Annotated in this window: 212 protein-coding genes, 5 pseudogenes and 1 riboswitch (2 of these 218 running past the window's edge); of the genes and pseudogenes, 61 read left to right on the top strand and 156 right to left on the bottom strand. The window is 73.7% G+C overall.

The features are described 5' to 3' along the window. From ppdK to OG799_RS05915, 3 genes are all read left to right on the top strand, one after another. Positions 1-1,584, top strand: the 3' portion of a protein-coding gene (gene ppdK, locus OG799_RS05925) for a pyruvate, phosphate dikinase (RefSeq protein WP_406043877.1). 1,077 nt of this gene lie to the left of the window's left edge; the window shows 1,584 of its 2,661 coding nt (coding positions 1,078-2,661); its start codon lies off the left edge, out of view; its stop codon occupies positions 1,582-1,584. A gap of 12 nt (positions 1,585-1,596) precedes the next feature. Further along, the gene (locus OG799_RS05920; RefSeq protein ID WP_406043875.1) at positions 1,597-2,049 is read left to right on the top strand and encodes a hypothetical protein; all 453 of its coding nucleotides are present in this window, start codon (positions 1,597-1,599) and stop codon (positions 2,047-2,049) included. A 216-nt stretch (positions 2,050-2,265) separates the two neighbouring features. Continuing rightward, the gene (locus OG799_RS05915; RefSeq protein ID WP_406043873.1) at positions 2,266-2,562 is read left to right on the top strand and encodes a hypothetical protein; all 297 of its coding nucleotides are present in this window, start codon (positions 2,266-2,268) and stop codon (positions 2,560-2,562) included. Here OG799_RS05915 and OG799_RS05910 read toward each other — a convergent pair. Together OG799_RS05910 and OG799_RS05905 are read right to left on the bottom strand one after the other, a co-directional pair. Beyond that, positions 2,532-3,008, bottom strand: a complete 477-nt coding sequence (locus tag OG799_RS05910; protein WP_406043871.1) for a cyclic nucleotide-binding domain-containing protein — start codon at positions 3,006-3,008, stop codon at positions 2,532-2,534. The two genes, OG799_RS05915 and OG799_RS05910, sit on opposite strands and share 31 nt — an antisense overlap. A 62-nt stretch (positions 3,009-3,070) precedes the next feature. After that, the gene (locus OG799_RS05905; RefSeq protein WP_406043869.1) at positions 3,071-3,487 is read right to left on the bottom strand and encodes an Hsp20/alpha crystallin family protein; all 417 of its coding nucleotides are present in this window, start codon (positions 3,485-3,487) and stop codon (positions 3,071-3,073) included. Positions 3,488-3,660: 173 nt separating this feature from the next. Between OG799_RS05905 and OG799_RS05900 the strand changes: the two genes are divergently transcribed. The 3 genes from OG799_RS05900 to OG799_RS05890 all read left to right on the top strand — a co-directional run bounded on the left by OG799_RS05900 (position 3,661) and on the right by OG799_RS05890 (position 8,237). Next, entirely contained in the window at positions 3,661-6,267 is a 2,607-nt protein-coding gene (locus OG799_RS05900; RefSeq protein ID WP_406043867.1) for a cation-translocating P-type ATPase, read from the top strand. A 50-nt stretch (positions 6,268-6,317) separates the two neighbouring features. Continuing rightward, a complete protein-coding gene (locus OG799_RS05895) occupies positions 6,318-7,214 on the top strand; it encodes a universal stress protein (RefSeq protein ID WP_406043865.1) in 897 nt (298 codons plus the stop codon). Positions 7,215-7,355: 141 nt separating this feature from the next. Beyond that, the gene (locus OG799_RS05890; RefSeq protein ID WP_406043863.1) at positions 7,356-8,237 is read left to right on the top strand and encodes a universal stress protein; all 882 of its coding nucleotides are present in this window, start codon (positions 7,356-7,358) and stop codon (positions 8,235-8,237) included. A 35-nt stretch (positions 8,238-8,272) separates the two neighbouring features. Here OG799_RS05890 and OG799_RS05885 read toward each other — a convergent pair whose 3' ends face one another. Further along, positions 8,273-8,899, bottom strand: a complete 627-nt coding sequence (locus OG799_RS05885) for an FMN reductase (protein ID WP_406043861.1) — start codon at positions 8,897-8,899, stop codon at positions 8,273-8,275. Further along, positions 8,896-10,005 (bottom strand): LLM class flavin-dependent oxidoreductase, encoded by a 1,110-nt coding sequence (locus OG799_RS05880; protein ID WP_406043859.1) that lies wholly within the window; start codon positions 10,003-10,005, stop codon positions 8,896-8,898. The genes OG799_RS05885 and OG799_RS05880 overlap by 4 nt, the downstream gene beginning before the upstream one ends. Between OG799_RS05880 and OG799_RS05875 the strand changes: the two genes are divergently transcribed. Beyond that, positions 9,908-10,723: a DUF3224 domain-containing protein gene (locus OG799_RS05875; protein WP_406043857.1), complete on the top strand. Its 816-nt coding sequence runs from the start codon at positions 9,908-9,910 to the stop codon at positions 10,721-10,723. The genes OG799_RS05880 and OG799_RS05875 overlap by 98 nt on opposite strands. On the opposite strand, the gene tnpB is transcribed toward OG799_RS05875, so the two are convergent. The 5 genes and pseudogenes from tnpB to OG799_RS05850 form a co-directional block, all read right to left on the bottom strand. Further along, positions 10,699-12,078: an IS607 family element RNA-guided endonuclease TnpB gene (gene tnpB / locus OG799_RS05870; protein ID WP_406043855.1), complete on the bottom strand. Its 1,380-nt coding sequence runs from the start codon at positions 12,076-12,078 to the stop codon at positions 10,699-10,701. The two genes, OG799_RS05875 and tnpB, sit on opposite strands and share 25 nt — an antisense overlap. After that, positions 12,075-12,497 (bottom strand): annotated as a pseudogene (locus tag OG799_RS05865) (IS607 family transposase); the annotation flags it as partial. The pseudogene OG799_RS05865 and the gene tnpB, both read right to left, overlap by 4 nt. A 163-nt stretch (positions 12,498-12,660) precedes the next feature. Beyond that, a complete protein-coding gene (locus tag OG799_RS05860; protein WP_406043853.1) occupies positions 12,661-12,936 on the bottom strand; it encodes a ubiquitin-like small modifier protein 1 in 276 nt (91 codons plus the stop codon). Next, on the bottom strand, positions 12,937-14,022 hold the full coding sequence (locus tag OG799_RS05855) for a WD40/YVTN/BNR-like repeat-containing protein (RefSeq protein WP_406043851.1): 1,086 nt from the start codon (positions 14,020-14,022) through the stop codon (positions 12,937-12,939). Between the two features lie 152 nt (positions 14,023-14,174). After that, positions 14,175-14,801, bottom strand: coding sequence for a DNA-3-methyladenine glycosylase (locus OG799_RS05850; protein ID WP_406043849.1), 627 nt, complete (start codon positions 14,799-14,801; stop codon positions 14,175-14,177). Between the two features lie 84 nt (positions 14,802-14,885). Between OG799_RS05850 and OG799_RS05845 the strand changes: the two genes are divergently transcribed. Next, positions 14,886-15,320, top strand: coding sequence for a DNA-binding protein (locus tag OG799_RS05845; protein ID WP_236647405.1), 435 nt, complete (start codon positions 14,886-14,888; stop codon positions 15,318-15,320). Between the two features lie 97 nt (positions 15,321-15,417). Beyond that, positions 15,418-15,774 carry an MmcQ/YjbR family DNA-binding protein gene (locus OG799_RS05840; RefSeq protein WP_406043847.1) on the top strand — a complete coding sequence of 119 codons (357 nt, stop codon included), beginning with the start codon at positions 15,418-15,420 and terminating at the stop codon, positions 15,772-15,774. 41 nt (positions 15,775-15,815) lie between these two features. Here the strand turns inward: OG799_RS05840 and argH are convergent, their stop codons facing one another. The 28 genes from argH to rpe all read right to left on the bottom strand — a co-directional run bounded on the left by argH (position 15,816) and on the right by rpe (position 45,215). After that, the gene (gene argH, locus OG799_RS05835) at positions 15,816-17,279 is read right to left on the bottom strand and encodes an argininosuccinate lyase (protein WP_406046213.1); all 1,464 of its coding nucleotides are present in this window, start codon (positions 17,277-17,279) and stop codon (positions 15,816-15,818) included. A gap of 14 nt (positions 17,280-17,293) precedes the next feature. Further along, on the bottom strand, positions 17,294-18,499 hold the full coding sequence (locus OG799_RS05830; protein ID WP_406043845.1) for an argininosuccinate synthase: 1,206 nt from the start codon (positions 18,497-18,499) through the stop codon (positions 17,294-17,296). Next, positions 18,496-19,008 (bottom strand): arginine repressor, encoded by a 513-nt coding sequence (locus OG799_RS05825; RefSeq protein ID WP_406043843.1) that lies wholly within the window; start codon positions 19,006-19,008, stop codon positions 18,496-18,498. The genes OG799_RS05830 and OG799_RS05825 overlap by 4 nt, the downstream gene beginning before the upstream one ends. Then, entirely contained in the window at positions 19,005-19,934 is a 930-nt protein-coding gene (gene argF, locus OG799_RS05820) for an ornithine carbamoyltransferase (RefSeq protein WP_406043841.1), read from the bottom strand. Before argF ends, OG799_RS05825 begins: the two co-directional genes overlap by 4 nt. Next, positions 19,931-21,151, bottom strand: coding sequence for an acetylornithine transaminase (locus OG799_RS05815; protein WP_406043839.1), 1,221 nt, complete (start codon positions 21,149-21,151; stop codon positions 19,931-19,933). The genes argF and OG799_RS05815 overlap by 4 nt, the downstream gene beginning before the upstream one ends. After that, positions 21,148-22,038, bottom strand: coding sequence for an acetylglutamate kinase (gene argB, locus OG799_RS05810; RefSeq protein ID WP_406043837.1), 891 nt, complete (start codon positions 22,036-22,038; stop codon positions 21,148-21,150). The genes OG799_RS05815 and argB overlap by 4 nt, the downstream gene beginning before the upstream one ends. Further along, positions 22,035-23,207: a bifunctional glutamate N-acetyltransferase/amino-acid acetyltransferase ArgJ gene (gene argJ / locus OG799_RS05805; protein ID WP_406043834.1), complete on the bottom strand. Its 1,173-nt coding sequence runs from the start codon at positions 23,205-23,207 to the stop codon at positions 22,035-22,037. The genes argB and argJ overlap by 4 nt, the downstream gene beginning before the upstream one ends. Next, on the bottom strand, positions 23,204-24,205 hold the full coding sequence (gene argC / locus OG799_RS05800) for an N-acetyl-gamma-glutamyl-phosphate reductase (RefSeq protein ID WP_406043832.1): 1,002 nt from the start codon (positions 24,203-24,205) through the stop codon (positions 23,204-23,206). The genes argJ and argC overlap by 4 nt, the downstream gene beginning before the upstream one ends. A gap of 135 nt (positions 24,206-24,340) precedes the next feature. Then, positions 24,341-25,540, bottom strand: coding sequence for a low temperature requirement protein A (locus OG799_RS05795; protein ID WP_406043830.1), 1,200 nt, complete (start codon positions 25,538-25,540; stop codon positions 24,341-24,343). A 267-nt stretch (positions 25,541-25,807) separates the two neighbouring features. Next, positions 25,808-28,390, bottom strand: a complete 2,583-nt coding sequence (gene pheT / locus OG799_RS05790) for a phenylalanine--tRNA ligase subunit beta (RefSeq protein ID WP_406043828.1) — start codon at positions 28,388-28,390, stop codon at positions 25,808-25,810. 39 nt (positions 28,391-28,429) lie between these two features. Next, positions 28,430-29,503, bottom strand: coding sequence for a phenylalanine--tRNA ligase subunit alpha (gene pheS / locus OG799_RS05785; RefSeq protein WP_406043826.1), 1,074 nt, complete (start codon positions 29,501-29,503; stop codon positions 28,430-28,432). A gap of 215 nt (positions 29,504-29,718) precedes the next feature. Continuing rightward, positions 29,719-30,558: a TrmH family RNA methyltransferase gene (locus tag OG799_RS05780; protein ID WP_406043824.1), complete on the bottom strand. Its 840-nt coding sequence runs from the start codon at positions 30,556-30,558 to the stop codon at positions 29,719-29,721. A gap of 29 nt (positions 30,559-30,587) precedes the next feature. Continuing rightward, complete coding sequence (rplT, locus tag OG799_RS05775) at positions 30,588-30,980, bottom strand: 50S ribosomal protein L20 (RefSeq protein WP_030335718.1); 393 nt, start codon at positions 30,978-30,980, stop codon at positions 30,588-30,590. A gap of 33 nt (positions 30,981-31,013) precedes the next feature. Further along, on the bottom strand, positions 31,014-31,208 hold the full coding sequence (rpmI, locus tag OG799_RS05770) for a 50S ribosomal protein L35 (protein ID WP_406043821.1): 195 nt from the start codon (positions 31,206-31,208) through the stop codon (positions 31,014-31,016). Between the two features lie 19 nt (positions 31,209-31,227). Next, positions 31,228-31,860, bottom strand: a complete 633-nt coding sequence (infC, locus tag OG799_RS05765) for a translation initiation factor IF-3 (RefSeq protein WP_406043819.1) — start codon at positions 31,858-31,860, stop codon at positions 31,228-31,230. Between the two features lie 356 nt (positions 31,861-32,216). Continuing rightward, a complete protein-coding gene (locus OG799_RS05760) occupies positions 32,217-32,687 on the bottom strand; it encodes a PH domain-containing protein (RefSeq protein ID WP_406043817.1) in 471 nt (156 codons plus the stop codon). Then, on the bottom strand, positions 32,684-33,655 hold the full coding sequence (locus OG799_RS05755) for a DMT family transporter (RefSeq protein ID WP_406043815.1): 972 nt from the start codon (positions 33,653-33,655) through the stop codon (positions 32,684-32,686). The genes OG799_RS05760 and OG799_RS05755 overlap by 4 nt, the downstream gene beginning before the upstream one ends. After that, positions 33,643-34,488 carry an ATP phosphoribosyltransferase gene (hisG, locus tag OG799_RS05750; protein ID WP_406043813.1) on the bottom strand — a complete coding sequence of 282 codons (846 nt, stop codon included), beginning with the start codon at positions 34,486-34,488 and terminating at the stop codon, positions 33,643-33,645. The genes OG799_RS05755 and hisG overlap by 13 nt, the downstream gene beginning before the upstream one ends. Positions 34,489-34,533: 45 nt before the next feature. Further along, complete coding sequence (locus tag OG799_RS05745) at positions 34,534-34,797, bottom strand: phosphoribosyl-ATP diphosphatase (protein ID WP_036375234.1); 264 nt, start codon at positions 34,795-34,797, stop codon at positions 34,534-34,536. A gap of 274 nt (positions 34,798-35,071) precedes the next feature. Continuing rightward, complete coding sequence (locus OG799_RS05740) at positions 35,072-37,495, bottom strand: low temperature requirement protein A (protein ID WP_406043810.1); 2,424 nt, start codon at positions 37,493-37,495, stop codon at positions 35,072-35,074. A 103-nt stretch (positions 37,496-37,598) separates the two neighbouring features. Further along, entirely contained in the window at positions 37,599-38,657 is a 1,059-nt protein-coding gene (locus OG799_RS05735) for an IS110 family transposase (protein ID WP_406041379.1), read from the bottom strand. 283 nt (positions 38,658-38,940) lie between these two features. Then, positions 38,941-39,441: a 6,7-dimethyl-8-ribityllumazine synthase gene (ribH, locus tag OG799_RS05730; RefSeq protein ID WP_406043808.1), complete on the bottom strand. Its 501-nt coding sequence runs from the start codon at positions 39,439-39,441 to the stop codon at positions 38,941-38,943. Between the two features lie 2 nt (positions 39,442-39,443). Further along, positions 39,444-40,709 (bottom strand): bifunctional 3,4-dihydroxy-2-butanone-4-phosphate synthase/GTP cyclohydrolase II, encoded by a 1,266-nt coding sequence (locus OG799_RS05725; protein ID WP_406043806.1) that lies wholly within the window; start codon positions 40,707-40,709, stop codon positions 39,444-39,446. 76 nt (positions 40,710-40,785) lie between these two features. Beyond that, positions 40,786-41,481 (bottom strand): nicotinamide riboside transporter PnuC, encoded by a 696-nt coding sequence (gene pnuC, locus OG799_RS05720; RefSeq protein WP_406043804.1) that lies wholly within the window; start codon positions 41,479-41,481, stop codon positions 40,786-40,788. Further along, on the bottom strand, positions 41,481-42,092 hold the full coding sequence (locus OG799_RS05715; protein WP_406043802.1) for a riboflavin synthase: 612 nt from the start codon (positions 42,090-42,092) through the stop codon (positions 41,481-41,483). Before OG799_RS05715 ends, pnuC begins: the two co-directional genes overlap by 1 nt. A gap of 1 nt (position 42,093) precedes the next feature. After that, positions 42,094-43,155, bottom strand: coding sequence for a bifunctional diaminohydroxyphosphoribosylaminopyrimidine deaminase/5-amino-6-(5-phosphoribosylamino)uracil reductase RibD (ribD, locus tag OG799_RS05710; RefSeq protein WP_406043800.1), 1,062 nt, complete (start codon positions 43,153-43,155; stop codon positions 42,094-42,096). A gap of 170 nt (positions 43,156-43,325) precedes the next feature. After that, a riboswitch (FMN riboswitch) is annotated at positions 43,326-43,497 on the bottom strand. 79 nt (positions 43,498-43,576) lie between these two features. Continuing rightward, positions 43,577-44,533: a response regulator gene (locus OG799_RS05705; protein WP_406043798.1), complete on the bottom strand. Its 957-nt coding sequence runs from the start codon at positions 44,531-44,533 to the stop codon at positions 43,577-43,579. Position 44,534: 1 nt separating this feature from the next. Then, the gene (gene rpe, locus OG799_RS05700; RefSeq protein ID WP_406043796.1) at positions 44,535-45,215 is read right to left on the bottom strand and encodes a ribulose-phosphate 3-epimerase; all 681 of its coding nucleotides are present in this window, start codon (positions 45,213-45,215) and stop codon (positions 44,535-44,537) included. 259 nt (positions 45,216-45,474) lie between these two features. Between rpe and OG799_RS05695 the strand changes: the two genes are divergently transcribed. Both OG799_RS05695 and OG799_RS05690 read left to right on the top strand, forming a co-directional pair. After that, a complete protein-coding gene (locus tag OG799_RS05695) occupies positions 45,475-46,362 on the top strand; it encodes a septum formation family protein (protein ID WP_406043794.1) in 888 nt (295 codons plus the stop codon). Positions 46,363-46,447: 85 nt separating this feature from the next. Continuing rightward, complete coding sequence (locus OG799_RS05690) at positions 46,448-47,338, top strand: septum formation family protein (protein ID WP_406043792.1); 891 nt, start codon at positions 46,448-46,450, stop codon at positions 47,336-47,338. A gap of 39 nt (positions 47,339-47,377) precedes the next feature. On the opposite strand, the pseudogene OG799_RS05685 reads toward OG799_RS05690, so the two are convergent. Further along, positions 47,378-47,860, bottom strand: a pseudogene (locus OG799_RS05685) (aminopeptidase); the annotation flags it as partial. A 445-nt stretch (positions 47,861-48,305) separates the two neighbouring features. On the opposite strand from OG799_RS05685, the gene OG799_RS05680 reads away from it, so the two are divergent. Then, positions 48,306-49,739 (top strand): zinc ribbon domain-containing protein, encoded by a 1,434-nt coding sequence (locus OG799_RS05680; RefSeq protein WP_406043790.1) that lies wholly within the window; start codon positions 48,306-48,308, stop codon positions 49,737-49,739. Here the strand turns inward: OG799_RS05680 and OG799_RS05675 are convergent. From OG799_RS05675 to OG799_RS05650, 6 genes are all read right to left on the bottom strand, one after another. Beyond that, positions 49,636-50,031, bottom strand: a complete 396-nt coding sequence (locus OG799_RS05675) for a hypothetical protein (RefSeq protein ID WP_406043788.1) — start codon at positions 50,029-50,031, stop codon at positions 49,636-49,638. The genes OG799_RS05680 and OG799_RS05675 overlap by 104 nt on opposite strands. A gap of 215 nt (positions 50,032-50,246) precedes the next feature. Beyond that, positions 50,247-51,761 carry an RsmB/NOP family class I SAM-dependent RNA methyltransferase gene (locus tag OG799_RS05670; RefSeq protein WP_406046212.1) on the bottom strand — a complete coding sequence of 505 codons (1,515 nt, stop codon included), beginning with the start codon at positions 51,759-51,761 and terminating at the stop codon, positions 50,247-50,249. A gap of 110 nt (positions 51,762-51,871) precedes the next feature. Continuing rightward, on the bottom strand, positions 51,872-52,798 hold the full coding sequence (gene fmt, locus OG799_RS05665) for a methionyl-tRNA formyltransferase (RefSeq protein WP_406043786.1): 927 nt from the start codon (positions 52,796-52,798) through the stop codon (positions 51,872-51,874). A 4-nt stretch (positions 52,799-52,802) separates the two neighbouring features. Further along, positions 52,803-53,363, bottom strand: a complete 561-nt coding sequence (gene def, locus OG799_RS05660) for a peptide deformylase (RefSeq protein ID WP_406043784.1) — start codon at positions 53,361-53,363, stop codon at positions 52,803-52,805. A 42-nt stretch (positions 53,364-53,405) separates the two neighbouring features. Then, complete coding sequence (locus OG799_RS05655) at positions 53,406-54,668, bottom strand: cytochrome P450 (RefSeq protein WP_406043782.1); 1,263 nt, start codon at positions 54,666-54,668, stop codon at positions 53,406-53,408. A gap of 2 nt (positions 54,669-54,670) precedes the next feature. Then, a complete protein-coding gene (locus tag OG799_RS05650; RefSeq protein WP_406043780.1) occupies positions 54,671-55,561 on the bottom strand; it encodes a LysR family transcriptional regulator in 891 nt (296 codons plus the stop codon). Positions 55,562-55,637: 76 nt separating this feature from the next. Between OG799_RS05650 and OG799_RS05645 the strand changes: the two genes are divergently transcribed. Next, a complete protein-coding gene (locus OG799_RS05645; protein WP_406043778.1) occupies positions 55,638-56,345 on the top strand; it encodes a glutamine amidotransferase-related protein in 708 nt (235 codons plus the stop codon). A 10-nt stretch (positions 56,346-56,355) separates the two neighbouring features. Here OG799_RS05645 and OG799_RS05640 read toward each other — a convergent pair whose 3' ends face one another. From OG799_RS05640 to pyrR, 15 genes and pseudogenes are all read right to left on the bottom strand, one after another. Then, positions 56,356-57,339 (bottom strand): AAA family ATPase, encoded by a 984-nt coding sequence (locus OG799_RS05640; RefSeq protein WP_406043777.1) that lies wholly within the window; start codon positions 57,337-57,339, stop codon positions 56,356-56,358. Between the two features lie 420 nt (positions 57,340-57,759). Next, positions 57,760-59,804, bottom strand: a pseudogene (locus tag OG799_RS05635) (primosomal protein N'). Positions 59,805-59,863: 59 nt separating this feature from the next. After that, positions 59,864-61,054 (bottom strand): methionine adenosyltransferase, encoded by a 1,191-nt coding sequence (metK, locus tag OG799_RS05630; protein ID WP_406043775.1) that lies wholly within the window; start codon positions 61,052-61,054, stop codon positions 59,864-59,866. Between the two features lie 99 nt (positions 61,055-61,153). Further along, entirely contained in the window at positions 61,154-62,362 is a 1,209-nt protein-coding gene (gene coaBC, locus OG799_RS05625; protein WP_406043773.1) for a bifunctional phosphopantothenoylcysteine decarboxylase/phosphopantothenate--cysteine ligase CoaBC, read from the bottom strand. Between the two features lie 14 nt (positions 62,363-62,376). Beyond that, positions 62,377-62,640: a DNA-directed RNA polymerase subunit omega gene (gene rpoZ, locus OG799_RS05620; protein WP_007075826.1), complete on the bottom strand. Its 264-nt coding sequence runs from the start codon at positions 62,638-62,640 to the stop codon at positions 62,377-62,379. Between the two features lie 45 nt (positions 62,641-62,685). After that, positions 62,686-63,219: a guanylate kinase gene (locus OG799_RS05615; RefSeq protein WP_406043770.1), complete on the bottom strand. Its 534-nt coding sequence runs from the start codon at positions 63,217-63,219 to the stop codon at positions 62,686-62,688. Positions 63,220-63,244: 25 nt separating this feature from the next. Beyond that, positions 63,245-63,562 (bottom strand): integration host factor, actinobacterial type, encoded by a 318-nt coding sequence (gene mihF, locus OG799_RS05610; RefSeq protein WP_013285515.1) that lies wholly within the window; start codon positions 63,560-63,562, stop codon positions 63,245-63,247. Positions 63,563-63,741: 179 nt separating this feature from the next. Further along, on the bottom strand, positions 63,742-64,578 hold the full coding sequence (pyrF, locus tag OG799_RS05605; protein ID WP_406043767.1) for an orotidine-5'-phosphate decarboxylase: 837 nt from the start codon (positions 64,576-64,578) through the stop codon (positions 63,742-63,744). Positions 64,579-64,715: 137 nt separating this feature from the next. Beyond that, on the bottom strand, positions 64,716-65,990 hold the full coding sequence (locus OG799_RS05600) for an adenosylmethionine--8-amino-7-oxononanoate transaminase (RefSeq protein WP_406043765.1): 1,275 nt from the start codon (positions 65,988-65,990) through the stop codon (positions 64,716-64,718). A gap of 217 nt (positions 65,991-66,207) precedes the next feature. Further along, positions 66,208-67,248 carry a quinone-dependent dihydroorotate dehydrogenase gene (locus OG799_RS05595; protein ID WP_406043763.1) on the bottom strand — a complete coding sequence of 347 codons (1,041 nt, stop codon included), beginning with the start codon at positions 67,246-67,248 and terminating at the stop codon, positions 66,208-66,210. After that, positions 67,245-70,592, bottom strand: a complete 3,348-nt coding sequence (gene carB, locus OG799_RS05590; RefSeq protein WP_406043761.1) for a carbamoyl-phosphate synthase large subunit — start codon at positions 70,590-70,592, stop codon at positions 67,245-67,247. Before carB ends, OG799_RS05595 begins: the two co-directional genes overlap by 4 nt. Then, on the bottom strand, positions 70,585-71,763 hold the full coding sequence (gene carA, locus OG799_RS05585) for a glutamine-hydrolyzing carbamoyl-phosphate synthase small subunit (RefSeq protein ID WP_406043759.1): 1,179 nt from the start codon (positions 71,761-71,763) through the stop codon (positions 70,585-70,587). Before carA ends, carB begins: the two co-directional genes overlap by 8 nt. Further along, on the bottom strand, positions 71,760-73,037 hold the full coding sequence (locus OG799_RS05580; protein WP_406043757.1) for a dihydroorotase: 1,278 nt from the start codon (positions 73,035-73,037) through the stop codon (positions 71,760-71,762). Before OG799_RS05580 ends, carA begins: the two co-directional genes overlap by 4 nt. After that, positions 73,034-74,023, bottom strand: a complete 990-nt coding sequence (locus OG799_RS05575) for an aspartate carbamoyltransferase catalytic subunit (RefSeq protein WP_406043755.1) — start codon at positions 74,021-74,023, stop codon at positions 73,034-73,036. The genes OG799_RS05580 and OG799_RS05575 overlap by 4 nt, the downstream gene beginning before the upstream one ends. Beyond that, entirely contained in the window at positions 74,020-74,604 is a 585-nt protein-coding gene (pyrR, locus tag OG799_RS05570; RefSeq protein ID WP_406043753.1) for a bifunctional pyr operon transcriptional regulator/uracil phosphoribosyltransferase PyrR, read from the bottom strand. Before pyrR ends, OG799_RS05575 begins: the two co-directional genes overlap by 4 nt. A 285-nt stretch (positions 74,605-74,889) precedes the next feature. Between pyrR and OG799_RS05565 the strand changes: the two genes are divergently transcribed. Continuing rightward, positions 74,890-75,378 carry a transcriptional regulator gene (locus OG799_RS05565; protein ID WP_013285505.1) on the top strand — a complete coding sequence of 163 codons (489 nt, stop codon included), beginning with the start codon at positions 74,890-74,892 and terminating at the stop codon, positions 75,376-75,378. Between the two features lie 75 nt (positions 75,379-75,453). On the opposite strand, the gene nusB is transcribed toward OG799_RS05565, so the two are convergent. The 15 genes from nusB to OG799_RS05490 form a co-directional block, all read right to left on the bottom strand. Beyond that, a complete protein-coding gene (gene nusB, locus OG799_RS05560; protein ID WP_406046211.1) occupies positions 75,454-75,864 on the bottom strand; it encodes a transcription antitermination factor NusB in 411 nt (136 codons plus the stop codon). A 23-nt stretch (positions 75,865-75,887) separates the two neighbouring features. Then, a complete protein-coding gene (gene efp / locus OG799_RS05555; RefSeq protein WP_406043749.1) occupies positions 75,888-76,445 on the bottom strand; it encodes an elongation factor P in 558 nt (185 codons plus the stop codon). A gap of 367 nt (positions 76,446-76,812) precedes the next feature. After that, entirely contained in the window at positions 76,813-77,250 is a 438-nt protein-coding gene (aroQ, locus tag OG799_RS05550; RefSeq protein WP_406043747.1) for a type II 3-dehydroquinate dehydratase, read from the bottom strand. Beyond that, positions 77,247-78,323: a 3-dehydroquinate synthase gene (gene aroB / locus OG799_RS05545; RefSeq protein ID WP_406043745.1), complete on the bottom strand. Its 1,077-nt coding sequence runs from the start codon at positions 78,321-78,323 to the stop codon at positions 77,247-77,249. Before aroB ends, aroQ begins: the two co-directional genes overlap by 4 nt. 59 nt (positions 78,324-78,382) lie before the next feature. Next, positions 78,383-78,892, bottom strand: coding sequence for a shikimate kinase (locus OG799_RS05540; protein ID WP_406043743.1), 510 nt, complete (start codon positions 78,890-78,892; stop codon positions 78,383-78,385). Next, positions 78,889-80,067: a chorismate synthase gene (gene aroC, locus OG799_RS05535; RefSeq protein WP_406043741.1), complete on the bottom strand. Its 1,179-nt coding sequence runs from the start codon at positions 80,065-80,067 to the stop codon at positions 78,889-78,891. Before aroC ends, OG799_RS05540 begins: the two co-directional genes overlap by 4 nt. Before the next feature lie 99 nt (positions 80,068-80,166). After that, positions 80,167-80,982: a shikimate dehydrogenase gene (locus OG799_RS05530; RefSeq protein WP_406043739.1), complete on the bottom strand. Its 816-nt coding sequence runs from the start codon at positions 80,980-80,982 to the stop codon at positions 80,167-80,169. Continuing rightward, on the bottom strand, positions 80,979-82,196 hold the full coding sequence (gene mltG, locus OG799_RS05525; protein WP_406043737.1) for an endolytic transglycosylase MltG: 1,218 nt from the start codon (positions 82,194-82,196) through the stop codon (positions 80,979-80,981). The genes OG799_RS05530 and mltG overlap by 4 nt, the downstream gene beginning before the upstream one ends. Continuing rightward, positions 82,193-82,654 (bottom strand): Holliday junction resolvase RuvX, encoded by a 462-nt coding sequence (gene ruvX, locus OG799_RS05520; RefSeq protein ID WP_406043735.1) that lies wholly within the window; start codon positions 82,652-82,654, stop codon positions 82,193-82,195. The genes mltG and ruvX overlap by 4 nt, the downstream gene beginning before the upstream one ends. Before the next feature lie 69 nt (positions 82,655-82,723). Continuing rightward, positions 82,724-85,402, bottom strand: coding sequence for an alanine--tRNA ligase (gene alaS, locus OG799_RS05515; protein ID WP_406043733.1), 2,679 nt, complete (start codon positions 85,400-85,402; stop codon positions 82,724-82,726). After that, a complete protein-coding gene (locus tag OG799_RS05510) occupies positions 85,399-85,704 on the bottom strand; it encodes a hypothetical protein (protein WP_406043731.1) in 306 nt (101 codons plus the stop codon). Before OG799_RS05510 ends, alaS begins: the two co-directional genes overlap by 4 nt. Positions 85,705-85,735: 31 nt before the next feature. Continuing rightward, positions 85,736-86,197 (bottom strand): DUF948 domain-containing protein, encoded by a 462-nt coding sequence (locus OG799_RS05505; protein ID WP_406043729.1) that lies wholly within the window; start codon positions 86,195-86,197, stop codon positions 85,736-85,738. A 148-nt stretch (positions 86,198-86,345) separates the two neighbouring features. Further along, a complete protein-coding gene (locus OG799_RS05500; RefSeq protein WP_406046210.1) occupies positions 86,346-86,963 on the bottom strand; it encodes a hypothetical protein in 618 nt (205 codons plus the stop codon). 2,383 nt (positions 86,964-89,346) lie between these two features. Next, on the bottom strand, positions 89,347-90,849 hold the full coding sequence (locus OG799_RS05495; RefSeq protein WP_406043727.1) for a replication-associated recombination protein A: 1,503 nt from the start codon (positions 90,847-90,849) through the stop codon (positions 89,347-89,349). Between the two features lie 73 nt (positions 90,850-90,922). Next, complete coding sequence (locus tag OG799_RS05490) at positions 90,923-91,135, bottom strand: hypothetical protein (RefSeq protein ID WP_406043725.1); 213 nt, start codon at positions 91,133-91,135, stop codon at positions 90,923-90,925. Between the two features lie 133 nt (positions 91,136-91,268). Between OG799_RS05490 and OG799_RS05485 the strand changes: the two genes are divergently transcribed. Further along, positions 91,269-92,009, top strand: coding sequence for a GNAT family N-acetyltransferase (locus OG799_RS05485; RefSeq protein WP_406043723.1), 741 nt, complete (start codon positions 91,269-91,271; stop codon positions 92,007-92,009). A 54-nt stretch (positions 92,010-92,063) separates the two neighbouring features. Here OG799_RS05485 and OG799_RS05480 read toward each other — a convergent pair whose 3' ends face one another. From OG799_RS05480 to aspS, 4 genes are all read right to left on the bottom strand, one after another. Beyond that, on the bottom strand, positions 92,064-93,458 hold the full coding sequence (locus tag OG799_RS05480; RefSeq protein WP_406043721.1) for an MFS transporter: 1,395 nt from the start codon (positions 93,456-93,458) through the stop codon (positions 92,064-92,066). Beyond that, the gene (locus tag OG799_RS05475) at positions 93,455-94,054 is read right to left on the bottom strand and encodes an ArsR/SmtB family transcription factor (RefSeq protein ID WP_406043719.1); all 600 of its coding nucleotides are present in this window, start codon (positions 94,052-94,054) and stop codon (positions 93,455-93,457) included. The genes OG799_RS05480 and OG799_RS05475 overlap by 4 nt, the downstream gene beginning before the upstream one ends. An 85-nt stretch (positions 94,055-94,139) precedes the next feature. Then, positions 94,140-94,952: a sugar nucleotide-binding protein gene (locus OG799_RS05470; protein ID WP_406043717.1), complete on the bottom strand. Its 813-nt coding sequence runs from the start codon at positions 94,950-94,952 to the stop codon at positions 94,140-94,142. Positions 94,953-95,028: 76 nt separating this feature from the next. After that, positions 95,029-96,834 carry an aspartate--tRNA ligase gene (gene aspS / locus OG799_RS05465; RefSeq protein ID WP_406043715.1) on the bottom strand — a complete coding sequence of 602 codons (1,806 nt, stop codon included), beginning with the start codon at positions 96,832-96,834 and terminating at the stop codon, positions 95,029-95,031. A 153-nt stretch (positions 96,835-96,987) separates the two neighbouring features. On the opposite strand from aspS, the gene OG799_RS05460 reads away from it, so the two are divergent. Next, positions 96,988-97,671, top strand: a complete 684-nt coding sequence (locus OG799_RS05460) for a DUF998 domain-containing protein (protein ID WP_406043713.1) — start codon at positions 96,988-96,990, stop codon at positions 97,669-97,671. On the opposite strand, the gene OG799_RS05455 is transcribed toward OG799_RS05460, so the two are convergent. Next, a complete protein-coding gene (locus OG799_RS05455) occupies positions 97,658-98,707 on the bottom strand; it encodes a S1 family peptidase (protein WP_406043711.1) in 1,050 nt (349 codons plus the stop codon). The genes OG799_RS05460 and OG799_RS05455 overlap by 14 nt on opposite strands. A 249-nt stretch (positions 98,708-98,956) precedes the next feature. Between OG799_RS05455 and OG799_RS05450 the strand changes: the two genes are divergently transcribed. Further along, entirely contained in the window at positions 98,957-99,787 is an 831-nt protein-coding gene (locus tag OG799_RS05450) for an SGNH/GDSL hydrolase family protein (protein ID WP_406043709.1), read from the top strand. 55 nt (positions 99,788-99,842) lie between these two features. Here OG799_RS05450 and OG799_RS05445 read toward each other — a convergent pair whose 3' ends face one another. Further along, entirely contained in the window at positions 99,843-100,316 is a 474-nt protein-coding gene (locus OG799_RS05445) for a winged helix-turn-helix transcriptional regulator (RefSeq protein ID WP_406043707.1), read from the bottom strand. A gap of 55 nt (positions 100,317-100,371) precedes the next feature. Between OG799_RS05445 and OG799_RS05440 the strand changes: the two genes are divergently transcribed. Beyond that, positions 100,372-100,881 carry a PaaI family thioesterase gene (locus OG799_RS05440; RefSeq protein ID WP_406043705.1) on the top strand — a complete coding sequence of 170 codons (510 nt, stop codon included), beginning with the start codon at positions 100,372-100,374 and terminating at the stop codon, positions 100,879-100,881. Between the two features lie 104 nt (positions 100,882-100,985). Here OG799_RS05440 and OG799_RS05435 read toward each other — a convergent pair whose 3' ends face one another. The 3 genes from OG799_RS05435 to OG799_RS05425 form a co-directional block, all read right to left on the bottom strand. Then, positions 100,986-101,924, bottom strand: a complete 939-nt coding sequence (locus OG799_RS05435; RefSeq protein ID WP_406043703.1) for an acyl-ACP desaturase — start codon at positions 101,922-101,924, stop codon at positions 100,986-100,988. Positions 101,925-101,995: 71 nt separating this feature from the next. After that, positions 101,996-103,318: a histidine--tRNA ligase gene (gene hisS, locus OG799_RS05430; RefSeq protein ID WP_406043701.1), complete on the bottom strand. Its 1,323-nt coding sequence runs from the start codon at positions 103,316-103,318 to the stop codon at positions 101,996-101,998. A gap of 55 nt (positions 103,319-103,373) precedes the next feature. Then, positions 103,374-104,093 (bottom strand): MBL fold metallo-hydrolase, encoded by a 720-nt coding sequence (locus OG799_RS05425; protein WP_406043698.1) that lies wholly within the window; start codon positions 104,091-104,093, stop codon positions 103,374-103,376. 260 nt (positions 104,094-104,353) lie between these two features. Here OG799_RS05425 and OG799_RS05420 point away from each other — a divergent pair, with 260 nt between their 5' ends. After that, entirely contained in the window at positions 104,354-105,220 is an 867-nt protein-coding gene (locus OG799_RS05420; protein WP_406043696.1) for a peptidylprolyl isomerase, read from the top strand. Positions 105,221-105,282: 62 nt separating this feature from the next. Next, positions 105,283-106,119 (top strand): peptidylprolyl isomerase, encoded by an 837-nt coding sequence (locus tag OG799_RS05415; RefSeq protein ID WP_406043694.1) that lies wholly within the window; start codon positions 105,283-105,285, stop codon positions 106,117-106,119. Between the two features lie 63 nt (positions 106,120-106,182). Here OG799_RS05415 and OG799_RS05410 read toward each other — a convergent pair. From OG799_RS05410 to ruvC, 9 genes and pseudogenes are all read right to left on the bottom strand, one after another. After that, positions 106,183-108,462: pseudogene (locus tag OG799_RS05410) on the bottom strand (RelA/SpoT family protein); the annotation flags it as partial. 430 nt (positions 108,463-108,892) lie between these two features. Then, positions 108,893-109,459 carry an adenine phosphoribosyltransferase gene (locus tag OG799_RS05405; RefSeq protein WP_406043692.1) on the bottom strand — a complete coding sequence of 189 codons (567 nt, stop codon included), beginning with the start codon at positions 109,457-109,459 and terminating at the stop codon, positions 108,893-108,895. Between the two features lie 95 nt (positions 109,460-109,554). After that, positions 109,555-110,745: a protein translocase subunit SecF gene (gene secF, locus OG799_RS05400; protein ID WP_406043690.1), complete on the bottom strand. Its 1,191-nt coding sequence runs from the start codon at positions 110,743-110,745 to the stop codon at positions 109,555-109,557. A 1-nt stretch (position 110,746) separates the two neighbouring features. Further along, positions 110,747-112,675, bottom strand: a complete 1,929-nt coding sequence (secD, locus tag OG799_RS05395; RefSeq protein WP_406043688.1) for a protein translocase subunit SecD — start codon at positions 112,673-112,675, stop codon at positions 110,747-110,749. 220 nt (positions 112,676-112,895) lie between these two features. Then, the gene (yajC, locus tag OG799_RS05390; RefSeq protein WP_406043686.1) at positions 112,896-113,261 is read right to left on the bottom strand and encodes a preprotein translocase subunit YajC; all 366 of its coding nucleotides are present in this window, start codon (positions 113,259-113,261) and stop codon (positions 112,896-112,898) included. 122 nt (positions 113,262-113,383) lie between these two features. After that, entirely contained in the window at positions 113,384-114,448 is a 1,065-nt protein-coding gene (ruvB, locus tag OG799_RS05385; RefSeq protein WP_406043684.1) for a Holliday junction branch migration DNA helicase RuvB, read from the bottom strand. Then, positions 114,445-115,047, bottom strand: a complete 603-nt coding sequence (gene ruvA / locus OG799_RS05380; RefSeq protein WP_406043682.1) for a Holliday junction branch migration protein RuvA — start codon at positions 115,045-115,047, stop codon at positions 114,445-114,447. Before ruvA ends, ruvB begins: the two co-directional genes overlap by 4 nt. A gap of 14 nt (positions 115,048-115,061) precedes the next feature. Beyond that, positions 115,062-116,480 carry an RNA-guided endonuclease TnpB family protein gene (locus OG799_RS05375; RefSeq protein ID WP_406043680.1) on the bottom strand — a complete coding sequence of 473 codons (1,419 nt, stop codon included), beginning with the start codon at positions 116,478-116,480 and terminating at the stop codon, positions 115,062-115,064. After that, positions 116,480-117,007, bottom strand: coding sequence for a crossover junction endodeoxyribonuclease RuvC (gene ruvC, locus OG799_RS05370; RefSeq protein ID WP_406043678.1), 528 nt, complete (start codon positions 117,005-117,007; stop codon positions 116,480-116,482). The genes OG799_RS05375 and ruvC overlap by 1 nt, the downstream gene beginning before the upstream one ends. A 181-nt stretch (positions 117,008-117,188) precedes the next feature. Between ruvC and OG799_RS05365 the strand changes: the two genes are divergently transcribed. The 3 genes from OG799_RS05365 to OG799_RS05355 all read left to right on the top strand — a co-directional run bounded on the left by OG799_RS05365 (position 117,189) and on the right by OG799_RS05355 (position 121,760). Next, positions 117,189-117,971, top strand: a complete 783-nt coding sequence (locus OG799_RS05365; protein ID WP_406043676.1) for a 3-hydroxybutyrate dehydrogenase — start codon at positions 117,189-117,191, stop codon at positions 117,969-117,971. Between the two features lie 14 nt (positions 117,972-117,985). After that, positions 117,986-119,905: a helix-turn-helix domain-containing protein gene (locus OG799_RS05360; RefSeq protein WP_406043674.1), complete on the top strand. Its 1,920-nt coding sequence runs from the start codon at positions 117,986-117,988 to the stop codon at positions 119,903-119,905. Between the two features lie 61 nt (positions 119,906-119,966). Continuing rightward, positions 119,967-121,760, top strand: a complete 1,794-nt coding sequence (locus OG799_RS05355) for a hypothetical protein (protein ID WP_406043672.1) — start codon at positions 119,967-119,969, stop codon at positions 121,758-121,760. A gap of 12 nt (positions 121,761-121,772) precedes the next feature. Here OG799_RS05355 and OG799_RS05350 read toward each other — a convergent pair whose 3' ends face one another. The 10 genes from OG799_RS05350 to OG799_RS05305 form a co-directional block, all read right to left on the bottom strand. Further along, on the bottom strand, positions 121,773-122,381 hold the full coding sequence (locus OG799_RS05350; protein ID WP_406043670.1) for a TetR/AcrR family transcriptional regulator: 609 nt from the start codon (positions 122,379-122,381) through the stop codon (positions 121,773-121,775). Between the two features lie 11 nt (positions 122,382-122,392). Continuing rightward, positions 122,393-123,961, bottom strand: coding sequence for an MFS transporter (locus OG799_RS05345; RefSeq protein ID WP_406043668.1), 1,569 nt, complete (start codon positions 123,959-123,961; stop codon positions 122,393-122,395). Positions 123,962-124,407: 446 nt separating this feature from the next. Continuing rightward, positions 124,408-125,574 (bottom strand): acyltransferase family protein, encoded by a 1,167-nt coding sequence (locus tag OG799_RS05340; RefSeq protein WP_406043666.1) that lies wholly within the window; start codon positions 125,572-125,574, stop codon positions 124,408-124,410. 55 nt (positions 125,575-125,629) lie between these two features. Then, positions 125,630-126,940 carry a glycosyltransferase family 87 protein gene (locus OG799_RS05335; RefSeq protein WP_406043664.1) on the bottom strand — a complete coding sequence of 437 codons (1,311 nt, stop codon included), beginning with the start codon at positions 126,938-126,940 and terminating at the stop codon, positions 125,630-125,632. Between the two features lie 333 nt (positions 126,941-127,273). Beyond that, positions 127,274-128,299: a branched-chain amino acid ABC transporter permease gene (locus OG799_RS05330; RefSeq protein ID WP_406043662.1), complete on the bottom strand. Its 1,026-nt coding sequence runs from the start codon at positions 128,297-128,299 to the stop codon at positions 127,274-127,276. Then, positions 128,296-129,177, bottom strand: a complete 882-nt coding sequence (locus OG799_RS05325) for a branched-chain amino acid ABC transporter permease (protein ID WP_406043660.1) — start codon at positions 129,175-129,177, stop codon at positions 128,296-128,298. Before OG799_RS05325 ends, OG799_RS05330 begins: the two co-directional genes overlap by 4 nt. A 7-nt stretch (positions 129,178-129,184) precedes the next feature. Beyond that, positions 129,185-130,441 (bottom strand): ABC transporter substrate-binding protein, encoded by a 1,257-nt coding sequence (locus OG799_RS05320; protein WP_406043658.1) that lies wholly within the window; start codon positions 130,439-130,441, stop codon positions 129,185-129,187. 44 nt (positions 130,442-130,485) lie between these two features. Next, positions 130,486-131,178 carry an ABC transporter ATP-binding protein gene (locus OG799_RS05315; protein WP_406043656.1) on the bottom strand — a complete coding sequence of 231 codons (693 nt, stop codon included), beginning with the start codon at positions 131,176-131,178 and terminating at the stop codon, positions 130,486-130,488. Then, complete coding sequence (locus OG799_RS05310) at positions 131,165-131,926, bottom strand: ABC transporter ATP-binding protein (protein ID WP_406043654.1); 762 nt, start codon at positions 131,924-131,926, stop codon at positions 131,165-131,167. The genes OG799_RS05315 and OG799_RS05310 overlap by 14 nt, the downstream gene beginning before the upstream one ends. Before the next feature lie 356 nt (positions 131,927-132,282). Continuing rightward, on the bottom strand, positions 132,283-133,482 hold the full coding sequence (locus tag OG799_RS05305) for an FAD-dependent monooxygenase (RefSeq protein WP_406043652.1): 1,200 nt from the start codon (positions 133,480-133,482) through the stop codon (positions 132,283-132,285). Between the two features lie 182 nt (positions 133,483-133,664). Here OG799_RS05305 and OG799_RS05300 point away from each other — a divergent pair, with 182 nt between their 5' ends. Then, a complete protein-coding gene (locus OG799_RS05300; RefSeq protein ID WP_406043650.1) occupies positions 133,665-134,627 on the top strand; it encodes a GntR family transcriptional regulator in 963 nt (320 codons plus the stop codon). Here OG799_RS05300 and OG799_RS05295 read toward each other — a convergent pair. From OG799_RS05295 to OG799_RS05280, 4 genes are all read right to left on the bottom strand, one after another. After that, the gene (locus OG799_RS05295; protein WP_406043648.1) at positions 134,611-135,687 is read right to left on the bottom strand and encodes a zinc-binding dehydrogenase; all 1,077 of its coding nucleotides are present in this window, start codon (positions 135,685-135,687) and stop codon (positions 134,611-134,613) included. The two genes, OG799_RS05300 and OG799_RS05295, sit on opposite strands and share 17 nt — an antisense overlap. Beyond that, positions 135,684-137,126 carry an aldehyde dehydrogenase family protein gene (locus tag OG799_RS05290; RefSeq protein WP_406043646.1) on the bottom strand — a complete coding sequence of 481 codons (1,443 nt, stop codon included), beginning with the start codon at positions 137,124-137,126 and terminating at the stop codon, positions 135,684-135,686. The genes OG799_RS05295 and OG799_RS05290 overlap by 4 nt, the downstream gene beginning before the upstream one ends. A 48-nt stretch (positions 137,127-137,174) precedes the next feature. Next, entirely contained in the window at positions 137,175-137,840 is a 666-nt protein-coding gene (locus OG799_RS05285) for a TetR/AcrR family transcriptional regulator (RefSeq protein WP_406043644.1), read from the bottom strand. A 67-nt stretch (positions 137,841-137,907) separates the two neighbouring features. After that, positions 137,908-139,329, bottom strand: a complete 1,422-nt coding sequence (locus OG799_RS05280; protein WP_406043642.1) for an RNA-guided endonuclease InsQ/TnpB family protein — start codon at positions 139,327-139,329, stop codon at positions 137,908-137,910. A gap of 197 nt (positions 139,330-139,526) precedes the next feature. Here OG799_RS05280 and OG799_RS05275 point away from each other — a divergent pair, with 197 nt between their 5' ends. After that, the gene (locus OG799_RS05275; RefSeq protein ID WP_406043640.1) at positions 139,527-140,699 is read left to right on the top strand and encodes an acyl-CoA dehydrogenase family protein; all 1,173 of its coding nucleotides are present in this window, start codon (positions 139,527-139,529) and stop codon (positions 140,697-140,699) included. Positions 140,700-140,739: 40 nt separating this feature from the next. On the opposite strand, the gene OG799_RS05270 is transcribed toward OG799_RS05275, so the two are convergent. Further along, positions 140,740-141,777 (bottom strand): aminotransferase class V-fold PLP-dependent enzyme, encoded by a 1,038-nt coding sequence (locus OG799_RS05270; RefSeq protein ID WP_406043638.1) that lies wholly within the window; start codon positions 141,775-141,777, stop codon positions 140,740-140,742. A 109-nt stretch (positions 141,778-141,886) separates the two neighbouring features. Between OG799_RS05270 and OG799_RS05265 the strand changes: the two genes are divergently transcribed. Further along, entirely contained in the window at positions 141,887-142,222 is a 336-nt protein-coding gene (locus tag OG799_RS05265; protein WP_406043636.1) for an NIPSNAP family protein, read from the top strand. 67 nt (positions 142,223-142,289) lie between these two features. Here OG799_RS05265 and OG799_RS05260 read toward each other — a convergent pair whose 3' ends face one another. Further along, positions 142,290-143,684 carry a cation:dicarboxylate symporter family transporter gene (locus tag OG799_RS05260; protein WP_406043634.1) on the bottom strand — a complete coding sequence of 465 codons (1,395 nt, stop codon included), beginning with the start codon at positions 143,682-143,684 and terminating at the stop codon, positions 142,290-142,292. 135 nt (positions 143,685-143,819) lie between these two features. Between OG799_RS05260 and OG799_RS05255 the strand changes: the two genes are divergently transcribed. Together OG799_RS05255 and OG799_RS05250 are read left to right on the top strand one after the other, a co-directional pair. Beyond that, positions 143,820-145,406: an ATP-binding protein gene (locus OG799_RS05255; RefSeq protein WP_406043632.1), complete on the top strand. Its 1,587-nt coding sequence runs from the start codon at positions 143,820-143,822 to the stop codon at positions 145,404-145,406. After that, positions 145,403-146,086, top strand: coding sequence for a response regulator (locus OG799_RS05250; protein ID WP_406043630.1), 684 nt, complete (start codon positions 145,403-145,405; stop codon positions 146,084-146,086). Before OG799_RS05255 ends, OG799_RS05250 begins: the two co-directional genes overlap by 4 nt. Before the next feature lie 3 nt (positions 146,087-146,089). On the opposite strand, the gene OG799_RS05245 is transcribed toward OG799_RS05250, so the two are convergent. Together OG799_RS05245 and dnaE are read right to left on the bottom strand one after the other, a co-directional pair. Beyond that, on the bottom strand, positions 146,090-146,227 hold the full coding sequence (locus OG799_RS05245; RefSeq protein ID WP_406043628.1) for a hypothetical protein: 138 nt from the start codon (positions 146,225-146,227) through the stop codon (positions 146,090-146,092). Between the two features lie 11 nt (positions 146,228-146,238). Continuing rightward, positions 146,239-149,772, bottom strand: coding sequence for a DNA polymerase III subunit alpha (gene dnaE, locus OG799_RS05240; protein ID WP_406043626.1), 3,534 nt, complete (start codon positions 149,770-149,772; stop codon positions 146,239-146,241). Between the two features lie 237 nt (positions 149,773-150,009). Between dnaE and OG799_RS05235 the strand changes: the two genes are divergently transcribed. Together OG799_RS05235 and OG799_RS05230 are read left to right on the top strand one after the other, a co-directional pair. After that, positions 150,010-150,555, top strand: a complete 546-nt coding sequence (locus OG799_RS05235) for an RNA polymerase sigma factor (protein WP_406043624.1) — start codon at positions 150,010-150,012, stop codon at positions 150,553-150,555. A 78-nt stretch (positions 150,556-150,633) separates the two neighbouring features. After that, complete coding sequence (locus OG799_RS05230) at positions 150,634-151,143, top strand: hypothetical protein (protein ID WP_406043622.1); 510 nt, start codon at positions 150,634-150,636, stop codon at positions 151,141-151,143. 11 nt (positions 151,144-151,154) lie between these two features. Here OG799_RS05230 and OG799_RS05225 read toward each other — a convergent pair whose 3' ends face one another. Continuing rightward, entirely contained in the window at positions 151,155-152,516 is a 1,362-nt protein-coding gene (locus OG799_RS05225) for a serine/threonine-protein kinase (RefSeq protein WP_406043620.1), read from the bottom strand. A gap of 153 nt (positions 152,517-152,669) precedes the next feature. Between OG799_RS05225 and OG799_RS05220 the strand changes: the two genes are divergently transcribed. Further along, positions 152,670-153,011 (top strand): PadR family transcriptional regulator, encoded by a 342-nt coding sequence (locus tag OG799_RS05220; protein WP_406043618.1) that lies wholly within the window; start codon positions 152,670-152,672, stop codon positions 153,009-153,011. Further along, a complete protein-coding gene (locus tag OG799_RS05215) occupies positions 153,008-153,958 on the top strand; it encodes a permease prefix domain 1-containing protein (protein ID WP_406043616.1) in 951 nt (316 codons plus the stop codon). Before OG799_RS05220 ends, OG799_RS05215 begins: the two co-directional genes overlap by 4 nt. Positions 153,959-154,006: 48 nt before the next feature. On the opposite strand, the gene OG799_RS05210 is transcribed toward OG799_RS05215, so the two are convergent. Then, the gene (locus OG799_RS05210) at positions 154,007-154,687 is read right to left on the bottom strand and encodes a TetR/AcrR family transcriptional regulator C-terminal domain-containing protein (RefSeq protein ID WP_406043614.1); all 681 of its coding nucleotides are present in this window, start codon (positions 154,685-154,687) and stop codon (positions 154,007-154,009) included. A 48-nt stretch (positions 154,688-154,735) separates the two neighbouring features. On the opposite strand from OG799_RS05210, the gene OG799_RS05205 reads away from it, so the two are divergent. Beyond that, complete coding sequence (locus OG799_RS05205) at positions 154,736-155,734, top strand: hypothetical protein (protein WP_406043612.1); 999 nt, start codon at positions 154,736-154,738, stop codon at positions 155,732-155,734. A 417-nt stretch (positions 155,735-156,151) separates the two neighbouring features. Here the strand turns inward: OG799_RS05205 and OG799_RS05200 are convergent, their stop codons facing one another. From OG799_RS05200 to pgsA, 10 genes are all read right to left on the bottom strand, one after another. Beyond that, positions 156,152-156,766, bottom strand: coding sequence for a DUF402 domain-containing protein (locus OG799_RS05200; RefSeq protein ID WP_406043610.1), 615 nt, complete (start codon positions 156,764-156,766; stop codon positions 156,152-156,154). Next, entirely contained in the window at positions 156,766-157,161 is a 396-nt protein-coding gene (locus OG799_RS05195; RefSeq protein ID WP_406043608.1) for a PIN domain-containing protein, read from the bottom strand. The genes OG799_RS05200 and OG799_RS05195 overlap by 1 nt, the downstream gene beginning before the upstream one ends. Beyond that, positions 157,158-157,370, bottom strand: a complete 213-nt coding sequence (locus OG799_RS05190; protein WP_406043606.1) for a type II toxin-antitoxin system VapB family antitoxin — start codon at positions 157,368-157,370, stop codon at positions 157,158-157,160. Before OG799_RS05190 ends, OG799_RS05195 begins: the two co-directional genes overlap by 4 nt. Positions 157,371-157,434: 64 nt before the next feature. After that, positions 157,435-158,184: a YebC/PmpR family DNA-binding transcriptional regulator gene (locus tag OG799_RS05185; protein WP_406043604.1), complete on the bottom strand. Its 750-nt coding sequence runs from the start codon at positions 158,182-158,184 to the stop codon at positions 157,435-157,437. A 217-nt stretch (positions 158,185-158,401) separates the two neighbouring features. Next, positions 158,402-159,007, bottom strand: coding sequence for a pyridoxal 5'-phosphate synthase glutaminase subunit PdxT (pdxT, locus tag OG799_RS05180; RefSeq protein ID WP_406043602.1), 606 nt, complete (start codon positions 159,005-159,007; stop codon positions 158,402-158,404). Between the two features lie 5 nt (positions 159,008-159,012). Further along, positions 159,013-159,930 carry a pyridoxal 5'-phosphate synthase lyase subunit PdxS gene (gene pdxS, locus OG799_RS05175; protein ID WP_406043600.1) on the bottom strand — a complete coding sequence of 306 codons (918 nt, stop codon included), beginning with the start codon at positions 159,928-159,930 and terminating at the stop codon, positions 159,013-159,015. A 148-nt stretch (positions 159,931-160,078) separates the two neighbouring features. Then, complete coding sequence (locus OG799_RS05170; RefSeq protein WP_406043598.1) at positions 160,079-160,582, bottom strand: hypothetical protein; 504 nt, start codon at positions 160,580-160,582, stop codon at positions 160,079-160,081. Between the two features lie 81 nt (positions 160,583-160,663). Continuing rightward, positions 160,664-161,824, bottom strand: coding sequence for a glycosyltransferase family 4 protein (locus OG799_RS05165; RefSeq protein WP_406043596.1), 1,161 nt, complete (start codon positions 161,822-161,824; stop codon positions 160,664-160,666). A 13-nt stretch (positions 161,825-161,837) separates the two neighbouring features. After that, positions 161,838-162,776, bottom strand: a complete 939-nt coding sequence (locus OG799_RS05160; RefSeq protein ID WP_406043594.1) for a phosphatidylinositol mannoside acyltransferase — start codon at positions 162,774-162,776, stop codon at positions 161,838-161,840. After that, the gene (gene pgsA / locus OG799_RS05155; protein WP_130334181.1) at positions 162,773-163,393 is read right to left on the bottom strand and encodes a phosphatidylinositol phosphate synthase; all 621 of its coding nucleotides are present in this window, start codon (positions 163,391-163,393) and stop codon (positions 162,773-162,775) included. The genes OG799_RS05160 and pgsA overlap by 4 nt, the downstream gene beginning before the upstream one ends. A 253-nt stretch (positions 163,394-163,646) precedes the next feature. On the opposite strand from pgsA, the gene OG799_RS05150 reads away from it, so the two are divergent. Continuing rightward, on the top strand, positions 163,647-165,809 hold the full coding sequence (locus OG799_RS05150; protein ID WP_406043592.1) for an elongation factor G-like protein EF-G2: 2,163 nt from the start codon (positions 163,647-163,649) through the stop codon (positions 165,807-165,809). Positions 165,810-165,848: 39 nt separating this feature from the next. On the opposite strand, the gene OG799_RS05145 is transcribed toward OG799_RS05150, so the two are convergent. Continuing rightward, a complete protein-coding gene (locus OG799_RS05145) occupies positions 165,849-166,556 on the bottom strand; it encodes an SDR family NAD(P)-dependent oxidoreductase (protein ID WP_406043590.1) in 708 nt (235 codons plus the stop codon). Between the two features lie 101 nt (positions 166,557-166,657). Here OG799_RS05145 and OG799_RS05140 point away from each other — a divergent pair, with 101 nt between their 5' ends. Further along, a complete protein-coding gene (locus OG799_RS05140; protein WP_406043588.1) occupies positions 166,658-167,497 on the top strand; it encodes a helix-turn-helix transcriptional regulator in 840 nt (279 codons plus the stop codon). Positions 167,498-167,577: 80 nt separating this feature from the next. Here the strand turns inward: OG799_RS05140 and OG799_RS05135 are convergent, their stop codons facing one another. Together OG799_RS05135 and OG799_RS05130 are read right to left on the bottom strand one after the other, a co-directional pair. Further along, positions 167,578-168,636: an aldo/keto reductase gene (locus OG799_RS05135; RefSeq protein ID WP_406043586.1), complete on the bottom strand. Its 1,059-nt coding sequence runs from the start codon at positions 168,634-168,636 to the stop codon at positions 167,578-167,580. A gap of 175 nt (positions 168,637-168,811) precedes the next feature. Next, positions 168,812-169,447: a CG0192-related protein gene (locus OG799_RS05130; protein WP_406043584.1), complete on the bottom strand. Its 636-nt coding sequence runs from the start codon at positions 169,445-169,447 to the stop codon at positions 168,812-168,814. 88 nt (positions 169,448-169,535) lie between these two features. Between OG799_RS05130 and OG799_RS05125 the strand changes: the two genes are divergently transcribed. Beyond that, positions 169,536-169,994: a hypothetical protein gene (locus OG799_RS05125; protein ID WP_406043582.1), complete on the top strand. Its 459-nt coding sequence runs from the start codon at positions 169,536-169,538 to the stop codon at positions 169,992-169,994. A 67-nt stretch (positions 169,995-170,061) separates the two neighbouring features. On the opposite strand, the gene OG799_RS05120 is transcribed toward OG799_RS05125, so the two are convergent. Both OG799_RS05120 and thrS read right to left on the bottom strand, forming a co-directional pair. Continuing rightward, complete coding sequence (locus tag OG799_RS05120) at positions 170,062-170,574, bottom strand: HIT family protein (RefSeq protein WP_406046209.1); 513 nt, start codon at positions 170,572-170,574, stop codon at positions 170,062-170,064. Between the two features lie 172 nt (positions 170,575-170,746). Further along, positions 170,747-172,759 (bottom strand): threonine--tRNA ligase, encoded by a 2,013-nt coding sequence (thrS, locus tag OG799_RS05115; protein WP_406043580.1) that lies wholly within the window; start codon positions 172,757-172,759, stop codon positions 170,747-170,749. Positions 172,760-172,982: 223 nt separating this feature from the next. Between thrS and OG799_RS05110 the strand changes: the two genes are divergently transcribed. Further along, entirely contained in the window at positions 172,983-173,912 is a 930-nt protein-coding gene (locus OG799_RS05110; protein WP_406043578.1) for a DUF1775 domain-containing protein, read from the top strand. A gap of 250 nt (positions 173,913-174,162) precedes the next feature. On the opposite strand, the gene OG799_RS05105 is transcribed toward OG799_RS05110, so the two are convergent. Continuing rightward, positions 174,163-175,083, bottom strand: coding sequence for an ADP-ribosylglycohydrolase family protein (locus tag OG799_RS05105; protein WP_406043576.1), 921 nt, complete (start codon positions 175,081-175,083; stop codon positions 174,163-174,165). Positions 175,084-175,156: 73 nt separating this feature from the next. Here OG799_RS05105 and OG799_RS05100 point away from each other — a divergent pair, with 73 nt between their 5' ends. Both OG799_RS05100 and OG799_RS05095 read left to right on the top strand, forming a co-directional pair. Then, on the top strand, positions 175,157-175,846 hold the full coding sequence (locus OG799_RS05100) for a response regulator transcription factor (protein ID WP_109800074.1): 690 nt from the start codon (positions 175,157-175,159) through the stop codon (positions 175,844-175,846). Positions 175,847-175,875: 29 nt separating this feature from the next. After that, positions 175,876-177,267: an ATP-binding protein gene (locus OG799_RS05095; RefSeq protein WP_406043573.1), complete on the top strand. Its 1,392-nt coding sequence runs from the start codon at positions 175,876-175,878 to the stop codon at positions 177,265-177,267. Positions 177,268-177,555: 288 nt separating this feature from the next. Here OG799_RS05095 and OG799_RS05090 read toward each other — a convergent pair whose 3' ends face one another. Together OG799_RS05090 and OG799_RS05085 are read right to left on the bottom strand one after the other, a co-directional pair. Next, entirely contained in the window at positions 177,556-178,581 is a 1,026-nt protein-coding gene (locus tag OG799_RS05090) for an adenosine deaminase (RefSeq protein ID WP_406043571.1), read from the bottom strand. Further along, positions 178,578-179,372, bottom strand: coding sequence for a trans-aconitate 2-methyltransferase (locus OG799_RS05085; RefSeq protein ID WP_406043569.1), 795 nt, complete (start codon positions 179,370-179,372; stop codon positions 178,578-178,580). The genes OG799_RS05090 and OG799_RS05085 overlap by 4 nt, the downstream gene beginning before the upstream one ends. 85 nt (positions 179,373-179,457) lie before the next feature. On the opposite strand from OG799_RS05085, the gene OG799_RS05080 reads away from it, so the two are divergent. Together OG799_RS05080 and OG799_RS05075 are read left to right on the top strand one after the other, a co-directional pair. After that, positions 179,458-180,441 carry an aldo/keto reductase gene (locus tag OG799_RS05080; RefSeq protein WP_406043567.1) on the top strand — a complete coding sequence of 328 codons (984 nt, stop codon included), beginning with the start codon at positions 179,458-179,460 and terminating at the stop codon, positions 180,439-180,441. A 73-nt stretch (positions 180,442-180,514) separates the two neighbouring features. Beyond that, on the top strand, positions 180,515-180,709 hold the full coding sequence (locus tag OG799_RS05075; protein ID WP_406043565.1) for a hypothetical protein: 195 nt from the start codon (positions 180,515-180,517) through the stop codon (positions 180,707-180,709). Between the two features lie 119 nt (positions 180,710-180,828). On the opposite strand, the gene OG799_RS05070 is transcribed toward OG799_RS05075, so the two are convergent. The 7 genes from OG799_RS05070 to OG799_RS05040 form a co-directional block, all read right to left on the bottom strand. Then, positions 180,829-181,032: a cold-shock protein gene (locus tag OG799_RS05070; RefSeq protein ID WP_007075740.1), complete on the bottom strand. Its 204-nt coding sequence runs from the start codon at positions 181,030-181,032 to the stop codon at positions 180,829-180,831. A 290-nt stretch (positions 181,033-181,322) separates the two neighbouring features. After that, positions 181,323-181,595, bottom strand: a complete 273-nt coding sequence (locus OG799_RS05065) for a DUF4235 domain-containing protein (protein WP_406043560.1) — start codon at positions 181,593-181,595, stop codon at positions 181,323-181,325. Continuing rightward, a complete protein-coding gene (locus OG799_RS05060; protein WP_406043558.1) occupies positions 181,592-181,966 on the bottom strand; it encodes a DUF3618 domain-containing protein in 375 nt (124 codons plus the stop codon). The genes OG799_RS05065 and OG799_RS05060 overlap by 4 nt, the downstream gene beginning before the upstream one ends. Further along, complete coding sequence (locus tag OG799_RS05055; protein WP_406043556.1) at positions 181,963-182,397, bottom strand: phage holin family protein; 435 nt, start codon at positions 182,395-182,397, stop codon at positions 181,963-181,965. The genes OG799_RS05060 and OG799_RS05055 overlap by 4 nt, the downstream gene beginning before the upstream one ends. A gap of 399 nt (positions 182,398-182,796) precedes the next feature. After that, positions 182,797-183,993: a mechanosensitive ion channel family protein gene (locus OG799_RS05050; RefSeq protein ID WP_406046208.1), complete on the bottom strand. Its 1,197-nt coding sequence runs from the start codon at positions 183,991-183,993 to the stop codon at positions 182,797-182,799. Between the two features lie 79 nt (positions 183,994-184,072). Next, complete coding sequence (locus OG799_RS05045; protein ID WP_406043554.1) at positions 184,073-184,894, bottom strand: DUF1206 domain-containing protein; 822 nt, start codon at positions 184,892-184,894, stop codon at positions 184,073-184,075. 60 nt (positions 184,895-184,954) lie between these two features. After that, on the bottom strand, positions 184,955-185,320 hold the full coding sequence (locus tag OG799_RS05040) for a hypothetical protein (protein WP_406043552.1): 366 nt from the start codon (positions 185,318-185,320) through the stop codon (positions 184,955-184,957). Between the two features lie 74 nt (positions 185,321-185,394). Between OG799_RS05040 and OG799_RS05035 the strand changes: the two genes are divergently transcribed. Both OG799_RS05035 and OG799_RS05030 read left to right on the top strand, forming a co-directional pair. Beyond that, the gene (locus OG799_RS05035; RefSeq protein WP_406043550.1) at positions 185,395-186,621 is read left to right on the top strand and encodes a cysteine desulfurase-like protein; all 1,227 of its coding nucleotides are present in this window, start codon (positions 185,395-185,397) and stop codon (positions 186,619-186,621) included. Beyond that, entirely contained in the window at positions 186,618-186,905 is a 288-nt protein-coding gene (locus OG799_RS05030) for a GNAT family N-acetyltransferase (protein WP_406043548.1), read from the top strand. The genes OG799_RS05035 and OG799_RS05030 overlap by 4 nt, the downstream gene beginning before the upstream one ends. Positions 186,906-186,923: 18 nt before the next feature. Here OG799_RS05030 and OG799_RS05025 read toward each other — a convergent pair whose 3' ends face one another. After that, complete coding sequence (locus OG799_RS05025) at positions 186,924-188,435, bottom strand: glycoside hydrolase family 3 protein (protein ID WP_406043546.1); 1,512 nt, start codon at positions 188,433-188,435, stop codon at positions 186,924-186,926. Between the two features lie 137 nt (positions 188,436-188,572). Here OG799_RS05025 and OG799_RS05020 point away from each other — a divergent pair, with 137 nt between their 5' ends. The 4 genes from OG799_RS05020 (at position 188,573) to OG799_RS05005 (ending at position 192,707) form a co-directional block, all read left to right on the top strand. After that, a complete protein-coding gene (locus OG799_RS05020) occupies positions 188,573-188,695 on the top strand; it encodes a hypothetical protein (protein WP_406043544.1) in 123 nt (40 codons plus the stop codon). A gap of 94 nt (positions 188,696-188,789) precedes the next feature. Further along, positions 188,790-189,740 carry a TIGR03557 family F420-dependent LLM class oxidoreductase gene (locus OG799_RS05015; protein ID WP_406043542.1) on the top strand — a complete coding sequence of 317 codons (951 nt, stop codon included), beginning with the start codon at positions 188,790-188,792 and terminating at the stop codon, positions 189,738-189,740. Positions 189,741-189,827: 87 nt separating this feature from the next. After that, positions 189,828-190,871 carry an ATP-binding protein gene (locus OG799_RS05010; RefSeq protein ID WP_406046207.1) on the top strand — a complete coding sequence of 348 codons (1,044 nt, stop codon included), beginning with the start codon at positions 189,828-189,830 and terminating at the stop codon, positions 190,869-190,871. A gap of 3 nt (positions 190,872-190,874) precedes the next feature. Further along, the gene (locus OG799_RS05005; protein WP_406043540.1) at positions 190,875-192,707 is read left to right on the top strand and encodes a DUF2201 family putative metallopeptidase; all 1,833 of its coding nucleotides are present in this window, start codon (positions 190,875-190,877) and stop codon (positions 192,705-192,707) included. Positions 192,708-192,726: 19 nt separating this feature from the next. On the opposite strand, the gene OG799_RS05000 is transcribed toward OG799_RS05005, so the two are convergent. Further along, positions 192,727-193,365: a TetR/AcrR family transcriptional regulator gene (locus tag OG799_RS05000; protein ID WP_406043538.1), complete on the bottom strand. Its 639-nt coding sequence runs from the start codon at positions 193,363-193,365 to the stop codon at positions 192,727-192,729. Between the two features lie 85 nt (positions 193,366-193,450). Then, complete coding sequence (locus OG799_RS04995) at positions 193,451-194,287, bottom strand: class I SAM-dependent methyltransferase (RefSeq protein ID WP_406043536.1); 837 nt, start codon at positions 194,285-194,287, stop codon at positions 193,451-193,453. Positions 194,288-194,462: 175 nt separating this feature from the next. On the opposite strand from OG799_RS04995, the pseudogene OG799_RS04990 reads away from it, so the two are divergent. Continuing rightward, a pseudogene (locus tag OG799_RS04990) lies at positions 194,463-196,093 on the top strand (RecQ family ATP-dependent DNA helicase). Between the two features lie 695 nt (positions 196,094-196,788). Beyond that, positions 196,789-197,292, top strand: a complete 504-nt coding sequence (locus OG799_RS04985) for a hypothetical protein (protein ID WP_406043534.1) — start codon at positions 196,789-196,791, stop codon at positions 197,290-197,292. A gap of 279 nt (positions 197,293-197,571) precedes the next feature. Here the strand turns inward: OG799_RS04985 and OG799_RS04980 are convergent, their stop codons facing one another. The 8 genes from OG799_RS04980 to OG799_RS04945 are packed head-to-tail and all read right to left on the bottom strand — an operon-like array spanning position 197,572 to position 206,392. After that, on the bottom strand, positions 197,572-198,555 hold the full coding sequence (locus OG799_RS04980; RefSeq protein WP_406043532.1) for a DNA topoisomerase IB: 984 nt from the start codon (positions 198,553-198,555) through the stop codon (positions 197,572-197,574). After that, complete coding sequence (locus tag OG799_RS04975; RefSeq protein WP_406043530.1) at positions 198,539-199,507, bottom strand: glycosyltransferase family 9 protein; 969 nt, start codon at positions 199,505-199,507, stop codon at positions 198,539-198,541. The genes OG799_RS04980 and OG799_RS04975 overlap by 17 nt, the downstream gene beginning before the upstream one ends. Then, on the bottom strand, positions 199,504-200,205 hold the full coding sequence (locus OG799_RS04970) for an SDR family oxidoreductase (protein WP_406043528.1): 702 nt from the start codon (positions 200,203-200,205) through the stop codon (positions 199,504-199,506). Before OG799_RS04970 ends, OG799_RS04975 begins: the two co-directional genes overlap by 4 nt. Beyond that, complete coding sequence (locus OG799_RS04965; protein ID WP_406043526.1) at positions 200,202-201,722, bottom strand: PfkB family carbohydrate kinase; 1,521 nt, start codon at positions 201,720-201,722, stop codon at positions 200,202-200,204. The genes OG799_RS04970 and OG799_RS04965 overlap by 4 nt, the downstream gene beginning before the upstream one ends. Then, positions 201,719-202,474, bottom strand: a complete 756-nt coding sequence (locus tag OG799_RS04960) for an SIS domain-containing protein (protein ID WP_406043524.1) — start codon at positions 202,472-202,474, stop codon at positions 201,719-201,721. Before OG799_RS04960 ends, OG799_RS04965 begins: the two co-directional genes overlap by 4 nt. Next, positions 202,474-203,691 carry a glycosyltransferase gene (locus tag OG799_RS04955; protein ID WP_406043522.1) on the bottom strand — a complete coding sequence of 406 codons (1,218 nt, stop codon included), beginning with the start codon at positions 203,689-203,691 and terminating at the stop codon, positions 202,474-202,476. The genes OG799_RS04960 and OG799_RS04955 overlap by 1 nt, the downstream gene beginning before the upstream one ends. Then, complete coding sequence (locus tag OG799_RS04950) at positions 203,676-204,650, bottom strand: glycosyltransferase (RefSeq protein ID WP_406043520.1); 975 nt, start codon at positions 204,648-204,650, stop codon at positions 203,676-203,678. The genes OG799_RS04955 and OG799_RS04950 overlap by 16 nt, the downstream gene beginning before the upstream one ends. Beyond that, a complete protein-coding gene (locus tag OG799_RS04945) occupies positions 204,647-206,392 on the bottom strand; it encodes an HAD-IIIA family hydrolase (RefSeq protein ID WP_406043518.1) in 1,746 nt (581 codons plus the stop codon). The genes OG799_RS04950 and OG799_RS04945 overlap by 4 nt, the downstream gene beginning before the upstream one ends. A 391-nt stretch (positions 206,393-206,783) precedes the next feature. Between OG799_RS04945 and OG799_RS04940 the strand changes: the two genes are divergently transcribed. After that, positions 206,784-207,551, top strand: a complete 768-nt coding sequence (locus tag OG799_RS04940) for a polyprenol monophosphomannose synthase (RefSeq protein ID WP_406043516.1) — start codon at positions 206,784-206,786, stop codon at positions 207,549-207,551. 237 nt (positions 207,552-207,788) lie between these two features. Here OG799_RS04940 and OG799_RS04935 read toward each other — a convergent pair whose 3' ends face one another. Beyond that, a complete protein-coding gene (locus OG799_RS04935; protein ID WP_406043514.1) occupies positions 207,789-209,393 on the bottom strand; it encodes a phytoene desaturase family protein in 1,605 nt (534 codons plus the stop codon). A 72-nt stretch (positions 209,394-209,465) separates the two neighbouring features. Between OG799_RS04935 and OG799_RS04930 the strand changes: the two genes are divergently transcribed. Then, complete coding sequence (locus tag OG799_RS04930) at positions 209,466-210,899, top strand: aldehyde dehydrogenase family protein (RefSeq protein ID WP_406043512.1); 1,434 nt, start codon at positions 209,466-209,468, stop codon at positions 210,897-210,899. A gap of 60 nt (positions 210,900-210,959) precedes the next feature. On the opposite strand, the gene OG799_RS04925 is transcribed toward OG799_RS04930, so the two are convergent. Continuing rightward, on the bottom strand, positions 210,960-211,364 hold the full coding sequence (locus OG799_RS04925) for a ChaB family protein (RefSeq protein WP_406043510.1): 405 nt from the start codon (positions 211,362-211,364) through the stop codon (positions 210,960-210,962). Between the two features lie 152 nt (positions 211,365-211,516). Between OG799_RS04925 and OG799_RS04920 the strand changes: the two genes are divergently transcribed. From OG799_RS04920 to OG799_RS04905, 4 genes are all read left to right on the top strand, one after another. Next, positions 211,517-212,491, top strand: a complete 975-nt coding sequence (locus OG799_RS04920) for a YihY/virulence factor BrkB family protein (RefSeq protein WP_406043508.1) — start codon at positions 211,517-211,519, stop codon at positions 212,489-212,491. A gap of 65 nt (positions 212,492-212,556) precedes the next feature. Beyond that, on the top strand, positions 212,557-212,973 hold the full coding sequence (locus OG799_RS04915) for a DUF2795 domain-containing protein (protein ID WP_406043506.1): 417 nt from the start codon (positions 212,557-212,559) through the stop codon (positions 212,971-212,973). Between the two features lie 52 nt (positions 212,974-213,025). Beyond that, the gene (locus tag OG799_RS04910) at positions 213,026-213,487 is read left to right on the top strand and encodes an SRPBCC family protein (RefSeq protein WP_406043504.1); all 462 of its coding nucleotides are present in this window, start codon (positions 213,026-213,028) and stop codon (positions 213,485-213,487) included. Positions 213,488-213,594: 107 nt separating this feature from the next. Further along, positions 213,595-213,855, top strand: coding sequence for a hypothetical protein (locus OG799_RS04905; protein WP_406043502.1), 261 nt, complete (start codon positions 213,595-213,597; stop codon positions 213,853-213,855). 155 nt (positions 213,856-214,010) lie between these two features. Here OG799_RS04905 and OG799_RS04900 read toward each other — a convergent pair whose 3' ends face one another. Beyond that, positions 214,011-215,435 carry an MFS transporter gene (locus OG799_RS04900; protein ID WP_406043500.1) on the bottom strand — a complete coding sequence of 475 codons (1,425 nt, stop codon included), beginning with the start codon at positions 215,433-215,435 and terminating at the stop codon, positions 214,011-214,013. A gap of 162 nt (positions 215,436-215,597) precedes the next feature. Here OG799_RS04900 and OG799_RS04895 point away from each other — a divergent pair, with 162 nt between their 5' ends. Next, on the top strand, positions 215,598-215,810 hold the full coding sequence (locus tag OG799_RS04895) for a hypothetical protein (RefSeq protein WP_406043498.1): 213 nt from the start codon (positions 215,598-215,600) through the stop codon (positions 215,808-215,810). Here OG799_RS04895 and OG799_RS04890 read toward each other — a convergent pair. Then, the gene (locus tag OG799_RS04890) at positions 215,807-216,256 is read right to left on the bottom strand and encodes a hypothetical protein (RefSeq protein ID WP_406043496.1); all 450 of its coding nucleotides are present in this window, start codon (positions 216,254-216,256) and stop codon (positions 215,807-215,809) included. The genes OG799_RS04895 and OG799_RS04890 overlap by 4 nt on opposite strands. 165 nt (positions 216,257-216,421) lie before the next feature. Here OG799_RS04890 and OG799_RS04885 point away from each other — a divergent pair, with 165 nt between their 5' ends. Continuing rightward, positions 216,422-216,784, top strand: coding sequence for a DUF6401 family natural product biosynthesis protein (locus OG799_RS04885; RefSeq protein ID WP_406043494.1), 363 nt, complete (start codon positions 216,422-216,424; stop codon positions 216,782-216,784). Positions 216,785-216,836: 52 nt separating this feature from the next. On the opposite strand, the gene OG799_RS04880 is transcribed toward OG799_RS04885, so the two are convergent. Continuing rightward, the gene (locus tag OG799_RS04880) at positions 216,837-217,718 is read right to left on the bottom strand and encodes a mechanosensitive ion channel family protein (RefSeq protein ID WP_406043492.1); all 882 of its coding nucleotides are present in this window, start codon (positions 217,716-217,718) and stop codon (positions 216,837-216,839) included. 200 nt (positions 217,719-217,918) lie between these two features. Here OG799_RS04880 and OG799_RS04875 point away from each other — a divergent pair, with 200 nt between their 5' ends. From OG799_RS04875 to OG799_RS04865, 3 genes are all read left to right on the top strand, one after another. After that, on the top strand, positions 217,919-220,060 hold the full coding sequence (locus OG799_RS04875) for a SpoIIE family protein phosphatase (RefSeq protein WP_406043490.1): 2,142 nt from the start codon (positions 217,919-217,921) through the stop codon (positions 220,058-220,060). Between the two features lie 41 nt (positions 220,061-220,101). Further along, a complete protein-coding gene (locus tag OG799_RS04870) occupies positions 220,102-220,779 on the top strand; it encodes an HAD family hydrolase (RefSeq protein WP_406043488.1) in 678 nt (225 codons plus the stop codon). Positions 220,780-220,918: 139 nt separating this feature from the next. After that, positions 220,919-222,202: a cation:proton antiporter gene (locus OG799_RS04865; RefSeq protein WP_406043486.1), complete on the top strand. Its 1,284-nt coding sequence runs from the start codon at positions 220,919-220,921 to the stop codon at positions 222,200-222,202. Between the two features lie 65 nt (positions 222,203-222,267). Here the strand turns inward: OG799_RS04865 and OG799_RS04860 are convergent, their stop codons facing one another. After that, a complete protein-coding gene (locus tag OG799_RS04860) occupies positions 222,268-223,206 on the bottom strand; it encodes an NAD(P)/FAD-dependent oxidoreductase (protein WP_406046206.1) in 939 nt (312 codons plus the stop codon). Between the two features lie 110 nt (positions 223,207-223,316). Here OG799_RS04860 and OG799_RS04855 point away from each other — a divergent pair, with 110 nt between their 5' ends. Then, positions 223,317-223,532 (top strand): DUF3072 domain-containing protein, encoded by a 216-nt coding sequence (locus tag OG799_RS04855; protein WP_406043484.1) that lies wholly within the window; start codon positions 223,317-223,319, stop codon positions 223,530-223,532. A 1-nt stretch (position 223,533) separates the two neighbouring features. Here the strand turns inward: OG799_RS04855 and OG799_RS04850 are convergent, their stop codons facing one another. After that, positions 223,534-224,034: a metallophosphoesterase family protein gene (locus tag OG799_RS04850; protein WP_406043482.1), complete on the bottom strand. Its 501-nt coding sequence runs from the start codon at positions 224,032-224,034 to the stop codon at positions 223,534-223,536. 75 nt (positions 224,035-224,109) lie between these two features. Beyond that, positions 224,110-224,816, bottom strand: partial view of an SDR family oxidoreductase gene (locus OG799_RS04845; RefSeq protein ID WP_406043480.1) — the 3' portion only. Its footprint extends 73 nt past the window's final position; 707 of the gene's 780 nt are visible here — the last part of the coding sequence; its start codon lies off the right edge, out of view; the stop codon is at positions 224,110-224,112.

The following is a 224,816-nucleotide window of genomic DNA, read 5'->3' as shown; positions in this document are numbered from 1 at the left end:
CTGCACCGGGTCACCGGGGCGCAGCTCGCCCAGCTGATGTTCCCCGCCTTCGACCTCGCCGCCGCGCCCGCGCCGCTGGCGGTCGGGGTGGGCGCGTCGCCGGGCGCCGCCGTCGGGCGGGTGGTCTTCGACTCGGCCGCCGCCGCGGCCGCCAGCGACCCGGTGATCCTGGTCCGGCGCGAGACCAACCCGGACGACCTGCCCGGCATGATCGCCGCGGCCGGGGTACTCACCTCGCGCGGCGGCAAGACCTCGCACGCCGCCGTGGTGGCCCGGGGCATGGGCCGGACCTGCGTCTGCGGGGCCGACGCACTGGACATCGACCCGGAACACGGCGAGTTCACCGTCGGCGACCGGGCGGTCCGGGCCGGCGAGGTGATCTCGATCGACGGGACCACCGGCCGGATCTACCCCGGTGAGGTGCCGGTGCAGCCCTCCCCCGTGGCCCGCTACCTGGCCGGCGAGCTGAGCCCCCAGGCGGATCCGCTGATCGCAGCCGTGCACCGGCTGCTCGGCCACGCCGACGCGGTGCGCAAGCTGGGGGTTCGGGCGAACGCGGACACGCCGTCCGACGCCCGGCGGGCGCGGCGGTTCGGCGCCACCGGCATCGGGCTGTGCCGGACCGAGCACATGTTCCTCGGCGAGCGCCGGGAGCTGGTGGAACGGCTGATCCTGGCCGACGGTCCGGAGGAGCTGGAGGCCGCGTTGGCGGCGCTGCTGCCGTTGCAGCGGGTCGACTTCGTCGGCATCCTCGCCGCGATGGACGGCCTGCCGGTGACCATCCGGCTGCTCGACCCGCCGCTGCACGAGTTCCTGCCGCCGCTGGCCGAGCTGACCGCCCGGGTGGCCCGCGCCGAGGCGCTCGGCGCGGAACCGGGCCGGGACGCCACCCTGCTGACGGCGGTCCGCCGGATGCACGAGGCGAACCCGATGCTCGGGCTGCGCGGGGTGCGGCTCGGCCTGGTGGTGCCCGGGCTGTTCGCCATGCAGGTCCGGGCGGTCGCCGAGGCGGCGGCCCAGCGGATCCGGGCCGGCGGGGACCCCCGGCCGGAGATCATGGTGCCGCTGGTCGGGGACGTGCGCGAGCTGGCCGCGGTGCGGGACGAGGCCGAACGGGTCCTCGCGACGGTCGACGGCGCGCCGGAGATCCCGATCGGCACGATGATCGAGGTGCCCCGGGCGGCGCTGACCGCCGGGGAGATCGCCGCCGAGGCGCACTTCTTCTCCTTCGGCACCAACGACCTCACCCAGACCACCTGGGCGTTCTCCCGCGACGACGTGGAGGGCTCTTTCTTCAGCACCTACCTGGAGCGCGGGATCTTCCCGGTGTCGCCGTTCGAGACCATCGACAGGCGCGGCGTCGGCCGGCTGATCCGGATGGCGGTCGCCGAGGGCCGGGCCGCCCGGCCGGAGCTCACCATCGGGGTCTGCGGGGAGCACGGCGGCGACCCCGACTCGGTGGCGTTCTTCGCCGACGCCAGGCTGGACTACGTCTCCTGCTCGCCGTACCGGGTCCCGATCGCGCGGCTGGCCGCCGGCCGCGCCGCCGTCGACCCCGCCACCGGCACGTCCGATTCCCGTTAGGAGGGCAGCGCGATGACCGCGATCTTCAACCCCACCGGACTCGCCCCGGCGAGCCCACCCCTGGTCCGGCCCGCTCCGCCAGCACCGGCTCCCGCCGTGGTCAACGCCTCGGTGGGCCCGGTGCTGGAACTGCCCGGCACGCCGGCCACGGCGCTGGTGCCGGTGACCCACGAGGGCCGTCCGATCGGCGCCTTCGTCCTTTCCGGAGGGCGCGTCCGGTACCGGCCGGTGGTCGACCCGGACCAGCTCCTCGCGGCCGCCGCCGGGGCGTTCGCCGTCGCCGTGCTCACCGCCGCCGTGGCCGCGGTCGGCCGGCGCCGACCGCCCGCGATCGGCGCGGTCACCATGGGACCCGGCGGCTGGGTCAGCCTGCGCGGCGTACGCCCGCCCGCGCTACGGCCGGAGCCCGGCCGGCCCTGGTGGGCCCGGGTGCTGCGGGCGCGACGGCTGGTGGTCGAGCGCTGAGCCGCGCAGCGGAGCCGCTTGCCGCCGGCTCGGCCCGCACACGTAACGCCGAGCCGGGTCGACCGGGACGGACCGCCGCCCGTGGAGCGGCCAGTTCGCCGCGCGGTTCTGGCCGGGTACTGACCGGGCCGGGCACGGCGGGCGGCGGTCACCCTAGAGGTGGACCGCCTGGGGGAACCGGCGCGACGCGACCGGGTGGCGGCGGACGATCGTCGGATGAACAGGATGCGTCACCGCCGGCACCGGCCGCCATTCCCAGTGCGAATCCGCGGTGCCTCGGTCACGGGCGCGAAGGCGGCCGGTCCGCGGACGCTGGGCCCCACGGCGGCCGCCCCGCTGGCGCTCGCCGCTGCCGCGCTCGGGGCGGTGGCGGTGGGCACGCTGGCGATCGGACGGCTGGCCGTGCGCCGAGCGGTGATCCGCGAGCTACGGATCGGCCGGCTGGAGGTGGACGAGCTGATCGTCCACCGGCAATCGGCAGGTCAGCCGGTCGGCGGCAGCGCGGCCGGGTAGCCGTACAGGTCGAGCAGGCGCACCCGGGACGCTTGGAGCCGGTCCACCACCACGCTCATGAACCGGGCGGTGAGCTGCCGGCCGAGCCGGTCGTCCGACTCCATCAGCCGGCGCACACCCTCGGCGGTGAACTCGACCGCGGTGCTGCGCTGCACCGCGACCGCCCCGAACTGCCAGCGGTACGGCGGGAAGAGCCACGACCAGCCGAGCACCCCGCCCGCGCCGATCGTCTCGATCCCCACGTCACCGCGCCCCGGCACCGGGAAGTCGAGCGCCACCTGGCCGGTACGCACCAGCCAGAACCGTTCCGCCGGCTGCCCCGCGCGGAACAACCGGTGCCCGGGGTGCCAGACCACCGGGCGGGCGTAGCCGGTCAACGGGGGCAGCCACTCCTCGGGCAGGCCGGCGAAGAAGGGGTGCGCGCGGAGCATCTCGAGCGGGGTCATGGCCTCACGCCTCTCAGACGGGTGAGGGACCCGGCGTACCGCCGGGCCCCTCGGGTGTCCGCTCACCGCTTGCCGCCGTGCTCCACGGTGATCGGAATCTCCCGGGCCGTCGGCTCGGTGCCGCCGACCGTGGCGGTGATCTCGAGGATGCCGTCCGCGTAGCGGGCCGCGATGGTCTCCTCCTTCACCCCGGCGGGGAGCGGGATCAGCCGGGAGAAGGAGCCGTAGTGGAACTCCGAGTGGACCTTGTCGGTGTGGCTCTCCCGGCGGACCACGTCCAGCCGCAGGCTCTCGCCGGTACGGGTGATTCGCACGTCCTTCGCCGGGTCGATGCCCGGCAGTTCGGCGCGGACGACGTAGCGGTCGCCGTCGAGGTAGTCCTCGACCCGGATGGTCGGCGCCAGCATCGGCAGCCAGGACAGGTTCGTCCAGTCGAACGGCGCCAACGTGCCGCCCCGGAACTTGGTGACAGTGGACATTTTCGACCTCCTTGTCGATCGTCCTGTCTCCATCCGACCTCGCCCGCGCCCGGACCGTCAGGGCCGATGGTCCCGGGCCGCCCGGGCGCAACGCCTCTGCCGGCGGGGGGATGGCGCGGACGACGGTGGAGGGGGACGGTGCGCGCCGCACCCCGCGACGTCGGAGGTCACTGGTGACAGCAGTCGGTACGACCACCCGGGCCGGGGGGCCGCCGCTCGCCGGCTCCGCCGGTGCGGGGCCGGCCACCGGCCTGTCGTCGGCGACCGCCGCCGCCCGGCTGCGCGCCGAGGGCCCGAACCGGGTCGCCCCGCCGCCCCGCCGCCACCTGGCCGTGCGGATCCTGCACCAGCTCACCGACCCGCTGGTCGCCCTGCTGCTCGCCGCGGCCGTGGTCACCACCGTGCTCGGCGACCTGTCCGACACGGCGGTGATCGTGCTGGTGGTGGCCGTCAACACGGCCATCGGGGTGGTGCAGGAGGTCCGCGCGGACCGGGCCATCGCCGCGCTCGACCGGCTGGCCGCGCCGACCGCCCGGGTGGTCCGCGACGGCCACGACCTGATCCTGCCCGCCGGCGAGGTCGTCCGCGACGACCTGGTCCGCGTCCAGGCCGGCGACGTCGTACCGGCCGACCTGCTGCTGCTGGCGGCGAGCCGGCTACAGCTCGACGAGTCGGCGCTCACCGGCGAGTCGGTGCCGGTGGCCCGGGCCGCCGGCGCGGAACTCGCCGCCGGCACCGTGGTCACCACCGGCCGGGCCACCGGCCTGGCGCTGCGGACCGGTCCGGCCAGCGCGCTCGGCCGGATCAGCGGACTGGTCGCGCGGACCCGGCCCGGCCCCACCCCGTTGCAGCGTCGGCTGGCCGGCCTCGGTCGCGTCCTCGGGCTGGCCGCGGTGCTGCTGTCCGCGCTGGTCTTCGCCGTCGGCGTGCTCGGCGGCCGGCCGGTGGTGGAGATGGCGGTCACCGCCGTCAGCCTGGTGGTGGCCGCGGTGCCCGAGTCCCTGCCCGCGGTGGTGACCCTGGCCCTGGCGCTGGGTGCCCGGCGGATGGCCCGATCGCGGGCGATCCCCCGCCGGCTGCACGCCGTGGAGACGCTCGGCTCGGTGACGGTGGTCGCCTCGGACAAGACCGGCACCCTCACCGAGGGGCGGATGGCGGTGCAGCAGGCGGTCACCGCCGGGGGCGCCCGGTACGCGGTCACCGGCGCGGGGTACGCCCCGGACGGCGCCGTGCACCGCGACGGGGGCCGGGGGGTCGTATCGGAGGAGCTGCGCCGGCTGGCGCGGGCCGGGCTGCTCTGCAACGACGCCGCGCTGTCGCCGCCCGACGAGCGGCGACCGGAGTGGACCGCCGTGGGTGACCCGCTGGAGGCCGCGCTGGTGGCCTTCGCCGGCCGGTGCGGGCTGGCCGCCGAGGCCACCCGGGCCGCCTGGCCCCGGGTCGCCGAGCACCCGTTCGACCAGGCCACCAGGCGGATGACCACGGTGCACCGGGCGTGCGGCCGGTACCTGGTGGTGTGCAAGGGCGCCCCGGAGAACGTGCTCGCCGCGCCGCTGGTCGACGCGGCGCCGGCGGAGATCGCCGCGTTGACCGCCGAGGCGCACCGACTGGCCGCCGACGGGCTGCGGGTGCTGGCCGTCGCCGGCGCGCTGCTCGACGCCGCCCCCGACCCGGCGGCGCCGACCGGGCTGCGTCCGCTGGGCCTGGTCGCCGTGGGGGACCCGCTGCGCGCCGGCGCCGCCGACCTGGCCGACAGCTTCGACCGCGCCGGCGTACGCCTGGTGCTGGTCACCGGCGACCACCCGGCGACGGCCGCGGCGATCGGCGGGCAGCTCGGCCTCTGGCGCGACGGCGACCCGGTGGTCCGCGGCGACGACGGCGACCCGGCCGGCGCGGACCCGGCGGCCCGGGTCTTCGCCCGCACCCAGCCGGACCAGAAACTCGACATCGTCGCCGGCCTGCAGTCCCGGGGGCACGTGGTGGCGATGACCGGCGACGGGGTGAACGACGCCCCGGCGCTGCGCCGGGCCGACATCGGGGTGGCCATGGGCGGCGGGACGGAGGTGGCCCGGCAGGCCGCCGACCTGGTGCTGGTCGACGACGACCTGGCCACGGTGGCCGCGGCGATCGGCGAGGGCCGGCGGATCTACGACAACATCCGGCGGTTCCTGCGCTACGCCCTGTCCGGCGGGGTGGCCGAGATCGCGGTGATGCTGCTCGGGCCGCTGTCCGGGCTGGCGGTGCCGCTGCTGCCGGCGCAGATCCTCTGGATCAACCTGCTCACCCACGGGGTGCCCGGGGTGGCGCTGGGCGCGGAGCCCGCGGAGTCGGGCACCCTGCGCCGCCCGCCCCGGTCCCCGCAGGAGTCGGTGCTCGGCGCCGGACTCGGCCGGGACGTGCTGCTCACCGGCGGTCTGATCGCGGCGGTGACGCTGGCCGCCGGGGCGGCCGCCGCCCACCAGGACCGGCCGTGGCAGACGGTCGTCTTCCTGGTGCTCGGCCTGGCCCAGCTCGGGGTGGCCCTGGCGGTCCGGGTGCCCCGCCGGCCGGGCGCCCGGCCCGGCAACCCGGGGCTGCTCGCCGCGGTCGCGCTCTCCGCGCTGCTCCAGGTCGGCGGGGTGCTGCTCGCTCCGCTGCGGACGCTGCTCGGCACCGTCGCGCTGGGCGTACCGGAACTGCTCGCCTGCGCGGCGGTGGCCGCCCTGCCGGGCCTGGTGCTCCGGCTCGCGCGGCTCCTCGGCCGGGACCAACGGCCCCACGACCGGGACCAGCGCCCCTGACGACGGCCGGCGCGCCGGAGCACGCTGAAGACAGGACGAAGGAGGACGTGATGACCAACAGAGCCGGTGCCCCTGTCGTGGTGGGCGTGGACGGTTCCCCGTCAGCGCTGGACGCGGTCCGGGTGGCCGCCCGGGAGGCGGCGGCCCGGCACCGGCCGCTGCGGGTGGTGCACGCCTTCATCTGGCCGCTGTACGGCGTCCCGCTCGGCCCGGTTCCCGCCGCGCCGCCCGACGCCGGCCTGCGCCACGAGGCGGAGAAGCTGGTCGCCGAGGCGGTCGACGAGGCCGGCAAGGTCTCGGCCGAGCTGACCGTGACCGGCGCGGTGGTGGACGGCCCGGCGACCCCGGTGCTGCTGGGCGAGAGCCGGGACGCGGCCCTGCTGGTGCTCGGCCACCGCGGCCTCGGCGGCTTCGCCGAGCTGCTGGTCGGGTCGAGCGCCGTGCAGGTGACCGCCCGGGCCGACTGCCCGGTACTGGTGATCCGCGACGAGCCGCGCGCCGACGGTCCGGTCGTCGTCGGGGTGGACGGTTCCCCGCTGTCGACCGAGGCGATCGGGTTCGCCTTCGCCGAGGCCGCGCAGCGCGGCACGTCCCTGGTGGCCGTGCACGCCTGGCTGTACCCGACGCCGGTCGGCCCTGGCGACATCGTGCCCCTGGTGTACGAGCCGGAGGCCCTCGCGGCCGAGGAGGGGCGGGTGCTCGCCGAATCCCTCGCCGGCTGGTCGGAACAGTATCCGCAGGTCCCGGTACGGCAGCGGCTGGTCGCCGGCGCACCGGCCCGGGTGCTGGTGGAGGAGTCGACGGACGCGCAGCTGACCGTGGTCGGCGCGCACGGTCGCGGCGCCCTCCGCGGGCTGCTGCTCGGCTCGGTCAGCCACGCGGTGCTGCACCACGCGCGCAGCCCGCTGGCCATCGTCAGGCACCACAAGGTTGGCACCGCTTCCTGACCACCCGGTGCCCGGTCCGCGTCGGCCCTTCCCCCGGGCCGACGCGGACGGCTGTCGGGAGCGGGAAGTTCCCCGGGGCAAATGCGGACCGGCGGCGGTGGGTACGTCGACAATGACCTGATCGACCTGAAGGGGGCGCTGATGAACCGACCTGTCGTGGTGGGCGTCGACGGATCACCGTCCAGCCTGGTCGCCGCGGAGCACGCGGCGCGCACCGCGGTCCAGCGGTCCCGGCCGCTGCACCTGGTGCACGGCTACCTGCACCCGCTCGGCTACGGCGTGCCGCTCAACCCGTACGACCTGGGGGTGCCGGCGCCGACCGACGAGGCGCAGAAGATGCTGGAGCAGGTGGCCGCGGAACTCACCGAGCGCCATCCCGGTCTGCGCGCGGAGGTACGCCAGGTGGCCGGCGGGCCGGGCGCCGCGCTGGTGGAGGAGTCCCGCCGGGCCGAACTGGTGGTGGTCGGCAGCCGCGGCCACGGCGGCTTCGCCGGCCTGCTGCTGGGCTCGGTCAGCGGCCAGGTCGCCCAGCACGGGCACTGCCCGGTGCTGGTGGTCCGGCCGGCCGACGAGCCGATCCCGGTGGGCGGGCCGGTCGTGGTCGGGGTGGACGGCTCCGAGTCGGCGGCGCTCGCCGTCCGACAGGCCGCCGACGAGGCGGTACGCCGGGGCACGGCCCTGGTGCTGATGCACGTCCGCCCCGAAGGCCGGCCCGGGGGCGTGCCCGAGGAGGTGGCGGAGTCGGGAGCGGCCGAGCACGCCGGGTCGGCAGAGCTGCTGGCAGGCGCGGCCGGCCGGGTGCGCGCCGACCATCCCGGGCTGACCGTGACCGAACGCCCGGTCCGGGCCGCCAAACCGGAGCAGGCGCTGATCGAGGCGAGCGGGGAGGCCACGCTGGTGGTGGTCGGCTCCCGGGGTCGGGGCGGCTTCGCCGGGCTGCTGCTCGGCTCGGTCAGCCATGCGCTCGCGCAGCACGCCCACTGCCCGGTGCTGGTCGCCCACCCGTACGAGCCAGCCGACTGAGCGCGGGCTCCCGCCTCCGGCGGACGGCGGCCGGATCAGCGGGGGTCGCGGCCGGCGAGCAGGTCCTCGAAGCTGGTGGTGAGGGCGAACGGGTCGGCCGGTCCGGCCGCCGCCGGGCGACGATCAACCTGCTCGGCGAGCTCGCCGCCGGCCCGCCGGATCCGGGCGCGCAGGGCCCCGTCGGCCCCCTCGCCGGACCAGTCCTCCGGCGCGGCGAAGACGGCGGTCGGCACGACGACCGCCCGCAGGTAGGCGAACATCGGCCGGACCGCGTGCTCCAGGGCGAGCGAGTGTCGCGCGGTGCCGCCGGTGGCGCCGATCAGCACCGGCAGAGCGGCCAACGCGTCGGCGTCGACCACGTCGAAGAAGGACTTGAACAGCCCGTTGTAGGAGGCGTTGAAGATCGGCGTGACGGCGATGAGCCCGTCCGCCCCGGCCACCGCGTCCAGCACCTCCCGAAGCGCGGCCGACGGGAATCCGGTGAGCAGTTGGTTCACCACGTCGTGGGCGTGCTCCCGCAGGTCCACCGGTCGGATCGCCACGTCCGCGCCGCGCCGCGCCAGCTCGTCGCGGGTGGCCGCGGCGAGCTGGTCGGCGAGCAGTCGGGTCGAGGAGGGCTGGCCGAGGCCGGCCGAGACCACGGCCAGGGTGCGCCGGGTCATCGGGCGGCCTCCGCTCCCGCCCGGTCCGCCGCCGCGTCGCGGGCCGCGACCAGCGAGGAGTGGGTGGGCGCCTCGGGTACGTCGGCGGGACGCCGCGAGTCGAACTCCTTGCGGAGCACCGGGACGACCTCCTCGCCGAGCAGGTCGAGCTGTTCGAGGACGGTCTTCAGCGGCAGCCCGGCGTGGTCCATCAGGAAGAGCTGTCGCTGGTAGTCGCCGACGTACTCGCGGAAGCCGAGCGTCCGGTCGATGACCTGCTGCGGACTGCCGACGGTCAGCGGCGTCTCCCGGGTGAACTCCTCCAGCGACGGGCCGTGCCCGTAGACCGGGGCGTTGTCGAAGTACGGCCGGAACTCGCGGACCGCGTCCTGCGAGTTCTTCCGCATGAACACCTGCCCGCCGAGCCCGACGATGGCCTGCTCCGGAGTGCCGTGGCCGTAGTGGGCGTAGCGCTGGCGGTAGAGGCCGACCATCCGCTGGGTGTGCTCCCTGGGCCAGAAGATGTGGTTGGCGAAGAAGCCGTCACCGTAGTACGCGGCCTGCTCGGCGATCTCCGGGCTGCGGATCGAGCCGTGCCAGACGAACGGCGGCACACCGTCGAGCGGGCGCGGCGTCGAGGTGAACGACTGCAGCGGGGTGCGGAAGCGGCCCTTCCAGTCGACCACGTCCTCGCGCCAGAGCCGGTGCAGCAGGTCGTAGTTCTCGATGGCGAGGGGGATGCCGTTGCGGATGTCCTGGCCGAACCACGGGTAGACCGGCCCGGTGTTGCCGCGCCCCATCATCAGGTCGACCCGGCCGTCGGCGAGATGCTGGAGCATCGCGTAGTCCTCGGCGATCTTCACCGGGTCGTTGGTGGTGATCAGCGTGGTCGAGGTGGACAGCAGCAGCCGTTCGGTGCGGGCGGCGATGTGGCCGAGCATGGTGGTGGGCGACGAGGGCACGAACGGCGGGTTGTGGTGCTCGCCGGTGGCGAAGACGTCGAGCCCGACCTCTTCGGCCTTGAGCGCGATGGCCACCATGGCCTTGATCCGCTCATGCTCGGACGGCAACCGCCCGGTGGTCGGGTCGACCGTGACGTCGCCGACGGTGAAGACTCCGAACTGCATGGCAAGCTCCTCGCGTGACGCCCGGACCGCCGTGGCCGGGATCGCACCGCACAACATATTTGACGCAGCAACTATTCCGTCGCGCACCCACCCGCGGGTGGCCCAGCAGGCCGGCTCGGCGCTGTCCTGGACGATCGTGCCCGACACGGGCACCGACCAGCTGCGGGAGCTGCGCGGCGGCGGGCAGATCATCGCCGGCGCGGACGGCGGCCACCGCTACGTGCTGGAGTACGAGCTGCCCCGAGCCGCGGGATCCGTCCGCAGCCCTCGACGGCGCCGGACGTCGCGGCCGGACCGGGTGCCACCGGCCCCGCCGTCGCAGTCACGTCCGGGGCGGCTGCGGACCGGGGTGCGGACCGGCCCCGGGCTGAGGCGGCCCGCCGTAGGGCTGGCCCGGATGAGGCTGCGGCCAGCCCTGCTGCGGGTACGGCTGCGGCTGCGGCGGTCCGGGGTACGGCCAACTCTGCTGGGGCGGTCCGGCGGGATACGGCTGCGGCTGCGGCGGGCCCGGGTATGGCTGCTGCCAGCCCTGGGCAGGGTGCGACGGGCCCGACGGGCGGCGCCGGCGTCTCCGCCGGACCCCGATGAACACGATCGCCCCGACGATCAGGGCGAGCGTGAGGAACTGACACATCAGTCGCCCGATCAGCCGACCCCACTCGTACGACGTCACCGTGCCCACTCCGTTACCTTTCAGTGCGCTCTAGCGAGCGTGTGATCGGTAGTCCCGCCTTGCGGTGGGACGGTCCCGGTCTGATCAGCGGTGGCTGTGCCGGGTTGACGCTTCACAGCCACCTGCCCGCCGGGGCGGGTCTGACGGTCGGCTCCACGTCCTGCCGCCGGGCCACTCCCGGCGGTGTCGATCTGCGCCGCGAGTGCGGCGAGATTGCGTGCGGCGTTGAGGTCGCGGTCCAGGGTCAGGCCGCAGGCTTCGCACTGGTATTCGCGCTCGGACAGGGCCAGCTTGGCTTTCACCGTGCCGCAGCCTGAGCAGGTCTTCGAGGACGGGTACCAGCGGTCGGCGGTGAGCAGCCGCCCGCCGTTCCAGCCGGTTTTGTAGCCGAGTTGGCGGTGTAGTTCGGCGAGCCCGGCGTCGGCGATGTGGCGGGCCAGGCGCCGGTTGCGCAGCATCCCGGCCACGTTGAGGTCTTCGACCACGACCGTGCCGTAGGCGGCCGTGAGGCGGGTGGTGAGTTGGTGCAGACCGTCGCGGCGCAGGTTCGCGACCCTGGCGTGCGCCCGGGCGAGCCGGGTCTGGGCGTGCCGCCACCGGTTCGACGGCTGCTGCCCGGTGCGCCGGTCGGGACCGACCCGGCGGGACAGCCGCCGGGCGAGCCGGCGCATCCGCCGGGAGGCGGTGTCCAGGTGGCGCGGGTTGGGTACGAGTTCGCCGGTGGACAGCACGGCCAGGTGCGTGATGCCAACGTCCACGCCCACGGTCGCGTGCGGGCGGGTCGGGTGGCGCTCGGCGCGCTCGACCTCGGCGCAGAACGCGACATGCCAGCGGCCGCCGTCGCGGCGCACCGTCGCGGACAGGATACGGGCGGTGCCCGCGTCGAGTCGGCGGGCGAGTTTACGGGCGGACTCGTGTAACTTCAGTCGGCCCAGCCTCGGCAGCGTGACGTGTGTGCGGTCGGGCTCGACGCGGATGGTGCCGGTGGTGAACCGCACGGACGGTGTCGTGCGGCGGCGGGAGGTGAACCGGGGGAACCCGACGGGCCGGCCGGCCCGTTTCCCCGCACGGGAGTCCGACCAGTTCTTCAGCGCCCGGGCGAGCGCGTCCAGGCCGGTGTTGAACGCTTCCTTGGAGCATTCCGGCCACCACGGCGCGACCTCGCGCTTGGCGCTGTTCCACGCCTTACGCAGCGCGGGCAGTGTCCAGCCGAGCGACGGGGTGAGCTGATCGTCGGGCACGCCGTAGGTGCGTTCGGCGGCGCGCTGGTCCATGACGGCCTTCACGCGGGCCAGCGCCCAGTTGTGCGCCACCCGGGCCGCGCCCGCATGGGCAAGCACGGCCCGTTCCTGTGCTGGGGTCAGGTCCAGGGCGAACCGGTATGCCTGGATCGTCTTCACGCCGGGCCGTCCCAGGTGGCGGCTTCGACGCCACGGCATGCGCGGTTGGCCGCCGCGCGGCGGCCGTAGAGGCGGGCGCACAGCGAGGTCAGGATCTCGGTGACGTCACCCACCAGGTCGTCGTCGACCTCGGCCGGGTCCACCACGAGCAGGCGGCGGCCCTGCGCAGCCAGCGCGGCTTCGACGTACTCGGCGCCGAAGCGGGCGAACCGGTCGCGGTGCTCCACCACGATCGTGGTCACGGCCGGGTCGCGCAGCAGCGCGAGGAACTTCTTGCGGTGGCCGTTGAGCGCGGCACCGACCTCGGTCACCACCCGCGACACGGCGAGGTGCCGGCCGGTGGCCCAGACGGCGACCCGGGCGACCTGCCGATCCAAGTCGACGCGCTGGCCGGCCGACGACACCCGGGCGTACACCACGCGATGCCCTGGGACGCCGCCCACTCCTTCAGGTTCACACAACCACCGTAGCTCCTTAAAGGACGCTAAAGCGCGTCGAGACGCCAGCAGCTAGGAACCCCTTGTCCGCCGGAGCCGCCGACCCTAGCGGAACAGGACCGGCCGCGCGGCCCCGCGGAACCGGTCAGCCACCGGCCACCGAGGGGAGGACCTGCACCTCGGCGCCGTCGCCGACCGGGGTGTCGAGGCCGCCGACGTGCCGGCAGTCCTCGCCGTCGACGTAGACGTTGACGTACCGGCGCAGCTCGCCCCGCTCGTCGCGGATCCGGCGGGCCAGCCGGGGCCACGCCCCGGCCAGCTCGTCGAGGACCGCGCCGAGGGTGCCGGTGACGGTCACGGTGAGCCGGCTCGCGCCGCCGGCCTCGCCACGCAGCGGGCCGGGCAGCAGCACGGTGACCACTCAGGCCTCCGCGGCGCGGACGCAGAGCACGTCGGGCAGGTGGGCGGTGACCAGGGACCAGGAGTCCCCCTCGTCCCGGCTGGCGTAGACCTCACCGGACCGGGTGCCGAAGTAGACGCCGGCCGGGTCGGCGTCGTCGACGCACATCGCGTCACGCAGCACGGACGGGTGGAACGGCCCCTCGGGCAGCCCGACGGTCAGCGGTTCCCACTTGCCCCCCGCGTCGGTGGAGCGGTAGACCCGGCAGCGGTGGTCGACCGGGTAGCGCTGCGCGTCGGCGATCAGCGGGAAGGCGTAGATCGTGCCGGGGCGGGACGGGTGGGCGACCATCGGGAAGCCGAAGTCGCTGGGCAGGCCGGCGGCGATCGACGTCCAGGTGCGCCCGTCGTCGTCGGAGCGGTAGACGCCGTGGTGGTTCTGCGCGTAGAGCCGCTCGGGGTTGGCGGCGTCGCGGGCGATCTTGTGGACGCACTGCCCGAACTCGGGCCACTCGTCGGGCAGGAAATACGCCCGGATCCCGGTGTTGCCCGGCGTCCAGGTCGCCCCGGCGTCCTCGGTGCGGTAGACCCCGCCGGTGGACATCGCCACCGCCATCCGGGCCGGGTCGCGGGGGTGCGGCAGAACGCTGTGCACCGCCTGGCCGCCGAAGCCGGCGCCCCAGTGTTCCCGGTGTGGGTGGTCCCAGAGCGCCCGGACCAGGGTGAAGCTGCGGCCGCCGTCGTCGGAGCGGAACAGCGCGGACGGTTCGGCGCCGGCCCAGACCACGTCGGGCTGGTCGGCACCGGCCGGGGTGAGCTGCCAGACCCGACCGAGGCTGACGCCGGTGTCTGCCGGGAAGGCCACCGGCGCCTGGTCCGGCTCCTGCCAGGAGGCTCCCAGGTCGTCGCTGGTGGCGACGCTCGGCCCGAAGTGCGAGCTGGTCGTGCCGGCGAGCAGCCGGGGCGTGCCGGGACGCTTGTCGAGGGCCACCGCGTAGACGCCGGTCATCGGGAAGTGCGGCCCGCTCACCTCCCAACTGCGCCGGCCGTCGGTGCTGGTGGCGAGGAAGAGTCCCTTGCCGGTGCCGATCGCGAGCAGCGTTGCCATGACCGTCCTCCGATCCGTCGGCGGGCAGGTATCCGCCAGGTCCGGGCGGCCGTCCCGCACTGGACGAGGCGGACGGCGCGCCGGCCCGGACGTGGCGTGGTGATTATGGCCATACCCTCCGACAGTTTCCCGCCCGGCCACGCCGGAGGGGCTCAGCGGCGGGCGCGGGGCACGTGCCGCCGGTAGGCGCTCACCGTCGGATCGCCGGAGATCCAGAACCGCCACGGCACGTCGTGCGCCCCGGTGACGCCGACCCGGGGGCCGGCCTCGATCGCCGCCTCGGGAACCGGGGCGAGCGGCGGTCGCAACCGCACCGGGCCGTCGGCGAGCAGGTCGAGGCCGTAGGCGGAGCGGTCGATGCCGAGCGCCGCGCAGAGCCGGGCCGGCCCACGCGCGAGGTCCACGTCCCGGCGTACGGCGGGACGGCGGGCCCGGGCGACGTCGAGGCCGTCGACCACCTCGCCGGCCCGCAGCAGCACCGCCGAGGCCTCGCCGTCCAGGCCGGTCACCACGTTCACGCACCAGTGCATGCCGTAGGTGAAGTAGACGTAGGCGTGCCCCGCCGGCCCGAACATCACCGCGTTGCGCGGGGTACGCCCCCGGTAGGCGTGCGAGGCGGCGTCCCCGGCCGTGCCGGCGTACGCCTCGACCTCGGTGATCCGGACGGTGACCCCGCCCGCGGCGAGCCGGCAGCCGAGCAGGCCGCGCGCGGCCGGCACCACCGGGCCGGCGAGCAGGTCGGCCAGCCCGGCGCTGGTCACGGGGTCAGCGGTGGTCATGGCTCGACCTTAACCCGGCGCCAGGGAGATGAGCACGACTTGCTTTCAACAGACTGTTGACAAAGGGCCGTTCAAGCGGTTCTGATGGAACACATGGTCACGCTGGACAACGACCCGTTCACCGCTCCGGATGCTGCCCAGGCCCGAGCGCACCGCAACTACGCGGCGCTGCTGCGGATCGCCGAGCGGCACGCCGGCACGGACGCCCGCCGCCGTCGGTACGCCCACCCCGACGTGCCGGACGCCTACGAGGCGGCGACGCTGGTGATGGCGCTGGCGGGCGGGGCCGAGCTGGAGCCCGGCGAGGAGCCGGTCGACCAGGCCGACCTGATGGCCGCGCTGACCCTGATCCCGCACGTCCGCGCCGAGGTCGACGCGCTGGAGGCGGGGTTGTTGCAGGTGGCCCGCGGCCGGGGGCTGACCTGGCAGGCGATCGCCTTCGGGCTGGGGCTGGGCAGCGCCCAGGCGGCCCGCCAGCGCTACGAGCGGCTGACCGTCCGCACCGGCACCGGCGACTGAGCCCCCGCGGTCAGCGGACTCGCCCGGCGCGCGGGAGGCGCGGACTGTCGCAGGCACCCGCGAGACTGGACCGGCAACCGGGCGACGGGAGGACGCGATGACGCGTGCGGAGATGCTGGCGTACTGCCTGGCCAAGCCGGGCGCCTGGCTGGACCGGCCATGGGAGGGCGACGAGGTGGTGAAGGTGGGGAGCCGGATCTTCGCGTTCCTCGGCTCCCCCGACGGAGAGGCGCGGGTGGGAGTGAAGTGCGGCCCGAACCGGGACGTCGCCGACGAGTGGCTGCACCGGTTCCCGGCCGACGCGAAGGCGTCGGCGTACATCGGGCGGTCCGGGTGGAACACGCTCCGCCTGGAGGGCGGGATCGACGACGAGGAGCTGATCGGCGCCGTCGACGGGTCGTACGACGCGGTGGTGGCGAAGCTGCCGAAGCGGGAACGCCCCACCACAGGCTGAGGGTCGGCACGGGCGGGGCCACCCGCGCCGACCCGACGACCTCAGCGGGGAACGACCCGCTCGGCGGCCCACTCCCGCCAACCGACCAGCTTGTCTCCGGCGGTGGCGAGCTGGTCGGCGACCGGACCCGGCCCGGTCGAGCCGGGCGTGGTACGCGCGGCGAGCGCCGAGCGGACCGAGAGCACGTCGCGCACCGACGGGTCGAGGTGCTCGCTCACCGTCGCCAGGTCGGCGTCGGAGACCTCGTCCAGGGCGCAGTCCCGGGCCACGCAGAGCGCGACCAGCTTGCCGGTGATCTCGTGCGCGTCGCGGAACGGCACACCCTTGCGGACCAGCCAGTCGGCGACCTCGGTGGCGAGCGAGAAGCCGACCGGCGCGGCGGCGACCAGCCGGTCCACCCGGACCGTCATCGTGGAGATCATTCCCGCGAGGGCCGGCAGCAGCAGCTCCAGGGTGTCGACCGCGTCGAAGGCCGGCTCCTTGTCCTCCTGCATGTCCCGGTCGTAGGTCATCGGCAGGCCCTTGAGCATGGTGAGCACGCTCATCAGCCCGCCGACCAGCCGGCCGGACTTGCCCCGGGCCAGCTCGGCGATGTCCGCGTTCTTCTTCTGCGGCATGATCGACGAGCCGGTGGCGAAGGCGTCGTCCAGCTCGACCCAGCCGAACTCGTGCGACGTCCAGAGCACCACCTCCTCGCCGAGGCGGGACAGGTGCACGCCGATCATCGCGGTGACGAAGAGGAACTCGGCGACGAAGTCCCGGTCGGCGACCGCGTCCATCGAGTTGGCGAAGGACGTGCGGAAGCCCAGCTCCTTGGAGACGGCCACCGGGTCCAGCGGCAGGCCGGAACCGGCGAGCGCGCCTGCGCCGAGCGGGCTGATCGCCGCCCGGTGGTCCCAGTCGCGCAGCCGTTCCAGGTCGCGCAGCAGCGGCTGCACGTGCGCGAGCAGCCAGTGCCCGAAGGTGACCGGCTGGGCGTGCTGCAGGTGCGTCATGCCGGGCGCGGCGGTGTCCACGTGCCGCCCGGCCTGCTCCACCAGGGCCTCGGCCAGCTCGACCAGCCGGGCGGCCACGCCCCGGGCATGGTCGCGCAGGTAGAGCCGCAGGTCCGTGGCGACCTGGTCGTTGCGGGACCGCCCGGCGCGCAGCTTGCCACCGAGGCTGCCGAGCCGCTCCAACAGGCCGCGTTCCAAGGCGGTGTGCACGTCCTCGTCGTCGACGGTGGGGCGGAACTGCCCGGAGGCGCAGGCCGCCTCCAGGTCGTCCAGCGCGGCGAGGATCCGGCCCAGCTCGTCGGGATCGAGCAGGCCGGCGCCGGCGAGGACCCGGGCGTGCGCCCGGGAGCCCGCGATGTCGTACGGGGCGAGGCGCCAGTCGAACTGGACGCTCACCGACAGCCGCGCGAGGGCCTCGGCGGGGCCACCGGCGAACCGGCCACCCCACAGGCTCGTCCGGTTGGCGGCGGCGCTGTTCTCGGTCAGGCTCTTGTCGTCCACCCCGCCCATTGTGGTCCCCACGATCAGGAGCCACCCAGCCGGGCGTCCCGCGCGGCGGCCATCTTGCTGGGCAGGCCCCAGAGCTGCACGAAGCCCTTGGCGAGGGACTGGTCGAAGGTGTCGCCGGTGTCGTAGGTGGCCATACCGAAGTCGTACAGGCTGGCCTCGGAGCGCCGGCCGGTGACGGTGGCCCGGCCGCCGTGCAGGGTGAGCCGCACCTCGCCGGAGACGTGCTGCTGGGCGTCGGCGATGAACGCGTCGAGGGAGTTCTTCAGCGGCGAGAACCACAGGCCGTCGTAGACCAGCTCGCCCCAGCGCTGGTCGACGCCGCGCTTGAACCGGGCCAGGTCCCGCTCCACGGTGACCGCCTCCAACTCCTGGTGGGCGGCGATCAGCGCGATCGCGCCGGGGGCCTCGTACACCTCGCGGCTCTTGATGCCGACGAGGCGGTCCTCGACCATGTCGAGCCGGCCCACGCCCTGGGCGCCGGCGCGCCGGTTCAGCTCCAGGATCGCCTGGTACGGGGTGACGGTCTCGCCGTCGATCGCGACCGGGTTGCCGGCGTCGAAGGTGATCACGACCTCGTCGGCGTCCCGCGGCTCGGCCGGGTCGGCGGTGTACGAGTACAGGTCCTCGATGGGACCGTTCCAGATGTCCTCCAGGAAGCCGGTCTCCACCGCGCGGCCCCACAGGTTCTGGTCGATGGAGTACGGGGACTTGGCCGACACGTCGATCGGCAGCCCCTTCTCCTCGGCGAAGGCGATCGCCTTGTCCCGGGTCCAGGCGAAGTCCCGGGCGGGGGCGACGATCTTCAGGTCGGGGGCGAGCGCGCTCAGGCCGACCTCGAAGCGGACCTGGTCGTTGCCCTTGCCGGTGCAGCCGTGCGACACGATGGTGCCGCCGTGCTTGCGGGCCGCGGCGACCAGGTGCTTGACGATCAGCGGCCGGGACAGCGCGGAGACCAGCGGGTACCGGTCCATGTAGAGGGCGTTGGCCCGGATCGCCGGCAGGCAGTAGTCGGCGGCGAACTCGTCGCGCGCGTCGACCACCTCGGACTCGACGGCGCCGCAGTCCAGGGCGCGCTGCCGGATGGCGTTCAGGTCCTCGCCGCCCTGCCCGACGTCGACCGCGACCGCGATCACCTCGGCGCCGGTCTGCTCGGCCAGGTAGGGAATGGCGACGGAGGTGTCGAGACCCCCGGAGTAGGCAAGGACGACCCGCTCGGTCATGGTGTGCTCCCTTCAACGTTGTCTTCGCGGCGGGCCCAGCCGGCGAGCTTGTCGCCGAGCGCGGCCCCGCCGAGGGCCTCGCGGGCCACGACGAGGATGGTGTCGTCGCCGGCGATGGTGCCGACGACCTCGGGCAGGCCCGCTCGGTCCAACGCGCTGGCCAGGTAGTGGGCTGCGCCCGGCGGGGTGCGCAGCACGGCGATGTTGCCGCTGGAGTCGACCCCGTTGAGCAGCTCGTGCAGCAGCCGGACGAGCCGGGCCGGGGCGGCCTCGGCGTCGCGCAGCGGCCGGTGGCCGTCCTCGGGGATCAGGTAGACGCCCCGGCCGTCGCCGCCGCGCGCGGTGACCGCCCCCAGCTCCTTGAGGTCCCGGGAGAGGGTGGCCTGGGTGACCTGGACGCCGTCGCCGGCGAGCAGGTCGGCCAGCTCGGTCTGCGAGTGGATCGCCTTGTCGCGGATCAGCTCGACGATCCGGGCGTGCCGGGCGGTACGGGTCAGCGGGGCGGTCATGATGTTGATGCCTCCAGGAGAAACGTCAGCAGCGCCTTCTGGGCGTGCAGGCGATTCTCCGCCTGGTCGAAGACCGCGCTGCGCGGCCCGTCGAGCACCTCGTCGGTGATCTCCTCGCCGCGGTGGGCGGGCAGGCAGTGCAGCACGATCGCGTCCGGCGCGGCGTGGCCGAGCAGCGCGGCGTTGACCTGGTACGGCAGGAACGGGGTGATCCGGTCCAGCCCGTCGTCCTCCTGCCCCATCGAGGTCCACGTGTCGGTGGCCAGCACGTCGGCGCCGCGGGCCGCCTCGACCGGGTCGGTCAGCACCCGGACCGAGCCGCCGGTGCCGGCGGCGATCTTCTCGGCCCGGGCCACGATCTCGGGGTCGGGCTGGAAGCCGACCGGGCCGGCGATCCGGATGTGCATCCCGGCGGTGGCCCCGGCCAGCAGGTACGAGTGGGCCATGTTGTTGGCCGCGTCCCCCACGTACGTCAGGGTCCGCCCGGCGAGGGCGCCGCAGTGTTCGCGGACGGTGAGCAGGTCGGCGAGGAGCTGGCAGGGGTGGTAGTCGTCGGTGAGCGCGTTGACCACCGGCACGGTGGCGTGCGAGGCGACCTCGGCGATCCGGTCGTCGCCGTGGGTGCGCAGCACGATCGCGGCGACGTACCGGGACAGCACCCGGCCGGCATCGGCCAGGGTCTCGCCCCGGCCGAAGTGGGTCACCTGGGTGTCCACCACGAGTGGGTGGCCGCCCAGTTCGGCGATGCCGGCGTCGAAGGAGATCCGGGTGCGCAGGCTCTGCTTGTCGAAGAGCACCGCCACCGACCGCGGCCCGGCGAGCGGCTGGTACGCGAACCGGTCGGCCTTCATCCGGGCGGCCAGGTCGAGCACCGTGGCCTGTTCGGCCGGGGTCAGGTCGTCGTCCCGCAGGAAGTGCCGGATCATGCGCTGACCTCCGTCATGGTGGGGCTGGTCGCGGTGGCGGCAGCCGGGGCGGGCGCCGCCGCGTCGAGGGCCGCCGGGAGGGCGGCGAGGAAGGCGTCGGCCTGCTCCGCGGTGAGGATCAGCGGCGGGGCGAGCCGGAGCACCCCGGGTTGCACCGGGTTGACCAGGAAGCCCGCCTCGCGCAGCTCGGCCGCCGCCGCGCCGGCGGCCGGCTCGGTCAGCACGATGCCGAGCAGCAGCCCGGCGCCGCGGACATCGGCGACGAGGGGGTGGCCGAGCGCCTCGATCCCCCGGCGGAGCCGCTCGCCGATCCGCTTGACGTGGTCGAGCAGGCCCTCGTTGGCGATGGTGGCGATCACGGCGAGCGCGGCGGCGCAGCTGACCGGGTTGCCGCCGAAGGTGGTGCCGTGCGAGCCGGGACCGAGCAGCTCGGCGGCCCGGCCGAAGGCCAGGCAGGCGCCGATCGGCAGGCCGCCGCCGAGGCCCTTGGCCAGGGTGACGAGGTCCGGCTCGACGCCGTCGGCCTGGTGGGCGAACCAGTGCCCCGTGCGGCCGATCCCGGTCTGCACCTCGTCGAGCACCAGCAGCGCGCCGTGCCGGGCGGTGATCCGCCGGGCCGCCGACAGGTAGCCGGCGGGCGGTACGACGACGCCGTTCTCCCCCTGGATCGGCTCCAGGATCACCATCGCGGTGGCGTCGGTGACCGCCGCTTCCAGGGCGGCCACGTCGCCGTACTCGACGTGGGTGACGGCGCCGGGCAGCGGGCGGAACGGGTCGGCCTTGGCCGGCTGGCCGGTGAGCGCGAGGGCGCCCATGGTCCGGCCGTGGAAGCCGCCCCGGGTGGCGACCACGTGCGTGCGGCCGGTGAGCCGGGAGAGCTTGAACGCGGCCTCGTTGGCCTCCGCCCCGGAGTTGGCGAAGAAGACCCGGCCGGGGCGGCCGGCCAGGGCCAGCAACAGCTCGGCCAGGGCCACCGGCGGCTCGGCGACGAAGAGGTTGGAGACGTGGCCGAGGGTGGCGACCTGCTTGGACACGGCGGCCACCACGGCCGGGTGGGCGTGGCCGAGGGCGTTGACGGCGATGCCGCCGAGCAGGTCGACGTACTCCCGGCCGGCCTCGTCGGTGACCACCGCACCGGAGCCGGAGACCAGCGCCAGCGGTGGCGTACCGTAGTTGTCCATCATGGACTGGCCCCACCGGTGCAACAGGGTGCTCATGACGCGCTCACGACCATCGTGCCGAATCCTTCCGAGGTGAACACTTCGAGCAGCGTGGAGTGGGCGACCCGGCCGTCGACGACGTGCGCGGCGGGCACTCCCCCGCGCACCGCCCGCAGGCAGGCCTCCATCTTCGGGACCATCCCCGACTCCAGGGACGGCAGCAGCTTCGCCAGGTCGTCGGTGCTGATCTCGCTGACCAGGCTGGCCGTGTCCGGCCAGTCCGCGTACAGGCCGGGGACGTCGGTGAGGACGACCAGCTTGCGGGCGTCGAGGGCGACCGCGAGGGCGGCGGCGGCGGTGTCGGCGTTGAGGTTGTGCAGCACCCCGTCGACGTCCGGCGCGACGGTGGAGATCACCGGGATCCGGCCCGCCGCGATCAGGTCGGCCACGGCGGAGACGTCCACCGACTCGACGTCGCCGACCTGCCCGACGTCGACCGGCTCCCCGTCCACGTACGCCGGGCGGCGCACCGCGGTGAAGAGACCGGCGTCCTCGCCGGAGAGGCCGACGGCGAACGGGCCGTGCGCGTTGATCAGGCCGACCAGTTCCCGGCCGACCTGGCCGACCAGCACCATCCGGACGACGTCCATCGCCTCGGCGGTGGTGACCCGCAGGCCGCCCTTGAACTCGCTGGCGATGCCGAGCCGGCCCAGCATGGCGGAGATCTGCGGCCCGCCGCCGTGCACCACGACCGGCTTGAGGCCGGCGTAGCGCAGGAAGACCATGTCGGCGGCGAAGGCGCGCTGGAGCTCGGGGTCGACCATGGCGTTGCCGCCGTACTTGACCACGACGGTCGCGCCGGAGAAGTTCGCCAGCCAGGGCAGGGCCTCGATCAGCGTCTCGGCCTTGACCTGGGCCCGGGTGAGGTCCGCGGAGAGGCTCATGTGGAGTACGCCGAGTTCTCGTGCACGTACGCGTGCGACAGGTCGTTGGTCCAGATCGTCGCCGCCGCGTCGCCGGCGTGCAGGTCGATCCGGATGGTGACGTCCCGCCCGGTCAGGTCGACCTTGGAGCGGTCCTCGGCGGCGGCGCCGGAGCGGCACACCCAGACCCCGTTGACCGCGACGTCGACGCCGTCCGGCTCGAAGGCGGCCGAGGTGGTGCCGACGGCGGCGAGGATCCGGCCCCAGTTCGGGTCGTTGCCGAACAGCGCGGTCTTGACCAGGTTGTTCCGGGCCACCGAGCGGCCCACCTCGACCGCGTCGTCCTCGCTCGCGGCGCCGACCACGTCGATCGCGATCTGCTTGGTGGCGCCTTCGGCGTCGGCGATGAGCTGCTGGGCCAGGTCGTGGCAGGCGGCGGTGACGGCGGCGGCCAGCTCGGCCTCGGTCGCCTCGATGCCCGACGCGCCGCTGGCCAGCAGCAGCACCGTGTCGTTGGTGGACATGCAGCCGTCGGAGTCGATCCGGTCGAAGGTGACCCGGGTGGCGGCGCGCAGCGCGGCGTCCAGGGTGTCCGGCCCGGCCACCGCGTCGGTGGTGAGCACGCAGAGCATGGTGGCCATGGCCGGGGCGAGCATCCCGGCGCCCTTGGCCATGCCGCCGACGGTCCAGCCGCTGCCCTTGGCGACGGCGGTCTTCGGCCGGGTGTCGGTGGTCATGATCGCCTCGGCCGCCGCCGCGCCGCCGTCGCGGGCGAGCCCGCGGATGGCGGTGCGCACGCCGGGCAGGAGCTTCTGCATCGGCAGCCGCTCGCCGATCAGGCCGGTGGAGCAGACCGCGACCTCGCCGGCGCCGAGCATCAGCCGGGGGCTGCTGGCGGTGAGCGCGGCGGCGGTGAGCTCGGCGGTGGCGTGGGTGTCCTGGAAGCCGGCCGGGCCGGTGCAGGCGTTCGCGCCGCCGGAGTTGAGTACCACGGCGCGGACCACGCCACCCCGGACGACCTGCTGGCTCCAGAGCACCGGCGCGGCCTTGACCCGGTTGGCGGTGAAGACCCCGGCGACCCCGGCGTCGGGGCCGTCGTTGACGACGAGGGCGAGGTCGGCGGCGCCGCTGGTCTTGAGCCCGGCGGCGACCCCGGCGGCCCGGAAGCCCCGGGGGGTGGTGACGGTCATGGTGCCACTCCGAAGGTCGAGAGGCCGGTGGTCTCGGGGAGGCCGAACATGAGGTTGGCGTTCTGCACGGCCTGGCCGGCGGCGCCCTTGCCGAGGTTGTCGATGGCGCTGACCACGATCACCCGGCCGGAGTCGACGTCGACGCCGACCTGAAGGTGGCAGGAGCTGCCGCCGGCGGTGACGGCGGTGTGCGGCCAGGCCCCCACGGGTAGCACGTGCACGAAGGGCGCGTCCGCGTAGGCCGCGGTGAGCACCTCGCGGGGGTCGGCGTCGCCGGTCGGCACGGCGGTGACGGTGGCGAGGATGCCGCGCGGCATCGGGGCGAGCACCGGCGTGAAGGAGAGACTGGTCGCGCCGGTGGCCTGCTTGATCTCCGGCACGTGCTGGTGGGCGCCGACCTTGTAGGGCGACAGGTCGCTCATCACCTCGCTGCCGAGCAGGTGGGCCTTGGCGGCCCGGCCGGCGCCGGAGGTCCCGGAGGCGGCGACCACCACCACGTCGGTGGGGTGCACCGCGCCGGCGGCGATCAGCGGGGCGAGGGCGAGGGTGGTGGCCACCGCGTAGCAGCCGGTGTTGGCGACCCGGGTCGCGGCGGCGATGGCCGCGCGCTGGCCGGGCAGCTCGGGCAGGCCGTAGGTCCAGGCGCCGGCGTGCGGGCCGCCGTAGTACCGGGCCCAGGCGTCGGCGTCCCGCAGCCGGTGGTCGGCGCCGAGGTCGACCACCTTGACCGTCTCGGGCAGGGCCGCGGCCAGGGCCGCCGACTGGCCGTGCGGCAGGGCCAGGAAGACCAGGTCCGCGTCGGCCAGGGCGGCCGGGTCGGTTGCCCCGAGCACCAGGTCGAGGCCCGCGAGCTGCGGGTGTACGGCGGTGACGGGCTGGCCGGCCTGCGAGTGGGCGGTGGCGGCGACCAGCTCGAACTCCGGGTGCCCGGCGACCAGGCGCAGCAGCTCGCCACCGGCGTACCCGCTCGCGCCGGCGACCGCGACCCGAATACTCATGCTCACCTCCGTATGACTATGCAGACAAGGCTAACAGAGGTCACCGAGATGCTGCAAGTTCATGCGATCGACCGCATGAACTTGAAGGGCCCGGGCGCTTCCGCCCGACCGATGACCGGCGCACACCCGGCCCCGTCAGCCCTCGCCCGATCCGCCGGGCGGCGGGGCCATCTCCCTCGGATACAGCCGCCAGGTGATCGCGTTGGAGGTGACGACGCCGGCCAGCACCAGGGCGGCGGCCACGGCCACGAACAGTGGCGGCAGCGCGACGGTCAACGGGGCCAATGCCGCGAGCAGCGCTATCCCGATCGGTCGCGACCAGGAGATCCGGCTGAACGCGGCGTAGTCGAGCATCGCTCGGCCGACCAGGAAAAGCGCCGGCCCGCCGAGGATGACCACGGTCCACGGCCTCTGGGTCTCGCCAACGGGCTGCGAGATGATCAGCTTGTCCCCCACGCCGGTGACCGCGACGCCGATCACCATGATCAGGTGCGCGTACGACGCGAGGTCACCGACGTAGGCCGGGGCCCGGGACGACGCGATGGCGAGGGGGAGCAACTCCCCCGCCCGGTAGTAGTAGATCTGCCAGAGCAGCACGGTGATCACGAACGCCACCACCAGCGCCGCCGTCCGCTCACGCTCGAAGCCGTACGGGCTGAACTGGATGCCCGAGGTCAGGATGGACTCGCCGAAGGCGATGATCAGCACCTGCCGGTAGCGCTCGGTCAGGTGCTCCTCCGCGATCGGCTGACCCCGCAGCCCCGCGCGGCCCAGCCACGGGGTCGGAAAGTCGAGCAGCCCTCCGGCGTAGTCGATGAGGACCGCCACGCTCCACCAGACCAGCCGCGGACCGTCGTGGGCGAAGACCCCGGCGATCCACGGCACCGCCGAGAGGCACGCCCAGAAGACGATCCGGACACTGACCAGCCGCGCGTGCCCGTCCCCGCCGAACAGCACGAGCCAGAGATGTCGGAGCACTTCGACGGCGACGAAGACCACCGCGAAGACTGTCCCGCGTTCCTCGAGGGCCTCGGGCAACGCGGCGGCCATCAGCAGGGCGCCGAGCATGGTCACGATGATCATTACCTGGATCATCGGGCGGGTGGGGTCGTACCGGTTGGCCGTCCAGGCCATGCGGTACCAGAGCCACCAGAGGGCCAGGGTCAGTACCAGCGCCGAGTAGAATCCGCGCCAGTTCAGCTGCTCCACCAGGCGGTCGGAAAGCCGGGTCAGGGCGAAGACGAGCACCACGTCGAAGAGCAGTTCGACGAAGCCGGCCCGATGCGGGGGCTGGCGGCTCCCCGGCAGCTCAGCCGCCGCACCCCGCGTGGTCATATGGGTTTACCCTACTTCTTCCCGTTTATGCCAGTATCTCACCTCTTGGTGAGGTAGACGGCAGGTCGGGCGACTCGACGGGCGCCGGCGGGCGCGGAAGTCGAGGAGGTGGCCGATGGCGACGGCCAAACCGCGGGCGGCCGAGAAAATCCGCCGGGCCGAGTTGGCCGCGCAGGTCGCTGGTGGCCACCGTCAAGGAGTGAGCGGCGCGGCGACGGGAGCGCCGCTCCCCGGGGCTCGGGGAGCGGCGCTCGCCGTGGTGGATCGTTACGCGCCGCGGAGGGTGGCACCGAGGCGCCGGGCGGCCTCGGCCACCGCCGCGTCCCGGGCGGCCACCGCCTCCTCGACGGTCAGCGTCCGGTCCGGCGCCCGGAATGTCAGCTTGTACGCCAGCGACTTGCGGCCCGCGCCGAGCTGCGGCGAGGCGTACACGTCGAAGAGCCGGACGTCCTCCAGCAGCTCGCCGGCCCCCGCGACGAGGGCCCGCTCCACCTCGGCGGCCGGCACCGACTCGTCCACCACCAGCGCCACGTCGATGAGCGCGGGCGGGAAGGTGGAGATGGCCGGGCCGGAAACCACCGGCGCGGCAGGCAGCGCATCCAGGTTCAGCTCCATGACGCTGGTCCGGCGGGGCAGCTCCAGCGTCGCCACCACGGCCGGATGCAGCTCACCCGCGTACCCAACCGTCGTGTCGTCCACCCGCAGCTCGGCGCAGCGGCCGGGGTGCCAGGGGGCGCGCTCGGCGGCCCGGACCGTGACCCGGTCGGCCGGGATGCCGGCCGCGGCCAGCACCGTGCGGCCGGCCTCGACGGCGTCCGCCCAGCCGCCCGCCCGGCCCGCGCCCCACCAGCCGACCGGCTCCATCTCACCGGCGAGCACCACGGCCACGTGCCGCGGCTGGTCCGGCACCACCGCGTCGGCGGCGGCGAACTCCTCGTCGGTGGGGCGCCGGTCCACGCCCATGGCCGGCGGGGCGCCGGCGCCGGGACGCGGATGGAACACCGCGCCGATCTCGTAGATCGTTACGTCGCGCTGACCCCGGCCGACGTTGCGCTTGAGGATGCCGAGCAGCGGGCCGAGCAGGGTGGTCCGCAGCAGCGGCTCCTCCTCGGACAGCGGGTTGGCCACCCGCACCGCCGGGCGGCGCGGGTCGTCGGCCGGCAGGCCGAGCTGGTCGGCCAGCTCGGCGGAGACGAACGGGTGCGCGAGGACCTCGACGTACCCGCGCTCGGCGAGCGATCGGGCGACCGCCCGGCGGCGCTGCTGCTGCCAGGTGAGGCCGCGGCCGGCTGGCGCGGTCGGCAGCACCGACGGCACCCGGTCGTACCCGTCGAGGCGGACCACCTCCTCGACCAGGTCGGCCGGGTCGGTGAGGTCGGGCCGCCAGGTCGGCGGGGTCACGGTCAGCACCTCGCCACCGCCAGCGGCGGCCACCCCGACCTCGCCCGGGTCCTCGGCGAGCCGGTCGGTGCCCCGGGCGACGGTGCAGCCGACCTGCTCCAGCAGCGCGACCACCCGCTCCGGGGAGTACGCCACCCCGACCCGCCGGGACGGCAGGTCCACCGGCAGGGTGATCGGGGTACGCGGCCGGACGTGGTCGATGTCGAGGATCTCGTCGCCGACCGTGCCGCCGCCGTGCTCGGTGAGCAGCCGTACCGCCTTCTCCAGCGCGACCAGCGCGAGGGCCGGGTCGACGCCCCGCTCCCAGCGCTTGGCCGCCTCGCTGAACAGCTTGTGCCGGCGGGCGGTCCGGCCGACCATCGCCGGGTCCCAGTGCGCCGCCTCGAACAGCACGTCGGTGGTGGAGGCGACGACCTCGCTGGTCTCGCCGCCCATCACCGCGGCGAGCGAGATCGGGACCCCGGCGCCCTCGCCCGCGAGGGCGTTGGGCAGCCCGGCGTCGCAGATGACCATGTCCTCGGCGACCAGGGTGCGGGTGACCCCGTCCAGGGTGGTCAGCTTCTCCCCCGGCTCGGCGCGGCGGACCACCAGCGGCCCGCTGATCCGGTCGGCGTCGAAGGCGTGCATCGGCTGGCCGAGTTCGAGCATCAGGTAGTTGGTGATGTCGACCGGCAGCGAGATGCTCCGGATGCCGGCCACGGTGAGCCGCTGCGCCATCCAGCCGGGGGTCTGCGCGGTCGGGTCGACGGCGCGGACCATCCGGGCGGCGAACCGGTCGCAGCCGTGGGTGTCCCGCACCTCTACCGGGTACGCCGGCTCGGCGGTGCCGCCGGACGCCGGGATCGCGGCCGGGTCGCGGAACGGCACACCGAGGGCGTGCGACAGCTCGCGGGCGATGCCGCGGACGCTGAGCGCGTACCCACGGTCCGGGGTGATCTCCAGCTCGACCACCACGTCGTCGAGGCCGACCACCGGGCGGGCGTCGTCGCCGGGCTTGGCCGGGCTGTCCTCGGGCAGCACGATGATGCCCGAGTGGTCGTCGCCCAGGCCCAGCTCCTTGGCGGAGCAGATCATGCCGTTGGAGTTGCGCCCGTACGTCCGGCGCGCCCCGATGGCGAAGTTCCCGGGCAGCACGCCGCCGGGGAGGATCACCACGACCCGGTCGCCGGGGGCGAAGTTGGTCGCCCCGCAGACGATCTCCTGCGGCTCGCCGGTGCCGTTGGCGGCGCCGACGTCGACCCGGCAGAACCGGATCGGCTTCTTGAAGCCGGTCAGCTCCTCGATCTCCAGGACCTCACCGACGACCAGCGGACCGGTCACGGTCTCCCGCAGGTCCACGACGGAATCGACCTCGATGCCGAGGTCGACCAGCGCCTGCTCCAGGTCGCCGGTGGGCAGGTCGGCGGGGAGGTCGACGTACTCCCGCAGCCAACTGACAGAAACTCGCATGACTCAGACCACCGTCTCCGTAATTCGTGCCCGCACCGTCTACACCCCGAACGCGCGGGTGAACCGCACGTCGCCCTCGACCATGTCCCGCATGTCGCTGACCCCGTGCCGGAACATCAACGTCCGGTCGATGCCCATGCCGAACGCGAATCCGGAGTAGACCTCCGGGTCGATGCCGCAGGCGCGCAGCACCCGCGGGTTGACCATGCCGCAGCCGCCCCACTCGACCCACTGGGGCCCCTTGCGGTGCTCGGGGAACCAGACGTCGAACTCGGCCGACGGCTCGGTGAACGGGAAGTAGTGCGGCCGGAACCGGGTCTTCGCGCCCTCGCCGAACATCGCCCGGGCGAAGTGGTCCAGCGTGCCGCGCAGGTGCGCCATGGTGATGCCCTTGTCCACCACCAGGCCCTCGACCTGGTGGAAGACCGGCGCGTGGGTGGCGTCCAGCTCGTCGGTGCGGTAGGCCCGGCCGGGCACGATCACGTAGATCGGCGGCTTGCGGGTGAGCATCGTGCGCGCCTGCACCGGCGAGGTGTGGGTGCGCAGCACCAGGCCGGAGTGTTCGGCGCCGTCCGGCGGTGCGATGTGGAAGGTGTCCATCAGGCCGCGCGCCGGGTGGTCGGCGGGGATGTTCAGCGCGTCGAAGTTCGTCCACTCCAGCTCGACCTCGGGACCCTCGGCCACCTCGTAGCCCATCCCGATGAACAGGTCGCTGATCTGCTCCATCAGGGTGGACAGCGGGTGCCGGGCGCCGCGCGGCCGGCGGTCGTACGGCAGGGTCACGTCGACCCGCTCCTCGACCAGCACCCGCTCGGCCTGCTCCCGCTCCAGGGTCTCCTGTCGGGCGGCGTACGCGGCCTCGATGGCGCGGCGGGCCTCGTTGACCCGCTTGCCGGCGTCGGACTTCGCGGCCGGCGGCAGCGCGCCGATCTCCCGGCGGGCCAGCGAGACCGGGGACCGGTCACCGAGGTGCGCGGGGCGCAGCGCGGTCAACGCGTCCGGGTCGGCGGCGGCGGCGAACGCCTTCTCGGCATCGGCCACGGCCCCGGCCAGGGCGTCCGGGTCGAGCAGGGCGACCTGCTTCGGGTCGTACGGATCGTTGCGGTAGCTCATGGCGTACGGGCACTCCCTCACGGCGGCGCCGGCCCTCGCGGGCGGCTAGGCGAGTCTACGGACGCGCGGCTGTGCCGCAGCCCGCCGGTGGGAGTACGCGCAGGAGGAAGGGTCAGGCCCGCCGCCCGCCGACACCGGCGGGCTGGCTAAACGAACGCCGTGGCGCGTTCATCACGTGGACGACTCCCCTGCTGTGTGAACCACGCGACCGAAGGTCAGCGCAGTGCTCTGGCTGAAGCGTACAGGCAGACGGCGGCGGCCGCAGCCAGGTTCAGGCTCTCGGCGCGCCCGTGCAGCGGCACCCGGACCCGGGCGTCGGCGGTGGCGGTCAGCTCCTCGGGCAGCCCGTGCGCCTCGGAGCCGAAGAGCCAGGCGGTGGGGGCGGCGAGCCGCCCGTAGTCGATGAGGTCGTCCAGGTCGCTGTCGCCGTACCCGGTGGTGGCGAAAATCGAGAGCCCGGCGGTGCGTAGTGCTTCGACCGCCGCGAGCGGGTCGGGGGCGCGGACCACGTCGACGTGGAAGAGGCTGCCGGCCGAGGACCGCACGCATTTGCCGTTGTACGGGTCGACGGCGTCGCCGGCGAAGACCACCGCCCCGGCGCCGGCCGCGTCGGCGGTGCGCAGCACGGTGCCGGCGTTGCCCGGGTCGCGGATCTCGGCGAGCACCGCGACCAGGCGCGGGCCCCGCGCGAGGGCGGCGTCCAGGGGTACGTCGAGGTGCCGGCAGACCGCGACCAGGCCCTGCGGGGCCACGGTCTCGGCGAGCGCCGCGAGGCCCTCGTCGGTCACCTCGGAGACCGGCACGTCGGCGTGGGCGGCCCGCGCCGCCAGGTCGGCGTACCGGTCGAGGGCGGCCGGCGTACCGAACAGCTCGGTGACCGTCCCGGCGCGGGCCAGTGCCTCGCGGACGGCCTGCGGGCCCTCGGCCAGGAAGCGGCCGGCGGCCTCGCGGTCCCGGCGGCGCTGGAGCCGGCGGGCGGCGACCACCCTGGGGGTACGCGGGGTGAACGGGCCGGAGACAGCGTCGAGGCGCCTCCCGCGCGATGGTGACTGCATGGGAGACGCCTCGATCTGCTGTGGGTGGATCAGGCAGCCTGGGCCGCGGCACCACCGGTGCCCTCGGCCGCCACGGCGGCGCGGGCCAGCTCGACGATCGCGGCGAACGCCGCGGCGTCGTTGACGGCCAGGTCGGCCAGGATCTTGCGGTCAACCTCGATGCCGGCCAGGCGCAGGCCCTGGATCAGCCGGTTGTAGGTCATGCCGTTGGCCCGGGCGCCAGCGTTGATCCGCTGGATCCAGAGCTGCCGGAAGTCGCCCTTGCGGTCGCGACGGTCCCGGTAGGCGTACTGCATCGAGTGCAGCACCTGCTCCTTGGCCTTGCGGTACAGGCGGGAGCGCTGACCGCGGTAACCGCTCGCGGTCTCCAGCAGGGTACGACGCTTCTTCTGGGCGTTAACAGCCCGCTTGACGCGTGCCATCTCAACTCCTTCTTCGGTTCAGGGTGGCGCGCGTCAGCGGCCGAGCAGCTTCTTGATTCGCTTGATGTCAGCCTTGGCCAGCTCGACCGTGCCGGTCAGCCGCCGGGTCCGGGTGGAGGACTTCAGCTCCAGGTGGTGGCGGAGGCCGGCCTGCTGGGCAACGATCTTGCCCTTGCCGGTCACCTTGACCCGCTTGCCCATACCCGTGTGGCTCTTCATCTTCGGCATGTGGAACGTCTTCTCCCTGTTACTGGCCGCTGGTCTCAGCGGTCGGGCCGGTCTCGCCGGCCTCCGGGGTCTCGCCGGCCTCCGGGGCGCCGGACTCCTCCGCGGCCCGTTCCCGGGGCCCGCCACGGGACGCCGTGGCGGCGACCGCGGAGGCCTTGACGGCCCGGTGCGGAGCGAGAACCATGATCATGTTGCGGCCGTCCTGCTTCGGAGCGGCCTCGACGTATCCCAGGTCCGTGATCTCGGATTCGAGCCGACGCAGAAGCCGGTAACCCAGCTCCGGGCGGCTCTGCTCGCGACCGCGGAACATGATCGTCACCTTGACCTTGTCGCCGGCCTTGAGGAACCGCACCACGTGACCCTTCTTGGTCTCGTAGTCGTGCGGGTCGATCTTCGGCCGGAGCTTCATCTCCTTGATGACGGTCTGCTGCTGGTTACGCCGCGCTTCGCGCGCCTTCAGTGCGCTCTCGTACTTGAACTTGCCGAAGTCCATGAGCTTGCACACCGGCGGGCGCGCCATCGGCGCAACCTCGACCAGGTCCAGGTCGACGTCCGCGGCCAGCTGCAGGGCGCGCTCCAGCGGGACGATGCCCACCTGCTCACCCTCAGGGCCGACCAGTCGGACCTCACGTGCCCGGATCTGTTCGTTCACGCGTGGTTCGACGCTGATGGGGCCTCCTCGAGTCGAGTCTCCTGCGGTGCCGACTCCGCGGGCTCCCGGACGGGAGCCGACCCGGAAAGCAGAGGGCCCCGGCGTATGCCAGGGCCCGCTCGACCGGTCGGCACGATCACATGATCGCGCATCCGGGACCGGGATGTCCCCGGAACCGGTGACCGGACCCGGCCACCGTCAGGGGCGACTCGGGTGGGAGCAGGCGCTCCGCTTCGGGACCGCCCGCACGTCGAAACGGGGGCAGTCTGGTCGACTCGGCAACACTACACCCTGGCCCCAGCCATCCCCAACTCGACCCACCCGTCCGCTTGCACCCCGGCCTGCGGATTCCCGGGTCAGCTCGCGGCGGGGTCGCCGGCGAGGGCGGCCAGGTGCGCCTGGTGGAGGCGGCGCAGGGCGCGCACGCCCTCGACCGCCAGCTCCTTGTCGGCCGCCTGCAGGGCTACCATCGGCAGCAGGTCGTCGTCGTGCAGCTCCAGGCTCGCCCACGGGGCGCCCCGGTCGAAGCGGACCCCGCGGACGACCTCCCAGGGGAGGTCGTACGAGCCGAGCACGTTGCGGACCCGGACGCCCCTGGCGTCGGCCACCACCCGCGGCCGGGTGAAGAGCAGGATGCCGAGCGCGCCGAAGACGCCCAGCCCGATCATGGCCAGCTGGTCGCCGCGCTGGAACGTGCCGTAGCCGTCACCGGTCCGGCCGGTCAGCGAGGTGGCCACCAGGCTGAAGACCACCAGCAGCGTCGCCGCCGAGGCCCAGCAGACCAGCCGGATCCGCCGCGGCCGCACGGTCACCAGGGAATCGCTCACCCGACCAGTCTGCCATCCGGCTCCGGGCTGCGGTCCGGTGCCACACGGATCCCGGCGCGTCGCCGGCCACCGGCCACCACCACCGCCACCACGGTGAGCGCCGCGCCGGCCAGCACCGGCAGCCGCGCGCCGGCGCCGCCGGGCAGCAGCACGTCCAGCAGCAGCGCGCCGCCGAGCTGCCCGGCGACCAGCGCCAGGCCGGTCCGCAGCACGCCGACCGCGCGTACCCCGACCAGCAGGGAGAGCACGATGCCGACGCCGAGCAGGCCGCCCCCGTACAGCCACCACTGCCCCGGCCAGCTGGGGCGGGCGGCGAACGCGCCGACCAGCGCCGCGACCGCCAGGATCACCGGGGTGCCGACGGCGAAGTTGACCGCGATCCCGGCGGCGGTGGTGCTGGCGGCCGAGACCCGGCCGTTCAGCGCCGACTGGAGGGCGACCGCCAGGCCGCCCGCCACCGCGAGCAGCACCAGCCCGCCCGCCAGGTCGCCGACCGGCCGGCCGAGCTGGGCCAGGGTCACCGCGCCGACGCCGAGCAGCGCCCCGGCCACCCGGGGCACGGTGAACGGCAGCCGCCCCGCCGCGGCCAGGCCGGCCCGGTCCACGGCCAGCCCGCCGACGCTGCCGCCGGCGACCTGGGCGATGGTGAAGACCGCCACTCCGAGCACCGGGACGACGTACGTGCCGATCACCACGATCGCCGCGCCCCCGAGCCCACCCAGGTACGACCACCAGGGCAGCCCGGACCGGCGCAGCACGGCCAGTCCGGCGCGCATCGACGGGACGGCGAACAGCCCCACCGCGACGAGCAGACTGCCGCCGAGGTTGTTGACCACCGCGCCGACCACCGGGTTGCCGGCGCGCTCGCCCAGCTCGGCGTTGACCACGCCCTGCGCCGCCGAGGCCGCCCCGCCGAGCACCACCAGGGCGAGGGCGGCCGACGAGGGGAGCGGCCTCACAACCGACACGCGTGGATGTTGGTGACCAGGATCGCCCGGGCGCCCAGCTCGTAGAGCTCGTCCATGATCCGGTGCACGTCGTCGCGCTGCACCATCGCCTGCACGGCGACCCAGCCCTCCCGGTGCAGCGGGGAGACGGTCGGCGACTCGATCCCGGGGGTCAGCGAGCTGGCCCGGTCGAGCAGGCCGGCCGGCACGTCGTAGGCGAGCATCACGTAGCGCCGGGCGACCAGCACGCCGTGCAGCCGGCGGAGCAGCTGCTCGGCCTGGGCGCAGCCACGCGCCCCGACGCGCTGGACCAGCACCGCCGAGGAGACCAGCAGCGGCTCGCCGATGATCTGCAGCCCGGCCTGGCGCAGGGTGGCGCCGGTGGAGACCACGTCGGCCACCACGTCGGCCACGCCGAGGCGGACGGCGTTCTCCACCGCGCCGTCGAGCCGGATGACGTCCGCGGTCAGCCCGTTGTCGTCCAGGTAGCGGCGGACCACCCCCGGGTACGCGGTGGCGATCCGGTGCCCCCCCAGCTCCTTGGGCGAGTCGATGGTGTCCGGGCTGGCGGCGAAGCGGAAGGTCGCCCCGCCGAAGGCGAGGTCGACGATCTCCTCGGCCGGGGCGCCGGAGTCGACCAGCAGGTCCCGGCCGGTGATGCCGAGGTCCAGGTCGCCGGAGCCGACGTAGGTGGCGATGTCGCGGGGGCGCAGATAGAGGAATTCGACGTCGTTGGCCTCGTCCCGGCAGACCAGGTCCTTGGGGTCGCGGCGCTGCCGGTAACCGGCCTCGCGCAGCATCTCGGCGGCCGGCTCGGCCAGGGTGCCCTTGTTGGGAATGGCGACACGCAGCATGACGGAGTGCTCCTTCGATCGGGATTGATCAGCGGGTGGGGGCACTCACAGATGTCGGTAGACGTCCTTGAGCTCGAGACCGGTGGCGAGCATCAGCACCTGGGCCTGGTAGAGGAGCTGGGAGATCTCCTCGGCCGCCCGCTCCGGGCCCTCGTGCTCGGCGGCCATCCACGACTCGGCCGCCTCCTCGACGACCTTCTTGCCGATGAAGTGCACCCCCTTCTCCAGCGCGGCGACCGTGCCGGAGCCCGGGGTGCCGGCGGCGGCCTTGGCCTGCAGCTCGGCGAACAACTCCTCGAACGTCTTCACGGGATGCGATTCTTCCAGCCACCCGGAGCGGCGGCGCGATCCGGGTCCGGGCGCGTCATCCGCCGCCGGTCGGGGCGATCAGCCGGCCCGACCACGGCCGCCCGGCAGCTGCCCCAACCCGGCGCGGCGGCCATGAACGCGGCCTGCTCGCCGGCAGGTCTCCGGCGAACGATGCGGCGAACTTGTCCCGGTCGAGGAAGAGGCGACCGTCCTGCGGCGGCAGGATCGACGGGACGGGCGTGCCGGGCGGCGGGTTGGCGATGAGCCCGCCCAATCACTCTGATCGGCGCCGCGCTGGATCCGAAAGTCGCTGGCGTGCCACTTCGATCGTCATGAACCCGATGCAGACTGCGGCCAGTATGGCGAGCGCGGCCAGCGCCGGAAGCCTGGCGGTGGCGGGCGTCAGCGCCGTCACCGCCAATGTTTGGACGATCCGTTGTCGATGGGGGCGGCGGGTCAGCCGCCACCGGAACCCCTGGTCCGCCAGCAGGAAGATGATCACGCCGCCGAAGAGCGCGAGGTGCGGAAGTTGCTGTACCGGCGCGCCGAGTTCGAACAGGCCGTGGCTGCCCAGGACGGACATGGTCTTGGCGAGCCCGAGCGAGACCAGGACGATGCCGGCGACCATCGGCACATGCAGAAGCGCGTAGGCGTCCCGAGCCAGCGCGGCACGCCGTGCCCTGTCGCTTGCCGCCAGGACCCGCTCGCCGTGGGTGGCGCTCGTGCCGAAGTAGATCCACCAGAGCGCGGCCAGCAGGGCAGTGCCGAGTACGGCGGCGACGATGATCCGGGCGGAGATCGGTGTGTAGGCCACGGCGGTGCCCATCGCGATGACCGTCTCGCCGAGGGCGATGATGATGATCAGGCTGTGTCGGTCGGCCCAGTGCTCGGCCGACCAGATGCGCGAGTAATGGAGTCCGGCCAGCGGATTGCCGATCAGGTCGACGGCGATGGCGGCGAGCCAGAGCCCGGCGCGCACCGGGGTCAGCAGCCGGATGTCGCCGACCGGCTGCGGGATCAACGCGGCGGCCAGCAGCATGGCGAGCGCCAGCAGGGTTGGCACGGCGCTGCGCGCCACCGCGGACCGTTGAGTCGGGTTCTGCCGGGCGATGAGCCACAACGCGCCGAAGTACAGCAGTCGGATCAGCGCGTAGCAGACCACGAAGACCAGTGGCCCGGAGAGACCGCCGACGGCGTCGTTGAACGCCTGCGGGCCGGCCAGGGTGATCACCGCGGTGATGGCGACGACCAGCACCATCACCAGGCGCACGACCGGGTGCTCCGAGCGAACCGCGACGGCCAGCCAGGTGTACGCGGCCCAGGCGAACCAGAGCACGACGAGCACCAGCAGCCCGCGTACCACCCCGCGCCAGGTGGGGTCGTCGGCCATCACGGCGGCGACCTGCAGGAACGCGTACACGAAGACCAGGTCGAAGAAGAGTTCCTTCGGTGTCACCCCGGACTGCTTGAGGGCCGGTTGCATCGCCGCGTGCAGCTGGCGGTGGCGGTGCCGGAAGACGGTTGCGTCGGCCAGCGCCATGGCAACCACCGCTGCGGTGAGCAGCGCCAGCTGAGCGAGCACCGGCACCCGGAGGGCGATCGGCGCCAGGGCGACCACGAGGAGGATCCCGAGGCGGGGTGATCGGCCGAGCAGGCGCAGCGTCCGCACCTCGAACAGGATCAGGCCGACGAGATAGAGGATCACGCCGCCGTAGAGCACCAGCAGCCGTAGTCCGACCGACGCGGGCGATGGCTCCCGTAGCGCGGCAAGCGTTTGCTGGATGCCGAGAGCGACCAGGACGAGCCCGGCCATCATCGGCAGGTGCAGGAAGCTGTACGCGTCGCGCCCAAGAAGGGCTCGTCGGGCCTCCGACGCCTGCTCCAGGGCCTGCTCGGCGGCGAACCGGGCCAGGTCGAAGTAGGTCCACCACAGCGCCCCGGCAAGGATGACGCCAAGCAGCGCCCCTGCCAGCACCGTAAGGGTGAGCGGCTGCCCGACTGCGGCCCCTTGGCTGAGCCCGACGGAGATGATGGCCTGGCCAACCCCGATCAGGATGATCAAGCTGTGCCGTTCCGCCCAGTATGGGATGGATCTGATTCGCCAGGTTCCGGCGCCCAGCAGGAAAGTGCCGCTGTACCCGGCGACGATCGCGCAGGCCACCAGGGCGAACCGGGTCCATTCGCGGGCCAGCGCGCCACTGACGTGCTCCGGGACGACGGCCGCGGCCGGCAGCGCCAGCGTGCCGGCCACGATCAACGGCCAGGCCTTCCACAACCGCCGGCGGGTGCCCGGTTCCGCCACGCCAGCGGCGGTGGCGAACACGAGAGCGCCACTACGCGCGATCATGTAGCACACCGCGAACACGACCGGCCCGGAAAGCCCGCCGGGACGGTCGACGAAGGCCTCCCGGGCCGTCAGGCCCATCACGAAGAGCGTCGCGCTGAGTCCGAACATGAACACCGGCATGACGCCCCGGTCCAGCCGGACAATGTTGCCGAGCCAGGCATACGGCGCCCAGCAACCCCAGAGCAGCACCAGCAGCAGCAGACCGCGGGGAAGACCGGCCGGGTTCAGCTGCTCGGAGGTCACCCCCGTGACGTTCAGGAACGCAAAAACGAAGATCAGGTCCAGGAACAGCTCCAGCCGGGTGACGCTCCCCTCCCCGCGGGCAAGCTGGATCCGACCGAAGCTCCCCACTACCTAACTCTGTCAACCTGCCGGCCCCGGCACAGGTGATCGCCTCAACCCGGTCGGCGGGTGAGGATTGCGGCCGTCGCGGTCAAGGATGCTCCTATGGATGTCAAGGGGTGTCGAGGGTGGTGAAGTCGGCGAGTAGGGCGGTGTGGACCTCGCGGACGACATAGCGCTTGAGGCATCGCATGATCTCTTTTTTGCTGAGGCCTTGTTTGGTGCGTTTGTCGAGGTAGGCGCGGGTGCGGGGTTCGTAGCGCATGCGGCTGAGCACGATCGTGTGCAGCGCGTTGTTCGCGGCTCTGTCGCCGCCGCGGTTGAGGCGGTGGCGGTCTGTGCGTCCGCTGCTGGCGGGGATGGGTGCGGCGCCGCAGAGGTGGGCCAGGGCGGCTTCGGAGCGCAGCCGGTCGGGGTTGTCGCCGGCGGTGGCCAGGAGTTGACCGGCGACCTCGGGTCCGACACCGAACAGGGCGCTGAGGGTGGGGGCGGTGCGGGCGACGGTGGGACGTAGTCGCTGGTCGGCGAGGGTGATCTCCGCGGTCAGGGCGTGGATCCGGGCGGCGATCGCGGCGAGGGAGGCTTTGGTGGCCTCGGCGGGGTCGCTGAGCCGGGTGTCGTCGTAGGTCAGGGCGGCGCAGTGGTTGATCAGGGCAGCGCCTGAGTAGCCGGCGAGTTCGGCGCGTAGCGGCTCGGGTGCGGCGGTGAGCAGACCGTGGAGCTGGTTGATCGCGGCGGTGCGGGCCTTGACCGCGCCGTTGCGGGCCACCCGCAGCGCGCGGATGGCCTCGACCGGTCCGGTTCGGGTCTTCGGTACGCCGCACGCTTGTCCAGACAGCGCGGCGCGGGCGGCGGCGAGCGCGTCGATCGGGTCGGACTTGCCCTTCACCCGGCGGGTCTTACGGTCTGGCCGGTCGACCTCGACGACGGTGATCTTCTGGCCGCTCAGGTAGCGGGCCAGGCCCGCGCCGTAGGCGCCGGTGCCCTCGACACCGACCTTCACCACCGTGCCGAAGGTGCGAAGCCACACCAGCAGCTGCTGGTAACCGGCCGCGGTGGCGGGGAACTGCTGATCACCGAGTACACGTCCGGTCTGGTCAACCACGGCCGCGTGGTGCGTTCTGCCGTGAGTATCGACGCCGCCGGTGACCTTGCGCTTCTTGGCTGTCATGCTGGAACCGTCGTCCCTTTCGCTTGCACCGAACAGGGTCGGCACGCACCGCTGGGACGGGCGGACAGGACAGTGGCGGGGCCTCTTGCACAGGCTCCTATCAGGTCACGACGCCCCTGCCAGTGACGTGCAGGAACGGGGCCACCCGGAACCGGTCGACGGATCCTCAGCAGGACAACATCGTCGGTCAGGCGGTGAGTCAGACCAGACCGGGTGACCCCACCCCTACATCCTCACTGTCAGGCGAGGAGGCCAGGTCGTTCTGTCCGGCTCGTCGGTCCGGTCAGCCGCCGAAGCCGACGCGCTGGCCGTTGGCGGCGGCGAGGCCGCGGATCGCCAGCGCGGCGTCGAGCGCGGCCACGGTCGCCGCCCAGCCCTTGTCCTCCGCTGAGCCGGGCAGCCCGGCCCGGTCCCGGGCCTGCTCGATCGTCTCCACCGTGAGCACCCCGTGCGCGACCGGCTTTCCCTCGTCCAGGGCCACCCGGGTCAGCCCGTCGGTCACCGACCGGCAGACGTAGTCGAAGTGCGCCGTCGCGCCGCGGACCACCACGCCGAGGGCGACCACCACGTCGCAGCGGCGGGCGAGCGCCTGCGCCACCACGGGGAGCTCCACCGAGCCGGCCACCCGGGCCACCACGGCCCGCGCGCCGCACGCCTCGGCCGCCGCCACCGCCCGGTCGAGCATGTGGTCGGTCAGGTCGCCGTGCCAGCGCGCGGCGACCACGCCGACGGTCAGCCCGGCGGCGTCCACCACCGTCACGCCCGGTTCACCGAAACCCGCCATGGCTATGCTCCGATCTCGTCGCCGTCGACCGGGCGGCCCATCGGCGCCTCGGTGACCTCGTCCAACTCGTCCAACAGGTGCCCCATCCGGTCCCGCTTGGTCCGCAGGTACCGTACGTTCTCCGGGTTCGACCGGATCGGCAGCCCCTCGCGGCCGCTCACGGTCAGGCCGTAGCCCTCCAGGCCGGCCCGCTTGGCCGGGTTGTTGGTGAGCAGCCGCATCGAGCGGACCCCGAGGTCGTAGAGGATCTGCGCGCCGGTGCCGTAGTCCCGGGCGTCGGCCGGCAGCCCCAGGTCGAGGTTCGCGTCCACGGTGTCCCGGCCCTGGTCCTGGAGCTGGTACGCCTGGAGCTTGTGCAGCAGGCCGATCCCGCGCCCCTCGTGCCCGCGTACGTAGAGGACCACCCCGCGCCCCTCCTGGGCGACCCGGGCCAGGGCGGCCTGCAGCTGCGGGCCGCAGTCGCAGCGCAGCGAGCCGAAGACGTCCCCGGTCAGGCACTCGGAGTGCACCCGCACCAGCACGTCCTGCCCGTCGCCGATCTCCCCGAAGACCATCGCCACGTGCTCGGCCGGGTCGTGCTCGGCGCGGTAGCCGAGCGCCCGGAACACGCCGTACGGGGTGGGCATCCGCGCGTCCGCGACCTGCTCGACCTGCTTCTCGTGCCGCCGCCGGAAGGCGATCAGGTCGGCGATGGTGATCAGGGTCAGCCCGTGCTCGGCGCAGAACTTCTCCAGGTCCGGCAGACGCATCATGGTGCCGTCGTCGTTGACCAGCTCGCACAGCACCCCGGCCGGGCGCAGCCCGGCCAGCCGGGTCAGGTCGACGGCCGCCTCGGTGTGCCCGGCCCGGCGCAGCACGCCGCCCTCGCGGGCCCGCAGTGGCACCACGTGCCCCGGTCGGGCCAGGTCGGTGGGGTCGGTGGCGGCGTCGGCGAGCAGCCGGATGGTGTGCGACCGGTCGGCCGCGGAGATGCCGGTGCTGATCCCCTCCCGGGCGTCCACGGTCACCGTGTACGCGGTGCCGCGCCGGTCCTGGTTGGTGTGGTGCATCGGCGGCAGGTCCAGCCGGTCGCACTCGCTCTCGGTCAGCGGCACGCAGATGTAGCCCGAGGTGTAGCGGACCATGAACGCGACCAGTTCCGGCGTGGCCAGCTCGGCCGCGAAGATCAGGTCGCCCTCGTTCTCGCGGTCCTCGTCGTCGACCACGACGACGGGCCGGCCGGCGGCGATGTCCGCCACCGCCTGCTCAACACTGCCAAACGCGCTCATGCCGGCACTCCGCTTCGCTCCGTGCCGTCATGAGGCACCAAAGGACTGCACCTGATGATTCGCTCGCTGCGCTCGCTCATGCCACGGCCTCCGAGTAGGTGGGCGGGATCGGGGTGCGGACCGGCGGGGTGGCCCGCGAGGCCCGCCACCAGGCGACCAGGCCCCAGACGCAGAACGCGCCGTAGACCAGGTACATGGCGGCGGACGGGTAGAAGCCGCCGCGCAGCAGCAACGGCACGCCGACCGCGTCGACGGCGATCCAGATCAGCCAGAACTCGACCCAGCCGCGGGCCATGCCGTACGTGGCGAGCAGGCTGCCGACCAGGATCCAGGCGTCCGGCAGCGGGCCCCACGAGCCGAGCGCGGCCAGCGCGGGGTACCCGGCCGCGGTGCCGACCACCGCGGCGGCGAGCAGGCCGAGGCGTTCCCGGCCGGTGGCCCAGCGGGGCGTCACCGCGGGCTGCTCCCCCGTGCCGGAGCGGCGGTTGCGCGTCCAGCGCCACCAGCCGTAGACGCTGACCGCGAAGAAGAAGACCTGCCGGCCGGCCTGGCCGTAGAGGTCGTGCGCCTGCGGGGTGGCGAACACGCCGCCGAGGAAGACGGTGAACAGCAGCGCGTTGCCGATCATGCCGACCGGCCAGGCCCAGACCAGCCGGCGCAGCCCGAACAGCGCCGAGGCGAGGCCGAAGACGTTGCCGACGATCTCCCGGACCAGCACCGGCGAGCCGGCGATGTGCACCTGTGCGTCGAGCAGCCAACCCAGCGGACCCATCAGCGCCCACCCCCCGCCAGCCGGTCGCCGAGCAGCCGCTCGACGTACTTGGCCAGCACGTCGACCTCGAGGTTGACCGGGTCGCCGGCCCGCTTCGCGCCGAGCGTGGTCAGCTTGAGGGTGGTGGGGATCAACCCGACGGCGAACCAGTCGTCGCCGACGTCGGCGACGGTCAGCGACACGCCGTCGATGGTGATCGAGCCCTTCTCCACCACGTACCGGGACAGCGCGGCGGGAAGCCGGAAGCGGACCGTCTCCCACTGCGCGGCCGGCTCCCGGGAGAGCAGCTCACCGACCCCGTCGACGTGACCCTGCACCAGGTGCCCGCCGAGCCGGCTGCCGAGCGCGGCGGCCCGCTCCAGGTTGACCGGGTCGCCCGGGCGCAGCGCGCCGAGCGCGGAGCGCCGGAGGGTCTCCCCCATCACATCGGCGGTGAAAACGCCGCCGTCGACGTCGACCACGGTCAGGCAGACCCCGTTGACCGCGATGGAGTCGCCGTGCCGGGCGTCCGAGGTGACCAGCGGGCCGCGGACGGCGACCAGCGCGGAGTCACCCCCGGTGTCGGTGGTCCGGACGATCTCGCCCAGCTCCTCGACGATGCCGGTGAACATGTCAGGCCTCCCTCTTTCGGGGCAGCGCGGTGATCCGCAGGTCGGGACCGACCTGCGTAACGTCGGTGAGTTCCAGATCGATGGCGTCGGCGATGGTGGCCACACCAGCGTCGAGCAGGGCGGTGGGGCCGGCGCCGAGGAGTTTCGGCGCGACGTACCCGACGATCTTGTCGACCAGCCCGGCGGCGAGGAACGCGCCGGCCAGTTGGGGGCCGCCCTCCAGCAGGGCCGCCCGCACGCCACGGTGGTGCAGCTCGGCCAGGAGCGCCGGCAGGTCGACCCGGCCGTCCGGGCCGGCCCCGACCTCCGCCGCGGTGGCGATCCAGGTCCGCGCGGCGCCGTCGCGGACCCGGGCCTCGGCGGGCGTACGCCCCGAGCTGTCCACCACCACGCGCAGCGGCTGCCGGATGGCGAGGGTGCCGTCGCGCAGGTTGCGGGCGGTGAGCCGGGGGTCGTCGGTGAGCACGGTGCCGACCCCGGCGATCACCGCGTCGACGGTGCCGCGCAGCGCGTGCACGTCCATCCGGGCCGCCTCGGAGGTGATCCACATGCTGGTGCCGTCGGCGGCGGCGGAGCGCCCGTCGAGCGTGGCGGCGTACTTCCAGATGACGTACGGCCAGCCGCGGCGCATCGAGGTCAGCCAGGCGACATTTCCGGCCTCGGCCTCCTGCGCGCGTACCCCGACATCGACCTGGACACCGGCGGCGCGCAGGGTGGCGGCGCCGCCGGAGGCGACCGGGTTGGGGTCGCCGACCGCGACCACCACCCGGGCCACGCCGGCCTGGATCAGCGCGTGACTGCAGGGGCCGGTGCGGCCGGTGTGGTCGCAGGGTTCCAGGGTGACGACGGCGGTGCCGCCGCGGGCCCGCCGGCCCGCCTGGGCGAGCGCGACGATCTCGGCGTGCGGCCCGCCGGCATACGCGTGGAAGCCCTCGCCGACGATCTCGCCGTCGGGGTCGAGGAGCACGCAGCCGACCACCGGGTTGGGGCTGGTGGTGCCGAGCCCGCGGGCGGCCAGCGCGATCGCGCGACGCATCGCCTCGTCGATGGAGACGCTTGCCATCGCCTGCCCCTGCCCTCTCAGTCGCCGGTCGCGCGCGGGCGGGGGCGGGAGGTTACGGCACGGCGTGCCGCAGACAGGCGGCGGCGGAGATCCGGGGACGGCACAGCCGACCCCGGGGAGCCCACGCGGCGCTGGGGAATGCCAGCGGCCGGCAGGGGCCTCCCCGTCCCGCGCGCTGTCTCCCATCCGGACTTTCGGGGAGCGAACGGACCGCTCCCCACCGTCGGCCCCGGATTCTCACCAGGTCCACCGTCCGGCCTGAGCCGTCCGGGTCGCGGGCTTACCACGGTCGGACCGTGGATCACCGCCGGTTCGGAATTTCACCGAGCCCCGCCAGCGCGTGGTGGGTACACCGGAAGTCTTACACGCCGGACCGCGCCCGGCGCCACCGAGGCGAGGTAGCTCACAGATGTCCGGTTACTCAGGTGACGCCGCGGCGCCGGTCGACCGCCACGTACGACCCGGGCTGGCTCTTCGCGACCGTCTTCATCTCCGAGGCCACCGCGATCGCCTCGAGGGGGTCGGTGAAACGCTTCCCGGAGTCGGAGAGGGAGACGCCGATGGAGAGGGTGACCAGCGCGGCCCGCCGGATGTTGCCCCGCCGGTCCTTCAGCTCGACGAACCCGCGCTCCCGGTCGGTGGGGTCGTAGAGGGCGTCCGCGGCCTTTTCGAAGTCGACCACCGCCCGGCTGGTCAGCGGCCGGACCTGGCCGGGGGTGCAGACGATCACGAAGTCGTCGCCGCCGACGTGGCCGAGGAAGGCGGGCGGCAGCCCGATCGAGACCACCGCCCGGTGCAGGCTGCGGGCCAGGGCGGAGATGAACTCGTCGCCGCGGACGAAGCCGTACCGGTCGTTGACGCTCTTGAACCGGTCGATGTCGATGTACCCGACGGCGTAGTCGACAGCGTTGCGGACCCGGTCGCTGATCTCCCGCCGGATCCGGCTGTTGCCGGGCAGCCCGGTCAGCGGCGAGACCTCCCGGAACTCCTTGTTGCGGCGCAGCGTGGAGCTGACCCGGGCCACCAGTTCGGCGGTGTCGAAGGGCTTGACCAGGTAGTCGTCGGCGCCGGCGCTGAGGCCGTGCACCTTGTCCACGGTCATCCCCTTGGCGGTCAGCATGATCACCGGCAGGGCGGAGGTCATCGGGTCGGCGCGCAGCCGGCGGGTCAGCTCCAGGCCGTCGATGCGCGGCATCATCAGGTCGACCACGGCCAGGTCGGGCCGTTGCCGCTCGATCACCTCGAGCGCCTCCTGGCCGTCGCTGGCGTGGATCACCTCGAAGCCGTGCAGCCGCAGGTTGAACTCGACGAAACGCGCGATGTCCTCGTCGTCGTCGACGACCAGGATGACGTCGGGTCGCTCGCCGGCCGGCTCCACCTCAGGCCCCGGTGGCCGCGCGCTCCGCGAGGGACCGCAGGCGCCGTACCGCCTCGGCCGGGTCGTCGGCGCCGTAGACGGCGGTGCCGGCGACGAAGGCGTCCGCGCCGGCGGCCGCCGCCTGCTCGATGGTGTCGGCGGCGATCCCGCCGTCGACCTCGATCCGCAGTTCGAGGTGGCCGCTGTCGACGTGTCGCCGGGCCGTGCGCACCTTGTCGAGGAGCTGCGGGATGAACCGCTGACCGCCGAACCCGGCCTTGATCGTCATGATCAGCAGGGTGTCGAAGCTGGGCAGCAGGTCGAGGTACGGCTCGATCGGGGTGTCCCGGTCGATCGCCAGCCCCGCCTTCGCCCCGGCCGAGCGCAGGTCCTTCGCCAGGGCCACCGGGTCGTCGCACGCCTCGGCGTGGAACGTCACGTTGTACGCCCCGGCGTCGGCGTACCCGGGCGCCCAGCGGCGCGGGTCGGTGATCATGAGGTGCACGTCGAAGGGGAGCTCGGTGGCGGCGCGCAGGCTCTGCACCACCGGCAGCCCGATGGTCAGGTTCGGCACGAAGTGGTTGTCCATGACGTCCACGTGCAACCAGTCGGCGGCATGCTCAATGGCGCGGACCTCGTCGGCGAGGCGGGCGAAATCGGCGGCCAGGATGCTGGGCGCGACGATCAGCGGCGGTACGGTCACCGGGCCAGTGTACGAACGCGGTCACCCGCCGCCAGCGGCGCGGCACCCACCGGAACCCGCTGTGACCCGGACGTCACCGGTGGTGCGGAATCGGCCCTCCCGGTCCCAAAATCCAGGACGAAAAGCCAGCCGCGACTGGCCGATCGACGGAAACACCGCAACACTCCAACGGGGACGGTCACATATGCTGCACGCCCGGCGGTGGGAGACGCCGCACGGGCCGCGGCGACCGGCTGCCATCTCCCGGAAGGGGCGGAGGATGCGACGGTGGCTCGTGGCGCTGGCGCTGGCCGGCACGGCGACGGCGGTCCTGGGCGGCTGCGTCCAGCCGCACCGGGCCGACGGCGACCTGATCGACGACTGGCCCGCCCTGCCGGCGCCCCGGCTGTTCATGCCCGCCACGGACGCCTGCCTGCCCCGGATCACCGCGGTCGTGCAGGCCGGCACCTACGAGACGGTGCCCTGCGGGCGCAGCCACCTGGCCGAGGCCGTGCACGTCGGCACCTTCAGCGGGCCGGCCGCCGCCGGCGCCCGCCCCGAACCGGGCTCCCCCGCGCTGCGTACCGCCCGGGCGGAGTGCGACCAGCGGGCCCGGGAGGTGATCGGCGGGGATTGGCACTCCGCCCGGCTCACCATGAACATCGCGCTGCCCTCGGTGACCGCCTGGCTCACCGGCGCCCGCTGGTACCGGTGCGACCTGGCCGAGACCGACAGCATCGACAACACCCGGCCGGTCAACCGGGTGGGCAGCCTGCGCGGCGCGATGGTCGGCGACAACCCCCTCGTGCACCGCTGCTTCGACCCCAAGCTGATCGGCGACAACCTGAACTACATGGCGCCGGTGCTCTGCACCGAGCCGCACCGGGCCGAGTTCGTCGGCGTCTACGTGGAACGCGACATGAGCTGGGCGCAGTTCACCGGGTCCAGCCAGCAGGTGCACCGGCGCTGCATGGCGCTCATCGCGGTCTTCGCCAACGTGCCGAACAACAACGAGCTGCCGTACCGGGCCGGCTCGATCTTCTACCCGCCGTCGCAGCGGGAGTGGGAGGAGGGCGACCGGGGGGTGCGCTGTTTCCTGTGGAGCGACGACCGGAAGCTGACCCGCTCCATGCGCGGCGTCGGCCCGCAGGGACTACCCGTCATCTAGGCCCGGGTGCCGTATGCTGCTGCGCCGTGGCGTGCCGGCGGTGTCAGCCGGTCGGCGCGACGACGGACGACGGGGAGGTCGGCGGATGCGGCGGTGGTGGACGGTGGTCGTCGTGACCGGAGCGGTGGCGCTGGCGCTCGCCGGGTGCGGCGCGCCCGCCGGGGTGGACCGGAACCTGGCCGACGAGTGGCCGGCCCTCGCGCCGGCGAAGGCCTTCGTGCCGGAGAACGGGGCCTGTCACCCCACGGTCTCCGACGTCGGCTACCTCAGCGGCTACAACCCGGTCGACTGCACCGCCGCGCACCGGGCAGAGACCCTGCACGTCGGCACGCTGACCGGCCCGGACGCCGAGCGGGGCACGCCCCCGCGGGCCGGCTCGACCGGCGCGCGGACCGCCCGCGCCGAGTGCGACAAGCAGGTCAGCAAGGCGGTGGGCGCCGACTGGCGGTCCGGGCGGCTGCTGGTCTCCGTCATCTTCCCATCGGCACTGGCCTGGGGCGGCGGCGCCCGCTGGTTCCGCTGCGACGTCGCCGAGGTGGCCGGTCTGGACGACAGCAGCATCAGCCTTCGCCGCGCCTCGTTGCGCGGCGCGCTGGCCCCCGGCTCGCCGCTCGCCTACGGCTGCTTCAACCCCAAGCTGGTGAAGGACGACATCGACCAGATGCGGCCGGTTGCCTGCACCGCCAAGCACCACGCCGAGTTCGTCGGCGTGTGGCAGGCGCCGGACATCAGCTACGCCGAGTTCCAGCGCACCTCGCTGCGGGCGCACAAGGCGTGCCGGGGCCTGATCGCCAGCTACGTGAAGGTGCCCAACAACAGCGACATGCAGTACCGGGCCGGCACGGTCATCTACCACCCCTTCGAGGAGGAGTGGAAGGACGGCAACCACACCGTGCAGTGCTTCCTCTGGGTCGACGACCGCACGTTGACCCGGTCGTTGAAGGGCGCCGGGACCAAGGGCCTGCCGGTCCAGTGAGCGGGGCGGGCCGTCGCCCGCCCCGCCCCCCGGTCCCGCCTAGCTGGCCTGCAACGTCACGTCGTCGACGACGAAGCTGGTCTGCAGCGACGAGTCCTCGACGCCGGTGAACTTCAGCGTCACCGTCTGACCGGCGTACGCGGCCAGGTTGAAGGTGCGCTGCGTGTACCCGGTGGCGGCGTTCAGGTTCGAGTACGTCGCCAGCGTGGTGCTGCCGACCTGGACGGTCAGCCTGTCGTACGCCGTCGATGAGGTGGTCTCGGCGGTGTCGATGTGCAGCCAGAAGGCCAGGGTGTAGCTGGCGCAGCCGGCCGGCAGGGTCACCGACTGGGACAGCGTGTCGGTGTGGGTGCTGCCGTACCCGTCCAGCCAGGCCTTGTAGGAACCGGTCCGGGCCGCCTGGCTGGTCGAGTTGGTGATCACGCCCGAGGTGGCGGTCCACGGCGCGGAGCCCGACTCGAAGCTGCTGTTGCCGATCAGCTGACCGCCGGCGCAGCCGCCGGTGCCGGTCACGGTGAGGGTTTGCCACTGCTGGCTGGTTGGCTAAGCGATCCTATGTGGTATTTTCCCGTCATTGGTGGCCGTGTTCGCCGGCCGAGTGTATGGATCCGGTCTCGTGAGGCGAAGCGTCGACTGCTGGCGGCCGCGGGTAGGGGCGTGGGGTAGTGGCGGGTTCGGTGCTGACGTCGACCGCGACGTGCACCGGGTACCGGGCGATGTGCGGTGGTACGCCCGACGCGCCCGGAGCTCAGAGGCCTGTGGCGGGGCGGGTGTTTGCCGAGCGGGTGGGGTGGCTGGCGGACCTGGTGCGGGGCATGGCCGATCAGGTGATCGCCGCGCAGTGGTCGGATGCCGACCTTGCGGTGCTCGCCGGCGGGGTCGGTGCTGATGGGAGGCGTCTGCCGGCCAGTGGGTGGATGGCGTTGCGCCGGCTCGGTAGGGTGCGGTGGCGCCGGCGGGTGTGGTGGTGTCGGACCGGGTTCGTCGCATCGCCGAGGAAAAAGCCGCCCGCGCTCTGCGGCTGGCCTGCCATCGTCGTGCGGTGGTTGCCGCGCTGCTCGCGACGTGGCCGGCCGATCCGTTCGCCCGCACCGATGCCGAATGGTCAGCGTTACGGGCGGCGCTATCCGAAGGATGCGACAACGCGACGATCCGCAACCGCACCCGGCAGATCACCGCATACCTTCGAGTGCATGGGCGGCTGCCCGCGGGGCTGTGTGAGCTGGAGGGCCCGCCGGTCGTGGCGCGGCAGGTGAGCCTGGCCGCGGCCGACCGGCAACAGGTCGTCGTCGACCGGGACGACCGGATCGTGCGGGTGTGGTCGAAGCTTCCGGTGTGCGCGGCGCCGGTCTCCTACCGCGACTGGGCGTGGCATGCCGCCGAGGTGGTGCTGCCGCCCGCGGTGCCCGCCGGGGTGAAGGTGTGCACCCCGACGCTGCGGCCCCGCGATGGCAGGGTTCGTGTCGACCTGCCCTGGCAGACCCCGCACACCCCGGCGCGGGTGGACGGGCACACGCGTGGGCTTGGTGTTGACTGGGGGGTGAACACCCTGCTGACCGGCACCGTGGCCGACCTCGAGGGCGGCTGCGTCGTCGTGGACGGGCGTCCGTTGCGGTTCGACGCGACCGGCGTGTCAGCGAAACTGGTGCGACTACGCCGCCACCGCGAACACCTCAACACCAAAGCCGACCACCTGACCCGGCTGCGCGACGGCCGGCCCGCGCACGCCGACCCGGCCCTGACTGGCAAGCTTGCCCGGCTGCAGGCCGAGCATGCGGCGGTGTGCGCCCGGATCCGGCATCTCAACCACGCGCTTGCCTGGTCGGCGGCGCGGTGGCTGGTCGACCACGCCAGCGCGGTCGGCGCCACCGTCATCTACGTCGAGGACCTCGCCACCCTCGAGGCGGCTGGCCGGTCACGCAGCCTCAACCGGCGACTGTCCGGCGCGGTACGCGGCACCGTGTTCACCGCCGTCGCTCACCTCGCCGCGAAAGCCGATATCGCAGTCGTCACCGTTCCCGCGCGTGGCACGTCGTCGGGCTGTCCCCGCTGCGGCACCGCGGTCACGCACGTCAAAACACCGGAGGGGCGAGTGGCCGGGTACCGGTGGGCCCACTGCTCGTGTGGCCTGTCACTGGACCGCGACCACGCCGCCGCGCAACGCATCGCCGCCCGGGGCCTGACCAACCAGACCAAAACCCGCCGCGACCGCAACGGCCAGGCCGCGATCCGGACAGCCACCGACACACCAGTGCGGCGCCGCGCGCCCACCCCGAAGCAGACCCGACCTGCACCTGTCAAGACTTCACGCCTGCTGCCCTTGCGACGGCCGGGCCCTGCGGCCACTCGGCGATCAGATTGTTGCCGGGGTAGGTGCAGGTGGTGCAGGTCTGCTCGGTGACGGTGTAGCCGGCGGCCTGGAGCTTGCCCTTCACGTAGCTGACCGAGGCGGTGTAGCCGGCGGAGCCGGCCCGTCGGGTGCCGCCGTTGTTGGTGGCGATCGTGTTGAGCTGGGTCAGGTGGGCCTGGACGTTGGTCACCGAGATGTCCGGCGCGGCGGCGACCAGGGCGGGGGCAGCCGCGGTCACGGGCGCGGCGGCGGGCGCCGCGCTGGCCGTCGTCGCGGCCAGCGTCGCCGTCATGCCGGCGAAGAGGGCGAGCGCGAGGCCCGCGATCGGGGTACGACGTCTCATCGAGACTCCTCGTGGGGGTCGGCGGGGAGCGGTTCGGGGGTGGCCGACCCGGAGGGCTCCGGTGGGAACTCCGGCGCCCGACGGACCGGTGATCGGAACAGTTACATGTATCGATTAGTTGGTCAACGGGGTGTCACACCGGAACGGGCCGACCCGGGGCACGAGTCGTGCCCCGGGTCGGGTGGCGTCACGCCGGATCGGCGTCTCGGGTGGGATCAGCCCCGGCGCAGGACCGCCAGGAACATCGCGTCGGTGCCGTGCCGGTGCGGCCAGAGCTGCACCGTCGGCCCGTCGCCCAGCCCCGGCATGCCGGCCGGCAGCAGCGGCCGGGCGTCGACGAAGTCGACCGGCAGCCCGCAGCGGCGGGCCGCCTCGGTCACCGTCACGTGCGTCTCCACAGTGTGCGGCGAGCAGGTGACGTAGGCGACCAGACCGCCCGGACGCACGGCGCGCAGCGCCGCGGTGAGCAGTTCCCGCTGCAACCGGGTCAGCGGCGGCAGGTCCGAGGGCTGGCGGCGCCAGCGGGACTCCGGTCGCCGGCGCAGCGAGCCCAGCCCGGTGCAGGGGGCGTCGACCAGCACCCGGTCGAAGTGCCCCTCGGGCAGCTTCGGGTCCTTGCCGACCGTCCGCCCGTCGGTGGCGAGCACGGTCACCGGCAGCCCCCGGGTGGCCTGCTCGACCAGCCGGGCCCGGTGCTCGGCCACCTCCACCGCGGTGACCCGGGCGCCCCGCTGCGCGGCGAGCGCGCCGAGCAGGCCGGCCTTGCCGCCCGGACCGGCGCAGAGGTCGAGCCAGCGGCCGTCCGGGCCGTCCAGCGGCGCGACGGCCAGGGCGTTCGCCACCAGCTGGGAGCCCTCGTCCTGGACGTGCGCCCGACCCTCGGCCACCGCCCGCAGCTCGCCGGGCGCGCCGCCGGACAGGTAGACCGCGTACGGCGAGAAGGCGCCCGGGGCGCCGCCCACCTCGTCGGCCAGCTCCACCGGGTCGACCAGGCCCGGCCGGGCGCACAGATGCACCGGTGGGCGCTCGTTGTCCTCGATCAGCAGGCGTTCCGTCTCGCCGAGATCGCCGCCGAGCGCCTCGGCGAACGCCCGGACGATCCACTGCGGGTGACTGTAGGCCAGCGCCAGGTGCCCGACCGGGTCGGTCTCCGTCGCCGGGGCGAGCTTCGCCACCCAGGCGTCGTGGTCCCGGGTGGTGATCTCGCGGAGCACCGCGTTGGCGAACCCGGTGGCGCCCGGGGCCACCGACCGCACCAGGTCGACGGTCGAGGAGACCGCCGCGTGCGCCGGCACCCGGGTGTGCAGGAGCTGGTACGCCCCGAGCCGCAGCGCGTCGCGGACCGGCGGGTCGATCCGCTGCACGTCCCGCCCGGCGGCGTCGGTGATGATCGCGTCGAGGGTGCCGGTCTGGCGCAGCGTGCCGTAGGTCAGCTCGGTGGCGAAGGCAGCGTCCCGACCGAACAGCCCCTCGTCCCGCAGCATCGCCGGCAGCACCAGGTTGGCGTACGCGTCGTCCCGGTGCACCGCCGCGATCGCCTCGTACGCGACGTGCCGCGGCAGGTCGACGGCGGGCCGGACCGGTCGCCGGCCGGCGCCGCGCCGGTCCGCGCCGAACTGGCCACCGCGTGGCCGGTCCCCGCCCTGGCCCGGTCGGGCGCCGCGCGGGTACCGGTCGCCGCGCTCGGCCCCGAAGGACCGGCCCCGGTCGCCGGACCGCTCCCCGCCCACGTCGGAGCGCGGGCCGTCGGCACGGCCGGACCGCTCGCCACCGGACGGCCGTCCGGTCGACGGGCGGCCTTCGTCGGCGAAACGCTCACCCCGGGGCTCGGACGGCCCGGTCACGCGAGCACCTCGCCGGTGGCGACCCGGACACCGCGCGCCCAGTCGCTCGCCGGCATGGCCTTCTTGCCGGCCGCCCGGACCTCGCCGAGCCGCACCGGGACGGTGGCCGTGCCGGCCAGCACCCGGGACTTCTCCACCAGCAGCTCACCGGGCTTCAGCTCGGGGCCGTTCGCCACCGCGGTGACCGGGCCGAGTTTCACCCGGTCGCCGCGGAAGGTGGTCCACGGCCCGGGGGCCGGGCTGCAGGCGCGGATCCGCCGGTCGACGGCGAAGGCCGGATCGTTCCAGCGCACCCGGGCGTCCTCGACGGTCAGCTTCGGGGCCAGGGACACCCCGTCGGCCGGCTGCGGCTCGGCCCGCGCAGTGCCCGCCTCGATCGCGTCCAGGACCGCCACCAGCAGGCCGGCACCGGAGTGGGCGAGCCGCTCCAGCAGGTCGCCGGAGGTGTCGGTCGGGCGGACCTCGTCGGTGAGCGTGCCGAACACCGGGCCGGTGTCCAGCCCCTGCTCCAGCTGGAAGACGCTGGCCCCGGTCAGCTCGTCGCCGTGCAGCACGGCGTGCTGCACCGGCGCCGCGCCCCGCCAGGCGGGCAGCAGCGAGAAGTGCAGGTTGATCCAGCCGTACCGGGGAATCTCCAGGGCGACCGGCGGCACCAGCGCGCCGTACGCGACCACCGGCACGCAGTCCGGGGCCAGCTCGCGGAGCCGGTCCAGGAACTCGGGCTCGCGGGGCCGGGCCGGGGTGAGCACCTCGACGCCGTGCGCGTCGGCCCAGGCGCCGACGGGCGAGCGGACCAGGCCGCGGCCGCGACCGGCCGGCGCGTCGGGACGGGTGACCACGGCCAGCAGCTCGTGGCCGGACGCGGCGAGGGCGTCCAGGGCGGGGACGGCGACGGCCGGGGTGCCGGCGAAGATCAGACGCACCCGGTCACCGCCCCAGCCCGAACGGGCTGCCCGAGGCGTGCGGGTTCAGCTTGACCGTGGGCGGCGCGGCCGGGTCGTACCACTCGGCCTGCCGGATCGCCTTCATCGCCGCCTTGCGGCCGGCCGGGTCGAGCCGGTCCACGAAGAGCACCCCGTCGAGGTGGTCCGTCTCGTGCTGCACACAGCGGGCCATCAGCCCGGTCCCGACGATCTGCATCGGGTCGCCGTAGCCGTTGAAGCCCTTGGCGACCACGTTCTGCCGACGCTTGGTGTCGAAGTAGAGCCCGGGGATGGAGAGGCACCCCTCCGGGCCGTCCTGCTCTTCGGAGTCGGGGAACTCCAGCACCGGGTTGACCAGATGGCCGACGACGTCGTCGACGTCGAAGGTGAACACCCGCAGGCCCACCCCGAGCTGCGGCGCGGCGAGGCCGGCTCCGCTCTGCTCCTGCATCGTGTCGGTGAGGTCGGCGATCAGCTTGCGCAGCTCGACGTCGAAGTCGACCACCGGATCGGCCGGCGTGCGCAGCACCGGGTCCCCGAACAGACGGATGGGCTGGACGGTCACGCGGGGTGGCTCCTTAACTGGGACGAGTGGTGCCGTACCAGTCTACGGAGTGGCCGGGGCGGCCCCGGCCCGCGTACCGCGATCGGTGCGCTCGCCCACGGTCACCGGCAGGGTGGCGTAGCCACGCAGGGTCAGCCGGACCCGCCGCTCCGGCTCACCGGCCAGGGCCATCCCGGGCAGCCGGCGCAGCAGCAGCGGGAAGGCGACCTGCGCCTCCAGCCGGGCCAGTCCCGCGCCGAGGCAGTAGTGCGGCCCGGCGCCGAAGGAGAGCGGGTGGATCTGCGGCCGCCACGGGTCGAACCGGGCCGGCTCCGGGTACCGCCGGGGGTCGCGGTTCGCGGCGCCGAGCATCAGCATCAGCCAGCTGCCGGCGGGCAGCTCGAGGCCGCCGTAGCGGGCCGGTGCGGTGCTCATCCGCGAGGTGAGCTGGACCGGCGAGTCGTACCGCAGCAGCTCGTCGACGTAGTCGGCGGCGAACTCCGGGTGCCCGCGCAGCGCCGCCGCGGCGCGCGGGTGCCCGAGCAGCACCACGAGGCCGTTGCCGAGCAGGTTGGTGGTCGTCTCGAAGCCGGCCACCAGCAGGATCACCAGGTTGGACAGCAACTCGTCCCCGGACAACCGCTCGCCGTCGGAGTCGTGCACCTGCACCAGCGCGGTGGTCAGGTCGTCCGCGGGTGCCCGGCGGCGGGCCTCGACCAGCTCGGTGAAGTAGCCGCGCAGCTCGGCGGCGCCCCGGTCGGCGTTCGCCAGCTCCTCCGGGGTGATCTCCGGTTCCAGCACCCCGGTCAGGTCCGCCGCCCAGCGCCGGAACAGCGGCCGGTCCGCCGCCGGGACGCCGAGCAGCGCGCAGATCACCCCGACCGGCAGCGGGTACGCGAAGTCGGCCATGAAGTCGACGGGCTCCCCGTCCCGGCCCCGCTCCAGCATGGCGTCGATCAGCTCGTCGGCCTGGGCCATCACCACGTCCCGCATCGCCGCGATCCGCCGCGGGGTGAAGGCGCCCGCCGCGAGGCGCCGCATCCGGCTGTGGTCCGGCGGGTTGGTGCGCAGCATCGAGCGGGAGATCGACGCCACGGCCGGGCTCTCCCGCCAGCCGGGCAGGAACTGGTCGCGCAGGTCGTCGTCCATCACCCCGAACCGCGGGTCGCGGAGGATCTCGTCGACCTCGGCGTAGCCGGTGACCGCGTAGAAGACCGGCCCGGCCTGGACCACCGGGCCATGCGCGCGCAGCTTCTCGTACGTGGGATAGGGGTCCACCCGTCCCTGCGGGGACAGCAGCAGCGCGAGGGCGTCGGCAGGATCCACGGTCAGCCTCCCGGGAGATCGGCGACCTTCATCATGCGCCCGTCGCGCCGATCCGGCGATCCCTCGCCGCCCCGCGTCGGCCGGACCAGCTCGACCCGGTGCACCAGCCGGGGCTCACCGAGGTCGACCCCGACCAGCTCGGGGTGGGCCCGGACCGGTCCGGCAGGCAGCAGCGCCAGACCGTGGCCGGCGGCCACCACGGCCAGCAGACCGGCGACGTCGGTCCCGTCGTAGCGGACGGCCGAGCGGAACCCGTCCGTGCCGGCGGCGGCGCGCAGCTGCGGCAGCGGCGCCGCGACGTCAGGCGCGTCGATCCAGCGGGCGACCGCCAGGTCGGCCAGGGCCAGGGCCGACCGGACGGCCAGCGGGTGCGTGCGGGGCAGCGCCACCACCGCGGGCTGCTGCCCGTACGCGGTGATCTCCGCCGGTCCCAGCTCGGTGACCGGCAGCGGGTCGTTCGGGGCGCTGAACCCGTCCAGCAGGCCGAGGTCGAGGGCGTCGGTCGCGACCTGCCGCACCAGCTCGTCCCGCGCCACGACCCGGAGCACCAGCCCGGCCACTGCCTCGCCGGCCGCGAGCACCGCCGCCGCCGGCGCCGCCGACGCGGTGGTGCCGACCCGCAGCGGCCCGGGCCGGGGGGCGGTCAGGCGGGCCAGGTCGGCCCGGGCGGCGGCCAGCCGGAGCAGGATCGGCCCGGCGTAGGTGAGCAGCCGCTCCCCGGCGAAGGTCGGCGCCACCGGCCTGCGGTCGAGCAGGCGTACGCCGAGGTCCGCCTCGAGCGCGGCGACCTGCTGGCTCACCGCCGACTGGGTGTAGCCGAGTTCCACCGCGGCGGCCGAGAACGACCGGAGGCGGGCCACCACGGTGAAGGTGCGCAGCAGGTGCGGGTCCATGCCGATAAGCCTTCCTGATCGCGGCAGCAGAGATCATCGTTGGTCCTGATCCGCCGTTCCGGGTCAGGATGATCGCATGACCATCGCCCGTCTCGCCCTCGTCGCCGACCGCTCCCCCGCCGTCCGCTCGCACACCCGGCTGCCCGCTCTGCTGGCGGCGCTGCGCGACCGCCACGCCGTCGACCTCGACGCGTACTGGATCCCCACCGAGGAGGTGGCCGCGAGCCGGCTGGACGACTTCGACGGGATCTGGCTGCTACCGGGCAGCCCGTACCGCAGCGAGGAGGGCGCGCTGGCCGCGGTGCGGACCGCCCGGACCGGCGGCATCCCCTTCCTGGCCACCTGCGCCGGCTTCCAGCACACCCTGCTGGAGTACGCCCGGGCGGTGTGCGGCCTGTCCGGCGTGGCGCACGCGGAGAACGCGGCCGGGGCCGCGGAACTCCTCATCGAGCCGCTCTCCTGCGCGCTGCGCGGCCACGAGGGGGCGGTGCGCTTCACCGCCGGCTCACTGGCCCAGCGGGTGACCGGCGTCGAGCGCAGCGTGGAGCGGTACCAGTGCGGTTACGGCCTCAACCACCGCTACCTCGACCCGTTGGTCGCGCACGGCCTCCGGTTCACCGGGCACGACGACGAGGGTGAGGTACGGGTGGCGGAGTTGCCCGACCACCCGTTCTTCCTGGCCACCCTCTTCCAGCCCGAGCTGGCCGGCGACGGCGACGAGCCGCACCCGATGGTGCGGGCGTTCGCGGAGGCGACGGCGGCCCGGCGGCGGGTGTCCCCCTGATCCCGTACGGTCAGGCGCCGGTGCCCGGCTCCCCGGCCAGCACCGCGTCCCCGCCGAGCAGGGCGTGCTCCGGCAGCGGCAGCGCGATCCCGTGGGCCGCCTCCCAGTCGTGGATCATGCTGGGCCGGACCTGGGCGGTGAAGTAGTCGACCGCGCTCATCCCGCCGACCACCGGCTCCTCCACCTCGGCGACGAGTCGGGCCGGGACGAGGGGGAAGCCGCTCTGGATGGCGGCGCTGAGCCGGCGGTGCCCGTCGACGACGAAGAAGTACTCGCCGGTGTAGCCGATCCGCAGCGGTTCGAGGGCCTCGTCGCCGGACCCGGCCACCTCGCCGACGAACTCGGAGTCCCAGAGCCCGCGCAGGGTGGCGATGTCCTCGGTCGGGTAGACCCGGGTGGGGTCGAGCAGCAGTAGCGGGGGCGCGTCGGCCAGCACGTCGGCGCCGAGCCGGCCCTCGTACGCGTCGACGATGTGCGCGATCACCTGCCGGGGGTCGGCCCGGGTGGTGTCGCAGATCAGGTCGTAGTTGCGCAGCCGGGCCTTGTCGACGCCGTACCGGACGATGAAGCGGTTGCGCTCGCTCTCGCTGCGCTCCTGGAGCTTGGCCCGGGCCTCCTCCAGCGAGGTGTAGCTCTCGGCCGGGCCGGACGGGCGGGCCAGCACCCGGCGGGCCGCCTCGGTCGGCTCGGTGATCATGTGCACCTTGAGCGCGTCGGTGAAGAAGTGCCAGGCCAGCCGGGAGTCCATCACCAGCGACTCGCCGGAGGCGGCGATGTCCCGCTGAAGCTGGTCGACGTAGCCGTCGACCGCCTGGTCCAGCTCGGCGTGCAGGTTGAGCTGGAGCGCGGTCATCTGCCGCTCCTGCGCCATCTGGCGGTAGAGGTCGCCGACGCTGACCCGGCGCAGGCCCAGCCGCTTGGCGATCTCGACGGAGACGGTGCTCTTGCCGCTGCCGAGGTCACCGTTGAAGACGATCGATTGACGAACGGTCACGACTGGTCCACCCCTGATCACCGGCTGATTGACATCATCGATATGGCGTCGAATCGACGCGTTCCCGTCATCGTCGTGCCATCCTGCGACAACTCCAGCTCGGCGCGTCTGACGCCGCGCCGCGACCTGGAGCCGTCGTACGCCCGGGCATGACGGGCGATGCTATCACGCGATTACCAGCGATTTGTCGTACGTACGGTGCGACGGGCGGCCGGGCGAGCCGGCCGACCATGCTTTCCCCGCTTTGCTCTGCTGCAGCGGAGGCAACACTGGGAGCGCGGCCGCGGTGCGCGGACTGCAGCAGAGCAAAGGGGCCGAGGCGCGCGGCCGGCGCGGCCGCCGACCACCGCAGGACCGGAACGGCCGCCGGGCCGGGAGCGGGGCCAGCTCACACGCGCCGCCGACCGGGGCGACGCGGGGTCAGAACAGGCTCAGCGGGTCGACCTGGAGGCGGACCGGGTCGGCGGCCTTGCGGGCGCTGCGCTGCCCGGCGGCCACGTGCAGCGCCTCTGCGAGGGCGGCCGCCCGGGCCCGGGGCACCCGCACCAGCATCCGTTCCCGGCCCTCGTCCGCCGGGACCGGGCCGAGCACCTCGGCGCCGTCGGGCAGCCGGGCCCCGGCCAGCAGGTCGGCCACCGCCTCGGCCGGGCCGGTGACGCTGGCCATCTTCACCGCCGGGGGAAGCCCAGCTCCCGCCGCTCGGCGAGCTCCCGGGCGGCGAACCAGGCCGCGTCCCAGCGCAGCAGCGCCTGCACCGGCGCGAGCGCGCCGTCGGCGACCACCACCACCCGACCCCCGGCCGAGGCCGGACGGGCCAGGGCCGCCGCGGCCAGCCAGCGCCGCAGCGCCTCCTCACCGGCCCGCAGGTCGGCCCGGGTGAGCAGGGCCCACGAGTCGAGCAGCAGCACCGCCCCGTAGCCCGCCTCGGCGACCGGCTCCGCGCCGGGGGTGGCGATCACCAGGCCGGCCCCGGCGGGCACGGTGGTCAGCACCTCCTCCCGGCCCGAGGTGCGGACCGGCACTCCGGGGAAGGCCCGGCCCAGTTCCTCGGCGGTGCGCCGGGCGCCGGTCACCGAGGCGCGCAGCCGCCGGCCGCCGCACTCCGGGCAGGCGTACGCGGCGGCGACCCGGCCGCACCAGCGGCAGGCCGGCGTCCCGGCGGCGGAGGGCAGCGCCAGTGGGCCGGCGCAGTGCGGGCAGCGGGCCGGGGTGCGGCAGTCGGCGCAGGCGACCGAGGGCAGGTAGCCGCGGCGCGGCACCTGCACCAGCACCGGGGCGTCGGCGCGCAGGGTGTCCCGGGCGGTGCTCCAGGCCAGGCTGGGCAGCCGGGCCGTCGCCGCGCCGGGATCGCGGGCCAGTTGCGGGTCGTCGCCGGTCGGCGCGATCGCCGGGGTACGCGCCCGCACGGTCGCCCGGTCGGCGACCACCTCCCGGGCCCAGCCGGTCTCCACCAGCAGCTGCGCCTCGGCGGTCCGGGCGTACCCGCCCACCAGCGCCGCCGCCTCGCCGAGCTGGGCCCGGGTGAGCAGTACCTCCCGGGCGTGCGGGTACGGCGCCCGCGGCTCGGCGTGCAGGTCGTCCCCGTCGTCCCAGATCGCCACCAGGCCGAGCCGGTCGACCGGGGCGAACATCGCCGCCCGGGTGCCGATCACCACGGGCGCCTCGCCCCGGCGGGCGGCGAGGAAGGCGCGGTAGCGCCGGGCCGGCCCGAGCGCGGCGGAGAGGCAGACGTGCCGGTCGGCCCCGAGCGTGCGGGTCAGCGCGGCGTCGAGCCGGTCCAGGTCCCGGGCGTCGGCCACCACGACCAGCGCGCCCCGGCCACCGGCGACGGTGGCGGCGACCGCGTCGGCGTACCGGTCGGCCCAGTCCTCCCCGGGCAAGGCCGACCAGACCGCGCGGGGCGCCCGCCCACCGGTGAGCGCCCGCAGGTACGCCGGCCCGGCCGGATAGTCCCGCCATCCCCGTGGGTCGACGTCGTCGGCCGGGCTGGCCCGGCCGGCGCCGGCGGGGACGCCGATCGGGTCGATGCCGGCGGCCGGGACGGCGCCGGCGGCGCCGGCCGCGACGGCGCCGGCCGGGACCGTAGCGGCGACGGAAGGATCGGGCGGAGCGGGGTCGACGGTCGGGTCAGCCGGCGGCGCGGCGGCGGGTTCCTTCTCCACGCGGGCGTGCCGGGGCGGCACGGCGAGACGGAGCACGTCGGCGAGGCTGCCGGCGTACCGGTCGGCCACCGCCCGGGCCAGCCGGGCGATCTCCGGGGCCAGGACCGGCACCGGCGAGACGACCTTGTCCAGGTACGCCAGGCGGGGATGGTCGGACTGCTCGACCCGTTCCAGCAGCCAGCCGTCGACCAGCTGGCCGGCGAAGCGCACCTTGACCCGGACGCCGGGGAGCGCCTCGGCGTCCAGCTCGGCGGGGACCAGGTAGTCGAAGGGGCGGTCCAGGTGGGCCAGGGGCACGTCCACGCAGACACGAGCGACCGGCGACCGCTGCGCGGGTCGCCGGTCGCTGCGCCTGGTGCCGGTCAGGCTCCCGCGGCCGACTTGAGGTCGGCGGCCCGGTCGGTGCTCTCCCAGGTCAGATCCGGCAGCTCGCGGCCGAAGTGGCCGTACGCGGCGGTCTGCTGGTAGATCGGGCGGAGCAGGTTGAGGTCCCGGATGATCGCGGCCGGGCGCAGGTCGAAGACCTCGGCGACGGCCTTCTCGATCGAGGCGACCGGCACGGTCTCGGTGCCGAAGGTCTCGATGAAGAGGCTGACCGGGTGGGCCTTGCCGATCGCGTACGCGACCTGAGCCTCGCAGCGCTCGGCGAGGCCGGCGGCGACCACGTTCTTGGCCACCCAGCGCATCGCGTACGCGGCGGAGCGGTCCACCTTGGACGGGTCCTTGCCGGAGAAGGCGCCGCCCCCGTGCCGGGCGTACCCGCCGTAGGTGTCGACGATGATCTTCCGGCCGGTGAGGCCGGCGTCGCCCATCGGGCCGCCGATCTCGAACCGCCCGGTCGGGTTGACCAGCAGCCGGTAGCCCTCGGTGTCCAGGCCGAGGCTCTCCAGCTCCGGCTCGATCACGTGCTCGCGCACGTCCGGGGTGAGCAGCGACTCCAGCGAGATGTCGGCGGCGTGCTGGCTGGAGACGACCACGGTGTCCAGCCGGACGGGGCGCAGCCCGTCGTACTCGATGGTGACCTGGGTCTTGCCGTCCGGCCGCAGGTAGGGGATGGTGCCGTCCTTGCGGACCGCGGCGAGCCGGCGGGCCAGCCGGTGCGCGAGCGCGATCGGCAGCGGCATCAGCTCGGGCGTCTCCGAGCAGGCGAAGCCGAACATCATGCCCTGGTCGCCGGCGCCCTGCGCGTCCAGCGCGCTCTCCGACGAGCCGGTACGCAGCTCGAAGGCGTTGTCGACGCCCTGGGCGATGTCCGGCGACTGGGCGCCGATGGAGACGCTCACGCCGCAGGAGGCGCCGTCGAAGCCCTTCTTCGACGAGTCGTAGCCGATCGCCAGGATGGTGTCGCGGACGATCGTGGGGATGTCGGCGTACGCCTTGGTGGTGACCTCGCCGGCGACGTGCACCTGGCCGGTGGTGATCAGGGTCTCGACCGCGACCCGGCTGTGCGGGTCCTTGGCGAGCAGCGCGTCCAGGATGCCGTCGCTGATCTGGTCGGCGATCTTGTCCGGGTGGCCTTCCGTGACCGATTCGGACGTGAAGAGACGTGTCACGGCACTCCTAAGCACTTGAAAACTCTTATACGGTCGCTCCGCGGCAGTTTAGTCACCGTGCCTCGAGGGTGACTCAGGCAATGCGGCGGTGACCAGTGTTCAGGACTTGTCGGCCAGCCGGGCCACGACGAGATCCCAGACGTCGTCGGCCAGGTCCTCCTTGGACCGCTCGGGCAGCCGGGCGACCGAGCCGTCCGCGCCGATGACGGTCGCCGCGTTGGTCTCGGCGCCGAAGACCTTGTCCGGGCCGACCTCGTTGATGACGATGAGGTCCGCCCGCTTGCGGGCCAGCTTGGCCCGCCCGTTGGCCTCGGCGTCGCCGGTCTCGGCGGCGAACACCACCAGCACCTGTTCGGGTCGACGGCGTCGGCCCAGCTCGGCGGCGATGTCCGGGTTGGTGACCAGGTCGATCGTCGGCGCGCTGCCGTCGTCCGTCTTCTTGATTTTGCCAGGCGCGTACGTCGCGGGGCGGAAATCGGCGGGAGCGGCGGCCATCACCACGGCGTCCGCGCCGGCCGCGGCCTCCAGCGTCGCCTTGCGCAGCTCCTCGGTGGTGCCCACCCGGACCAGGTCGACGCCGGCCGGGTCGGCGAGCGAGACGTTGGCCGCCACCAGGGTGACCCGGGCGCCCCGGGCGACCGCCGCGCGGGCGAAGGCGTACCCCTGCTTGCCGGAGGAGCGGTTGCCGAGGAACCGGACCGGGTCGAGCGGTTCGCGGGTGCCGCCGGCGGTGACCACCACGTGCCGGCCGGCCAGGTCGGCCGGGGCGGCGACGCCCCGGGCGAGGGTGCGGCGGGCGACGGCGAAGATCTCCGCCGGGTCGGGCAGTCGGCCCTTGCCGGTGTCGGCGCCGGTGAGCCGGCCGACGGCGGGCTCGATCACCCGGACGCCCCGGGACCGCAGGGTCGCGACGTTGGCGACGGTGGCGGGGTGCTCCCACATCTCGGTGTGCATCGCCGGGGCGAGCAGGACCGGGCAGCGGGCGGTCAGCAGGGTGTTGGTGAGCAGGTCGTCGGCGAGCCCGTGGGCGGCCTTGGCGAGCAGGTCGGCCGTGGTCGGCGCCACCACCACCAGGTCGGCGTGCTGACCGAGGCGGACGTGCGGCACCTCGTGCACGTCGGACCAGACGTCGTCGGCCACCGGCCGGCCGGAGAGCGCGGCCCAGGTCGGCGCCCCGACGAAGCGGAGCGCCGACGCGGTCGGCACGACCCGGACCCGATGACCCGACTCGGTGAAGAGCCGGAGCAGCTCACACGCCTTGTAGGCGGCGATGCCACCGCCGACCCCGAGGACGATCTCGGCGGACATCGACGCGGGCGGGCTTACGGCTGGTCGGTCGGCTCGGCGGTGAGCAGGCCCGCGTTGATCTCGCGCATGGCGATCGAGAGCGGCTTCTCCTGCGGGGTGGTCTCCACGAGCGGGCCGACGTACTCCAGCAGGCCCTCACCGAGCTGGCTGTAGTAGGCGTTGACCTGGCGCGCGCGCTTGGCGGCGAAGATCACCAGCGCGTACTTCGAGGTCGTCTTCTCGAGGAGCTCGTCGATCGGCGGGTTGGTGATGCCTTCGGGGTTGGCGATGGATCCCACGAATTAACCTCTGCGTCTTGTGCACCGCCCGGAAGCGGTGGTCTCTCAACCGCTCGGGCGCGGTTGAGCCGGAGCCAGGAAAGAAGAACCGAGCAAGCCTACCAGCTCGTCGGCCGCCCGCTCGGCATGGTCGTGCGTCACGGCGTGCGGGAAGGCCGCCGCCACGGCCGGGTCGGGCCGGTGTCCGGGCGGGGCGAGGAGCACCAGCTGCGCGTCCGGCGCGACGGCCCGGACGGCGAGCGCGCCGCGCAGATCCAGCGGGAGCAGCACCGGCCGGCCCTCGGCCAGCCGGGCGCGGATCCCCGCACGCGGGACGCCGCGCCGGTACGGCCCGATCCGGGTCCACTCCAGCAGCTCGTCGCCGGCGATCATCCGCTCGAACTCGGCCGGGGCGAGGAAGAGCCGGTCGACCCCGTCCACCTCGCCCGCTCCGGGCGGCCGGGTGGTGGCCACCACCGGCACCCAGACGAACGGGAAACGCGCCCGGACCAGCTCGACGACACTCTCCCTGCCGGCCCCCGAAGGTCCGGCCAGGACAGTGAGCCGAGCCGCCGGGCGCGCCTCGTCATCCGTGCTCACCGCTTGTTTCTACACGGTGCGCCGTTCAGTTGGCGGCGAACTCACCAAGCAGAGCCTTGCGCTGCTGCTCGCCCAGGCCACGCAGTCGGCGGCTGTCGGCGATCTTGAGCTTCTCCATGATCTGGGTGGCCCGGATCTTGCCGATGCCCGGCATCGCCTGCAGCACGGCCGAAACCTTGAGCTTGCCCACGACGTCGTCGGACTCGGCCCGCTCGAGGACGGTGGCGAGGGTGGTCTTGCCCTGCTTGAGCTGCTCCTTCAGCTCAGCACGGGCCTTGCGGATCTCCGCGGCCTTCTCCAGCGCGGCAGCGCGCTGCTCGGGGGTCAGTGACGGGAGCGGCACCAGTTCTCCTCAGGTCCCTATCGCGACGGGCGGGGCGCACCGCCGCATCTGTGAAACGTGGTGTCGCTGGCAACCAAAGGGGTCCGTGGTTCCCAGCGCGGGGAAAACTAGCGGTCAACGGAGCTTTCGGCAACGTGGGCGCGCGAGGATCAGCGCAAAGTGACCGAGCCGTCAGTCAGTCAGGAGGTGGCCAGCGCCGTCCGGCAGTCGCCCAGGACCCGGTCCGCCGCGGCCCGCAGGGCGGCCACGTCCGGCCCCGCGTGCAGCACCTCACGGGAGTAGGAGGGCAGCACCGACGGCAGGCTGGAGCCGAAGACGGTGCGCAGGTCGGCCGCCGTGCCACCCTGGGCGCCGAGCCCCGGCGCGAGCAGCGGACCGTTCACCGCGGAGAGGTCGTGACCGGTGTCACCGATCGTCGCGCCGACCACCAGACCGAAGCTGCCGAGCGGCTCGGCACCCCTGTTGAGCTGGGAAATCTCGTCGATCACGGTCTGCGCGACGGTCCGCCCGTCGGCCGTGACGGCGCGCTGCACCGTCGCGCCCTCCGGGTTGGAGGTGAGCGCCAGGACGAAGACGCCGCTCCCGTGCGCGGCCGCCAGCTCGAACATCGGCGCCAGGGATCCGACCCCGAGATATGGGCTGGCCGTGATCGCGTCGACATACATCGGGCTGGATGGGTCGAGGTAGGCCGAGGCGTACGCGCTGACCGTCGAGCCGATGTCGCCGCGCTTGACGTCGAGCAGAACGAGCGAACCCGCATCCCGCAACTGTCGGATAGTTGACTCAAGAATTCCGACACCCCGCGCGCCGAACCGCTCGAAGAACGCCGACTGGGGCTTGACCACCGCAATCCGGTCACCGAGTGCCTCGACCACGGTGTGGGCGAACCGCTCGAGCCCGTCGACGTCGTCGGACAGCCCCCAGCGCGCCAGCAGACCCGGATGGGGGTCGATCCCCACGCAGAGCGGTCCCCGTTCGGCCACGGCCCGGTGCAGGCGGACGCCGAAGCTCTCCATCGCGACTCTCCCTCTCCTCCGCGCGGCGGCACGCCGCGGTGGTCGTACGGCGGGTGGACGCCGCCGCTCGTCGTCTGCCGGCCGCGGCGCGCGGCCGGGAGGTGGCGCGGACCGTCGGCCCGCTCCCCCGGGCCGTCTCAGCCGGCCTTGACCGCAGCCTCGACGCCGCCGACGATCCGCGCCACGTCGGCGGCGTCGGTGACGTACGGCGGCATGGTGTAGACCAAATCGCGGAACGGGCGCAGCCAGACGCCCTGCGCGGCCGCGGCCGCGGTCGCGCGGGTGAGGTCCACCTCGTGGTCGAGCTGGACCACGCCGATCGCGCCCAGCACCCGCACGTCCGCCACCCCGGGCGCGTCGCGCAGCGGCTCCAGCCCGGCCCGCAGCCCGTCGGAGATCGCCGCCACCCGCCCGGCCCAGTCCCCGGACCGCAGCAGGCCCAGTGAGGCGTTGGCGACCGCGCAGGCGAGCGGGTTGCCCATGAAGGTGGGGCCGTGCGCCAGCACCCCGCCCGCCGAGATGCCGCGGGCGATCTCGGGCGTGCAGAGCGCGGCGGCCAGGGTCAGGTATCCGCCGGTGAGCGCCTTGCCGACGCATAGCACGTCCGGGGTGACGCCGGCGTGCTCGGCGGCGAACATCGCGCCGGTGCGGCCGAAGCCGGTGGCGATCTCGTCGAAGACGAGCAGGACGCCGTTCGCCCGGGTCACCTCGCGCAGCACCCGCAGGTAGTGCGGATGGTGGAAGCGCATCCCGCCGGCGCCCTGGACCACCGGCTCCACGATCACCGCCGCCAGCTCGTCGGCGTGCCGCTCCACCGCGTCGACCAGGGCCTGCTCGTACGCCGGGTCCGGCGGGGTGTCGAAGCCGCCGGGCGGCACCGGCGCGAAGACCTGCCGGGGCAGCACGTCGCCCCAGAGGTGGTGCATGCCGCCCTCCGGATCGCACACGCTCATCGGGTGGAACGTGTCGCCGTGGTACCCGCCCCGCCAGGTGCCCAGCCGGCGGCGTTCCGGCCGGCCGGTGGCCCGCTGGTACTGCAGGCACATCTTCACCGCCACCTCGACGCTGACCGAGCCGGAGTCGGCGAGGAAGACGTGTTCCAGGCCGTCGGGGGCCAGCTCGACCAGGGTGCTGGCGAGCCGCACCGCGGGCTCGTGGGTGAGCCCGCCGAACATCACGTGGCTCATCCGGCCGAGCTGGTCGGTGACCGCCGCGTCGAGCACCGGGTGGCGGTAGCCGTGGATCGCGGCCCACCACGACGACATCCCGTCGACCAGCTCCCGGCCGTCGGCCAGCCGCAGCCGTACGCCCTGCGCGCTCGCCACCAGGTAGGGCGGGCCGGCCGGCGGCAGCGCCGCGTACGGGTGCCAGACGTGGGCGCGGTCGGCGGCCAGGATCTCCTCGGGCGTCATCGGGTCTCCTTCGTGTCCCCGGGTGGACTGATACGCGCCCCGGCCCACCGGCTCTGCCGGACGGGGCCGGCCGCCGCGGCGGCCGGACGGAACTTCCATCCCCCCTTTGCGCTGCTGCGGCGACGGCAACACCGGGCGTCCGGATATCGGACGGCGGGCGTTGCGCCGGCTGCAGCAGAGCAGAGGGACCGCCGAGACACCCTCGCCCGGCCGTGGTTCACCGGTGGCCGGCCGGTACCGCCGCCGGACCGCACGCGACGCGGGCGGCCGCGCGGACCAGGGCCGGGCCACGGTAGATGAATCCGGTGTAGAGCTGGACGAGGCTCGCTCCGGCGTCGAACATCCGGGCCGCGTCGTCCGGGTCCAGGATGCCGCCGACGCCGATCACCGGCAGTCGGCCGCCGGTCTCCCGGTGCACGAAGGCGACCACCGCGCGGGCGCGTCCGGTCAGCGGACGGCCGGAGAGGCCGCCGGTCTCCGCGCCGCGCTCCCGATCGGCCGGCGCCAGACCGTCCCGGGACAGGGTGGTGTTGGTGGCGATCACCCCGGCGGCACCCCGGTCCAGGCAGACCTCCAGCAGCTCGGCGATGGCCGGCTCGGTGAGGTCCGGGGCGATCTTCACCAGCACCGGCTTCTCCCCCACCAGCGCCGCGAGCAGCGCGTCCAGGTGGGATCTGTCCTGGAGGGACCGCAGGCCCGGCGTGTTCGGCGAGGAGACGTTGACGGCGAAGTAGTCGCCGTACGCCCGCAGCGCCCGGTAGGAGGACACATAGTCCTCGACCGCCGCGTCCAGCGGGGTCACCTTGGACTTGCCGAGCGAGATGCCCAGCGGCACGCCGATCGGGCGGGGCAGCGCCGCCAGCCGATCGGCCAGCGCCGCGGCGCCGGCGTTGTTGAAGCCCATCCGGTTCACCACGGCCTCGCTGTCCCGCAGCCGGAACAGCCGGGGCCGGGGGTTGCCCGGCTGGGCGTGCGCGGTGACCGTGCCGACCTCGACGAAGCCGAAGCCGAGCGCCGGCCAGGCCGGCAGCGCCGCCCCGTCCTTGTCCATCCCCGCGGCCAGCCCGACCGGGTTCGGGAACCGGACCCCGAACACCGTGCGGGGTGCCCGGACCGCGTACCGGGCCTTCAGCGCGGCCAGGGCCGCCGGCCGGCGGGAGAGCCCCGCCAGCCGGTGCAACGTCCACTCGTGCGCCCGCTCCGCGTCGCCGCCGCCGATGCGGAACAGCTGCGGGCGCACCACCCGCTCGAAGATCACTGGGCGGCCCGCAGGGCGGCGTGCAGCTCCTGCAGGGGGCGGACCCGCATGTCACCACGGATGCGTGCCTCGATGCCCATGACCGCGGCCGCCGCGCCGGGCACGGTCGTGATGCACGGGATGTCCGCCGTGACGGCGGCGCTGCGGATCTCGTACCCGTCGGAGCGGGCACTGGCCCCGGAGCCCTGCGGGGTGTTGACCACCAGGGCCACGTCGCCGCCGAGGATCAGCGACACGGCGTCCTCGCCCTCGCCCGCCTCGTAGTGCTTGCGGATCTGCTCGCAGGCGATGCCGTGCCGGCGCAGCACCTCGGCGGTGCCGGTGGTGGCGACGATCTCGAAGCCCAGGTCCGCCAGCCGCTTGATCGGAAAGATCATGCCGCGCTTGTCCCGGTTGGCCACCGAGACGAAGATCTTCCCGGCGGTCGGCAGGGAGCCGTACGCGGCGGACTGCGACTTGGCGAAGGCGTGCCCGAAGTTGGTGTCGATGCCCATCACCTCGCCGGTGGACTTCATCTCCGGGCCGAGCAGCGAGTCGATCCCCTTGCCGGCCGGGGTGCGGAACCGCTTGAACGGCAGCACCGCCTCCTTCACCGCGATCGGGGCGTCGGCCGGCATCGCGCCACCGTCCCCGGTCGGCGGGAGCAGACCCTCGGCGCGCAGCTCGGCGATGGTGGCGCCGAGCGCGATCCGGGCCGCCGCCTTCGCCAACGGCACCGCCGTGGCCTTGGAGACGAACGGGACCGTCCGGGACGCCCGCGGGTTCGCCTCCAGCACGTAGAGCATGTCGTCCTTGAGGGCGTACTGCACGTTGAGCAGCCCCTTCACCCCGACGCCCCGGGCGATCGCCTCGGTGTAGCGGCGCACCTGCGCCAGGTGGGAGCCGGCCAGGGTGATCGGCGGCAGGGCGCAGGACGAGTCGCCGGAGTGGATGCCGGCCTCCTCGATGTGCTCCATCACGCCGCCGAGGTAGACCTCGCCGTCGGCGTCGACGAGCGCGTCCACGTCGATCTCGATGGCGTCGTCGAGGAAGCGGTCCACCAGCACCGGGTGGTCCGGGGAGATGTCGGTGGCCCGGCCGATGTAGTCGCGCAGCGTGGCGTCGTCGTAGACGATCTCCATGCCCCGCCCGCCGAGCACGTACGACGGCCGGACCAGCACCGGGTACCCGATCTCGTCGGCGATCGCCTTCGCCTCGTCGTACGAGGTGGCCATGCCGTGCGCCGGTGCGCGCAGCCCGGCCCGGGCGAGCACCGCGCCGAACGCGCCGCGCTCCTCGGCCAGGTGGATCGACTCCGGGGAGGTACCGACCACCGGCACCCCGGCGTTCTTGAGCCGCTGCGCCAGCCCCAGCGGGGTCTGCCCGCCGAGCTGCACGATCACCCCGACCACGCCGGGACCGCCGGCCGCCTTGCCGGAGGAGTCCTCGGCGTGCCAGACCTCGAGTACGTCCTCGAAGGTCAGCGGCTCGAAGTAGAGCCGGTCGGCGGTGTCGTAGTCGGTGGAGACGGTCTCCGGGTTGCAGTTGACCATGACGGTCTCGTAGCCGACCTCCCGGAGGGCCATGACCGCGTGCACGCAGGAGTAGTCGAACTCGATGCCCTGGCCGATCCGGTTCGGCCCGGAGCCCAGGATCAGCACCTTGGGCCGGTCCGAGGGCGCGACCTCGGTCTCCTGGTCATAGGTGGAGTAGTGGTAGGGCGTGGTCGCCTCGAACTCGGCGGCGCAGGTGTCCACCGTCTTGTAGACCGGGCGGACGTCGAGCCGGTGCCGCAGGGTCCGGACGCCGTCCTCGGCGGCCAGCTCGGGGCGGAGCGCGGCGAGCTGGCGGTCGGACAGGCCGGCCCGCTTGGCCCGGCGCAGCAGCTCCGCGTCGAGCACCGGGGCGTCCACGATCTCCGTACGCAGCTCGACCAGCGCGGCGATCTGGTCCAGGAACCACGGGTCGATCCCGCCGGAGGCGGCGGCGACCTCGGCGATCGAGGCGCCGAGCCGCAGCGCCCGCTCGACGGTGTAGAGCCGGCCGTCGTGCGGCATCTTCAGCGCGGCGAGGGTGTTCTCCTTCGTCGCCCCGTGCGGATCCGGCACACTCCAGAACCCGGCTGCTTTCGTCTCCATCGAGCGCATCGCCTTGTTCAGCGCCTCGGTGAAGTTGCGGCCGAGGCTCATCGCCTCGCCGACGGACTTCATCGTGGTGGTCAGCTCCGGGTCCGCGCCGGGGAACTTCTCGAACGCGAACCGGGGAATCTTCACCACCACGTAGTCGAGGGTCGGCTCGAAGGCCGCCGGCGTCTTCAGGGTGATGTCGTTGGGGATCTCGTCGAGGGTGTAGCCGATGGCCAGCTTCGCGGCGATCTTCGCGATCGGGAAGCCGGTGGCCTTCGACGCCAGCGCCGAGGAGCGGGACACCCGGGGGTTCATCTCGATCACGACGATCCGGCCGTCGGCCGGGTTGACCGCGAACTGGATGTTGCAGCCGCCGGTGTCCACCCCGACCTCGCGCAGCACCGCGATGCCGAGGTCGCGCAGGCGCTGGTACTCCCGGTCGGTCAGCGTCATGGCCGGGGCCACGGTCACGCTGTCGCCGGTGTGCACGCCCATCGGGTCGATGTTCTCGATCGAGCAGACCACCACCACGTTGTCGTGACGGTCGCGCATGAGTTCGAGCTCGTACTCCTTCCAGCCGAGCACGCTCTCCTCGATGAGCACCTCGTGCACCGGGCTGGCGGCCAGGCCGGCGCCGCCGATCCGGGCCAGGTCCTCGGGCGTGTGCGCCATGCCGGAGCCCAGGCCGCCCATGGTGAACGACGGCCGGATCACCACTGGCAGGCCCAGCTCGGCGACGGTCGCCTCGACCTCGGCCATCGAGTGGCAGACCCGCGACCGGGGCACCAGGCCGGTCGGGTCGTCCAGGCCCAGGCGTACGCCGGCCTTGGCGACGATCTCCTTGAACAGCTGCCGGTCCTCGCCGCGGTTGATCGCGTCGATGTTGGCGCCGATCAGCTCCACACCGTACTTCTCCAGCACGCCCGCCTCGTGCAGGGCGACCGCGGTGTTCAGCGCGGTCTGCCCGCCGAGGGTGGGCAGCAGGGCGTCGGGGCGCTCCTTGGCGATGACCAACTCGACGAACTCCGGGGTGATCGGCTCGACGTAGGTGGCGTCGGCGAACTCCGGGTCCGTCATGATCGTGGCCGGGTTGGAGTTGACCAGGCTGACCCGGATCCCCTCGCTGCGCAGCACCCGGCAGGCCTGGGTGCCGGAGTAGTCGAACTCGCAGGCCTGCCCGATGACGATCGGCCCGGAGCCGATCACCAGGATGTGCTTGAGATCGGTCCGCTTAGGCATTGTTGCGCCCCTCACTCTGCTGCCGGCCGAGGGCGCGGCCCTCGATCAGCTCGGCGAAACGGTCGAAGAGGTAGTCCGCGTCGTGCGGGCCGGCCGCCGCCTCGGGGTGGTACTGGACGGTGAAGGCGGGCACGTCCTTCGCCCGCAGCCCCTCGACCACGTTGTCATTGAGGCAGACGTGGCTCACCTGGACGCCGCCGAACTCGGTCTCGATCACCTGGTCGGGGACGACCGCGCCGTGCCCCGCGCCCGGGACCTCGACGGCGAAGCCGTGGTTGTGGCTGGTCACCTCGACCTTGCCGGTGGCCCGGTCGAGCACCGGCTGGTTGATGCCGCGGTGGCCGTAGCCGAGCTTGTAGGTGCCGAAACCCAGCGCCCGGCCGAGGATCTGGCTGCCGAAGCAGATGCCGAACAGCGGGATCCGCCGGCGCAGCACCTCCTGGGCCAGGCCCACCGGCCCGTCGGCGGTGGCCGGGTCGCCCGGGCCGGGCGAGAAGAAGACCGCGTCCGCGCCCGTGGCGAGCAGGTCGTCGATGCTCGACCCGGCGGGCAGCACATGGGTGGTCACGCCGCGGGCGGCGAGCCGGCGCGGCACGTTGCGCTTGATGCCCAGGTCCAGCGCGGCCACCGTGAACCGGTGCTCGCCGACCGCCTCGACCACGTACGGCTTCTCGGTGGTCACCTCGGCGGAGAGGTCCGCGCCGACCATCTGCGGCGACTGGCGGACCCGGGCCAGCAGCGCCCGCGGGTCGTCGTCGACGCTGGAGACGCCGACCCGCATGGCGCCGCGCTCGCGCAGGTGCCGGGTCAGCGCGCGGGTGTCGACGCCGCTGATGCCGACGACGCCCTCGGCGGCGAGCCGGTCCTCCAGCCCGCCGGTGGCCCGCCAGTTGGAACCGATCCGGGCCGGGTCACGGACCACGTACCCGGCGACCCAGATCCGGCCCGACTCGTCGTCGGAGTCGTTGACGCCGGTGTTGCCGATGTGCGGCGCGGTCTGGACCACCACCTGACGGTGGTAGGACGGGTCGGTGAGGGTCTCCTGGTAGCCGGTCATGCCGGTGTTGAAGACCGCCTCGCCGAAGGTCTCCCCGACGCTGCCGTACGCCTCGCCGTGGAACGTGCGCCCGTCCTCGAGAACGAGGATCGCGGGCCTGCGCTTAGCGCTCACTTGACAGCCTTTCCGTCCAGGACCGTCGGCTCGCCGCGCAGGAAGGTCGCCACGATGCGACCCGGCAGCGTCATGCGGGCGTACGGGGTGTTGCGACTACGACTGGCCAGCTCCGCCGGTTCGATGGTGCGGCGGGCGGCCGGGTCGACCAGGGTCAGGTTGGCCGGCACACCGGGGGCCGGGCCGACGCCGTGCCCCTCCAGGCCGGCGATCCGGGCCGGCGCCCGGGACATCCGCTCGGCGATCAGGTCCCACTGCGGGCCGAGCACGTCGAGGGCGATGGACAGCGCCGTCTCCAGGCCGAGCATGCCCGGCCGGGCGTACGCCCACTCGCACTCCTTGTCCTCCACGGCGTGCGGGGCGTGGTCGGTGGCGATGATGTCGATCACGCCCTCGGCGAGGGCGGCACGGAGCGCGGCGACGTCGGTGGCGGTACGCAGCGGCGGGTTCACCTTGTAGACCGGGTCGTACGTCTCGGCCCGGTCGTCGGTGAGCAGCAGGTGGTGCGGGGTCACCTCGGCGGTGACCTTCACCCCGCGCGCCTTGGCGTGCCGCAGCACCTCGACGCTGCCGGCGGTGGAGACGTGGCAGATGTGCAGCCGGCTGCCGACGTGCTCGGCGAGCAGCACGTCCCGGGCGATGATCGCCTCCTCGGCGACCGCCGGCCAGCCCGTCAGCCCGAGCCGGGTGGAGACCTCGCCCTCGTGCATCTGGGCGCCCTCGGTGAGCCGCGGCTCCTCCGCGTGCTGCGCGATGACGCCGTCGAACGCCTTGACGTATTCGAGGGCCCGGCGCATCAGCTTCGGGTCGGCGACGCAGTGCCCGTCGTCGGAGAAGATCCGCACCCGGGCCGCCGAGTCGGCCATCGCGCCCAGCTCGGCGAGCCGCTCGCCGGCCAGGCCGACGGTGACCGCCCCGATGGGCTGCACGTCGACCAGCCCGGCCTCCCGGCCGAGCCGCCAGACCTGCTCGACCACGCCGGCGGTGTCGGCGACCGGGGAGGTGTTGGCCATCGCGCAGACCGCGGTGTAGCCGCCGAGCGCCGCCGCCCGGGAGCCGGACTCGACGGTCTCGGCGTCCTCCCGGCCGGGCTCGCGCAGGTGGGTGTGCAGGTCGACCAGGCCGGGCAGGGCGACCAGCCCGGTGCCGTCGGTGACCGTGGCGTCGGGCGCGGTGAGGTCCGCGCCGGTCTCGGCCACGACGCCGTCGCGGATCAGCAGGTCGGTCGGCGCGCCGCCGACCAGGCTCACGTTCTTGATCAGGTACGCGGTCACCGGTTGTTCCCTCCGAGCAGCAGGTAGAGGACGGCCATCCGCACGGAGACCCCGTTGGCGACCTGTTCGACGATGGTGGAGCGGGGCGAGTCGGCGACCTCGGGCGTGATCTCCATGCCCCGGTTCATCGGGCCGGGGTGCATGACGATCGCGTGCTCGGGCAGCCGGCGCATCCGCGGGCCGTCCAGGCCGTAGCGGCGGGCGTATTCGCGGGCGGAGGGGAAGTAGGAGTCGTTCATCCGCTCCCGCTGCACCCGCAGCATCATCACCACGTCCACGCTGGGTGCAACGGCGTCGAGGTCGTAGGAGACGTCGGTGCCCGGCGCGAGCGCGGCGGCTGCGCCGCCCTCGCCGGGGCCGCTCAGCGAGAGGTTCGGCGCCACGGCGCCCGCTTTGGCGGCCCAGTCCACCGGGATCAGGGTGGGCGGGCCGACCAGGGTGACCTTGGCGCCGAGGGTGGAGAGCAGCAGCACGTTGGAGCGGGCCACCCGGGAGTGCAGCACGTCGCCGACGATCGCGACGTGCAGGCCGGCGAGCCGACCCAGCCGGGAGCGCATGGTGTACGCGTCGAGCAGCGCCTGGGTGGGGTGCTCGTGGGTGCCGTCGCCGGCGTTGACCACCGACCCGTCCACCCAGTTGGCCAGCCGGTGCGGGGCCCCGGAGGCGGGGTGCCGGACGACCACCGCGTCGGCGCCCATCGCCTGGAGGGTGAGCGCGGTGTCCTTCAGGCTCTCGCCCTTGGTCACGCTGGAGCCCTTGGCGGAAAAGTTGATCACGTCGGCGCTGAGCCGCTTGGCGGCCGCCTCGAAGGAGATCCGGGTCCGGGTGGAGTCCTCGTAGAAGAGGTTCACCACGGTCCGGCCGCGCAGCGCGGGCAGCTTCTTGACCTCGCGGCCGGCGACGGTGGCCATCTCGGCGGCGGTGTCCAGGATCTGGGTGGCGGTGGCCGCGTCCAGGTCGGCCCCGGAGAGCAGGTGCCGGATCATGCGGGATTCCCCCCGTACAGCTTGACCTCGTCGGCGCCGTCGGTCTCGGCGAGGGTGACCTTGACGCTCTCGGCGAGCGCGGTCGGGATGTTCTTGCCGACGTAGTCGGCGCGGATCGGCAGCTCGCGGTGGCCGCGGTCGACCAGGACGGCGAGCTGCACGGAGGCGGGGCGGCCGACGTCGCTGAGCGCGTCGAGGGCGGCCCGCACGGTGCGACCGGAGAAGAGCACGTCGTCGACGAGGATGACCCGCTTGCCGTCGATGCCGCCGGGTGGCAGCTCGGTCGGGCCGACCGCGCGGGTGGCGTGCCGGCGCAGGTCGTCGCGGTAGAGGGTGATGTCGAGCACGCCGACGGGGACGGTCATGTCCTCGAAGGTGCTGATCCGGGCGGCGAGCCGCTTGGCCAGCGGGGCGCCCCGGGTGGGGATGCCGAGCAGCACGGTGTCGGCGGCGCCCTGGGTCTTTTCCAGGATCTGGTGGGCGATGCGGTCGACCACGCGGGACACGTCGGCGGCGGCGAGGATCACCTTCACCGAGGGTTGTCGCGGCGGCGACGACTGGGCAGCCGGTGGGTAGGCCACGGCGGACCTCCTTCCCCGCCTCACGGGACGGGTCGTTAAAGGACGTCTGGGTTGCCGGTCCGGCCGCGAACGGCCCGGACCGGGGCTTCACGCCACGTTACCAGCGGTCACCGGGCCGACCGCCGCCGGTACTGACTCCAGGATCAGGGTGGCGAAATGGGGATAACTCCCCCCGTGCCCCCCAACGGTAATGTCACGACCACTTGACCAGGTGTCGCAATCCCCGTACCGTCACGCTCCGTAGCGATAGCTGGGAGAACCCCGAGCAGCACTGGGAGTGTCCGAATGCCCTCTGAATACGCCAAGTCGCTGGGCGCCCGCCTGCGCTCCATCCGCCAGCAGCAGGGCCTGTCCCTGCAGGGTGTGGAGGAGAAGTCGAACGGGCGGTGGAAGGCCGTGGTGGTCGGCTCGTACGAGCGCGGCGACCGGGCCGTCACCGTGTCCCGCCTGGCGGAGCTGGCCGACTTCTACCGCGTTCCCGTCTCGGAGCTGCTGCCCGACGGCAGTGGGGTGCGTCACGAGCCGACCAGCAAGATCGTCCTGGACCTGGAGCGGCTCTACGACGAGGCCTCCGAGGACCTCGCCTACGTCGCCCGGTACGCCCGCGCCATCCAGCAGCAGCGTGGTGACTACAACGGCCGGGTGCTCTCCATCCGCGCCGACGACCTGCGCGCCCTGGCGATCGTCTACGACGCCTCGCCGTCGGGCCTGATCGAGCGGCTCACCGAGCACGGTGTGCTGGTCGCCGACCCGCGGGCGTTCTTCGCGTCCTGACCCCAGCAGCGACGAAAAGGGCCCGTGCCGTCCGGCACGGGCCCTTTTCGTCGTACTTCGGCGCGGGTCGCCGCGTCAGCGGCTGGCGTACTCGGCGATCCGGCCGAGCACCCCGTTGAGGAAGCGCGGCGAGTCGTCGGTCGACATCTGCCGGGCCAGCTCGACGGCCTCGCTGATCGCCACCGCGTCGTCGATGTCGTCGACGTAGAGCAGTTCGTAGACGGCGATCCGGGCGAGGTTACGGTCCACCACCGGCATCCGGTCGAGGGTCCAGCCCTCGGCGTAGCTGGCGATCAGCTCGTCGATCCGGTCCAGGTGCGCGGCGACGCCCTCGACCAGGCTGACCGCGTAGCCCAGGTGGTCGGGGCGCGGCTTCTCGATCCGCTCGATGTAGCCGGCGAGCACCTCGATCGGGGGCCGGTCGCGCAGGTCCGCCTCGAAGAGCACGTCCAGCGCCCGCTTGCGCGCCTTGCGGCGCGCCGGCATCTGCTGTTTGGGACCCTCGGCCATCAGGCGCGGCCGAGGTAACGGCCGTCGCGGGTGTCGACCTTGATCTTCTCGCCGGTGGTGATGAAGAGCGGCACCTGCACGGTCGCGCCGGTCTCGACGGTGGCGGGCTTGTTGCCGCCGGTCGACCGGTCGCCCTGCAGACCCGGCTCGGTGTAGGTGATCTCGAGCACGACGGAGGTCGGCAGCTCGATGTAGAGCGGGACGCTTTCGTGCGTGGCGACGGTCGCCTCGGCCTCCGGCAGGAGGTAGTTGGCCGCCTCGCCGACGGTGCCGCCGGGGACGGTGATCTGGTCGAAGGTCTCCAGATCCATGAAGACGTAGTCCTCGCCGTCGGCGTACAGGTACTGCATGGTGCGCTTGTCGACGGTGGCGGTCTCGACCTTGGTGCCCGCGTTGAAGGTCTTGTCGACGACCTTGCCGGACAGCACGTTCTTCAGCGTGGTGCGCACGAAGGCGCCACCCTTACCGGGCTTGACGTGCTGGAACTCGACGACGGCCCAGAGCTCCCCGTCGAGGTTGAGTACCAGGCCGTTCTTGAGGTCGTTGGTGGTGGCCATTTCCTGCCTTGATCATCAATTGGCGGACAGACCTGGCAAGTCTACTAGCTGTGTCGAACCGACAGCGCTGCCGCCGTCCCGCCCGCCCCGAGGGTCACCCCGGGTACCGGCGGCGACCACCCACCCGGTCCACCGCACGCCCTTTGCTCTGCTTCAGCGCAGGCAACAGTCACATCCGGTAGCGACCCATCGATGCCGAGCGACCGCGCGCCGGGAAGAAAGGGCAGCTCAACGAGGTGTTGCGCATGCTGAAGCAGAGCAAAGGGGCAGGGTGGGACGGCCCGGTCGGAGATGTCCGTCACGTACCGTCATCAGAGCCAGGACGCCACGGAACGTGACCGCGACGCCGACCGGGAGCTGGGCCGGCTCAGCCGACCGTCGGCCGGGAGGCGAGGTGGTGCAGGGCGAGGCGATAGCCGTCCACGCCCAGCCCGCAGATCACCCCGGTCGCGACCGCGGAGACCACCGAGTGGTGCCGGAACTCCTCACGGGCGTGGATGTTGGAGATGTGCACCTCCACCAGCGGCGCACGCAGCATCGCGCAGGCGTCCCGCACGGCGATCGAGTAGTGCGACCAGGCGGCCGGGTTGAGCACCACCGGCGCGCCCTCGTCGGCCGCCGCGTGCAGCCAGCCGAGCAGCTCGTGCTCGGCGTCGGTCTGCCGGACCACCACGTCCAGGCCCAGCTCCCGGCCGACGTCCACGCACATAGTGACCAGGTCGGCGTAGCTGGTCACCCCGTAGACGTCGACCTGCCGGGTGCCGAGCCGACCCAGGTTGGGGCCGTTGAGCACGTACACCCTCACGAGGAGATCTCCCGGTAGGCGGCGTGCAGCAGCTCGTCGTCAGGGCCCTCCAGGATCGCCGGCCGGGCCAGGCCGTCGAGCACCACGAAGCGCAGCGTGCTGCCCCGGGCCTTCTTGTCGACCCGCATCGCGGCGAGCAGCTCGGGCCACGCGTCGGCGGGATAGCTGGTCGGTAGGCCGAGCGCGGCCACCGCGGTGCGGTGCCGCTCGGCCGTCGCCGCGTCGAGTCGACCGGCAAGTCGGGCCAGCGCCGCGGCGTAGACCAGGCCCACGGCGACGGCGTGCCCGTGCCGCCACCGGTAACCCTCCACCTTCTCGATCGCGTGGGCCAGGGTGTGCCCGTAGTTCAGCACCTCCCGCACCCCGGACTCGCGCAGATCGCCGGAGACCACGTCGGCCTTCACCCGGATCGCCCGCTCGATCAGCTCGCGGGTCACCGGCCCGGTCGGGTCGAGCGCGGCGGCGGGGTCCCGCTCGACCAGGTCGAGGATCACCGGGTCGGCGATGAACCCGCACTTGACCACCTCGGCCATCCCGGCGGCCAGGTCGGCCGGGGGCAGGCTGTCCAGGGTGGCGAGGTCGCAGATCACCCCGGCCGGCGGGTGGAAGGCGCCGACCAGGTTCTTGCCGGCGGCGGTGTTGACCCCGGTCTTGCCGCCCACCGCCGCGTCGACCATGCCGAGCAGCGAGGTCGCGACCGGCACCCAGCGCACCCCACGCAGCCAGCAGGCCGCCACGAAGCCGGCCAGGTCGGTGACCGCGCCGCCGCCCATCCCCACCACCGCGTCGGTACGGGTGAACCCGGCCGCGCCGAGCCGGTCCCAGCAGTCGGCGGCCACGTCGATCTGCTTGCCCGCCTCGGCGTCGGGCACCTCGATCAGCAGCGGCTCGACCCCGACCGCGCGGACCCGCTCACCGAACGTCTCCGCCAACTCCTTGAGCGGGGGGGCGTGCAGCACCGCGACCCGGTTCGCGCCGGGCAGCAGCCGCGGCGGCGGGTCGAGCAGGTCGCGTCCCACCAGCACGTCGTACGGCCGCTCGCCGCCGACCGGGATCCGGGTCACCTCGTCCATCGCCGGCAGCCTAGTCGAGCCGGGGGTCTCCGGGCGGCGAGTGTCCACTTCGTGGCCGCTCAGGGTTTGAGCAGCGCGGCGACTTCCGCCGCGATCTCCGCCGGGTCCCGCCCGTCGGTCAGCACCGTCGCGGTGGCCACCTCGGCGTAGAGCGGGCGACGCTGCTCCATCAGGTGCTTGAGGGTGGCCCGCGGGTTGATCGCCAGCAGCGGTCGACCGGCGCCGAGGCCGACCCGCTTCACCGCGTCGGGCAGCTCCACCGAGAGGTGCACGACGGTGTGGCCGATCAGCGCGGCGCGGTTCTCCTCGGCGAGGATCGCGCCGCCGCCGAGGGCGAGCACCCCGCCGTGCGCGGCCAGCGCCGCCGCCACCGCCGCCCGTTCGAGGGTACGGAAGTGGTCCTCCCCCTCGTCGACGAAGATCTCCGGGATCGGCTTGCCGGCGAGCTGCTCGATGTCGAGGTCGGTGTCCCGGAACTCGACGCCCAGCTCGGCGGCGAGCGCCTGACCGACGGTGGTCTTGCCGGAGCCGGGCGCCCCCACCAGCACACACACCGGCCGGGCGGTCACCGGATCACCAGGGCGTCGAGGTAACCCGCGAGGTTGCGGCGCATCTCGGCGATCGAGTCGCCGCCGAACTTCTCCACGGCCGCCTCGGCGAGCACCAGGGCTACCATCGCCTCCGCGACCACCGCCGCGGCGGGCACCGCGCAGACGTCGGAGCGCTGGTTGATGGCGGTGGCCGGCTCGCCGGTGGTGACGTCGACGGTGGCCAGGGCCCGGTTCAGCGACGAGATCGGCTTCATCGCCGCCTTCACCCGCAGCGGCTCACCGGTGGTGATGCCACCCTCCAGGCCGCCGGCCCGGTCGGTGACCCGGCGCACCCCGGTGGCCGTCGGCAGGATCTCGTCGTGCGCCTCCGAGCCCCGGGAGCGGGCCTGCTGCCAGCCGTCGCCGATCTCCACGCCCTTGATCGCCTGGATGGACATCAGCGCGGTGGCCAGCCGGGCGTCGAGCTTGCGGTCCCACTGCACGTGGCTGCCCAGGCCCGGCGGCACCCCGTACGCCAGCACCTCGACCACGCCGCCGAGGGTGTCGGCGGCCTTCTTCGCGGCGTCGACCTCGGCGACCATCCGGGCGCTCGCCTCCGGGTCGAGGCAGCGCAGCGGGTCGGCGTCGATCCGCTCGGCGTCCTCCGGGGTGGGGCGCAGCCCCGGCTTGGCGGCGACCGGGCCCAGCTCCACCACGTGGGAGACGATCTCGACGCCGAGCGCCTGCCTGACCAGGGCCTTCGCGACGGTGCCCACGGCGACCCGGGCGGCGGTCTCCCGGGCGCTGGCCCGCTCCAGAATGGGCCGGGCGTCGGTGTGGCCGTACTTCTGCATGCCGGCCAGGTCAGCGTGGCCCGGCCGGGGCCGGGTCAGCGGCGCGTTGCGGGCCTGCGCGGCCAGTTCCTCCGGGTCGACCGGGTCGGCGGCCATCACGGTCCGCCATTTTGGCCACTCCGAGTTGCCCACCCGGATCGCCACCGGGCTGCCCAGGGTGACGCCGTGCCGGAGCCCGCCGATGATCTCGACCTCGTCCTGCTCGAACGACATCCGGGCGCCCCGGCCGTAGCCGAGCCGGCGCCGGGCCAGCTCACCGGCGATCTCGGTGGTGGTCACCTCGATCCCGGCGGGCACCCCCTCCAGCATCGCGACGAGGGCGGGTCCGTGCGATTCACCTGCAGTCAGCCAGCGCAACACAGCGGTCAGTCTGTCACGCCCGGTGGCCGGCGCGACGCCACGCCCACCGCGTCCCGCCCTGCGGACGCGCCCGTCCGGGCAGGTTGACCACCGGCGGGGTCAGCTCGCCCGGCGGGCGTCGGCGAGCGCGGCGGCCATCGCCTCGCGGGGCGCGGGGACGCCGGTGAACTGCTCGAACTGGTCGACCGCCTGGGTCAGCAGCAGTTCGAGGCCGGAGACCACCCGGCAGCCGGCGGCGAGCGCGGCGGCGGCGAGGGGCGTCGGCCAGGGGTCGTAGAGGGCGTCGAAGAAGACCGTTCCCGGCCGCCAGTCGAAGTGCGCGGCGAGCGGGTCGGCCACCCCCTTGGGCACGGTGGAGATCACGATGTCGGCTCGGGCGTGCGCCGGGGCGCCGTCCCAGTCGGCGCCGGCGAGGGCCACGCCGACCGCGCGGGCCACCGGGCGCAGCTCGTCGACCGCCTCGGGCCGCCTGGCCACCACGGTCACCTCGGCCGCGCCGAGCCGGGCGGCCGCGGCGAGGGCGGCCCGGGCGGTGCCACCCGCGCCGAGCACCGTCACGACGGCGCCCGACGCGCACCCGGCGGCCGCGAGCACGTCGACCATGCCGGTGACGTCGGTGTTGTCGGCGTACCAGGTGCCGTCGGGTCGGCGTACCAGCGTGTTGGCGGCGCCGACGGCGGCGGCGACCGGCGAGACCTCGTCGGCCACCGCGAGCGCCACCTCCTTGCCCGGCATGGTCACCGACAGCCCGGCCCATTCCGGGCCGAGCCCGGCGACCAGCCCGGGCAGTTCCTCGGCCCCGCACTCGATCCGGGTGTACGACCACCCGGTCAGCCCGGCCACCGCGTACCCGGCGTTGTGGATCACCGGGGAGAGCGAGTGCGCGATGGGCCTGCCGACGACGGCGGCCCTCACGTGCAGTTCGATCCGCTCAGCACGCCGTTGTCGCACATCTTCTTCTGCAACTGCCGGAACTCGGCGTCGTTGCTGCCGTAGCCCATCGTGCCCTTCTGGTCGATGGTCATGAAGTAGATCCAATCCCCCGCCGGCGGGTTCACCGCGCCCTTGAGCGCGTCCTCGCCGGGGTTGCTGATCGGCGTGACCGGCAGTCCGGCCACGTCGTGCGTGTTGTACGGGTTCTTCAGGTCGTGGATCTCGCTGTTCTTCAGGACGTTCGAGTCCTTCGGGTCCTTGCCCTGCAGCCGCAGCCAGTAGTTGATGGCGCTGTCGATCCCGAGGCACTTGCAGCCGATCTTGCCGGCGTAGACCCGGTTGTAGATGACCCGGGACACCTTCGGGAAGTCCACGTGGTTGACCGACTCGGCCTGCGCGATGGAGGCGGTGATCAGCGCCTCGTACGGGGAGATCTTCCGCTCCTGCTGCGCCTTCTGGACGAAGTTCACCTCCTGCGTGACGGTGAGGAACTGGTCCACCATCATCGACAGGATCTGTGTGGCGGTGGCCTTCGGCGGGATCTCGTAGGTCGCCGGGAAGAGGAAGCCCTCGATGCTCTTCGGGCCCTTCTTGCCGTCCCCCCGGTTGAACCAGTAGGCCGGCACGCCCAGCTTGACCGGATCCTTCGCGGCGGCCTTGAACTCGGCGACCGGGATCTTGGTCTGCTTCGACAGGATGTCGTAGATCGCCAGGCTGATGGTGCCCTCGGGGATGGTCACCCCGTTGACCACCCGGCTCTTCGGGTCGAGCAGCAGGGTCACCACGTCGGCGGCCTTCATCTGCTTCCTGACCTTGTACCGGCCCACCTGGATGTTCTTGCTGCGGGAGTTCGCGTCCGCGGCCTCGATGAACGCCTTGGTGCTCTTCACCACGCCCGCGTCGTAGAGGGAGTTGCCGATGTCGGTGAGGGTGTCGCCGGCCTTCACCTCGACCAGCGCCTCACCCGAGCCCGGGCCGTCGTAGTCCGGCGTGACGAAGTGGTTGCGGATCCGGTCGAAGCCGACGTAGGCGCCGCCGCCGATGCCACCGAGCAGCACGAGCGCCATCAGCAGGGCGAAGATCGTCTTGCCCCGACCGCCCGACTTGCCGTTGCGCTTGCGCACCGCGCCGCGCCGGTGCCGGCCCTTCTCCCCCTTCTCCGACTCGTCGAACACCAGATCCAGATCGTCGATCATTGCGTCCGCCTCCGCTGCGCGTCCAGCCAGCTCTGCAGAATCTCCACCGCGGCGGCCTGGTCGACCACCGCCCGTTGACGTTTTCCCCGGACGCCACGTTCGGCCAGCCTACGACTAGCCACGACGGTCGACATCCTCTCGTCCGTCAGCGTCACCGGAACCGGCGCTATTACATCGGCCAGACGGGCAGCGTACGCCGACACGTGGACCGCCGCAGGGCCGTGTTTGCCGGCAAGATTGACCGGAAGGCCCACCACGACCTCGACGGCCTCGTGCTCCTCGATGAGGTCGACCAGCGCCGCCATGTCGGTGGGCACCGCGTCTTCCGCGGCGGTCAGGTCCCGGGCGAGGGTGACCAGCGGGGTGGCCAGGATGCCGTGCGGGTCGGAGCGGGAGACGCCGACCCGGACCTGCCCGACGTCCACCCCCAGCCGGACCCCACGGGACAGCTCAGCCATTATCGGACACCCCCGGTGACAGGCCAGGGCGGACCGGCATGGTCCGCCCTGGCCGCAGTCGGTGCGCCATCACGCGTCGGCGATCGCCTTCTCCACGGTGGCCAGCAGGTTCGGCGCCTCGGCCGCCGGCAGGCCACCACCCTGGGCGAGGTCGTCGCTGCCGCCACCGCGGCCGGAGAAGGCCGCCTTGACCAGCTCCTTCGCGGTCAGGCCGCGACCGCGCGCGGCCTGGTTGACCGCCACCACCAGGGACGCCTTGCCTCCGGCCCGGGCCGCCACGGCGACCACCGCCGGCCGGGCCGGGTCGATCCGGCCGCGGATCTCCTGGGCCAGGGTCCGCACGTCGTTGCCGGCCGCGCCCTCGGGCGCCTCGGTGCCGACGTACGCCACCCCGCGCACGTCCTTCGCCTGCGCCGCGAGCGCCGCCGCCCCGCCGAGCACCAGCTGGGCGCGGAGCTTCTCCAGCTCCTTCTCCGCGTCCCGCAGCTGGGTGACGGTCTGCTCCACCCGGTCGGCGACCTGGTCGCCGGGGACCCGGAACAGCTCCGCCAGCCGGGAGACCAGCAGATGCTCGCGGGCCAGGAAGCCGAACGCGTCCATGCCGACGAGGGCCTCGATCCGGCGCACGCCCGAGCCGACCGACGCCTCGGAGAGGATCTTCACCAGGCCGAGCTGCGCCGACCGGGCCACGTGCGTGCCGCCGCACAGCTCCCGGGCGTAGTCGCCGACCTCGACGACCCGGACCCGTTCGCCGTACTTCTCGCCGAACAGCGCCATCGCGCCGATCCGGCGGGCCTCCTCCTGGGTGGTGATGAAGGCGTGCACCTCCAGGTCCCCCAGCAGCACCTCGTTGACCTGCTGCTCCACGTCGTGCAGCACGCTCGGCGCCACCCCGGTCGGGGTGTTGAAGTCGAACCGCAGCCGGCCCGGCGCGTTCAGCGACCCCGCCTGGGTCGCCGACTCGCCGAGGAAGTTGCGCATGGTCTGGTGCACGAGGTGGGTCGCGGTGTGCGAGCGGGAGATCGCCCGCCGCCGCGACACGTCGATCTCGGCGTACCCGGTCTCCCCGGCGCGCACCTCACCCCGGACCACCTTCGCCCGGTGCACGATCAGGCCCGGCACCGGCTGCTGCACGTCGAAGACCTCGAGCTGGCCGCCGCCGACCGTGATCAGACCCTGGTCGGGCTGCTGGCCGCCGCCCTCGGCGTAGAACGGGGTGGTGTCGAGCACCAGCTCGATCGTGTCGCCCTCGACCGCCGCGCCGACCGTCGCCCCGCCGCTGAGCAGCGCGCGGACCCGGGACTCCCGGTTCAGCTCGGTGTAGCCGGTGAACTCGACCGCGCCGCCGGAGTCCAGCACCGACCGGTACGCCGACACGTCGGTGTGCCCGGTCTTGCGCGCCTGCGCGTCCGCCTTCGCCCGGCTGCGCTGGTCGGCCATCAGCCGGCGGAAACCCTCCGCGTCGACCTGGAGCCCCTGCTCGGCCGCGATCTCCAGGGTCAGGTCGATCGGGAAGCCGTACGTGTCGTGGAGCTGGAACGCCTTGTCGCCGGAGATCGCCGCTCTGCCGGCGGTCCTGGTCTCCGCGATCGCGGTGTCCAGGATCGTGGTGCCCGCGCGCAGCGTGCTGAGGAACGCGTCCTCCTCCGCGTACGCGTACTGGGAGATCCGGCCGAACTCGGCGGACAGCTCCGGGTACGACGGGGCCATGCAGTCCCGGGCCACCGGCAGCAGCTCGGGCAGCGCCCGGTCGGAGTAGCCGAGCAGCCGGACCGCGCGGATCGCCCGGCGCATGATCCGGCGCAACACGTAGCCACGGCCCTCGTTCGACGGGGTCACCCCGTCGCCGATCAGCATCAGCGCCGTGCGCACGTGGTCGGCGATCACCCGCAGCCGGACGTCGTCCGGGTGCGACTCGCTGGCCACGTGGCCGGAGTGCGCGCCGTACCGCTTGCCGGTCAGCTCGGCGGCCTTGTCCAGGATCGGCCGAACCTCGTCGATCTCGTAGAGGTTGTCGACGCCCTGCATGATGGACGCGATCCGCTCCAGGCCCATGCCGGTGTCGATGTTCTTCGCCGGCAGCTCGCCGAGGATCGGGTAATCCTCCTTGGAGGTGCCCGGACCCCGCTCGAACTGCATGAAGACGAGGTTCCAGAACTCCATGTAGCGGTCCTCGTCGACCGCCGGGCCACCCTCACGGCCGTACTCGGGGCCGCGGTCGTAGAACAGCTCGGAGCACGGGCCGCACGGGCCGGGAATGCCCATCGACCAGAAGTTGTCCGCCTTGCCCCGGCGGACGATCCGCTCGGCGGGCACGCCGACGGACCGCCAGATCTGGTACGCCTCGTCGTCGTCCAGGTAGACCGTCGGCCAGATCCGCTCCGGGTCCAGCCCGAAGCCACCCTCGGTGACCGGCTTGGTGACCAGGTCCCAGGCCAGCGGGATGGCCCCGTCCTTGAAGTAGTCGCCGAAGGAGAAGTTGCCGTTCATCTGGAAGAACGTGCCGTGCCGGCTGGTCTTGCCGACCTCGTCGATGTCCGGCGTACGGATGCACTTCTGGACGCTGACCGCGCGGCTGTACGGCGGGGTCTGCTGGCCCAGGAAGTAGGGGACGAACTGCACCATGCCGGCGTTGACGAACAGCAGGTTCGGGTCGCTGATGGCGGGCAGCGGAGCGGACGGCACCACGGCGTGGCCGTTCGCCTGGAAGTGGGCGAGGTACCGCCGCTTGATCTCCGCCGTCTTCATCGCTGGTGCTCCTCCGGGAATATCTCTCGGTCGCCGATGCGCGGGTCCTCCCGCAGCTCGGCGAACTGGTCGTCGAACGTCTCGCCGCGGGCGAACGCCTCGTGGATCTCCTGCTCGCGCTCGGCCATCCCGACCCGGACGTCCTCCACGAAGCTACGCAGCGACTCGACGAGGCCGCCAGCGGATTCCGACAGGCCGCTGGCGATGCCGGACGGCGTGTACGCCTGCGCGGTCCGGGTCACCTTGCGCACCACCACCACGCCCACGGCCAGCCCGATGCCCAGCCAGAACAACCGCCTCATGCTCTCATCCTCCTGGTCAGCGCCGGCCGGGTCAGCGGTTGCCGCGCTTGGCGGCCCGGCGCTGCTGCTTGATGGTGTCGCGCACCTCACGCTCGGTCTCCGCGTGCCGGCGGGCCGAGGCGGCCCGGCGTACGCCGTAGCCGAACGCGGCCACCTTCACCAGGGGGTTCGCCGCGGCGGCGGAGACCACGGTGGCCAGGTTCGCCACGTTGGCGGTCACGTTCTGCGCGTGGGTGGTCATGGTGTCCACCTTGGCGAGCTGGAGGTTGACCCCGTCGAGGGAGGTCTGCACCTGCTCCAGGGCGACGTTGACGTTCTTCACGGTGGTGTTGACGTCGCCGAGCAGCGGCGTGGTCCGCTCGTTCAGGTCGTTGATCATGCGGGTCGTCGCGTCCACGGTGTGCCGCAGCCGCAGGATCGGCACCGCCAGCACGAGCACCAGCATCAGGAACGCGCCGGCCAGGATCAGCCAAGCGATCTGTCCACCATCCACGCACGTCCTCCTCAAGCAGGGTTCCGGGATCCAACGCCCGGAACGCGCCACCGTCATACCCACACCGGCACGCGGCCACCCACGAGGGTCAACGCGGCGGGCGCGGGCCTGCCAGCCCCAGACCCTACCGTCCGTGATGGAAAGCGGCTCAGGACGGTGAGCGTGTCTGTTCGCCGAGCGGATCGTCGGTGAGGGTGGGGTACGGATCCTCACCGGTCAGTGACGGGTCGGTGCTCGGCTGTGGTCGGGTCCGCTCGTCGTCGATCGCGTTGCGCACCTTCACCGACACCAACGAGCCGGTGCACTTCCCCGCTGCGGGCGAGGGCGCCGGAGACGGCGCCGGTTGCCCGTTGACCGGCGGCAGGGCGCAGGTGGGCTCGCGTACCCACAGGTCGAGGGTGAGCTCGTCCCGGCGCCAGCAGGTGTAGCTGCCCTTGGCGGGCTGCTCCGGGCAGCGGCTGACCTTCCACCGCCGCCAACCGTCCCGGGTCAGCGCCTGCTCGTACGCCTGGGTGGTCTCCTTCGGCGCCCGCTGCGACTCCACCGTGCGCTCCCGCAGCCGGCAGTCCTGCAGGCACCAGCGGCTGCCGCTGACGTTGTCGACGGTCTTCACCGTCGCCCAGCTCGGCACGTCGAGCGCGTCGAGGGAGTCGAAGACCGGGTCCCGGCTGAGCGTACGCAGCCCGAAGTAGAGCGGCACCGCGCCGAGCAGCACCAGGCTGACCAGGGCGAGGATGCCCATCCGCAGGCGACGCCGCTCGCGCATCTGCCGGCGCAGCTCGGACCGGGCGCCACGCAGGCCACCGGCGGCCGTCCGGTCGTCCTCCGCGGGCTCCGACCCGGCCCGGCGCAGCGTCGGGTCCGCCGGTTGCGGTCGCGGGCCGATCGGCTCCGCCTGCGGTACGACCACGGCGGCCCGCGCCACCGCGGGCGCGTCCCCGGGCCGACCGGACGGGGGTACGGAGGCCGCGCCGCGCGGCTCCGGGCGGCCCGGCTCCCGCTGGGGTGGGGTGGACCGGCCGGTCGGCGGCTCGTCGGCGCCGACGGGCCGGGTCATCGGGGCGGCGGCCCGGGCCGCCGCCGGCTGCCCACCCGAGGTACGGAGGCCGGGCTCGGCGCCGCCGGGCTGGGGGCCGAGCCGGTCGGCCGCGGGCGACCGGGGTGGGGCGGGACCGTCGGGCGCGACACCGGGCCGGGCCGCGCCGCGCGCCGGTCCGGCGGGCCGGCCGTCGCCGACGGCCGGGGACGGAGCGGGACGACCGCCGTCGACCGGTGGCGGTCCCGGCCGGCCGGTCGGGGTGGGACCGGCGGGCGCGCCGCCGGGACGTGCCGCGCCGCGGGCGCCGGTGGGCTGATCGGGTACGGCCGCCGATCCCGGCGGCACCGTGGCACCACCGGTCCGTCCGGTGGCCGCCCGTCCGGGGCCGGCGGGGGCGGCCCGTCGGCCGGTGGGCGGCTCCTCGCCGGCGAGGCCGGCCGGTCCGGTCCGGTCGACCACCGGCATCGCCGGGTCGCTGTGGTGTCCGCGGCCGGCCTGGCGCAGCCAGTCCGCCGGCCGCTCGGGGCGGTCACCGCGCGGCCCGTCGCCGCCGTTGCGCCCGCCGCGACGGGGGCGGGGGTGGCCGGCCCGTCCGTCCCGGCCCGCCGGGCCGTCGGGCTGTCGCCGTCCTCGGCTGCGGCACGACGGCCGGCCGGCAGGTCGGTTCCACCGGCGGCGCGACGGCCGGCCAGCGGCCCGGTGACCTCCGGGCCGGCCGGGCGGCCAGCAGGCGATGGGGCGTCCGGCGCGGCCGGGCGGCCACCGGTCGGCGGCGCGTCGGACGCGGCGCGACGACCGGTCGGCGGTGCGTCCGGCGCGGCACGACGACCGGTCGGCGGGGCGTCCGGCGCGGCACGGCGACCGGGCGCGGACGGGTCAGCCGGCTCGGGTCGGGGGCGCCGACGGTCCGCCGCGCGCCCGGGGTCGGTGCCGGGTGCGGAGCGGGCGGCGCCGGGCGACATGCCGTCCGCCGGCAGCGGTGGCGCGTTGCCGCTCATCGACACGACCGGCTGCTCGGGCTCACCGGCGCGGCGCCGACCGCCCGGGCGCGGCACACCGGGCCCGGTGGGGCCGTCCGCAGCGGCCGGGTCCACGGGCGCCGGCGCGCGACGGCGACGCCCCTCGGGCCCAGCCGAGCCGGGGCGCGGCGCGCCGGGGGACGGGGCGACGGTCGGGTAGGGCGCGCCGGGCGGAGCGGCACGCCGGCCCGCGCCCGAGACCGGGCGGACACCCGGATCGGCGCCCTCGGGCATCCCCCGCCGGCCCGCGCCGGCACCGGGCCGAAGTCCAGGATCGGTCCCTTCCGGAACCGCACGACGACCCGCGCCCGAGACCGGACGGACACCCGGATCAGCGCCCTCGGGCATCCCCCGCCGGCCCGCACCCGGGGTGGGCGGGGCGGACGCCGGGGCGCCCGGCCCCTCGGGGCCACGCCGGCCGGCGCCCGGCGGCGGCGCGGACCGCGGGCCGCTGGAGGGCATGCCCGGGCCCGGCGCCGGCCAGCCGGTCGCGGGCGGTTGGCCGCCGCGGACGGGACCGCCGGCGGTCGGCGGGACCGCGCCGTGCGCGGCGGTGGACCCGCCCGCGTCGCGGCGCGGGGGTCGGGACGGCTCGGTGGGGCGGCGAACGGGCGCGGCCGGCTCGGGCGACCCGGGCCAGGGCCCGTCGACTGGGCGCGACCGGGCGGCGGCCGGGTCGGGCCCGCCGGGACGGACCGGGGGCGCCGCCGGCCCGGCCTCGGCCGGGTTGCGCTGCACGGACGGCCCGTCGGGCCTGGGGCGACCCGCGACGGGCGGGGGCACGGCTCCCGGCCGGGCAGCCCGGCCCGGCTCGGGCGGCGCGGGACGCGGGGGCGGACCGGCGGGCGGCACCGGGCCGCGCGCCGGCGCCGGACCGGGCGGGGACGCCTGGCCGGGGCCGCCACCTTCCGGTCCGAGTTCCGTACGCTGCTGCTTGGCCGTACGCAGGTCGTCGATCCAGCCGAACTCCTCGCCGGCGACCGCGTCCTCCGGCTCGGCGTCGGCCCTGCCCCGTCCCCACCGGCGGCCCTTGGCCCGAGGGTCCCGCCGCTCGTCGGGGCCGTCCTCCGGCCGCTCCGGACCTCGCGCCATCACTGCTGACCCTCCCCGACAGCGTCGCTGCCGCCCTCATCCGCCCCGCTGACCTGCTCCGGACCCGCCGGGCGACCACCGTTCACGGCGACCGGTGCGGGCTGCTCACCCCGGGCCGGCGGTGCGGGCAGCCCGCGGACGATCCGGCGCAGCGCCGGCAGCCGGGTGGCCACCGACCGCTCGGCACCATGCCCGCTGGGCTGGTAGTAGTCGGTCCCGACGAGATCGTCCGGAGCGTACTGCTGGGTGACCACGCCGCGATGGTCGTCGTGCGGGTAGCGGTAGCCGGCGCCGTGCCCGAGGCCCCGCGCGCCGGAGTAGTGCGCGTCGCGCAGCCCACGCGGGACCGCGCCGCCGCGACCGGCCCGAACGTCGGCGATGGCGGCGCCGATGGCGGTGGTGGCCGAGTTCGACTTCGGGGCGGTGGCCAGGTGGATCACCGCCTGGGCGAGGTTGAGCTGCGCCTCGGGCAGGCCGACGTACTCCACGGCGTGGGCGGCGGCGGTGGCGACGCTCAGCGCGGTGGGGTCGGCCATCCCGACGTCCTCGCTGGCGAAGATCACCAGGCGGCGGGCGATGAAGCGGGCGTCCTCACCGGCGACCAGCATCCGGGCCAGCCAGTGCAGCGCCGCGTCCACGTCCGAGCCGCGCATGCTCTTGATGAACGCGCTGGTCACGTCGTAGTGGGCGTCACCGTCGCGGTCGTAGCGGACAGCGGCGACGTCGACCGCCTGCTCGGCGGTGGCCAGGTCGATCCGGCCGGCGCCGAGCGCGGTGGCGGTGGCGGCCGCCGCCTCCAGCGCGGTCAGCGCCTTGCGGACGTCCCCGCCGGCGAGGCGTACCAGGTGGTCCTCGGCGTCGGTGGCCAGGGTGAGCGCGCCACGCAGGCCACGCTCGTCGGCGACCGCGCGGCGCAGCAGGCCGCGCACGGCGTCGTCGGTCAGCGGCTGGAGGGTGAGCAGCACGCACCGGGACAGCAGCGGTGAGATGACCGAGAAGTACGGGTTCTCGGTGGTCGCGGCGAGCAGGGTGACCGTCCGGTCCTCCACCGCGGCGAGCAGCGAATCCTGCTGGGTCTTGCTGAACCGGTGCACCTCGTCGATGAAGAGCACGGTCTGCGGGCCGCCGGTGCGACGTTGCCGGCGGGCGGTCTCGATCACCGCCCGGACGTCCTTGACCCCGGCGGAGAGGGCCGACATGGCGACGAAGCGCCGGTCGGTGGCCCGGGCGACGAGGTGGGCGATGGTGGTCTTGCCGCTGCCCGGCGGGCCCCAGAGGATCACCGACATGGGCGTCGCGCCGCCGACCAGCTGCCGCAGGGGCGCGCCCGGGGCGAGCAGGTGCTCCTGGCCGACCAGTTCGTCGATGCTGGCGGGCCGCATCCGCACCGGCAGGGGCGAATCCTCCCCGGCGGCGGTGAACCCGTCGACACCGCCGGAACCCGCGGGGGCGCTGGGCGCGCCGGCGGGTTCGCCGAGGGTGAAGAGGGCTTCGGACTCCATCACGAAGACAGTACCGGGCCCGGTCGGCGACGCTGGAATCGCGCCGCGCACCGGGCCCGGTGATCCGTTCCGGTCAGCCACGGCCCGGACGGCGTCCCCGGTACCAGCGGCCGCCGCCACCGCCGCGCGGGCCGGAGCCCACCCCGGCCAGGTAGAGCGAGAGCAGCAGGAAGCCGATCAGGGCCAGGGTCCAGTTGTTGAAGAGGTCGGGGGTGCCGAGGTTCGTGTTCAGGAAGTCGAGCAGCAGCGCGAAGCCGAACACGATGGCCGCGAGAATGGCGAGCATGTCGTTCCTCCGGTGGGGGTTCCCAGTAGGTCGGCGCCTGATGTACCCAATCGGTCTGTTCGTCAATCTCCACCGTGGAGCGGTCCGCCCCCAGGCTCGGCCAACGCCAACATCGGCGTTCTAGGCTGGCGGCATGATCACTGCCGACCAGGTCCTGGTGGGTCGGGACGCCCTCCTGGCCGCCACCGGACACCACCCGTACGCCCGGCACGCGCTCTGGCGCGACCACCAGCCACGCGGCTGGCGCCGGGACGAGGCGGTGGGCTGGCTCCTGCCGCCGGAGCAGGGGCCGGCCGGCGGGGCGCTGGGGCCGGCCGCCCCGGCGGTCGACGTCTTCGCCGGTCTCGTGGCCGACGGGGCGCTGCGCCCGGGCCACTGGCTGCACCTGCCCCGCACCACGGCGGCGGAGCTGGCCGGGCGGCTGACCGTCGCCCGGCTCGACGAGTGGGACTTCCTCTGGACCACCACGCCCCCGCCGCCCCAGCCTGAGCAGGAGCGGGTGGTACGCCTCACCGAGGCCGACCACCCGGCCCTGGTGGCGCTGATCGAGGAGTCCTTCCCGACCACCACCTCCCGCCCCGGCGACCCGCGCATCGTCGACTGGTACGGCATCCGCGACGGCGACCGCCTGGTCGCCTGCGGGGCGGACCGCAGCCGGGGTGACATCGGCTTCCTGGCCGGGCTGACCGTGGCCACCGACCGGCGGGGGCGCGGCCTCGGCGCGGCGCTGACCGCCGGGATGACCCGGGCGCTGTTCACCCGGTACGACCACGTCGCCCTCGGCGTCTACACCCACAACGTCGGGGCGATCCGGCTCTACCGCCGGCTCGGCTACACCGGTGCCGTGCCCCGCAGCTCCGTCCACCTCGGCTGAGCGGAGCGGGGCCCCTGGCACCGCATTCCGGGCAGGGGCCCCGCTCGTTGGCGCTCAGCTCGCCCGGGCCGCGGCACCCTCCCGGGTCGCCGGCTCGGCGGGCGTGGGCGGCACGGCCGGAGCCGGACCGGCCGGCGCGCCGGCGAGGGCGTCGCCGGGACCGGCCGGCGGAGCCGGGAGGGTGTCGTCGGGCTCGTCCGCGGGGACCAGCGCGGCGTTCCGACCGGCGCGCCAGGCCGGCAGGTAGAGCGGGGCGGCCACGGCGAGCACCACCGCGCCGACCAGCATCGCCATGGTCACGCTGCTGGCGTCGGCGATCGCGGTGAGCAGCACCGCGCCGAGCGCGAAGCCGGGCTGCCCCATCATCGAGTTCAACGAGATCACGCTGGTGCGGTACGGCCCGTCGACCTGGCGGTGCAGCAGCCCCATGTGCAGCGGGTTCGACGCGCCGTGCACGGTGTAGCAGGCGAGGTAGGCGATGAGCACCCCGACCGGGCCGGCGAACACGCCCATCCCGAGTACCGTCACACCCTGCAGGATCCGCAGCAGCGCGGCGCTCGGCGCGGCGCCGAGCCAGCGCAGCAGGAGCGGGGTCGCCGCGGCGCCGGCCGCCGAGACGAGCCAGGCCGCGGAGCTGGCCGGCCCGAGCAGCGCGGCCGCGCGGTCGGCGTTGCCGACCACCTCGGCGAGGCGGACCGGCAGCAGCGACTCGAAGGTGACCATGCCGAAGCCCCAGAACAACTCGACGGCGACCAGGGCGAGCAGCACCCGGGAGCGGCGCAGCAGCCCGAAGGCCTGGCCGACCATGCGCGGGGCCTCGGCGACCGAGGCGCGCAGCGCGCCTGAGCCCTTGGCCGGGCCGGTCTCCACGAGGAGGACCAGCAGGGCGACCAGGGCCACCGCCTGCAGGGCGATGGCGACCAGGACCGGCACGGTCAGGGCGCTGACCGGCCCGACCGGGCCGAGCGCGATCAGGCCACCGCTGAGCAGCGCGCCCCCGGCGATGGCGACGCCGGAGACGGTACCGGCGAAACCGAGGCCGCGCTCGTACTCGGCCTTCGGATCGGCGGCGAGGGTGGCGTCGACGTACCAGGACTCCAGCGGGCCGCTGTCCAGCGCCCGATAGACGCCCTGCAGCGCCCAGACCAGGAAGAAGAGCCAGAAGGAGTCGGCCACCGCGAAGAGGCCGAGCGAGACCAGGCTGAGCGCCCAGGCGGTGGCCAGCACCGGCTTGCGGCCGAGCGCGTCGGCGAGCCCGCCGGTCGGCAGTTCCAGGGCCAGGACCACCAGCCCCTGGGCGGTGGAGACCAGGCCGATCTGGGACAGCGACAGGCCGCGCTCCTGCATCACCAGGATCATGACCGGGATCATCAGGCCGGTGGGCAGCCAGCGCAGGCCGTAGAGGGTGAGGTAGCGGAACCGGACCTGGCGTACGGACAGCGCGCTCATCGCATCTCCTGGATCAACGGGTAGGCGGCGAGGAAGACCTGCACCGGCTCGGCGTCCGGCTCGGCGGCGTCCGCCTCGTGGTGGTAGCGCTCGAGTACCTGCCACACCTCAGCCTTGAGCGCCTCCAAGCGGGCCGGCGGGATGGTCAGGAAGATGTCGCCCATGCCGAAGGCGTCCCGCCAGGCGGGCGACCATTCGTGCTGGGCCGCGAACCACCGCTCGGCGTGCTCGACGAGGAGGCGCACCTGGTCGCCCTGGATCCACTCGATCGCCGCCCGGGCGTCCGGGTCGTCGTCGAAGTCGGTCGGCTCCCAGTTGGTGACGTCGTGCGCGGCCCGCCACCAGCGCTGCCGGCCGGTGCCCCGGTCGGGGTCCTCGACGACCAGGCCGACCTCGGCGAGCTGGCGGAGGTGGTAGCTGGTGGCGCCGGTGTTGGTGTTGAGCAGTTCGGCGAGGGCGGTGGCGGTGGCCGGACCCTTCACGCGCAGGGCGCCGACCAGGCGCATGCGCAGCGGGTGGGCGAGCACCCGCACCTGGCGGTGGTCGATCCGCACCGCGCGCGGCGCGGGCCGGGTCCCCGGGTCGTCGTTCTCCATGCCTTGCACAATATCCGTGCACACTTCCTATGCACAATAGTTTTGCATAGGAAGTGTGCACGATCCGACGGTGGCGGCGAGGAGGTCAGGCGGCGAGGAGTTCGCGGATCCCACGCAGCCGGGTGCGCAGCAGTCCGGCGGCGCGGGTGGAGTCGAGGCGCACGTCGGTGGGGCGGAGCAGGCCGGAGGCGGCACCGGTGGTGGTCTTCATCCCGGCCGGGTCGATCCCCTCCCGGCGGGCCACCAGCAGGCCCAGCTCGGCGCGGCTGACCGCGTCCGGGCCGGCCACGTTGAGCGGGCCGGCGTACCCCGAGGGCACCAGTTCGAGGACGGCGGCGGCCACGTCGACCACGTCGACCGGGCAGCGGAGCTCGTCGGTGAACAGGGTGGCCCGGCCGGCCAGCGCGTCGCGGCAGAGCTGGATCTGCTTGCTCCCCTCCCCCACGATCAGCGAGGTCCGGACCAGCACGGCCCCCGGGTCGATCGCCCGCACCGCGGTTTCCGCCGCCGCCTTCGCCGCACCGTACGGAAAGACCGGGCTGGGCGGGTCGTCGTCCAGATAGGGCGACGGCCGGCCGGCATGCAGCGCGTCGCTGGACAGGTGGACGAGGCGGGCCCCCACCTCGGCGGCGGCCACCGCCACGTGCGCGGCCCCGTCGGCGGTGACCGCCCAGTCGGCGTACCGGTAGGGCGTGCCGATGACGGCGTCGGGGCGTACCGCGGTGACGAGCGCGCGCACGGCGGACCGGTCGGTGACGTCGAGCCGGCGCGCCTCGACGCCCGGCACCGCGACGGCGGCCGAGTGGTACGTCCCGACCACCCGCTCCCCCGCGGCCACCGCCTGCCGGCAGATCTCCGCGCCGAGGAAGCCGCTGGCCCCCACCACGAGCAGTGTCATCCCAGTCCTCGTTTCCCGAAAAGGTCGAGCGGTCCGCGTCATCATGACGCGGACCGCTCGATCACGTGGGGACGGCTCAGACCGGGTCGGCCACCGGGGCGGCCGGGCCGGCGGTGCCGGCGTGCGGGCCGGTCGCCGCCTTGGGCTTGGCGTCGATGCCGGCCTCCAGACGCTGCTGCGCCGTGATCGGCGTCGGCGCGCCGGTCAGCGGGTCGAACCCGCCCCGGGTCTTCGGGAAGGCGATGACCTCGCGGATCGAGTCGGCGCCGGCGAGCAGCATGCAGACCCGGTCCCAGCCGAAGGCGATGCCGCCGTGCGGCGGGGCGCCGTACTTGAACGCCTCCAGCAGGAAGCCGAACTTGTCCTGCGCCTCCTCCGGGGTGATGCCCAGCAGGTCGAAGACCCGCTTCTGCACGTCGCCGCGGTGGATACGGATGGAGCCGCCGCCGATCTCGTTGCCGTTGCAGACGATGTCGTACGCGTACGCCAGGGCCCGGTCGGGGGCCTCCTCGAACCGGTCCACCCACTCGGCGTTCGGGGAGGTGAACGGGTGGTGCACGGCCGTCCAGCCGCCCTCGTCGGTGCGTTCGAACATGGGCGCGTCGACCACCCAGCAGAACGCCCAGGCGCTCTCGTCGACCAGGCCGGCCCGCTTGGCGATCTCGATGCGGGCCGCGCCGAGCAGCTCCTGCGCCTCCCGGGTGTTGGTGCTGGCGGCGAAGAAGACCGCGTCGCCCGGCTTGGCGCCGACCGCGTCGGCGAGCCCGCCCAGGTGCTCGGCGGAGAGGTTCTTCGCCACCGGGCCGCGCGCCTCGCCGGTCTCCGCGTCGAGCACCACGTACGCCAGGCCGCGCGCGCCGCGCGCCTTGGCCCAGTCCTGCCAGCCGTCCAGCTCCTTGCGGGACTGGGCCGCGCCGCCCGGCATGACCACCGCGCCGACGTAGCCGCCCGCGTCGATCGCGCCGGCGAAGACCCGGAACTCGGTGCCGCGCAGGTACTCGGTCAGCTCGGTCAGCTCGACGCCGTAGCGCAGGTCCGGCTTGTCCGAGCCGTACCGGGCCATCGCGTCGTGCCAGGTGATCCGCGGGATCGGCCGGGAGATCTCGTACCCGGCCAGGTCCTTCCAGAGCGCCGAGACGATCGCCTCGCCGAGGTCGATCACGTCGTCCTCGGTGACGAACGACATCTCGATGTCGAGCTGGGTGAACTCGGGCTGCCGGTCGGCCCGGAAGTCCTCGTCGCGGTAGCAGCGGGCGATCTGGTAGTACCGCTCCATGCCGCCGACCATGAGCAGCTGCTTGAACAGCTGCGGCGACTGCGGCAGGGCGTACCAGCTACCCGGCTGAAGGCGGACCGGGACCAGGAAGTCGCGCGCGCCCTCCGGGGTGGAGCGGGTCAGCGTCGGCGTCTCGATCTCCAGGAAGTCCCGCTCGTGCAGCACACCCCGGGCGAGCTGGTTGGCCCGCGAGCGCAGCCGCATCGCGTTGGCCGGGCCGCTGCGGCGCAGGTCCAGGTAGCGGTACTTGAGCCGGATGTCGTCGCCGGCCTCGATCTGGTCGTCCACCGGCAGCGGCAGCGGGGCCGCCTCGGAGAGCACCTCCAGCTCGGTGGCGGTCACCTCGACCTCGCCGGTGGGCAGGTCCGGGTTCTCGTTGCCGGCGGGGCGCCGGGTCACCTCGCCGGTGACCTTCACGCAGAACTCGTTGCGCAGCGCGTGCGCGTCCTCCTCGCGGAAGACCACCTGGACCACGCCGGAGCCGTCGCGCAGGTCGACGAAGATGACCCCGCCGTGGTCGCGCCGGCGGGCCACCCACCCGGCGAGCGTCACCGTCGAGCCGGCGTCCGCGGCGCGCAGGCTTCCGGCATTGTGGGTACGGATCACGGCTGGCAACTCCTCATCGTGGAACAGTCCTCACCGACATTCTGTCAGGGACGGCCGCCCTGTCTCTGGGGCACCCGGCAGACCGGCCCATTCGGACCCGGGGGGTCTGCCGATCCCCGTCCGGCGGGCCGCTCGGGCGGTTACCGTGGCCGGATGCGTGCCGTACCGACCTGGGCCGTGGTCGCGGCGGGGGCGGCGCCCGTGCTGCTGGTGTCCGGCTGGACGATCGCGGGCGCCCGGCAGCCCGCCGGGTACGACCCGGTCCGGGACACCATCAGCGAGCTGGCGGGGCAGGACGCGACGGACCCCTGGATCATGGTCGGTTGCCTGGCGCTGCTGGGCTGCTGCTACCTGGCGACCGCCGCGGTGCTGCACGCGGCCGGGCTGCCCAGCCGGTTCCTCCTCGCCGTCGGCGGGGTCGCCACCGTCGCGCTGATCGCCTTCCCCCGGCCGAAGGTCGGCGGCTCCCTCGGCCACGGCATCGTGGCGACCGTGGCCGTCCTCGCCCTGGCGCTCTGGCCCGCCGGGTCGGCGCTGCGGCTGCCGCGTGGGCCGGACAGCGGGCACCCGACCCGGCCGGAGCCGCCGTGGGCGTTCCGCCGGCCGGTGGCGCTGGGCGTCACCGCGCTGCTGCTGGGCCTGTTCGGCTGGTGTGCCTTCGAGGTGACCGGCGGCTCGCGGACCGGGCTGGCCGAGCGGGTGACCGCGGCGGCGGTCGCGCTCTGGCCGCTGCTGGCGATGCTCTCCGCCCGGCGGGCGTGGCTCGCCGGGACGCGGCGGAGCGGGCCGCCGGTCGGCCGGCGGCCCGCTCGCGGCGGATCGGTCAGTAGACGCTGACGCCGTAGACGCTCAGCGGCTCCGTGACCGGCTGGAAGTAGGTGGTGCCGCCGGAGGAGCAGTTGCCGCTGCCGCCGGAGGTGAGGCCCAGCGCGGTGCTGCCGGCGAAGAGCGAGCCGCCGCTGTCGCCGCCCTCGGCGCAGACGTTGGTGCGGATCAGGCCGGAGACGGAACCCTCGGCGTAGTTCACCGTCGCGCCGGTGGCGGAGACGGAGCCGCTGTGCACGCCGGTGGTGCTGCCGCTGCGCTTGACGGCCTGGCCGACGTACGCGTTGCCGGCCGTGGTGATGTCCTGGTAGCTGCCGTTGTAGAGGTAGACGTTGCCGGGGTGGGACACGCCGCTGGCGTAGCGCACGATGCCGTAGTCGTTGCCCGGGAAGCTGGTGCCGGCCCGGCTGCCCAGCACGGTGGTGTGGCTGGAGTTGGAGTACCAGGTGGACCCGAGGTTGGTGCAGTGCCCGGCGGTGAGGAAGTAGTAGGTGCTACCGCTGCGGACGTTGAAGCCGAGCGAGCAGCGGTAGGCGCCGGTGTAGATGGCCTGCCCGCCGGAGAGCCTCTTGCTGAGCACGCCCGGCTCGGAGACCAGCCGCGTCGCGCCGTTGGTGCGGGCCGCAGCGGCCCGGACCTGCTCCAACTTGGCGCCGGTGACCGTGCTGTCGTAGGAGACCACGACCTGGTTGGTGGCCGGGTCGGTCCACCAGGCGGTTCCGGGGATCCTTGCGGAGCGCTCCAGCTCGGCGGTGGCGGCCTGCAGCGCCGCGGCGCCGCGGGTGACGAGCTTCGGCGTGGCGCCGGCGGCGCGGACCGCGCGGGCGGCGGCGGCGTCGGTGACCGCGACGACCATCGTGCCGCTGGCGTCGGCGTACGTGCCGGCGGCGCGGTCGCCGAGCCGGGCGGCCAGGTTGGCCGCGGCGTCGGGGGAAGCGGGCGACGAGGGTGCCGCCTGGGCGGGCGCGCCGAGCAGCGAGCCGGCTACCAGGGTTCCGGCGACGGCGGCGGTGACGGCGCGGCGGAGCGATGACCTCGTGGGTCGCATGAACAACCTCCCGGATGGGGGTGGGGGGCCCAACTCATGGCGAGGACCCTGAACCAACCCGGCCTAGCTGCGGCAACCGGCCGGGCTTGGTTGAAGTATTCACATATTTAAGATCGTAGACAAGACCTCGGTTTGCCCGAATTCACCCACCGGCCACATGTAACGGCTCCGCACCATTGTGGACAATGACTGTCATCTATAACATCCGGTCACCGTCGCATTACCGGCACCCGCGATCCGGAGGCCACGATGACCATCCCCCGACGCGTGCTGGCCGCCCTCGCCAGCCTGACCGCCCTCGTCCTGCTCGCCGCCAGCCCGGCCAGCGCCGCCGCCACCGCACCACCCAACTCGATGGCCAGCCTCGGCGACTCGATCACCCGCGGCTTCAACGCCTGCGGCTGGTACGTCGACTGCACCTCGCGGTCGTTCAGCACCGGTGACTACTCCACCGTGAACAGTCACTACCTGCGGATCCGCGCGGTCAACCCGAACATCCAGGCCCGCAACAACAACGACGCCCGCAGCGGCGCCAAGTCCGCCGACATTTACGGCCAGGCCGGCACCGCGGTCAGCCAGGGCGTCGAGTACGTCACCATGCTGATTGGCGCCAACGACGCCTGCACCGGCTCGGAAGCCACCATGACCCCGGTGACCACCTATCGGGCCAACATCGACAGCGCGCTCAACCGCCTCAAGGCCGGCCTGCCCAACGCCCGGGTCGCGGTGATCAGCGTGCCGGACATCTACCGCCTCTGGTACATCGGCAAGGGCAGCGGCAGCGCCCGCAGCGCCTGGTCGGCGTTCGGCATCTGCCAGTCGATGCTGGCCAACGCCACCTCGACCGCGCAGGCCGACGTCGACCGGCGGGCGCGGGTTCGACAGCGGGTGGTGGACTACAACACCCAGCTCGCCCAGGCCTGCGCCGCGTACGGCACGAACTGCGACTTCGACGACAACGCGGTGTTCAACTACCCGTTCGTGCTGAGCCAGGTCTCGACCTGGGACTACTTCCACCCGAACACCAGTGGCCAGGCGGTGCTGGCCAGCGTCTCGTACGCCAACGGCTTCGGCTGGTAAGCGCTCCCCCGCCCGGCGCGCGGACGGCCCGACCGCCCGCGCGCCGGGTCGCGCCTCAGCTCCCGCGGCGCGCCCCGGGGCCCGGCCGGGGCACCACGTCGCGGGGGTCGGCGACCTCGTGCCCCTCGGCGCAGCGCAACTCCACGTGGACCTCGGCGCCGCAGTCCCGGTGGGTCACCCGCAGCGGCGAGCCCTCCGGGTCGGCGAGGTAGCGGTCGCCCCAGCCGAGCACCGCCACCAGCACCGGCCACAGGTCGAGGCCCTTGCCGGTCAGCCGGTACTCGTGACGCAGCCGGCTGCCCGGCTCCCGGTACGGCTCGCGGCGCAGCACGCCCTGCTCGACCAGGGTGGCGAGCCGGTTGGTGAGCACCTGCCGGGGGATGCCGGTGCGTACCCGCATGTCGTCGAAGCGGCGGATGCCGTTGAACACCTCGCGGAGCACGACCAGGGTCCACCGCTCGCCGAGCACCTCCATCGCCCGGGCGATGGTGCAGTTCTCGACCGACCAGTCCAGCGCCGCGGGTCTCATGCCGACCAGGCTAGGTCTGATTGACAGACTCAGCAAGCGCTGCGAGGCTGAGTCCATGACACAGACGCAGGACCGCAGCCGTACCTTCTCCTGGTCCGACCCGGCCGCCGGCGCGGCCCACGTCGGCCGGCGCAGCGGCCTGGAGCTGCTCCGCGCGATGATCGCCGGCGAGCTGGCCGCGCCGCCGATCATGCACCTGATCGACATGGCCCGGATGGAGGCCGACGAGGGCCGGGTCGCGGTGGAGCTGGTGCCCCAGGAGTTCCACTACAACCCGCTCGGCACCGTCCACGGCGGCGTCATCTCCACCCTGCTGGACACCGCCGCCGCCTGCTCGGTGCACACCACCCTGCCCGCCGGCGTCGGCTACACCTCGCTGGACCTGAACGTGAAGTTCCTCCGCCCGGTAACGGTCGCCAGCGGCACCCTGCGCTGCGAGGGCACGGTGCTCCAGCGCGGCCGCCGCACCGCCCTCGCCGAGGCCCGCCTCACCGACGCCCAGGGCCGCCTCATCGCCCACGCCACGTCGACCTGCCTCCTCTTCCCCCTCGACCCCCCCGCCTGACCCACCCCACTCCCGCCGATCTTGCACTTTGGGTCGCCGGTGTGGGCCTGTTGCGGCTCTTGCCGAGGCACAAAGTGCAAGATCGCGGTGGTGGGAGGTGGCAGTCAGGCGTGGGCGGCGAGGCGGGCCTCGCGGGCGGCGCGCTTCTCCTCGAAGCGGGACGCCGCCTGCTCCAGGGAGTCGAGGTGGGCGGCGACGGCCTCCCGGGCGGCCTCGCCGTCGGCGTCCAGGCCGGTCACGTTGAAGACGTCCCATTGGCGCAGCACGGGGACGACCACCTCGTCGCGGTGCTGGCGCAGGTCGTAGATGCCGGCCAGGGCGATCGCCACGGACTTGCGGGCGAAGCCGTCGATGCCCACGCCGGGCATCTGGAAGTCGGCCAGCACGTCCGCGACGGCCCGCATCGCCTGGCTCGGGGCCAGTTCGAAGGCCGCGGCGAGCAGGTTGCGGTAGAAGACCATGTGCAGGTTCTCGTCGGCGGCCACCCGGGCCAGCAGCGCCTCGCAGGCCGGGTCGCCGGTGACCCGGCCGGTGTTGCGGTGCGAGATCCGGGTCGCCAGCTCCTGGAGCGACACGTACGCCAGGGAGTGCAGCACCTCGTCGCCGTGCGCGTTGACGTAGCCCGCCGACATGTGGGTCATCCGGGCGCGTTCCAGCGCCACCGGGTCGACCGCCCGGGTGACCGTCAGGTAGTCGCGGATCGCGGTGCCGTGCCGCCCTTCCTCGGCGGTCCACCGGTGCACCCAGTTCCCCCACGCGCCGTCCCGGCCGAACAGGGTGGCGATCTCGTGGTGGTACGAGGGCAGGTTGTCCTCGGTGAGCAGGTTGACGATCAGCGCCGTGCGGGCCACCTCGGGGATGGTGGTGTCGTTCTCCGACCAGGCCTCGCCGCCGAGCGGGCCGTCGAAGGTGCGTCCCTCGCTCCACGGGACGTACTCGTGCGGGAACCACTCCTTTGCCATCGACAGGTGCCGGTCGAGGTTCTTCTCCACCACGGCTTCGAGTTCGAGGAGCAGGGCGGTCTGGCTCATCGGGGCGGTCATGCAAGTCTCCCTACGGCGGCGTAACTTACGCCACCGTAGGTCCTCTACCCCCGTACGCGCCAGTAAGGAATTCAGCTGACCAGTGGTTTCAGGTCCGCGCGCGGGGGCGTCCACTCCCCCGCCGCCGCGGCGACCTGCTCGCCGGAGCGGATGTCCTTCACCTCGTCGCCCTCGGCGCCCGGGAACCAGACGTACGGGATGCCGCGCCGCTCGGCGTACCGGATCTGCTTGCCGAACTTCGCCGCGCTCGGTGACACCTCGGTGGGGATGCCCCGGGAACGCAGCGCCTCGGCGACCTTGTTGCTCGCCGGGCGGTCCTCCTCGTTGGTGACGGCGACCAGGACGCAGGTCGGCACGCTGCGGGAGACCGTGAGCGCGTCGGCGCCGAAGAGCAGGCCGAGCAGCCGGGTCACGCCGATCGAGATGCCCACGCCGGGGAAGGAGACGTTTCCGGAGCTGGCCAGGTTGTCGTACCGGCCGCCGGAGCAGACCGAGCCGAACCGCTCGTAGCCCACCATCTGCGTCTCGTAGACGGTGCCGGTGTAGTAGTCCAGGCCACGGGCGATCCGCAGGTCGGCCACGCAGAGACCGGGCGAGTGCGCGGCGGCGGTCTCCACCACGGCGGTCAACTCGGCGATGCCCTCGTCGAGCAGCGGATCGCTCACGCCCAGGGCGCGCACCGCGTCGGCGAACGACGCGTCCGACGCGGAGATCTCCGCCAGCGCCAGGACCGCCTTGGCCTGCGCCTCGCTCGCCCCGGCGGTCTCCGCCAGCAGCTCGGCAACCTTCGCCGGGCCGATCTTGTCGAGCTTGTCCACCGCCCGCAGCGCCGACTCGGGGTCGCTGATCCCGACCCCCCGGTAGAAGCCCTCGCAGATCTTGCGGTTGTTGACCTGGATCCGCACCGGCGGGATGGGCAGCGAGCGCAGCGCGTCGCCGATCACCAGCGGCATCTCGGCCTCGTAGTGGGCCGGCAGGGTGTCCCGGTCGACGATGTCGATGTCGGCCTGAAGGAACTCCCGGTAGCGCCCCTCCTGCGGGCGCTCCCCCCGCCACACCTTCTGGATCTGGTAGCGGCGGAACGGGAACTGGAGCTTGCCGGCGTTCTCCAGCACGTACCGGGCGAACGGCACGGTCAGGTCGAAGTGCAGGCCGAGCGAGTCGTCACCGGCCGGGCCGTCGGTGTCCGCCTGGAGCCGGCGCAGCACGTAGACCTCCTTCGAGGTCTCGCCCTTGCGCAGCAACTGGTCCAGCGGCTCGACCGAGCGGGTCTCCAGGGGCGCGAAGCCGTACAGCTCGAAGGTGGCGCGGATCCGGTCCAGCACGAACTGCTCGATCATCCGCTGGGCGGGCGTCCACTCCGGGAAACCGGAGATGGGCGTGGGCTTGCTCATGGCGAACTCCTTGCGTCCCGCGCGGACCGCGCGGGGAGTCGTGGGTGCGGTGGGTCTACAGACCGCGGCTGGGCGCGGCCGGGCGCGCGCCGCCGGACCCCGCCACCTCCATGAGGTACGGGTTGCTCGCCCGCTCGCGGCCGATGGTGGTCGCGGGGCCGTGGCCGGGCAGGACGACGGTGTCGTCGGCCAGCGGGAGAACCTTCTCCCGCAGGCTGGACAGCATCCGGGGCATGCTGCCGCCCGGCAGGTCGGTGCGGCCGATCGAGCCGGCGAAGAGCACGTCACCGGAGAGGCAGATCTGCTCGGACTCCCAGGGCGAGCCGGCGCCGGGCATCCGGAACAGCACCGACCCGCCGGTATGGCCCGGAGCGTGGTCGACGGTGATCTCCAACCCGGCGAGGGTCAGCGTCGCCCCGTCGGTCAGCTCCGCCACGTCGTCCGGCTCGGCGTACGGCAGCCGACCGCCGAAGAGCTGGGTGAGGTCCATGGAGAGCGCCTTCGACGGGTCGGCGAGCAGCTCCCGGTCGTCCGGGTGGACGTACGCGGGGATGCCCCGCGCGTCGCAGACCGGCGCCACGGAGAAGGTGTGGTCGAGGTGGCCGTGGGTGAGCAGCACGGCGACCGGGTGCAGGCGGTGCTCGCCGAGCAGGGCGTCGAGCCGGTCGAGCACCCCGATGCCGGGGTCGACCACCACGCACTGCTCCCCCGGCGCGGTCGCCACCACGTAGCAGTTGGTGCCGAAGGCGTCCGCGGGAAAGCCGGCCACGAGCACGTCCGCTCCCTTTCCGTCGAATCGTCGTCCCCATCCAGCAGCCTAGTCGGACGGGCGAGCGCATTGTTCCGACCCAGCGGTCCCAGCCGTCCCGCCCGGCACAGTGACATACCCCGATAAACCCAGGCCGGACCTCGTACACCACATTCACAGCGGCTACCCGTACACTCTGGCGGGCGTGTGGCGTGGCGCACTGCCGCCGGACGGGCGGAGGACGCCCGGGCGCCGGCGACGACCAGGGTAAAGGAAGGGGAGCACGGGTGGCTTCCAGCAGGGACCGGCAGCGCAAACTGGCGCGGGCCAAGCTCGACCGGCAGCTCGCCCGGCGGGCCACGGCCACGAAGCGCCGCCGGCAGATCCAGGCCGGCGTGGGCGCCGCCGTGGTGCTCGCGCTGATCGCGCTCGGGTCGGCCTGGGCGCTGGGCGCGTTCGACTCCGAGCCGGAGAAGAAGGCGGCCGAGGACGTCTGCGTGTGGACCCCGCAGGACGCCAGCGCCAACACCAACCTCAAGGACGTCGGCACCCCGGCCACCACCGGCCTGCCGACCTCCGGCACCCGGGCGATGACGATCACCACCAACCAGGGCGCACCGATCACCGCCGAGCTCGACCTGGCGGCCGCGCCGTGCGCCGGGGCGAGCATCGCCCACCTGGCCGGCAAGTCGTTCTACGACAACACCAAGTGCCACGAGATCACCGCCGAGGGCGCGCTGCGCTGCGGCGACCCCAGCGGCACCGGCATCGGCGGCCCCGCCTACTCGTTCTACGACGAGAACGTGCCCACCCCGGCGCCGAGCCCGTCCGGCAAGCCGGCCGCCGGGCAGCCGCCGGCGTACCCGAAGGGCACGGTCGCGATGATCGCGAACCCGCCGGGCAGCAACGGCAGCCAGTTCCTCGTCTTCTTCAAGGACTTCAACCCGGCAAAGCCGGCCTACCCGGTGATCGGCAAGGTCACCGCCGGCCTCGACGTGGTGGAGAAGATCGGTGCCCTGCCGACCGTGGACAATGGGAGCGGGGCCAAGGTCAAGCCGAAGACCGACGTGCTGATCCAGAGCCTCACGGTCGGTGCGCCGACCACCGCACCGGCCGCCACCAGCACGCCCACGGCGAGCCCCAGCGCCGGCTGACCCGGCCGCCCACCCACCGCAGCGGCACCGTCCGCGCCCGAGAAGTTTCGTAAGGAGTGACCGTGACGTCCACGAGAGAGCGGCAGCGCGCGGCGGCGCGGGCCCGACTCGAGCGGGAGATGGCCGAGCGCGCGGCCCGCGCCCGCAAGCGCCGGCAGACGCAGGCGATCGTCGGGGCCGGTGCGGTCCTGCTGCTCGTGGTCGCCGGCACCGTCTGGCTGGCCACCGCCCTCGGTGGCGACGACGACAAGAAGCAGACCGCCACCTCGGCGGGTGCCGTCCAGTGCGCCTACACGGAGGTCCCCAAGGAGGGGCGCACCAAGCAGATCAAGGACGTCGGGGTGCCGGAGGCGCAACAGAAGAACGTCGGCACCCAGACCATGACGATGGACACCAACCTGGGGCCGATCACCGCGAAGATCGACCGGGCGGCCGTGCCGTGCACCGCGGGCAGCTTCACCCACCTGGCCAGCAAGGGCTTCTTCGACAACACCAAGTGCCACCGCCTGGTCACCGAGGGCATCAAGGTGCTGCAGTGCGGCGACCCGAGCGCGACCGGCAAGGGCTGGCGCGAGACCGACGGCACCGGCGGCCCGAGCTACAACATGGCCGAGGAGAACCTGCCGACCGACAAGCGCCCGCCGTACCCGGAGGGCGTCATCGCGATGGCCAACTCCGGCCAGCCGGGCAGCACCGGCAGCCAGTTCTTCATCGTCTACGGCGACTCGCAGCTCGACCCGAACTACACCGTGCTGGGCACCATCACCGGCGGCATGGACGTGGTCAAGCAGGTCGCGGCGGCCGGTGACGACAAGGCCTTCGCGCAGCAGGCCGGCGGCGGCCACCCCAAGAAGGAGATCGTCATCAACAAGCTGGCGATGAGCGACATCCAGGGCTGAGCCCACCCGTACGACGACGAAGCGCCCGCCGGCCGAAGCCGGCGGGCGCTTCCCGTTGCTCGCTCAGGCGCCCGAGGTGACCCGGTAGGCGTCGAAGACGCCGTCGACCTTGCGCACCGCGGCCAGCAGGTGGCCCAGGTGCTTCGGGTCGGCCATCTCGAAGCTGAACCGGCTCACCGCCACCCGGTCCCGGGTGGTGGTGACGGTGGCGGAGAGGATGTTCACCCGCTCCTCCGACAGCACCCGGGTCACGTCGGCCAGCAGCTTGTGCCGGTCCAGCGCCTCGACCTGAATGGCGACGAGGAAGGTGGAGGCGGAGGTGAGCTTCCAGCTGACCTCGACCACCCGCTCGCTCTGCGCCCGCAGGTCCTCGGCGTTGGCGCAGTCGTCCCGGTGCACGCTCACCCCGCCGGAGCGGGTGACGAAGCCGAAGACCGCGTCCGGCGGGACCGGGGTGCAGCAGCGGGCCAGCTTGATCCAGACGTCGCTGACGCCGCGGACCACCACGCCGGGGTCGCTGCTGCTCTGCCGGCTGCGCGGCGGTCGGGTGGCGACGGCGGTCTCGGCGATGTCCTCCGCCGCGCCCTCCTCGCCGCCGTAGGTCGCCATCAGCTTCTGCACGACCGACTGCGCGGAGACCTGACTGTCACCGACCGCCGCGTAGAGCGAGGCCACGTCGGCCAGGTGCAGATCCCGGGCGATCGCCATCAGCGCGTCCGAGGTGAGCATCCGCTGCAACGGCATGCCCTGCTTGCGCATCGCCTTGACGATCGAGTCCTTGCCGGCCTCGATCGCCTCCTCGCGGCGCTCCTTGTTGAAGTACTGGCGGATCTTGGTGCGGGCGCGCGGGCTCTTGACGAAGCCGAGCCAGTCCTGCGTCGGGCCGGCCGTGTCCGACTTCGAGGTGAAGATCTCGATCACGTCGCCGTTGGACAGCGTCGACTCCAGCGGCACCAGCTTGCCGTTGACCCGGGCGCCGATGCATTTGTGCCCGACCTCAGTGTGCACCGCGTACGCGAAGTCCACCGGCGTCGACCCGGTCGGCAGCGGGATGACGTCACCCTTGGGGGTGAAGACGTACACCTCCTGGCTGGACAGGTCGAACCGCAGCGCGTCGAGGAACTCGCTCGGGTCGGCCGCCTCCCGCTGCCAGTCCAGCAGCTGGCGCAGCCAGGTCATCTCGTCGATGTGCGCCGGCGGGCCGACGATCTGGGTGCCCTTGTGCTCCTTGTACTTCCAGTGCGCGGCGATGCCGAACTCGGCGGTGCGGTGCATCGCGTACGTGCGGATCTGCATCTCCACCGGCTTGCCGGTCGGCCCGATGACCGTCGTGTGCAACGACTGGTACATGTTGAACTTGGGCATGGCGATGTAGTCCTTGAACCGGCCCGGCACCGGCTGCCAGTTGGCGTGGATGACGCCCAGCGCCGCGTAGCAGTCCCGCACCGTGTCGACCAGGATCCGCACCCCGACCAGGTCGTAGATGTCGTTGAAGTCGCGACCCCGCACGATCATCTTCTGGTAGATCGAGTAGAGGTGCTTCGGCCGGCCGGTGGTCTCCGCCTTGATCTTGGCGGCCTTCAGGTCGGTCGACACCTTCTGGGTCACCTGGCGCAGCAGCGCCTCCCGCTGCGGCTGGTGCTCCCCGATCAGGCGGTTGATCTCCTCGTAGCGCTTCGGGAACAGGGTGCCGAAGGCCAGATCCTCGAGCTCCCACTTGATCGTGTTCATACCGAGGCGGTGCGCGAGGGGCGCCAGGATCTCCAGCGTCTCCTTCGCCTTCTGCTCCTGCTTGGGGCGGGGCAGGAAGGTGAGGGTCCGCATGTTGTGCAGCCGGTCGGCCAGCTTGATCACCAGCACCCGTGGGTCCTTGGCCATCGCCACGACCATCTTGCGGATCGTCTCCGCCTTGGCCGCGTCGCCCAGCTTGACCTTGTCCAGCTTCGTCACACCGTCGACCAGGAGGGTCACCTCCGGGCCGAAGTCCGCGCGCATCTGGTCGAGGGTGTACTCGGTGTCCTCGATGGTGTCGTGCAGCAGCGCGGCGACCAGGGTGGTGGTGTCCATGCCCAGGTTGCCCAGGATGGTGGCCACAGCCAGCGGGTGGGTGATGTACGGGTCACCGGACTTGCGGTACTGCCCGGAGTGCCAGCGTGCCGCGGTGTCGAACGCCCGCTGGAGCAGCCGGGCGTCGGCCTTGGGGTGGTTCTCCCGGTGGGAGGCGATCAGCGGTTCGAGCACCTCGCTGACCTGCGAGGTCTGCCAGGGCGCGTTGAACCGGGCCAGCCGGGCGCGCACCCGGCGGCCGGTGGGCGCGTTGGACAGCGCGAAGCCACCGCTCGGGGAGGGATCACCGGGAACCTCGGTCGGGAACGGCACCACCACGGCGCCGCCGGACGACGAGGCATCGTCCGCGGCGGCATCGGGGGCGACGCCGTTGCCAGAGCCCGTCACCCGGGCCGGCGGGTTGCCGCTCCGCTCGGCCACCGAGCCGTCCGCGTCGCCTGTCGGGTGCACCGTGCCCTCCACCGGAGGGACGACATCGTGGGACACCGGCCTCCTCACCGCTCGCCGGGATGCGCCGACCGTCCGGCCGACGTTCGTTGCAACCGGCTGTGGGGCCGGTGTTGTTCCGCGCCGGCCCGCGGCCGGCGGTCTTCCCGCCGCCGGACGGTCGCCCGCCCGGTCAGCAAAGGGCAATGCTACCCGCACGCAGGGTGCCCCGCCGCTCCGCCGGACGGTCCGCACCGGCTCCGCCCGACGGGGCGTGGCATCAAACGGTCAGCAGGGCATGGACCGGACGCGGGGCCAGCCGCTCCCGCCCCTTGAGGAAGGCCAGCTCCAGCAGCACGGTGAAGCCGGCGACCGTCCCGCCGGCCCGCTCCACCAGGTCGAGGGTGGCCTCGGCGGTGCCGCCGGTGGCGAGCACGTCGTCGACGACCAGCACCCGGTGGCCGGCGGTGAAGGCGTCCTGGTGCACCTCCAGGGTCGCCTCGCCGTACTCGAGCGCGTAGGAGGCGGAGTACGCCGGGCGGGGCAGCTTGCCGGCCTTGCGCACCGGCACCACGCCGACCCCGGTCGCGTACGCGATGGCGGCGGCGATCACGAAGCCGCGCGCCTCGATGCCGACCACCGCGTCGAACGAGTCACGCCCGTGGTACGTGACGATCCCGTCGATCACCTCGCGGAACACGTCACCGTCGGCGAAGAGCGGCATCAGGTCCTTGAACATGACGCCGGGCTTGGGGAAGTCCGGCACGTCCAGCACCCGGCTGGCCACCAGCCGGGCGACCTCCGGGCCGCTGTCTCCCCGTACCCCGGTGCTGTGGGTCTCCGTCACGGTGTTCCGCTTCCCTTCCGACGACGACGGCGTCCGCCATGCTGCTCGCACAGCATGGCGGACGCCGTCAGGTCGATCGCTACCGGGTCTACCCGTCAGCGGCGCTTGGCGCCGCCCGGCCGGTTGCCCCCGCCGCCGCTGGGACGACCGCCCCGGGCGCCGGTCGGGCGCTTGGCGGCCGGTCGGGCACCCACCTTCGGCGCCGCGCCGGCCAGCGCCGCGGCCTCCGGGTCGACGGCCTCCTCGCCGGCCTCGGCGGCCCGCGGCGCGCCCTTCGGCGCCAGCTCGCCCCGGGCGATGGCGCCCCGGCGGGCCAGCACCCGCTTGTTGTGCGCGCTGATCCGCGGGTCCTGGTTCTTCAGCAGCACCAGCAGCGGGGTGGCCAGCAGGATGGAGGTCAGGAACGCGACCGCCATACCGACGAAGAGCACCAGGCCGAGGTCCTTCAGCGTGCCCGCGCCCAGCAGACCGGCGCCGATGAAGAGCAGACCGCCGACCGGGAGCAGGGCGACCACCGAGGTGTTCAGCGACCGCATCAGGCTCTGGTTCAGCGCCAGGTTGGCCGCCTCGCCGTAGGTCAGGTTGTTGTTCGCGGTGATGCCGCGGGTGTTCTCCTGAACCTTGTCGAAGACCACCACCACGTCGTAGAGCGCGAAGCCCAGGATGGTGAGGAAGCCGATGATCGTCGACGGGGTGACCTCGAAGCCGACCAGCGAGTAGATGCCGGCGGTGAGGATCAGGTTCATGAACAGGGAGCTGATCGCGGCGACGGCCATCCGCCACTCGAAGCGCAGGATCAGGTAGATCGCCACCACCGCGATGAAGAGCAGCAGGCCGAGCAGCGCGCGTTCGGTGACCTGGCTGCCCCACGCCTCGGAGACCTGGTTGCCGCTGATCTGACTGGGCTGGATGTCGAACCTCTTGGCGATCTCGCCCTTGACCGCGTTGGCCTGCTCCGGGCTGAGCTGCGTGGTGCGCATCTCGTAGTACTGGCCGCTGGTGCTGCCGACCTTCTGCGCGGTGACCACCTCGGCACCGCCACCCTCGGCCGCCAGCGCCGAGTTGACCTGCTTCTCGGCACCGTCCAGCGTGCCGACGCTGGCCGGCACCTGGAACGAGTTGCCGCCGGCGAACTCGATGCCGAGGCTGAAGCCGCGCACGGCGAAGCTGAGCACCGCGAGCAGCACCAGCCCGGCGGCGACGCCGAACCACAGCTTGCGCCGGCCGACGATGTTGAGATCGGCCTCGCCCCGGTACAGCCGGGACGCCAGACCACTCTTAGCCATCTCAGGCCTCCTTGACGCGCGGGTTGCGGGGGTTGGCCTGCTCGGCCGAACGAGCCGGCAGGGCCCGACCGAGACCGCTGACCCGCGGGGACAGGAACGCCCGGGTCCGGGCGAACATCGTCATGATCGGGTGACGGAAGAGGAACACGACCACCAGGTCGAGCACGGTCGCCAGGCCGAGGGCGAAGGCGAAGCCCTTCACCGTGCCGACCGAGACGATGTAGAGCACCACGGCGGACATCAGGGTGATGGCGTTCGCCGAGATGATCGTCCGGCGGGCCCGGACCCAGGCACGTGGCACCGCGCTGCGCGGGCTGCGGCCCTCGCGGATCTCGTCCTTGAGGCGCTCGAAGTAGATGACGAACGAGTCCGCCGCCACACCGAGCGAGACGATCATGCCGGCGATGCCGGCGAGGGTGAGGGTGAAGCCGATCGACCGGCCGAGCACCACCAGCGCGCCGAAGACCAGCAGCGCCGAGAGCACCAGGCTCAGGAAGATCACCGAACCGAGCAGCCGGTAGTAGAAGAACGAGTAGATGATGACCAGCAGCATGCCGATGCCGGCGGCGAGCAGACCGGCCCGCAGCTGGCTGTCGCCGAGCGTGGCGGTGACGTTCTGCTGCTCCTGCGGCACGAAGGTCACCGGCAGCGCGCCGTAGCGCAACTGGCTGGCGAGCGCGTTCGCGGCCTTGTTGTCGAAGCTGCCGGTGATCTGGGAGTCACCGGTCAACACGCCCTGGATCTCCGGCGAGGAGACGATCTGGTTGTCCAGGACCACCGCGACGCGGCACTTGCCGTCCTGCCCGAGGGCGGTCTGGTCGCAGGCCTGGCCCTCGTTGGTGAACGCCTCGCGGGTGAGGTTGGTCCAGTGCTCCTGGCCCTTGCCGGTGAACTGCAGGCTGACCACCCAGGAGCTGGTCTGGTCGAGCTGGGCGGAGGCGTCCTTGACGTCGGTGCCGACCACCTTCGCCACGTCGAGCAGGTACTTGGCGCCGCTCTCGCAGGCGACCGCCCGCTGCTTCTCGTCCTTGATCGACGCCGGCGGCCGCTTGTCGAGCTGGGCGCAGGTGATGGTCGGGACGTTGAACTGCATGTCGACCGGCAGCACCGCGATCTCCTGTGGGGAGAGCGCGCCGAACGGCTTGAGCTTCTCCGCCAGCGACGGGTCGGCGGTGACGTCGGCCGGGGCCTTCAGGGCGGTGGCGGCGGCCCAGGCGGCCGGGCCGACCTTCTGCTCGACAGCCTTGCGCTGCTGCTCGACGCTCTGCGGCACCTGCTCGGTGGCGCTCGGCGACGGCGCGGCGGCGCTCGCCGAGGCCGACGGGGTCGGCGCGGCGGCGCTGGCGCTCGGGGTCGGCGTCGGGGCCATGCCGCCCTGCCCGCCGGCGCTCGGCGAGGCGGTGATCTTCGGGGCGCTCCCCGACGGCTTCGGGGAGGCGCTGCCGGACGGGGCCGGGCTCGCGCTGCCGGACGGGGCCGGGCTCGCGCTGGGGCTGGCGCTCGGGGCCGGGGCAGCGGTCGCACCGCTGCCGTCGGTCGCCTTGAGCACCTTGCGGAACCGCAGCTCGGCGGCGCTGCCGACGTCGGTCAGGTCCCGGTTCTCACCGGGCAGGGAGATGACGATGTTCCGGTTGCCCTCGGTGACCACCTCGGCCTCGGCCACGCCGTACGCGTTGACCCGGCTCTCGATGATCTGGCGCGCCTCCTCGAGGTTCGCGGCTGTGGGGGGCTTGCCGTCCACGCTGTTGGTGGCCTCGAGCGTCAGCCGGGTGCCGCCGATCAGGTCCAGGCCGAGCCGCGGCTCCAGCCGGTCCTTCCAGCCACCACTGGCGCCGCCCGAGAAGAACACCAAAAGATAGAGGACGACGAAGACGAGCCCGAGAACGGCGAGTTGCCGCCCGGGGCGCATCTGTCCCTGAGGTGGTGCCACGGCTGTCCTGTCTCCCTGTACGGTCGCGCCGCCTGCGCAGCGGCGACGAAAGTCGGGCCGGGGGTGTCCGGCCGACTGTTCTGGCGGGTCGACGCCACCGGCCGACACGCCTCCGGGTCACGACGCGGCGGCGTCGGAGGGAGTCTGGCGTGTCAGCGTCGGGCGCCGACCCAACTATCCACTTGTGGGGATGAATCCGCTGCCCCGTCGGGGCGGTCGGTCACTCCTTGACGGCGTCGGCTTCCTCGGGCGCCGGCTCGATCGTCTCCGGACGCTCGGCGCGGGTGGTCACCCGGGCGATGGCCGGGCGGGCGTACCGGGTCTGCACGCCCGGGGCGACCTCGAGCAGGACGGTGTCGTCGTCCACCTCGGTGACCGTGCCGTAGAGACCGCCGATGGTGACCACCTCGTCGCCCGGGGAGAGCGCGGACTGCATCTGCTCGGCGTCACGCCGGCGCTTCTGCTGGGGGCGGATCATCATGAAGTACATGACACCGAAGAGCAGGGCGATCATCAGGATCGGCGTCAGACCGCCGGCTCCTCCAGGACCCGCTGCAAGGTAAAGCACGGTTGTCGACCTTCCCATTGGCCTCCTCACCGGCACGAGGGGCGCCGGAGCGGAGGCGGAATCTCACGTCCTGTACAAACCGCGGCGAAGTCTAATCCCTGCACCTGAGAAGACCGAATGCGGCACAGATCACGTTCGGATCACGGCTGCTCAGGTGGCACGGAGAAGAGATCGGGCACGGGAGGGGCATCCGCGCCAAATGTACCATTCGGCGGAGTACGCCCCAGATGGTGCCAGGCGGCCTCGGTGGCGACCCGCCCCCGCGGGGTACGCGCCAGCAGCCCCGCCCGCACCAGGAACGGCTCGCAGACCTCCTCGACGGTGTCCGGCTGCTCCCCCACCGCCACCGCGAGGGTGGACAGCCCCACCGGGCCGCCCCGGAACGAGTCGACCAGCGCGGTCAGCACCGCCCGGTCCAGCCGGTCCAGGCCGAGCGCGTCGACGTCGTACACGGTCAGGGCCGCCCGGGCCGTCTCCAGGGTGACCACGCCGTCGGCCCGGACCTCGGCGAAGTCCCGCACCCGGCGCAGCAACCGGTTGGCGATCCGGGGGGTGCCCCGGGACCGGCCGGCGATCTCGGTCGCGCCCTCGTCGGTGATCGGCACGCCCAGGATCCGCGCGGAGCGGCGCAGCAGCGCCTCCAGGTCGGCCGGGGCGTAGAAGTCGAGGTGGGCGACAAAGCCGAACCGGTCCCGCATCGGCCCGGTGAGCAGGCCCGACCGGGTGGTCGCGCCGACCAGGGTGAACGGCTCGACGTCCAGCGGGATGGCGGTGGCGCCCGGACCCTTGCCGACCACCACGTCGACCCGGAAGTCCTCCATCGCGCTGTAGAGCAGCTCCTCGGCCGGCTTGGCGATCCGGTGGATCTCGTCGATGAAGAGCACGTCGCCCTCGGCGAGGCTGGTCACGATGGCCGCCAGGTCGCCGGAACGCTCGATCGCCGGGCCGCTGGTCACCCGGATGCCCGAGCCCAGCTCGGCGGCCACGATGTTGGCCAGGGTGGTCTTACCCAAGCCAGGTGGCCCCGAGAGGAGGATGTGGTCGGGCGGGGAGCCGCGCCGCATCGCGCCCTGGAGCAGCAGGTCGAGCTGATCGCGGACCCGGTGCTGGGCGATGAACTCGTCGAGGCGCTTCGGCCGGACGGTGGCCTCCGCGTCCAGCTCCGTGTCGCTGACGTAGGCCGAGACCAGGTTGTCGCCGGTCATCGGGTCCGGCCCAGGAGGCGGATGGCCTGCTTGAGCAGGACCGGCACCGGCGGGGTCTGGCCGTCGACGGTCTCGGCGACCGTGGCCACCGCCTGCTCGGCCTGGGCGCTGGACCAGCCGAGCCCGACCAGCGCCTGGCGGACCTGCTCGGGCCAGGCGCCGCCGGTCACCCCGGCCGCGCCGTCGATGCCGACCGGCACCGGGCCGATCCGGTCCCGCAGCTCCAGCACGAGCCGCTCGGCGCCCTTCTTGCCGATGCCGGGCACCCGGGTCAGCGCGGCGGTGTCGGCGTTGGCGATGGCCTTGCGGACCGCGTCCGGGGTGTGCACGGCGAGCACCGCCTGGGCCAGCCGGGGGCCGACCCCACTGGCGGTCTGGAGCAGCTCGAAGAGCTGCTTGGCGTCGTCGTCGGCGAAGCCGTACAGGGTGAGCGAGTCCTCCCGGACGACCAGGCTGGTGGCGAGCCGGGCCGGCTGGCCGACCCGCAGCTCGGCCAGGGTGCCGGGGGCGCACTGCACCGCCAGGCCGATCCCGCCGACCTCCACCACCGCGTGGTCGGGACCGGTCGCGGTCACCGTGCCGCGCACGCTGGCGATCATCGCGCTCCTGCTTCCTACTGGTTGCTCATTGCTGAGCGGTTCGGATGGTTCGCTCTCCGTTCGGCTATTGCCGGGATGGAGTCCTGGACCGGCAGTCTGGTCCGGTGGCGATCGGTCCTGTCCTGCAGGATCTGCCTCACCGCGTGGTGGGGGGTGTGCAGGGCGATGTCGGGGTCGCCTGCTCGCTGCAGGATGTTGATCGCGGCGTTCACGTCGGCCTGCCACACCACCCCGCACCAGGTGCAGTGAAACCGGTCCCCGCTGCGTCGGCCGAGCCGGCCGCAGCGGTGACAGGCTTGTGAGGTGTAGGCGGCGTTGACGCGCACGAGCGCAGAACCTCTGCGCTCCGACACGCTTGTGAGGGCCTCGGCGGTGACCCCTTTGGTCCACGCGGCGAGGCGCCGGTTGACGTTCTTGCCGAGCCTTTTACGCCCGGCGAAGCTTCTGGTGAGGTCTTCGGCGACCACGATGGCGGCCTTGTCCACGACCCCGTGCACCGCGGTGGAGATCTCCGTACGCACCCGTGCCCGGTGCCGGGCGGCCTGCCGGTCCCGCTTGACGGTCCCGAGGTTGTGGGACCTGATCCGGAGCGCTTTCGCGTGGTCACCACGCAGGGAAGCGGTGTTCGCTATCGAGCGCAGCTTCGCCCGACGGCGGTTACGTTCCTTCAACCGGTCCGACTCACCGGCCAGCAGCTCACCGAGGCGGGTGCCGTGCCGGCCGCCGTCGGAGTCGGTCAGGGCTTCGCTGTAGCCCTTGTCCACGCCGATCGTCCGGTCCCCGCACGGCCGCTGCGACGAGCGCATCTGCGACGCGTCGATCTGGTAGTGCACCTCGACCCGGCCGCCGCGCAGGATCAGCCGTAGCGTGCCAGTCGGGGCCACGGTCGACGACAGCGGGATCTTGACCATCTTGCGGCGTTCCAGGCCCGGGACCGCAAGCCACAATCGGCCGCGCGGGTCGGTGACGGTGTGGTGTCGGTCGGCGCGCACCACGATCTGATCGTGCGTGCGGTTGCGGCCCCGCTTCCAGTGCTTGCGCATCTGCCGAGCCAGGAACGGGTCACTGGCCCACCGGTCCGCAATCAGCGCGGCCAGCATCCGCTTGCGCTCGACCGGATCGTTGGTGCGCCGGTTGATCGCCCGACGCACCTGCACCTTGGCCGAGGCCAGGTTCGCTCCGATGTCGGCCATCGCGTCGCGGACGGTCTCCTTCCACGCGTTCGCCAGCACCCCGAACCGCACGTGCGTGCCGTCAGCCAGCCAGTGGTCCCGCACCTGCCGATCCCGCAGACCGGACCCGACACCGCCGATCGAGCCGTAGCGCTGCCACACCTCACTGCGAATTCGACCCAACCGACGGGCCTGCTCCACCAGGGCGGCGTACTTGCCCGCGTTCAGGCCCGTGAAGTACGCGATCCGGGTGACCTTCACTAGTCGCTCCTTCCTCGTCGTACCCGCTCGGCCGCGGCGGCCAGCTTGGACCGGGTGCCGCCCCGCCACACGTGGCAGATGGCCAGGGCCAGGGCGTCGGCGGCATCGGCCGGCTTCGGCGGCTCGGCCAGCCGCAGCAGCCGGGTCACCATGGCGGTCATCTGCGCCTTGTCGGCCTGACCGGAACCGGTCACCGCCGCCTTCACCTCGCTCGGGGTGTACGTCTGCACGGGCAGCCCGGCGCGCGCCCCGGCGAGCACGGCGATCCCGCTGGCCTGGGCGGTGCCCATCACCGTGCGGACGTTGTGCTGGCTGAACACCCGCTCGACGGCGACGGCGTCCGGCCGGTGCTCGGCGACCAGGTCGGTCAGCGACCGGTCCAGGTGCAGCAGGCGCAGCGGCAGCTCGTCACCCGGGTCGGTGTAGACGACGTAGTACGCGACCAGCGTGCAGGGCCGGCCCGGCACCCCCTCGACCACGCCGACCCCGCACCGGGTCAGCCCCGGGTCGACGCCGAGCACGCGCACGCCGCCTCCTCCCCAGCCGTCAGCAGTACGTGTGTTCGACACCCTACTGGTCGGCCCCGACGGACCCCCGGGCGGACACGCCGGGCGGCACCGGCCGCCGCCCGCGACACATACTCTGGTCCCGGAGTATGTGTCGCCGGCCCATGTGCCGCCGGCCACACAGCTCGTAACTTCTTGCGCCATGACGGCAGAACCCGTGGCGGTCCCCCACGTCGTACACGTCGACCTCTCCGGTCGTAGCGCCCTGGTGACCGGTGGTGGCAGCGGCATCGGTCGGGCCTGTGCCCTGCGCCTGGCGGCGGCCGGCGCGGCGGTGCTGGTGGTCGACCGCAACGTGGAGGCGGCCAAGGCGGTCGCCGCCGAGACGGGCGGCCGGGCCGAGGGGGTCGACCTGGCCGATCCGGCCGCGGTGGACCGGCTGGACGCCGACGTGGACATCGTGGTCAACAACGCCGGCCTCCAGCACGTCGCGCCGGTGCAGGACTTCCCTCCCGACCGCTTCACCTACATCCACCGGGTGATGGTGGAGGCGCCGTTCCGGATCACCCGGCGGGCCCTGCCGCACATGTACGCCCAGGGCTGGGGGCGGATCGTCAACATCTCCTCGGTGCACGGGCTGCGGGCCTCGCCCTACAAGTCGGCGTACGTGTCGGCCAAGCACGCCCTGGAGGGGCTGTCGAAGGTGGTCGCGCTGGAGGGCGCCGCGCACGGGGTGACGGCCAACTGCATCAACCCGGCGTACGTCCGGACGGCGCTGGTCGAGAGCCAGATCGCCGACCAGGCCGCCACCCACGGCATCGGCGCGGACGAGGTGGTCGAGAAGATCATGCTGGCCCGGGCGGCGATCAAGCGGCTGATCGAGCCCGAGGAGGTGGCGGAACTGGTGGCGTACCTCTGCTCCCCGCCGGCGGCCTTCATCACCGGCGCCTCGATCGCCCTCGACGGGGGCTGGACGGCCAACTAGTGGCCTCGCGCACAATGTCGCTCATGTCGTCGCCGGTGGAGTTCCTGGAACTGCTGGCCCGGGAGGCCGCCACGGTCGAGTTCGAGGGGCCGCTGGTGGCCGCCCGGGCCGCCGGCCTGCCGGCCGAGCGGCTGGCCGAGCTGGAGCAGGCGAAGGTGGTGGCGCTGCGGGTCCGCGCGCTGCTGGAGCGCCGGCGCCGCCGGGAGATCGAGCTCTCCGGCCTGTACGACACGGCGAGCGACCTGGCCGGCCTGCGTGACCTGGACGACGTGCTGCGGGCCATCGTCTACCGGGCCCGGCACCTGCTCGGCACCGACGTCGCATACATGACGCTCAACGACGACGAGCGCGGCGACACGTACATGCGGGTCACCGACGGTTCGATCTCCGCCCGGTTCCAGCGGTTGCGGTTGGAGATGGGCGATGGGCTCGGTGGTCTCGTGGCCCAGACCGGCAGCCCGTACGTCACCTCGAACTACCAGGAGGACGAGCGGTTCCGGCACACCGGGGAGATCGACGGCGGGGTCGGCGAGGAGGGCCTGGTCGCCATCCTCGGCGTGCCGCTGCGGCTGGGCTCCAGCGTGATCGGCGTGCTGTACGCGGCGAACCGGTCGGCCCGGCCGTTCGCCCGCGAGGAGGTGTCGCTGCTGGTGTCGCTCGCGGCGCACGCGGCGGTGGCGATCGACACCGCCCGGCTGCTCGCGGAGACCCGCTCGGCGCTGGCGGAGCTGTCGGCGGCGAACAGCACCATCCGGGCGCACAGCAGCTCGGTGGAGCGGGCCGCGGCCGCGCACGACCGGATGACCGCGCTGGTGCTGCGCGGCGGCGGGGTGGAGGACGTGGCCGCCGCGGTGACCGACGTGCTGGGCGGGGCGCTGCTGGCGCTGGACGCCGAGGGACGCCAGCTGGCCCGGGTCGGGCAGATCGAGGAGCCGGACCGGGCGGACATGGTGGAGGCGGTGGCGGCGTCGCGTACCGAGGGGCGCAGCGTGCGCCGGGGGCCGCTCTGGTACGCCGCGGTGGTGGCCGGCGCGGAGAACCTGGGCGCGCTGGTGTTGCGCCCCGACGGCGAGCTGGTCGACGCGGACCAGCGGATCCTGGAGCGGGCCGCGCTGGTGACCGCGCTGCTGCTGCTGTTCCGTCGGACCGTCGCCGAGGCGGAGGGGCGGGTCCGGGGCGAGCTGCTCGACGACCTGATCGCCCGGCCGCTGCGGGACGCCGACGCGCTGCGGAGCCGGGCCCGCCGGCTCGGGGTGGACCTGGACGCCCCGCACGTGCTGGTGGCGGTCGGCGACGACGCGATCGCCGCGACCGGTTCGGCCCGGCAGCGGGTGCTGTCCTGGGCCACCACGTACGCCTCGACCCGGGGTGGGCTGGCGGCGGCGCGCGACGGCCGGGTGGTGCTGATGCTGCCCGGGCGGGACGCCGGGGGCAGCGCCCGGGCGGTGGCCCGGGACCTGTCCCGGGTGACCGGCCGGCCGGTGACCGCCGGCGCGAGCGGCCCGTCGGCCGGTCCGGCGTCGCTGGCCGCCACCTTCGCCGAGGCGGAACGCTGCCTCACCGCGCTGGGCGCGTTGGGCCGCTCCGGGCAGGGGGCGAGCACGGCCGAGCTGGGCTTCGTCGGGCTGCTGCTCGGCGCGGTGGGCGACTCCGGCGACCGCGACGTGGCCCGGTTCCTCACCACGACGGTCGGCCCGGTGGTCGACTACGACGCCCGGCGGGGCACCGCGCTGGTGAAGACGCTGGAGGCGTACTTCGGGGTGGGTGGCAGCCTTGCCCGGGCGGCGGAGCTGCTGCACGTGCACGTCAACACGGTGACCCAGCGGTTGGAGCGGGTCGGGCAGCTGCTCGGCGCGGACTGGCAGAAGCCGGAGCGGGCCCTGGAGGTGCAGCTGGCGCTGCGCCTGCACCGCCTGCGTACGCCCGCCGGCTGACCCGGCGCCGCCGGCCGGGAGGGACGGTGGGCCGCTTGGTCATCGGGCATGATCGACGTCCGTGACCGAACCCGAACAGGATCCGTTCCGGCGGCTCGTGGCGGCGGCCAGCCGGGTGTGCCGGCTGGCGGACCATCCGGATGTCTTCGACGAGTACAACGACAGCGACGAGCTGCGGGACTTCCTGGACGCCCTGGCGGATCTCGACGAGCTGCTGCGCGAGGTGGATCCGGTCCCCCTGCCGCCGGCGGGACAGCCCGCGCCCACGGTCGCCGACGCGCTCGCCACGCTGCTCGCCCTGCCCGACGCACCGGGGTTGGAGGAGCTGACCGGGTGGCTGGACGACGAGCAGGTCGAACGGGCGCTCCAGGTCGCGTCGACCCTGTCGGACCGGCACCGGCGGACGAACCTCATCGTCCGCCTCGCACCGCGTCTCACCGAGGCGCAGGCGGAACGCGCGCCGACGGTGGTGCCGATGATGGACCGCGCGTCCCAGCAGCTGCTGACGCTGGTCGCGCTGCTGCCCCGGCTGCCGCACGGGCGACGGTCCGGGGCGGCCCGGTTCGCGCTGGCCGCCGCACGCCGACTGCACCCGGCGACGGGCGCCTCGTCGCTGGTGGAGTTGGCGCCGTGGCTCGACGCGGCCCAGCGAGCGGAGCTCTACGACATGGTCACCGGCCGGCTCCGCGACGGACCTGGCCCGGAACTCTGCTGGCTCGCGGAGCATTACCTCCCCGAACAGCGGGCCGCCGCGCTGAGCGAGATCATCGAGGTCGAGGACGGGAACGCGCGGGCGTTGCTGCTCACCGCGATCGCGCCACACCTGGACGAGGCGCAGCTCGCCGTCGCCGTCAACGCCGCGGCCGGCATCACCGATCCCGGGTTCCGGGCGCGCGCGCTGGCCGGTGTCGCCCGCTCCCTCCCCGCCGCGCGCCGGCGTCAGGCCGTGGCGGACGCGCTGGCCGCCGCCCGGGAGCCGACCGGGGACCGCCACTCCCACCTGGCCTGGAAGGACCTGTTTCCGCTGCTTGAGCCCGATCAACTCGGTGACGCGCTGGCCGCCGTCGCGGCCGTGCGCGACGGGCACAGCCGCGCCCACTCGCTGAGCCTGCTGATCCCGCTGCTGCCGTCCGACCTGCTGCCCGCTGCCACCACAGCCGCGGGAGCGATCGCCGACCCCGGCCCCCGGGCCGCGGCGCTGACCTCGTTGGTCCCGTACCTGCCCGACGAGGTCCGTACACCGGCGGTGTCGGCTGCGGTCGAGGCCCTGACCGACCGCCCAGGGGGCCCCTGGGCGTCGCACCTGCGCGTCCTGGCGCCCCACCTCACCACCGAGCAGCTCGCCGGGCTGTGGGAGGTGGCGCTGCGGGAGGAGCGGGAGTACCCGCAGGAGGGCCTGGCGACGCTGGCGCCCTTCGTGGACGCGGAGCGCCGGGGGCAGGCCCTGGAGCTGACGCTGAGCTACGAGCCGGAGCATCTGGTGGACGCGCTGCACGAGCTTGCGCCGCACCTGGACGTGCCCCGCCGGCGGCGCGCCTACCAGGAGGTCCGGCAGATCGAGGAGCCCGCGTCACGGGCGCGAGGGCTGGCGCGGCTCGTCGCGTACCTGTCCCCGGCCGAGGCGGCCGACGCGGCACAGGACGCGTTGGTGACGGCGGGGTCCCTGCGCGACCCGGGTGCGCGGTCGGCCCTGCTCGCCGAGCTGGTGCCGCATCTCGACGGCACGTCGAGGGAGACCGCACTGGCCTGGGCCTTTGCCGCCGCCATCGCGATCGAGCCGGAGGATCGCGGCTCGACCTTCCCCGCGCTCACCCGGCTCGTGCCGCTGCTTTCCGGAGCGGGCGGAGAGAACTGACGGCGCGGACCGTCAGCGGGCGCGGATGCCTTCCAGCACGGCGTCGACGACCCGGTCGGGCAGGATCCGGTCGTCCAGCTCGGGGTGCCAGCGCAGCATCCGCTGGATCAGCATCGGCCCGGTGAGCAGCGCCATGGTCAGCTCGATGTCGAGGTCGGCCCGGAGCTCACCGTCGGCGACGCCGCGCCGCAGCACCTCGCGCATCAGCTGCCGCCGGGGCTCGATGATGTTCTGGTAGAGCTGGAAGTTGTCCGGGCTGCGGTTCACCTCGGGCACCAGGCAGGGCATGATCTTGGCGGCCCGGGGGTCGATGTTGTGCCCGACCGCGCCGACCAGCAGCACCAGGTCGTCCCGGACGGAGTGGCCGGCGGGCTGCGGCAGGACGCCCTTGAGCCGGCGCAGCGCGTCGATCAGCAGGGCGTCCTTGCCGGACCAGCGCCGGTAGATGGTGGCCTTGCCGACGCCGGCGCGGGCGGCGATCGCCTCGATGGAGAGCGTCTCGATGCCGCTGCCCTCGGCGAGCAGGTCGAGGGTGGCCTCGATGATGGCCTCGTCCGCGCGGATGCTCCGCGGTCGCCCGGGCGACCGCGGAGCATCGGCAGTGGAAGTCATGTCAGACATTGTCGCCCAACCTAGGCGGTCCCGGCCAACTCCGGCTCGACGGCCGGTCGAGCCTCGGTCGGGGCGGTCGCCGGGCGGGCCGGCATCCAGCGCAGCGCGATCAGGATGCCGAGCGCGGCCACCACCGCGGAGAGCCCGGCCGCCCAGTGCATCGCCGCGACGAACGAGTCGTTGGCCGCCGCGATCAGCTTCGGCGCCGCCGGCCCGAGCTGGGCCGCCGCCGCGTACGCGCCGGAGATGGACTCGTCGGCGGCGTCCCGGGCCGGGGCGGGCAGGCCGGCGAGCGCCGAGGCGATGTCCCCCCGGTAGACCGCGGAGAGCACCGAGCCGAGCACCGCGACGCCCAGCGCGCCGGCGACCTGCCGGACGGTGTTGCTGACCGCCGAGCCGACGCCCGCCTTCTCCCGGGGCAGCGCTGACATGATCGACTCGGTGGCCGGCGGCATGATGTTGGCCATGCCGGTGCCCTGGAGGAAGGTCAGGACCAGGACCACCCAGATCGGCGTGACCTCGTCGACGAAGACGAACGCGCCGAGCGCCACCGCGGTCAGCACGAGACCGACGATCGCGACCGCCCGGCCGCCGAAGCGGCGGACCATCGCCGCGCTGCGCGGCGCGAAGAACAGCTGCGCGGCGGCGAAGGGCAGGAAGAGCAGACCGGTCTCCAGCGGGCTGTAGCCCCGCACCAGTTGCAGGTAGAAGGCGTTGAAGAACATCACGCCCATGGCGGCGAAGAAGACCAGCCCGACCAGCGCGACCGGGGCGGCGAAGCGCGGCACCCGGAACAGCCGGACGTCCAGCGACGGGTGGTCGCTGCGCAGCTCGTGGTAGATGAACCAGCCCAGCACGGCCAGGCCGCCGACGATCGAGGCCCAGACCAGCGGCCGGTCGAAGCCGTGCTCGCCGCCGTCGATGATGCCGTAGGTGAGCGCGACCAGGCCGACCACCGAGAGCAGCACGCCGAGCAGGTCGACCCGGCCCGGGTTCGGGTCGCGGGACTCCGGCACGAGGACGGCGACCAGCGCCACGCCGACCGCCACGACCGGCACGTTGATCAGGAAGACCGAACCCCACCAGTAGTGCTCCAGCAGGGCGCCGCCGAGGATCGGCCCGATCGCCACGGCGAGGCCGACCGCGCCGGCCCAGATGCCGATCGCCCGGCCACGCTCGCGCGGGTCGAAGACGTTGGAGATGATCGACAGGGTGACCGGCATGATGGCGGCGCCGCCGATCCCCATCAGGGCGCGGGCGCCGATCAGCTGCGCCGGGCTCTGCGCGTACGCCGACAGCAGCGAGGCGAGGCCGAAGATGACCAGCCCGGCCATGAGGAAGCGCTTGCGGCCGGCGCGGTCGCCGAGCACCCCGAAGGTGAAGAGCAGGCCGGCGAAGACCAGCGTGTAGGAGTTGATCGCCCACTCCAGCTCGCCCTGGCTGGCCCCGAGGCCGTGCACCGGGTCCGCGAGGGTGCGCAGCGCGACGTTGAGGATGGTGTTGTCGAGGACGACCACGAGGAGGCTGATCACCAGCACCCCGAGGATCGCCCACCTCCTCGGGTGTCCGGTGTTATCGTGCGGTTCCATGTCCGGTTCTCCCCCCGGCTTTCCCCGCGTCGAAATACGATACGGGGCAGACTCGTAACGCTGACGAGCGTAGGTGAAGGGGTTTCGATACGGAACCGGATCGTATCGTTTGTGTCTCAGGTCACGGCGCCCGCCTCGGAGTGGCGACGACCCTGGCCCGCCGCTCCACCGGCGCGGGGTACCGTCCCGCCATGGCCTCTCTTGTCCGGTCGCGGCGGTCCGCAGGCAGATGCGGCCCGCCGTGCCCGGGGCGGTCAGGCTTGATCCCGGTAAGGGTGTAGCGAGCCTGGAAGCGGTCGTCGGCGCAGGTGTAGAGCGTCGATGGAGAAGCCTCAGCCCTTCCTCGAGCTCCTACTCGACTGGACCGACGCCCGCGAGTGACGTCCGCTGTCGCCGCGATCCAGGCGACCGGGGCCGATCGGCCCAGGGACCGGACGCCCGCAGCGTCAGCGGGTCGTCCGCAACTGCCTCAGCGAGTCGCTGAGCTGCCGCTTCATCCACCGGGCAGCGGGCCGCTCGACGAACCGGTGAATCAGCCACGCGGCGACGAGCAGGGACGCGACCAGAGCGGTGATCAGCAGCCACGGCGACAGGTGGGCCTGGAGCCGCTCGATGACGGCGAGCCCGACCGTCTGGTGGATGAGGTAGAGCGGGTAGGTCATCGCTCCGGCTGTCGCGACCCAGCGCCACTTCACCCAGGAGAAGAGATTGAGGGCGACCGCCGCCATCACGAGGAAGAAGCCCGTCACGATGACGGCCGTCGGCACGAAGGAGACGTCGCGGGCCTGGGCGAGGCCGGGCAGCCGCGTGATCGAGATCAGCCAGGAGAGGCCAATGATCGACCACAGCAGCAGGTTCTGACCGAAACGGTGGATGAGGTAGAGGGCGATGCCCGCGATGAAGTAGCTGGAGTAGCCGGCCGCCACGACGTTGGTGAGCCCCTGGTTGCCGAACTTCGGCACGATCAGCGAGGCGACGGTCCAGATGGCGCAGAAGGCGACCACGGCGCGGTAGGTCAGGCCACGCGCCACGAGGCCGGCGAAGAGGATGTAGAAGATCATCTCGACGGTGAGCGTCCAGTACGACAGGTCGAGGTGCCGGATGCCGAGGAACTCCTGCATCATCGTCAGGTTGCCCAGCACGTCCCGGACCTTGAGGTCGGCGCCCCTCGGCACGGCCACGAGCACGCCGGCCGTCACCAGGACGGCGAACCAGTAGGCGGGGTAGAGCCGCACGACCCGGGAGACGAAGAAGTCACCGACGGAGCGGCCCCAGGCGCTCATACAGATGACGAAGCCGCTGATGACGAAGAACAACTGCACTCCGAGGAAGCCGTACGTGGCGACGGAGTGCAGCGGGCCGAAAGCGGTCGCGGCGGAGGGCTGCCAGACGCCGATCCTGTCACCGACGAGGTGGTACGCGACGACCATGAGTGCCGCGCCGAGGCGCAGTCCGTCGAGGACCAGCAGCCGCGGCCGCCGCCCGACAGGCGCGCTCTCGGCGACCGGCGTCTCCGCGACGGTCTGCTGCCGGGGCAGGCTGGCGCGTTGGCTCGGCTGCGTCGGCTCGGTCATCGGCGCTGCGACCGCGCGCTCGTCCATCGCCTGCGTCATCGACGTCTCCTGGTCTTCGTGGCGGTTCCGGGCCGCTGCCGGCCGTAGGACTTGATCACGGGTCTGTGATGCCGGCGGCCGGCACGACCGTCTGTTCCGCGCGGGACCGCCGGTACAGCCACAGCGCGGCGAGCGCGAAGAGCACCAGCACCGTCGGCACGTAGGGATCAACCGCGAACCGCTGGGCCAGCCCGTCCAGCTGGCCAGCCTTCCAGATCAGACCCCGCGGGAGGATTTCGCCGCGGTAGGGACCCGGCCACATGAGGAAGGGCAGGATCGCGGCGACCGCGACGACGCCGGCGAGCACGCGTGCCGCGCCGTGCGAGCGGCGGACGACGTCGATGAGCACGACCGCCATCGGGCCGATCCAGAGCCAGTAGTGCGACCAACTCACCGGCGAGATGAGAAGCATGGTGAAGCCGACGACGATCATGGCCATGGCCTCCTCGCCGTGCCGCTGAAGCGCGGTCGCGAGGGCGAGGCCGGCGACCAGGACGACGACCACGGACAGCATCCACCAGATCGTATTCTGCTGGTCCGTCTCAAGCAGACGCGCGGTGAAGCCCTGCAGGGACTGGTTGCCGCCGTAACGCGGGCCGGATGTCATCAGCACCCGATGCGAGTCGAACGCCCGCCCGGTCAGCCAGTAGTCGTACGAACCGCCCGGCTGGATGACCGCGCCCAGCAGCGTGAGCCCGACGAAGGTGCCCACCGCGACGATGGCGGCCCGGATCCTCCGCGTGAGCAGCAGGTAGACCACGAAGAGGCCGGGCAGCAGCTTGGTCGCGGTCGCGGCGCCGATGAGCACGCCCTTGAACCGGCTCCGGTCGGGGAGCGCGAGGTCCGCCACGACCAGCAGCATGACGAAGATGTTGATCTGACCGAGGTCGAGGTTGCGCTGCAGCGGCTCGGTCCACACCAGCACCGCGCCGACGGCGGCGACTAGACCGAGGCGGCCGCGGGTGCCCTCGTACCCGAGCATCTTGGTGGTGAACCACACCGCCACGAGCATCCCCACGACACCCACCGCGTTCATGAGGCCGAGCGCGGTCCGATCGTCGAACCAGGTCAGCGGGACCAGGAACGGCAGGGTGATCGGCGGATAGGTGTAGGGAAGGTTCAGCGTGGTGTACCCGAGCTGGTAGACGGGCTGCCCATCCAGGAACGCGTGAGCTGCCCCGAGATACATGTTGAAATCCGTCCCGCGGAACGGACGGTCGCGCACGAAGGCGACGTACGCCGCGAGCGAGACGGCCAGCACGGCCAGACCGGGGATGAGGAACCAGTTCGGCACGCTGGTCCGCGGGCGAGCGGCAGGATCGGCCGCCACGCCGGCGGCGAACCGGCGGATGGGCTGGATGACCATAGTGGGCCGAATCCTAACTGGCATTGCGTCCCGATGCGTAACGCCCCCCGCGCATTGAGTCGCTTACAGTAGCTGACCGATCGCTCGACGTGATGCACATGGTCGAGGAGGCTGCCCGACTCCTGTCACCATGGGGCCCGAGCAGGTCTGGCCGCCGGCGGGCCCGAGCCGGCGGACGTACCCGGACCGGCCGACGGAGCAGTCGGACGCGACCGGGACGCACAGACGGACGGTGACCACGGCGGGGCTGGGGGCGACCGTGACCGGCGCAGCGATCAAGCCGGACCGCCCGGAGCCGGGCACGGTCGCCCCGAGCCCCACCGCCTGGACCGCCTAGCCCCCAGCCCTGCGCCGGGCGACTCCCCACCGCCGCGCCAGGTCGGCGACGGTCCCCCAGATCCCCCGCCGGAACAGCAGCACGACGAGGACGAAGATGCCGCCGGTGACCAGGCCGATCGCCTCGAACCCGGAGAACGACAGCCAGTCCTCCAGGCGGACCACCACCGCCGCGCCGAGCACCCCGCCCCACAGCGTGCCGATGCCGCCGAGCACCACCACGATGACCGCCTTGCCGGAGGTGGTCCAGTGCAGCACGTCGAGGGAGACGAAGCGGTGGCTCACGGCGAAGAGCCCGCCGCCGAGCCCGGCGATGAAGCCGGAGAGGACGAACGCGGTCAGCTTGTAGCGGTGCACCGGGTAGCCGAGCGCCCGGGCCCGGGCCGGGTTGTCCCGGATGCCGACCAGCACCCGGCCGAAGGGCGAGTGCACGATCCGCCAGGCGGCGGCCAGCCCGAGCAGCACGATCGGCAGCACCGCGTAGTAGAAGTAGTAGTCGTCGGTGAGGTCCAGCCCGAAGAACTCCCGGGGCACACCCTGCAGGCCGTTCTCGCCCTGGGTGACCGAGCGCCACTCGTTGGCCACGTAGTAGACCAGCTGCGCGAAGGCCAGGGTGACCATCGCGAAGTAGATCCCGGTGCGCTTGACCGCCAGGTAGCCGATCGGCACGGCGAGCAGTGCCGCGGCGAGCGCCCCGGCCAGCACGGCCGCCGGGAACGGCAGGCCGGCGTGGACCGCCACCAGGCCGGTCACGTACGCCGACGTGCCCCAGAACGCGGCGTGCCCGAAGGACATCAGCCCGGTGAAGCCGAGCAGCAGGTCCACCGAGACGGCGAAGAGCGCCCAGCAGAGGATATCCACCGCCACCGCCGGGTAGAGGCCGTTGGGCAGCCAGAGCGCCACGACCAGGCCGACGGCGAGCAGCGCGTACCGGACCCAGCCGGGGGCCCGGGCGACGGTGACCAGCCCGGACGGTGGTGCCGGCCGGGCCGCGTCGGCGGGGGTGTCGACAGCGCTGGTCATGCCGGTGCCTCCTCTCGGCCGAACAGCCCGGCCGGACGCCAGAGCAGCACCACGGCCATCACCACGAAGACGATCGTCTGGGAGACGATCGGGAACTCGGACAGGTACGCGTCGCCCCACGCCTGGACCAGGCCGATGCCGAAGGCGGCGGCGACCGAGCCGAAGATCGAGCCGAGGCCGCCGATCACCACCACCGCGAAGACCACGATGATCAGGTCGGCGCCCATCAGCGGGTTCACCGCCCGCATCGGCGCGGCCAGCACGCCGGCCAGCCCGGCCAGCCCGATGCCGAACCCGAAGACCGGGGTCACCCACCGCCCGACGTCGATGCCGAAGGCGCGGGTCAGCTCCGGCCGTTCGGTGGCCGCGCGGACCACCATGCCGACGCGGGTCCGCCCCAGCACCCACCACACCACGACGCAGAGCAGCACGGTGAAGCCGAGGATGAAGACCCGGTACGTCGGGAAGTCGAAGAGCCCGAAGTCCACCGAGCCGCTGAGCGCGGCCGGCGTGGCGTACGGGCTGGACTGCACGCCGTACCGGGACTTCACCAGGTCCTGAAGGATCAGGGTCAGGCCGAAGGTGAGCAGGAAGTTGTAGAGCGGGTCGATTCGGGTCAGCCGGTGGATGACCGCCCGTTCCAGCGCCATGCCGAGCACGGCGAGCGCGAGCGGCATGATCACCAGGGCGGCCCAGAACGGCACGCCCGCCTCGGTGAGCAGCACGTACGCCCCGAACGCGCCGAGCATGTAGAAGGCGCCGTGGGCGAAGTTCACCACCCGGAGCATGCCGAAGATGACCGCGAGCCCGAGGGCGAGCAGGGCGTAGAACGCCCCGCTCACCAGCCCGTTGAACGTGTTCTGCGCAAAGCCGGACATCAGGCCGTCACATCTTGCAGTCGGCCGAGGGGGCGCGGAACGCCTCGGCGGCCGGGATGGTCTTGAGGACCTTGACGTAGTCCCAGGGCTCGGTCACCTCGGCCTGCGGCTTCACCTGGGCCAGGTACGCGTCGTGGATGACCCGGTGGTCCTCGGCGCGGATCTTGCCGTTGCGCAGGAAGACGTCGTTGATCTCCTTGCCCTCCAGGCCCTTGATCACGGTGTCGGCGTCGTCGGTGCCGGCGGCCTGCACCGCCTCGAGGTACTGCATCGCGGCGGAGTAGTTGGCCGCGTGGGCGAAGGACGGCCGGGTGCCGGTCTCCTTCTGGAACCGGTCGGCCCACTCGCGGTTCTGCTGGTCGAAGTTCCAGTACCAGGCGTCGGTGTAGGTGGTGCCGGCCAGCGCCGCCGGGGTGAGCGAGTGGATGTCGGAGATGAACATCAGGCCCACGGCCAGCCCGATGCCCTTGTCCCGCAGCTTGAACTCGTTGTACTGCTTGACCACGTTGACCAGCTCCGCACCGGCCTGCATGGTGCCCAGCACCTCCGGCTTCGGGTTCATGCTGGACGCCTTGAGCAGGAACGACGAGTAGTCGCCGCTGGTGTTCGGGAACGGCGCGCCGTCCTTGCCGATCACCTTCCCGCCGGCCTTCTCGATCGCGGCGGAGAAGTTCTTCTCCATGTCCTGACCGAAGGCGTAGTTCGGGTAGAGGATGTACCAGTTCTTGCCGACCTGCTCGGTGGTGGTCTTCCCGGTGCCGTTGGCCAGCATGTACGTGTCGTACGCGTAGTGGAAGGTGTACTTGTTGCAGCTCTTGCCGGTCAGGTCGGTGGTCGCCGCGCCGATGTTGAAGTAGAGCTTCTTCTTCTCCTTCGCCACGTCGGCGACCTTCAGGGCGGCCGAGGAGGTCGGCACGTCGAGGATGATGTCGACGCCCTTGCGGTCGTACATCTCCTGGGCCTTGCTGCTGGCCACGTCCGGCTTGTTCTGGTGATCGGCGGTCTCCACGCTGATGTTCTTGGTGACCGCCTTGTCGCCGTACTTGGCCTTGAAGTCGGCGATGGCCATCTCCACGGCCTTGACCGAGTTCTTGCCGGACAGCTCCGAGTAGGCCCCGGACTGGTCGTTGAGGACCCCCAGCACGATCTTGTCGCCGGTCAGCTTCTGGTCGCCGCCCGAGGCCGGACCACCGCCGCCGCAGCCGGCGACCAGCAGCACCGCCGCCGAGGCGGCGGCCACACCCACGCTCCTACGCATGTCCATCCCTTTCGTACCGCGCGGTCCGCGCGGGTCAGCCGTCGAAAATTTCAAATCCCGAGGTACGCCAGCAGCTCGCGCTCCCGCGAGCGCACCTCTGAGTTGTCCATCGCCTCCGCGATGCGTCCCTCGGCCAGCAGGTAGTGCCGGTCGGCGACGCCGGTGGCGAAGTGCAGGTTCTGCTCGACCAGCAGCACGGTCACCCCGTGCTGCTTGGCCTCCCGCAGCAGGTCACCGACCTGCTGCACGAGCAGCGGGGAGAGCCCTTCGGTGGGCTCGTCGCAGAGCAGCAGCCGGGCGCCCATCCGCAGCACCCGGGCCAGGGCGAGCATCTGCTGCTCGCCGCCGGAGAGCATGGTGGCCGCCGAGTCGCGCCGGGCGTACAGGGCGGGGAACGCCTCGTAGACCCGTTCGAGGGGCCACGGGTCGGGGCCGACCCGGGGCGGCAGCGTCAGGTTCTCGGTCACGGTGAGGGTGGCGTACGCGCCGCGGTCGTCGGGGACCCAGCCGAGCCCCAACCGCGCCCGCTTGTACGCCGGCAGCTTCGTCAGGTCCCGGCCGTCCAGGGTGACCGTGCCGCGCTGGCCGGGGTGCAGCCCCATCACGCAGCGCAGCAGGGTGGACTTGCCGGCGCCGTTGCGGCCGACCAGGGTGACCACCTCGCCGGCGGCGACGTCCAGGCTCACCTCCCGCAGCACCTGCGCCTCGCCGTAGAACGCGGAGAGGTTCTCAATGCGCAGCATCAGCGGCTCCCAGGTAGGCGGTGATGACCCGCTCGTCGGCGCGGACCTTCTCGTAGGGCCCCTCGACCAGGACCTTGCCGGCCTGCAGGACGGTGACGGTGTCGGCGAGCCGGCCGACGACGCTCATGTTGTGCTCGACCATCACCACGGTCCGGCCCTTGCGGACCTTGGCGATCAGGTCGACGGTGCGGTCGACGTCCTCCAGCCCCATCCCGGCGGTGGGCTCGTCGAGCAGCAGCACCTTCGGGTCCAGGGCGAGCGCGATGGCCAGCTCCAGGGCCCGCTTGCGGCCATAGGCGAGCGCCTCGGCGGGGGCCTCGGCCAGCTCGGCGAGGCCGACCATGGCCAGCAGCTCGTCGGCGCGTTCCCGGTAGCGGTCCATCAGCTTCGCCGAGCGCCAGAACCGCCAGCCGAGCCCGCTGGACGACTGCAACGCCAGCTCGACGTGCTCGCGGGCGCCGAGCTGCGGGAAGAGGCTGGTGATCTGGAAGGAGCGGGCCACGCCGAGCCGGGCGACCCGTTCCGGGGGCAGCCCGGTGACGTCCCGGCCGGCCAGCTCGATCCGCCCGGCGGTCGGCGGCAGGAACCCGGTCAGCAGGTTGAACAGCGTGGTCTTGCCGGCGCCGTTCGGGCCCACCAGGGCGTGCACGGTCTCCGGTGCCACGTCGAGGTCGACGCCGTCGACCGCCCGGAAGCCCCGGAAGTCGCGGGTCAGCCCGCGGGCCGACAGGAGCGCTTGCCCGGCCATCGCCACATCCTCCGCAGGTGTCCGGCGACGACCGGGTCGGTGACCGGGGTCACAGGGTCGTCGCGTGGAGGAAACCTACGGCTCACCGCCGGAGTCCAGCCATGTCGACGCCCCACACTTTCCCGGCGGTCGACGCGGGGCCGGCGGACATGTCGGTCACCCCCGGGCCTGCCAGGACGGATCGACGGTGGCGAGTGGTCGGGTCACGCGAGCGCTCCCATGTGGCCCGGCCACCTGACCGGGGGCCGATCGGCGGATCACCGCCTGCGTGACCGCCCGCCGCCGCTGCACCTGGGCGCCCACGGCCCAGGCGGGGTTGGCCGCGCTTCCCGGCCAACCCCGCCCGCCACCGACCGTCACCGGGTCGCGGCGTACTCCGGCAACGCCAGGCCGTCGGCCTGGCTGAAGAAGAGCCGGGTGGTGAGCCGCCGCAGCGGCCGGGAGGTCATCGCCCGCATGGACGCGTCACGCAGCCGGATCGCGGCCTGGCTGGCCGGCAGGAAACCGGAGATCCCCCCGCCGGGCAGCTCCTGGCCCTTGTGCACATGCCCGCGCAGGGCCGCCTCGTAGCGTCGGAAGGCACCGGTGTGGTCGCCCTCCGCGGCGGCGAGCTCACCGGCGAGCACGTACGCGCCGACCAGGGAGAGGCTGGTGCCCTGCCCGGTCAGCGGGGACGGGCACCAGGCCGCGTCGCCGAGCAGCGCCACCCGACCGGCGCTCCAGGTGTCCATCCGCACCTGGGCGTACCGGTCGAAGTAGAAGTCGGGGGCGTCCGGCATCGCGGCCAGCAGCTCGGCCGTGCGCCAGCCGACGTCGGCGAAGCGCTCGGCGAGCAGGCGCTGCTGGGCCCCCCGGTCCCGACGGTCCACGTCCAGCGTCGGGGAGAGGAAGCTGAGCAGGACACTGGTCCGGCCGCGCCGGGTGGGGCGGGTGCCGACCACCCGGCCGCCGGGAGCGTTGTGCAGCTGGAACCAGCCGGTCTCGTCGGGGAACGGGGTGGTGAAGTACGCCAGGTACGCCCCGAGCGGCCGGACGTACGCCGACTCGGGGCCGAACGCGAGGCTCCGGGTGTGGGAGTGCGAGCCGTCCGCGCCGACCACCAGGTCGACTGTGCGTGGGGCGGAGCGGGTGAAGGTGAGTCGCACCCCGTCGTCGGTCTGGGTCAGCGTCTCGATCGAGTCGTCGAAGACGTACTCCACGTCGTCGCGGGTCTCCTCGTACAGCAGCCGGGCGAGGTCGCCGCGCTCGATCTCGATGTCCGCGACGATGCCTTCCCCGGCGAAGGCGTGTACCGGCATCCGGGCGCGCAGTTCGCCCCGGGCGTCGACGTACGCCATGCCCTCCTCGCGGACGCACGCGGCGCGGATCGAGTCGGTCAGCCCCATCCGGGCGACCACCTCGCGGGCGGTCCCCCGCACGTCGACCAGCTGCCCGCCGGGGCGCGGCCCGGGCGAGCGTTCCACCACGGTCACGGCGAAGCCGTGCCGGCGCAGCCAGAAGGCCAGGGCGGGGCCGGCGATGCCGGCGCCGGAGATGAGCACGGTCCTGTCGTTCACCGGGGCGCTCCCAATGGTCGTGCGTACGCCGTCAACCCGGTAGCCACCGGGAGCGGTCGGAGGGGTTCCTCCGTGCGGTGAACGGTAGGTTCCACGGTGCGCCCGCACCGCCGCCGACCTAGTACGCTGCGCCGACAGGCAGCACGATGGCCCACTCGTACTAGTACGCCGGAGGTGTCGCGATGTCCCACCACGCAGTGCAGCCGCCGTACCGGCGGATCGCGGCGGAGATCCGCCGCCGGATCGACCTGGGCGAGCTGGGCCCGGGCGACCGGGTGCCCTCGGCCCGGCAGCTCACCCGCGAGCACGGGGTGGCCATCGCGACCGCCACCAAGGTGCTCGCCCTGCTCCGCGCGGAGGGGCTGGTGCTGACCCGGCCCGGCGCGGGCACCGTCGTGGCTCCCGGCCCCGCGGCGCCGCCCCGGGCACGCCGCAGCGCCGACCGGTCCGAACCCGAGCTGACCCGGGAGCGGGTGGTGCGTACCGCGATCGCGCTGGCCGACACGGGCGGCCTGGCTGCGGTGTCGATGCGGCAGATCGCCGCCGAGCTGGACGTGGCCACCATGTCGCTCTACCGCCACGTACGCGGCCGGGACGAGCTGATCCTGACGATGGCCGACGCGGCACTGGCCGACGCGCCGCTGCCGGCCGTGCTGCCGGCCGGCTGGCGGGCCGGGCTGGACCTGCTGGCCCGGGCGCAGTGGGCGACCTACCGGCGGCACCGCTGGCTGCCCCACGTCATCTCGATCGCCCGCCCGCAGATGATGCCGCACGGCATGGCGCACACCGAGTGGGCGTTGCGGGCCACCGGCGGCCTGCGCCTGGACCGGCAACTGCGCTGGCACATGGCGATCACCCTGATGGCGTACGTGCGGGGGATCGCCACCAACCTGGAGATGCGGGCCCAGGCCGAGCAGGACACCGGCCTCACCGACGACCAGTGGGTGGGCGGCCAGGTGGCCACGTTCCAGCAGATGATCGCCGCCGGAGGCTTCTCCACCATGGCCGCGCTGACCGCCCAGGGCGACGTGGACCTGGACCTGGAGACCGTCTTCGAGTTCGGCCTGCGCCGGCTCCTCGACGGCTACGCCACGCTGGTCGCGCCCCCGCCCGCCGAGGAGTCCGGGGTCAGTCCGGGAAGGTGACCACCCAACGGGCGCCCTCGCCACGGGCCAGCCGGTCGAACGCGGCGGGCGCCTCGTCGAGTCCGATCGTGCCACTGACCAGGGGTCGCAGGTCCAGCGCGCCGTCGCCGAGGGACCGGGCCAGCTCGGGCACCTCCCGGTCCGGGTCGGAGGAGCCGTACACCGAGGAGCGCAGGGTGCGCGCGGAGTGGAAGATGTCCAGCGCGGCGAGGCTGACCAGGTCGTCCTTCGCGCCCATACCGACCACGGTGACCGCTCCCCCGCGCCGGGTGATCCGCCAGGCCGCCCGGATGGTGGCGGACCGGCCGACGCACTCGAAGGCGTGGTCGACGCCCCGGCCGTCGGTGCGGGTGCGCACCTCCTTCGACAGCCGGTCGTCGGAGCGGAGGAAATCGGTTGCGCCGGCGGCCAGGGCCAGCTCGCGCTTGGCCTCGGCCACGTCGACGGCGAGGATCGGCGTCGCGCCGGCGGCCCGGGCGGCGGTGAGCACGGCGAGCCCGACACCGCCCAGTCCGATCACCGCGACCGACTCGCCGGCGGCCACCCGGGCGGTGTTGCGGACCGCGCCGGTGCCGGTGAGCACCGCGCAGCCGAGCAGTGCGGCCTGCTCCGGCGGGAGTCCGGCGGGAACGGCGACGGCGGCGTGCTCGGGGATCACCACCTCCTCGGCGAGGGCGCCGAGGCCGAGGGTGACGTGCGCCGGGGTGCCGTCGACGGTCTCGCCACGGGCGACTGCGGGCGCCGTGTTGGCGGCGCAGAGCCACGGCTCGTCGTGCCGGCAGAACCAGCAGGCCCGGCAGGCGGGCGCCCAGTTCAGCACCACCGGGGTGCCGACCGGCAGCCGGGTGCCGGGGCCGGCCTCGGCGACCACGCCCGCCGCCTCGTGCCCGAGCACCAGCGGGTACGCGGGCGCCAGTGTGCCGTCCACCATGGACAGGTCGGAGTGGCAGATGCCGGCGGCGCGGATCCGGACGCGCAGCTCGCCGGGGCCGGGCGCGGGCAGGCGTACCTCCTCGACGCGCAGCGGCGCGCCGGGACCGCGGGCCACCAGGGCCCTCATCGCTGGATCGCCTTGATCTCGGTGAACTCGTCGACCCCGTACGCGCCCAACTCCCGGCCGAGCCCGGACTGCTTGTAGCCGCCGAAGGGCGCGAGCGGGTTGAACGCGCCGCCGTTGACGTCGACCTGACCGGTCCGCAGCCGCCGGGCCACCGCGACGGCGGCCTCCTCGTCGGCCGACCAGACCGCGCCGGCCAGCCCGTAGCGGGAGTTGTTGGCGATCGCCACCGCCTCGTCGGTGTCGGCGAACGGGATGACGGCGAGGACCGGGCCGAAGACCTCCTCCTGGGCGAGCGCGCTGTCCGGGTGCACATCGGCGAGGACGGTCGGCGCGACGAAGTGGCCGCGCGGCGGGAGCGGGGCGTCCGGCCCACCGGCGACGAGCCGCGCCCCGTCGGCGAGGGCCCGTTCGACGTGCCCGCGGACCCGCTCGGCCTGGGCTGCGGAGACCAGGGGGCCCAACCGGGTCGCCGGGTCTAACGGATCACCGAGGGTGTACGCCGCGGCGGCCGCGGCGACCAGGTCGAGGGCCTCGGCGTACCGGCTCCGGTGGACCAGCATCCGGGTCCAGGCGGTGCAGGTCTGCCCCGAGTTGAGGAAGGCGTTGCCCACCCCCACCTTGACCGCGGTGGCCAGGTCGGCGTCGGCGAGGATCAGGTTGGCCGACTTGCCGCCGAGCTCCAGGGCCACCCGGGCGATCCGGTCGGCGGCGAGGTGGGCGATCCGGCGGCCGGTGGCGGTGGAGCCGGTGAACGAGACCAGGTCCACGTCCGGGTGGGCGGCGAGCGCCTCGCCCACCACCGGGCCGGTGCCCGGGACGAGGTTGACCACCCCGGGCGGCAGCCCGGCCTCGGTGACCGCGTCGAAGAGCAGGTACGCCGTCAGCGGAGTCAGCTCGCTGGGTTTGAGCACCACCGTGCAGCCGGCCGCCAGGGCGGGGGCGACCTTGGCGACGACCTGGTGCAGCGGGTAGTTCCACGGGGTGATCGCGCCGACCACGCCTACCGGTTCGCGGACCACCAGGGAGTTCCCGACGGTCTCCTCCAGGGCCGGCCGGGCGGCGAGGTCGACCATGCCGCGCAGCACGGTCAGCGGGAGGCCGGTCTGCACCCGGGCGGCGAGCTTGAGCGGGGTGCCGAGCTCGAGGGCGACGGTCCGGGCGATCTCGTCGGCGCGCGCGGCGAGCGCGGTGTGCAGCCGGTCCAGGTGGGCGGCCCGCTCGGCGGGGGCGGTGGCCGCCCAGCCGGGGAAGGCGTCCCGGGCGGCGGCGACGGCCCGGTCGACGTCGGCCGGGGTGCCGGCGGGGACCTGCCCGACGATGTCGCCGGTGGCTGGGTTCTCGACGGGGATGACGTCGCCCTCGGTGGGGTCGACCCACCCACCGCCGATGTGCAGGTGACGACGGACCAGGAGGGCGGGGGGCGCGGCGGCGAGATCCATGGCGTCCTTCGCGGGGAGGGCGGGAAACTAGCACTGGGAGTTTGGACGCTACTCCGAACGGCCGGTCGGCTCCAGCGGGGCGAGCGGTCCGACCGTCCGCTCGTACTCGACGGCCAGGCCGTGCAGCAGCGCGTCGAGGCCGAGGGCGAAGGCGCCTTCGTCGACGCTGCGCTGGCGTCCGGCGAGCCGGTGCGCCTGCGTCAGGTGCGGGTAGTGCGCGGCGTACAGCTCCGGGTCCTCGACGAAGCCCCGGGCGAACGAGCCGAGCGCGGAACCGGCCACGAAGTAGCGCAGCGCCGCGCCGATGTGGGTGGCGCGGGCGGGCGGCCAGCCGGCCCGGACCAGGCCGCCGTAGACCGCGTCGGCCATGGCGAGCGCGGCCGGCCGCCGGCCGGGCCCCTGGGCCAGGTACGGCACGACGTTCGGGTGCGCGGCCAGTGCCTCCCGGTACGACCACGCCCACCGGCGCAGCGCCTCCCGCCAGTCGAGCCGGGCGAAGAAGCGGGTGTCCACGGTGGCGGTGACGCTGTCGGCCACCGCGTCGAGGATGGCGTCCTTGGTGGCGAAGTGGTTGTACAGCGACGGACCCTGCACGCCGAGGGCGGCGGCCAGCCGCCGGGTGGACAGGGCGGCGAGCCCGTCGGCGTCGATCAGCGCGAGCGCCGTGGCCACGATCCGGTCCCGGGTGAGCAGAGCCTGTCGGGGTCGGGGCACCGCTGTCTCTCCCTCGTGGGCGTCGCCGCTTCGCCGGCGGTCCACGTGCACCCTAGTGCGGTGTCCACTAACGTTCACCGGGTTTGCGGTGGGTGTTGTGGATCCTCGCCTGTTGGGCGAGCGACTCCCCACCGCTGGGTGGTGGGGCGGGCCTCCGCGGGCCAACCGATCCTCGCGCCGCCCGGGGTGGGCGGCGGGGGTCACGTCGGGACCGGCCGGCACCGGGGAGGTGCCGGCCGGCTCGACGGTGCGTGACCACCTCCGGCAGCACTGGTGCTGTCGGGGTGGTGGATCCGCCGCCCGGAACACGGGTGGCGATGCTGGCCGCCGCGACCAGGTCACGGTGGCCGGAGAACGCGCAATGCGGACAGGACAAGGTCCGCCCACGAGGTTTCGGCACCCGCTTTCGACAGGTGGGGCAGGTCGACGAGGTGCCTCGTTCGTCGACCAGTCGGACGGTGATACCGGCGAGGGCGGCCTTGTCGGTGAGGACCTGCAGGAGCCGGCCAATCTGCCACTGCCGCAACCGCAGGTTGTGCCGCCGCCCGGCAGGGATGTCGAGCACCCCGCGGGGGTCGCCGACGTGCAACACACCCACCCGCCGTTCCACCGCCCACGACACGACGCCGCAGGCGGCTTCGTGCTGGGCCTGACGGACCCTGCGCCGGTGCCGGCCCTCCACCAGACGGGCCCGGCGCCGGTACTGCCGCCACCGCCGAGATCCCCTCTGGCCCGGCTTCGGGGCCCGACGGGCGACGGCGCGGCGGCGGGCTTTGGTGTCGGCCAGGTGCATGCGGTGCTCGGCGCGGATCGCCCGCCCCGACACCAGAAGTGCCTCCCCGTCGGGGCCGGCCACGGCGTAGGGGTGGATGATCCCCAGGTCCACCCCGGCCACCCGGCCCGGATCCGGTTGTTCACCGGGTGGATAGACGGCAACCGGCACCTCGGCGGTCACGTCGAGGAACAGCCGGCCTCCCTCACACAGCAGGGTGACCGACCGGACCTGCTCGACCGGATACGGCACCTCCCGCGCCAGACGCACCCAGAAAGGCGCAGTGCCTTTGGCTGTGGGGATGCGCACCCGGCGCCCGTCGAGGGTGAACGTGCCGTGATACCAGCGCACCGGCACCAAACCCCGCCGACGACGCGGAAACCGCGCCAACAGGTCACCGTCCTTGCGGCGTTTCGCCGCCGCGAACCACGCATCGGAGAACCGGCGCAACACCGACCGGGCACCTGTGGTGTCCAGTTCGGCGAACGTGCCCGGCCCGGACGCCGCCAACTCCCGGCACAGCTGCTGATAGCCGACCAGCGGCGCGTCGTCGCGGCGGCGTCGCCACGCGTTGACCTCCAGCACGCACGCCCACACGTCACCGGCGCAGCGCAGCAGCCCGAAACAACGGCGCCGCTGGCCCGGCGTCACCCGCAACGCGACGCGTGCGGTGCGATGCACGACCCGCGGGGCGGCGGGATCCCGACGGCGAGGCACGAACCGAAGCAAACACCAGCCCTACGACATTTTCCCCACCCCGACCAACCCGGCCAACGTTTGCGGACACGGCACTAGCCGCGCCGCCCGGGGCGGGCCGTCCCCCGGCGGGTGGGGAACGCGGGGTCTGGACGGACGAAAACTTACACCGCTAGTTTGAGGGCGATCCATCGCCGCGCCGACTCAGGGGGACCACCGTGGACTTCTCACTCACCGACGAGGAACGGGCGGTCCGGGACACCGTCCGGTCGTTCATCACCCGGGAGGTGATGCCGCTGGAGCAGGAGGTGCTCCGCCGCGAGCGCGCCCACCGGCCCGGCCTCGACCGCTCCGAGCTGCGCGAACTCCAGCTGAAGGCGAAGAAATTCGGCTTCTGGGGGCTGGCCACCCCCGAGGAGTACGGCGGGATGGACCTGCCGGCGGTCATGCAGTCGCTGATCTGGACCGAGCTGGGCCGCACCTTCGTGCCGTTCCGCTTCGGCGGCGAGGCGGACAACATCCTGTTCCACGCCACGGAGGACCAGAAGCGGGAGTTCCTCATCCCCACCATCGAGGGGGAACGGATCTCCTGCTTCGCGATCACCGAGCCGGGCGCCGGCTCCGACGCGGCCAACATCCGGCTGTCGGCCCGCCGCGACGGCGACGACTGGGTCCTCGACGGCGAGAAGACCTTCATCACCAACGGCAACGACGCCGACTTCGCGATCGTGGTGGCGGTGACCGACCGGGAGAAGGGCGCCCGCCGCGGCGGCGCCACCGCGTTCCTGGTGGACCGGGCGATGGGCTGGCGCTCGGAGCTCATCCAGACCATGGGTGAGGGCGGGCCGGCCTCGCTGATCTTCGACGGCGTCCGGGTGCCGCACCGCAACATCCTGGGCGAGGTCGGGCAGGGCTTCACGCTGGGCATGGAGTGGATCGGCAAGGGCCGCTACACCATCCCGTCGCACGCCATCGGCATCGCCGAGCGGGCCCTGCAGATGGCGATCGACCAGGCCAACACCCGGGAGACCTTCGGCGCGAAGATCGGCACCAACCAGGCCATCCAGTGGATGATCGCCGACTCGGAGACCGAGCTGGAGGCGGCCCGCTGGCTGGTGCTGCGCTCCGCCTGGACGGTCGACCAGGGCCTGGACCCGCGGCACGCCTCCTCGATGGGCAAGCTCTACGGCGCCGGCATGGTCAACCGGGTGGTGGACCGGGCGCTGCAGATCCACGGCGGCATGGGCTACACCCGGGAGCTGCCGATCGAGCGCTGGTACCGGCAGGTGCGGCTCTACCGGATCTTCGAGGGCACCGACGAGATGCAGCGGCTGATCATCTCCCGCGACCTGCTGCGCGGGTACACGAAGATCGGCGGCCACCTGGCCTGAGCGGGAGGTGCCCGCCCCGCGTCCCGGGGCGGGCGTCCACTCAGCTCGTCAGCGCGTCGAGCGCCCGGTCGACGTCCTCCGACGTGGTGTAGAGGTGGAACGCGGCCCGGACCCGGCCGGCGCGCACCGCCGCGCGCACCCCGGCCCGCGCCAGCTTCTCCTCCGCCCCCGGCACCTCCACGGTCACGATCGCGCTGTCGCCCCGCGGCCGGCCGAGGCCGGCGAGAAACCGGTTGGCCAGGGCGACGTCGTGGTCCCGGACCGCGGGCAGCCCGATCTCGGCGAGCAGCTCCAGCGCGGGCGCCGCGCCCACGTAGGAGAACCAGGCCGGGGAGATGTCGAAGCGCCGGGCGTCGTCGGCCAGCCGCAGCGGCGGACCGTAGTAGGAGGCGTGCGGGTCGGCGCCCGCGTACCAGCCGGCGGCGTCGGGACGCAGCCTTTCGCGCAGGGCCGGGGCCAGGTAGGCGAAGGCGGCACCGCGCGGCGCCATCAGCCACTTGTACGCCGCGACCGCCACCACGTCGGCGAGGCCCGCGTCGAAGGGCAGCCAGCCGCAGGCCTGGGTGGCATCCACCGCGACGAGCGCGCCGTGCGCCCGGGCCGCGGCGACGATCCCGTCGTACGGGGCGACCGCGCCGTCGGCCGACTGCACCAGGCTGAACGCGACCAGGTCGGTGCCGGCGTCGATCGCGTCGACGAGGCCGGCCAGCGGGACGGTGCGTACCTTGACGCCCCGCTCCTGCTGTACCAGCCACGGGAAGAGGTTCGAGGTGAACTCCACCTCCGGGACGACCACCGTGGCCCCCGGCGGCAGGGCGGCCGCCACCGGGGCGAGCAGCTGCGACGCCGTGCTGCCGATCGCCACGTCCGCCGCCGTCACCCCGACCAGTCCGGCGAAGGCGACCCGGGACCGTTCGGCGGACTCGCCCCACACCTCCCAGGAGACCCGCCCCACCCGCCAGTCGGCCAGGGCCTCCTGCAGTGCCGCCCAGGCCGGGTCGGGCGGCAGGCCGTAGCTGGCGGTGTTCAGCCAGCCCGGCTCCGGCTGCCACAGCTTCTTCGCGACGTCCAACTCCATGGCGCCGACGCTACTGGCGGGCGGACCGGCCCGTCAGCGCCAATCACGCGGTGGTGGCCTCGGGGCCCGGCGGTTAGCGTCAGCCTCTCATCCACTTCGGAGGCCGCCGATGATTCTCGAGATCCGCACCTACCGTCTCAAGCCCGCCACCACGGACGAGTTCGTCCGGGTGATGCGGGAGGAGGCGGCCCCGCTGCTCGGCCGCTTCGGCATCCGAGTGGTGGCCGCCGGGGCCTCGCTCGTGCGGGAGGACGGCCACGAGGAGGCGTACCTGATCCGGGCCTTCCCCTCCCTCGCGGTCCGCGACGAGCAGGAGGAGGCGTTCTACGGCAGCGCGGCCTGGCGGGAGGGGCCGCGCGACGCCATCCTGTCGCGGATCGAGAGCTACCACACCGTGGTGCTGGAGACCGCCGACCAGGCGGCCGAGGTGCTCGGCCGGTCCTGAGCCCCGCGCCGGCGGTCGACGGCGGCCGGGGCCGCACCGGAGGATTCCGGTGCGGCCCCGGACCGGATCAGGACGGCGCCCCCGCCAGCGCCGGCGGTCGCGGGCCCGACCCGTCGTCGGGGGCTGCGACCTCGTCCGGCTCGTCCTCGTCGAGCATGGTCGCCTCGTCGAACGGGCGCTGGCCGTCGAGCACCGCCCGCGCCTGCTCCCGGTCGAACTCGCCGGTCCAGGTGCCGACCAGCACCGTGGCGACCGCATTGCCGGCGAAGTTCGTCAACGCCCGGGCCTCGGACATGAACCGGTCGATGCCGACGATCACGCCGACACCGTCGACCAGGTCGGGCCGGTGCGACTGCAGACCGCCGGCGAGGGTGGCCAGGCCGGCGCCGGTCACCCCGGCGGCGCCCTTCGAGGCGATGACCATGAACGCCAGCAGCCCGACCTGCTCGCCGATCGCCATCGGCTTGCCGAGCGCGTCGGCGATGAACAGCGACGCCATGGTCAGGTAGATCGCCGTGCCGTCCAGGTTGAAGGAGTAGCCGGTCGGCACCGTGATGCCGACGACCGGCTTGCTCACCCCGAAGTGCTCCATCTTGGCGATCAGCCGCGGCAGCGCCGACTCCGACGACGAGGTCGACAGGATCAGCAGGAACTCCCGGCCCAGGTAGCGCAGCAGCGAGAAGATCGAGATGCGCGCGACGAGCCAGAGCAACGCGCCGAGCACCAGGAAGACGAAGATCACGCAGGTGGCGTAGAAGCCGAGCATGACCTGCGCCAGGCTCTTCAGCGCGTCCACCCCGGTCGCGCCGACCAGCGCGGCGATCGCCCCGAACGCGCCGATCGGGGCGACCCACATGATCATCGCCAGCACCTTGAAGACGAGACGCTGGAGCACGCCCACCGCCCGCAGCACGGGCTCGCCTCGCGTGCCCATCGCCTGCACGGCGAAGCCGACCAGCAGGGCGACCAGCAGCGCCTGGAGCACCTCCCCCTCGGTCAGGGCGGAGAAGAGGGTGGTCGGAATGATCCCGAGCAGGAAGTCGACCGTCCCGCCGCTCCCACCGCCGGCGGCGGCCTTGCCGGCGCCGGCCACGTCCGGGCCCAGGTCCAGGCCGGCACCGGGGTGGATGAGGTTGCCGACCACCAGGCCGATGGCCAGCGCGACGGTGGACATGACCAGGAAGTAGCCGAGGGCGAGCCCGCCGACCTTGCCGACCCGGGCCGCCTGGCGGACGGATCCGACGCCGAGGACGATCGTGCAGAAGATGACCGGTCCGATCATCATCTTGATCAGGTTGACGAAGCCGGCGCCGAGCGGCTTCAACTCCTTGCCGAACTCGGGGGCGGCGAGGCCGACCACGATGCCGGCGAGGACGGCCAGGATGACCGCCAGGTAGAGGTACCGGGTCCGGTCCCGGCGGGCGGGCCGGGCGGCCACGGGGGTGGGTGTGGTGGTGTCCATGCCCACAATGTGACGCGCATCTCAACACAAGGCATCCTTGCGTTCATTCTGTTCACCCCCGGGACTCGCGACCGGAACCGGAACCTGACCGGTGCGCCACACTTGCGGACGACCAACCGAGTGGAAGGAGGGGACGTGGCCCGACGCCAGTGGAGCATCGCGGGTCAGCTGTTCGCCCTCCAGGCCGTGGTGGTGACGTTGCTCGTCCTCGCCGGGGCGGCGGGCGCGGTCTGGCTCGCCCGCAGCGACTCCCGCCAGGCGGCGGAGGAGGAGGTGCTCGCCGTGGCGCAGACCGTGGCCCGCTCCCCCGACGCCCGCACCGCGCTGACCTCCGCCGACCCGGCCGCCGCCCTCCAGCCGTACGCGGAGTCGATCCGGGTGGCGACGGGAACGGACTTCGTGGTCGTGATGGCCCCGGACCGGACCCGCTACTCGCACCCCAACCCGACCCTGATCGGGCAGCCGTTCATCGGCGACATCGGCCCCGCCCTGGCCGGCGAGCCGTTCACCGTCACCAACGTCGGCACGCTCGGCGAGTCGGTGCGCGCGGTGGTCCCGGTGTACGGCGACGACCATCGGATCATCGGTCTGGTCTCCGTCGGCATCACCACCGAGGCGATCAACAAGAAGCTGCTCGCCCAGATCCCGGTGCTGCTGGCCGCCGCCGTACCCGCCCTCGCCCTCGCGGCCACCGGCTCCTGGCTGCTCAGCCGCCGGCTCCGCCGGCAGACGCACGGTCTCGGCCCGAGCCAGATGACCCGGATGTACGAGTACTACGACGCGGTGCTGCACTCCGTACGGGAGGGGCTCCTGGTGCTGACCCGGGACCGCCAGGTGGCGCTGGTCAACGACGAGGGCCGCCGCCTGCTCGGGCTCGCCGACGACGCGGCGGTCACCGACCAGCCGGTCGCCGGGATCGACCTGCCCCCCGCGGTGGCCGAGCTGCTCGACTCCGGGCGGGACGCGCACGACGAGCCCGTGCTGGCCGGGGACCGGGTGCTGGTGGCCAACCAGCGGACCACCCGGTTCGAGGGCGCCGTGCTCGGCACCGTGCTGACCCTGCGCGACCAGACCGAGCTGCGCAACCTGGCCAGCGAGCTGGACTCGGTACGCGCGCTGACCGAGGCGCTGCAGGCCCAGACGCACGAGTCGGCCAACCGGCTGCACACCGTGCTGACCCTGGTGGAGCTGGGCCGCACCGACGAGGCGGTCCAGCTCGCCACCCGGGACCTCGCGCTGGCCCAGCAACTCACCGACCGGGTCGTCGGCGCGGTCACCGAGCCGGCGCTGGCCGCCCTGCTGCTCGGCAAGTCGGCGCAGGCCGGCGAGCGTGGCGTGGATCTGGTGATCGAGCCGGACTGCCGGCTCGACGACAACCCGCTGCCCACCGCCGACCTGCTCACCGTCGTGGGCAACCTGGTCGACAACGCTCTCGAGGCGGTGGCCGGGACCGACCCGCCGCGCCGGGTACACGTCTTCGTCGGCACCGTCGACGACGACATCGTCGTCCGGGTCGGCGACAACGGACCGGGGCTGGACCCCGACCGGGTCGCGGACGCGTTCCGACGCGGCTGGTCGACCAAGAGCGCCGGCCGCGGCCTGGGCCTGGCGCTGGTCGGGCAGGTGGTGCGGCGGCACGGTGGCCGCTGCGACGTGGCCGCCGCCGACGGCGGCGGGACGGTGTTCACGGTCCGGCTGCCGATCCCGAAGGGCCGGTCGTGACCGACATCCGGGTGCTGGTGGTGGAGGACGAGCCGCTGCTGGCGCAGGCGCACAAGGCGTACACCGAGCGGGTGCCCGGCTTCGCGGTGGTCGGGGTGGCGCACACCGCGCGGGAGGCGATGGCGGCGCTGCGGCACCGGGCGGGCGAGGACGTGGACCTCGTACTGCTGGACTTCCGGCTGCCCGACCTGCACGGCCTGGACGTCTGCCGGGCCCTGCGGGCGGCGGGCAGCAGCGTCGACGTGCTCGCGGTGACCTCGGCCCGGGACCTGGCGGTGGTCCGCACCGCCGTCTCCCTTGGAGTGACCCACTACCTGCTCAAGCCGTTCACCTTCGCCGCGTTCCGCGACAAGCTGGAGCGGTACGCCGACTACCGCCGCCAGGCACTCGCCGAGGGTGAGGTCGCCGCCCAGCACGAGGTGGACAGGATGTTCGCCACCCTGCGCGGCGCGGCGCAGCACACCCTGCCCAAGGGGCTGGACGCGCAGACGTTGAACCGGGTGCTGTCCGCCCTCTCGCCGGGCTCGGGCCGGTCCGCGACCGAGGTGAGCCAGCAGACCGGCATCTCGCGGGTGACCGCCCGCCGGTACCTGGAGTACCTGGTCACCGCCGAGCGCGCGGTACGCACACCCCGCTACGGCATGCCCGGCCGCCCGGAGGTCGAGTACCGGCCCGGGTGAGGGTCAACGGCCGGCGGTCAGGTCGTCGAGGACCCGCCGCACCTCACCGCGGCTGCAGTCGAGGTCCCACGCGGCGATCTCCGGCAGCGGATGGTGCTCCCGCAGCTGCCGCCACACCCGCAACAGCTCGGTGGAGGGCATGACCGGACGGGTCAGCTGACGTTGGCCGGGCCGAGGACGCTCTTCAGGTCGCCCATCAGCGCGGTGGTGGCGGCGACCCGGAACGGGCCAAGCCGCAGCGTGGTCACCTTGCCGCCGTTGAGCAGCTTGACGTGCACCTCGGTGTCGCCGGGGTGCAGCACCAGGGTCTCCTTGAGCTTCTCCACCAGCGGCGGCGTGCAGCGGTGCACCGGGATGGTCAGGGTGACCGGCTTGTTCGCCGGGTTGCTGCTGATGTCGGGCATGGACATGTCCATCGCCATGATCCGCGGGGTGTCGTCGCGCCGGTCCACCCGGCCCTTGACCACCACGATCGCGTCCTCGGCGATGTACTGCCCGATCACCTCGTAGGTGTTCGGGAAGAACAGCGTCTCCACCCCGCCGGCCAGGTCCTCCAGCGTGGCCGAGGCCCAGGCCCGGCCCTGCTTGGTGACCCGGCGCTGCACGCCGGAGAGGATGCCGGCCAGGGTGACCACCGCACCGTCGGGCACCCCGCCCTCCTCCGCGAGCGCGGCGATCGTGGTGTCGGCCGCCGCGCCGAGGACGTGCTCCAGGCCGAACAGCGGGTGGTCGGAGACGTACAGGCCGAGCATCTCCCGCTCGAAGGCGAGCTTGTCGCGCTTGTCCCACTCCCCCTCGCCGATGGTCGGCATGACCGTGGTGCTGCTGCCGGTGTCCGCCTCGCCGAAGCCGGCGCCGAAGAGGTCGTACTGGCCGACGGCCTCTTTGCGCTTGACGTCGGCGTACGCGTCGATGGCGTCGGCGTGCACGGCGAGCAGGCCCTTGCGCGGGTGGCCGAGCGAGTCGAAGGCGCCGGCCTTGATCAGCGATTCGATGGTCTTCTTGTTGCAGACCACCGCGTCCACCTTGGACAGGAAGTCGTAGAAGTCGGCGTACTCGCCCTTCTCCTCGCGGCACCGCATGATCGAGGCGACCACGTTCGCGCCGACGTTGCGCACCGCGGCCAGGCCGAAGCGGATGTCCTTGCCGACCGGGGTGAACGGCCCGGCGGAGGTGTTCACGTCGGGCGGCAGCACCTGGATGCGCATCCGGCGGCACTCGGACAGATAGAGCGCCATCTTGTCCTTGTCGTCACCGACGGAGGTGAGCAGCCCGGCCATGTACTCGGCCGGGTAGTGGGCCTTGAGGTACGCGGTCCAGTACGAGACCAGCCCGTAGGCGGCCGAGTGCGCCTTGTTGAAGGCGTAGCCGGCGAACGGGACCAGCACGTCCCACACCGCCTGGATCGCCGCGTCGGAGTAGCCGCGCTCGCGGCAGCCGTCCCGGAACGGGATGAACTCCTTGTCGAGGATCTCCTTCTTCTTCTTGCCCATCGCCCGGCGCAGCAGATCCGCCTGCCCGAGGGTGTACCCGGCGAGGATCTGCGCGGCGCGCTGCACCTGCTCCTGGTAGACGATCAGGCCGTAGGTGGGCGCGAGGACCTCCCGCAGCGGCTCCTCCAGCTCCGGGTGGATCGGGGTGATCTCCTGCTGGCCGTTCTTGCGCAGCGCGTAGTTGGTGTGCGAGTCGACGCCCATCGGGCCCGGCCGGTAGAGCGCCAGGACGGCGGAGATGTCCTCGAAGTTGTCCGGCTTCATCAGCCGCAGCAGCGAGCGCATCGGGCCGCCGTCGAGCTGGAACACGCCGAGGGTGTCGCCTCGGGCCAGCAGGTCGTAGGCGGCCGGGTCGTCCAGCGGCAGGGTCAGCAGGTCCAGCTGCTTGCCGTGGTTGAGCTCGATGTTCTTGACCGCGTCGTCGATGATGGTCAGGTTGCGCAGGCCGAGGAAGTCCATCTTCAACAGCCCGAGCGACTCGCAGGTCGGGTAGTCGAACTGGGTGATGATCGCCCCGTCGGCGTCCCGGCGCATCAGCGGGATGTGCTCGATGATCGGCTCGGCGGACATGATGACGCCGGCCGCGTGCACACCCGTCTGCCGGATCAGCCCCTCGATGCCCTTGGCGGTGTCGATCACCTTGCGCACGTCCGGGTCGGACTCGTAGAGGCCGCGGATCTCGCCGGCCTCGGCGTACCGCGGGTGCTTGGGGTCGAAGATGCCGGTGAGCGGGATGTCCTTGCCCATCACCGCCGGGGGCATCGCCTTGGTGATCCGGTCGCCCACCGCGTACGGGTAGCCGAGCACCCGGGCCGAGTCCTTGATCGCGGCCTTCGCCTTGATCGTGCCGAAGGTGGCGATCTGGGCGACCTTGTCCTCACCCCACTTGTCGGTGACATACTTGATCACCTCGCCGCGCCGACGCTCGTCGAAGTCGATGTCGACATCCGGCATGGAGACGCGCTCGGGGTTGAGGAACCGCTCGAAGATCAGGCCGTGCGGGATCGGGTCCAGGTCGGTGATGCCCAGGGCGTACGCGACGAGCGAGCCGGCGGCCGAGCCACGGCCCGGACCGACGGCGATGCCCTGGCTCTTCGCCCACTGGATGAAGTCGGCGACCACGAGGAAGTACGACGGGAAGCCCATCTGGTTGATGACGCCCAGCTCGTACTCCGCCTGGACGACGTGCCCCTCGGGGATGCCGCCGGGGTAGCGGCGGGCCAACCCGGCGAAGGTCTCCTTGCGGAACCAGGACTCCTCGGTCTCCCCCTCCGGCACCGGGAAGCGGGGCATCAGGTTGTGGAACTCGAACATCCCGGTCGGGTCGACCTTCTCGGCCACCAGCAGGGTGTTGCGGCAGCCCTCCAGCCAGATGTCGGAGGAGTCCACGGCGCGCATCTGGTCTGCGGACTTGATGAAGTAGCCGCCGCCCTCGAGGCGGAACCGGTTCGGGTCATCGATGTTGCTGGCGGTCTGCACGCAGAGCAGCACGTCGTGGGCAGTCGCCTGCTCTTCGACGGTGTAGTGCGAGTCGTTGGTGACGACCGGCGGGATGCCAAGCTGGCGGCCGATCTCGACCAGGCCGTCCCGGACCCGGCGCTCGATGTCGAGGCCGTGGTTCATCAGCTCCAGGAAGTAGTTCTCCTTGCCGAAGATGTCCTGGTACGCCGATGCCACCTTGAGTGCCTCGTCGAACTGCCCGAGGCGCAGCCGGGTCTGCACCGCGCCGGAGGGGCAGCCGGTGGTGGCCATGATCCCCTCGGCGTGCTCGGCGATCAGCTCCATGTCCATCCGCGGCCACTTGACGTAGTGGCCCTCCATGGAGGCGCGCGAGTTGAGCGTGAACAGGTTGTGCAAGCCGGTCTTGTTCCGCGCCCACATGGTCTTGTGGGTGATCGCGCCGTTACCGGAGACGTCGTCGCTCTTCTGCTCCGGCCGGCCCCACTTGACCCGCGCCTTGTGGAAGCGCGACTCCGGCGCCACGTACGCCTCGACGCCGAGGATCGGGGTGATGCCGGCGGCCATCGCCTGCTTGTAGAAGTCGTTCGCGCCGTGCATGTTGCCGTGGTCGGTGATCGCCACCGCCGGCATGCCGAGCCGGTTCGCCTCGGCGAAGAGGTCCTTGAGCCGGGCCGCCCCGTCGAGCATCGAGTACTCAGTGTGCACGTGCAGATGCGCGAACGAATCGCCCATGCGTGGCGCCCCCCCGGGTCGGCTTCGTGGGTGGTGAGAAGTCGGTCGGCCCACCCTATCCCCGCCCGGAGAGGCACCTCCAGCAGCCGCGCGGGCAGATCACCGTCAGGGTGGTGTGGATCTCCCGCACCAACCTGCGCGGCCGGTGAGTCGGCTGCCGGACTCGGCCGGGCCGAGGCCGCGGGACCGGTCGTAGCCTGGACGGCACGGCACCTCGGGCGAGCACGGGAGGCAGTCATGCCCCTCGCGGAGGGTATCGACGACCTGGCCAGGTCCGCCGCGCGCGGCGACCCCGGAGCTCTCGACGTGCTGCTGGCGGCCGTCCGCCCGGAGGTGCTGCGGCTCTGCGCCCGCCTGCTGCCCAGCCGAGAGGACGCCGAGGAGGCGTGCCAGGACGCGCTGCTCGCGCTGGCCAGGGGGATCATGCGGTTCGAGGGGCGGTCGTCGTTCCACACCTGGCTGTACCAGCTCACCGCGAACCGGGCCCGGTCGACCTACCGCGTACTGCGCCGGCGCTGGCTGGTCGAGGCCGGCGGCGTGCCGCTGCCCGACCCACCCGATCCGCGGCGGACCAGCGTGGTCGCCGGAACCCGGCTCGACCTGCTCGACGCGCTCGACTCGGTCCGCCCCGAACTCGCCGAGGCGGTGACCCTGCGCGACATCCTCGGCCTGAGCTACCGCGAGATCGCCGCCCTGCTGGACCTGCCGGAGGGGACCGTGAAGTCCCGGATCCACGTGGCCCGCCAGCAGCTCCGCCAACGGCTGGCGGACGACCGGACATGAACCCACGATTCCTCGAACCGAACAGGCCGCGGCGGCGACAGACACGGTGAAGGGCCCGCTCACCGAAGGAGGACCGCCATGAGAAGCAGCATCCCTGGACGCCGGCTCTCGTCCGCGGCCACGGCCGTTGCGCTGATCGCTGTCATCGGGGCGTGCGGGGAGGAACCGGTCTCGCCACTTCCGGTCCAGCCGCCCACCGCGGCGACCGGGGTCACTCCGTCCGGACCATCCGACACGCCGACGACCCCGCGACCCGCTTCGGTCGCCTCCCCGCCGTCCGCGACCGGGGGCATTCCCCGAGCCACGCCGTCGGCGACCGGGGTGCCCGCCTGTCTCGGGGCGATCCGCTACGACCTCAAGGTGGACGAGCAGGAGCTGGCGCTGCTCACGTCGCTCTGCCTGGCCACCGGCGGAGTCCTCCGCATCGAGGGGATCGGACCCGGTCAGGTCACCGTGGACCGGAAGGACCTGGCGTCCACCAGCTACGAGGCGGGAGTCGTGAACGTCCGCTTCCTGCGTCGCGGAACGGTCGCGGTCACGATCCCGCACGGCGGCCGGACGTACACAGTGACGGTGGTGGTGCGGTAGCCCGCGCGGGCCTACCGCACCCGCACCCCGGCGAGCAGCGTGTCGACGAAGTCGGCGCCGCTGCCCGCCGGGGGTGCGATCTGCACGTAGATCAGCCCGCTGCGGCCCGGTCCGAGGCCCGCCGCCTCGACGATTTCCGGCCTGCCGCGCTCGCAGCCGAACCGGGCCACCACCCAGTCGACCCCCGCCTGGCGGGTCCTGCGCACCGGCGCGGCGGCGCAGGTCGCGTGCGGGCGTTCGGCGAGAAAGCCCTCGGGGCCGGTACGCGCGGCGATGCTGGCGGAGAGACCGACGAAGGCACCCGGCAGGCTGGCGTGGGCCGCCCACCGCTGCGGGTCGGGCGACATCACCAGCGCCGGTTCGAGCCGACCGTCGTCGCCGAACTGGCCCGCCCAGCCGGTGCCCGCCGCCCGCCACCCTGCCGGGAGCGCGACGGTGAGCGGCCCGCTCGTCCAGGTGGCACGCGGCCGTTGAACGATCGCGGCGTCGCTGGCCGTACCGGCCAGTCCGACGAGCACCATGGTCGCGGCGACGCCGAGCCGGTGCCGGCGAACGGGCTGCCACCCGGTCGACCGGCCCGCACCGGCGGACCCACCCGTGGACGTCGCCGCCCGCCGCAGTGCCGAACCGAAGGCCGCCGCGTCGGGGTAGCGGTCTGCCGGGCGGGGTGCGGTGGCCCGGCGAAGCACCGCCGCCACCTTCGGCGGAACCTCCTCCCGTAGCCGGCTCGCCGCGCTCGGCCGCGCCACCTCGACGCCGAGAAGTCGGACGCCGAGGCGACCCAGGCCGAACACGTCGGCGCGGGTGTCGACCACCGCGAACGGATCGTCCTGCTCCGGCGCCATGTAGCCGGGGGTGCCCGCCCTGACGGTGAGGCCGGACGCGGCGGCGACCGCCTTGGCCAGCCCCAGATCGGCGATCAGTACCCGTTCGCCGCTGGTGCCCGAGCGGAAGAGGATGTTGCCCGGTGTGAGGTCGCGATGCACGACACCGTGGCGGTGCAGGACCGCGACTCCGGCGGCGATCTCCACCAACAGGTCCAGGGCCGGCGCCAAGGGCATCGGGCCGCGCGCCAGCCGCTCCCGCAGGCTGCCGCCGTCCGCCCAGGCCAACACCGCGTACGGTCGTCCGTCGGGCAGTTCGCCCACGCCGTGCACCGGGACCAGCCGCTGGTGGTCGAGTCGCCGCAACAGCCGGGCCTCGTCCAGGAATCGTTCCCGCACTCGCAGGTCGTGGCTCCAGTTCTCAGCCAGCACCTTGATCGCCACCCGGGAGTCGAGGACCGGGTCGTGGCCCAGCCAGACGGTCGCGAAGGACCCCGTCCCGAGCAGCCGCTCGATGCGGTACGAGCCGATCCGCGCCGGAGTGTCCATCACCTCACCCCCGTCGTCCCCGCTTCGACGGTAGACGGCGGGGGCCGGGAAGCCGACGTACCGATCCGGCCGGCCCGGAGAACCACAGCGGTGTTCGCGGCACGATGATGCAGTGCTGGACATTAGTGTCTGACACACAGTATCGTGTGAGCCATGGTGAGCGAGGAGATCCTGCGGACCCATCTCCAGGAGTTGCGCCGCGGCACGGTGGTGGTGGCGAGCCTGGTCGCCCTGCACCGCCCCGACTACGGCTACGCGCTGCTGCAACGCCTCGCGGCGCACGGCTTCCCGGTGGACGCCAACACGCTCTATCCCCTGCTGCGGCGGCTGGAGGAACAGGGGCTGCTGACCAGCGAGTGGAACACCGAGGAGAGCCGGCCGCGCAAGTTCTACCGCACCAGCGACGAGGGAGAGGCGGTGCTGGCCCGTCTTCTCGACGACCTGGCCGCCGTGCAGACCTCCGTCGCCGGGCTGATTGAAGGAGACGATCGATGAGTTCTCTGACCGACCGCTACCTCGCCGCCACCCTGCGGGCGGTGCCGGCGCCCCGCCGCGCGGAGCTCGCCACCGAGCTGCGCGCTGCCATCGCGGACATGATCGACGACCGGACCGGTGGCGGGCAGGGCGCCGAGGCCGCCGAGCGCGAGGTGCTCACCGAGCTGGGCAACCCGGAGCGGCTCGCCGCCCGGTACGCCGACCGCCCGCTCCAGCTCATCGGCCCCACCTGGTACCTGGTCTGGCAGCGGGTGCTGCGACTTCTGCTGGCCACCGTGCCCGGCGTCGTAGGCGTCGTGATGGGCGTGCTCAAGGCGACCGTCGGCGACGATCCGGGCGCGGCGATCGGCGCGGGCATCACCAGCGCGCTCCAGACCGCGGTGCAGATCGCCTTCTGGGTCACCGTGAGCTTCGCCGTCCTGGAACGGACCGACGTCTCGCTCAAGCTGCCCGCGTGGAGCGTCGACCAGCTACCTGAGGGGGCGGTGGAGCGGGACGTCACGCTGACCGACACCTGCGCGGCCATCGCGATGGTGCTGCTGCTGCTCGCCTTCCTGCCCTGGCAGCACTTCCAGTCCTGGGTCTCCGACACCGACGGCGACCGCATCCCGCTCCTCGACCCGGCGCTGTGGACCTCGTGGCTGCCGTTCCTCATGGCCCTGCTCCTCGCCAGTGTGGCCCTCCAGATCGCGAAGTACCGCTCCGGTCGGTGGACCTGGCGTCTGGTGGCGGCCAACGCGGTCCTCGACCTGGCCTTCGCCGTGCCGGTCGCCTGGCTGCTGCTCACCGACCGGCTGCTCAACCCGGCACTGGTGCGGCGGTTCGAGTGGCTGCGCGACGCCGACCACCTCGACACCGTCGCGAACATCGCGGTCGTGGTCATCGCCGGGACCATCCTGTGGGACCTGGTCGACAGCATCGTGAAGGCTCGGCGCAACGGCGCCTGACGACCTTTCGGCCACCCGGCCCGGCGCACACGGGGGCGCCGGGCCGGGTCAGCCCAGTTTCGCTGCGATGCCGTCCAGGACGATCTCCAGACCGGCGTCGAACGCCTCGGTCGCGTCGAGTTGCCGCCCGGAGGTGAAGAGCCGGGCCAGCGTCGGGTGCCGGCCGTCGCCGACCGCCTGGGCAAGGTAACGCAGCTGCTCCGGGGACGGAACGTGGGCGGTCGCGCCGGCCGGCACCCGGAGCAGCTCCAGGTGCAGCTGGCCGACCAGGTAACCGAGGAAGGCGTCCGCGGTGTGCATCAGCGTCGCCGGGGGCAGGCCGGGCCGGTCCAGGGCGGCGAAGAGGCTTTCGGAGTACGCCAGCCCGTGCGGCCCGTGCGGTGGACGGCTGCCCAGCAGTGGGACGTACCACGGGTGGCGGCGGGCGACGGTCACGGTGGCGGCGGCGAGGGCGCGCAGCCGTGCCCGCCAGTCCCCGACGCCCGGCTCCGGCAGGGCGATTTCCCCGCAGACCGCGTCGGCCATCAGGTCGAGCAGGTCGTCCCGCGAGTCGAGGTGCCGGTAGAGCCGCATCGGGAGCACGCCGAGCCGGCCGGCGACGCCGCGCAGGGTGACCGCGTCCAGCCCGCCGACGTCGGCCAGGGCGCACGCCGCGGCGACGATCGCCGGGCGGTCCAGCGGCGGCTGGTGCCGGCGGGACGGCTCGGGGCGTTCCCAGACCACGGCCATGCGATACAGTGTACCGGTAACGATACGGCGTATCGATAAGGAGTGGCCATGCGGATCTGGGGCGTCGTCTACGACACCGGCGTCGAGCTGCTGCCCGGCCGCCCCTCCCGGCCCGACTTCGACCCGGACCAGGTCCGCGCCGACCTGGGGGTGATCGCCGGCGAGCTGCACGCCACCGCCGTACGCCTCGTCGGGCAGGACCTCGACCGGCTCCGGGTGGCTGCCACGGCCGCCGCCGAGGCCGGCCTCGCGGTCTGGCTCTCCCCCGGCCTGCGGGAGCCCGAACCGTCCGCCGCGCTGGCCCACCTCGAGGCGTGCGCGACCGACGCCGAGCGGCTGCGGGCCGAGGGCGCGGACGTGGTGCTGGTGGCCGGCTGGGAGGCGACGCTCTTCCAGCCCGGCATCGTGTCCGGGGCGACCGCCACCGACCGGATGGCCACCCTGGGCAGCCCACGCCGGCTGCTCGGCAGCACGCTGCGGCACGGGCCGTTCCCCTGGGCCCTCAACCGGCACCTGCGGCGCGCCGCCCGGACCGCCCGGGAGCACTTCGCCGGCCCGGTGACGTACGCGGCGCTCGGCTTCGAGACCGTCGAGTGGGGACCGTTCGACCTGGTGGGCGTCGACCACTACCGCAGCGGGGAGCCGCTGGACGCGTGGGCCGGCGCGATCACCGCCCGGCGCCGCCACGGGTTGCCGGTGGTGCTGACCGAGCTGGGCTGCGCCACCTACGCCGGGGCGGCGGAACGCGGCGCGCTGGCCTGGACGGTGGTCGACCGCGACGCCGACCCGCCCCGGCTGCGCGAGCCCGTCGTCCGGGACGAGGGCGCGCAGGCCGAGGAGGTGGGCACGCTGCTGGACGCGGCGGACGCCGCCGGCGCCGCCGGCGCCTTCGTCTTCACGTACGCGGCGTTCAGCTACCCGCACCGCCCCGACCCGGAGCACGACCTGGACGCCGCCGGCTACGGCCTGGTGGCCGTGCTGCCCGACGGCACCCAACGGCGCAAGGCGGCCTTCGACGCGGTGGCCCGCCGCTTCGCGGCCGGCTGACGCCCCCGCCGGCCAGGCCGTCCCGGCGCGGGGCAGGGCGGGCCCGGCGCGGGGCAGAGCGGGCGCGGGGCAGGGCGGGCCCGGCCCGGCGCGGACGCGGTGGCACTCGCGACGGTGGCACTCAGGCCGGCGCCGAGGCGGGGGCGGCGGGTCCCACCGGACGCTGTGGAGCTGATGTCCTCAACGAATCGGCACCGGGCACCGGCACCGGGTGATTCGTCTGCGACATCAGCTCCACAGCGCCCGCGGCGCACACCCGGCTGGACGGCCGGAGCCGACCGCGCGGACTCCGCACCGGACGACCGCGCCGCCCGGCGGCACCCCCCGCCGTCGCCCGGTCAGGCGTCGACGGCGGCCATCACGTCGTCGGAGACGTCGCGCGAGACCGTTTCACAGCCGAGCATGACGATACGGGCGTCAGCAGGGGACGGTGCCCCAGCCGGCGGGCAGACGCGGGACCGGCCAGGCCGCATCGGGCTTCCAGGATGCCCAGGACTCGTCCCACCAGTGCTGCCCGGCTTCGAGAAGGGCGGCGATCCGGTCACCCTCGGCCTGGATCGCCTCGCCCATCCCGGGGTAGCGACCCTCCTCGAGGCGCTGGGCAAACATCTCCACGTCCTTCCAGACGTAGCGCTCGGCATCGGCCGCCCACCAGAGGTCCAGTTCGTGGTCAAGGGTGTCCACCCCAATCGACGTACGCCGGAACGGGTCCTGGAGGTTGAAGTACCACCCAGCGAACGTACGTTCGGGGCCGGTCCAGAATATGTCGACCGAGTGCGCCTCGCCGGGGCGCTGGAGCATCAGCTTGCCGTGCCCTGACCAGGCGGTGTGGCCGGCAACATGCCAGGGGTGCCGGCCACACGGAAAGCTGCCCCGCTCCGGGAAGCCGAACTCCGCCCCGGGCGGAAGGTAGAGCGCGAGCAGGTCGGCGGAGTCCTCGACGCAGATCGTCGGGCAGCCGAACCAGACCTCGTCGAGCAGAATCTCACGCCGGACGACCACCTCACCCACCGCGAACCGTCCGGGCGTCATCAGCTAATGCGCTCCTGGCTGAACTGAGGAATGATCCTCGCCGCGGTCTCGAAGTCAGCGTCCTGATGCAACACCACGAGTTTCAGGCGGATGGCGGTCGCGACGACCAGGTGGTCTGCGACCGACAACCCTTGGTGGGCGCTCTGTCCCGCCAACTCGTGGCGAACGGCGCGCACGACCTGCCACACGTCGTCGGGAACCGGCACCCACGGGTAGAGATCCCTGAGGTTCTGTTCCACCCGCTCGTACGCCTTCGCGTCGGCAATGCTCAGGGCCTCCACGAGTACCGGCTCACACAGAGCGATGAGCCCACGCTCCGCCAGGTCGAACCACTTTGGTTCGACCTGGCGTCGCACGATCCGGACCAGCGCGCTCGTGTCGACCAGGTACTTCACTGGTCCAACTCGTCGAGCCGATCGAAGTGGAAGCCGCCTTCGTCGGCGATTTCCTGCAGGTTGGCCAACGCCCGATGGCGACGCTCCCGGCTGCTCTCCACCGCCTGTCGGAGGGCGGCCGTCACGGTGTCCTTCTTAGTGGAGGTGCCGAGGGCTGCGGTCGCCTCGGCGAGAAGATCCTCGTCGAGGTCCAACAGCGTCTTCGCCATGGATCACACCTCTCAACTGTCGAGATATCTCGACGAGAAGTGTATATCCAGTTCTGGCTGCCGGTCAGCCGACGGCGTCCATGATTTCGTCGGAGACGTCGAAGTTGGCGTAGACGTTCTGCACGTCGTCGCAGTCCTCCAGCACGTCGATCAGCTTGAAGACCTTGCGCGCGCCGTCGGCGTCCAGCGGCACGTTGACGCTGGGGATGAGGGACGACTCGGCCGACTCGTACTCGATGCCGGCGTCCCGCAGGGCGGTGCGGACCGGGATCAGGTCGGTCGGCTCGGAGACCACCTCGTACGCCTCACCGAGGTCGTTGACCTCCTCGGCGCCCGCGTCGAGGACCGCCATCATCACGTCGTCCTCCGTGGTGCCGGCCTTGGGCACGATCACCACGCCCTTGCGGGAGAACATGTACGACACCGAGCCGGCGTCCGCGAGCGAGCCGCCGTTGCGGGTCAGCGCGGTGCGCACCTCGGTGGCGGCGCGGTTGCGGTTGTCGGTGAGGCACTCGATGAGCATCGCCACGCCGTTCGGGCCGTAGCCCTCGTACATGATCGTCTGCCAGTCGGCGCCGCCGGCCTCCAGGCCGGAGCCCCGCTTGACCGCGCGGTCGATGTTGTCGTTCGGGACCGAGTTCTTCTTGGCCTTCTGGATGGCGTCGTAGAGCGTCGGGTTGCCGGCGGGGTCGCCGCCGCCGGTCCGCGCCGCGACCTCGACGTTCTTGATCAGCTTGGCGAACATCTTGCCGCGCTTGGCGTCGATGACGGCCTTCTTGTGCTTGGTCGTCGCCCACTTTGAGTGGCCGGACATCTCATACCTCCGTCTGTTGACCCACGCCTGCGTCGACTGTCCGCGCCGACTCCACCGCCTGGACCGGCGGCCGGTCAGGTGGAGGGCTGCGGCGGGCGGTGAGCCCTGCCGAACCGCGGCAATCCTACCGAGGTCACTCCCGCCGGTGTCACACGCGCACCGGCCGGGCGTGGAGCGGGCCTCCCTCCCGGTGGGAGGGAGGCCCGGTCGCCACACCTCAGGCGGCGCGGACCAGCTCCACGAAATAGCGGTGCAGCCGCAGGTCACCGGTGAGTTCGGGGTGGAACGAGGTGGCCAGCAGGTTGCCCTGCCGGACCGCGACGATCCGGTCCGCGGCGGGGCCGTCGGTGACCCGGCCCAGCACCTCGACCTGCGATCCCACCCGCTCGACCCAGGGCGCGCGGATGAAGACCGCGTGGAACGGCTCGCCCTCGACCCCGCTGATCTCCACCGGCGCCTCGAACGAGTCGACCTGCCGGCCGAACGCGTTACGCCGCACGGTCATCCCGATGCCGGCGAAGCCGCGCTGGTCGGGCCGGCCGTCGAGCACCTCGTCGGCCAGCATGATCATGCCGGCGCAGGAGCCGTAGACCGGCATGCCGGCGGCGATCCGCTTGTCGATCGGCTCGCGCATCTCGAAGATGTCGGCGAGCTTGCTCATCGTGGTGGACTCGCCCCCGGGGATGACCAGCGCGTCGACCGCGTCCAGCTCGACCGGGCGGCGGACCGGGCGGGCGTCGGCGCCCGCCCCGGCCAGGGCCACCACGTGTTCGCGGACGTCGCCCTGCAGGGCGAGCACCCCGATCCTCGGCCGGTCACCCATCGGCGTCACCAGCCGCGCTCGGCCAGGCGGTGCGGCTGCGGGATCTCGTCGACGTTGATGCCGACCATCGCCTCGCCCAGGCCACGGGAGACCTTGGCCAGCACGTCCGGGTCGTCGTGGAACGTGGTCGCCTTGACGATCGCGGCGGCGCGCTGAGCCGGGTTGCCCGACTTGAAGATGCCGGAGCCGACGAAGACGCCCTCGGCGCCGAGCTGCATCATCATGGCGGCGTCGGCCGGGGTGGCGATGCCGCCCGCGGTGAACAGCACCACCGGCAGCTTGCCGGTCTGGGCGATCTCCTTGACCAGCTCGTACGGCGCCTGGAGCTCCTTGGCGGCGACGAACAGCTCGTCCTCCGGCAGCGACTGCAGCCGACGGATCTCCTGCCGGATCTTGCGCATGTGGGTGGTGGCGTTGGAGACGTCACCGGTGCCTGCCTCGCCCTTGGAGCGGATCATCGCCGCGCCCTCGGTGATCCGGCGCAGCGCCTCACCCAGGTTGGTCGCGCCGCAGACGAAGGGGACGGTGTAGGCCCACTTGTCGATGTGGTTGGCGTAGTCGGCCGGGGTCAGCACCTCGGACTCGTCGATGTAGTCGACGCCGAGCGACTGGAGGATCTGCGCCTCGACGAAGTGGCCGATGCGGACCTTGGCCATCACCGGGATCGAGACGGCCTCGATGATGCCGTCGATCATGTCCGGGTCGCTCATCCGGGACACGCCGCCCTGCGCGCGGATGTCCGCGGGCACGCGCTCCAGCGCCATGACGGCGACCGCGCCGGCGTCCTCGGCGATCTTGGCCTGCTCGGCGGTGACCACGTCCATGATCACGCCGCCCTTGAGCATCTCGGCCATGCCCCGCTTGACGCGGGCGGTGCCGACGACGGGCGTGGCGTTGGCGTTCGGGGAGGTGGATTCGGACACGGGTCATCGCTCCTTGGCGTGCTCGGGGGGTGGCTGCGAAAATGCTACGACGGGGTCAACGCCGGTCCGACAGCCAATCAGACCCACGGTGGCCTGCTCTGTGGCCCGCATCACCCCTGATCATGGCCACTGTGCGCGGCCGCGGCGGTCAGCCGGTGGTGACGTCCGCCGGGACGGCGAGGGTGGGGTCGTCGACGTCGAAGTAGCGCGGCCACAGGTGCCGGCGTCCCATCCGGAACAGGCGTACCAGCGGACGGCTGCGGGCCGACCGGGCGTCCCGGACCAGGTCGGTGTGCACCTGCCGGGCCAGCGCCAACCGCCGGCTGGCCGCGATGACCGCCTCACAGGCCGGGTCGGCCGGGTCCAGTTGGATCGTGCGCAACTGCCGGGTGAGGTCGTTCTCGGCCGCCTCCCGCTCCTCCGGCGGGGCGTCCAGGGCGATCCGGGCGGCCGCGTACAGCTCCACGCCGTACCGCTGCTCGGCCAGGACCGCCGCGGCCGCCGCGCGGCGCAGCAGGTGCGCGTCCAGCGCCCGGGCCGCCGACTCCGCCCGGGCCTGCAACCGCTCGACCCGGCCGGCCGTCCAGACCAGGTACGCCGAGACGAGCCCGACGACCAGGACCGTGCCCACCACCCACCACATGCCCGGCATCGTAGTGCTGCTCCGTTCCCGCCCGGTTCGGCGTGACTGCCGCCGACGCGCTCGTCACATCGGCCCCAGCGGCCCCGCCGCTCAACCCATCCCCACCCACTCCTGGTCGATCACCCGACCGTCGGTGGCTTCGATCGCCGCTGCGTATACCTCCACAACGCGGCGGGCAACCACGGGCCAGTCGAAATTCGCCACCACCTGGTCGCCGCAGGCGGTCAGCACGGCCCGCTGGTCGGCGTCGTCGAGCAGCGCGGCGAGCGCGGCACGCAGCGCGACCGGGTCGCCGGTCGGGAACAACCGGCCGGCCCGCCCGCCGTCGAGCACCCGGCGGAACGCGTCCAGGTCGCTGGCGACCACCGTGGTGCCGGCGGCGAGGGCCTCGGTGAGGATCATCCCGAAGGATTCCCCGCCGGTGTTCGGTGCGACGTAGAGGTGCACGCTGCGCAACATGCGTGCCTTGTCCGCCTCGGAAACCAGGCCGAGGAAGGTGACCCGGTCCCGCAACTCGACGGGGAACTGGTCGTACAGGTCGTCCCGGTCGCCGGGGCCGGCCACCAGCAGCCGCAGCCCGGGCCGGTGCGGGGCGAGCGCGACGAACGCGTCCCGCAGGATCGGGAAGCCCTTGCGGGGCTCGGTGAACCGCCCCAGGAAGCCGAGCGTGCCGCCGGTGCCCGGCCCGCACTCCCCCGGCCAGCCGGGCAGCGGCGGGACCCCGGCGAACTTGGCCACGGTCACCCCGTTCGGGATCTCCACCGCGCCGCCGTCCATGTGCTCGACCTGCACCTTGCGCGCCAGCGCGCTGACCGCGATCCGGGCGGTGATCCGCTCCAACAGGATCTGCAGCACGCCCTGCGCGGCCGACAGCACCCGGGACCGGGTCATCGCGGTGTGGAAGGTGGCCACCACCGGGCCGCGGGCGCACAGCACCGCGAGCATGGACAGGCTGGGCGTCAGCGGCTCGTGCACATGCAGCACGTCGAAGTCGCCCCGGGTGATCCACCGCCGCACCCGGGCGGTGGAGACCGGTCCGAACGCGATCCGGGCCACCGACCCGTTGTACGGCAGCGGCACCGCCCGCCCCGCCGACACCACGTACGGCGGCAGCGGCGAGTCCTCGTCGGCCGGGGCGAACACGCTCACCGCGTGCCCCAGCCCGATCAACGCCTCGGCCAGGTCCATGACGTGGTTCTGCACCCCGCCGGGGACGTCGAAGGAGTACGGGCACACGATGCCGATCCGCATTGCGCCCGCCCCTTCAGCTCGTCCCGGTGGCGGCCGACGGCTGCGCCGCGGCCCCGCCGTCGGTCGCCGCCCGCTGGTCCAGCCACATCCGCTGCAACATGTGCCAGTCTTCCGGATGCCGGGCGATGCCCGCCGCCAGACCGTCGGCAATCCGTTGGGTCAGCATCCGGACCCGCTGGTCCAGCGGCCCGCTGTCCGGATCGGGCAGCTCCAGCGGCCCTTCGAGCGAGGCGCACGCGGTGTCCGCCTCGTACCACAGGGAAGCCACGTAGAGCGGCGCCCCGGTGCGCAGCGCGAGCAGGGCCGGCCCGGCCGGCATCCGGGTCCGGCCGCCGAAGAAGTCGACCTCGACGCCCCGGGCGGACAGGTCCCGGTCGGCCAGCAGCGGCACCACGGCCCCCGCCCGCACCCGGTCCACCAGCACGTCGAACGTCGGTCGGTCACCGCCGCGGGTGGGCAGGATCTCCATGCCCAGGCCCTGCCGGAAGGCCAGGAAGCGCTCGTAGACGCCCTCCGGCTTGAGCCGCTCGGCGACGGTGGTGATCGGCCAGCCGGTGGCCGCCACCCAGGCGCCGGCGGCGTCCCAGTTGCCCGCGTGCGGCAGCGCCACCACCGCTCCCCGGCCGGCCGCCACGTCGGCGGCGAGCTTCTCCTGCCCGTCGAGGCGGAACCCGGCGAGGATCTGCCGGCGGCTCAGCGCCGGCAGCCGGAAGGCCTCCATCCAGTACCGGGCGTACGACCGCAGGCCGCGCCGGACCAGGTCGTCGAGCTCGGCCTCGGGCAGGTCGGGGCCGACCACCCGGCGCAGGTTGGCGCGGAGTCGGGCCGTACCGCCGCCGGGGTTGCGGGCGGCGCGGTCCGCGCCGGCCCGGAAGGCCGCGGCCACCACGGGCCGGGGCAGCGCGCGGACCAGCCGCCAGCCGGCGACGTAGCCGAGCTCGGTGAGGTTCACTCCCGGCCGACCAGCTGGGCCTGCCGGTACACGTGGGCCATCCGCTGCCCCACCGTGAAGATGGAGACGGCGGCCAGCAGCCAGAGCGCGATCTCCAGGGCCAGCGGCACGCCGAGGCCGGTGAGCAGGCCGCCCACCCCGACGATCAGCAGCCGCTCGGTGCGCTCCGCGACGCCCACGTTGGCGGTCATGCCCAGCCCCTCGGCGCGGGCCTTGACGTAGGAGACCAGCCCGCCGGCGGCCAGGCAGATCAGCGCGGCGGCCGTGCCGGCGTGGTCGCCCTGGGTGGCCAGCCAGTACGCGACCGCGCCGAAGACGGCGCTGTCCGCGATCCGGTCCATGCTCGAATCGAGGAACGCGCCGAATCGGGTGGAGCCGCCGCTCATCCGGGCCATCGTCCCGTCGAGCAGATCGGTGAGCGCGAAGACCGTGACAATCAGGGCACCGGCGACCAGGTGCCCACGGGCGCCGAAGCCGAGCGCGCCGACGAGCACGCCGAGGGTGCCGGTCACGGTGACCGCGTTGGGGGACACGCCGGCGCGGAGCAGGCCGCGCGCGACCGGCTCCACGACGCGGGTCATCCCCGCGCGGGCCGTCACTTGGAAGATCTTCGCCATGGCGGTCCCACGATAACGGCCGGCAGCGGTCCGCGATACGGCCGGTCGTGCCGACCCGCGGGCGGGAGGCTTGTGCGGGGTGCGCAACGGGTGTGAGATCGGAAGTGGGAGGTGAGCCAGCTCACCGACCCGCCCGTTGAATACCCGTCGTCCAGGAGACCACCGGAGGATATCGCCGCGGCACCCGCCCGGGCCCGCTTCCCCGTCGCGCGCGGCGGTCGCCACCACCACCGGCTGAGGGAGGTGCGCCGCGATGGCGCAGAAAAATCAGGAGAAGGGTGTCACCGGCGGCGCGCCGGTGGTGACCGAACCCGACAGGGTTCGCAACGTGGTGCTCGTCGGGCACTCCGGCGCCGGCAAGACCACCCTGGTCGAGGCGTTGCTCGCGGCCAGCGGCGCGATCGGCCGGGCCGGCACCGTCACCGACGGCACCACCGTGTGCGACCACGACCCCGCGGCGGTACGCCAGCAGCGCTCGGTGAGCCTGGCCTGCGCCCCGTTGCTGCACCACGACGTCAAGGTCAACCTCCTGGACACCCCCGGCTACGGGGACTTCGTCGGCGAGCTGCGCGCCGGCCTGCGGGCCGCCGACGCGGCGCTGTTCGTGGTCTCCGCCGTCGACGGGATGGACGCGGCCACCGCGGCCCTCTGGGAGGAGTGCGCCGCCGTCGACATGCCGCGCGCCGTCGCGGTGACCCGGTTGGACCACCCGCGCGCCGACTTCGACGAGGCGGTGGCGCTCTGCCAGCGGGTCTTCGGCGACAACGTGCTCCCGCTCCACCTGACGATGCTCGGCGACGACGGGGTGTCCGTGGTCGGCCTGCTCGGGCTGATCACCCGGCGGGTCTTCGACTACACCGCCGGATTACCGGCGGCGGTGCGCGAGCCGGACCCGGAGCACCTGCCGGCGATCGTGGAGTCCCGCAACGAGCTGATCGAGGGGATCATCGCGGAGAGCGAGGACGAGACCCTGATGGACCGCTACCTCGGTGGCGAGGAGATCGACACCGAGGTGCTCATCGCCGACCTGGAGAAGGCGGTCGCCCGGGGTCACTTCTACCCGGTGGTGCCGGTCTGCGCGGAGACCGGCGTCGGGCTGGACGTGCTGCTCGACGGGCTGGTCTCGGCGTTCCCGTCCCCGCTGGAACACGACCTGCCGGCGGTCACCGGGGTGGACGGCTCGCCCCGGTCGCCGCTGGCCTGCGACCCGGACGGCCCGCTGGTCGCCGAGGTGGTCAAGACCACCGTCGACCGGCACGTGGGGCGGGTCTCCCTGGTCCGGGTCTTCTCCGGCACGCTCCGCCCTGACCAGGTGGTGCACGTCTCCGGGCACGGCATGGCCGAGCGCGGGCACCCCGACCACGACGCCGACGAGCGGGTCGGGCACATCTACAGTCCGCTCGGCGCGGCGCTGCGCGAGGTGCCGGTCTGTGTCGCCGGGGACATCTGCGCGCTCACCAAGTCGGGCAGCGCGGAGACCGGCGACACCATCTCCGCCAAGGAGGAGCCGCTGCTCATCGCGCCCTGGGAGATGCCCGAGCCGCTGCTGCCGGTGGCGATCGTGGCGAAGAGCCGGGCCGACGAGGACGCCCTGGCCCGCAACCTGGGCCGGCTGGTCGCCGGCGACCCGACGCTGCGGCTGGAGCGCAACGCCGAGACCCACCAGCTGGTGCTCTGGTGCATGGGCGAGGCGCATGCCGACGTGGTGCTGGACCGGCTGCGCTCCGGCGGCGTCGAGCTGGAGACCGAGCCGGTGCGGGTGGCGCTGCGCGAGACGCTGACCGTCGCCGCGAAGGGCCACGGCCGGCACGTCAAGCAGTCCGGCGGGCACGGCCAGTACGCCGTCTGTGACATCGACGTGGAGCCGCTGCCCCGGGGCGCCGGCTTCGAGTTCGTGGACAAGGTGGTCGGCGGGGCGGTCCCGCACAACTACATCCCGTCCGTGGAGAAGGGCGTCCGGGCGCAGATGGAGCGCGGCCTGGTCGCCGGCTACCCGGTGGTGGACCTGCGGGTGACCCTCTTCGACGGCAAGGCGCACAGCGTCGACTCCTCCGACGCCGCGTTCCAGACCGCCGGCGCCCTGGCGCTGCGGGACGCCGCCGAGAAGGGGCAGCCGGCGCTGCTGGAGCCGGTGGACGAGGTGACCATCCGGGTGCCCGACTCGTCGGTGGGCGCGGTGATGGGTGACCTCTCCGGCCGGCGGGGCCGGGTGCTCGGCACCGAGCCGGACCCGGACGCCGAGGGCCGCACCCTGGTCCGCGCCGAGGTGCCCGCGACGGAGCTGCTGCGCTACGCCGTCGAGCTGCGCTCGATGACCGCCGGCGCGGGCACCTTCCGCCGCGACTTCGCCCGCTACGACCCGATGCCCGCCCACCTGGCCGAGCAGGTCCGCAAGGAACATGCCACCCACCACTGACCCGCCCCTGCCAGCGGCGTCCGTCCGAGGGTCCCCCTCTCACCAGGGAAGGGGACCTTCGGCGTCGAAGTAGCCTCCGGTCGGGCCGTCGGGGCCCACCTGCGCCATCCGGACGATGATCTCGGCGCCCTCCTCGACGGTCTGGGTGCCCGTGTTCCTGTTCAGGTCCGTCGCGGTGTAACCGGGCTCCACCGCGTTGATCCGCAGGTTCGGAAACGCCTTCGCGTACTGCACGGTGATCATGTTGACCGCGGTCTTCGACGCCGGGTAGGCGACCCCCGGGTACGCGTACGTCGGCGTGCCGGCGGCAGTGACCCGGGTCAGCGAGGCCAGGCCGCTGCTGAGATTCACCACGACCGGGGCGGCGGACCGCTGCAGCAGCGGCAGGAAGGCGTTGGTGACGCGCACCACGCCGAAGACGTTCGTCTCGAACACCTGCCGCATCAGGTCGGCGGTCACCTCGGCCGGGCCGATGAAACCGCCGTCCGGCGTGCGCTCTTCGATGCCGGCGTTGTTGATCAGCACGTCCAGTCCACCGTCGGCCTCGATGGCCTGCACCGCGGCGGCGACGGACGCGTCGTCGGTGACGTCGACGCGGACCATTCGCGCGCCGAGCTGCTCGGCGGCCCGGCGGCCCCGTTCGGCGTCCCGGCTGCCGAGGTAGACGGTGTGACCTGCTGCGATGAGCCGGCGGGCGGTCTCGAAACCGAGCCCCTTGTTCGCTCCGGTGATCAATGTTGTCGTCATGCCTCGAAGCTACGGCCGGGCGGTGTGGTTACCGGTGCTCCGGTCATCCTGGGACTGCCGGTACCAGTCAGGCCCACGGCCGGCGGTGCAGCCTGATGGGCATGGCGACGGCGGAGTTCGGGCGGGCGGTGCACCGCTGGCGGGACCGCGCCTCCCCGGAGGCCGCCGGGCTCCCTGCCGGCGGGCGCCGGCGGGCGGCCGGGCTGCGCCGCGAGGAGCTGGCCCTGCTGGCCGGGATCTCCGTCGACTACATCACCCGCCTCGAACAGGGCCGCGCCGCCAACCCGTCGGCGCAGGTCGTCGAAGCTCTGGCCCGGGCCCTGCGGCTGTCGGGAACCGAGCGCGCCCACCTGTTCCAGCTGGCCGGGCTGGCCCCGCCGGGGCCGGAGACGGTACCCGCGTACCTCACCCCCAGCGTCCAGCGAATGCTGGACAGACTGACCGGGACGCCGGTCGCGGTCCACGACGCGTCCTGGACGCTGCTGCTGGCCAATCCGCCGTACGCGGCGTTGATGGGCGATCCGTCCGGATGGCGTGGCAACCAGCGCAACGGCGTGTGGCGACATTTTCTCGGCCCGGGCGGCCGGGTCCGGCACACGCCGGAGTCCCTGCGCGGGTTCGAGGCCGCGCTGGTCGCCGACCTGCGCGCGGCCGCCGGCCGCTACCCGGCCGACCAGCGGCTGCGGCGGCTGGTGGCGGAGTTGCGCGCGAACAGTGCCCGGTTCGCCGAGCTGTGGGACGCCGGCGCCGTCGGCCGCCACGAAGCCGCGCGCAAGACCATCGATCATCCGCAGGTGGGCCCGTTGACGCTGGACTGCGACGTGCTCACCGTGGCGGGCAGCGACCTGCGCATCATGATCTACACGGCCGAGCCCGGCACCGAGGACGCCGAACGCCTGGCCCTGCTCACCGTGCTCGGCACCCAGACCCTCGTCGGTTAGCTGCCCCGAAGCGTCGATCAAGGGGGTCGTCCGCTGAGCCCCTTTCGCGCGGCGCCACAACCCATGATCGCCGCCCCCGGTCAGGGGCGGGCGGCGGGGACGGGGGGCATCGGCCAGTGCGGGCGGTCGGCGTCGCGGAGGGCGGCGGTGCGCAGGGCGGCGAGCTGGCGTTCGACCTCGGCGAAGTGGTCGGGGGCGAGCGGGCCCCAGCGCAGGGTGGCGGCGTTCTCCTCGACCTGGGCGACCGTACGGGCGCCGGGGATCGGGACGGTGCGGTCGCTGCGCGCCCAGATCCAGCCCAGCGCCCCCTGCGCGAGGGTCCGGCCGTCGGCGGTGAGCGCGCCCCGCACGGCGGCCACCCGGCGCAGCCACTCCGGCGCGGGCCGGCCGCTGCGGAACCACTCCAGCCAGGTCGGCGCGGTCCCCCGCACGTCGTCGCGGGGCAACATGGAGTCGGTGCGGTACTTGCCGGTCAGCAGGCCCATCCCGAGCGGCCCCCGGGCGACGCTGGCCAGGTCGTGCTTGTCGCAGACCGTCAGCATGGCCGGCGCGTCCCGCAGCACCGACAGGCCGTGCTGCACGATCGTGGCGCCGGGTGCGAGCTGCCCGAAGGCGGCCGCCCGGTCGGCCCGGTCGGTGCTCCAGCCGTACGCCCGGATCAGCCCGTCGGCGACCAGATCCTCCAGCGTGCCGACCAGCGCCTCGACGCGGGGCACCGGCAGGTCGCCCAGGTGCAGCTGGTAGAGGTCGATCCGGTCGGTGTCCAGCCGGCGCAGCGAGGCGGTCACCGCCCGCCGCAGGTACGCCGGGGAGGCGTCCTCCCCGGTGGCCTCCCGGGTCGCCTCGTCGAAGGTGTAGCCCCACTTGGTGGCGATCACCGTCTCGTCGCGGCGGCCGGCGAGCGCCCGGCCGAGGACCCGCTCGCCGTGTCCGGCCCCGTACGTGTCGGCGGTGTCGAAGAAGGTCACCCCGAGCTCGAGCGCCCGACGGACCGCCCGGACCGACTCCTCGTCGTCCACCGCGCCCCAGCCGAGCGGCCGGCCCGCCTCGGCCCACGGGCCACCGATCGCCCAGCAGCCCATGCCGAGCGCGCTGACCTCGATACCGCTGCGGCCCAACGTCCGCGTGGTGACTGCCATCGCCGAATCTTGCCACCTCCAGCGCGCTGGAAGGCAAGGACGTCACCGGTCGGACATGATCGACCACCCGGTACGGCGGGGTGGCTGCCGGGGTCCACCGGGCACAGCCGGCGGGGAGGGATGGCCGCACCGACGGCACCACCGCGCCGGGCACGGCCGACGGGCGGGGCGCCGCTCAGCGCGGGACGGCGTACGCCAGCGGCAGCGGTGTCGGCTGCCCCGGCCAGGTGCCGGTCAGCATCGCACCGGCCCGTTCCCCGCCGCCGTCGTCGAGGCAGCGCAGGACGACCAGTTCGACGGAGTCCGTCACGATGAGCGCCGGGTCGGCGTCGACCACCCGGCGGGGCGGACCCACGGCGGGCACCGGGGCGTCCCCGGCGCCGCTGCTGGCGATGGTCATGCTCGGCTCACGGTACTTCCGCTCGCCGTCGACCTCGAAGAACTCCTCCGCCTGGCCGGTGCCGGCGAGGACGGCGGCCGCCAGCGCCGCGGCGTAGACCGGGTCGCCGCAGCCGTCGTAGACCCAGCGCGGGCCGAGCACCGAGTGGTCCGTGGTGCCGACCAGCCACCCGTCGGCACCCTCCAGCGGCGCCCCGCGGTAGGTCAACGGGACCTGGTGGACCGACCCGTCACCGGCGCGGACGAGCATGGTCTCGATCCCGACCGCGCCGGCCGGGTCGTCGAACCGGAAGCCCGCCACCCGCACGATGTCGGCGCCGGCCGGCCCGTGAAACCAGCGCCGGCTGGGCAGCCACGCCGCCAGGAGGTCAAGCTTGGTGGGGCGCAGTTCCGCCCGGTGCAGCAACGCCATGCGCGGCATCGTAGACCCACCCCGACCGCGCCGCCCGGCGCGGGTTTGGCGACCGGGGCCGGGAGGCATTACCGCTCGGAGGAGCCCCATGACCGGCACGACGGATCAGATCACCCGGGCGACCGAGGTACGGCCGGCGCCCCGCTGGGTGGCGCCGGTGTTCGCGGTGCTGGCGCTGCTCACCCTGCCGTGGATCGGCTACCTCGCGCTGACGTTGCCCCGGCATGCGGTGACGGTGCACTACCGGGCCGCCTGGGTCGGCTTCGACCTGGGTCTGGTGGCGATGCTGACGCTGACCGCCTGGTACGCCTGGCGCGGCCACCGGCTGGTGGTGCCCGCCGCCGGCGCCACCGCCACCATGCTGCTGGTGGACGCCTGGTTCGACGTCGTCACCACCCCGGGCGGGCCGGACCTGGCGCTGTCCATCCTGCTGGCCGCGCTGGTCGAGCTGCCGCTCGCCGGGGTGTGCATCTGGATCGCCCGGCACGGCGACCGGATGGTGGAGCGGCGGCTGCGGCAGCTCGCCGTCCGCGCCCAGCGGCGCTGAACCGTGCCCCGCCTGCCGACCCGGGTCGGAGCGTCCGCCCGGCGCGGTCAGGACGCCGCCCTCCGGGTCAGGCCGGCCAGGCCTTGGCGAACAGGTCGCGGGTGTCGGCGAGCAGCTGGGGCAGGACCTTGGTCCGGCCGATCACCGGCATGAAGTTGGCGTCGCCGCCCCAGCGCGGCACCACGTGCTGGTGCAGGTGCGCGGCGATGCCGGCGCCGGCCACCCCGCCCTGGTTCATGCCCAGGTTGAACCCGTGCGCGTTGGAGACGTGCCGGACCACCCGCATGGCGTCCTTGGTGAAGGTCGCCAGTTCGGCGGTCTCCGGCGCGTCCAGCTCGGTGTAGTCGGCGACATGCCGGTACGGGCAGACGAGCAGGTGCCCCGGGTTGTACGGGTAGAGGTTGAGCACCGCGAAGACGTGCTGACCCCGGGCGACGACCAGGCTCTCGTCCGGCGGCAGCCCGGGGGCCAGGCAGAACGGGCAGCCGGTCGGCTTCTCGTAGCCGCCCTCGGGCCGGTCCTCCCCCGAGATGTAGGTCATCCGGTGCGGCGTCCAGAGCCGTTCCAGCCCGTCCGCCAGCCCGTTGTCGGTGCCGTTGTCGGTGCCGTTGTCGGTGCCGTTGTCGAAGTGCCGCGCCGCCCCAGTCACACCGCCGATCCTATGGTCCGGCCGGGGATGCGGCGAACGGCGGTGTCCCGGGCCGGGGACACCGCCGTTCGCGGCGGATCGAGGCGGTCGACCGCCGGATGCGTCAGCTCTGCGCGGACGGCCCCGCGTTGGTGCGGGACCTGACCACGTCGAGGACGTGCGCGACCGCCTCGGCCAGCGGTACGCCGTTGCGCTGCGAGCCGTCCCGGTAGCGGAAGGACACCGTGCCGGCGGCCACGTCGTCGTCGCCGGCGATCACCATGAACGGGATCTTCTGCTGCTGCGCGGTACGGATCTTCTTCTGCATCCGGTCGGCGGAGGTGTCCACCTCGGCCCGGACACCCTCGGCGCGCAGCCCGGCGACGAACCCGGCCAGGTACTCCGCGTGCTCGTCGCGGATCGGGATGCCGACCACCTGCACCGGGGCCAGCCATGCCGGGAACGCCCCGGCGTAGTGCTCGGTGAGCACGCCGATGAAGCGCTCGATCGATCCGAACTTGGCGCAGTGGATCATGACCGGCTGCTGCCGGCTGCCGTCGGCCGCCTGGTACTCCAGCCCGAAGCCCTTGGGCTGGTTGAAGTCGTACTGGATCGTCGACATCTGCCAGGTGCGGCCGATGGCGTCCTTGGCCTGGACCGAGATCTTCGGACCGTAGAAGGCGGCGCCGCCCGGGTCCGGCACGAGCTCGAGCCCGGTCTCCCTCGCGCACTGCTCGAGCACCGCGGTCGCCGTCGCCCAGTCCTCGTCCGAGCCGACGAACTTGTCCGGCCGGGCGTCGTCGCGGGTCGACAGCTCCAGGTAGAAGTCGGTGATCCCGAAGTCCTGCAGCAGGTTGAGCACGAACGCCAGCAGGTGCTTGACCTCGGCGGGCGCCTGCTCCCGGGTGCAGTAGGAGTGCGAGTCGTCCTGGGTGAAGCCGCGCACCCGGGTGAGCCCGTGGATGACGCCTGACTTCTCGTACCGGTACACCGACCCGAACTCGAACAGTCGCATCGGCAGCTCACGATAGGACCGCCCGCGCGACCGGTAGATCAGGTTGTGCATCGGGCAGTTCATCGCCTTGAGGTAGTAGTCGCTGCCCTCCATCTCCATCGGCGGGAACATCGTGTCCTTGTAGTAGGGCAGATGACCCGAGCTGTGGAAGAGCCCCTCCTTGGAGATGTGCGGGGTGCCGACGTACTGGAAGCCCTCCTCGATGTGGCGGGCGCGGACGTAGTCCTCCATCTCGCGCTTGATCACGCCACCCTTGGGGTGGAAGACCGGCAGGCCGCTGCCGATCTCGTCCGGGAAGGAGAACAGGTCGAGGTCCGAGCCGAGCTTGCGGTGGTCGCGCCGGGCGGCCTCTTCGAGGAGCTTCAGGTACGCCTTGAGCTCGTCCCGGGTCGGCCACGCGGTGCCATAGACCCGCTGGAGCTGCGGGTTCTTCTCCGACCCCCGCCAGTACGCGGCGGCGGAGCGCATCAGCTTGAACGCGCCGATCAGCCGGGTGTTCGGCAGGTGCGGGCCGCGGCACAGGTCCGACCAGCAGACCTTGTCCTCGTTCGCGGCGAGGTTGTCGTAGATGGTCAGCTCGCCGCCGCCCACCTCCATCACCTCGGAGGAGTCCAGCCCCTCGCCCTTGACGTCGATCAGTTCCAGCTTGAACGGCTCGGCGGCCAGCTCGGCCTTCGCCTCGTCCAGGCTCTTGAAACGGCGCCGACGGAACCGCTGGCCGGACTTGATGATCTCCTGCATCCGCTTCTCGAGCTTCGCCAGGTCGTCCGGCTGGAACGGCTTGTCGACGGCGAAGTCGTAGTAGAAGCCGTTCTCGATGGGCGGGCCGATGCCGAGCTTGGCCTCGGGGAAGACGTCCTGCACCGCTTGGGCGAGCACGTGCGCGGTGGAGTGCCGCAGCACGTTGAGGCCGTCCGGCGAGTCGATGCCCACCGGCTCGACGCTGGTCTCCTCGGCCGGCTTCCAGTCCAGGTCGCGCAGTACGCCCTGCGGGTCGCGGACCACCACGATGGCCTTCGGGCCCGTGGTGGCGAGCCCGGCCGCGGCCACCGCGTCGGCCGCCGTCGTCCCGGCGGCGACGACGACGGGGTCGGCCACGACGGGGGTACGGGGTGCGGACACGGTGACTCCTGTCGTCGATGCTGATCGGATGTGCCGGTTGCACCGGCTCCTGCGATGCTATCGGTCGCCCGTCCGGCACCGTCGGCGACGCCGCCGCCGTCCCGGGCCGTGGTCCGCCGGCCCGGTTACGCCGACCGTTGAACCTTTCGGCCCTCCCGCCCGAACTATCGGGTGTGGCCGGATCCGGTGCCGGCCGCGGAGACGGATGGGGACGATCATGAGGATGACCCGTCAGGGCAGGTTCGGGGCGGCGGCGCTGGTGGCCGCCGTGGCGGCTGGATCGTTGGGGTGGCCGGGTGCGGCGAGCGCGGCCGAGGTGACGATCACGACCTCCCCGGCGGAGGTGCACCAGGGGGACGCGGTCGAGGTGGCCGTCGTGCTGCCCGAGGAACGGACCGGCAGCCGGACCAGCCGGATCGAGCTGAGGATGCCGGCGGACGCCCCGGTCGGCGAGGTCTACCCGCTGTCGGTGCCCGGCTGGGCGCCCCGGATCACCACCCGGACCCTCGACCGGCCGGTGGCCGGCATCCACGCCCCGGAACTCGACCAGGTGACCGACGCGGTGACCTGGATCCGGATGCCGGGCGCGACGACGGGCCCCGCTCGCCTGTCGCTCGGCATGGGCCCGATGCCGGCCACCGACCGGCTGACCTTCCAACTCGTCCAGACGTACGCCGACGGCACCGTGGTCCGGTGGGCGGACCCGGCGGGTGGGGCGCACCCGGCCCCGACGCTCGCGCTGCTGCCGGCAGCGCCCGGTGCGGCCACGGGCGGGCACGCCGGCCACGGCGGGACCATCGCCGCGGGGCCGGGCGACCCGGCCGGCCAGGCCCCGGCCGACGCCGCGGGCGCGGCCGCTCCGGCGCCGGCCGCCGACGGTCAGGACGCCCCGAGCGCCGACCTCCTGCTCGGCGGCGGGCTGCTCGCCGGGCTGGCCGGCGGCGCGGCGATCGGCTGGCTGTTCAGCCGGCGGCGACGCGGGGAGATGACCCTGCTTCCGGAGGAGGCCGACGGCGCCGGGCAGGAGGACGCGGACGACAGCGCGGGCGATGCGGACCGGAGCCCGGCCGCCCCGGACCAGCCCGCCAGGCCCGCCCGGGGCGACGAGGGCGAACCCGTGTTGTCCGGCACGGGTGGAGCGGCGACCCGCTGAGGGACCGGCCCGCTTGGGTCCGCGCGAGCCGATTGCCGCCCACGGACTCCCTTGCGCGGGCCGACCCGTCCGTTGCTGGACGCTTCACGTGCCGTGCCGTGCCGCGCACGACCACGGTGGTTCCGGTCAGCCGCTTTGCTCTGCTGCAGCCCACGCAACGCGGGACCGCTCCCGCTGTTGCCGTCGCTGCAGCAGAGCAAAGGACGCGGGAAAGGTGCCGGAGGGTGGCGCGCCTGGCCACCCGCGGACGTCAGCCCAACCAGTCCGGCAGCGGTTCGCGGGCGGCGAGCCAGCCGTCCGGCACGCCGCCGGGGGTGCCGACGCCGGTGTGCGCGGCGACCACCGCGCCGACGATCGCGGAGGTGGTGTCGACGTCCCCGCCGGCCTCGACGCACACCCGGATCGCCGTCGGGTAGTCGTCGAGGTGGGTGGCGGCCACCCACAGGGTGAAGGGGACGGTGTCCTGGGCGGTCACCCGCGAGCCGTTGCCGAGGGCGTCTGCGGCCTCCGCCGCCGACCGGCCCAGCAGGGCGGCCGCCCGGCGTACACCCCGGTGCAGTTGCCCGGCCGGGTCGAGGGTCGCGGCGACCGCGCCGATCAGCCGGGCCGGGTCGGGCCGGTCGCCGTCGAGGCGGGCCCGGGCGGCGAGCGAGGCGGCGACGGCCACCGCGACGGCCCCGGCGATCCCCTCCGGGTGGGCGTGCGTCACCTCGGCCGACGCCCGGGCCTGGTCGGCGGCCCGACGGGTCGAGTCGGCGTGCCAGGCGCCGAGGGGGCCGACCCGCATCGCCGCCCCGTTGCCGCAGGAACCCTGCCCGTCGAACGCGGACGCGGCCGCCACCGGCCAGGGCGTGCCGGTGCGGATCAGCCGGAGAATGGTCACCGCGCCCGGCCCGTAGCCGCGGTAGGGCTCGCAGCGTTCGGCGAAGTCGAGCGCCAGCCGGTCCCGGTCGAGCGGTCCGCCGGCTGCCAGGGTGGCCAGCACCGAGCAGGCCATCTCGGTGTCGTCGGTCCACGGCCACGGCGGGGGCGGCAGCCGTCCGGCGGCGAGATCGCCGGGGTGCCGGCCGGGGACGAAGAACTGCGAGCCGAGCGCGTCGCCGACCGACAGGCCGGCGAGCGCGTCCCGGGCAAGCGCCAGCCGGGCGTCGGGGAAGAGGGTGAACGTCATCGTCGTCCCAGCTTGCCCGGTTCGCAGCAGTGCCGCAACGCGATCAACTTGCCACGCCAAGTACGGTTCTGAGGTGGCCACCGTCCTCCTGGTCGAAGACGATCACGTCGTACGCGGCGCGATGCTGCGGTCCCTCACCGACCGGGGGCACGCCGTGCACGCCGTCGGCACGGCCCTGGACGCGCTGCGCCGGGTCGCCGCCGAGACCCCCGACCTGGTCGTGCTCGACCTCGGCCTGCCCGACCTGGACGGCTCCGACGCGCTGCGCATGCTGCGCGGCATCACCGACGTGCCGATCATCATCGCCACCGCCCGCGACGACGAGCAGTCGGTGGTCCGGCTGCTGCGCGCGGGAGCCGACGACTACATGGTCAAGCCGTTCACCGGCGCCCACCTGGACGCCCGGATCACCACCGTGCTGCGCCGCGCCGGCCGGGCCAGCCGCACGGTGCAGCCGGCCGTGCACACCGTCGGCGGCCTGCGGGTGGACGTGGGCGAGCGCAGCGCCCTGCTCGACGGCGAGCCGCTGGCGCTGACCCGCAAGGAGTTCGACCTGCTGGCGTATCTCGCCGCACGTCCCGGCCGGGTAGTGTCCCGGCGGGAGCTCTTGGAGGAGGTATGGCGGCAGCCATCGGTCGGCGAGGACCAGACCATCGACGTTCACCTGTACTGGCTGCGCCGCAAAATGGGCGAGTCCGCGGCGAAGCCGCGCTACCTGCGCACCGTGCGGGGGGTCGGCTTCCGGCTGGTGGCGCCGGACTGAGGCCGTCGCTGGCCTGGCTCACGGCCGGCATGTGCAGCCTCGTCGCGTTCGCCTTCCTCATCCCGCTCGGGATCAGCCTCGGCGACCAGGCACGCGAGGAGAAGCTGGCGGACGCCGCCCGACGTAACGCCCTGGTCACCGGCGCCCTCGCGGTCAGCACCGATCCGGCGGTCGTGCGGCGGGCCGTGGCGGCCAGCGGGGACGACCCGGCAACCCGGCCGGTCGTACACGGGCTGGGTGGCGACGAGTCCGCGGGCCGGGCCGACGCCGCGGCGCTGGCCCGGGCCGGCGCCGAGCGCCGTTCGGTGGTCACCGACGTGCCCGGCGGGGTGCTCCGGCTCGACCCGGTGGTGCTCGGCGACCAGGTCGCCGTGGTGGAGGTCTTCGTCCCCGACCGGGTGCTCGACGAGGGCGCCGGCGAGCGCTGGCTGCTGCTGCTCGCGGTGGCCGTCGCGCTGGTGGGCGCCGCGGTCATCGTGGTCGACCGGGTCGCCGCCCGGGCCGTCGACTCGACCGGCGAGCTGGTCAAGGCGGCCCTGGCGATCGGCGACGGCGACCTCGGCGTACGCGTCGAGCCGAGCGGCCCGCGGGAGCTGGCCGAGGCCGGGCACGCGTTCAACCGGATGGCCGACCAGCTGGTGGCGCTCCGCGCCGACGAGCGGGAACTCGTCGCCGACCTCTCCCACCGGCTGCGCACCCCGCTGACCGTGCTGCGCCTGGACGCCGAGGCGTTGGAGTCCGACGACACCAGCATCGGCACGTTCAGCGAGGCGGAGCTGGACCGCCGACGGGGCATCCGGCGGATCCGCCAGGCCATCGTCACCCTGGAGGGCGAGGTCGACCAGCTGATCAAGACCACCCGCAAGGCGGTCACCCAGGAGACCGGCCCGGCGATGTGCGACGTCAGCGAGGTGGTCCGGGACCGGATGGTCTTCTGGGCGGCCCTCGCCGGGGACCAGAACCGGCAGCACCGGGTCAGCGGGGCGCAACTGCGCATCCCGGCGCCGGTGCCGCGGGCGGAGCTGGCCGCCGCCCTCGACGCGGTGATCGGCAACGTGTTCCGCTACACCCCGCAGGGCACCGCCTTCGAGGTGGCCGTCAGCCGGCGGGACGGGTACGTGGCGATCCGGATCGACGACGCCGGCCCGGGCATCGCCAACCCCGACCGCGCGCTGCGCCGCGGCGCCAGCGACCAGGGCTCGACCGGGCTGGGACTGGACATCGCCAAGCGGGTGGCGTTGCAGGCCAACGGCTCGGTGAGCATCGACCGGGCGCGGCTGGGCGGCGCCAGCGTGGTGATGCTGCTGGCCGACCCGGAGGCGACGCCCCGGCAGGTCAACCGGTTCGGGCTGGTGGGCCGGATGGCCCGGGAGGCGCGGGAGCAGAAGACCGGCGGGCGCCGCTGGCCCCGACCGCGCTGAGCCCCGCCGGCTGTGCGCCGGCGTAAGTCTTCCTTAGATCCGGGTTAACCACGGCGTCGGCACCGGCGTGGACTGACAGGATCGAAACCGAACCCATCAGTTCCGTCGGGCGGAACGCCCCAGTTACACCCACCCGGCCGACGGAGCCGTGCGCGCGGCGGGAGTTCGGTCCCCCCACACCTCGCTCCCGCCGCGCGCCACTCCCCACCGAGCCGCCCGGCATCAACCTCGTCCTCGCCGGGCGGTGCCGGCCGCGGGTGTCCCGGCGGCCGGCACCCTCCCGCCCGCTCAGCGGGTCGCGGCCGCCAGATGGGCGTCGATCTCGCCGCTGATCCGCTCCTTCTCCCCGGGCTCCAGGAACGAGGCGGTCACCGCGGCTCGGGCCAGCCCGGCCAGTCCCTCCGGGCCGGCGTCGAGCAGCCGGGCGGCGACCGCGTACTCGTCGTTGAGGGTGGTGCCGAACATCGGCGGGTCGTCGGAGTTGATGGTGACCAGCAGCCCGGCCTCGACGAGCTGCGGCAGCGGGTGCTCGGCAATGGTGGCCACCGCCCGGGTCCGCACGTTGGAGGTGGGGCAGACCTCCAGGGCGATCTGCCGCTCCGCGAGGTAGGTCAGCAGCTGCGGGTCGAGCGCCGCGGAGATGCCGTGGCCGATCCGCTCCGCGCCCAGCTCGCGCAGCGCGTCCCAGACCGTCTCCGGGCCGGTGGTCTCCCCGGCGTGCGGCACCGAGCGCAGGCCGGCCGCCCGGGCCCGGTCGAAGTACGGCTTGAACTGCGGCCGCGGCACCCCGATCTCCGGGCCGCCCAGGCCGAAGCTGATCAGCCCGTCCGGCCGCTCCGCCAGGGCGATCCGCAGGGTCTCCTCGGCGGCGGGCAGGCCGGCCTCCCCCGGGATGTCGAAGCACCAGCGCAGCGCGATGCCGAAGTCGGCCTCGGCCCGCTTGCGGGCGTCCTCGATGGCCTCGCAGAACGCCGGGGCGGGGATGCCCCGGTGTACGTGCGAGTACGGGGTGACGGTCAGCTCGGCGTACCGGACCTGCTGGCGGGCCAGCTCCCGGGCCACCTCGTGGGTGAGGATCCAGACGTCCTCCGGGTCGCGGATCAGGTCGACGACGCTCAGGTAGACCTCGATGAAGTGGGCGAAGTCGCGGAACGCGAAGTAGTCGGCGAGGGCGTCCGGTTCCGCCGGGACGGGGGTGCGCCCCTCGTGCCGGGCGGCCAGCTCGGCGACGATCCGGGGCGAGGCGGAGCCGACGTGGTGCACGTGCAGCTCCACCTTGGGCAGTCCGGCGATGAAGGTGGACAGGTCGGTCACGGGTTCTCCTCTGCGTGGGCGCCCGTGCGGGCCACCACGAAGATCCGGCGGAACGGGAAGTACACCTGACCCTGCCGCACCGGGTACGCCTCCGTGAGGCGTACCCGCAGCTCGGTCCGGAAGTCAGCCCAGCCGGCGGCGTCCAACGCGGCCCGGACCGGGCGCAGCGCCGTCCCTTCCATCCAGGCCAGCACCGGGTGGTCCGCGTCGGCGGCGGCCGGGAGCAGGTGCATGTAGGTAGTCTCCCAGGCGTCGACCGCGCAGCCGGCGTCGACCAGCAGGGCGGCGTAGTCGACCGGGTCGCCGACCGGTGCCTCGCGCAGCAGCGGGCCCAGCTCGGCCCGCCAGCGGTCCCGCCCTGCGACCTCGCGCAGCGCCCGGTGCGACGGAGCGTCGAAGTTGCCCGGCACCTGCACCGCGAGCCAGGCCCTGGCAGGCAGCTCGCGGGCCCACCGGGTGAGCAGCTCCCGGTGGCCCGGCACCCACTGGAGCACCGCGTTGGAGACGACCACGTCGACGTCCGGCCCGGGACGCCAGTCGCGGACGTCGCCGACGGCGAAGCTGACCGGGGTGTCGAGCGTGCCGGCCCTGTCGATCATCTCGGCGGAGGAGTCGAGGCCGGCGATCCGGCTCTCCGGCCAGCGCTGGGCCAGGGTGGCGGTGAGGGTGCCGGGCCCGCAGCCGAGGTCGACCACCGCGCGTGGCCGGTGCGCGGGGATCCGGGCCACCAGGTCGTGGAACGGCCGGGACCGCTCGTCGCCGTACCGCAGGTAGGTGGTCGGGTCCCACATGACAGCCTCCAAACCGTACGTACGTTTTGTTGGAACCTTACGGCCCCGCGCGCCCCCCGGCAAGGGGATCACTAGGCTCGTCGGGATGGAACAGCGCAGCTTCGACCGGCTCGGCCGGCACGTCGGCATCGTCGGACTCGGCGCCTGGCAGCTCGGCGCCGACTGGGGCCAGGTCAGCGAGGACGAGGCGATGGCCGTCCTCGCCGCCGCCGTGGACGCCGGCGTCACATTCCTGGACACCGCCGACGTGTACGGCGACGGGCGCAGCGAACAACTCATCGGCCGGTTCCTGCGCGAGCGCCCCGGACCCGGGCTCACCGTCGCCACCAAGATGGGTCGCCGGATGGCGCAGACCCCCGAGGCGTACACCCTGGACAACTTCCGGGCCTGGACCGACCGGTCCCGGGCCAACCTCGGCGTGGACACCCTCGACCTCGTCCAGCTGCACTGCCCGCCCACCGCGGTCTTCGCCGACGACCGGGTCTTCGACGCCCTGGACACCCTGGTCGGCGAGCAGCGGATCGCCGGGTACGGGGTCAGCGTGGAGACCTGCGACCAGGCGCTCACCGCCATCGCCCGGCCGGGCGTGGCCAGCGTGCAGATCATCCTCAACGCGGTGCGGCACAAGCCCCTGGAGCGGGTGCTGCCCACGGCCGCGGCGGCCGGGGTCGGCATCATCGCCCGGGTGCCACTGGCCAGCGGCCTGCTCTCCGGCCGGTACGACGAGCACACCACCTTCCCCGCCGACGACCACCGCACCTACAACCGGCACGGCGAGGCCTTCGACGTCGGCGAGACCTTCTCCGGAGTGGACTACGACCTCGGCCTGGCCGCCGTGCGCCGGCTCGCCCCACTGGTCGGCGCGGGCCGCACGATGGCGCAGTTCGCGCTGCGCTGGATCCTCGACCAGCCCGGCGTCACCGTGGTCATCCCCGGCGCCCGCAACGCCGACCAGGCCCGGCGCAACGCCGCCGCGGCCGGCCTGCCGCGGCTGACCGAGGTGGAGCTGGCCGCCGTCCGGCAGACGTACGACGAGCTGATCCGGCCGCGGGTGCACGACCGGTGGTGACCGGCGCGGCGCCGACGTGCCGGGCCCGCGGCGGGCATGCTTGGACCGGTGCCGTACGCCGGGAGGGGATCAGATGAGGGGCTGGCTCACGCTCACGCTCGGGCTGCTGGCGGTGGTCGTCGGCGCGGTCTGGACCGTGCAGGGGCTCGGCTACGTCGGCGGCAGCGTGATGACCGACCAGCGGATCTGGGCGGTGATCGGCCCGGTCGTCGTCCTCATCGGACTCGCCGCGCTCTGGTACGGGATGCGCAACCGCAACCGTTCCTGAGTGGGTCGGGCCGGCCGTCCCGGTAACGCGGAAAGCCCCGCATCCCTGCGCGGGCTGCGGGGCTTCACATCGATCCGGGGGCCGGATCGCAGTGGCCGGCGGCTGCCGGCCGGCACTGCTCAGATGGGGCGGACCTGCTCGGCCTGCGGACCCTTCTGACCCTGGGCGATCTCGAACTCCACCCGCTGGTTCTCCTCCAGCGTGCGGTAGCCGCTGGTCTGGATGGCCGAGAAGTGGACGAACACGTCAGCACCCCCGCCGTCGACGGTGATGAAGCCGAAGCCCTTGTCTGCGTTGAACCACTTCACGGTTCCCTGCGCCATGTGTATCTCCTTCTAAAACTGGCGGCCGAGCACGCCGTGCGGCCGATTGGCCGTTTTCGAGCAGCGGCGCCTGAGGCGGCCCCCGGTGAAGGAGACTTCTCTCAACCCACGCCATCTCGCAACAGCGTGGAACAGCAAACCACGTAGCGAAAACTCTGCACAGACTACCGGACGAATTTCTCCGACATGTGACCTGACGGATGCGTCAGATCAACTGGGCGGGCCGGCGGGACCATGCGAAAGGCCCCTTCCCCGTCGATGTTCGGGGAAGGGGCCGACACCTGCGTGGATCAGTCGGGCCAGCGGCCGGTCAGCCGGCGCACGCCCACCGCGCCGCCCCGGTCCACGGCGGCCCGGACGGCCGCGAAGATCGCACCCTGCAACGCCGCGGCGGCCAGGATCTCGCCCCAGCCGCGGTCCTCGTCGGTGGCGCTGGGCGCCTCACCGTCGCCCGCGGTCACCTTCCAGACCTGCCGGAAGATCACCCCGGCGACCGTGCCGGCGGCCAGGCCGAGCAGCACCCCGACGGGCTTGTACGCGGCCTTGCCGATCTTTCCGCTCACCTGCGCCTCCCCCGGACGATCAGCAGCACCACCACGGTCGCCACCGCACCGGCCGCGACGGCCGCCCACGGCACCGGGCTGCGCCGGACGACCGCACCCTTCTCGTACGCCTGCGCCCGGGCCACCCGGGCCTTCTCCGCGGCCTGCCCGCGGACCACGCCGGCCCGGTCCGCCGCCTGCCCACGCATCCGGGCCATGGTCTGCGCGGCCTGCTCGCGCATCCGCGCCTTCGCCTGGTCGGCGGAGTCCTTCAGCCGGGCCTTGACGTCGGCCTTGGCGGCCAACAGCTCCATCGTCTCACCCAACTCGACCCGGGTACGCCGGATCTCCTCGCGGAGCGCCTCCGTGTCGCCGGTCCCGTTGCCCGTCATGCCCGCCTCCCGTCCTTGACCGCGGCGGTGACGGTGTCCACGTCCGCCCGGACGCTGCGGACCGTCGCCTCCGGCACCGGCGGGACGGCACGGCTGACCTGCTGCTTGCCGACCAGGGCCAGGATCCCGGCGAGCAGGAAGAGCGCCACCGCCACGATCAGCGCGGCGAGCCACGCCGGCATCACCAGCGCCAGCAGCAGGATCACCGTGGCGACCAGGGCACCCGTCCCGTAGAGGGCCATCACCCCGCCGCCGCCGAAGAGGCCGATCCCGATACCGGCGTGCTTGCCCTTCTGGGTCAGCTCCGCCCGGGCCAGCGCCAGCTCGTCCCGCACCAGCCGGGAGACCTGCTCGGTGGCCCGCTGCACCAGTTCGGCGGTGGACGGCTCGCTCCCGGTCCGGGACGTGCTGCGACTCGCGACGTCAGCCATGCTGTCCTCCTTTCATCATCACCGCGCTGTATGCCCGGAGTCGCGGCCCGTCAATCCTGCCCGGAGCGCCGGTCCCGCCGCCCCACCGCCCGGCGCGCGGGTCGCGGACCGGTGCCGGGGCGTGCGCAGCAGGTCCCCCGGAACCGACGGAACAAACGCGCCGGGGCCCGGATGTCCCCGCAACGGGCGACCCCGCGATCCCCTGCCGCCGCCGGACGGCACCTCCCGGCAGGTGCAACGGCCCGGCGGGCGGGCAGGTCACGACACCGCCCGGGGCCGGCCATTACACGACACCGGCGGGCGGGCGGGCAGGTCAGGTCACCGCCCGGGGGCGGCCCGGGAAGCGCGGAGCCCCCGGCGCCGCGGGGTGGCCGGGGGCTCCGGAGGGCGGGCCGGTGGTCAGGGACGGGTATCGGCGTGGTCCTCGCGGCCCACGAAGGCCTCGCTGCGGGCGTCGCCGTCGTCGCTGCCACCGAAGACCCGGGCGTCGTCCGGGACGTCGGTGTCGGGGAGCCGGCGGACCGGCCGGCGCGGCTGGACCGCCTGCCACGGCAGCGCGCCGGTGGCGTCGCCGACCTCGGCCCGCATCCGGGGCAGCGCGGTCGGCCGCTGGTCGCGTACCCAGGCCACCAGGAGCTCGCGGACCAGGCAGCGCAGGTCCCAGAGGCTGCCGGCATCCGCGGCGCTGACCAACGCCCGCACCTTGACCATGCCGCCGGTGGCGTCGGTGACCTGGAGTACGCAGACCCGGCCGTCCCACAGCTCGCTGGACTCGACCAGCCGGCGCAGCTCTTCCCGCATCGCCTGCACCGGGATCGACCAGTCGAGGTCGAACTCGGCGGTGCCGAGGACCGCCGCCTCGGTCCGGGTCCAGTTCTCGAACGGGGTGCTGGTGAAGTACGAGGTGGGCAGGATCAGCCGGCGGTCGTCCCAGATCTGGACCACCACGTAGCTCAGGGTCAGCTCCTCGACCCGGCCCCACTCCCCCTCGACGACCACCACGTCGTCGAGGCGTACCGCGTCGCTGAAGGCGAGCTGGAGGCCGGCGAAGACGTTGCCGAGCAGGCTCTGCGCGGCGAGCGCGGCGACCACACCGACCACACCGGCGCTGGTCAGCACGCCGGCGCCGATCCCGCGTACGGCGGGGAAGGTCATCAGCATCACGCCGAGGGCGAGCACCACGATCACCGCGATGGTGAGCCGGCGCAGCAGCACCACCTGGGTCCGCACCCGGCGGGCGTGCCGGTTGTTGGGCACGTCCACCCGGAACTTGGCCAGCGCGGTGTCCTCGATCACCACCAGCAGCGAGGCGACCAGCCAGGACGCGGCGGCGATCAGCCCCAGCCCGAGCACCCGCAGCACGATCTGCCGCCACGGGCTGCCGACCGCGTACCCGGTGCTGAACCGGACGGCGAGCTGCACGGCCAGGACGGTCGCGGCCACCTGGAACGGGCGGTGCGAGTGGTCGGTGAGCTCGGTCATCAGCAGCGAGCGCCGGCCGAGCCGGCGGGTCACCCGGTGCACCACCTCGACCAGCACCAACGCGATCGTCGCCGCGGCGAGCGCGGCGACGATCGTTTCGAGGTAGTCCTGCACAGGCACCTCTCCCTCCAGCCGGGCGGGGACGCTTCGGGCAAAGGCCCAATGGTGCCCGGCGGTCGCGGAATCGACCAGGTCAGACCCGGCGGTACCGGGACTGGAGGAAGCAGTAGATGCCGAAGGCGGCGATGCCGAGCGCCATCAGCGCGAGGACCACCGGGCCCCAGGGCTGGTCGCGCAGGGTGCGCAGGGCGGCGTCCAGGCCGCGGGCCTTCTCCGGGTCGTACTTCACCGCGGCCACCACGAGCAGGAGGCCGGCGACGGCGAAGACGGCGCCGCGGGCGGCATACCCGAACATGCCCAGGCGGCGGGCCAGGGTGTGGGTCTTCGGGCTCATCTGGGCGGTCTTCAGGTTCTTCTCGAACTTCTTCTTCAGCCCGTAGCTCACCATGCCGATGCCGACGATGGCGATCACCAGGCCGGCCAGCCCGACCAGCCACCGGCCGCCGCCGGAGGCCATCAGCTTCTCCGAGAGCGCCTGCTGCTTGTCGGCGGCGTTGGAGCTGGCGTCCTGGAAGACCTTCACGGCGGTCCAGGCGAGCCAGAGGAAGACCACGGTGCGGACCACCGAGGCGATCCGCTCGAAGAGCCGGTCCCTGCCGCGCAGGCCCCGGTGGCCGATCGCCGCCTCGAAGGCCTGCCAGATGGCCATGGCGACGAGGCCGACCGCGATCGTGACCAGCAGGAACTTGCCGAGCGGCTGGGCGCCCAGGGTGCGCAGCGCGCCGTTCTGGTTGCCCTCCTCACCTGACTTGCCGAAGGCGATCTGCACGATGAGCCAGGCGAAGAGCAGGTGCACGATCCCGTAGCCGATGAAGCCGGCCCGGGTCAACAGTTCGAGCCACCGGCTGTTCGCAGCCTGCGAAGCGGTGGCTTCGGCGTTCCGGGTGAGTGACATGGCGGCAGAATCTCCCGATGGGAAGATTTCCAAACGTGGGCCGCCGCCGGCCGCCCCGGGTCAGCTCGCGGCGCCGCGCGCGACGCGGATCTTGACCTGCTGGTCGGTGACGCTGTCCAGGGTGACCGCGAGGCCGCCGACCTCGGTGGCCTGCTGGCCGACGGTGAGCGAGAGCTGCTCCCCGGCGACCTCGACGGTGACCTGGTCACCCTGGGCGCCGATCAGCTTGGCCTCGACGCCGAGGATGGTGGCGCTGGCCTCGACGCCGCGGTCGAAGGTGACCGTGCAGGCGTCCAGCCCGCAGTCGGTGGAGGCGCCCTCCGAGCCGCAGCCGGACAGCAGCGCGACGCCGAGCGCCAGGCCGGCCAGCAGGCCGGCGGCCCGGCGGGTGGGGGAATGCGAGGGGAGCACGCGTCGGTTCGTCACCCGGCCAAGGGTACGAGACGCCGGCGACACCGCCACCGCGGGAGATCATCGGGCGGGCAGGTTAGGGTCCCGGCATGCCGTTCGACATCACCCGGACCCGGGCCGCGTACCCCGCCCTGACCGAGGGCTTCGTCCACTTCGACGGTGCCGGCGGCACCCAGACCGCCCAGCCGGTGATCGACGCGGTCGCCGCCGCGATGGGCGCGGCGATCGGCAACCGCAGCACGGCCTTCGCACCCGGCCGGCGGTCCCTGGACATCGTCGAGGCCGCCCGGTCGGCGGTCGCCGACCTGCTCGGCGCCCGACCCGAGGGCGTGGTGCTCGGGCCGAGCGCCACCGCGCTGACGTACACCCTGGCCCGGACGCTCGGCGCGGCCTGGCGGCCGGGGGACGAGGTGGTGGTCTCCCGGCTCGACCACGACGCGAACGTGCGGCCGTGGGTGCAGGCGGCCGAGGCGGCCGGGGCCACCGTGCGCTGGGCGGAGTTCGACCCGGCGACCGGTGAGCTGCCCGCCGGCCAGTACGCCGACCTGGTCGGCGAGCGCACCCGGCTGGTCGCGGTGACCGCCGGCAGCAACGCGATCGGCACCGCGCCGGACGTCGCCGCGATCGCCAAGACCGCACAGGCGGCCGGCGCGCTGGTCTGCGTGGACGGGGTGCACTCGGTGCCGCACGGCCCGACCGACCTCGCCTCGCTGGGCGCGGACTTCCTGATCACCAGCGCGTACAAGTGGTCCGGGCCGCACCTGGCCGCGATGGTCGCCGACCCGGACCGCTGGGAGCAGTTGCGTCCGGCGAAGCTGCTGCCCTCCTCCGACGCGGTCCCGGACCGGTTCGAGTACGGCACGCCGAGCTTCCCGCTGCTGGCCGGGGTGACCGCCGCGGTGGACCACCTGGCCACGCTCGACCCGGAGGCCACCGGCAGCCGGCGCGAGCGGGTCCGCGCCGGCCTGGCCGCCGCGCAGGCCCACGAGGAGGCGGTCTTCGACCGGCTGCTGGCCGGGCTGGCCGCGCGGCCGGCGGTGACCGTCTACGGCTCGCCGGCCCGGCGCTGCCCCACCGTGTCGTTCCGGGTCGCCGGGCTGACGCCGGCCGACACGGCGGCGGCGCTGGGCGCGGCCGGCTGCTGCCTCTCCTCCGGCGACTACTACGCCTACGAGTACTTCCGCACGATGGGGCTGCGGGACAGCGGCGGGGCGGTCCGGGCCAGCGTCTACCACTACAACACGGTGGACGAGGTGGACCGGTTGCTCGCCGAACTGGACCGGATCGCCACCGGTGGGGAGAGAATGGCCCGGTGAGCTTCCTGGTCGAGGAGAACCCCGCCAAGCACCGGTTCGAGATCCTGGTCGACGACGCGCTGGCCGGGTTCACCGCGTACATCCCGCGCGGCGAGCTGCTGGTCTTCACCCACACCGAGGTCGACGAGCGGTTCCAGAACATGGGCGTGGGGTCGGCCCTGATCCGGGGCACCCTCGACCAGATCCGCGAGCGCGGCGGCCGGCTGGTGGCGAAGTGCCCCTTCGTGGCGGCCTTCATCAAGCGCCACCCCGAGTACGCCGACCTGGTGGTCGCCGAGGCCTGACCGGGTCGCGCGGGCGGCTCAGCCGGCGCCGGTGAGGAGTTCGGCGGCGGCCCGGGCGGCCGCCCGGGTGGCGCCGTGGGTGGCGAGGTGCACGGCGCCGGTGACCAGCTCCGGGACGCCGAGCTCCACCACGACGGCGTCGGGGCGGGCGGCCAGCGCGCGGCGTACCGCGGCCCGCATCCAGTCGTGCCGGTGCAGGTCCCGCACGACCAGCACGAGGGGACGGCCGGCCGCGCCGGCGGTCGGGTCGGCGGGCGCCTCGCCCTCGGCGTACCGGGCGACGGTGGTCTCCGGAACCAGGTCGGCCAGGGGCGCGCCGATCCCCCACGGGGTCTCCGCGCCGATGGCCATGTTGTGCGGCGGGGCGAACTCCACCACGTGCGCCGGGCGGCGCAGCGGCAGCGCGTCGGCGCCGGCGGGTCCGGTGACCACCCGGACCGCCCGTCGCGCGGCGGCCAGCCCGACCGCCGAGCCGTCGGTCCGGGTCGGGGCGCCGGCCGGGCGGGCGGCGCGGGCGGCGACCGTCCAGGCGGCGAGCTGACCGACCCGCTTGGCCGCCTCGGCGAGCCGCTCCTCCGGCAGCTCCCCGGCCCGCACGGCGGCGACGATGGCGTCGCGCAGCTCCCGGGCGTCCGCCTCGGAGGCCCGCTCCCCGCCCACGCAGATCGCGTCCGCGCCGGCGGCCAGGGCGCGGACCGCCGCGCCGGCGAAGCCGTACCGGTCGGCGACGGCCCGCATCTCCACCGCGTCGGTGACCACCACCCCGTGGAAGCCGAGCTCCTCGCGCAGCAGCCCGCCGAGGATGCGCGGGCTGAGGGTGGCCGGCAGCTGCGGGTCGAGCGCGGGCACCAGCAGGTGCCCGGTCATCATCGCCTGCACCCCGGCGGCCACGGCGGCCCGGAACGGCGCCAGCTCGACGGCGTCGAGGCGGGCCCGGTCGCCGTCGATGCGGGGCAGGTCGTGGTGCGAGTCGACCCGGGTGTCGCCGTGGCCGGGGAAGTGCTTCGCGCAGGCGGCCACGCCGCCGGCCTGGAGTCCGCGTACCCAGGCGGCGGTGTGCCGGGCGACCAGGTCGGCGGTGGCGCCGAACGAGCGGACGCCGATGACCGGGTTGGCCGGGTTGGAGTTGACGTCGGCGTCCGGGGCGTAGTTGAGGGTGACGCCCACGCCGGCCAGCTCGGCGCCGAGGTCACGGGCCACCTCCTCGGTCAGCGCCGGGTCGTCGACCGCGCCGAGGGCGAAGTTGCCGGGCCGGGAGCTGCCCCGGGCGGACTCGATCCGGGTGACGTCGCCAGCCTCCTCGTCGATGGCGACGATGACGTCCGGACGTTCGGCGCGCAGCGCGGCGGTGAGCGCGGCGAGCTGTGCGGGGTCGACGACGTTGCGGGCGAAGAGGACCACCGAGCCGAGCCCCTCGCCGAGCCACCGGCACACCCAGGGTGGCGGGGTGGTGCCGACGAACCCGGGTTGCAGGACGGCGGCGGCGAGGCCCGCCAGGTCTCCGGTCGCCCCCACGATCCGCTCGCTCATGCGCTGTCGTACCCCCGTCTTTCCCACCGGCCCGCCGCCCGGCGGGTGCAGCCATGGTCACACCGCGCTCCGAAATAGTCAATAAACCTTACTGTTAGCGCCTGGCGCTCCCCGGCACCGAGTGGGAGAGTGCGACCATGCACCCCGCGCTGCTCGCCGACGCCACCGACGCGGCCGACATCCCCGGCGTACGGCTGCTCGGCCTGGTGGTCGGCGGCCTGTTCCTGCTGCTCGCGATCCGGGCCATGTTCCGCCGCTGAGCCACCCCGGCGCGGCGGTTCGGCCGGCACGCTCGGGGTACCGCTCTCGTTGTCCATCCGGTAGGCCCGGCACCGCGAGCAGCGAGGGGAAGCGATGAGGATCGGCTACTTTCTGTCCAGCGAGGAGTACACCCCGGCGGAGCTGCTGGAGCAGGCGCGCGGCGCCGAGCGGGCCGGCTTCGAGGCACTGTGGATCTCCGACCACTACCACCCGTGGGTCGACGCGCAGGGCCAGAGCCCGTTCGTCTGGTCGACCATCGGCGCGCTCAGCCAGGTCTGCGCGCTGCCCGTCACCACCGCCGTCACCTGCCCGACCGTCCGGATCCACCCGGCGGTGATCGCCCAGGCCGCGGCGACCAGCGCGGTCATGCACTCCGGTCGCTTCGTGCTCGGCGTGGGCAGCGGCGAGGCGCTCAACGAGCACATCCTCGGCGACGCCTGGCCGCAGACCGACGTCCGGCTGGAGATGCTGGAGGAGGCGGTCGAGGTGATGCGCGAGCTGTGGCGGGGCGACTTCGTCAACCACCACGGCAGGCACTACACCGTCGAACACGCCCGGATCTACACGCTGCCCGACACGCCCCCGCCGATCCACGTCTCCGGTTTCGGCCCCAAGTCGATCGACCTGGCCGCCCGGATCGGCGACGGCTACGTCAACACCAGGCCCGACGCCGGGATGGTCCGCCGGTTCCGGGACAACGGCGGCGGCGACAAGCCGTGCCAGGCCGGCTTCAAGGCGGCGTACGCCGACAGCGAGGACGAGGGCATGCGGATCGCGTACCAGCGGTGGCCGAACGCCGGGGTGCCGGGCGAGCTGTCCCAGGTGCTCCCCTCGCCGCGCCACTTCGAGCAGGCCGCCCAGCTGGTCAAGCCGGAGATGATGAAGGAGTCGTTCGTCTGCGGCAACAGCGTCGACGCCCATCTGGAGATGATCGACAAGTACGCCAAGGCCGGCTTCGACGAGGTCTACGTGGCCAACACCGGCCCGAACTGGCCGGGCCTGTTCGACCTCTACCAGCGCGAGGTCCTCCCCCGGCTGCGCTGACCGGCGCCCCGGCCCGAAGGTGTCGATAATGACGTGCGCGCAGCGGCGCTCGTCCCGATCATGGTCGGCGTGCACTCCGCCCTCACGGTGACCCCGGCCGAACTGCCCACGCTGCTGCTGCACGTCGCGGTGGTCCGACCCGTCTTCGTCTGGGGCCCGCCCGGCATCGGCAAGAGCTCGCTGGTACGGGCCTTCGCCGACTCGCTCGGACTGCCCTGCGTGACCCTGGTCGGCACGCAGCTCGCCGCCGAGGACCTGATCGGGGTGCCGGAGCTGCGCGACGGGCGCAGCCGCTTCGCGCCGCCGGAGTCGATCGCCCGCGACGAGCCGTACTGCCTCTTCCTGGACGAGCTGAACTCGTCCAGCCCCGAGGTGCAGAAGGCGTTCTACTCGCTGATCCTCGACCGCCGGATCGGCTCGTACGAGCTGCCGGCCGGCTCGATCGTGATCGGCGCCGGCAACCGGGCCACCGACAACGCGCTGGCCCGGCCGATGGCCTCGGCGCTGGTGAACCGCCTCGTCCACGTGCACCTGCGCGCCTCGGCCACCGACTGGCTGGCCTGGGCGGCCGGCGCCGGGGTCCACCCGTGGGTGTTGGACTACCTGACCGAACGCCCCGACCAGCTCTGGGTCGCCCCGCCCAAGACGGAGGAGCCCTTCTCCACCCCGCGCAGCTGGCACATGCTCTCCGACGCGCTGCACTCGTTCGGGGAGGATGTCGACGAGGCGACCGTGCGACTGCTGGCCGGCGGGACGCTCACCGGGCAGCACGGCGCCGGCTTCGCCGCGTACGTCAAGACCGTGCGCCACCGGTACGGCCTGGACGCGATCGTGCGGGGCGACGCGCCCTGGCCTCGCGCGGCGACCGACCGCGACCTGCTCTACTTCTTCGCCGAGGCGTTCCGGGCCCGGCTGGTCAAGGAGCTGCCGGCCTCCCGGGAGCACGCCTCCCCCGCGGTGCGGGACTTCTCCATCCGGGCCAAGGGGCTGCTGGTCGAGCTCGCCGAGATCTCCCTGGAGTGCGCGCAGCTGGTCGTCGCCGCCGACGACGACGGGATGCCGGTGCTGCCGGCCTGGTTCCTGGTCGAGGTGACCCGGGACCTGCCCCGACTGGTCGCGGCCCGGGCCTGACCGGTGGCCCACCGACGCGCCGGCCGTGAGCCGGACCCGAACGAGAAGGCGTTCCTGGCGGCCCGGCAGCGCGTCTCCGCCCACCCCATGTTCCGGCCGATGGTGGGCGGCACCTACCCCAATGCCCGCTTCGAGTGGACCGACGACGGGCGACTCGACAACCTGCGGGGGTGGGCGAGGGTCCACCCCGACGGGCGGATCGTGGTCAACCGCCGCCGGCGGGCCGACGTCGACGAGTGGCACTGGGTGCTGGTGCACTGCCTGCTGCACCTCGGCTTCGGCCACCTCGCCGCCGACCGGCCCGGACCGGACGACCCGGCGGCGCGGGCCGCCGCCTGTCTCGCGGTGGCCCGGTTCCAGGCCGACGCCAAGCTGGGCCGGCCACCGCAGTTGCTCCCCGGCCCGCTGCCCGACGGCGACGAGGCCCGGCTCGCGGCCCGGTGGCGGACGACCGGCATTCCCGAGGGCCACGACGGCTGCGGCGTCGGCGGGGACGGCCCGGACGTGGTCCGTCCCCCGGCTGGTGGCGACCCGGTCCACCGGGCGGCCACCGGCCTCCGTCGGCCCACCTGGCCGGAGCGGTTCGCGGTCGGGCTCGCGGCGGCGGCCACCGCGGCGGTCGAGGCGGCCGGGGCACCCCGGCCCGGGGTCGGGGGCACGAACTCCACCGGCGTGTGGGAGCGGGCCCGCCGTTGGTTCGTCTCGTCGTACCCGCTGCTCGGCGCACTGGCCGCGGGCTTCACCATCGTCGCCGACGTGGAGCTGGCCCACGCCTGGGACATCTCCGTGGCGGCGGTCGACGCGCACGCCGGGGAGATCTACGTCAACCCGCTGCGGACCCTCTCCGAGGAGGAGTGGCGGTTCGTCCTGGCGCACGAGATGCTGCACGCCGGACTGCGGCACGCCGACCGGGTGGCGCACCGTGACCCGTACCTGTGGAACGTGGCCACCGACTACGTGATCAACGGTTGGCTGGTGGAGATGGCGGTCGGGACCATGCCCGACGGCCTGCTTCACGATCCGGAGCTGCGCGGCCTGTCCGCCGAGGCGGTGTACGACCGGATCGCCACCGACCTGCGCCGCCGGCGCAAGCTCGCCACCCTCCGCGGCCCCGGCCTGGGTGACATGCTCGGCGAGCGGCGGCCCGCGGCGGGCGCGGCGCGCGGCGGCGTCGACCTGGACGAGTACTACCGGCGGGCGCTGACCAGCGGGTTGGTCTTCCACGAGTCGTCCGGGCGCGGGCTGCTTCCGGCCGGGCTGGTCGCCGAGATCCGGGTGCTCGACGAGCCTCCGCCGCCATGGGACGTGCAGCTGGCCCGCTGGTTCGACGAGCGCTTCCCGGCACGGGAGCGGCACCGGTCGTACGCCCGGCCCTCGCGCCGGCAGGCGGCCACCCCGGGCATCCCGCGTCCTGGCTGGCGGCGGCCGGACGAGGAGGAGCGCCGACCGACGTTCGGCGTGGTGCTGGACACCTCCGGGTCGATGAGCGCCCGGCTGATGGGCCGGGCCCTGGGCGCGGTGGCCGCGTACGCGTCGGCCCGGGACGTGCCCGCGGCGCGGGTCGTGTGCTGCGACGCGGTGGCGTACGACGCCGGCTATCTGCCGGTGGAGGAGATCGCCGGACGGGTACGGGTGCGCGGTCGCGGCGGCACCGTGCTGCAACCCGGCGTACGGCTGCTGGAGCGCGCCGAGGACTTCCCGGCGGACGGCCCGATCCTCGTGATCACCGACGGCGAGTGCGACGTGCTGCGGATCCGCCGCGACCACGCGTTCCTGGTGCCGCGCGGCGCCCGGCTGCCGTTCTCGCCGCGCGGCCCGGTGTTCCGGATGAGCTGACGGCGGCGGCCCGGACGGATCAGGCGTCCGCGGGCTTCGCGATCCCGTGCAGCAGGGTGGCGACCAGGGCGTCCACCAGCGCGGGCGAGGGCTCGGGCGGTGGGCCGGACGGGTCGAGCAGCCGGCCGAGGACCAGGTCGTGGCAGACCCCGACGACGAGCGTCGCGACCGCCTCGGGGCTGGTGCCCGCGGCCACCCGGCCGAGGGGCTGCTCCGCGCGGACGTATCCGGCGATCTCCGCCCGCAGGTGGTGGCCCCCGCCGAGGGAGGTGGGCAGTTCGCCGAGGCGGGCCAGCAGCTTCGGCTGGGTGGTCAGCCCGGCGAAGGCCGGCAGGATCGCCGCGTGCAACGCCAGCGCGCGCTGCAGGTACGCCCGCAGGTTCGCCTCTACGGTCTGCTCGCCGGGCCGCGGCGGCGTCCCCTCCTGTTCCGCCTCGACCGCGCGGACGTGCGCGTGCAGCGCGTACGCGAGGAGTTCCTCCTTGTCGGCGAAGTGGTTGTAGAGCACCCCGTCGGCGACCTCCGCCTCTCGGGCGATGTCCCGGACCGTCAGCCCCGCCACGCCCCGTCGGGCGACGAGCCGACCGGCGGCGGCGATCAGGTGCTCCCGCAGGCTCTGCCCGCCGCCGCGCAGCGCAGCCGCTCTTCTCGGTGTCATCACCAGGCATTCTAGGGCCGTCGGCCGCGCCGACCGCCGAGCCGCAGGGGCACGCGACGGCCGGGGCGCCGGGGCCGGCGGGTCGTCAGGCCGGGCGGTGGGCGGTGACCAGCCAGGCGGTGCCGCGCAGGCGTACCCCGTCGGACTGTTCGTGCGGGCGCAGCGCCTCGGCCAGCGCGGCGCGGGCCCGGTCCGCCGTGTCGGGGTCGACCCGGTCGAGCTGGTGCCGGACCGGTCCCCAGCCGGCCAGGAACCCGGCCGCGTCGGCCACGTCGCGACCCCACACCTGCGGCGCCTCCACCCGGGCGCAGTCCACCCCGGCGAACCCGGCGGCGGTGAGCACCCGACGGACCACCGTCGGGTCGGCGAGGGAGAGCGGCTCGGCGGCCCCGGTCCCGTCGGTCTCCAGCCGGGGCAGGTGGGCGGCGAACGCGGCGAACACCCGGCCCAGGTCGCCGTCGCGGATGTCGTCGAGGCAGACGAAGGCGAGCCGGCCGCCGGGACGCAGCGCCCGGCCGACGTTGGCGAACGCGGCGACCGGGTCGGCGAAGAACATGACGCCGAACCGGCTCAGCGCGACGTCGAAGGCGGCGGCCGGGAACGGGTGCACCTGGACGTCGGCCCGGACGAACTCCACGTTGGTCACACCCTGCGCCGCCGCGGACGCCCGCGCCCGGTCGAGCATCGGCGCGGAGAGGTCGACGCCGACGGCGTGGCCGTCGCCGACCCGCGCGGCGAGGCGGGTGAGCTGCCCGTTGCCGCAGCCGATGTCGAGGACCCGGTCGCCGGGCCGCACGGCGGCGAGCAGCGGGGCGTTGAAGCCGCTGTTGACGGCGTCGTAGCGGGTCTGGTGCTCCGCCCAGTGCCGCCCCTCGTAGCTGTTCCAGGCCCGCTCCTGGTCTGCGTTGACGATCGTCTCCATCCGGTCCCCCTTTATGAACAAGTGTTCATGAACATGTATTCATAATGAGGGCCACGCCGGGGCGCGTCAACGCCCGCGCCGGTACGCCGCACCGCGGGGGTGGGACGACGGGCCACGCTGGTGGGTGAACCGCCCCGGTTTCGGCGGTGATCGCCGGGGGTACCTGCGGCCACTGATGAAACTGACCAGGCACTCGACGACGTTGCGCCGCGCGGCGCGGAGCCTCTTCGGCTGGACCGCGCTCCGGCCCAACCAACTGGCCGCCATGCGTGCGGTGATGAAGCGACGCGACGCCCTGGTGGTGCTCCCCACCGGCGCCGGCAAGTCGGCGATCTACCAGATCCCGGCCAGCCTGATCCCCGGACCCACCGTGGTCATCTCCCCGCTGCTGGCCCTGCAGCAGGATCAGATCGCGGCGCTCAACGAGCGCCAGCGGCCCGAGCTGCGGGCGGTCCGGATCAGCTCCGACGAGACCGCGGCCCAGCAGGCCGAGGCGATCGTCGAGATCCGGGAGGGCCGCGCCGAGTTTCTCTTCATCACCCCGGAGGCGCTCAGCAACCCGGACCGGATGGCCGAGGTCCGGTCACTGAAGCCGGCGCTGGTGGCGATCGACGAGGCCCACTGCATCTCGGCCTGGGGGCACGACTTCCGCCCCGACTACCTGGCGCTGGGCCACCTGATCGACGGCCTCGGCCGGCCGCCGGTGGTCGCGCTCACCGCCACCGCCTCCCCGCCGGTACGCGACGACATCATCGCCCGGCTGCGGCTGCGCGACCCGGAGGTGGTGGTCTCCGGACTCGACCGCCCCAACCTCTTCGTCGAGGTGGCCCACTGTCCCACCGACGACTACCGCTGGCGGCGGCTGGTCGCCCTGCTCCGCGACGACGAGCGCCCCGGCATCATCTACGTGCCCACCCGACGGCGGCCGAGGAGCTGGCCCAGCGGCTCACCGACGCCGGGTACCCGGCGCAGTACTACCACGGCGGGATGCCCACAGGGGCCCGCAACGAGCTGCACGAGGCGTTCCTCGCCGACCAGGTGCCGATCATGGTGGCGACGTCCGCGTTCGGCATGGGCATCGACAAGCCGAACATCGCCTGGGTTGCGCACATGGCGCTGCCCGACTCCCCGGACAGCTACTTCCAGGAGATCGGCCGCGCCGGCCGGGACGGTGAGCCGGCCCGGGTGCTGCTGCTCTGGCGCGCCGAGGACGTCGGGCTGCAGCGCTACTTCACCGGCGGCCTGCCGGACTCCACCGAGCTGCGGGACCTCGCCGCGGTGCTGCGCAAGCAGGCCCGCACCAAGAAGGAGCTGCGCGAGCTGACCGGCCTCGGCCCGCGCAAGCTCGGCCAGTACCTCTCCCTGCTGGAGCAGGTCGGTGCCGTGGAGCCGCGCGCCAAGCAGCAGCTCGGCGCGCCGCGGTACGCGCCCAGGCCGGCCGACGCGGCGGCGGCGGCGCTGGCCGAGGCGGAACGGCAGCAGACGGTCACCCGGTCGCGCACCGACATGATGCGGGCCTTCGCCGAGACCACCGGGTGCCGGGGGCAGGCGCTGCTGGCGTACTTCGGCGAGCAGATGAGCGAGGTCTGCGGGCACTGCGACAACTGCCACGCCGGCACCAGCGTCGCCGACGACGGGGCGAGCGGACCGTTCCCGGTGCACAGCCAGGTCCGGCACCCGGAGTGGGGCGCCGGGCTGGTGCTCAGCTACGAGGAGGACCGGATGACGGTGCTCTTCGACGAGGTGGGGTACAAGACGTTGTCCGTGCGCGTGGTGTCCGAACAGGGCCTGCTGACGCTGGACTAGTGCGGTGTCCACGAACATTCACCGGGTGTCCGGTTGGTGTTGTGGATCCTCGCCTTGGGGCGAGCGACTCCCCACCGGTTGGTGGGGCGGGCCTCCGCGGGCCAACTGACCCTCCCGCCATCCTTGGTGGGCGGCGGGGGTCACGCCGGGACCGTCCGGCACCGGGGAGGTGATACCAACGCACGGGCAGCAACCCACGGCGCCGGCGCGGAAACCGCGTCGACCGGTCACCCTCCTTGCGTCGTTTAGCAGCCGCATACCACGCATCCGAAAACCGACGTAACACCGACCGCGCACCCACGGAGTCCAGCTCGGTGAACGTACCCCGCCCGGATGCCGCCAGTTCTCGGCACAACTCCTGGTAGCCCACCAGCGGCACGTCGTGACGGCGACGCCGCCAGGAGTTGATCTCCAACACGCATGCCCACACATCGCCGGCTGACCGCAGCAGGCCGAAGCACCGCCGCCGCTGCCCAGGCGTCACCCGCACCGCCACACGCGCCGTGCGATGCACGACCGGTGGCGAGGCAGGGTCCCACCGGCGAGGCATGAACCGAAGCCAACACCACCCGTACGACATCTTTCTCAACAGCGAGGGAGTGGGCTCTGGATTAACCTGTTCCGGATCAGGGCACCAGCGCCGTACGCGGCCGGACCGCCCGCGCCACGTCAGCCATGAGAGGGGTGTTGTTGTCGTGATCGAGCAGCCGGCGTACACCGGGTTCGGATTCTCCGACGAGGAGTGGGGGCTGCTGGTCGGCCTGCCGCAGTCGGTGCTGACCGCCGCGAGCGCGGCCGAGTCCGACGGCACCAAGCGCACCATGGCCGAGAACGCCGCCGGGCTGGAGGGCATCGCCGCCGGGCGCGAGTCGGCCAGCCCGCTGGTGGCCGCCGTCGCCGGCGAGATCGTCGCCCGGGTGGGCGACCCGGAGGCCGGCGAGGAACTGCCGGTCATCGAGCCCGCCGACCCGCGGGCGATGATCGACGACGTGCTGGCCCGGGCCGGCCAGGCGGCGGCCCTGCTGGCCGCCCGGGTCGACGAGGGCCAGGCCGGGGCGTACCGGCACTGGCTGGTGGAGATCGCCGAGCAGGTGATGACCGCGGCGTCCAGCGGCGGCATCCTGGGCCTCGGCGGCGACGTGGTCAGCGACTCGGAGCGCCGCTTCCGGGACCGGCTCTCCCAGGTGCTCGGCGACTGACGGCAGGGGCACGACCGCGCCGGCACCTCGGCACGCATCGTCAACGTCGCGGCGTCCATCGTCAACCGCGGTCGGACATAATTGTCCCGGGCCGTCACCCGGGAAACCGGCGCGGCCCACTGGTATCGGGGGGCCGTGGCGAGGCGCCCGCGGCGGTCCGTCGCGGGCGGCCGCCCGGTGCCGAGGGGTTCCCGCTCGCACCGGCGGGACCACCGGGACCACCGGACACGCCGACTCCGGCCTCGTCGTACTTCCCCCCAGGACTGACGACGGGGCCGGTCAGGCCTCTTCCAGCAGCGCCAGGATGACCTGCTCCACGTCGCCGCGCGGCATCTCCGGCTCGACCGGCGCCACCACCCCGTCGTGGTAGAGGTCCACCACCCGAGGGTCCACGTAGGACGTACGGGCCACGGTCGGGGTGTTGCCGAGCAGCTCGGCGACGGACCGCATCACCGTCGCGACGGCCCTCTTTCGGGCCGTCGCCGACCGCTGCCGGCCCACCGTGGCCAACTCCGTCGCCGCCAGCACCGTCGCGTGCCAGGTACGGAAGTCCTTCGCGGTCATCTCCCCGCCGCTGGCGTCGCGTAGGTAGTCGTTGACCTCGTCGCTGCGCACGTCGCGCCAGCTCTGGCCGTCCCAGTAGCCGAAGAGCCGTTCCTCGGCCCGCCGCCGGCGGCGCAGGTTGGTCAGCACCCGGCACAGCTCCGGGTCCTCGATCCGGCGTACCTGGTCGATGCCCCCCTTGGCCGGGAACTCGAAGACCACGCACCCTCGCCGGGACCGGGCGTGCTCGGGGCGCAGGGTGGCCACGCCGAAGGTCGGGTCGTCGCCGGTGGCGTACTGGTCGCTGCCGACCCGGAACATGCCCATGTCGAGCAGCCGGGCGACGGTGGCGAGGACCCGTTCGCGCCGCAGCCCGCGCAACGCCAGGTCGTGGTCGACCCGATCGCGCAGCACCGGCAGCCGGTGAGCCACCTCCAGCACGTGGTCGAACTTCGCCTCGTCCCGCTTCTGGCGCCACATCGGGTGGTAGAGGTACTGCTTGCGACCGGCCGCGTCGACGCCGGTGGCCTGGATGTGCCCGTTCGGGTACGGCGAGATCCAGACGCCCTGCCACGCCGGCGGGATGACCAGGTCGCGCAGCCGGGCCAGCTCGTCGGGAACGCGCACCGGCTCGCCCTTCGCGTCGACGAAGAGCCAGCCCTTGCCGCGCCGCCGGCGCCCGTACCCCGGCCTGCCCGGATCGCTACGCCGCAACCGCACCGGAGACCCGCACCGCCCGTTCCGCCTCGTCCACGGCGGCCAGCACCTCGTCGACCGGGATGGCCGCCAACGTCGGCGGCGTTCCTACCCCGCCCGGCCCGGTCCGAGCACGGTCGATACGTGTCCGGTCGGGGGCGTCGAGCACCCGGTGCCGGGGGCGGTCGGGCGGCGGCCCCCAGCGGGCCGGCGGAACCGGTCCGAAGAGCACCACCGAGGCGGTGCCGTACCCGGTGGCCAGGTGGGCGACCCCGGTGTCCGCGCTGACCAGCAGCCGGGCGGCGGCCACCAGGGCGGCCAGCTCGGCCAGGCCGGTCCGGCCGGCGAGCACCGCGTCCGGGGTCAGCCCGGCGGCGTCGGCCACCCGGGCGACGAGGTCCCGCTCGTCGGCCGAACCGGTCAGCACCACCCGGTGGCCCCGGTCGGTCAACGCCCGGGCGAGCGCGGCGAACCGCTCCGCCGGCCAGCGCTTGGCGTGGACCTTGCCGCCGGGGTGCAGCACGGTGGCGCCGGCCGGGACGGCCGCCGCGGGCGGCGGCAGCAGCGCCAGGTCGGCGGGGTCCGCCGGCAGGTCGTACCAGTGCAGGAGCCGGCACCAGCGGCGGACCTCGTGCTCGTCGTCGTCCCACTCCGGGCCGTCGGCGTGCCCCGCCTCGGCGTTGCCGAAGGCGAGCAGCCGGCCCGGCCGGGCGGCGGCCAGCAACCGGTGCGACCGCGGGCCCCGGCCGTGCAGGTTGACCGCCACCTCGGGTGACGGCGCCGGCCACGCCGGCGGGTCCAGCCCGTCGGTGGGCAGCACCCGGTCGATCCCGCCGACCAGGTCGGCCAGCGGCGCCAGCCAGGCCGGGGCGGCCAGCACCAGCTCCCGGTCGGGGAATCCGGCCCGCAGCCCGCGCAGCGCCGGGACCGCGGTGGCCAGGTCGCCGACCCCGAGCGCCCGGAGGACCAGGATCACGGGTACGACGACTCCTGCTCGGCGCAGACCACCATCTCCCGTACCGCACATCCGGGTGGCTGGGAGAGGGCGAACATGATCGCGGCGGCGGTGTCGGCGGGCTCGTTGAGCGCGGCGTCGGGACCCGGCCGGTACTGCTCGTCCCGCTCGTCGAAGAACGCGGTGCGCATGCCGCCGGGGATCAGCAGGGTGACCGCGACCGACCCGGCGAGCTCCGCCGCGAGGGCCCGGGTGAACCCGACCACCCCGAACTTCGCCGCGCAGTACGCGGTGGCGTCGCTGACCGCCTTCACCCCGAGGGTGGAGGCGACGGTGACGATGCTGCCCCGCGAGGCCTCCAGGTACGGCAGCGCGGCGCGGATCACCGCCGCGGTGGCCAGCAGGTCCACCGTCACGATCCGTTCCCAGGTCTCGCCGGGCACGTCGGCCAGCTTGCCCGGGACGTCCGTGCCGGCCGCGGTGACCACGGCGTCCAGGCCGCCGGAGCGTTCGGCCAGCTCGCGGGTCGCCGCCTCGGCGGCCCGGGTGTCGGCCAGGTCGCACTCGACCCACGGCACCCCGTCGCCGGGCGGGTGCCGGTCCAGCACGAGGGGCCGGCCGCCGGCCCGGGCGACCGCGGTGACCACGGCGGCGCCGAGGCCGCTCGCGCCGCCGGTGACCAGGACGGTGGGGCCCGCCCCCGGGGAACTGGCGCTCATCGTGCTCCCTCCGCCGTCGACCGGACGGCCGTCGCGCCGGGCCGGGCCACGGTCGGCCCGCCGGTTGTCCCGCGGCGGCCGGTGCGGGCCGCGGCGATCATGTCGGTGGTGGACCGGCCGTCCAGGTACGGCACGACCACGGTCTGCCCGCCCCAGCGCCGCAGGATCTCCGCCTCCGGCAGCGTCTCCTCGCCGCCGCCGGTGGCGTAGTCACCGCCCTTGACCCAGATGTCCGGGCGGAGCCAGGACAGGGCCGCGTGCGGGGTCGGCTCGTCGAAGATCAGCACGGCATCGACGCAGCTCAACGCGGCGAGCAGCCGGCTGCGGTCGCCCTGCGGCACCACCGGCCGCTCGGGCCCCTTGAGGCCGACGACGCTACTGTCGGAGTTGAGGCAGACCACCAGGCAGTCGCCGAGCTGGCGGGCCGCCTGGAGGGTGGCCACGTGTCCGGCGTGGAGCAGGTCGAAGCAGCCCCCGGTGGCGACCACCGTGCCGCCGGCCGCACGTACCCCGGCGATCACCGCGCCGGCCGCGGCCGGACCGATCCGGTCCTCGCCGCCGCCGGGCGCGGCCTGCAGGGCCGGTCCGACCTGGGCGGCCGACCGGGCGGGACCGGCCGGGACCGGCGCCGGCAGCGCGGCGGCCACGCCCCCGGCCGCCACGTACGCGGACGCCTCGGCGACCGCCACCTGCACCGCCTCGGAGACCAGCGCGCCCCGGGCCAGGGCGAGGGTGGCCGCGGCCGCGAACCGGTCCCCCGCCCCGCAGGTGTCCCCCTCGGCGCTGGCCGGTGCGGGCACCACCAGCGGGGTGGTACCGGCGTGGGAGAGCAGGACCCCGTCGCCGCCGAGCGTCACCGCCACCGCGCCGGCCCGCCACCGGTCGCGCAGCGCCTGCGCGCCCCGCGACGCGGTCACCAGCCGGGAGGCGCCCGGCGGCGCCTTCGCCAGTTCCCGTGCCTCGAACTCGTTCGGGGTGGCCAGGCGCACCCCCGGCACCGCCGCCGGCCCACGCGGGTGCGGGTCCCAGACCACCGGCGCCCGGGTGGCGGCGAGCGCGGCCCGCAGCGCCGGCTGCCCGGCGACCCCCCGGCCGTAGTCGCTGACCAGCACCGCGGACGCCCGGGCGATCAGCCGCAGCACCGCCTCGCCCGGTTCACCCGGCTCGCCGGGCGTCCCGCCCCGGTCGTGCCGCAACAGCACCCGGCCGCGGACCCGCAACCGGATCTTCTCCGGGGTGGCCCCGGCCAACGGGAGCGCGTACAACTGCACGCCCGCGGCGGCCAGCAGCGTGCTGAGCCGGGCCCCGCCCGCGTCGTCCGCGATGGCGGTGACCAGCGCCACCTCCACCCCCTCGGCGGCGGCGAAGACCGCGGCGAGGCCGGCGCCCCCGGGCCGGTCGACGTACGTGGTCTCGTCGAGCACCGGCACCGGGGAGTCCGGACAGAGCCGGTTCACCACCCCCTCGACGTCTCGGTCCAGCAGGGTGTCACCGATCACCACCACGGGTCCCGTCACGCTCGACCTCCTCCTCGGGCCTCGACCTCCGGGGCCTCGTCAGCGAGCACCACCTCCACGCCGGTGCGCACCGGCGTGGAGCGGGCGGGTGTGGTCGACGCCGGCTGCGCCACCTGGCCGGCGAGCGCCTCCGGCTGCGCGGTCCGGCCGGCGAGCGCCGCCGGCAGCGCCCGCTCGACGTACTCGCAGAGCACGTGGGTGGCGACCAGGTGCAGCTCCTGCACCACCTGGCTCTCCGGCGAGTCGATGGCCAGGGTCTCCGCGCAGGCGTCGGCGAGGGGGTTGGGGGTGGGTCCGGTGAAGGCCCAGCAACGTAGTCCGGTGTCGTGTCCGGCCTGGGCGGCGGTGAGGAGGTTGGTGCTGGTGCCGCTGGTGGACATGAGCAGGAGGATGTCGTCGGTGCGGCCGTGGGCGCGGACCTGGCGGGCGTAGACCTCGTGGTAGCCGTAGTCGTTGCCGATGGCGGTGAGGGCGCTGGTTTCGGCGTGCAGGGCGATGGCGGACAGGGGTTCGCGATCGTCGCGGAGTTTGCCGACGAGTTCGGCGGTGAGGTGTTGGGCTTCGGCGGCGCTGCCGCCGTTGCCGGCGACGAGGAGTCGGCCGCCCCGGGCGAGGGTCCAGGCCAGCTCGGTGCCCCAGCGGGCGAGCAGCCCCTCCGCCCGCCGGAACGGCAGCAGCGCCGCCGCCAGGTGGCCCAGGTGGGTGTCCAGCAGTGTTCCGGCGCCGTCGCCGGTGCGGCCGGGCGCCGCCATCAGGCGACCACCCGGGTCGGCCGACGCACGGCAACCACCTCGCCGTACACCTCCGTCAGCCGGTCCGCCGTGGTCGACCAGGAGTAGCAGCGGCGGGCCCGTTCCAGCGCCGCCGTGGCGTACGCGAAGCGCCGGATCCGGTCGCCGAGCAGCCGCTGGATGGCCGCGCCGAGCGCCTGCGGGTCCCGGGCCGGCACGAGGTCGCCGGTCCGCCCGTCGACCACCGTGTCGATCAGCCCGCCGACGGCGGTGCCGATCACCGGTACGCCGCACGCCATCGCCTCCAGCGGGGTGAGCCCGAACGGCTCGTACCAGGGGGCGGCGACCAGCACATCGGCGGAGCGGTACCAACGGCCCATCTCCTCGCGGGGCACCGCACCGGCCAGCCTGACCCGGTCGGCGATGCCGAGGGAGTCGGCGAGGGCGCGCAGCCGCAGCGCGTACGGGTCGGTCTCCAGCAGCCCCGCCGGCGGGCCACCCACCACCACGCACTCCGCCCCGGGGACCAGGGCCGTCGCCCGGATCACGTCCTGGAAGCCCTTGCGTTCCACCAGCCGGCCGACGGTGAGGATCCGCGGCCGGTCGTGGTCCCGCTCGGCGGCGGGGCCGAGCGGGGCGAAGGTGCCGAGGTTCACCCCGGACGGGACGATCGTCATCCGGGACCGGGGCACCCCCATCCGGACCAGCTCACCGACCTCGTCCTGGCACTGGGCGACCACCCGGTCGACGGACCGGCCCAGCTGGAGTTCGTGCCGCACCCGGCCCGGCGGGCTGGTGTCCTGCGCCCCCTGGTGGCGCCGCTTCACCGTGCCGAGCGCGTGGTACGTCTGCACCACCGGCACCCCGGTGCGCCGGCCCGCGGCGAGCGCGGCGAGGCCGCTCATCCAGAAGTGCGCGTGGATCACCTCGGGCTCCCAGTCGCCGGTGCGCCACCGCTCCGCGAGCCAGCCGCCGAACTCGGCCATGTACGGCAGCAGTTCGTCCTTGGCGACGGGTTCGGCCGGGCCGGCGGGCACGTGCACCACCTCGAAGCCGTCCGGGGCCCGTACGGTCACGGGCAGGTCCACGGCGTCGCGGCGGGTGTAGACGCGGACGTCGTGGCCGGCGGCGACCAGCGCGGCGGAGAGCTCCGCGACATGCGTGTTCTGGCCGCCCGCGTCCTCGCCGCCGAGGACGGCGAGCGGGCTGGCGTGCTCCGAGATCATCGCGACGCGCATACTTCCTCCTCCAGCAGCCGGTCCCAGTCGGCGAGGAAACGGTCCAGGCCGTAGCGGTTCCGGGCGGCCACCCGGGCCTCGGCGCCCGCCCGGCGGGCCGCCGACGGGTCCTCGACGAACCGTCGGGCCGCCTCCAGCAGCACGTCCACCCGGGTGGAGAGGGCGCCGGCGGACGGCGGCACCGCCTCCACGGCCTCGGTGGTGGCGAGCGCGACGACCGGCATGCCGATCGTCATGGCCTCGATCAGGCTCAGCCCGAGCGACGTCCACCGGCACAGGTGCAGGTACGCCCGCCGCCGGGACAGTTCGGTGTGCATGGCGTGCTGCGGGACGTCGTCGTGGCTGGTGACCCGGTCGGCCGGCAGCCCGAGGTGGTCGGCCAGCCCGGCCACCCCCATGCCGTAGACGTCCAGCGGGGCGATCTCGGCGAACCGGGGCAGCAGGTCGCTGCCGGTGACCCGCCAGCGCCGGACCGGCTCGTTGATCACCACCGCGAGCCGGTCCAGCTCGCCGGTCCACTCGACGGCCGGCGCGACCACGCCGTGTTCGACGACGGCGGTGCGGGTGCCGCCGTTGTCCCAGAACAGCTCGTTGAAGTGCGTGACGTGGGTGAGCAGCAGGTCGTCCCGGTCGGCCATCGGGTGGCGGGTGTTGGGCACGTCGCCCTTGGGAGTGTTGTGCTCGACGTAGATCGCCGGCACGTCGCGGCCCACCCGGCGGCCCAGCCATTCGCAGGCGAGGTCGAACTCCTCGGGGCGCTGGAGCAGGACGACGTCCACGTCGGCCCGGGCCAGGTCCTGCGGGGTCACCTCGACGGCGTTGTCGGGCCACGGGTAGGTCCGCGCCCGGCCCAGGCCGTACGGGCCGCGATCGGGGGTGACCGGCACCAGGTACCGGTGTTTCCCGTGCACGAAGGATGTGGTCCAGGAGCCGTGCACGTGCCACAGCAGGACGTTCATCGGGCCACCCCGCCGGTGGCGGTCACCGCCGGTCCGCGCGGCGGGCCCGCGAACACCGCCCCCGCCGGCGCGTCGGCGGGTACGCCGAGCAGCCGCAGCGCCGACAGCACCCGCCCCGGCTCGACGGCGGAGAGGCAGGGGTGTCCGGGCACCGGGCAGCGGGTGGCCCGGGTGTCCCGGCAGGCCGCCCCCGCGTCGCCGAGCCGGACCGTCGGCACCCGGTAAGGCCCCCACTGTCCGTACGGGACGGTCGGGGCGAACAGGCTGACCACCGGCACCCGCAGCGCCGCGGCCAGGTGCGCCGGGCCGGTGTTGCCGACGACGAGCGCGCCGGCCCGCGCGATGATCGCGGCCAGCTCGCCGAGGCCGGTGCGACCGCCCAGGTCGAGTCCGCCGGCGGCGGCGACCCGGGCGGTGAGTTCCCGCTCGTCCGGGCCGCCGGTGACCACCACCCGGTACCCGGCGCCGTGCAGCACCCGGACGATCCGGATGGCCAGTTCGGGCGGGCAGGCCCGGGTCTGGACCGACGACCCGGGGTGCAGCACCACGTAGCCGGGTTCGCCGGGGCCGGCCGGGGCGGCCGGCAGCCGGTCGGCGCGCAGCCGCAGCGCAGGCTCGTCGTCGTCGGGCAGGGTGAAGCCGGCGGCGGCGGCGAGCGACAGTGCGCGTTCGGGTTCGGGTACGCCGGTCGGGACGCGGTGGCGGATGTCGAGCAGGGAGCCGGGGTAGTCGTCGCTGATCGCGCTGATGCGGGGTACGCCGGCCATGCGGAGCAGCAGGGCCAGGGGCAGGGGTGACTGGTGGAAGGAGGTGAAGATGACGGCCTCGTCGGCGTCGGCGGTGGTGAGCCGGTCGGTGAGCCGGTGGATGTCGTCGGGGTCGACGGGTGCGGGGTGGCCGTCGATCCAGGGTAGGGGCCATTCGATGATCTCGTCGATGCCGGGTAGGAGGTCGGCGGCGGCGCGGCCGCGGGGGCCGCAGAGCAGTACCACGCGGTCGGCGCCGGCGGCGACGGCGCGGATGCCGGGGCCGGTGACCAGCAGGTCACCGGCGGCGTCACTGCGCACCACCAGCACGGTGCCCCGCCGCGAAGCCGACGCGGGCGCGGCCACCAGGCCGATCCGGTCGAGGATCCGCGCCACCGCGGCGGGCAGGTCGTCGACGACCGTGGGCGCGGAGGCCACCTCGGCCGGCCGGGTGGCCGGGGTGGGCACCATGATCCCCGCGGCGCCGGCCGCCGCGGCGGCGTCCATGTCGGCGCCGATGTCGCCGACCATGACGCACCGGGTCGGGCTGGTGCCGAGGGCGCGGGCGGCGGCGCGCACCAGGCCCGGCGCGGGCTTGCGGCAGGCACAGCCGTCCCGCTCGCCGTGCGGGCAGACCTGCCAGGTGTCGAACGGCCCGAGCAGCTCCTCCACCCGGGCGTTCACCCGGCGCAGCTGGTCGGCGGTGAACATCCCCCGGGCCAGTCCCGACTGGTTGGTCACCACGGCCAGCCGCAACCCGGCGGCGCGCAGCCGGTCCAGGGCCTCCCGGGCACCCGGCACGGGGCGGACCTTCTCCGGGTCGCCGTTGTAGGGCACGTCCTCGACCAGGGTGCCGTCCCGGTCCAGCAGCACCGCGTCGAAGAGCCCTGGCGGGAACCGGTGAGGACCGCGGTCAACCGGGGCTGACCTGCGCTGATCCCGCTCGTGGTCCCGTCGCACGGCGGGCGGGTTCCCGAGCCCCCGGGGAGTAAACATCATCTTCGGCGGAGCCGGCCCGACGGCCACCCGACGCCCTGGGCGGGTCCGGCGGGCCCTCGCACCACTCCCCCGCCCGGTGCGGCGTTACCCGCCGCCCCCGAGAAGCTAACCCGGCGGGCCCGTCAGCGGCGGAGCAGCTGAGCCGGCTCTCCGACATCGCCACCCGGCAGAAGGCGGACTCCGCTGGGTGAGCGCGCACAAGCCGACGGCTTCGGCCCTCGCCCTTGGCGGGCTGGCGCTGGCGGCCACCGCACTGGCCGGCCAGCTACGCTGAACCGCTGGCGGGGCGACGCTCCGCAGCCTCCGGACGGGCGTCTGTGCGGACCGGGCGGAGGCAACTGGCTACCCTCTCAGGTGAAACACTGTCGGCCGACCAAGGATGTCCGTGATGATCGAACCCGTGCAGTTGCCCGCTCCGTGGCAGGACGCACGCCTGACCGTCGTCGTTCCCACCTACAACGAGGCGGGGAACCTCCCGGTGCTGGTCGAGCGGCTCCTCGCCCTCCCGCTGCCGGGGCTGAAGGTGCTGATCGCGGACGACAACTCCCCGGACGGAACCGGCGAGGTGGCGGACAAACTGGCCATCGAGCACCCAGACCGGGTACAGGTGCTGCACCGCGCGGGCAAGGAGGGGCTCGGCCGGGCGTACGTGGACGGGATCGGCCGGGCGTTGGACGGCGGCGCCGAGTACGTGGCGCAGATGGACGCCGACCTGTCGCACCCGCCGGAGGCGCTGCCGGGCATGCTCGGCGCGCTGCTCTCCACCCAGGCCGGCGTGGTGATCGGCTCCCGCTACGTGCCCGGTGGGCAGCTGGACGAGAACTGGCCGCTCTACCGGCGGGCCCTCAGCGGCTGGGCCAACCTGTACGTGCACACCCTGCTCCAGGTGCGGATCCGCGACCTCACCGCGGGCTTCAAGATCTGGCGCGCCGACGCGCTGCGGGACATCGGGCTGGACCGGGTGCAGTCGAACGGCTACAGCTTCCAGGTGGAGATGCACTACCTCGCCACCAAGCTCGGGCACACCATCCTGGAGGTGCCGATCCGCTTCGAGGAGCGGCGCGACGGCATCTCCAAGATGACCACCGCCACCAAGATCGAGAGTGCGCTGATGCCGTTCAAGCTGCGCGCCAAGCACCGTAACCTCGGCGACTGACAGCCCCCACTTCCCGGCCCCGCCCCGTCGTCACCCGTCGTGACGGCCGGGGCGGGGCCGTCATCGTTCGGTGCACCCTTTGCTCTGCTTCACCTACCGCAACACCATCCTGAGCTGCACCTTCCCGCGGTCGTCGGGGGCGGGCGACACGGCGGCGAGCGCGAAGCGTAACTGTTGCGTGGAGTGCAGCAGAGCAAAGCACGCGAAGAAGAGTCCCCTGCCCCGACGACCGCGGGGTCAGCGGTAGATCGCGCGGTGCGCGGCGTCGATCACCCCGGCGTACAGGCCGCCGGTGAGCGCGCGGTCGCGGGCCAGCGCCGCCCGGGCCGCGTTCGCGCCGGGCGCGCCGTGCACCCCGCCGCCCGGGTGCGCCGACGAACTGGCCAGGAAGAGCCGGTCCACCGGGGTGTCCGCGCGACCCAGGCCGGGAATCGGCCGCAGGAAGAGCTGCTGGTACGCGGCGGCGGTGCCCCCGCCGAGCGCGCCACCGACCAGGCTCGGGTCGCCGGCCTCCAGGTCGGCCGGGCCGGCCACGTGCCGCCCGACGATCAGCGACCGGAAGCCGGGCGCGGCCTCCTCCAGCACCTCCTCCATCCGCTCGACGTGTCCGGCGAACTCCTCGGCCCGCCATTGTCGACGGAACGGCAGATGGGTGTACGACCAGAGCGACTCCGTACCGGGCGGGGAGTGGCTCGGGTCGGCCACCGACATCTGCCCGACCAGCAGGAACGGGTCGCGGGGCATCTCGCCCCGGGCCAGCGCGGCGGAGTAGGTGGTCAGCCCGTCGAGGTCGGCGCCGAGGTGCACGGTGCCGGCGGTGGCGACCGTCCGGTTCTTCCACGGCACCGCCGCGGACAGCGCCCAGTCCACCTTCAGGGTCGAGCCGTCCCACTTGAAGTGCGCCAGGTCCTCGACGAGGCGGGGCGGCAGCGCCGCCGCGCCGACCAGGTCCAGGAAGAGCGCCGGCGCGGGTACGTCGGCCAGCACCGCCCGCCGGGCCCGCCAGGTGGCGCCGCCGGCGGTGCGGACGCCCATCGCCCGGCCCCGGGCGGTGAGCACCCGGTCGACGCGGGCGCCGTAGTCGATCCGGCCACCCCGCTCGGCCAGCCGGGTGACCAGCGCGTCGGTGATCTTCTGGGCCCCGCCGACCGGCACCGGCCAGCCGACCTGCTGGCCGAGCATCGCCAGCAGCCAGCCGTACACCCCGGAGCCGGCCTCCTCGGGGGACAGGTCGGTGTGCAGGGCGCAGCCGGCCAGCAGGGCCGGCCCGCCGGCGCCGTCGAAGAGTTCGTCGCCGAGCTTGCGGACCGGCACGACGAGGCGGCGGGCCAGCCGCAGCGCACCCGACACGCGCAGCCGGCGCAGCAGGCCGACGCCGCCGCGCACCGGTGGGAACGGCGCGGTGATGGCGTCGAGCATCGGCTCTGCCACCTCGCACCAGTCGGCGTACGCGTGCCGCCAGCGGTCCCCGTCCCCCGGGGCGAACGCCTCCAGCGAGGCGGCGGTGGTGTCCAGGTCCCGGTTGACCACCGCGGCCCGTCCGTCGGGCAGCAGGTGGGCCAGCACGTCGGGGGCGTGCGTCCAGCTCAGCCCGTACCGGTCGAGGTCCAGGCCACGCAGCACCGGCGAGGCGTACCCGAGTGGATAGAACGAGCTGTAGAGGTCGCTGAGGTAGCCGGGGGCGGTCACCTCGGCGGAACGGACCGCCCCACCGGGGGCCTGGGTCGCCTCCAGGACCAGGACGTCCCAGCCCGCGTCGGCCAGCAGGTTCGCGGCCACCAGGCCGTTGTGGCCGGCGCCGACGACGACGGCGTCCGCGCTCGCCGTGGCGGTCGTGGTCATCCGATCCGCCTACCCGGCCGCTTACCGGGCGAAACGCGTTTGCCCCGCCCGGGTCGGGGCATCCACTGCCGCATGTACACGGTTGCGCAGCTCATAGGTGGAGTGTGGGGCGCGGGCGGCACGGGAGGCGAGCTGGTCGTACACGATCCGGCCGACGGCTCCCCGGTGACCACCGTGCCGGTGGCGACGGCGGACGAGGTGGCGAAGTCGGTCGAGGCAGCCCGGGACATGGCGGCGGAGTGGGCCGCGACCGCCCCGGCGGAACGGGCGGCGGCGCTGCACCGGGCCGCGGACGCGGTGGTGGCCGCGGCGGAGGAGCTGGCGCAGGCGACGACGGCGGAGATGGGCAAGCCGCTGGACGACGCGAGCGGCGGGGTGGCGGCGGGGGTCGGCACCCTGCGACAGTACGCGGAGCTGGCCCCGGTGCGCGGCGGTCGGACGCTGCACGGCGGGCCCGCGTCCATCGACTTCATGGCCCCCGAGCCGCGCGGCGTGGTCGCCGCGATCACCCCCTGGAACGACCCGGTGGCGGTCTCCTGCGGGCTGCTCGGCGCGGCCCTGGTCACCGGCAACGTGGTGCTCTACAAGCCGAGCGAGCGCACCCCGGCCACGGGTTGGCTGCTGGCGAAGGCGCTGGATTCCGCGCTGCCCGCCGGGGTGCTGTCGCTGCTCACCGGCGGCCCCGAGGTGGGCGCGGCGCTGTCCGGCCAGGACGTGGACATGGTGGCCCACGTCGGCTCCACCGCCACCGGCCGGGAGATCGCCGCCGCCGGAGCCCGCACCGGCGCCAAGGTGCTGCTGGAGAACGGCGGCAGCGACCCGCTCGTGGTGGACGCGGGCGTCGACCCGGTCTGGGCGGCCGATCAGGCCGCGCTCGGCTGCTTCGCCAACGCCGGGCAGATCTGCGTGGCGGTGGAACGGATCTACGTGCACCGGGACGTGGCGGAGGACTTCGTCGACGCGCTGGTGCGACGCGCCGAGGCCCTGACCATGGGCCCGGGCCGCGACCCGGGGACGCAGCTCGGCCCACTGGTAGACCGGCGGCACCGGGACCACGTGCACGGGCAGGTCACCGCCGCGGCCGCGGAGGGGGCGCGGGTGCGTACCGGCGGGACGGTGCCGGACGGGCCCGGGGCGTTCTACCCGGCGACGGTGCTGTCCGACTGCCGACACGAGATGACGGTGGTCCGCGAGGAGACGTTCGGGCCGGTCGCCCCGGTGATCGTGGTCGACTCGTTCACCGAGGGGCTGCGCTGCGCGGCCGACTCGCCGTACGGGCTGGCGGCCACGGTGCTCACCGGGTCGATGAGTCACGCCCAGCGGGCCGCACGGGAGCTGCCGGTCGGCACCGTCAAGATCAATTCGGTCTTCGGCGGGGCGCCGGGCGGCGCCGCGCAGCCGCGCCGGGGCAGCGGCCAGGGCTTCGGGTACGGCCCGGAGCTGTTGGACGAGTTCAGCACGGTGAAGACCGTGCACATCGAGGCGCCGGGCGGCGGCCACTGGTGACGACGGCACGACCGGAGCCCGGGACCAGTGATCCCGGGCTCCGGTCGTACGCCGGTGTGGTCAGCGCCCGCCGCGCGCCTCGCGGGTCTCCCTGTCGTTCGCCTTCTGGATCGCCTTGACCAGCTCCGGCTTGGTCATCCGGGAGCGGCCCGGCACGTCCAGCTTCTTGGCCACCTCCATCAGGTGCTCCTTGGGCGCATTCGCATCCACGCCGGCGGCCGTGGGCGCCCGCCGCTCGGGGCCGCCACCGGCGGCCTGCCGGTCGCTGGGGCCCTTACGTCCCTTCGGCTCCCAGTGGTCGCCGACCTTCTCGAACTCGTGCTTCACGGCGGCGAACGCGGTGCGGTGCGCCCGCTCCCCCTCGCCGTACGTGTCGACAGCCGAGTCGTGCGTCTTCTCCCATGTGCGCTGGGCCTTCTCCGGGGAGCGCCGCAGCGTGCTGGGCAGTACCTCGCGCCCGGGCATCTCGTCCTCCTCCGCGTCGATGGGTTACCCAATGCAGTTCCCGCACCGCCCGCCGGCAAACCGGCACCCGGTTTGTCGATTTTCCCCGCGGGGTACCGCCCGGACCACCACGTGCGGGGGTGCGCCCGGGCGGCGGAACACAGGGAGCGGTCATGGCAGCGACGACTCAGCCGGTCGACGGCCGGCAACGGACCCGGCTCCCCCGCCGGATGCGCCAGCTGAGCTGGGCCACCTGGCGTGGGGTGCTGGTCCGCGGCGCGAAGAACTTCGTGCGGGACAACTGCGCGGACTGGGCGGCGGCGCTCACCTACTACGGCGTGCTGGCGCTGTTCCCCTCCACCATCGTCGTGGTCGCCCTGGTCGGGCTGGTCTCCGACGGGGAACAGACCGTCGACACCGTCATCGGTCTCGCCCGCGACGTGGGCGCCGGCTCGGTGGTCGGCAACGACGGCTTCATCAGCGTGGTCCGCGGCGTGGTGGAGCAGCAGGGTTCGGCGAAGGTGCTGCTCAGCTTCGGTCTGCTCGGCGCCCTCTGGTCGGCCTCGGGGTTCATCGGGGCGTTCACTCGGGCCTCCAACGCCGTCTACGGGGTCGAGGAGGGCCGCCCGTTCTACCGGCTGCGCCCGCTGCAGATCGGCCTGGCCGGGGTGTCGCTGGTCCTGCTGGCGATCGTCGCCACCGGGCTGATCGTCAGCGGTCCGGTCACCGACGCGGTGGGCGACCGGCTGCAGGCCGGCGGCCTGGCCCGGACGGTGTGGAGCGTCACCAAGTGGCCGGTGCTGGCCCTGGTGGTGATGACGCTGCTTTCCCTGATGTTCTGGATCGCGCCGAACGTCCAGCAGCCCCGGTTCCGCTGGCTCACTCCGGGCGGCGCGCTCGCGCTGCTCGCCTGGGTGCTCGCCTCGTTCGGTTTCGGCCTCTACGTCGCCAACTTCGGCTCGTACGACGTGACCTACGGCAGCCTCGGCGCCGTCATCGCCTTCCTGGTCTGGCTGTACCTGTCCAACTGCGCCCTGCTGCTCGGCGTACAGGTCAACGCGGAGGTGCAGCGCGGCCGGGTGCTGCAGGCGGGCGGCGAGGACCCGGGCGAGCCCGTCCTGCCACCCCGGGCGCCCGCCGATTCGTGACCGTATGACCGGCTCCGTGGGCCGGCCCCGGTTTACCGGCGGCCCCCTCGGGCATGTCTGTCGGCATGGAACGTGGCAACAGCAAGCACTCGCCGAGGGTCGACGACAACATGAGCCAGGAGGTCGCCGGGCTCGTCCAGGGGCCGGGGGCCGGTGGCTCGCGCGTCGAGGAGTCCCGCCAGCCGGAGCCGGCGGGCGAGGACCAGCCGGAGCCGAAGACGGTGACGGCCGGCGCGAGCCGCGGCGGCAACCCGCAGGGGATGAGCATGGACGACGTGGAGGGGCGCAGCCGCCTCGGCCGGTTCATCACCATGACGGCGCTGCCGGGCGACCGGGCGACGCTGATCGCCAACGCCCAGGAGAACGCGGCGCCGACGGACATCATCACCGCGCTGGAGGGGCTTCCCGAGGGCACCCGTTACCAGACGATTTCCGAGGTGTGGGCCGCACTCGGGCACAAGAACGAGACGACGCGCTGGTGACCGGATCGGCCCACGATCCGGAGATTCACCGGCGGGCAGAGGAGGATTCTTCATGAGCGGCGTTACCGAGCACGTGGACATCTCTGTCCCGATCCGGACCGCCTACGACCAGTGGACCCAGTTCGAGGAGTTCCCGCACTTCATGGAGGGTGTCCAGGAGGTACGGCAGCTCTCCGACACGATGACCCACTGGACGGTGGAGATCGCCGGGGTGAAGCGGGAGTTCGACGCCGAGATCACCGAGCAACTGCCGGACGAGCGGGTCGCCTGGAAGTCCACCGGCGGCACCCAGCAGGCCGGCGTGGTGACGTTCCACCGGCTCGACGAGGGCACCACCCGGGTCACCCTGCAGATGGACTTCGAGCCGCACGGCGTGGTCGAGAAGGCCGGCGAAAAGCTGGGCGTGGTCGACCGCCGGGCCAAGGGTGACCTGGAGCGGTTCAAGCAGTTCATCGAGCGGCGCGGTCAGGAGACCGGTGCCTGGCGCGGCAAGGTCGACCGGCCGACGCCGTGATCCCCTGACCCCCGGATCAGACGACTCCGATGGCCGCCGGTGTTCCGGCGGCCATCGTCGTGTCCCCCCAGCCGTTTGCGATCAACGCCGCCGGGTACCGCTGGAGAATGACCGACAACGACCCGCACGTGTGGCGCGACGAGGACCGGACCCCGCTGCGCGAGCTGGACCGGGCGATCGCCCGGTCGACCATCGACGGCCAGGGCGACGACGTCACCGGCAACGACGCCGGTGAGGAGGCCACCTTCGGGCACGGTCCCGAGGCGGTGGACCGCGGCGCCGGCCCGGAGGCCGAGCGCCGGGAGATGACCGACTCGGAGCGGGCGTACCGCCCGTCGACGACGGGACGGACCGGCCCGGACGTCTGAGCCCGGGACGCTGCGCCCCGCGTTCCGCCGATGCGGCGGTGTCGGATCGGCGCGGACACCGCCAGGTCGGGGATCCGGTGCGGGTCGTCCGGCCGGCGCCGCCGGGAGGCGGCGGGCAGGCGGCGGTCCGGGCCGCCGGGACGGGGCGGGCGAGGTCAGGGACGCCGGGAGGCGGCGGCGTGCAGGGCGATCAGGGCCGCCGCGAGCACGACCAGCGCCGGACCGAGCGCCTGCACCGACGTACGCCCGACCAGCACCCCGATCCCCGCGGGCACCAGCGCGCCACCCAGGCCGGCCGCGCCGATCTGCAGGCCGATGGCCCGGTCGGCGTGCGCCCGGCCGACCCGTTGGGCGGTGGTGAGGGTCAGCAGCGGGAAGACCGGCGCCGCGGCGAAGCCCAGCACCAGCAGCCCGGCCACCGCCACCCAGGCCGGCGCGGGGAGGGCGATCAGCGCCGCCCCGGCGGCCATGCCGACGAGGCTCCCCCGCAGCACCCGGGTGCTGCCCAGCCGCTCGGCCACCACCCCCTGCACCACCCGCCCCACGAAGAGGCTGCCCCAGTAGCCGGAGACGCACACCCCGGCGACCGCCGGGGCCAGCCCCCGCCCCGAGGTGAGCAGCAGGAACGCCCAGAGCCCGGCGGCCACCTCGATGGCCACGTAGACCGCGAAGGCGACCCCGCCGAGCCAGACCGCGGGCAGCCGCAGCGTGTCGGCGATGCGCACCGGCCGGCCGGCGTCCGCGCCACCCGGACCGTCCGGCCCTCGCGGTACGTCCGCCACGTCCGGCCCGGCCATCCCGGTACGGACGTCCGCCGCGTCCGGGTCGGCCAGCCCGGTGCGGACGCCCGCCGCGTCCGGCCCGGGGACCGCGGCGGGGGCCTCGGGGCCCCGTGCCGGCACGCGCACGTCCGCCGCCGGGCCGGGCGCGGCCACGCGCGCGTCCGGGCCGGGGAGCACCGCCGGGGCGATCGGGTCGGGCGGGAGTAACGCCTCCGGGCGGGCGGGGGCCCGCTCCCGCCAGGCGCGCACGGTGAGCGCGAACGCCCCGGCCAGGGCGAGCTGGGCCGTCGCGACGATGCCGTACCCCCAGCGCCAGGCCAGGCCGGCGCTGAGCGCACCGGTCATGATCAGCGGGCCGATCGCCACGCCGAGTCCGAAGAACGCGTGCATCCAGTTCATGTGCCGGGGTCCGAAGGCCCCGGCGGCGTACGCGTTCAGCCCCGAGTCGATCGCTCCGGAACCCAGCCCGAGCAGCAGCGCGCACCCGGCCATCAGGGCCAACGCGGGGGTCAGCGCGTATCCGGTGAGGGCCAGGCTCGCCAGCAGGGTGCTGCCGGCGAGCAGCCAGCCGACGCCGAGCCGGGCCAGGGTGAAGCCGGCGAGCACGCTGGAGGTGAGGTAGCCGACGGTCCCGGCGGTGAGCACCACGCCGACCGCCTCGGTCGGCACGCCCAGGTCGGCCCGGATCGACGGCCAACCCACCCCGATCAGCCCGTCGGGCAGGCCGAGGCTGACGAAGGCGAGGTAGGCCAGCAGGAGCAGGGACGCCCGGGGTGGTGGGGCGGGGCTGTGCGACACGGGGAGTCATTTTGCCCCACCCGGCGGAATCGCCCGACGACGACCGGCGACTCCGCCGAAACGACAAAAAGTGAGGCCCGGACGGCCGAGGAACCGGACAGGTCGTCCAGAATCGGCCGAACGGGTGACGGCAATAGCGAGGTGCCGCGTAAGACTTTCGGGATGCAACAGGGCTCCGGCTTCCTCACCCCACGTCAGCGTCGCCTGGCCTGGCTGGGCTTCCTGCTCGCCGCCGTCCAAGCGCCCGTCGCCGCGAAACTCGTCGCCGACGACTCCTGGCTGTTCAGCCTCTGCGTCGCGCTGATGGTGGCCACGGTGATCATCGCCGACGACTCCGCCCGGCGCCGTCCGGCGGGCGCCGCCTCCTCCGACTAGCCGGTCGCGCCGGGGCGCGCCTCGTGCCCCGGCCGCCCCGGGGTGCGGCGGCGCTCCTTCATCTCCGCCTCATACAGGTGCCGCCGGCCGTCGACCAGCTCGTCGCGGGCCCGGCGGTCCAACTCCCGGAACAGGGCGTAGTAGCCGTCGTCGAAGTCCTCGACGATCTGGAAGGTCCAGCGCCCGGCGATCACGTTGCGGCCGAGCAGGTCCCTGCCGATCCGGTCGGCCATGTCGTCGTGCCCGGCGGACCGGAACAGCTCCACCGCGTCGTCGAGCATCAGGTCGGCATGGCCGATGAGCTGGTGCAACGAGTAGAGGTGCCCGCGGGCCCGCTCGACCGCCTCCAGGGCCTCGCTCAGCTTGCCCAGGGCCTCGACCGTGCCGTCGCTCACACCGGCCGGGCGCCGGTGCCGCTCGTCGGGTCCGTCCGTGTGCTGTCCCATTTCGTTCCTCCGCGAGGTCGTCTGCGCCGATTCGCGCGGTTTTCCTTCTGCCCGGTCCCGGCCGGGTCAATCCCCGCGGCGGAGGGCGGACACCGGGCCGGCCGACCGGCACTCAACCGGTCGGCCGAGGCCGGCCCGGTCACGGCGTGATTAGCCTCGGTTTCCATGCGTGTGCCGAACAAACGGGTCGCGTCCCGCTCCGCCGCCGGTTCCGCGCGGTCCGCCCTCATCGCGCTCACCGCTTCCGTCGGCACCGACGGACTCGCGGCGGCCGCCGCCAGTGCCGGGCTGCTCGCGCTGGTCGACCAGCACGCCGCCGCCGTCCGGGACAGCCTGGACGGCGACCGTCGGCCGCTCACGGTCGCCGCGCTCGCCGGGTACGCCGAGGGTGTCCGGGCCGCCGCGACCGAGCACGGTTGGCAGCCGGCCACCGAGCCGACCGACTGGACGGCGCCGGACTGGCTGCACACCCGCCTGCTCGCGGTCTGCGCCCTGGCCCGCTCGCTGGACCCGCGGCACCTGGCCTGAGCCGACGGAGGGTGCCCGCGATCGCCGGACACCCTCCCTGCCACCGGCCGGCTCAGCCGCCCGGACGGCGGAACTGCTGGGTCTCGTCGCCGGCGTTCCCGGACTGGTACGTGCCCTGCCCGCCCCGCGCGCCGGACATCGACTCCTGACCCCGGGACATCACCTGGGTGCGCTCCGCGGCGCTCCGGTCGGCCATCTGCCGCTCGTAGTCGCTGCGTCCCGCGCCCTGCGCCTGACGCTGCTCCCGGATCGCGCGGGACTCCTCCGCGGCCCGGTCGAGCCAGCCGTCCCAGCGGTTCTGCATCGGCTTCACCAGACCACCACCGACACCGACGATCAGGATGCCGGCCACCGTGGCGAGCACCGCGATCAGCACCGGTGTGGTCACCGTGGTGGCGATACCCACCTGGTTGAGCGCGGCGATCACCCCGAGCGCCAGGATGAAGATCGCCGTCAGGTCGGCGAGGACCTTGCCGTAGGACAGCCCGCCCAGCGCGCCGGTGATCAGGTCCCGGACCGCGTTGGCGATGGCGGCGGCGACCACCACGATGACGATCGCCACGAAGGCTCGCGGCAGCCAGGAGATGACGCCCCGGATCAGGTCACTGATCGCGTTCGGTCCCCACACCCCGAAGGCGAACTGCAGGGTGAACAGCAGAACCGCGTAGTAGGCCAGTCTGGCCAGGATGTCACTGGCGTCGTACTTGGTTCTCTCGAGCGCGCGTTTGACGCCGCCCCGTTCGACCGCACGGTCGAAGCCCACCCGTTCCAGCGCCGCGTCCACGATCTTGAGGACGGCCCGGGCGATGAGCCAGCCCACCACGAGGATCACGATGAACGCGATGGCCCTCGGGATGAAGAGCAGCACCGACCTCCACATATCAGTCAGGGCGGTGCCGATGTCGGCCTGCCCGACCGCGAGGGTTTTCTGCATGATGTCCCTCCTGTCGCGTGAACTGCCCGGCCCGCATACCCGGTCGCCCCGTGGGCACGCCGCGCCATCGGCCGGGAATTTCCCGACATCTCTCCCGCAATGCACCCTGACCTGCACTAACGGCCGCCCCGGCGGGCACCCGGGGCAGACCCGGACGCATGATCGCAACGTCCGCGTCACGCTCCGGATAGGCTGCGGTCATGCCAGGCACGGTCAGGCGGGTCCCCACGCCATCAGCTCCTGCCCCGGGAGCGCCAGCGGACCCGGGCGCCAGCGGTTCCGGCGCGGCGGCCGCGGTGCTCGCCCACCCGTGGGCCGGCACGTCGCTGGGCGCGCCCGAGCGGTGGGACCCGGCGGTACGGGCCGTGGTCGAGCTGGTGCTCGCCTCGCCCGTACCGATGGCCCTGCTCTACGGCGACGACCTGGTGCTGCTCTACAACGACGGGTACGCCGAGCTGATCGGCGCCCGGCACCCGGAGGCGCTCGGGCGGCCGGCCGCGGAGGTCTTCGCGGACGTCTGGCACGAGCCGGGCGCCGGGGAGGTGCTCGAACGCGCGTACCGGCACGGCGAATCCTTCCTCGAGCGGGAGGCGGTGCTGCCGGCCGACCGGCATCTGGTCGGTGGCGGCGAGCCGGCGGTGTTCACCCGGGGCCACTCCCCGGTGCGCGACAGCACCGGCCGGATCATCGGCGTGCTCACCGTCGCCGCGCAGACCACCCAGCTCACCCAGCAGTTGCAGAGCCTGAGCGACTTCGCCGCCGCCCTCTCCGGCACCCTCACCCTCGACGACGTCGCCCGGGTGACCCTGCGCTACGCCATCAACTCGTTCGACGCCGACCGGGTGGCCTTCGCGGTGGACGAGGGCGGTAGCTGGCGGATGGTCCGGCGGATCCGCGGCGAACTGCTCGACGAGGCCGACGAACGGCTTCCGCCGCTGTGGCGGCGCACCCCGGCCGAGTCGCCCGGCCCGGTGGTGGTGGCCGCCCGCATCGGGGTGCCCTTCTACACGAGCGACGGTCAACCCCTGCGGGCGATCGCGGTGGACCGCCACGACCAGAAGATCCGGGCGTTGGCCGCCCTGCCGCTGCGGTCCTCGGTGGTCCGGGGCGCGCTGGCGGTCGGTTACCAGACCCCGCACACCTGGTCGGCGGCGGAGCGGGCGCTACTCTCCGCCTCGGCGGAGCTGGTCGGCCAGGCGGCCGAGCGGGCCCGCCGGTTCGAGACCCAGCACGGCACCGCCCAGCTGTTGCAGCGCAGCATGCTCCCGGAGCAGCTGCCCGACCTGCCCCGGCTGCGCATCGCCGCCCGGTACGCCCCGGGCGTGGACGGCAACGCCGCCGGCGGCGACTTCTACGACGCGTTCGTGCTGCCCACCGGCGCGCTGGGCGTGGTCCTCGGCGACGTGGCCGGGCACGACGTGCAGGCGGCGGCGCGGATGGGGCAGGTGCGGGCGGCGCTGCGGGCGCTGGCCCTCAGCGATCCCCGGCCCGACGCGGTGCTCGGCGGGCTGGACCGGCTGGTCTCCAGCCTGGGCGCCGAGGCCGGGACGCAGGAGCTCTTCGTGACCGTGGTCTTCGGGGTCGTGGACGCGGACCGGGAGCGGATCACGCTGGCCAGCGCGGGCCATCCCGCACCGCTGATCCGGCGTTGCTCGGCGACGGACGGACCCGTCGCCGAGTACGTCGACGTGCCGCCCGGCGCCCCGCTGGGTCTCGGCTGCCGGCCGCGTACGGCCACCGTGCCGTTCCGCCCCGGGGACACCCTGCTGCTGTTCAGCGACGGGGTGGTGGAGCGGCGCTGGCAGGACCTGACCGCCGGGCTGGCCGGGCTGGCCGGCGCGGTGACCGCCGCCAGCAGCGGCGACCCCCGGGCGCTCTGCGCGGTGGCCACCGGCGCGGTCCCGGGGGCCACCGAGGACGACGTCGCGGTGCTGGCCGTGGAGCACGCGGTCAAGCCGAGCCGGTCCGCCAGCATGGAGGTCCCGGCCGAGCCGACCGCGCCGAGCCGGGTACGGCACTGGATGTCCGCCCAGCTCACCGAGTGGCGGGTGCCGGAGGCGGTGGTCGGCGCGGCGGTGCTCTGCACCAGCGAGCTGACCACCAACGCGTTGCTGCACGCCGGCACCGCCGCCCGGGTGGAGATCGACCTCAGCGCGGAACGGCTGCTGGTGTCGGTTGCCGACTCGGGCACCCGCGGCACGGTGACCCGGGCGCAGACCGACACGCTGAGCAGCCGGGGACGCGGCCTGGGCCTGATCGAGGAGCTGAGCGACGCCTGGGGCACCGACCCGACGGTGCGCGGCTCGACGGTCTGGTTCGAGATCCTCATCCCGTCCGGCTGAGGCACGCGTCGGCACAGGTCGGGGCGGGTAGGAGGGGAGCCATGCCGACCGACAACCGCTGCGGCGTCCTCCTCGACGTGGACGGCACCCTCGTCGACACCACCTACCTGCACACGGTGACCTGGTGGGAGGCGCTGCGCCAGGCCGACCACCGGCTCCCGATGGCGCTGATCCACCGGTCGATCGGCATGGGTTCCGACAAGCTCCTCGACCACCTGCTCGGCCCGGAACGCGACCGGGGCGGCGACGGCAAGCTGCGCGACGCGCACGACAGCCTGTACGCCGAGTACTGGGAGCGGCTGGCGCCGCTGCCGGGGGCGGTGGAGCTGCTGCGGGCGTGCGCTGCACGAGGCCTGCGGGTGGTGCTGGCCACCTCGGCGGCCGAGCACGAGGTGGCCGCGCTGCGCGCCGTGCTCGACGCCGACGACGTCATCGACACCGTCACCTCGTCGGCCGACGCGGACGAGAGCAAGCCGGCGCCCGACATCCTGGTGGCCGCCCTGGAGCAGTCGGGCCTCACCGCGGAACGCGTGGTCTTCGTCGGCGACTCCGTCTGGGACGTCGCCGCGGCCGGGAAGCTGCACATCCCCTGCATCGGGCTGACCTGCGGCGGCACCAGCCGCGCGGAGCTGGCCGGGGCGGGCGCCGCGGCAGTCTACGACGACCCGGCCGCCCTGCTGAGCGGCCTCGGCGAGAGCGCCATCGCCGGCCTCGGCTGAGCCCGCGCCCGCCGGGCTGGCGGGCCCGGCACGTGAGCGGACCCACCCGGGACAAGCCGGACACCGAGGCATACCGGACGGAAGTACGGGGCACTGGTGACCACCTGCCCGCGCCGCGGGCGGCGGGAAGGGTGGTGCCGTGGAACCGGTGGACGTCGCGTTCGCGCTGGTGGGTGTGGGCGCGCTGCTGGCAGGGATCCTGCCTCGCGTGCTGGAGCGGCGCCCGCTCTCCATGCCGATCGCCTTCCTCGGCCTCGGCATGCTGGTGTTCCTGCTGCCAACCGGGCTGCCCACGCCGGACCCGCTGCGCTGGCCCGAAATCACCACGCATCTCACCGAGATCGGGGTGATCGTCGCGCTGATGGGCGCCGGCCTGAAGATCGACCGGCCGCTGAGCTGGGCCCGCTGGTCGTCGACCTGGCGGCTGCTGGCGATCGCGATGCCGCTCTGCATCGCCGCGGTGGCGCTGCTGGGCTGGTGGTGGGCCGGTCTGGTGCCGGCGGCGGCGCTGCTGCTGGGCGCGGCGCTCGCCCCCACCGACCCGGTGCTCGCCGCCGACGTGCAGGTCGGTGAGCCGACCGACGTGGAGGACTCCGAGGACGAGGTGCGCTTCGCGCTGACCTCGGAGGCGGGGCTGAACGACGGCCTGGCCTTCCCGTTCGTGTACGCGGCGATCGCGATCGCCACCACCAGCCTCGCCCCGGCGGACTGGCTGGCGCACTGGTTCACCGTCGACGTGCTCTACAAGCTGGCCGTCGGCGTGGGCGGTGGCCTGCTCGTCGGCTGGCTGCTCGGCAAGCTCTTCTTCCGGGCCCCGAGCGAGCTGCGGCTGGCCCGGCACGCCGAGGGCTTCCTCGCGCTGGCCGCCACCTTCCTGGCGTACGGGCTGGTGGAGGTGATCGGCGGGTACGGCTTCCTGGCGGTCTTCGTGGCGGCCCGGGGGATCCGGGCGGCGGAGCGGACGCACGAGTTCCATTCGGTGCTGCACGACTTCGCCGAGCAGATCGAGCGGCTGCTGACCGTGCTGTTGCTGCTGCTCTTCGGCGGAGCGGTCATCGGCGGGCTGCTGGCCCCGTTGACCTGGCCGGCGGCGCTGGTCGGCCTGGCGCTGGTCTTCGTGGTCCGGCCGCTGACCGGCTGGCTGTCGCTGCGTGGGGCGCCGGGTCGGCCGGCCGAGCACTGGGTGATCGCGCTGTTCGGCATCCGCGGCGTCGGCTCGTTCTACTACCTGGCGTACGCCACCAGCAGGACGGACTTCCCGCAGGCCGAGCTGATCTGGGCCACCGTGGGCCTGGTGGTGATCGTCTCGGTGGTGGTGCACGGGATCGCGGCCACCCCGGTCATGCAGCTGCTCGACCGGGCGGGCGAGCGCACCCGGGAGCGGTCCGAGCGGGGCCGCGAGAAGGAGCCCGCGCTGGGCTGACCCGGCCGCCGAGCCGGTCAACCGCGGCGCCGGTCAGCCACCGAGCCGATCGACCGCCGCGCCGGTCAGCCACCGAGCCGGTCGACCAGCGCCCGGCCGAGGTCCCGGCCGGAGAGCCAGGCACTCTGCACCCGGGGCTTGCCGAACGCGTCTCCGGCGATGCCGATCCCGTCGTCGTCGAGGTGGTACGTCCCGTCCCCGCCCGCGGCGGGCTTCGCGTACGTCCAGCGGTGCACGTGCACCAGCTCGGCCGGTTCGGGCAGGCCGAGCAGGTCCCGCACCGCCTGCTCGACGGCGGGGCCGGCGGCGGTGGGCTGCAACAGGTGACCGGCGGCGAACTCGGGCGTGGTGTGGGCGACAAGCACCGGCGCGCCGTCCCCCCGCCGGTCCCCGTCGTCGCAGAGCAGGGCGAGTACGGGATGCCCGTTGACGAAGGCGCCCCGGAAGTCGGACCACCGGCGCTGCGGGAAGCGCAGCACCGCGGCCAGCGCCGGGGACCACTGCTGGGCCGTCACCACCCGGGTCGCCGCGGCGAGCGCGGGGTCGAGCAGCAGGGCCGCCTGCGGTCCCGGCATGGCCAGCGCGACCGCCGCGCAGTCCTGGCCGTCGACCCGCGGCCCCGGCTCGACCGTCAGCACCAACCGGTCGTGGGTCACGGGCAGGTCCCGGGCCAGGTGCTCGACCAGCGAGCGCAGCCCGCCCGGGGCGGCCCAGCGGGTCGGGCCCGGCAGTTCCTGGCGGCCCTCCGGCCCGTACGCGACCAGGGCGTCGGTCCATTCGCGGGCCAGCCCGGCGGCCCGCCACCCCTCGACCACCTCGGCGAAGTCGGGGTGGGAGAGGGTGAAGTAGGCGGCGCCGAGGTCGGCGGGGCGGCCGTCGAAGCGCTTGCTGGCCATCCGGCCGCCGGACACCCGGGCCCGTTCCCGGACCTGCACCGAGATGCCGGCCCGGACCAGCTCGACGGCGCACGCCACCCCGGCGATGCCCGCGCCGACCACCACCACACCCGCCGGGTTCACCGTCACCCGATGATCGTATGCGGGTCGGGCGCGGGGCGGCATGAAGGGCGCGGACCCGGGGTACTGGCACAGGTGTTCGAGGAGAGGTGATCGAGATGACCGACCGCAGCAGCGGCAACGCCAACCCGCAGGCCGCCATCAAGGACCCGGACGAGTGGGTCACCGGCGAGGAGCCGCCGACCGCCGCGCAGGAGTCGTACCTGCACACGCTCGCCCGGGAGGCCGGTGAGGAGGTGCCGGAGGGCCTGACCAAGGCGGAGGCGTCGCGCCGGATCGACGAGCTCCAGGCGGAGACCGGGCGCGGGCGGTGAGTCAGCGCGGGGGCAGGCGGTGCAGCTCGACCTGGTCGAGCCGTCCCGCCGCCACCCGCGCGGTCAGCCAGGTGGCGTGCGGCTGGGCCCGCCGGTCCGTGGGCGAGCCCGGGTTGAGCAGCCGCAACCCGCCCGGGGCGACGCTGTCCCACGGGATGTGGGAGTGCCCGAAGACCAGCAGGTCACAGTCGGGGAAGCGGGCCGTGCAGCGTTCCTCCCGCCGGGTCTTCGGCCCGGTCTCGTGTACCACCGCCACCCGCAGCCCGTCGAGCTCCGCCCGGCCCACCTCGGGCAGCCGGGCCCGCAACTCCGGGCCGTCGTTGTTGCCGTACACGCCGACCAGCCGGCGGGCCCGCGCCTCCAGCGCGTCCAGCAGCGACACGTCCACCCAGTCCCCCGCGTGCAGCACCACGTCGGCGGCGTCGATCGCGGCCCAGAGCCGCGCCGGCAGGTCCCGCGCCCGCTTCGGTACGTGGGTGTCGGCGGTGATCACGAGCTGCATCCCCCGATCCTCCCCGCCCCCGCCCGACCTGTCGCCGGGTCACCGACGGCGACCCGACGGCCGGGCAGCGCGGGCTCAGGCGCCCTGGCCCTGGTTCTGCATCAGGCCGCCGTCCATGAAGTACGTCGAGCCGGTCACATACTCGGCGTCGTCGCTGGCCAGGAAGACGGCCAGCTTGGCGATCTCCTGCGGCTGCGCGGCCCGCTTCCACGGGATGCTCTGCACCTGCTCCTCCAGGTACTGCGGGTCGTCGATGGCCCGCTGGTTGAACGGGGTGAGCACCATGCCGGGACCGATGTTGTTGACGTTCATGTGCATCGGCGCCACCTCCAGGGCCAGGCTCTTCGCCAGTTCCAGCATGCCGCCCTTGCTGGAGTCGTAGTCGGCGCCGCCGGCCCGGGCCACCTCCTGGTGGATGGAGGTGATGTTGATGATCTTCCCCTGGCCGCCCTGGTCGCGGCGGTGCTGGACGAACCGGCGGCAGCAGAAGAACATCCCGTAGAGGTTGGTGCGGATGCACCGGTCCCACGTCTCGGTGTCCAGGTCCGCCACCGGAATGCCGGAGGCGTCGACACCCGCGTCGTTCATCAGCACGTCCAGGGTGTCGAACTCGGCGAGCGCCTCGTCGAACATAGCCTCGACCTGGTGCTCCACGCTGATGTCGCCCTGCACCACCACGGCCCGGCGGCCGGCCTTCTCGATCTCGGCCTTGGTGTGGTTCGCGCCGGCGTGGTCGTGCAGGTAGTGCACCACGACGTCGGCGCCCTCGCGGCCGAACTCGA

Source organism: Micromonospora sp. NBC_00898 (genome assembly GCF_045207895.1).
Lineage (GTDB): Bacteria > Actinomycetota > Actinomycetes > Mycobacteriales > Micromonosporaceae > Micromonospora.
The sequence above is the reverse complement of the archived record's forward strand: the minus strand, read 5'-3'. Positions and strand labels throughout refer to the sequence as shown.

Bases quoted from the DNA above. Each gene is read 5' to 3' on its own strand.
- OG799_RS04950 (WP_406043520.1), bottom strand. From the start codon at position 204,650: ATGAACGTCCTGCTGTGGCACGTGCACGGCTCCTGGACCACATCCTTC.
- OG799_RS05145 (WP_406043590.1), bottom strand. From the start codon at position 166,556: ATGACGACAACATTGATCACCGGAGCGAACAAGGGGCTCGGTTTCGAG.
- OG799_RS04930 (WP_406043512.1), top strand. From the start codon at position 209,466: ATGTACACGGTTGCGCAGCTCATAGGTGGAGTGTGGGGCGCGGGCGGC.
- OG799_RS05450 (WP_406043709.1), top strand. From the start codon at position 98,957: ATGACCATCCCCCGACGCGTGCTGGCCGCCCTCGCCAGCCTGACCGCC.
- OG799_RS05460 (WP_406043713.1), top strand. From the start codon at position 96,988: ATGCGTGCCGTACCGACCTGGGCCGTGGTCGCGGCGGGGGCGGCGCCC.
- OG799_RS05340 (WP_406043666.1), bottom strand. From the start codon at position 125,574: ATGACGCAGGCGATGGACGAGCGCGCGGTCGCAGCGCCGATGACCGAG.
- OG799_RS05125 (WP_406043582.1), top strand. From the start codon at position 169,536: ATGACCGGCACGACGGATCAGATCACCCGGGCGACCGAGGTACGGCCG.
- OG799_RS04935 (WP_406043514.1), bottom strand. From the start codon at position 209,393: ATGACCACGACCGCCACGGCGAGCGCGGACGCCGTCGTCGTCGGCGCC.
- OG799_RS05320 (WP_406043658.1), bottom strand. From the start codon at position 130,441: ATGGACATGCGTAGGAGCGTGGGTGTGGCCGCCGCCTCGGCGGCGGTG.
- OG799_RS05905 (WP_406043869.1), bottom strand. From the start codon at position 3,487: ATGTCCACTGTCACCAAGTTCCGGGGCGGCACGTTGGCGCCGTTCGAC.
- OG799_RS05045 (WP_406043554.1), bottom strand. From the start codon at position 184,894: ATGTCACTCACCCGGAACGCCGAAGCCACCGCTTCGCAGGCTGCGAAC.
- OG799_RS05215 (WP_406043616.1), top strand. From the start codon at position 153,008: ATGAGTTCTCTGACCGACCGCTACCTCGCCGCCACCCTGCGGGCGGTG.
- OG799_RS05235 (WP_406043624.1), top strand. From the start codon at position 150,010: ATGCCCCTCGCGGAGGGTATCGACGACCTGGCCAGGTCCGCCGCGCGC.
- OG799_RS05020 (WP_406043544.1), top strand. From the start codon at position 188,573: ATGCACCCCGCGCTGCTCGCCGACGCCACCGACGCGGCCGACATCCCC.
- OG799_RS05895 (WP_406043865.1), top strand. From the start codon at position 6,318: ATGACCAACAGAGCCGGTGCCCCTGTCGTGGTGGGCGTGGACGGTTCC.
- ruvX (WP_406043735.1), bottom strand. From the start codon at position 82,654: ATGGCTGAGCTGTCCCGTGGGGTCCGGCTGGGGGTGGACGTCGGGCAG.
- OG799_RS05840 (WP_406043847.1), top strand. From the start codon at position 15,418: ATGACGCGTGCGGAGATGCTGGCGTACTGCCTGGCCAAGCCGGGCGCC.
- OG799_RS05735 (WP_406041379.1), bottom strand. From the start codon at position 38,657: ATGACAGCCAAGAAGCGCAAGGTCACCGGCGGCGTCGATACTCACGGC.
- secF (WP_406043690.1), bottom strand. From the start codon at position 110,745: ATGGCTAAGAGTGGTCTGGCGTCCCGGCTGTACCGGGGCGAGGCCGAT.
- OG799_RS05360 (WP_406043674.1), top strand. From the start codon at position 117,986: ATGTCGCTCATGTCGTCGCCGGTGGAGTTCCTGGAACTGCTGGCCCGG.
- OG799_RS05350 (WP_406043670.1), bottom strand. From the start codon at position 122,381: ATGTCTGACATGACTTCCACTGCCGATGCTCCGCGGTCGCCCGGGCGA.
- OG799_RS05075 (WP_406043565.1), top strand. From the start codon at position 180,515: ATGAGGGGCTGGCTCACGCTCACGCTCGGGCTGCTGGCGGTGGTCGTC.
- OG799_RS05315 (WP_406043656.1), bottom strand. From the start codon at position 131,178: ATGCTGCGCATTGAGAACCTCTCCGCGTTCTACGGCGAGGCGCAGGTG.
- OG799_RS05095 (WP_406043573.1), top strand. From the start codon at position 175,876: ATGTGCAGCCTCGTCGCGTTCGCCTTCCTCATCCCGCTCGGGATCAGC.
- OG799_RS04915 (WP_406043506.1), top strand. From the start codon at position 212,557: ATGGAACGTGGCAACAGCAAGCACTCGCCGAGGGTCGACGACAACATG.
- pgsA (WP_130334181.1), bottom strand. From the start codon at position 163,393: ATGGCGAAGATCTTCCAAGTGACGGCCCGCGCGGGGATGACCCGCGTC.
- nusB (WP_406046211.1), bottom strand. From the start codon at position 75,864: ATGCCGGCGCGCCGCAAGGCGCGCAAGCGGGCGCTGGACGTGCTCTTC.
- OG799_RS05845 (WP_236647405.1), top strand. From the start codon at position 14,886: ATGGAACACATGGTCACGCTGGACAACGACCCGTTCACCGCTCCGGAT.
- dnaE (WP_406043626.1), bottom strand. From the start codon at position 149,772: ATGGGCGATTCGTTCGCGCATCTGCACGTGCACACTGAGTACTCGATG.
- OG799_RS05200 (WP_406043610.1), bottom strand. From the start codon at position 156,766: ATGACGCCCGGACGGTTCGCGGTGGGTGAGGTGGTCGTCCGGCGTGAG.
- OG799_RS05600 (WP_406043765.1), bottom strand. From the start codon at position 65,990: ATGACGCCCGAGGAGATCCTGGCCGCCGACCGCGCCCACGTCTGGCAC.
- ribD (WP_406043800.1), bottom strand. From the start codon at position 43,155: ATGGCAAGCGTCTCCATCGACGAGGCGATGCGTCGCGCGATCGCGCTG.
- OG799_RS05500 (WP_406046210.1), bottom strand. From the start codon at position 86,963: ATGCGCGAGCGGCGTCGCCTGCGGATGGGCATCCTCGCCCTGGTCAGC.
- OG799_RS05165 (WP_406043596.1), bottom strand. From the start codon at position 161,824: ATGCGGATCGGCATCGTGTGCCCGTACTCCTTCGACGTCCCCGGCGGG.
- argB (WP_406043837.1), bottom strand. From the start codon at position 22,038: ATGAGCCTCTCCGCGGACCTCACCCGGGCCCAGGTCAAGGCCGAGACG.
- OG799_RS05495 (WP_406043727.1), bottom strand. From the start codon at position 90,849: ATGGAGTCCGAAGCCCTCTTCACCCTCGGCGAACCCGCCGGCGCGCCC.
- hisG (WP_406043813.1), bottom strand. From the start codon at position 34,488: ATGCTGCGTGTCGCCATTCCCAACAAGGGCACCCTGGCCGAGCCGGCC.
- OG799_RS05105 (WP_406043576.1), bottom strand. From the start codon at position 175,083: ATGACGTTCACCCTCTTCCCCGACGCCCGGCTGGCGCTTGCCCGGGAC.
- OG799_RS05675 (WP_406043788.1), bottom strand. From the start codon at position 50,031: ATGAGACGTCGTACCCCGATCGCGGGCCTCGCGCTCGCCCTCTTCGCC.
- OG799_RS04905 (WP_406043502.1), top strand. From the start codon at position 213,595: ATGACCGACAACGACCCGCACGTGTGGCGCGACGAGGACCGGACCCCG.
- OG799_RS05885 (WP_406043861.1), bottom strand. From the start codon at position 8,899: ATGACCCGGCGCACCCTGGCCGTGGTCTCGGCCGGCCTCGGCCAGCCC.
- OG799_RS05335 (WP_406043664.1), bottom strand. From the start codon at position 126,940: ATGGTCATCCAGCCCATCCGCCGGTTCGCCGCCGGCGTGGCGGCCGAT.
- OG799_RS05780 (WP_406043824.1), bottom strand. From the start codon at position 30,558: ATGCAGTCACCATCGCGCGGGAGGCGCCTCGACGCTGTCTCCGGCCCG.
- OG799_RS04955 (WP_406043522.1), bottom strand. From the start codon at position 203,691: ATGCGCGTCGCGATGATCTCGGAGCACGCCAGCCCGCTCGCCGTCCTC.
- OG799_RS05260 (WP_406043634.1), bottom strand. From the start codon at position 143,684: ATGGACACCACCACACCCACCCCCGTGGCCGCCCGGCCCGCCCGCCGG.
- coaBC (WP_406043773.1), bottom strand. From the start codon at position 62,362: ATGTCCGCCGAGATCGTCCTCGGGGTCGGCGGTGGCATCGCCGCCTAC.
- rpmI (WP_406043821.1), bottom strand. From the start codon at position 31,208: ATGCCGAAGATGAAGAGCCACACGGGTATGGGCAAGCGGGTCAAGGTG.
- OG799_RS05345 (WP_406043668.1), bottom strand. From the start codon at position 123,961: ATGGAACCGCACGATAACACCGGACACCCGAGGAGGTGGGCGATCCTC.
- OG799_RS05365 (WP_406043676.1), top strand. From the start codon at position 117,189: ATGACGGCAGAACCCGTGGCGGTCCCCCACGTCGTACACGTCGACCTC.
- OG799_RS05265 (WP_406043636.1), top strand. From the start codon at position 141,887: ATGATTCTCGAGATCCGCACCTACCGTCTCAAGCCCGCCACCACGGAC.
- OG799_RS05070 (WP_007075740.1), bottom strand. From the start codon at position 181,032: ATGGCGCAGGGAACCGTGAAGTGGTTCAACGCAGACAAGGGCTTCGGC.
- OG799_RS05890 (WP_406043863.1), top strand. From the start codon at position 7,356: ATGAACCGACCTGTCGTGGTGGGCGTCGACGGATCACCGTCCAGCCTG.
- OG799_RS04850 (WP_406043482.1), bottom strand. From the start codon at position 224,034: ATGCAGCTCGTGATCACCGCCGACACCCACGTACCGAAGCGGGCGCGG.
- argF (WP_406043841.1), bottom strand. From the start codon at position 19,934: ATGATCCGGCACTTCCTGCGGGACGACGACCTGACCCCGGCCGAACAG.
- OG799_RS05880 (WP_406043859.1), bottom strand. From the start codon at position 10,005: ATGCAGTTCGGAGTCTTCACCGTCGGCGACGTCACGGTCGACCCGACC.
- OG799_RS05475 (WP_406043719.1), bottom strand. From the start codon at position 94,054: ATGGAGAACGACGACCCGGGGACCCGGCCCGCGCCGCGCGCGGTGCGG.
- OG799_RS05190 (WP_406043606.1), bottom strand. From the start codon at position 157,370: ATGGCGAAGACGCTGTTGGACCTCGACGAGGATCTTCTCGCCGAGGCG.
- ruvA (WP_406043682.1), bottom strand. From the start codon at position 115,047: ATGATCGCCAGCGTGCGCGGCACGGTGACCGCGACCGGTCCCGACCAC.
- OG799_RS05480 (WP_406043721.1), bottom strand. From the start codon at position 93,458: ATGAGCGCGCTGTCCGTACGCCAGGTCCGGTTCCGCTACCTCACCCTC.
- argH (WP_406046213.1), bottom strand. From the start codon at position 17,279: ATGGGCGGGGTGGACGACAAGAGCCTGACCGAGAACAGCGCCGCCGCC.
- pyrF (WP_406043767.1), bottom strand. From the start codon at position 64,578: ATGGAGAGCTTCGGCGTCCGCCTGCACCGGGCCGTGGCCGAACGGGGA.
- OG799_RS05085 (WP_406043569.1), bottom strand. From the start codon at position 179,372: ATGTGGGACCCGACCACCTACCTGCGGTACGGCGACGAGCGGTCCCGG.
- OG799_RS05695 (WP_406043794.1), top strand. From the start codon at position 45,475: ATGCGACGGTGGCTCGTGGCGCTGGCGCTGGCCGGCACGGCGACGGCG.
- efp (WP_406043749.1), bottom strand. From the start codon at position 76,445: ATGGCCACCACCAACGACCTCAAGAACGGCCTGGTACTCAACCTCGAC.
- OG799_RS05920 (WP_406043875.1), top strand. From the start codon at position 1,597: ATGACCGCGATCTTCAACCCCACCGGACTCGCCCCGGCGAGCCCACCC.
- OG799_RS05055 (WP_406043556.1), bottom strand. From the start codon at position 182,397: ATGGCTGACGTCGCGAGTCGCAGCACGTCCCGGACCGGGAGCGAGCCG.
- OG799_RS05725 (WP_406043806.1), bottom strand. From the start codon at position 40,709: ATGAGCGCGTTTGGCAGTGTTGAGCAGGCGGTGGCGGACATCGCCGCC.
- OG799_RS04960 (WP_406043524.1), bottom strand. From the start codon at position 202,474: ATGGCGGCGCCCGGCCGCACCGGCGACGGCGCCGGAACACTGCTGGAC.
- ruvB (WP_406043684.1), bottom strand. From the start codon at position 114,448: ATGACCGGCGACAACCTGGTCTCGGCCTACGTCAGCGACACGGAGCTG.
- OG799_RS05060 (WP_406043558.1), bottom strand. From the start codon at position 181,966: ATGACGGGCAACGGGACCGGCGACACGGAGGCGCTCCGCGAGGAGATC.
- OG799_RS04925 (WP_406043510.1), bottom strand. From the start codon at position 211,364: ATGCCCGGGCGCGAGGTACTGCCCAGCACGCTGCGGCGCTCCCCGGAG.
- OG799_RS05855 (WP_406043851.1), bottom strand. From the start codon at position 14,022: ATGGCAACGCTGCTCGCGATCGGCACCGGCAAGGGACTCTTCCTCGCC.
- hisS (WP_406043701.1), bottom strand. From the start codon at position 103,318: ATGAGCAAGCCCACGCCCATCTCCGGTTTCCCGGAGTGGACGCCCGCC.
- OG799_RS05485 (WP_406043723.1), top strand. From the start codon at position 91,269: ATGATCACTGCCGACCAGGTCCTGGTGGGTCGGGACGCCCTCCTGGCC.
- pnuC (WP_406043804.1), bottom strand. From the start codon at position 41,481: ATGGGTCCGCTGGGTTGGCTGCTCGACGCACAGGTGCACATCGCCGGC.
- OG799_RS05300 (WP_406043650.1), top strand. From the start codon at position 133,665: ATGTCCCACCACGCAGTGCAGCCGCCGTACCGGCGGATCGCGGCGGAG.
- OG799_RS05295 (WP_406043648.1), bottom strand. From the start codon at position 135,687: ATGAGGGCCCTGGTGGCCCGCGGTCCCGGCGCGCCGCTGCGCGTCGAG.
- carB (WP_406043761.1), bottom strand. From the start codon at position 70,592: ATGCCTAAGCGGACCGATCTCAAGCACATCCTGGTGATCGGCTCCGGG.
- OG799_RS05690 (WP_406043792.1), top strand. From the start codon at position 46,448: ATGCGGCGGTGGTGGACGGTGGTCGTCGTGACCGGAGCGGTGGCGCTG.
- OG799_RS05025 (WP_406043546.1), bottom strand. From the start codon at position 188,435: ATGAGCGAGCGGATCGTGGGGGCGACCGGAGACCTGGCGGGCCTCGCC.
- OG799_RS05000 (WP_406043538.1), bottom strand. From the start codon at position 193,365: ATGACACCGAGAAGAGCGGCTGCGCTGCGCGGCGGCGGGCAGAGCCTG.
- OG799_RS05135 (WP_406043586.1), bottom strand. From the start codon at position 168,636: ATGGCAGTCACCACGCGGACGTTGGGCCGCAGCGGTATCGAGGTCAGC.
- OG799_RS04910 (WP_406043504.1), top strand. From the start codon at position 213,026: ATGAGCGGCGTTACCGAGCACGTGGACATCTCTGTCCCGATCCGGACC.
- OG799_RS05850 (WP_406043849.1), bottom strand. From the start codon at position 14,801: ATGACCACCGCTGACCCCGTGACCAGCGCCGGGCTGGCCGACCTGCTC.
- pheS (WP_406043826.1), bottom strand. From the start codon at position 29,503: ATGAGCTACCGCAACGATCCGTACGACCCGAAGCAGGTCGCCCTGCTC.
- OG799_RS05150 (WP_406043592.1), top strand. From the start codon at position 163,647: ATGGCGCAGAAAAATCAGGAGAAGGGTGTCACCGGCGGCGCGCCGGTG.
- OG799_RS05435 (WP_406043703.1), bottom strand. From the start codon at position 101,924: ATGACCGCCCCGATGAGCCAGACCGCCCTGCTCCTCGAACTCGAAGCC.
- OG799_RS04880 (WP_406043492.1), bottom strand. From the start codon at position 217,718: ATGCAGAAAACCCTCGCGGTCGGGCAGGCCGACATCGGCACCGCCCTG.
- mltG (WP_406043737.1), bottom strand. From the start codon at position 82,196: ATGATCGACGATCTGGATCTGGTGTTCGACGAGTCGGAGAAGGGGGAG.
- ribH (WP_406043808.1), bottom strand. From the start codon at position 39,441: ATGGCGGGTTTCGGTGAACCGGGCGTGACGGTGGTGGACGCCGCCGGG.
- OG799_RS05080 (WP_406043567.1), top strand. From the start codon at position 179,458: ATGGAACAGCGCAGCTTCGACCGGCTCGGCCGGCACGTCGGCATCGTC.
- OG799_RS05915 (WP_406043873.1), top strand. From the start codon at position 2,266: ATGAACAGGATGCGTCACCGCCGGCACCGGCCGCCATTCCCAGTGCGA.
- OG799_RS04970 (WP_406043528.1), bottom strand. From the start codon at position 200,205: ATGAGCGCCAGTTCCCCGGGGGCGGGCCCCACCGTCCTGGTCACCGGC.
- OG799_RS05650 (WP_406043780.1), bottom strand. From the start codon at position 55,561: ATGGACCCGCACCTGCTGCGCACCTTCACCGTGGTGGCCCGCCTCCGG.
- OG799_RS05715 (WP_406043802.1), bottom strand. From the start codon at position 42,092: ATGTTCACCGGCATCGTCGAGGAGCTGGGCGAGATCGTCCGGACCACC.
- OG799_RS04890 (WP_406043496.1), bottom strand. From the start codon at position 216,256: ATGGGACAGCACACGGACGGACCCGACGAGCGGCACCGGCGCCCGGCC.
- OG799_RS05910 (WP_406043871.1), bottom strand. From the start codon at position 3,008: ATGACCCCGCTCGAGATGCTCCGCGCGCACCCCTTCTTCGCCGGCCTG.
- OG799_RS05490 (WP_406043725.1), bottom strand. From the start codon at position 91,135: ATGCTCGCCATTCTCGCGGCCATCGTGTTCGGCTTCGCGCTGCTGCTC.
- OG799_RS05245 (WP_406043628.1), bottom strand. From the start codon at position 146,227: ATGCCCTCCACCGAGCTGTTGCGGGTGTGGCGGCAGCTGCGGGAGCAC.
- pdxT (WP_406043602.1), bottom strand. From the start codon at position 159,007: ATGGGTGACCGGCCGAGGATCGGGGTGCTCGCCCTGCAGGGCGACGTC.
- OG799_RS05470 (WP_406043717.1), bottom strand. From the start codon at position 94,952: ATGACACTGCTCGTGGTGGGGGCCAGCGGCTTCCTCGGCGCGGAGATC.
- OG799_RS05185 (WP_406043604.1), bottom strand. From the start codon at position 158,184: ATGTCCGGCCACTCAAAGTGGGCGACGACCAAGCACAAGAAGGCCGTC.
- OG799_RS05230 (WP_406043622.1), top strand. From the start codon at position 150,634: ATGAGAAGCAGCATCCCTGGACGCCGGCTCTCGTCCGCGGCCACGGCC.
- OG799_RS05445 (WP_406043707.1), bottom strand. From the start codon at position 100,316: ATGAGACCCGCGGCGCTGGACTGGTCGGTCGAGAACTGCACCATCGCC.
- OG799_RS05565 (WP_013285505.1), top strand. From the start codon at position 74,890: ATGCCCTCTGAATACGCCAAGTCGCTGGGCGCCCGCCTGCGCTCCATC.
- OG799_RS05015 (WP_406043542.1), top strand. From the start codon at position 188,790: ATGAGGATCGGCTACTTTCTGTCCAGCGAGGAGTACACCCCGGCGGAG.
- OG799_RS05130 (WP_406043584.1), bottom strand. From the start codon at position 169,447: ATGGCGTTGCTGCACCGGGCGGAACTGCGCCCCACCAAGCTTGACCTC.
- OG799_RS04855 (WP_406043484.1), top strand. From the start codon at position 223,317: ATGACCGACCGCAGCAGCGGCAACGCCAACCCGCAGGCCGCCATCAAG.
- OG799_RS05210 (WP_406043614.1), bottom strand. From the start codon at position 154,687: ATGGCCGTGGTCTGGGAACGCCCCGAGCCGTCCCGCCGGCACCAGCCG.
- OG799_RS05140 (WP_406043588.1), top strand. From the start codon at position 166,658: ATGGCGACGGCGGAGTTCGGGCGGGCGGTGCACCGCTGGCGGGACCGC.
- OG799_RS05205 (WP_406043612.1), top strand. From the start codon at position 154,736: ATGCGGATCTGGGGCGTCGTCTACGACACCGGCGTCGAGCTGCTGCCC.
- alaS (WP_406043733.1), bottom strand. From the start codon at position 85,402: ATGAAGACGGCGGAGATCAAGCGGCGGTACCTCGCCCACTTCCAGGCG.
- OG799_RS04920 (WP_406043508.1), top strand. From the start codon at position 211,517: ATGGCAGCGACGACTCAGCCGGTCGACGGCCGGCAACGGACCCGGCTC.
- OG799_RS05815 (WP_406043839.1), bottom strand. From the start codon at position 21,151: ATGAGCACCCTGTTGCACCGGTGGGGCCAGTCCATGATGGACAACTAC.
- OG799_RS05310 (WP_406043654.1), bottom strand. From the start codon at position 131,926: ATGGCCGGGCAAGCGCTCCTGTCGGCCCGCGGGCTGACCCGCGACTTC.
- argJ (WP_406043834.1), bottom strand. From the start codon at position 23,207: ATGACCGTCACCACCCCCCGGGGCTTCCGGGCCGCCGGGGTCGCCGCC.
- OG799_RS05875 (WP_406043857.1), top strand. From the start codon at position 9,908: ATGGCCACCATGGCCTTGATCCGCTCATGCTCGGACGGCAACCGCCCG.
- OG799_RS05290 (WP_406043646.1), bottom strand. From the start codon at position 137,126: ATGGATCTCGCCGCCGCGCCCCCCGCCCTCCTGGTCCGTCGTCACCTG.
- aroB (WP_406043745.1), bottom strand. From the start codon at position 78,323: ATGGACGAGGTGACCCGGATCCCGGTCGGCGGCGAGCGGCCGTACGAC.
- OG799_RS05440 (WP_406043705.1), top strand. From the start codon at position 100,372: ATGACACAGACGCAGGACCGCAGCCGTACCTTCTCCTGGTCCGACCCG.
- OG799_RS05575 (WP_406043755.1), bottom strand. From the start codon at position 74,023: ATGATCCGGCACCTGCTCTCCGGGGCCGACCTGGACGCGGCCACCGCC.
- rplT (WP_030335718.1), bottom strand. From the start codon at position 30,980: ATGGCACGCGTCAAGCGGGCTGTTAACGCCCAGAAGAAGCGTCGTACC.
- OG799_RS04995 (WP_406043536.1), bottom strand. From the start codon at position 194,287: ATGGAGACGATCGTCAACGCAGACCAGGAGCGGGCCTGGAACAGCTAC.
- OG799_RS05220 (WP_406043618.1), top strand. From the start codon at position 152,670: ATGGTGAGCGAGGAGATCCTGCGGACCCATCTCCAGGAGTTGCGCCGC.
- pheT (WP_406043828.1), bottom strand. From the start codon at position 28,390: ATGCGAGTTTCTGTCAGTTGGCTGCGGGAGTACGTCGACCTCCCCGCC.
- OG799_RS05035 (WP_406043550.1), top strand. From the start codon at position 185,395: ATGCCGTTCGACATCACCCGGACCCGGGCCGCGTACCCCGCCCTGACC.
- OG799_RS04895 (WP_406043498.1), top strand. From the start codon at position 215,598: ATGCAACAGGGCTCCGGCTTCCTCACCCCACGTCAGCGTCGCCTGGCC.
- OG799_RS05225 (WP_406043620.1), bottom strand. From the start codon at position 152,516: ATGGACACTCCGGCGCGGATCGGCTCGTACCGCATCGAGCGGCTGCTC.
- OG799_RS05510 (WP_406043731.1), bottom strand. From the start codon at position 85,704: ATGAGGCGGTTGTTCTGGCTGGGCATCGGGCTGGCCGTGGGCGTGGTG.
- OG799_RS04940 (WP_406043516.1), top strand. From the start codon at position 206,784: ATGATCGAACCCGTGCAGTTGCCCGCTCCGTGGCAGGACGCACGCCTG.
- OG799_RS05170 (WP_406043598.1), bottom strand. From the start codon at position 160,582: ATGCCGGGCATGTGGTGGGTGGTGGGCACGGTCCTGGTCGTCGGGCTC.
- argC (WP_406043832.1), bottom strand. From the start codon at position 24,205: ATGAGTATTCGGGTCGCGGTCGCCGGCGCGAGCGGGTACGCCGGTGGC.
- OG799_RS04945 (WP_406043518.1), bottom strand. From the start codon at position 206,392: ATGTTTACTCCCCGGGGGCTCGGGAACCCGCCCGCCGTGCGACGGGAC.
- OG799_RS04870 (WP_406043488.1), top strand. From the start codon at position 220,102: ATGCCGACCGACAACCGCTGCGGCGTCCTCCTCGACGTGGACGGCACC.
- OG799_RS05325 (WP_406043660.1), bottom strand. From the start codon at position 129,177: ATGTCCGGCTTTGCGCAGAACACGTTCAACGGGCTGGTGAGCGGGGCG.
- OG799_RS05330 (WP_406043662.1), bottom strand. From the start codon at position 128,299: ATGACCAGCGCTGTCGACACCCCCGCCGACGCGGCCCGGCCGGCACCA.
- OG799_RS05455 (WP_406043711.1), bottom strand. From the start codon at position 98,707: ATGCGACCCACGAGGTCATCGCTCCGCCGCGCCGTCACCGCCGCCGTC.
- OG799_RS05795 (WP_406043830.1), bottom strand. From the start codon at position 25,540: ATGACCACGCGGGGTGCGGCGGCTGAGCTGCCGGGGAGCCGCCAGCCC.
- OG799_RS05645 (WP_406043778.1), top strand. From the start codon at position 55,638: ATGACCATCGCCCGTCTCGCCCTCGTCGCCGACCGCTCCCCCGCCGTC.
- OG799_RS05825 (WP_406043843.1), bottom strand. From the start codon at position 19,008: ATGACCGCCCCGCTGACCCGTACCGCCCGGCACGCCCGGATCGTCGAG.
- OG799_RS04875 (WP_406043490.1), top strand. From the start codon at position 217,919: ATGCCAGGCACGGTCAGGCGGGTCCCCACGCCATCAGCTCCTGCCCCG.
- OG799_RS05110 (WP_406043578.1), top strand. From the start codon at position 172,983: ATGACCCGTCAGGGCAGGTTCGGGGCGGCGGCGCTGGTGGCCGCCGTG.
- OG799_RS05270 (WP_406043638.1), bottom strand. From the start codon at position 141,777: ATGGAGTTGGACGTCGCGAAGAAGCTGTGGCAGCCGGAGCCGGGCTGG.
- OG799_RS04885 (WP_406043494.1), top strand. From the start codon at position 216,422: ATGCGTGTGCCGAACAAACGGGTCGCGTCCCGCTCCGCCGCCGGTTCC.
- OG799_RS05830 (WP_406043845.1), bottom strand. From the start codon at position 18,499: ATGACCGAGCGGGTCGTCCTTGCCTACTCCGGGGGTCTCGACACCTCC.
- yajC (WP_406043686.1), bottom strand. From the start codon at position 113,261: ATGGGAAGGTCGACAACCGTGCTTTACCTTGCAGCGGGTCCTGGAGGA.